Below are 230,686 nucleotides of genomic sequence, written 5' to 3' on the forward strand. Positions count from 1 at the left end.
ATCTGCCCTGCTGCAGGTGATCAAACAGGGGGTATTAACCCGCCTTGATGCCCGTCGGCTCATCCCGGTCGACGTTAAGGTGATTGCTACCACCACCGTCGATCTCGCCAATCTGGTGGAGCAAAACCGCTTTAGCCGCCAGCTTTACTATGCCCTGCACTCCTTTGAGATCGTTATCCCTCCGCTGCGGGCGCGGCGTAACAGCATTCCGTCGCTGGTACATAATCGACTGAAAAGCCTGGAGAAGCGTTTTTCTTCACGCCTGAAGGTGGATGACGATGCGCTGGCGCAGCTGGTGATCTACTCCTGGCCGGGCAATGATTTTGAGCTGAATAGCGTTATTGAGAATATCGCCATCAGCAGCGACAACGGCCATATTCGCTTGAGTAATCTGCCGGAATATCTGTTTGCTGAACGCCCCGGCGCTGACGGCAGCTCATCGCTGCTACCTACGAGTCTGGCCTTCAATGCTATAGAGAAAGAGGCGATTATCCATGCCGCCCGCGTGACTAATGGTCGGGTGCAGGAGATGTCGCAACTGCTGAATATTGGCCGCACTACGCTGTGGCGTAAGATGAAGCAGTACGATATCGACGCCAGCCAGTTTAAGCGCAAGCATCTGGGGTAGCTTCTTTGATTCTGCTGGCTTCAGGGCCGCTCAGTCGTGCATAAAAGCACCACGCAAGCGTTTGACTGAGGCCTGAATCAAATAAAGGCAACGATCTCTTTGATATCCCGGCTAACTTGGGTCCATAGTATAAACATGTTCATTAGGTGGTTAATTTTAAGGATAAGAGCATGCCAACAGCGATAGATAAAGCCCTGGATTTTATTGGTGGTATGAACACATCAGCGTCGGTGCCACATACAATGGATGAGAGTACCGCTAAGGGAATTTTAAAGTATTTGAATGAGCTAGGTGTTCCGGCCAGCGCAGAAGCGATTATCGCGCGAGGCGAGCAGGAGGGATGGAATACCGAGTTCACGAAAAAAGTCGCCGGATGGGCGGACAGAATCGCCTCTGGCGACCGCCTTGTTATCAAAAATCCAGAATACTTCTCTTCTTATATGCGGGAGCAGCTCCAGGAGCTGGTGTAACCTGTTCATTCGCAAATAGCTCTGACCCGACGCTTTCATCTTAACTGTGAAGGCGTCTATGAATTCTGCCATTTTTGTTGATGACCAAATCTTTACCAATACCCTGTTAAAACATCCTATAAAAAAGACCTGCAATTTCTTGCAAGTCTTTTAATTTTCAATGTCTTTTCTGGCGTAAAATCCGTAATCCAGGAGTTATCAGTCAGCAAAATACCTGTAATTTGTTGATTTTAATAAGGTTGGGTGTTGAAAATATCGAAGCACACTAAAGTTCAACAATCACGTTTTTTATTCTGTAAAATGAATACCTGTGATGCGATGTTTTTAGATTGATCTTATTAATTAACAACGTCCTGCTTTTTTGGATAAGGCGTCACATGTTTTACCATTAGACCCCGCATTCCCTCCGGAACAAATAGCATCAGAAACGGTTTCACCACCATCTAATGGTATTAAACCGTAAAGCTTTGCTTCAGCGGCTTTGGTTACATAGCAGCGATGCGATTTCTTACCCGTTGTTGCAACAAAATTAGTTTTAACGCCATTTTGTTGTACATCAGAAATAGTTACCTGAGAGATATCGACATTTAATGCAAAGGATGCAGCATTTTTCATCTCGCTCTCGGTTGCAATTGGTGGTTTAGCTACGCATCCTGTTAATAATATTGCAGGAAGAACGCATGCCAAAAATACCGTTTTTTTCATTCTATTATTCCTTAAGGTTTTTATACGGAATAACTATATAAATTACTCGTAATTACCTTTCATTGATTTTGATCATTGAACAGTATGTGATATGAAATGTTCAGGTTTTCTGTGAAAATGAGATTTATGTTGATTAATTAAGGATGATGAACCAATGTTGATGATACAAGATGAATAAATAACCCGATGCTGGCACTACTGAAATTGATATGGTATTACCGCTATTTGTAATATTTTAAGCCTTATACTATCTGGCAAGCGGTTAGTAGATAGCTCGGTAGCAGAATAATAAGCATGAATGAGTCTGTGAATTCATTATCCTTAAAGCATATTCTGGCGTTCAGGCTGGAGTTTGTGTATATGTGAACCGTCAAAATTTTTATCCGTCAATGTTTATATCGTAAGCGTACAAAAGCGCAATTTATCCTGAATCAGTCCTGGCAGATGATATGATGTTTGCGGATTTTTTGTTCCAATCCACCACCAGGCTGCATTTTGAGAATGTTTTTGGCTATCTTTTTCTAGAAAAGTTGCTGACATATCGCTTTTAAGTCGCTGGGTTTGGTTGGAAAAATGAGCGGTGTCGTGACAAAGCGCTACACGAAGGTATTGGCAGCGCGATGATATGGACAGCAATACAATGCCGTGCCCGATCCGATTGCCGTAAAAAGAAAAAGGAGTCAGACGATTTCTCATCTAACTCCTTGTTTTGTTTGGTGGCCCCTGCTGGACTTGAACCAGCGACCAAGCGATTATGAGAAAAAGGTCGATGTATTTGCTTTAGTTCTTATTTTATCTATTTTGTTTTAATTCAATAAATTACCAGTTTGTGGTTACTAACGTAAAATCCCGTTTATTCCCTTTTATTAACGTTCTGGGGTAGCCTATAGGGAGCCTGGCTTTTTTGGATATGCACCAAGCGATTTCGGCGCGATTTTTACAAGGACAGATAATGGAGCCTTTCAAGTTCACAAAATCCAAGATAAACGAGCTGCCATCCGCACCAAGGGGGCGGCAGAACGAATATTATGACAGCCATGTCAGAGGATTACGTCTCAGGGTGGGGGCAAGTGGCCTGAAGACGTTCTATGCTGTTAGGAAAGTTAAAGGAAAGTTCATCAGAACGGCACTGGGCCGGTTCCCGGAAATATCCGTTGAGCAAGCTCGGACAATAGCTCTTGAAACGCTCGGTGGTATCGGAGCGACAGGAAAGAACCCAAACGAAATAAAAAGGGAAGCTGAGAGGGCCAATGTTACTCTACGTGAGGCAATGGAATTATATATTGAAACCCGTGGAGATCGACTTAAAGAAACTACAGCCAATCAGTATCGACGTTTACTTACTAATTTTTCTGGTGACTGGTTAGACAGGCCTATAGCTAAAATTTCCAGGGATGACACGCAGAGCAGGCATAAAGCAATAACTGAAGGCTCTGTTTGGTTTGGGGCTGAATTATCTAAATTACGTAAAGGTGTTGGTTCCGGAAGTAAAGCACAGGCTGATTTATGGGGGCGGGCATTAAGGGCTGTTTATAATTTTTCATACGATAACTATCGCGATGATCAAGGTATTAAACTATTACCCGATCCTCCTACTATCGCGTTAAGCACGAAACGGCAATGGCATGGTTTAGTCCGGAAGAATACCCGCATCCGTAATCATGAGTTAGGTCGATGGCTGAGAGCTGTTAATGACGTTAGAGAGGAAGCCGAATTAGACAGAGATGACCATATAGCCGCAATTTGTGATGCTCTTGATATGGCTTTATTTACTGGTTTACGGCGCGGAGAGGTATTTGGCTTAGAGTGGGATAGGGTTAATATTGATGGCGGTTATTTTTGGATAGATAAAACAAAGAATGGAGAACCGCTTGAACTACCATTAACGAATACCCTATTAATAATTCTTTCCAGACGAAATAAATATAAACTCGATAAGAATAATTATGTTTTTCCCGCCGCAAAAGGGGGGCGGATAACCGATCCTCGTAGAGCAATAAAGAGAATTATTGAAAAAACAAATAATGGTGAAAATATTAATGAGAAACCTATAGAGTTTACATGCCATGATGCAAGACGAACTTTTGCAACTTTAGCCGAACTAAGTGGTGTCGGAACATATATCCTTAAGCGGTTGATGAATCATAAATCAGCACGTAACTATAAAAGTTCAGATCAAACTCAGGGCTACCTCATTTTTCCAGTTGAAGAACTACTTGAACCAGCTCAAATTATCGAAAAGAAAATCTTAAAAGAGGCTGGGATCATAAGTAGCTCAAGAGATACCAACGTGGAACTTATTGACGATCTTAGTCCAGAGGAGAAAGAGAAGGTATTAAAATTTATTTATGATCTGAAAAGAGGTAATAAATGAAAAATAAATCAATAAATAAAAAAAGATCTCAGAGAACTAATGTGAGAGTTCCGGAAGCATATTTTGATATACAAAGTGCTGCCGAAAAAAGTTGGCTTTCATTTAGACAGGCGCATTCCAATGGCGATGGATTTATATCTATAGATGAGCTTGATTCTATTGCTACTCATCTCTATACAGTTATTCATAAATATGGGTTTAATGGTATTGGAACATTAGATACTGTTAGATCTTTATTGGATCAGGCCAGTTCCGATGGTAGGGATATCTTATCTTTTTTTGATTTTATTCAACGTATTGTTAGTTATGAACTAGAAAATAAAATTGATACTACTCTTAATGAAATCAATGTGTATCTGAAAGACCTTTTTAAAAGAAAAATACTTGTTGAGCATGAGATGTTATCGTCTTCCATTAGGAAGGTTCTAGATCAAAATGAATTTTGTCTATTTGATGAAAGAGATATAAGAATCATTAGTAACTGCTGTGATATTTTTGGCGAGAATTTCTCATGTGAGTATGCTGCTTATTCTTTAGTCAAAGAGTCTGTTCTAAATCGAGTCATTTTATTACCATATAAAAATATATTGATTGAGTTTTTTAGAGATGCAAGTCATATATATTCTGAGAGCATGCGACAAGATGTTGAAAGTAAATCATCTTTAAAAAAAGGAGCAAGAAATAAAGAATTATATTCATATGTTATCAGAATTGTAGTTGCTACTTTGCATAAGCATCCAAATGCTTCAACTTACGCTCTTACAAGAGAGCTTGATAAACATCTAGCAAAAGAGAAACGTAAGGTCTCGCCTCAAACGCTAACAAGATGGATCGAAGCGCATCGGAAAGAAACGGGGCAAGAGTCTCAAGGGAAACATGAAGGGCATTTAAAGCTTGAGTTGTAACTTATTGATTTTTAAATGCTCATTTAGAAAGTGATCACAACTTCATTTTCTAAATGAGTAGAACCGCTTTGGCTAATGATAATACTATTTTCCCTAATGATATTATCTTTTGTTTCGTATCGATATATTCTGTTTTACGTCGATTCAAATCAATAAAAGGCAATATCATTATGGATATTAATAATCGTATGACTCGTAAAGAAGCCGCTAATTATATTGGTGTTTCAACTGCCACTATGGCTAATTGGGCCTGCACAGGAAAAGTAAAACTCCCTTATTATAAAGCAGGCTTAAAAAAAGTTATTTACCTTAAAAGTGACCTCGATGAGTATATCAAGTCCACTCGCCGCGAACAGGCGTAAATAAAAAAGCCCATCCGCAATAACAGATGGGCTGCTAGCCACATGGATTTCACTACTAAAACGAGATCATTATGTCATACGCGAAAATTAACAGGAAATACCGTTTGACAACTGCGCCTGTTGGATTGCAGAATCCAGACGTTGCCGCAAAATCGGCAACCGGGCGTGGAAACCCGTGTATGTTATCGGCGACGACAGACGCGCCATGCGTCTTTTTTTACGTCGCAATCAACGCCACAGAGCGCCATATTATGGCGTGGTGCGTTCACTCCGGCTATTCAATTGCCGGACATGAACAGGTAGCGCACCACTCCGTCATGTCAATGGTAGCTCAGGCGGGGCAGCTTTCGGGCTGGCCGGTTTCCGATAACGCCGGTATTTCCACCCCCGTCTGGGCTATCGCCACTGAGCGTGGAAACTCCGGCGATAGCGTACTTACCGCTGTTATCGGAGGTTGCCTTATGGCTACGACCCCAATCTCTTTACACCCTCAATTTATCTGGATCTTTCTTGCTGTCTGCCGTTCTGACGTGTTGGCGAAGCCGCAGCGTAAGGAAGTTACTGCCCCTGATCTCACAAGCGCACGTCGCGTTATAGCTCGTGATTTTGTCGCTTTATTTGCTGGCCGTCTGCCTGTTCGCGAGGTGACCCATGTTTAAACTGCTTATCACCCTGATTAATCACGAAGCTGGTGACCGGCGCGAGCTGGTTCACAATGGCGGATATAAAACCCGCGAAGCTGCATGGAAAGAAGCGCAGAAAATGGCATATATCCGTAAGAATTCCATCGGCACCATTACGCATGAATGCATTGTGGAAATTGCGGAGGCGGGAAATAACTACGCCATTAATCAGTAAATTGCACTAATAATCCGTTAAATAAATTTATGATTTATGGGGTCATTATCGGTCAGGGAGTCTCTATGTCTCGTAATGAAGTCAACAACAATGATATTTCTCGATTAGGGCAGCTATCTTTTAGGCGCGATTTCATAGGTTTTATGAAAGAGGATGATAATGATCGTCTTGTAAGTGTCGTCAACATTATGAAATTAATGGAGGAGCTTATTCACTCCAAAGCATATTCCGGTGAGCGAGATAATGATTTATCCAGTGAAGGATTAGCCGGATTCTTCTTTCTCATAACAGAAGAATTAACACGGATTAGAAATGGAATACATTTTCATGAAAAGATTTTCTCCGAGTACGAGGCTGTATCAGGAGTGGAACTGGTGAATCTTTATGGTACTGAATCGATTATAAAAATGATGGAAAAGGAAAAAGAACAGCAATAAACATACAAATAAAAAGCGCCGTGGCAAGCGGCGCTTGATGAATTTATTGAAAAAGGTTACGGCATGAAGAATATCAAAGTGTCAGAAATTAGCAAGCAGTCTGTGGGAAAGTGGGAATTCATTCTACAGAGTCTCGGTATTAACATTCCCACAAATGGGAAGCACGGGCCGTGCCCTAAATGCGGAGGAAAAGATCGCTTTCGTTTTGATAATAAAGATGGGCGCGGAACGTGGTTCTGTAATCACTGTGGTAATGGTGACGGGATTGATATTGTTAAACGATTTTTTGATATTGATACCGTTCCCGCTGCGGCTCGAGTGGCTGAATGTCTACCGTCTGCCCCGGCGATGACTGTCCCAGCCAGAAAAGAAACGGCAAAAAAGGTGGCTGCGGTGAACTGGTCAGCTCTTCTCAGCCAGTCGGTGGCAGGTGAAAGCCCTTATTTGGTAGGAAAAGGTCTGATCGGACATATTTCCAAGCTGACAACAAGGGAGCTACTGGCCGGTGGTGAAAAATACCCGGCTGGATCACTTATGCTGTCGGTTAAAAATAGTCAGGGGGCTATAACTGGGATCCAGCTTATCAGAGGTGATGGAGTCAAGAGCCTGATGAAAGGCTCTAAATATTCCGGCTGTTTTATTTCGTTGAATGATTTTCCGGAAGATACGCCGGAAAAAGTCATTATTACAGAAGGTTATGGAACTGCTATTTCGGTTTCGCTACTCAGCGATGGCTGGCCGCTCGCAGCCTTATCTAAAACCAACCTTAAAGCAGCTGCTGAGGCGGTGCGGGAGAAATGGCCGGAAACGCAGATTATCATTGCCGGTGATAACGATTTTGTGGACGGTAAGCCCAATGAAGGGCGGGAAATGGCAATCAAAGCAGCACTTGTGGTTAAAGGCTGGGTCAGTATCCCGCCAGGTAGAGCAAAAGCTGATTGGGATGATTACCGGCGTGATTTTGGCATTCAGCGGGCGCGTGAAGCTTTCGCAGAAGAAATGTTTAATCCCGGTGATACAAAAACCCGTCTGCCTCCCGGGTTCCGGCTGACGAAAGAATTTCTTTGGTGTGAGCGTACCCGTAATGACGGGAGTGAAAGCGGCCAGGTACAGCAGATAAAGATTTGCAGCCCGCTAAAAGTGACCGCCATAACATGCGACTCAGACGGCGGTAATTTCGGGCGTCTTTTGGAGTGGGATGATTCCAATGGCTCCCGTCATGAGTGGGCTATGCCCATGACAGTACTTGCCGGGGCCGGGCAGGATTTGCGCGAGGTGTTACTTGAAAATGGTCTCCATTTTATCAGCGTGAATGGCACAGCACGGGGACTGCTGATGGAATACATCGCCACCTGTCGTCCGATACGTAAAGTCACCTGCGTGGAGAAAACGGGTTGGTACGGCGGCTCTTACGTGCTCAATGGTGAGGTGATTGGCGGGGAGGCTGGCTCGGTTATCTTCCAGGCAGCCCGGTCATCAAAAAATGATTTCAGGGTAAGCGGCGATACCTGCGAGTGGATGACACACGTTGGCCGCTACTGCGTCGGGAATTCCCGACTAGTGTTCTGCGTCAGTCTGGCTTTTGCGGCTCCCCTGCTGACGCTGCTGGGAATAGGCGGGGGAGGGTACCACCTCAAGGGGGAATCCACTGATGGCAAAACCACCACTATGAAGGTGGCCGCTTCCGTCTGCGGAGGGCCGGATTACTGGAAAACGTGGCGGGCGACGGGGAATGCGCTGGAAGGGATTGCGCTGCGCCGCAATGATGCCGTGCTTATGCTCGATGAGATCAGCGAGGTTGACGGCAGGGAGGCGAGCCGTATCGCTTATATGTTGGGTAACGGTCAGGGTAAGGCAAGGGCCAGAGTCGACGGAAGCCCGCGCGAGCAGGCGCAGTGGACATTGTTGTTTCTCTCCACCGGGGAGGTATCCATAGCCGAACATGCAGCGGAAGCCGGGGAGCGGCGAACCGGTGCCGGTGTCGGGGTCAGGATGGTACAAATCCCCAGTAATACGGGCCAGTTTGGTGCCTTTGAGGAATTACACGGGTTCAGCGGGGGCAAGGCTTTTGCTGAACATCTTGAGCATGCTAGCAGGCAATATCATGGGGCAGTATTCCGCGACTGGTTACGCTGGCTCACCGCTAACTTGAAAACGGTAACGGAGCGAGCCAGAGCCTTACGCAAAAAATATGAGCGAACGCTTCTCCCTGAAAATTCCGGTAATCAGGTGGGTCGTGTGGTTGATCGGTTTGCCCTGCTGGCTGTTGCTGGTGAACTGGCAACCGAAGCCGGTATAACCGGATGGGAACCCGGTGAGGCTGAGAATGCGACCAGAAAATGCCTTGATGCGTGGATACAGGATCGCGGGCATACCGCCAACCAGGAAGATGCTGACGCGCTGGAGAAGGTAAGACGCTTTATTACAGCGAACCAGTACACTCGTTTTGCAGAATGGACGGAAGACGAAAAGAACCGCCCCGCTAATATGGTGGGTTTTCGTCGGGTTATTAAAGGTAATAACAATAAAGAACCTGAGACGAGCTATTACATTCTTTCCAGTGGATGGAAAGAAATCTGCGGGACATCTGACGCAGTGAAAACCGCCCGCCTGTGTAGTGAGGCGGGATGGCTGGATACGGACGACGAAAAGCGACTCCAGCGCAAGGTGAGGCTGCCGGAGATCGGTTCTAAGTGGGTGTATGTATTTAAAAGCGATGTGGTTGGGTGACGGAGGGGTTTCTTATGGCAATTAAGAAACTCGATGATGGTCGATATGAAGTGGACATCAGGCCTGCTGGTCGCAATGGAAAGCGTATCCGCAGGAAGTTTGATAAGAAAAGTGAAGCGGTAGCTTTCGAGAAGCATACCCAGTTCAACCACCACACTAAAGAATGGTTATCAAAACCGACGGATAAGCGGCATCTGTCTGAACTGATACAGATTTGGTGGAATTTGAAAGGCAAGCACGAGGAACACGGTCGGATAAACCGCAACAAGTTAGACCTGTTTTGCAGGATTACCGACGATCCTTGTGCTTTTCAGATAACGAAAGCGCTGATCAGTCAGTATTACGCGACAAGAAGAAGTCAGGGTATTAAAGCTTCTACTATTAACCGTGACCTCAATAGTATCAGTGGCATGTTCACAGTGCTTATCGAGGGTGAGTTGTTCTCGGGTGAACATCCGATTAGGGGTAGGAAGAAGTTGAAAGAAGAAGTACCCGAAACGGGTTATCTGACAGAGAACGAAATCAAGCACCTGCTCTTTAAACTGGATGGCGACAACAAGAAGATAGCCGTTCTCTGTTTAAGTACAGGTGCTCGTTGGGGCGAAGCCGCTCGACTCAAGGCTGAAAACATCATTCAGAACCGTGTGACGTTCGTTAAAACCAAGAGTAACAAGCAGCGGACTGTTCCTGTATCAGCGGAAGTGGCAAAACTCATAGCGGAAGGTAGGCGAGGGTTGTTATTTGGTAAGGCGTCGTATTCTGACTTCAGGCAGACACTGAGGGAGGTAAAACCTGACCTTCCTACCGGCCAGGCGACGCATGCACTACGCCACAGCTTTGCGACTCATTTCATGATTAACGGAGGGAGCATTATCACGCTTCAGCGGATCCTCGGGCACTCGCGAATAGAGCAAACAATGGCCTATGCACACTTTGCGCCCGAGTTTTTACAGGACGCAATCCGGTTTAATCCACTGACGACGATAGCCGATAAGAATGATTGAAGTTCCTTACTGGTTAGCGTGGCATGTTGGTCGCAGCACTGTCAGGACTGGCGTTACCCGATACCGGCAGACATGGTTATCTATGAACGTACTGGACATTAAAGCCGGTTCACTATTGATAGGCATACCCTTCCAGAATAGAAGCATATCGCGCGAGTATTATATTTTGGTGGGAACAGTGGGAACAGTGGGTACAAGACTGATTTATATTCAGTTTTTCTGTTCCCACCTATTGTACCTTAGTGGGAACAGTGGGAACACACTTATAATCAATAGGTTAAAAAGATTCTAATCTATTTGTTCCCACGGAGTAGCCATGGTGGGAACAAGAATATCCTATATATTTCAACGATGTTCCCACCGTTCCCACTGTTCCCACTGAATAAGGATGTATATCAATTGAAAATTCGAAAATGGGAGTTTCTGAAACGGGTTGATAGTAAATAGCTATTGGTTCAATATGACAAATATCTGACAGATTGAATTGGTTTTAGTGGAACAAAAATTTACTAAATAATTTTGTTTGAAGTTTGTTCACTTAAATGGCTTTAATATAATGTTGTTTTTTTCATGTTCAAATGTTATAGATGTCAAAATAATGAATGATAAAATATTTTATCAATTGCTCTTTAGAAATCAGAGGGCTATTATTACTAGTTGTAATTTTTATTAAAGTGGAGATTGAAAGGGAATGCACTATCTTTTTATTGATACTTGTGTTTGGTTAACTATCGCAAAATCAAAGAACCAACATGTTTTGCTTGAGGCTTTCAATCAGTTATTGGAAAGCAATACGGCTGTAATTATAATACCTGATTTGGTGAGGGAGGAATTTCTCAGAAATAAAGAAAGGGTAATAGAGGCCACCAAGCAACAAATTGGTGCGGAGTTTCATAAAGTAAAGAAAATAGTTGGAACGTATGGTGGGAGTGATAAAGAAAAAGTGCTAGATGTATTAAACGACGTTGGGAGTCGTTTACCTATTCTTAGTGAAGTAACAGCACACACTGCCGAGATGATCGAATCTCTAATGGATAAGTCTGTTAGTCTCGAAGCAAGTGAATCCGTCAAATTAAAAGCTGTAATGAGGGCTTTGGAAAAAAGGGCTCCATTTCATCGCTCTAAAAATAGTGTTGCAGATGCGATATTGATTGAACTATTTCATGACTTTTCAAAAGACAAAGAGGGGGTATTTCATTTTATAACGGAAAACTACACTGATTTTAGTTCATTAACTGATAGACGCAATCATCATTCAGATTTTGATGAGATTTTTACTGGTAATTTTTACTATCATTTAGATATTGCTGAAGCAATCAATAGTATTGAACCTGAGCTTTTGAATGAACTCGAAGATGAATTTAATTGGCTTGAGGACGATACGAGGAGTTTGACTGATATACTTACTGCGATTGATGAGTTTTGTAACAAAGTTTGGTATAACCGTCATAAATATAGAGAGTATAAAATTGAAATTGGTGATATTACCCTCATCCCTAAAGGTGATGTACGTCATGGTAATAATTTCATTCATGAAGATATATGGGAGGGGGCGAAATTATCAGCTGCGAAAATTGAAAAGCAATATGAAGATATTGGACCTTGGGATGATTTTGAGTGGGGAATGATTAACGGCAAGTTATCTGCATTAAGATGGGTGTTAGGAGATGACTGGGATATGTTGGATACCTAGAGATAATTGGTCTCAGTCAGGGGCTTTGGTTTTAATACTTGTTGCTCATGATTTTGCTTTAAAGCTAATTTAGCTAGTATTGTAAAGTACAATAATAGTTAAAAGTTTATCATGAGAAAGGGGGCGCAATACCCCCTGCCAACGTTTCCTTTATCATTATCTATTATCAAGTTCTGGATGTATGGTTTCTAAAAATGTTAAGAGATTTAATGCGGAATCTATGTAGTTTTCCAAAGCCGTTGGGGGGATTTCCCATAAGCCATTATTGACGGCTTGATTACGTAAGTTTCGCATTGAAACAAAAAGATTGAATTGTTCTTTAGTGATTAGATTATGCTCTAAAAGAGTGTTCATATTAAATGTGGGTGTATATGAATTCCTTTTAAATTCTATTTGCGATCTTTCAAGAGCATTTCTGATTGCTAAATCAATATAATTCCATGCTGTAATAACGGAAGTCAAAGGGGGAGAATCCATAAGCTGAGCCTTGAGTATCTGATAGTGGTCTTGACTTTTATCGGGCTCTGGTAGTAACTCTTCAGCTTTATGAACCACTTCAGAACTACCAAGCTCAAACTCAGCTTGGAATTTATCATATTTTATTGTACGTAGTGAACCAAGTAGATTGAATATTTTTTCTCTACCAAAGTACGCTATCCCAAAGATAACAGCTGGCCAAGAAAGCTTTGCAATAAGTGTGAACAACGAGTCGATAAACTTACTGATAAATGTTAACCAATCCATATTCATCCTTTAAGTATTAATATGAGAGCCGTGACATTGAACTATGATACTAAGAAAAAGCTATAACATCTCTACAAATTGACATTAAATATTAGGTTCAAGTGTCGTTCCGCTTCATGTTGCATAACTAGGTTTATTTTCCAGAAAGGGTGCTCCTATACTTCTCATTTTATAAAACATTGTCGGGTTGAATGATTGTTAACGTACTAAAGGATAATCGAATAGTGTGTAAATTTGTAGAAAAATGAATTTTTATACTGCTACATTTCTCTAATGTAGAGCTCCTTTTGCTATCTTACTCTTATGTCATATGATTATAAGGCATATAGCGCACGCTACTGCACAAACTTGCACAGTTAATTGATGTTGTTACTACCTTAAAACCCGTCGCCGGACGCAGTTTGAGGTCAGTTTTGTGCATGCACGGAAAATGGGAGGATTGCAGCGCGCAGGTGACGGGGGGCCTGCCCCCGCAAGCAGGCATAAGGCCAGAAAGTGAGATTCTGCCTTCTCTGTGCAATTCAGCGCTGCGTTTTGACTTGTGGTAATGAGGTGAGGTCACTTTTTATTGCGCCTTCCTGAGTGGCTTACAGACGATATCGGGAAGAGGGCTAAAATGATGTTTATTGCCATAATTTGCTGATATCCGGCATAAAACTGGAGAGTATGAGATATTTAACAATGAAAAATTTTGTATGAATAAGGCGATTAAGCAGGGGATTAGTTGTCAGGGGGGGGGCGAAAACCGGATAATGCCAGCGAGTTCAACTCCCATGAGGGAGAATATCTATGTTTCGTTGTCCTTTCTGCGGCGCAATGGCCCGCACCCGTACCAGTCGCCGTCTGAGTGAGCACACAATACGCCAGTATCATCAGTGTCAGAATCTGGAATGCAGTGAGAGTTTCACCACCCTGAATGCTTTTGAACACCGGGTCAGTCGTCGTAACTCCCCGGCCACGCCTCCGCCAGCAGCGGGAAGTTGAATTGATTCGTTAAGCCGTTCCCCGCCCGAGAGGGCGGGCTAGCCTTTCCTACCTCCACGCATCAGCACATCACTTATCAGGTTATCTAGGCTTCGGTAGCGACCGGGGCTGTCGTTGAAGGAATACTCCATACCCTGCCGGGCCAGCTTTATCACACACCCCGAATAGGTGAGTGTATGTTGCTCGCACAGTCTGCGGATCTGCTCATCCAGTTCGTGGGGGATCCTGACTGCACGCAAAACCGATTTACCGTTTCTTGCCGGGCTGTACATGAGTTTCCTGCCTTTACCAGTGTGACCTGACCGGCATTATCCTGGGAATATTTAACCCTGTTATACAGTTTTGGCTCTGGCCTGCGGCTTACAACAAAAGCGCCGCGACATCCCTTCTAATTCTGGTGAAACATAGCGGGCAGACCGGCAGGCAGAGTGCGTGCCGTTGTAACTGTATGACACTAGGAGTCAGGAATATGAAAATGACACCCGAGCTTACCCGGCTGGCAGAGAGCGCCACGACGCTGCGCCGCGAATTTGACGAGGCGAACGTCCCGCTGAAAGATAAGCTGGACACGGTGCAGAATTTGCTCGATACCCGTAAAAAACTGGAAGAAGAAGCAGGCCGACAGTCTAACGGATGGGAGCAGAGCCTGCTGGCGTCCGGTGGCGTCGAAAGTGAGGACTCTGACAAAGCCTCGTTACTTGCCAGCCTGGCAAAAGAGAAGCTGGGGCGTATCTCTCCTCTGATTGAGGCCGCCCGTGTGGAGGCGCTTAAGCTGCGTTATAGCACTGCTGAAAAGGCCCGGCGTTATGATTTTGCCTGGCATGAACTGTGTTCTGCCCTCATCCGGCCTGAGTGTGAAGCCCTGATTAATGATCTCCGTGAATCGCTTGAAATTGTTCGCGGGTTGCTTGTCCTGTCCCGTGTACCGACCCATGAGCTTGATAATTTACTGACTGCGTTGATGGGAAACATTGCCCGGGATAACAATCTTGACCCGGCACGGGAATATCTGGCGATGGCCGAGGGTGATACGGGAAATCCCCTTCATCTCTGGCCGGGAGTTTTTCCGGCTGAGGCGAGCGCCGCCATTCGCCTTTCGCCATCTGCCGGACAAATGGCGCTGGCCCGGAAAGATACAGCATTAATGCAGGCGCTGGCCGAAGGGCGTGAACCCTGCAAAGGGCTGAACTGAGAGACAGGATTAAACCGATGAACTTTAATGAGAAAATCCGGTGTCTGATTAACCGTAACCGACAGGCCTCGCAGAACGCCTCACCCCGAATGAAACAGGCGCTGGAAGAGGAAAATGTAAAGCTGGAAAAAGAGATTTCATTGCATAAACATCCCCCGGGGGCACCCGCTGACGGCGCGAAATATTTTGTGAACGCGGAACCCGCAGCGCGGGATATTTTTGCAGGCCTGCCTGTGCAGGATGTGAAAACAAACGACCCTGCGACGATGATGGATCGTGTTATCAGGGAACTGACCGGCATGGAGTCACAGGCGATGAACTTTTCAGCCACTCCGGGCCGAGTGTCATTTTCAGATGTCGGAGCGTCGCCTGCTCAACACGGAGAACTGGCGGCCAGCTATGGGGCTGATTTCCTTTCGCGGATTAACGTCATACCGGTTACGGAATCCTCTGCAACAGTGGTGAGAATGGGATCGCGCGGCCCGCTTGCCAGCACAAACAACGGCGGCATACGTAGAAATCCGGTAGATAGCACATCCAGAAAGCCTCATCAGTATCATTGCAGGAAGGTCAACCTTGACGCACAGATCTCCTACGATGAACTTGATGCGTGGAGCCATCTGGATAATTACCCGGAACTGGCGCGTGCGGCGGTAGAGCGACAGAGAAATCTGGATCGGCTTATGATTGGGTTTACCGGGACGCATTATGCCCCAGTATCAGATCCTGCACTCTGTCCAAATCGGGAGGATTGTGGGGTTGGCTGGCTGGAAAAATACCGTCAGGAAGCGCCGGAAAGGGTCATGGATGGGCTTTCAGTGGCCGGACGTGATGAGGATAACCAGATCATAGCTTATGGCGACTACGGCACGATTGACGCGCTTGTACTTGATGGCTGGCAGTCAGGCATCAGTAAGCAATACCGGAATGGACTGGTGGCGATTTGCAGCATGAGTACGCTGTTTCGTAAAGAGTTCCCTTTTGTCAATGCGGTCTCTCCCAATCAACCCAATATGGAGCATCTGGTGAATGAGCTGCTTCTGAAGAATCCGACGCTGGGAAATCTTCCCGCCGTGCCCGTCCCGTTCTTTCCTGATAATGCGGTGTGGGTCACATCACTGAGTAACATCGCACTATACTGGCAAAAAGGCAGTATAAGAAAACGGGCTGTAAATGAGCCTCATTTCAACCGTCTGGCGGTTTACGAGTCATGGAACGAAGCCTATATGGTGGAAAGATACGAGGCGGGATGCCTGATCGATGGCATCGACTGGCGCTGATGGTATGCGAATATTCTGCTTGATTGCCGATTATTACCGGTAAAAGGTAGCCTATAGGAAGCCTGGGAAACAACAAAGGGTTACGATTTTTATCGTAACCCTTTGTTTTATTTGGTGGCCCCTGCTGGACTTGAACCAGCGACCAAGCGATTATGAGTCGCCTGCTCTAACCACTGAGCTAAGGGGCCGTGGCGAAGGATTATAAAGTAACTGTTGCCCGCAATCCAGCCTAAAACGCACGCCTGCTGTTTTTATAAACAATGCATTTTCAATCCTTTATAATTGGCTTTTAGGTATTGAGCTGGGGAAAACATGATTAACGATATTCTGGCGCCGGACCTGCGGGTGGTCTTTTGTGGTATCAATCCGGGAAAGTCTTCCGCCCATACCGGTTTTCATTTCGCCCATCCGGGCAATCGCTTCTGGAAGGTGATTCACCAGGCCGGATTTACCGATCGCCTTCTGAAGCCTGAGGAGGAGCTGCATCTGCTGGATACTCGCTGCGGAATTACCATGCTGGTCGAGCGCCCGACGGTGCAGGCTAGTGAGGTAGAGCTGCTGGAACTGCGAAGCGGAGGGCGGGAGCTGGTCAAAAAGATGGAAGAGTATCAGCCCCGTGCGCTAGCGATCCTCGGCAAGCAGGCCTTTGAGAAAGCGTTCCAGGCGCGTGGCGTACAATGGGGCAAGCAGCAGGTGACTATCGGTGCGACGGAAGTTTGGGTGCTGCCAAATCCCAGTGGGCTTAACCGGGCAACGCTGGATAAACTGGTTGAGGCCTACCGGGAGCTTGACGATGCGCTGGCGACGCGAGGGCTTTAATTTACAGTCGGTTGCGACTCCAGACTGGTAAACATACTGATATTACGGCGAATCTTATTATTTTCGCCGTAGTCGTCAACGTAGCCTGCGCGGAGGATCATTTGCGGTGGCTGGCTAAGGCCCAGCGTTTGCGCCAGCTGTTTTCGGAAAGCGTCTTCTTCCAGCATTTGGCTGATCGGCTGAATGGAGATACCGTACTGGACGGCATCGAGCCAGAAGGACTCCAGATTCATTCCGCTACGAATGGTTGCTGCAAACATTTCTTCCCCGTTAGAAAAGCGTAGCCATTGTGCAAACTCCTCTCTTTTGTTCTTATTGAGCGCCTGGGTCTTTGCTGCTTCTACGGCATAACCGACCAGTTTATTAAAACCAGCGCTATTGCGTGGGTAAAGCCATGGCTGGTGCTGTGCGAGCAGGGCGCTGAGGTGTTTTGGAGCAATAGCGTCATTCTGATAAGGCCGTTTATCGGTATGTCGGCGCTCAATGAGTTTCAGCGTGACGGCGTTTTGAATGGGAGAAGGCTTATCATCTTTGTGTAGCTCAATATGGGCAACGCTACCGTTGTTTGCGATAGCCGCGATGCATATTAACAGTCCCGCTAGTATTTTTTTAATCATTTAGTCGGTCCTTTTTCTATTATTAATAGTAATGATTCAAAGGCAAAATCAAGAAAGGATTTCCGGTCTTTCTCAAGATGACGTAAAAGATAAATTTCTTTACTTGAGGATTTCTCTACTAACCCAGTCAAACAGAGCCAGAACAGCATCATGACATCTGCGATGGGGGCATTAAGCCTAATCTCTTTTTTTTCTACGGCTCTGGAGATTTGCATGGCGATAATATGATTAATTTCCTCTCCAAGCATATAGATATTGGTCAATACTTTATTGTTCTTCATTTCTTTTTCAGAACAACCAATTTTTCCGGTTATCCCAGGAAAGTAGACAATGCCGGAGTCATGGAGAGCAATTAGCGCCTGGCAGAATTCACGATAAAACTCGCGGAACGAATTGTTTTGGCTGGCTATCTGAACAACTTCCTGGTGAAAGCGTTCCATGCCGTCAAGTATAAGATGATCCAGGATATCCTGTTTATTGTCAAAATAGGTATAAAGCGTTGTTTTACTGAATCCCGCTTCATGTGCGATCTCATCCATGGTTGTGCCCTCTATTCCACGGCTAAGAAATAATGTATTGGATGTTGCTAAAATAACCATCCGATTAAAATCAGCTAGCTGAATTTTACGTTTACTCTTCATTTTATTTCCCTATGATTATTTCCATTTTGTGCATTTAATGCGATTCGTGTACCAATAGTACAATTGTAAAACTATGAGTCCAGTTGTTTGTCTAAATGGGAATGAATAATAAGAAAATGACCTAAATATATATCAATAACTTTCGTGGTTAAATGGGAAATATATATTATATGAATTTTTATAATTTGGTCATAAAAAAAGCCAGTCATTTGACTGGCTTTTGCGGTAAGCGACGATGATTAATCGTCGAGGAAGCTACGCAGTACTTCAGAACGGCTCGGGTGGCGCAGTTTACGCAGGGCCTTCGCTTCAATCTGACGAATACGTTCGCGGGTAACATCGAACTGTTTGCCCACTTCTTCCAGCGTGTGGTCGGTATTCATATCAATACCAAAACGCATACGCAGAACCTTTGCTTCACGGGCGGTCAGGCCTGCCAGAACGTCGTGAGTGGCGGCACGCAGACTCTCAGTGGTGGCAGAGTCCAGCGGCAGCTCGAGGGTGTTATCCTCGATGAAATCACCCAGATGCGAATCTTCATCGTCACCAATCGGCGTTTCCATGGAGATCGGTTCTTTGGCGATTTTCAGCACCTTACGGATTTTATCTTCCGGCATCAGCATACGCTCGGCCAGCTCTTCCGGCGTCGGCTCGCGGCCCATCTCCTGCAGCATCTGGCGGGAAATACGGTTGAGCTTGTTGATAGTCTCAATCATATGTACCGGAATACGAATGGTGCGCGCCTGATCCGCGATAGAGCGGGTGATTGCCTGACGGATCCACCAGGTTGCATAGGTGGAGAACTTGTAACCGCGACGGTATTCAAACTTATCGACCGCTTTCATCAGGCCGATGTTGCCTTCCTGAATCAGATCGAGGAACTGCAGACCGCGGTTGGTGTATTTCTTGGCGATAGAGATAACCAGACGCAGGTTCGCTTCAACCATCTCTTTCTTCGCACGGCGAGCTTTTGCCTCACCAATGGACATACGACGGTTGATATCTTTTACCTGCTCAATGGTCAGGCCGGTTTCTTGCTCGATCTGCTGCAGTTTCATCAGGCCGCGCTGAACGTCTTCTTTCACGTCAAGCAGCTTCTCAGACCATGGCTTGTTCATTGCGATGGCCGCATTGAACCAGGTTTCGCTGGTTTCATTGCCAGTGAACAGAGTGATGAAGTTCTTCTTCGGCATTTTGCACTGTTCAACGCACAGCTTCATGATGATACGTTCTTGAGTACGAACGCGATCCATCATGGTGCGCATGCTGTTAACCAGGTAGTCAAACTGTTTCGGCACCAGGCGGAACTGTTTGAATACTTCTGACAGTTTCAGGATCTCTTCCTGCGCTGCGGCGTGGCTACGACCTTTCGCTTTGATAGTATCGCGGGTCAGTTCGTACTGCGTACGCAGTTCGGCGAATTTCTCGCGCGCCAGCTCAGGATCGATGCTGTTGTCGTCATCGCTGCTGTCGTCGTCGTCTTCTTCATCTTCATCTTCGTCGTCATCCATCTCTTCCTGAGAGAGTTCAGAACCGACGTGCGTTGCCGTTGGCGCCATATCTTCTTCGGCGTTCGGGTCAACAAAACCGGTGATCAGATCGGAAAGACGCGCTTCTTCTGCTTCAACACGATCGTACTGTTCGAGCAAATAGGTGATAGCTTCCGGATATTCAGCAACCGAGCACTGGACCTGGTTAATCCCGTCTTCGATACGTTTGGCGATGTCGATTTCGCCTTCACGCGTCAGTAGCTCGACGGTGCCCATTTCGCGCATGTACATGCGGACCGGGTCAGTTGTGCGTCCGATTTCAGACTCAACGCTGGAGAGAACCTGCGCCGCAGCTTCTTCCGCATCTTCGTCGGTATTGTTGTTTGTTTCAGCAAGTAAGAGATCATCGGCATCCGGTGCTTCTTCCATCACCTGAATGCCCATGTCGTTGATCATTTGGATGATGTCTTCGATCTGGTCGGAGTCGACGATATCTTCCGGCAGATGGTCATTGACCTCGGCATAGGTCAGATAGCCTTGCTCCTTACCACGTTGGACAAGAAGCTTCAGCTGTGACTGCGGGTTTTGCTCCATAAGACGGTATCCACACTTAATTCGTTTGATTGGTGCAGGCAGACGAACTGCCAACATTTAAAGCGAGGGCGTACTTATATTATTGCCGCTGCGCCTCTGCGCGGCTGTCGGGGGCTTCCCGAACGGTATTCGGCAGTTAAGCCGTTAAATTCATTTTTTTTCCAGGGCCTGTCTGATTTCCCAGTACTCCCTGCGTTCTTCACTGCTTAAACGGTGTGTGCGATCGCGAGCTATCAGCTCTTCCAGTCGCTGTTCAAGCATTGCATCAAAAATTCGGTTTAGCGTGTCGGTGAACATTTTTTCAACATTCTCATCCCTTATATCGTTCCAGGCTGAGAGTTTTTCAAGTGTTGAGTATTCACTTGTCCCGCGATAATTCTCTAACAGCTGCCCGGTGGTCAGACCTGGCTGCGCGACACAAAGACTCACCAGCTCGGAGAACAGTCTTAGTCCCGGTAATTTGCTCTGCGCCAGCCCTTGTAAAGGCGGCACCAGCGGCGCCAGACTTGGGTTCTGCACCAGCAGTCCTATAAGTATACGCATAGGCGTCTGTTTTATCTGCTGAGCCGGGCGTACGACGCCACTTTCTGCCTGTTTCGGCATTAAACGATCAAGCTGTGTATCATCAAAAATTCCCAGCTTCAGGCCCAGCGTCTGGCGCAGTTGAATACGATGCGCATCGCCTGGAACCTGGCTGATGAGCGGCAGCGCTAGTGCGGCCAGTTGCGTACTGCCATCCGGTGAACTCAGATCGACCTGCGGTAAGAGGCTGTTGAATAAAAACATGGAGAGCGGCTGAGCCTGCTCCATCCGTGCTTCAAAAACTTCTTTGCCTTCTTTACGTACCAGCGTATCCGGGTCTTCACCATCGGGCAGGAACATAAAGCGTAGCTGACGACCATCGGTCATGTACGGCATTGCCGTTTCCAGCGCACGCCATGCTGCATCGCGCCCGGCGCGGTCGCCGTCGTAACAGCAAATCACGTTGTTTGTTGCCCGGAATAACATATGCATGTGGTCGGCCGTAGTCGATGTACCCAGCGATGCAACGGCATAGTTGATACCGTACTGCGCCAGAGCGACGACATCCATATATCCTTCGACAACCAGCAACCGCGGTGGTTCTGCGTGGTGCTGCTGAGCTTCATAAAGGCCATAAAGCTGGCGGCCCTTATGGAAAATATCGGTTTCCGGGGAGTTAAGGTATTTTGGCGTATCGTTACCCAGTACGCGACCACCAAATCCAATCACCCGGCCTCGTTTGTCGCGAATCGGAAACATCACGCGATTGCGGAAACGGTCGTAAGTTCTTCCCTGGTCGTTGTTGACCAGCATTCCGGCATCGAGCAGCAGTTTCCTGTTGTCGACATTACCGCCGAAACGTTTTAATACGTTATCCCAGCCCGGTGGCGCAAAACCAATAGCAAACTGCTGGACAACTTCGGCACTCAGGCCGCGTTGCTCCAGATACTGGCGTGCAGGTTCGGCATTCGGTTGGGTGAAGGATTGCTGATAAAAATCATTTAACCCTTCCATTAGTTGATAGAGATTTTGCCGTTGATGGCGCTCTATCTGACTCAGACCTGTTCCGGCTTCATATGGCACTTCAAGATTATGCATAGCAGCCAGCTCTTCGACGGTTTCCACGAACTCGAGCTTGTCGTAGTTCATCAGGAAGTCGATAGCGTTGCCATGCGCCCCGCAGCCAAAGCAGTGGTAAAACTGTTTTTCACCGTTGACGGTGAAAGAGGGGGTTTTTTCGTTATGGAACGGACAGCACGCGTGAAAATTCTTGCCCTGCTTTTTCAGCTTTACCCGCGCGTCGATGAGGTCGACGATGTCGGTTCTTGCCAGCAGGTCATTAATGAATACACGTGGAATTCGTCCAGCCATATGCCCCTGTTTTTTGATGACTCATATACACAAAATCATTCAGGATGCATCAAGGCGGCAAGGGAGCGAATCCTCAGGAGCGTACATCAGTACGAGACTGGGGTGAGCGACTGCAGCCAACACAGAGGCAGCTTGAATGATGACGTGTATAAACGAAAATAAGCCGCGCATTCCTTCCGGAAGCACGGCCTTACAACTACAACTCGGTCTGAATTGAGAGCTAAGCTCCCAACAGATTAGTACAGACGAGTGCGGCGTGCGTTTTCGCGAGCCAGTTTCTTCGCGTGACGTTTCACAGCAGAAGCTTTAGCGCGTTTACGTTCGGTAGTCGGTTTTTCATAGAACTCACGACGACGAACTTCCGCCAGAACACCTGCTTTTTCGCATGAACGTTTGAAGCGACGCAGCGCTACGTCGAACGGCTCGTTTTCACGTACTTTAATTACCGGCATGTAACTCTCACCTTTGATAAATTCGGTTTGCCGCTGGCATCAGCGCCAGCTTATTTCAAAATGGTGCGGAATTTTACTGCAATTGCTGCTGCTTTGTAAAGCACCGACGCGATTTTTGAAAGGGACTTTTATAAGGACAGGGAGTATACACGAAGTGAACGCCAGGGGTGAGGAAAGTTTTACATCAACCCGCATTGGCCCTACACTGCGCGGTATTGAAACGAGGTAAAACTAGCCATGCGTGTACTGGGAATTGAAACATCCTGCGATGAAACCGGCATCGCCATTTATGACGACGAAAAAGGTCTGTTAGCCAACCAGCTGTATAGTCAGGTGAAACTGCACGCTGACTACGGCGGCGTGGTGCCTGAACTGGCCTCGCGCGACCATGTGCGCAAAACCGTACCGCTGATTCAGGCAGCGCTTAAGGAAGCGGGACTGACGGCAAAAGAGATTGATGCTGTTGCGTATACAGCGGGTCCGGGCCTGGTTGGCGCGCTGCTGGTCGGCGCAACGGTCGGCCGTTCGCTGGCGTTTGCCTGGAACGTTCCGGCGATTCCCGTACACCATATGGAAGGGCACCTTCTGGCGCCGATGCTGGAAGATAATCCGCCAGAATATCCTTTTGTCGCGCTGCTGGTTTCCGGCGGCCACACGCAGCTAATCAGCGTCACCGGCATTGGTCAGTATGAGCTGTTAGGCGAGTCCATTGATGACGCTGCAGGGGAAGCCTTCGATAAGACGGCTAAACTGCTGGGCCTGGATTACCCTGGCGGCCCGATGCTGTCGAAAATGGCTTCTCAGGGCACCGAAGGGCGCTTTGTCTTCCCGCGCCCGATGACCGACCGCCCGGGGCTGGATTTTAGTTTCTCTGGCCTCAAGACCTTTGCCGCCAACACCATTCGCAGCAATGGTGATGACGATCAGACTCGCGCCGATATTGCCCGCGCTTTCGAAGATGCGGTCGTCGATACGTTGATGATAAAGTGCCGTCGCGCGCTGGAGCAAACTGGCTTTAAGCGCCTGGTGATGGCGGGGGGCGTCAGCGCTAACCGCACGCTGCGCGCGAAGCTGGCGGATATGATGAAAAAACGCGGCGGGGAAGTGTTCTATGCTCGCCCTGAGTTCTGTACCGATAACGGCGCGATGATTGCCTACGCGGGTATGGTTCGCCTGCACTCCGGCGCGAAAGCGGAGCTTGGCGTGACTGTCCGTCCGCGCTGGCCGCTGGCTGAGCTGCCGGCGGCATAACTCTGATGTTGAACGGGCCGATGTGATCTCGGCCCGCCTTCCTGTTTTATTCCATACTCTTACACAGCGAGCAGATTGCCCCCTGATGCCTGTGCGAATGCATCACGTCAGGACGTTCGTACTCTTCCCTGCAGCTAATGCAGCGGTAAATTGTGGTTGACGCGTTACCTTGCGCATCGTAGCGCGGCTCGGTAATACCATCATCGTGCTGCTTGATGTAGTAACGCCCACGGGTAGCGATCCCCATGACCGGCGTCATCACGAAAGCTACCGCCAGCGCAATCAGCGGCGAGAACGGTGCCAGGGTTTCGCCTAACAGGCCAAAGAAGGCGCTAATTGATAGCCCTGCCGCAAGGGCAAAAGCTACCACGCCCACCGGGTTGACGTTGTAAATCATCCCACGACGATACTCCGGCTGCGCCGGGGCCAGCTTCAGCAGCCCTTTGTTCACGGTGATATCGGTGGCGACCACCACCACCCAGGCGATAGCGAAGTTGGAATAGAAACCGAGGATCCACGCCAGGGCACTGAACATGTCGCCTTCCATCAGGGCGAGGGCAATCGTCAGGTTGACGATGACGAAAATAATCCGCCCCGGATAGCGTTTCGTGGTGCGCGTCCAGGCGCTGGTCCACGCCAGTGAACCGGAATAGGCATTAGTAACGTTAATTTTAATCTGCGAGATAACCACCAGCACAACGGCGAGCGTGAGCGCCAGCCAACCGGGAACCAGGTTATCGAAGACGCTAACGAACTGTTGTACCGGCTCGGTGTTGTGTACCGCCGGGAAGCGGGTTAGCAGATAGAAGCCAAGGAAAGCGCCGATGATCTGCTTAATCGCGCCTAATACGATCCAGCCAGGGCCGGCAGAGAAAACCGCCAGCCACCAGCTTTTGCTGTTTTCGGCGGTCTTCGGCGGCATAAAGCGCAGATAGTCGATCTGTTCGCCAATTTGCATGATTAGCGACAGGCACACGCCTGCACCGAGCATAATGGCAGTTAAATCTACCGTTGAGGTGTTGTTTTTACCGGCGAAGCTCATAAAACCGTCCACCAGATCCGGGTCTTTGACGATAAGCCAGACCACCGGAACCACCATTAGTACCAGCCACAGCGGCGTCGTCCAGACCTGTAGACGAGTCAGCGCTTTCATGCCGTAGACCACCAGCGGCAATACCATCAGCGTGGCGATGAGGTAGCCCATCCATAGCGGGATCCCTAACCCTACCAGCAGCCCCTGGGCCATGATCGAGCCTTCAAGGGCGAAAAAGATAAAGGTAAATCCGGCGAAAATAATACTGGTGATCACCGAACCAAAGTAGCCGAAACCCGCGCTGCGGGTGATTAAGTCGAGGTCGATGTTATAGCGGGCGGCGGTAATCGCCAGCGGGATACCGGTGAGAAAAATCACCAGCGCTGCCAGCAGGATCGCATAAATCGCATTAGTCGTGCCCCATGCCATACCGATGCTGGCGCCGATAGAAAAGTCAGCGAGGTAGGCGATACCGCCTAATGCGGTCACCGCGACAACCCCCGGTCCCCAGCGGCGAAAGCTCAGTGGGGCATAGCGAAGGGTATAATCTTCCAGCGTTTCTTTTGAGCCGGCGGCACTGGTTTGCGCAGGTAAATCAGTTTTTATATCCAGTGATGACATAGTCATTCCTTAATGGTTAGGCATGACTGGAATTAGCAAACCTTATGCCACATCGCAGGGCAGGCGCTATCAGGGCTTCGGGAAGAGGATGACTAAAGAGAGGGCAGGAGGTGCACCATCCCGACACCTGTGCGCCGGGATGGTGCAGGTGCTACTTGCTGAGCATGCCTTTGTCTTCGATAAAAGCGATGATATTTTGCAGGCCGTCGCCGCTTTTCAGGTTGGTGAAGCTCCACGGGCGTTCGCCGCGCATGCGCATGGTGTCGCGTTCCATTACTTCCAGAGAGGCGCCCACATACGGTGCAAGGTCGGTTTTGTTGATCACCAGGAAGTCCGATTTAGTGATCCCCGGCCCGCCTTTGCGGGGGATCTTCTCCCCTTCAGCCACGTCGATCACGTAGATGGTGAGGTCCGCCAGCTCTGGGCTAAAAGTGGCGCTCAGGTTATCACCGCCGCTTTCCACGAAGATAAGATCGAGATTACCGAATTTCTCGCTCAGGGCTTCTACAGCGGCAAGGTTCATCGATGCATCTTCCCGGATAGCGGTATGCGGGCAGCCGCCTGTTTCGACGCCGACAATTCGCTCAGGCTCCAGGGCTCCGGCTTCGGTGAGAATTCGCTGATCTTCTTTGGTATAGATATCGTTAGTCACGACCGCCAACTGCCAGGTGTCGCGCATTGCTTTGCATAGCGCTTCCAGTAACGCGGTTTTTCCGGAGCCAACCGGGCCGCCGACGCCAACGCGTAGCGGTTGCTTAATCATGTTCATACCTTCTCCTAAGAACGGAATAATCGAGAATACTGGGTTTCGTGCCGGGCAGAAGCGATGGCCGCGAGCGGTGTTGCCGAACCGATAACGCTGTCCGGGGCGGCCAGGGCGCTGTCCATATCTGCCGCATAGCGTTCGCACAGGCGCAGTATGAGCTGTTGAGCGGCCTGCTGGCCGAAAGGCACCAGCTTGACGCCCGCCATCACCGCGCTTTCAATCCAGCTATAGCCAAGGCTCAGGGCCAGGTCAGGGGCTGCGATTTGCCAGCGTACGCCGAGCCAGGCCATGCCGGTAAGCTGGCTTTGCTGGCACAGCTTACGCCACTCGGGCGGGCAGTCGGGCTGCCAGTCGGCGAGCAGGCGGGTGAAAGCCGCGCCGCGATTGCGCTCTTCGTCACGCAGCTCGCGGGTTTCCCGACAGGCGAGCAGATAAGCCGTCCAGCGCTGCGCTGCGGCCAGATCGTCCGCTTCACAGGCCTGATAGACTCGGGCGAACAGCGGCAGATCGACGGTAAAAAAGCTCTGCTCCATCTGCCGCAACTGCCAGCGCTCAAAGGCGGCAGTATCCGGCACCCAGCCTGCTTCCACCGCCCACTCCAGCCCTTGAGACCAGCTATAGCCGCCGACCGGGAGACTACTGCTGGCAAGCTGCATCAGGCGCAGACGTTTTTCCAGCGTCGGCATTTAGTGGCTGTGCCCATGATCGTGGTGATGATGATGGCCGTGCGACTCGCTGGCGTAGGCGCCTGCTTCCGGTTCAAACGGCAGGTGCGCGAAATCAACGGCCAGACCAAACTGGCGCAGCATATCGTCCAGTACGTGGTCGTGATGGTAGCGCAGCTCGCCGGGCATGATTTGCAGCGGCACGTGGCGGTTACCCAGGTGATAGCAGGCTTTTGCCAGTACAAAGGGGTCATCGCAGCGCACCACTGAAACGGCTTCATCGGCGGCGATCACCTCGATAAATTCGCTGCCATTTTCGTTGCTAAGAATATCGCCACCGCGCAGCAGCAGGCCGCGCGGCAGTAGCAGGCCCGCCTGGCGACCATCGTTAAGCGTGACTTTAATGCGGCTCTTTACCCGCACATCAATCGGCAGGGTGACGCTGGCAGTGGCCTGCGTCGGGGTCTCCACCCGTTGGGTCAAATAAAGCATTTGCGCTCCTCAAAACAGGAAATAGCGTTGCGCCATCGGTAGCACGTCTGCCGGTTCGCTGGTAATCAACTCGCCGTCGATGCGTACCTCGTAGGTTTGCGAATCTACGGTAATATTGGGCAGCAGGCCGTTGTGGTGCATATCGCTTTTTTGCACTGTGCGGCAACCTTTAACCACCGCCGTTGCGCTGTGCAGGTTCAGCCGTTCCGCGACGCCGTTTTCCACCGCAGCCTGCGACAGAAAGGTCAAACGGCAGCGGTGACGAGCGCTACCCAGCGCGCCGAACATCGGGCGGTAGTGCACCGGCTGCGGCGTTGGGATGGACGCGTTGATATCGCCCATCGGCGCCATAGCGATCATGCCGCCTTTGACCACCGTCGCTGGTTTTACGCCGAAGAACGCCGGGGACCACAGCACCAGATCCGCCAGTTTGCCGACTTCAATCGAACCGACTTCATGGGCGATACCGTGAGTCAGCGCCGGATTAATGGTGTACTTGGCAATATAGCGCTTCACGCGGAAGTTATCGTTATCGCCGTTCTCTTCCGCCAAAGGACCGCGCTGGACTTTCATGCGGTGCGCTACCTGCCAGGTACGCAGGACTACTTCGCCGACGCGGCCCATGGCCTGCGAATCAGACGAGGTAAGCGAGAACGCGCCGAGGTCGTGCAGGACGTCTTCTGCAGCGATGGTTTCCCGCCGAATGCGCGATTCGGCAAACGCCACGTCTTCGGCGATATCCGGGTCGAGGTGATGACAAACCATCAGCATATCCAGGTGTTCGTCAATGGTGTTGACGGTATAGGGCAGCGTCGGGTTGGTCGACGACGGCAGAATATTGGGGTGCGCGCAAGCGGTGATAATATCCGGCGCATGGCCGCCGCCCGCGCCTTCGGTATGGAAAGTGTGGATAGTGCGCCCGCCAATAGCCGCCAGGGTATCTTCAACGAAGCCGGACTCATTGAGAGTGTCGCTGTGCAGTGCGACCTGAACATCCATCTCGTCGGCGACGGTCAGCGCACAGTTGATTGCCGCTGGCGTCGCGCCCCAGTCTTCGTGAATTTTCAGGCCAATAACCCCCGCTGCAACCTGCTCACGCAGCGCATCCGGATTGGAGCCATTGCCTTTACCCAATAGGCCGATATTGACCGGCAGGCTATCTGCCGCCTGCAGCATTCGCGAAATGTACCACGGCCCCGGCGTACAGGTTGTGGCGTTAGTTCCCGCTGCTGGGCCCGTACCGCCGCCAATCATGGTGGTGACGCCGGAGACCAGCGCCTCCTCCGCCTGCTGCGGGCAGATCCAGTGGATATGCGTATCGACACCGCCCGCGGTGACGATCTTGCCTTCCGCCGCGATCACTTCTGTCGCCGCGCCGATAGGGATCGTGACGTTAGGTTGAATATCCGGGTTTCCCGCTTTACCGACAGCGAAGATCCGCCCGTCTTTAACGCCGATATCGGCTTTGACGATCCCCCAGTAATCGACGATCAACGCATTGGTCAGCACCAGATCCACGCACTCGGCGGAAAGCATCTGCCCTTGCCCCATACCGTCGCGGATCACTTTACCGCCGCCGAATTTGACCTCCTCGCCGTAGGTCGTTAAATCGTCTTCAACCTCGATCCACAGTTCGGTATCCGCCAGGCGCACTTTGTCGCCAGTGGTGGGGCCGAACATGTCGGCATAGGCCTGACGCGAAATCTCACTCATCGTTTGCCTCCAGATTGCCCATGACCTCGCCGCGAAAACCATACACTGCGCGAGTACCGGCAAGCGCCACCAGCTCAACCTCGCGTTTTTGTCCCGGTTCGAAGCGCACCGCGGTTCCGGCAGCGATATTCAGACGGTAACCGGTGGCCTGCTGACGATCGAACTTCAGCGCCGGATTTACCTCGGCAAAGTGGTAATGCGAGCCCACCTGAATCGGCCGGTCGCCGTGATTTTCAACGATAATGCTGCAGGTTGCGCGGCCAGCGTTAATGGCTATCTGACCGGGCTTTACCTGATATTCTCCTGGGATCATCGCGCACCTCAGATTATCGGATTATGAACGGTGACCAGCTTCGAGCCGTCCGGGAAGGTGGCTTCGACCTGAATGTCAGGAATCATTTCCGGCACGCCTTCCATGACCTGATCGCGGCTCAGGACGTGGCGCCCTTCTTCCATTAGCTCTGCGACGCTTCTGCCGTCGCGCGCGCCCTCCATAATGAAAGCGCTAATCAGGGCCACGGATTCGGGATAGTTGAGCTTCAGGCCGCGGGCCAGGCGACGCTCCGCCACCAGCGCAGCGGTAAACAGCAACAGCTTGTCTTTTTCTCTGGGTGTCAGTTCCATAGCATTCTCTTAAGTCAGCCAGATTCGGGGAATTAGCGGAGATTTGCCGGTCAGGTGCGGGCGCATAAATTGCCAGATATCGCGCATCGCTCGTTGGCAAAGCAGATTATCGTCACTTAAAAAGCGCACCGTCAGCAGGCCGTCGGTGAGCGTAGCCCCAGCGTAATTTGCCAGCGGCGTGAGTTGTTCGCGCACGCCTTCCAGCAGCGCTTCGTTGGCCGGGTAGAACAGCAGAGTCCCTATCCACGGCTGCTGCGCGACGCTTGCCAACTGACCGTCAGCCAGGCTCAGGCGTTCAATCAGCAGCGGGGAGTCGTCGACCCACACTTCCAGCCGATTGGCGAGCGCACCGTGGCTAAAAGCTTCGCCGATGACCGGGCGACCAAGACACAGCAAATCCCAGGCCAGTAGAGTGCTGGAGGAGGTGAGGTGAAACGCGGTATGCAAAGAGGCGTTAGCACCGGGAAAGAAGATCGCGTCCTGCGGCAGCCATTCGAGCGTTGCGTTTTCTGCCAGCGTCAGGGTTTGCTCAAGCCGTGCCTGAGCACCGCTGCTGCGATAAAACTTACTGGCGCCAGGCATGGTGATCAACGTATGGCAACCGGGCTCAACGGTGACGCTAATGGTCAGCTCATCGCCGCCGACGATGCCGCCGGGTGGATGAAGTAAATAGAGATGGCAAGTCTCTTCTTCGGGATAAAACGGGCGTTGAACGGTGAGGGGACCGACATGACGACGAGAGGCGAGCGTTGTTTTCCCGCCGAGAAATTGAAACTGCAGGTCCAGCGTGGCCTGCCAGCCTTTTTTGTTCTGTGATAACACGGTGCCGTGCAATGTCGCGCCCCTGCAAAATCAAGATAAAACAGCAGCGAAGAGTATTGATCGGGGGGGGATCATCCCGGTCATATGAAAAGCTTATGCCCGTCATACTTCGAGCCGCAGCTGCGTTGGCTACGCTTGCTCACCCGAATCACTTGCTAGTGTAAGCTCATCGGGACTCACTCACTTGCCGCCTTGCCGCAACTCGAATTATTTAGGGCATATTACCGTCATACTTCGAGCTGCGGCCGTGGGCTACGTGATGCAAAAATTATTTCTGCTCTGGCGTTTTTTTCTTCTTTTTTAACCGCGTCCAGATTCGGGTCTCCTGGCGGCGCCATAGACGCTGAATATTATCATGATGGCGCAGCAGGATCAGGCATGAAAGCATCGATACCGGGAAAGTGTACTGCGGTTTAAACCACCATACGTAGAACGGCGCGATGAGGGCGCTTACGATAGCCCCAAGTGAGGAGTAGCCGCTAAGCAGGATGGTGAGCAACCAGGTTCCGGCCATGACGCCGGTGAGATCCCAGCCGATAGGGGCAATGGCGCCGAAGGCGGTAGCCACGCCTTTGCCGCCGCGAAAGTTAAAGAATACAGGCCAGATGTGACCCACGCAGGCGGCAATCGCCACCAGACCGAGCCAGAACGGCGTCAGGCCTAAGGCCCACGCGCCCCAGACCGGCAGCATGCCTTTCAGCACGTCAAAAATGAGAACCGCTACGGCCGCGCCTTTGCCGCCAATTCGCAGGACGTTAGTCGCCCCTGGATTGCCGGAGCCGCTGTCGCGAGGGTCAGGCAGGCCAGCGAGTCGGCACACCAGAATGGCGCTGGAGATTGAGCCGCAGAGGTAGGCGAGGATAACCAGTCCAGGCGCGATTGCACTCATCAGCTGTTCCATTTAGAAAGTGTCGTTTTATCCCCTGTAGCGTACGCGTCGTCCGCACATTGGCTAACCTGGACACATAGCGGCGCTATGCTCCCGGAGGCTTGCCGCGTCGCTCTCTTCCTGCAACGCAAATTGTTTAGGGGATGTCTTTGCATCTGTGGATAATACGCATAATTGGCCGGAAGTGGTATCCGGTTTAGCCAAAAAGCAGGCAGGTCGTGATGGATATTGTATTTATAGAGCAACTTTCGGTAATCACCACTATCGGTGTTTACGACTGGGAACAAACCATCGAGCAGAAGCTGGTGTTCGATATCGAAATGGCGTGGGACAACCGCAAAGCCGCGGCCAGTGATGATGTCAGTGATTGTCTCAGCTATGCTGATATCAGCGAGTTGGTCATCAAGCACGTTGAGGGCGCGCGTTTTGCGCTGGTGGAGCGCGTGGCGGAAGAAATTGCCGACCTGTTGCTGGAAAATTTCCAATCTCCATGGGTACGTATTAAAGTCAGCAAGCCTGGCGCAGTAGCCCGGGCGGCTAACGTTGGCGTCATTATTGAACGTGGCCTTAATCTGAAACAAAACTTTTCAGGTCATACTCGTTAAACAAATTGCGTTTATACCGGTCATAGTTCCTGGTTTTTTCATTTTACTTTTTAAAGGGTTTAATTGGATGAGCGATATACACTCGCTGCTGGTGGCGGCAATATTGGGTGTGGTTGAGGGTTTGACAGAATTTTTACCTGTTTCCAGTACTGGTCATATGATTATTGTCGGTCATCTTCTGGGTTTTGAAGGCGATACCGCGAATACTTTTGAAGTCGTGATTCAGCTAGGCTCGATTCTTGCGGTTGTTGTGATGTTCTGGCGTCGTCTGTTCGGTCTTATCGGTATCCATTTCGGTAAACCGCCGGAGCATGAAGGTCAGGGCAGCGGTCGCTTGTCGCTTATCCATATTCTTCTGGGGATGATCCCGGCGGTGGTGCTGGGGCTGATTTTCCACGATACCATCAAGTCGCTGTTTAATCCGGTTAACGTGATGTACGCGCTGGTTGTCGGCGGCGTGCTGCTGATCGCGGCGGAAGTGCTGAAGCCAAAACAGCCGCGCGCGGTGGGTATTGATGATATGACCTATCGTCAGGCGTTTGTGATCGGTTGCTTCCAGTGTCTGGCGTTATGGCCGGGCTTCTCGCGTTCCGGGGCGACTATTTCCGGCGGGATGCTGATGGGCGTCAGCCGCTATGCGGCCTCTGAGTTTTCGTTCCTGCTGGCGGTGCCGATGATGATGGGCGCAACCGTGCTGGACATGTACAAGAGCATTGGGTTCCTGAACGCCGGTGATATTCCGATGTTTGCTGTTGGCTTCATTATGGCGTTTATCGTCGCGCTGATTGCGATTAAAACCTTCCTGCAACTGATTAAACGTATTTCGTTTATCCCGTTTGCCATCTACCGCTTTGTTGTTGCGGCAGCGGTGTACGTGGTGTTCTTCTAAGCGTTTGCCCTCAGTCCTGCGGCTGAGGGCAGCGTTTTTCTTTCCACTGCGCAACGGCCTCAATCCGCCGACGCGTCAGCTCTTCACGAATCTCTATTCCCTGAAAACCTTCCGCGACCACTTCTTTGGTTGAGACCGATCGGGCGACTTCCCAGGCCTCCAGCAGCAGGCGTCCCTGAGGGTAATCACAGGCCTCAAAACCGGCGCGCCCGCGCACGTCAGCTTCGCTGGTTAAGGCGATTTGCCTGACCCGCTGTGGCTTGCGCCAGGCGTCGATATTATCGAACAGTTTGACCAGCGTTTTCGGTTGCAGCATGGGCAAGGTATGAATCAGATCGTGAAATTCGGCGACCAGTTTTGCCAGGTCGCGGATCTCATTGGGCACCCGCAGGCGAACGCAAAGCTGCTCGACCAGCTTAACGCCCGCCGGGCCGTGGCCGTGATGGCGCGGCCAAAGTTCTTTTGGTGTCAATCCTTTGCCCAGGTCATGGCACAGGGTGGCGAAACGCACGTCAACCTCAGGGGAGAGCATTGCCGCCATGGTGACGGTCATCAGGGTATGCAAGCCAGTGTCGATTTCAGGGTGCCATTTTGCCGGGGCCGGTACGCCGTACAGGGCGTCGACTTCCGGGAACAGCACCTTGAGCGCCCGGCAGTCGCGTAAAGTCTGGAAGAAAACCTGCGGGTTACGGGTGGTAAGGGCGCTTTCTGTCTCTTTCCACACGCGTTCAGGCGTGAGGTGCGCAAGCTCACCGGCATCGGCCATTGCGCGCATCAGCGCCATGGTTTCATCGGCGATGCGAAATCCCAGATGCGCATAGCGGGCGGCAAAACGCGCCACACGCAGAACGCGTAGCGGGTCTTCGCTAAAAGCGGGCGAGACATGACGCAGCAGGCGCTGGCGTAAATCAGCCTGGCCGCCGTAGGGATCGATAATCAGACCGTCAGCGCCCTGAGCCAGCGCATTGATCGTCAGATCGCGTCGCAATAGATCTTGTTCAAGGGTGACATCGGCAGCGGCATAGCAGGTAAAACCGGTATAACCGGATCCGGATTTCCGCTCAGTACGCGCCAGGGCATACTCTTCACGGCTTTGCGGATGAAGAAACACGGGAAAATCGCGGCCTACCTGCTGGTAGCCCGCGTCGAGAAGCTGCTGAGGCGTGGCGCCGACCACGACCCAATCTTTATCTTTAACCGGTAGCTTTAATAACGCATCCCGCACTGCACCACCGACCAGATAAACCTTCACGCCTTACTCTCCCGTCTTCATTTTCTTACGATGATACGTAAGTCTGGCAGAGAAGACGAATTAGTTCATCCACCGGTCTTTGCGTTTACGGCTCGGTACCAGGTGCGGTAATACCAGACCGAGGATCAGACCGACGCCAAGCACGCCGCCGCCGTACATAAACCACTGCATGATAATGGTGCGCTGTTTGTCATCAAGCTGCAGATTGGCGGCATTTACCTTCTTCTGCGCGACAACCAGCTCGTTTTTCAGCTTTTGGTTCTCTTCTTTCAGGCCGTTGATGACGGCATCGCTGCCGGCGACTTTTTTCTGCATATCCGCCGTGCGTTGGTTCCAGGTGGTATCGATGTTGTTCAGTTTGTCTGTCAGGGTTTTGACCTGGTTTTCCAGGTCCGGTACGCGGATGCGCAGGCTGGGCTCGTTGCTCAGCTCTTTCAGTGGGATCCAGGCAGTACGGCCGCTGCTATCGCGTACCTGAGCATAGTTAGTGCTGTCGTTGGTTTGTAGCACCGCGACTTCTTCCCCGGCGTTGATGGTTCCGACAAGACGATAGTTATCGCCCGGACCGCTGCGAACCCAGGTATTCAGTTCATCTGAAACGTAACGCTTTTCTTCCGCGTGAACCGCCGTGGCGGCGCTCAGCGCCAGCAAAGTCAATGTAATAAGGCGTAATTTTGGCATCAGGTCATCGTTTGGTCATAAAAAGTTGAACGATAGTAGTGGCATCGCCGAAGCGACGCAAAGTTTTCCGCCACAATCGGAATCATCCATCAGGTGGCCCGGCAAAATGCGCATTGCATGGCGATTCGCCGCAAAATACTATTTACTGACAAGAAATATCGTTGTTAGTTCGCCGCAATTTCCCGGCACAGCATATAAGCGGAAGAATTCAGTCATGGCTCAAGAAATCGAATTAAAGTTTATCGTTGCTCAAGATGGCGTTGACGCGCTGCGTCAGCAGCTTAATGCGCTGGAGGCAAAGCACACGCCCGCGGGTCAACTGCTGAATATTTACTACGAAACGGCGGATAACTGGCTGCGCCGCCACGATATGGGGCTGCGCATTCGCGGTGACCAGGAGCGTTATGAAATGACGCTGAAAATCGCCGGGCGCGTAGTGGGCGGGCTGCATCAGCGCCCGGAATATAACATTCCGCTGGAAAAACCAGAGTTGGCGCTGGAGTTACTACCGACTGATGTCTGGCCGAATGGCGAACTGCCAGCGGAACTTGCGCAGAACGTTCAACCGCTTTTCAGCACCGATTTTGAGCGTGAAAGATGGGTGGTGAAGGAGGGCGATAGCGAAATTGAAATTGCTCTTGATCGCGGTGAAGTTAAAGCCGGTGAGCATCAGGAACCGATTTGCGAACTGGAGCTGGAACTCTTGTCCGGTAATACGCAGGACATTCTGACTCTTGCTCGTCGTCTTCTGGATACTGGCGTACTGCGTCAGGGAAGCCTGAGTAAAGCAGCGCGTGGTTATCATCTGGCGCAGGGCAATGAAGAACGTCCGCTGACGGCGTTATCTATCCTTCGCGTCGCGCCGAAGGCCAGCGTAGAACAGGGGCTGGAAGCGGCGCTGGAAAGCGCGCTGGCGCACTGGTTGTATCATGATGAAGTCCTTAATCGTGGCAATTCGAAAGCGAAAGCAGAGATTTTGCACGCCATCGCCCGCGTGCGGCATGCGCTGGTATTGTTTGGCGGCATTGTCCCGCGTAAGGCCACCACGCTGCTGCGTGAGCGTTTGAACGAAGCCGAGGCGGCGCTGGCGGAGGCCGAAACGGCCCAGGCAGCGCTTTTCAGCGTGGCGGCAGTCAGAGCGAAGCTGGCGCTCACCGATCTGCTGATAAACCGCGGCTGGCGCCCTTTCCTGAATGCTGCCGGAGAGCAAAAAATTGCTGGTTCGTTTAAACGCTTCGCTGACATTCAGCTCTCCAGAGCGTCGGCAGAGCTGAAAAACGCTTTCCGTCAGGTATCGGGCGACGATTATAGCGATCAGCTTCCGCGCTTAACCCGCGAGATTGACACCGTTCAACTGTTGTCCGGGGCCTATATAGACGTTGCAGGCTCCTGGCTGGAAAATTGGCAGGAAACCCGCCGGGCGATAGCGCATAACGATAGCAGCGTTGTCGAGTATTTTCGTCGCCAGGCGCTGGCAGCAGAGCCGTTCTGGCTGCATAGTGGAAAACGATAATTTCAGGCCAGGGAGCCCCTAAGATGCCGCTTTCTTCGCAGTTACAGCAGCACTGGCAGACGGTAGTAGACCGACTGCCAGCGGATTTTCCCGTATCGACGTTGAGTGAGCAGGCGCAATCGGTGATGGCATTCAGCGATTTCGTCGAACAAAGTTTGAGCGCTCAGCCGCAGTGGTTGACGGAACTTGAAAGCTCGCCGCCCGAGGCGCAGGAGTGGCGTCACTACGCAGATTGGTTGCAGGTTCGCCTCGCGGAGGTGAACGATGAAGCCGCGTTAATGCGTGAGCTGCGCCAGTTTCGCCGCTGGATTATGGTACGAATCGCCTGGGCACAGGCGCTATCGCTGGTCAGCGAAGAGAGCAGTTTGCAGCAGCTTAGCGCGCTGGCGGAGACGTTAATCGTTGCCGCTCGCGACTGGCTTTACGCCGCCTGCTGCCGCGAATGGGGCACTCCGTGTAATGCTGAAGGTTCGCCGCAGCCGCTACTGATCCTCGGGATGGGCAAACTTGGCGGCGGTGAGCTGAATTTCTCCTCCGATATCGACCTGATTTTCGCCTGGCCGGAGCACGGTTCCACGCGCGGCGGGCGTCGTGAGCTGGATAACGCCCAGTTCTTTACCCGTCTTGGGCAGCGCCTGATTAAAGTACTGGATCAGCCGACGCAAGATGGGTTTGTCTACCGTGTGGATATGCGCCTGCGGCCGTTTGGCGATAGTGGTCCACTGGTGCTCAGCTTTGCCGCGCTGGAGGACTATTACCAGGAGCAAGGACGCGACTGGGAGCGCTATGCGATGGTGAAGGCGCGAATTATGGGCGATAACGATGGCACTTATGCCAGCGAGCTGCGCGCCATGCTGCGACCTTTTGTCTTCCGTCGCTATATTGATTTCAGCGTGATTCAGTCCCTGCGTAACATGAAGGGAATGATTGCCCGTGAAGTGCGCCGCCGGGGGCTGAAGGACAATATCAAGCTTGGGGCGGGCGGTATCCGCGAAGTTGAGTTTATCGTCCAGGTCTTCCAGTTGATTCGCGGTGGGCGTGAGCCGATGCTGCAACAGCGGGCTCTGCTGCCGACGTTGGCCGCCATCGAAGAACTGCATTTACTGCCGGAAGGCGATGCAGCAGAGTTGCGCGAAGCCTATCTGTTTTTACGTCGCCTGGAAAACCTGCTGCAAAGCATCAACGATGAGCAGACGCAAACTCTACCGCAGGATGAGCTTAATCGCGCCCGGCTGGCGTGGGGGATGGGCGTCGCTGATTGGGATACGCTTAGCACACGGCTGGCGAAGCAGATGGCTAACGTGCGGCGCGTCTTTAATGAATTGATTGGCGATGATGAATCGCAGTCACCGGATGAACAGCTCGAAGAGTACTGGCGCGAGCTGTGGCAGGACGCATTGCAGGAGGACGATACCAGTCCGGCGCTGGCGCATCTTGCTGATAACGATCGTCGCAGCGTGCTGGCGCTGATTGCCGATTTTCGTAAAGAGCTGGATCGGCGCACCATTGGCCCACGCGGTCGTCAGGTGCTTGACCAACTGATGCCGCATCTGCTCAGTGAAATTTGCTCACGTGCGGATGCACCGGTACCGCTGGCGCGCATTACGCCGCTGCTGACTGGGATTGTTACCCGTACAACCTATCTGGAGCTGTTGAGCGAATTCCCCGGCGCGTTAAAGCATCTGATTAGCTTATGCGCAGCTTCGCCGATGGTCGCCAGCCAGCTGGCGCGTCACCCGCTGCTGCTGGATGAACTGCTGGATCCAAACACCCTCTATCAGCCGACGGCCACCGACGCCTACCGCGATGAGCTGCGCCAGTATCTGCTGCGCGTACCAGAAGAGGATGAAGAACAACAGTTGGAGGCTCTGCGCCAGTTTAAGCAGGCTCAACTGCTGCATATTGCCGCCGCCGATATTGCCGGGACGCTGCCGGTGATGAAAGTGAGCGATCACTTAACCTGGTTGGCGGAGGCGATGATTGACGCGGTAGTCCAGCAGGCGTGGTTGCAGATGGTGGCTCGCTACGGGCAGCCGACGCACCTTCACGATCGTCAAGGGCGCGGTTTTGCGGTGGTTGGCTACGGTAAGCTGGGGGGTTGGGAACTGGGCTACAGTTCTGACCTCGATCTGGTGTTCCTGCACGACTGCCCAATGGAAGTGATGACCGACGGCGAGCGCGAAATCGACGGACGTCAGTTTTATCTGCGTCTGGCCCAGCGCATCATGCACCTTTTCAGCACCCGTACCTCTTCGGGCATTCTGTACGAAGTGGACGCTCGCTTACGTCCTTCAGGTGCGGCGGGTATGCTGGTGACGACGGCTGATTCATTTGCCGATTATCAGCAAAACGAGGCCTGGACCTGGGAACATCAGGCGCTGGTTCGCGCCCGCGTAGTGTATGGCGATCCTGAACTTCAGGCGCGTTTTGATGACATTCGCCGGGATATTCTCACTACACCGCGTGAAGGGGAAAAACTGCAAACCGAAGTGCGGGAAATGCGTGAAAAAATGCGCGCGCATCTCGGTAATAAGCATCCCGATCGTTTTGATATTAAAGCTGATGCTGGTGGGATCACGGATATTGAATTTATTACCCAGTATCTGGTCCTACGCTATGCCAGCGATAAACCGAAGCTGACGCGCTGGTCCGATAACGTACGTATTCTGGAACTACTGGCGCAGAACGACATTATGGACGATGCAGAGGCGAGGGCGCTAACTCACGCCTACACCACGCTTCGCGATGCGCTACACCATCTGGCGTTGCAGGAGCAGCCGGGCAGCGTGGAGCCAGAGGCGTTTGGCCAGGAACGGGCTCAGGTCAACGCCAGCTGGCAGAAGTGGTTGATGGCTTAACTATAAAACCGGGTGTGCTATTATCGCGCGCAAAGTTTGCATCTCGCAGGAGAGAGTAATGAAAGTAACGCTGCCAGAGTTTGAACGTGCAGGAGTGTTAGTGGTTGGCGATGTGATGTTGGACCGCTACTGGTATGGCCCCACCAGCCGAATTTCACCGGAAGCGCCGGTGCCGGTGGTGAAGGTGGAAAACATCGAAGAACGCCCTGGCGGCGCAGCAAACGTGGCGATGAATATCGCTTCTCTCGGCGCAACCTCTCGCCTGGTTGGCCTGACCGGCATTGATGATGCCGCCCGAGCGCTGAGTAAAGCGCTGGCCGACGTTAACGTGAAATGCGATTTTGTGTCCGTCCCGACGCACCCGACCATTACCAAACTGCGAGTGCTGTCGCGTAACCAACAGCTGATTCGCCTCGATTTCGAAGAGGGATTCTCCGGCGTTGACCCGCAGCCGATGCACGAGCGTATTCAGCAGGCGCTGAGCGCTATTGGCGCGCTGGTGCTGTCTGATTACGCTAAAGGCGCGCTGACCAGCGTCCAGACCATGATTAAGCTGGCTCGTGGCGCGGGCGTTCCTGTGCTGATCGACCCGAAAGGTACTGATTTTGAACGTTATCGCGGCGCGACGCTTTTGACGCCAAATCTCTCCGAGTTTGAGGCGGTAGCGGGCAAGTGTAAGGATGAAGCGGAAATCGTTGAGCGCGGGATGAAAATCATCGCTGATTTCGACCTGTCCGCGCTGCTGGTGACTCGCTCAGAGCAGGGTATGACGCTGCTGCAGCCGGGCAAACCGCCGCTGCATATGCCGACTCAGGCGCAGGAAGTCTATGACGTGACCGGCGCGGGCGATACGGTTATTGGCGTGCTGGCGGCGACGCTGGCTTCCGGCAATACGCTGGAAGAAGCCTGCTACTTCGCCAATGCGGCGGCTGGCGTGGTGGTCGGTAAGCTCGGCACCTCTACCGTTTCACCTATCGAACTGGAGAACGCGGTGCGCGGGCGTTCAGAGACCGGTTTTGGCGTGATGAGTGAAGAAGAACTCAAGCTGGCCGTAGCCGCAGCGCGTAAGCGCGGTGAGAAAGTCGTGATGACCAACGGTGTGTTCGATATCCTGCATGCGGGTCATGTCTCCTATTTGGCTAACGCGCGCAAGTTGGGCGATCGCCTGATCGTTGCGGTGAACAGCGATGCTTCTACCAAACGCCTGAAAGGCGAGTTTCGTCCCGTTAACCCGCTGGATCAGCGGATGATCGTGCTGGGCGCGCTGGAAGCCGTCGACTGGGTAGTCTCCTTTGAAGAAGATACGCCGCAGCGGCTGATCGCCGGAATTCTGCCGGATCTGTTAGTGAAAGGTGGCGACTATAAGCCAGAACAAATTGCCGGTAGCGAAGAGGTATGGGCAAACGGCGGCGAGGTGCTGGTGCTCAACTTCGAAGATGGCTGCTCGACAACCAACATCATCAAGAAGATCCAAAAAGATAACGAAAAATCATGAATGCTGAAGGCGCATCGCGCATTTCGCTTTGATGCGCTCCTCGCTGTTGACGCTGCTGTTTTTTCGACCTAAAGTAAAGGAATAAGGGTGAGAGGGGATTTCTCCCCCCTCTGATTGACTGTTAGAAAGTCGGGAAACTTATCAGTAACAGCACAACCAGTATGATGACTAGCTTCATCATTTACCCTAAATAATTCGAGTTGCAGGAAGGCGGCAAGTGAACGAATCCCGATGAACTTAGTAAACTAAGTGATTCGGGTGAGAGAACGTAGCTAACACACCTGCAACTTGAAGTATGACAGGTATAACCCTTTCCTTATTAAAGCCCCTTCTTCGGGAGGGGCTTTCCCGTTTCAGCCCCTTGCTGACACCGCGATTGTTAGCGAGCGCCCCGACAGGCACAAGAGCTTTCCCTTTCTGATTTTTTATTACTAGAGCGTTCACGCAAAAACAGCGTGCCTGACGTTGAAAGGGCGTGCGCGGGATAAAAAAATCCCCGACTTCAGGGGCCGGGGATGAGATGTTTAGCGATTTTAACGGGAAGCGATTATGCTTCTTTCTCCACTGATTCCTCAGCTGGCTCGATCGCTGCTGGTGAATTTAACGGCGTGGTCAGGGCGTTAAGCGAACCGCCAGAAAGGCCAATTTCATTTAACAGCGAATCAATCAGCGGCGCTTGAGTACGATAGGCAAGCGCTGCGGACAACGCCTGCTCCGCCAGATTTCCGCTGCCTGTAGCGACGGTGGCGTTTTCCGCGCCCCCGGCGCTGCCGCCTCGGTTAAGGCCGTCAACCTGAATAATCTTGATACCGTCAATGGACTTCATCGGTTCAACGGATTTCTCGATGACCGCTGGAAGTGATTGCAGCAGCGCCAGTTTGAACTTCAGGCTGGTCTGCTGATCGGAAAGCACGTTGATAGCATCGTTAAGTGCGCGCTGGGCTTCCGCCTCCGCCAGGCCTTTTTTCTTCGCAGCTTCCGCCAGCTCGACGATTGCTGCCGCCTGTAGCTCTGCCGCTTCTTTTTCCGCTTTTGCCCGCACCGTCAGCTCGACAGCCTGGGTTTCCGCATCCTGAGAGGCGGCGATTAACGCAACCTGCTTCGCACGATCGGCTTCTGCCGTCTGGCGCGTGGTTTCAACGTTTTGCTGCGCGCGTACGGATTCGGCCAGCGCGTCGTTTGCACGTGCTTCCGCCTGGGATTGCTGTTCAGATTTTGCGGCGATGGCGATAGATTTTGTCTGATTCGCAATTTCCGTTGCCTGCTGCTGCTCAATTTCTTTAATGCGGATTTCCCGTTCCGCTTCGACCTTCTTGGTCCGAACAATCTGCTCGCGTTCGATTTCGCTTTCCTGAATCTGACGCTCGGCCTGGATGCGCGTTTGTTCTGCTTCGCGATGGCGTTCAGCTTCAAAAGCGGCGATTTTTGCATTTTGCTCGGCGGTGCGGGTTTTCACCTGCTGCTCCTGCTCAAGCGTCATAAACGCTTCTTGCTGTGCGATTTCGAGTTTGCGCGACAGAGCATCGCGGTTTTTTTCCCGCACGGCGACTTCAATATCCTGCTCGACTTCATTACGTTCGCGACGACGACGTTCTGTCTCCTGGGTGAGTTTAGTTAAACCTTCGGCGTCAAAGGCGTTATTGGGGTTGAAGTGCTCTTTCGATGTCTGGTTGAAGTTTGTTAACGAGACGCTTTCCAGCTCCAGGCCGTTTTTGGATAAGTCTTCGGCAACGGTATTTTGCACGCCCTGAACGAAGTTTTCGCGTGTATCTTGTAGTTCATGCATGGTCATTTGCGCCGCAGTGGCGCGCAGGGCGTCGACAAATTTATCCTCGACCAGTATGCGCAGATCTTCCGGTGACAACGTTCGTTGACCGAGGGTTTGCGCTGCGGTAGCAATACCTTCGATAGACGGTTTAACCCTGACGAAGAAGGCCACAACAACGTCGACGCGCATACGATCCTTGGTGATCAGGCTGTCGGCGGTGGAGCGGCTAACTTCAAGCTTCAGGGTATTCATGTTGATCGGAATGATTTCGTGGAAAATAGGCATGGAAATGGCTCCGCCGCTCATGACCACCTTTTGCCCGCCAAGACCTGTACGAACAAAGGCCTGCTCCGCAGAAGCTCGTCGATAGAGTCTGGCAAAGATAATACCGATAACTAATAGAACAACGACGGCAACACCCGCCGTAAACATCCATGAGGGGAATAAGCCAGTAATGCTATCCATCATGTAACCTCCTTATTTATGAGAAATGAAATTATAAAATATGTGGCCAGGGGTTAAGCTCGGCTAAATAACGCGTTGAGGTAAGCCGAAGAATAATCAGCACTCTATCCCCTCTTTTAAACGTTTTACCTTCTTCAGGTTCCAGTAATAAATAATGCGTCTGGCCGAATTTATCTGTAAATTTTCCTTCGCATGGACGGCCCGATTCGGCAAAATGGCCGGTAATAATCGCCATACCACCAATAAAGTCATCTTCGGTAATCGCGGTGGTTTCATCCAGCGGCAACCACGGTGCAATGGCTTTTCCCGTGTAGTGTACTGCGATGCCGGAAACCAGAAGACATGCTGGCGCTAGCAGAAAATTACTCAACGGCGATTGCGTCAGGCTCACCCAGGCGTGCTGGATGATGATGCCGAGAAAACCAAAGTATCCCCCGAGTAGGCAAAGTACGACAAGTGCCGGAATTCGTCCGATATTCAGATAATGAAGAACCTGGCCGATGTTACCGGAAGTTAAAGAGTCAAAATGATTTAAATGCGCATCAATAATGCCGGAAAGCAGATGTCCGAAAATAAGCGCGATGATTTCAAGAAGGCCAATAAGGAGTACGAATGATAGTGCGAAAAGATAAGGGTTGTTGTATTCGGAAAATATATGCATGAATCTCCTTATTCGTGAAAGATCTTATAAAGATTTTACCCGGATACTGGCGATCAGTTTAACAATAATACAGTCAATAGAATAGACAATATCGCCATTCCTTTTGTTTTTTAATGCGTTCCGGCGAGCCTTAAACCCGGCGGGTGCCCTGGGATGCCGCCGGGTGGGGACCTCCTCGATGGGATTTCATCGCAAAGGAGGTTGAAGCGACTGCGATGGGGTGAGATCACACATTCAAAATGTAATGATGGGAATTATGATTCAGCGCAATAAATGGCCTCTTTCAGCGCATTTTTCGCCCAAAAAAAGTTAAAGTAAGGATAAATACTGAAGTTAGTAAAAAGCATATGACCAACCAGATTACCAACGGCTGAAGGAGTATGCGTATGAAGAATAACGACATGTATTTAATGAAGAATTTTGATTTTCTGGCCCAGAGTTTCGCCAGAATGAACGCACAAGGTCAGCCAGTCGATCTTCAGGCCATTGTCGGCAATATGGATGAAGAGCATCGCGAATGGTTCTGTCAACGATATGAGCTTTACTGCCGCCAGGCGAATAAAGTTACGACCCCAGAAGCGGAGCTGGAACACTAATCTACGTATCGCAACACTGATATGACAACGGGCCTTTTCGGCCCGTTGCTTGTTTTTACTACTTCTCTTCGGCGTCCGGAGCCACCGGCGCGCTCGCTGAGCGGCTTTCCAGGTCGCTCAGACGCTGTTCCAGAAGCGCCAGTTTTTCCCGCGTGCGCAGAAGCACCTGAGTCTGTACATCGAACTCTTCGCGGCTTACCAGGTCCAGGCGAGTTAACTGCGACTGGAGCACCTGACGAAATTTTTTCTCGACATCTTCCCCAAGATCGCGGAGTCCCTTCGGCATCGATTCATGAACCTGACGGGCGATTTGTTCAATTTTTTTCGGGTCAATCATGGTGGTTTCCTGCTCTGGTCGGTTATGCGCTCATTGTAGTGCGATTGCCGGTGCCTATAAACCATAAATGTTTGAAGCTTATGCATTGCCGACGATAGTCAATAGCGTTATAGTTACCGGGCTTATTCTCAGGGCGGGGCGAAATTCCCCACCGGCGGTAAATCAACCATAGCGTTGAAAGCCCGCGAGCGCTTTCTGCGAAAGCAGAAAGGTCAGCAGATCCGGTGTAATTCCGGGGCCGACGGTTAGAGTCCGGATGGGAGAGAGTAACGGCTCAGCCGGGTTTATGCCCGCTTGCGTTGACTTTTGCCGCTAAACCGGCACTCCTAAGACTGCCCTGATTCTGGTAACCATACAATTAACGAGGTTTTTTTACCATGAATCAGACGCTACTTTCCTCTTTTGGTACCGCTTTTGAACGTGTGGAACACGCTTTAGATGCACTGCGCGAAGGCCGCGGTGTGATGGTGCTTGACGATGAAGACCGTGAAAACGAAGGCGATATGATTTTCGCCGCTGAAACCATGACCGTTGAGCAGATGGCGCTGACCATTCGCCACGGCAGCGGCATTGTTTGCCTGTGCCTGACGGAAGATCGCCGTAAACAGCTCGACCTGCCAATGATGGTTGAAAACAACACCAGCGCCTACGGCACCGGTTTTACCGTGACTATTGAAGCCGCAGAGGGCGTGACTACTGGCGTTTCCGCCGCTGACCGCGTGACCACCGTGCGTGCAGCTATTGCTGATGGCGCGAAGCCATCTGACCTGAACCGCCCAGGCCACGTTTTCCCGCTGCGTGCGCAGCCGGGCGGCGTCCTGACCCGCGGTGGTCATACAGAAGCAACCATCGATCTGGTCACTCTGGCGGGTCTTAAACCAGCAGGCGTATTGTGCGAACTGACTAACGACGACGGCTCTATGGCGCGTGCGCCGCAGTGCATTGAGTTTGCTAAGCAGCACAACATGGAAGTGGTCACGATTGAAGATTTAGTCGCTTATCGCCGCGAACACGAGCGTAAAGCCAGCTGATCGCTATCGTTGTGTTAATAAATAATAAAGCCGGGTACGATCCCGGCTTTATTATTTTGATAAAAAACAGCTATCGATAGTTTATTTTGATGATGACGTCTTTACTGAATGGCCCTTCCACTAGTTTCTTAGTGGGATGAGCGGTTAGCTCAGCGGTATAGTTGTGTGTGACTGTTGACGGATCGCTGGGGACGTAAGTTGTAAAATCCATATACTGGTTAAATAAAACAGGCAGGTTGAGCGTGCTGTCAAAGACATTCAATAGCAGACCGTTTCCTAGATCCAGATGGGTATTGTCATAAGGCGCATCGCTGGTGTAGAAGCTGGTCGTAATATCAAACTGCTCCGTACACCCTGCTGTTTGATCCCTGACGGTAGAGATGCTAAACGTTTGTTGGGTATCCGTATGGTTAGCCAGGTCGATGTTAGTGACGGTTTTAAAATCAACAACCTGAGTTTCAGGGGAGATTTTAATTGATGAGCTACAGCTTAAATAGTGAACGTTATCTAGTCCATCAATGTAAAAACGCAGGTTTTTAGCATTTTTAGCCAGGTTTGCACCTCCTTCACCATCAAACTGCAGAACGTTAATTTTGCCAAAATTATAAACCGTTGTGCTGTCTGGTGGGATTGCTTTGACCTTAACGTATAAACGAAAACGAGCATTAAAGGTTGTATTTTTTTGTAGCGTTGAACCGTTACACACTGGGTCGTGGTATATACCATCGTAATACTGCTCAAATTTATCCAGGCAAGCTCCGGTATCGATTCCCTGGTCGTTCCCTTCATAATCGGTACCATTGTAGGTAACGCCAAAAGTAAAGTAGGGGTTGTTCAGGACATCGGTGCTGTTAAAGGCTGAGAGTTTTATCCATGCGTAGAGATCTTCCGTTTGATTTGATTTACTCCAGCCCGTTGCATTATCGCAGTAGACGGTCATATTAATATCCGGGCTTTCCCATACCTTTTGGTTAAGCGTGATATCGCTTGGGATGGTAAATGAGGGAAGATCGATCTTGGCTTCAGTCAGGCCCCCTTTGCTATTCTGATAGCAGTCAACCGCCCAGGAGGGTAACGAAAACAGGCAGGTTAATAACGCCAAAAAACCTAATAGTCTTTTCATTATTAGCCCTTTTTAACCGGTTCAGATTGGCATACCGTCTGCACCGAATTGCAGCTAATTTTAAACATATTCAGACCGCCGTAATCGCCAATAAAGCCAATCTGGAAATTTGCTGGTAAGTTTTTAATATCTTGCGACGCCTGCCCAAAGGGGTCGGCCATCATGCTGGATGTTTTTGGCAACAGCGTTTTGCCATTGGTGCCAATATAGCCAACAGTGACAAAATAGGGGGATTTATTCTTTAACACCAATCCACTGCCGGTGCGGCTAACATCGAATTTTCCGATCAGGTTCGATTGACCATTTTTAACCTCTACCGCTTTTGGGCGCCAGAAAATTTTAATACGGCTCTGCATAGCGATTTGCATAACATTTTTCTGTTCTGAACGCGGCGGAATTTCACGGATGTTATAGTAAAATATCGATTCTCTATCTGCCGGAAGCTGAGCCAGAGTTGGCTGAGGCATCAGTCGAACCTGAACCTGCTCGCCCGCTTCCAGACGCACCATCGGCGGAACGGCGGTAATATAGTTGCGCGATTTTTTATTATCCTTGTCCTCAATCCATGACTGAGCCAGGAAGGGGGCGGTTGTGCTTTGGTTCGTTAACCGTACGGAGACGCTTTTATCCGACTGGTTAAAAATAATGCGCGTTCTGTCGGGCGACACTGCGGCATTCACCATAAAACTGGTGCCCAGCAGGCATAATAATCCTTTCGCAAACGTGTTAATTTTCATTATCTTCATCCTGAATTAATGTATGGGTTTACACGGTAAAATGACGGCCTGACCATCAGTATTACTCTGGTTCGGTGGTGTAATGTCACATACTTTGTCGTTCCATTTTAGCGTTAGCATGCTATTTTCCTGGACGCCGCTGAGATAGACAAAACCATCATCAGCCACCAGCCCCATATCGCGACCTGTTTGTTTATCCGTAACGGTAACGCCCAGCGGCGGATAGCGCCCATCTTCCAGGCGAATGACGCCAATAATTTGATAGCCTTTCGTGGCGCTGAGCGGCATATAGCCAATGGCCCCTTCGGTTAGCGTGGTGCGAACAACTGAATTCGTGACATCAACGCCATCAGGCAGGTTGTTATTGTTCACCATAACCGTAGCGGTTGTGTAGTTACCCACTGACGGAACTACGGCTATACCAAACATATTGGTCATACTGCGGTTATTGTTCACTTCAACACCGGCTATACCATCCGCATCGACCATCACGCGAGAGCTGTTGCCTGCGTTATAATCATGAAGGGCCGCGCCGTGACGAGTCGCAGTAAACGAACCGTTCCAGCCAGCGCTGAACGAGCGGTAACTGCTGGGCTGCACGGTGCCGTTCACGTTCAGGCGACCATAGGGCGAATAGTGCTGGTAATAGCCTCGCAAGGCAGCTTCACCATCGCCAAACTGTTTGTCCGTGCCGGAAACGGACATATTCCACGGGTTGTTACGATCTGAACCATCGTACCATGTCGCCGTTTGCGTCGCTGAGTCATCACCATAACGCTGCATGCTGTACATAATATTGCGGTTGTTTTCCAGCGGTAGGCTAATCGAGAAGTAATACTGATTCTCTTCTTCGTCATCCCAGCTCACACGACTCACCGCCAGAGAGGCTGATATATTTTTAAAATCACCAATATCAAAGTTACGGCTGAGGGAGAACGAATAGTTGGTGTTGGTCTCACTGTTCCAGTAGGTATTACGAGTGATGCTCAAATAGCTATTGAGCGCCAGTGGTTCGACGTACTGGTTAAAGGAGAGGACATAGCTCTCTTTTTCATTGGAACTGGAATCGTCGCCGTCGCGTGAATTAATATATTCATTCATCGTGACGTACTCTTTATCCGAGAATCGGTAACCAGCGAAGGTTATCTGGCTGCCCGTTTCTTCAAAACGTTTGGCGTAGTTGGCACGATAGCTGAAACCACGCTGTTTCCCCTCATTATCATTACGCAAATTGGCTTCTGCCCGAGTGATGTCGAAAGAGAGTGAGCCAAAGCTGTTAAGGTTAAAACCTACCCCGCCGGTTGCTGCCTGATAGTCATCGGCGGTGACGATTGCGCCACCGTACAGAGAAACATCATTCAACCAGCCCCAGGAAGCTTCACCGGTCCAGAAAAGAGGGTTGTTTACATCGTTATGGGTCGTTGATGTGGGCTTACCTACTGAACTTTTATAACGTACCTGCCCTTTACGCGTCAGGTAAGGGATGGAGGCTGAACCCACCTGAAATGTACTCTTACGCCCATCTTCTTCTTCGATAGTAACATCTAATTGCCCCTGCAAGGTGGTGCCCAAATCGGTGATGGTGAACGGTCCTGGCGAGACGGTCGTTTGATAGAGCATACGGCCATTCTGCATCACGGTAACTTTGGCGTTAGTCTGGGCGATGCCGGTTATCTGCGGAGCATAGCCGCGTAAATCTGGCGGCAGCATTTGTTCATCGCTTTCCAGAGAAGCGCCGGTAAAGTGGAACGTATCGTAGAGGTCTGAACTGAGATCGTACTGTCCCATAGTAAACCTGGATGCAAGGGACGGAATAGGGCGAAACAGATAAGTGCGCGGTAGACTGCTGTTGGTCCCCGTAGACTTACCTTCAGTAAATGACTGATCGTACTGGTAATCGCTGCGTAAGCGCCATGCGCCAAGATTGAAACCCAAGGTACCGTATGAGTTGAAACTCTGATTACTATCGCCGTGATCTGGTGTGTACTGGCTGGCATAAAGGTTATAGTCCAGCATAAGGCCAGCGATACCATCATCCCAATACTCTGGCGGCGTCCAGTTTTTGGCCTGATATTTCATCCATGCCTGGGGCACGGTTAACGTCAGCACCATGTTTGCTTTATCCAGACGAATAATCAATTCCGGTTTATGGCTGAGGTTGAGACAACCTTGCTGATTCAATGTTTGCAGGGGCTCAACAAATGAATCGGCAAAGCCAAATTCTGTCAGATGGTCTTTAGTCAAGCAAAGTTGAGAGCCGCTTTCGTTATCGGCTTTGATCCATTCCAGGCTATAGGCTTTGGGGAGCGTATTTTTGTTAATTTGTACGCGTACCAGATAGGTACCGACTGGAATATAGCCCTTTTTTTCAAACTGCGAGAGGTCGATATTCTGCCGGTCTTCGGCGTCAATCATATCTGTATTGAATTCAATAGCATAAAGCGGTGCTGATAGTGAAGCCGTAATACATACCGAATATAGGGTGTGCTTTATTAAAAGGGATAATCTTTTTGGCGTTAGACCGGAGTGAATGAGAGTACGCATAAAATCCGTTTCTTTTAATAAAATAGACCAGGAAAGCCGGCGAATCCCCGCCGGCTTGAATCGACAAAATTAATCGATAGATGTGATTATTTGTAAGCCAGGACGTAGTTTGCCTGAGCGTAAACATCACCCTCGGTTGCATTTTTACCCAGAGATTCCATGCGAGCGTGGAAATCCAGGTTCTGAGTCGGGTTATTGACGTCGGTAAATGTTACCGGCAGCGCCACGCCCAGGTCGAAGGTATTATAGCCAGCATCCAGGATACGAACGCCAACGCCAGTTGCGCCGCCGTAGTTGTTTTCTTTGGTGTTAGCCATCAGGCTACTGTCAACGGTATCTACGTTGGCTGAAGTGAAGGTGACGTTCACTTTATCAATGGTGGTTTCTGCACCCTGGTCGTCAGTGCTGGTCAGAACGCAATCCTGCAGTTTAATAGAGAAGTCTGCAGGTTGAGAGTATTGACCACCATTCAGTACGGTATCAGCAACCTGACCCAGATCGACATCAATCTGAGAGCTTTCCGGTGCAACAGAGCAAGGAGCAGTAATTACAGTACCGGAAAAGGTGACAATACCGTGGCCCTGATCGTCAGCGCTTGCATTAAAAGCAGTAGCAGAAAAAAGAGCTGTAGTGACAACAGCAAGCAACGTTTTTTTAAACATGGAATATAATCCTTTATAAATAACTCATTTAGAACAGATATAGATAAATTTGCTGAAGTTAAATATTAAAGTTGCATGAATTTAATATTAACTCACGATGCGAAAACTATCATGTAACTATCTGTTACACTTGTTATTTATATTTAATTCGCATTTAAGTTTATGTTGATATATGTATTTTTGTTGATGTTTATTAGGAATTTTCCTGCAAAAAATGAGATTTTTAGAATGTTTTCTATGTGGGATTATTTCTCGTGTAAATGTTTATTATCTTTTAGGGATGATGTGGTCTGGAGTGTGAAGTGGTTTATTAAGTTAAATGAATCAGTATAATATAATATATCTATGGTTGATTTTTTTGCTTTAATGTCCAATGGGATGACTTTTTATTATCTTGGGGTTATTATGAATTCATGAAGTGAATTGACTATCGAATTTATACCTTTAAACAAAGTGGGTTATTAATCAGTAATAAACTATGCCATATGGCATCATGGCTCTTAACATGTGGCATGATTTAACTTACCAATTTCCAGTTAATGATGTCTTTTTATTGTGGAAATGGGGAGTATACATTCAAGAATCAGGTGCTTTCTTCTCTATGGATATAAAAAGAAAGCGGCTGTTTGTTGATTTTCGAACTACTTTTCCGCATTGGCTTTGGGTTTATGAACCAATCCACTCCTGGTAATTTGTCAACCCTTTATAGCAGCGAATATCAAGAAAATAAGTTCGATATTCTCGTTTCACAATGGGTTGATATTATCGATGACACACTCTGTGGTATTGCTTTCTTCCGTTTTTTTGATGTTCAAATTTTCTGATGATGATCATCATGCTTATCAGAGTTTATCCTGAACAAAAAGCGCGTAGGGTAGCTACATCAAATTCCGCTAACCCAAGGATATCACTATGTCTCGTACCCGTATGCCCGCGCTGTTTCTAGGCCATGGTAGCCCGATGAACGTGCTGGAAGATAACATCTATACCCGCGCCTGGCGGAGTCTGGGCGAGACATTACCACGGCCTAAAGCGATTGTGGTGATCTCTGCGCACTGGTTCACGCGCGGTACGGGAGTCACCGCGATGGAAGCGCCGAAAACGATTCATGACTTTGGTGGTTTCCCACAGGCGCTATACGACACGCACTACCCGGCGCCGGGCTCGCCTGAATTGGCCCAACGCCTGGTTGAGCTACTGGCCCCGGTGCCTGTGACTCTGGATAAAGAAGCCTGGGGCTTTGACCACGGCTCGTGGGGCGTATTGATTAAAATGTATCCCGACGCCGATATTCCGATGGTGCAGCTGAGTATCAACAGTACTAAACCCGCAGCATGGCACTTCGAAATGGGGCGTAAGCTTGCTCAGCTGCGCGATGAAGGCATTATGCTGGTGGCGAGCGGCAACGTGGTGCATAACCTGCGAACCGCACGATGGCATGGTGAAAGCACGCCTTATCCATGGGCTGAGTCGTTTAATGACTACGTGAAAACGAATCTGGCCTGGAAAGGACCGGTTGCCGGGCATCCGCTGGTGAATTACCTGTCGCACGAGGGCGGATCGCTGTCCAACCCGACGGCCGATCACTTCCTGCCGCTGCTGTACGTTCTGGGTGCCTGGGACGGCGAGGAATCGATTACTATTCCGGTTGAAGGGATAGAAATGGGATCGCTGAGCATGCTGTCAGTGGTAATCGGTGGGTAGGAAAATATAAACTCCGGCAATAAACAATACTGCCGGGGTTGAGGTTACTCGACGAAAATGTGCGGATAAAAGCGTGATAGATCCTGGGTGATTAGCGCCCGATCTTCGCGGATGCCAATGCCCGCGGGTTGATCGTTAATCAGCCAGCTACCGATGAGCGTGTAGCTATCGCCAAACTTTGGCAACGTGTAGAACTCTTGTACGATGGTACCTTCTTCTCCGTACGGGCCTTCCACGGCTTCCAGCACTTTGCCGTTTTCCACGATGGATACGTTAGCGCCTTCGCGGGAGAAGATTGGCTTGATAACGTACTTTTCCATCTCCGGGTGCGCATCTTCGCTGAAGTATGCCGCCAGCAGATTCGGGTGATTCGGGAACATCTCCCACAGCAGCGGCAGCAGGGCTTTGTTGGAAATGATGCTTTTCCACGCCGGTTCCAGCCAGCGAACGCCTGCGTCCTCTAACTTAGTGGAGAACACCTCGCGCAGCATGTACTCCCATGGATAGAGCTTGAACAGATTACCAATCACCTGGTCCTGCAGGTCGGTAAACTGACCTTTTTCGCCCAAACCAATATCTTCAATGTAGAGAAATTCGGTTGCTACGCCCGCTTCCGCCGCGCAGTCCTGCAAATATTGCACGGTACCGCGGTCTTCAACAGTATCGCGACAGCAGGCCATATGCAGCAGTTGGAAGCCGAACTGCTCACGCAGCTCGCCGAAGCGCTCAATCAGTTTCTCCTGCAGGCTGTTGAACTGGTCGCTACCCTGCGGCAACTGACCGGCGTTTAGCTGATCTTCCATCCAGATCCACTGGAAGAAGGCTGCTTCATACAGAGACGTCGGCGTATCGGCGTTATTCTCCAGCAGCTTCGGTTCACCTACACCGTCCCAGGCGAGATCGAGACGTGAGTACAGCGAGGGCTGATTAGTTTTCCACGACTGACGCACGAATCCCCAGGTATGCTTGGGGATGCGAAACTTGGTCATGAGGTCGTCGCTGGCGATGACCTTCTCCACCGCCTGCAGACACATTTGATGCAACTCGGCGGTAACGTCTTCGAGTTTTTCAACCTGCGCCAGCGTCAATTTATAATAGGCCTCTTCGCTCCAGTACGGCTCACCGTACATGGTGTGAAAGTTAAAGCCATATTCTGTCGCCTTTTCACGCCAGTCCGGGCGCTCGGTAATGCTGATTCTTTCCATGTTGCTTAGCCGCCCATTGAGCGCGAAGAAGAAGAGCTTGCCGAGCTACGTTGCATGGTGGATTGCTTAGCGACAGAGTCGCCGAATCCGCCGCGCGTCACGGTGCTGGTGGTGGCAGGTTTTGGTGCCATCGCGGTTTTTGGCACGTTCATGGTACGGCCCGGCTGCGCTGCGCCGTAGCTCTTACCGCCAGCATCGGTATATTTACCATAGGCCGGGCTGGCAGGATTTTTCGAGCTGAACAGCGGCTGCTGAGCGCCCATTCCGCCACCCATCATCCGACCCATCATGTAGCCTGCCATCAGCGGCATCCAGAAACTGCCGCTGCTTTGCGCCTGCGCCTGGTTTTCCGGAGCCATACCCGCCTGAGCGGGGGTCTGCTGACACTGACCTTCACCGAATTCGGCTACGCAGTCTTCACGCGTGGCGTATTTCGGCGCGGTACGTTCAGCTTCTTTAATCGCGTTGTTGTAAGCGGTGGTGCACTCTGCTGATTTGCTCGGGTTGGCAGCAGAGCAATCATCGGCGTTTTGATACAGAGAAACCGTCTCATCGCTTTGTTCACAGCCAGCGAGCATAAATACGGCGGTGACGGCGAGTGCGACGGGAGTTAAATGGCGCGCGCTCCAGCTTTTGCGGAAGGAGGCGTGATTAATATTTTTTGTCCGTTTCATGTTTGTCTTCCTGGACCCAGTGGTATGCGTTTTGTTAACGCTCAGGATAGAGGATGAGTGGTGGAAAATGAAGCGAATAGGGGCGGAAAGCGGGAGATCTTTACGTTGCCTTACGTTTAACGCTTCGCTTACCCGGTTGGATAAGCGAAGCGCGCGTTATGCAAGGCCGATTACTGGCGGAACGGATTGCTGCCGCTGGTACTGGTACGTGCTGAAGCGGGTTTTGCCGCTGCGGTATTGCTATAACCGTCAGCGCTGGCATCCTGCTGCGGGTTTTCCGGCGCTACGCTATCTGGCGAAGTCGGAATAGGTTTACCCAACGTATTGTTGAGCGCAACCAAGTCCTGCTCGTTCAATGTACCGAGAGCAGACTTAATATTCAGCTCGTTAATCAGATAGTTATAACGCGCGTTGGAGAGCTGTTGTTTAGCATTATACAGCGTAGTCGTCGCATCCAGCACATCAACAATGGTACGAGTACCAACCGAATAACCCGCTTCCATCGCATCCAATGAGCTCTGAGCGGAAACTACGGCCTGTTTGTAAGCGTTAATGCTGCTGATTGACGCGTTTACGTTATTAAATGAGGAACGAACGGTCTGCACCACGCTACGGTGAGCGCTTTCCAGCTGCTCGCTGGCACCCACGAAGTTGTACTGCGCTTGTTTAACCTGCGAGTTGACCATTCCACCCTGATACAGTGGCAGCGAGAAGCTCAAGCCGATTTTGTTCTGCCCGGCATCGTTGTCTGGTGTTGTGCTCTTAGAGCCGCTGTAACGGTTATTCGATACTCCACTGGACGCGTTTAAATTCAGGGTCGGCAGATGACCGTCCTGCGCCTGGCGAATCTGCTCGCGTGCCAGATCCTGGCTCAGGCGAGCCTGCAGCAGCGACAGGTTACGGTTTTCCGCTTCTTTCAGCAGCGCATTGACCGCAGACGGTTTGTTGGTTTTAAAACCATCAACATTAAGCGAGGCCAGCTCCGGGTAGTAGTTGCCGGTGACCTGACGCAGTTCTTCTACGGCGTTGTCGAGATCGTTACGCGCGGTGACTTCGTTTGCCAGTACGGCATCGTACTGTGAACGGGCGTTTTGTACGTCAGTAATCGCAACCAGACCCACGTTAAAACGCTGAGTGGTCTGATCTAACTGGCGATAAATAGCCTGTTTCTGCGCTTCGGTATAGGAGAGCGTATCGATAGCGGCCAGAACTTTAAAATAGGCGGTTGCGGTATTCAGAATCAGCGTTTGTTGGTCCGTTTGATAAGTGACGTCCTGAATGCCGGCGGTTTTTTCCTGCAGCGTCAGCGAGCGCCATTTCGACATATCGAACAGAACCTGCGTTAACTGCAGTGAGCCGCTGGTGACGTTGGAATTCTGGTCTTTAGAATCACGGAAGCCGCTGGTATAGGTATAATCAGCACCCAGACCGAGCTGTGGTAGTAATGGGCTACGCGCTTCGTTGATCTTTTCGAATGCGGCATCACGATCGGCTGCTGATTTACGCAGATCAGGGTTACTGATGCGCGCCTGCTGATAAACCTGCATCAGGTTTTCTGCCTGGCTCATGGCGCTGAAGCCAGTCAGGCCCAGGCCGATAAGGATGGGAAAGAGTTTCTTCATTTGCATTCCTTGTTGTGAAGCATTTAGCGCTACTCAAATTCTAAAAATAATCACTGATTGTATCGAGTCTGTTACCGTAAAAAGTTGGCGTTATGTGCCATGGGGCGGTAATTTGCACCAATCTAACATACGAGCCATAAAACGGTAGCCACACCGCCTATAAATTCATAACTTCATGTTCTACAGGATATCGAAATGAGCGACGTCAATCAGCAGGGGATTACCTTCTCTAAAAACGATGTAGAAATTATTGCACGCGAAACGCTTTATCGCGGTTTTTTTTCGCTCGATTTATATCGTTTCCGCCATCGTCTGTTTAACGGCGATATGAGCGGCGAAGTCACTCGCGAAATTTTTGAGCGCGGTCACGCCGCAGTCTTGCTACCCTTTGACCCGGTACGTGACGAAGTTGTGCTCGTCGAGCAGATCCGCATTGCCGCCTATGATACCAGCGAGAGCCCGTGGTTACTTGAAATGGTCGCCGGCATGATAGAAGAAGGCGAGTCTCCAGAAGATGTTGCCCGCCGTGAAGCTGTTGAGGAAGCTGGGCTCGATGTTGGCAGAGTAAAACCAGTGCTGAGCTATCTGGCCAGCCCCGGAGGCACCAGCGAGAGGCTGTCTATCATGGTGGGTGAAGTCGATGCGACCACGGCAAAAGGCATTCATGGCCTGGCCGATGAAAATGAGGATATTCGCGTGCATGTGGTGAGCCGGGAGCAGGCTTATCAGTGGGTAGAAGAAGGGAAGATCGACAACGCAGCCTCTGTCATCGCGCTGCAATGGCTGCAACTGCATTATCACAATTTACGCAATGAGTGGACAAAATGAAGCGTTATACTCCTGACTTCCCTGAAATGATGCGCCTGTGTGAAACTAACTTTGCCCAGTTGCGCCGCCTTTTGCCGCGAACGGATGCGGTGGGTGAGAAGGTGAGTTATCAGGTTGGTAACGCGCAATACCGATTAACGATCGTCGAATCGACCCGCTACACTACATTAGTGGCGATTGAACAGACGGCACCGTCGGTGAGCTACTGGAGCCTGCCGTCAATGACGGTTCGGCTCTATCACGATGCAATGGTCGCTGAAGTGTGTTCAAGTCAGCAGATCTTTCGCTTCAAAGCGCGGTATGATTATCCTAATAAAAAGTTGCATCAACGCGACGAAAAGCATCAAATTAATCAGTTCCTGGCCGATTGGCTACGATACTGTTTAGCACATGGAGCGATGGCGATTCCGGTTTGTTAGCGTCGTGAAACCTAAGGACACCATTTGGAAAGCCTGTTAAACCTACCTTTGGCTGGTGAGGCCAGAGTCAGGATATTACAAATTACTGATACTCACCTGTTTGCTGAAAAACACGAAACGCTGTTAGGCATCAATACCTGGGAAAGCTATCAAGCCGTACTGGATGCCATCCACGCCTCACAGCGAGAATGCGACCTGATTGTAGCAACAGGCGATCTGGCGCAAGATCACTCCGCCGCGGCCTATCAGCATTTTGCTGAAGGCATCGCGAGTTTTGCTGCACCCTGCGTCTGGCTACCGGGCAATCATGATTTTCAACCGGCGATGTACAGCACGCTGCAGGAATCCGGTATTTCCCCTGCCAAACGTGTATTGCTGGGCGACCATTGGCAAATCTTGCTGATGGATAGCCAGGTGTTCGGCGTGCCGCACGGTGAGCTGAGCGATTTCCAGCTTGAGTGGCTTGAGCAGAAGCTGGCGGAAGTCCCTGAACGATATACGCTGCTGCTGTTGCACCATCATCCTCTGCCATCAGGTTGTAGCTGGCTGGATCAGCATAGCCTGCGCAATGCCGGGGCGCTTGATTGCGCGCTGGCTGCTTTTCCCCGCGTTAAGCACCTGCTATGCGGTCATATTCACCAGGAGCTGGATCTTGACTGGAACGGGCGGCGAATGATGGCTACGCCATCTACCTGCGTGCAGTTTAAGCCACATTGCGCTAACTTCACGCTTGATACCGTCTCTCCTGGCTGGCGCTGGCTGGAACTGCATCCAGACGGCACATTGACCACCGAAGTTTGCCGCCTTGAGGGCGTGAAATTTCACCCGGATATCGCTTCAGAAGGATACTGATGTCTACGCTTCTCTATCTGCATGGTTTTAACAGCTCACCGCGGTCAGCGAAAGCGACAGCGCTGAAGGAGTGGCTGGCGCAGACTTACCCTGAAATCTCTATGGTGATACCTGAACTCCCGGTTTACCCCGCGCAAGCGGCGGAACATCTGGAGGCGATTGTGCTGGAGCATGGCGGAGAGCCGTTGGGCGTTGTCGGGTCATCGCTGGGGGGATACTACGCCACCTGGCTGTCGCAGTGTTTTATGCTGCCTGCGGTGGTAGTGAACCCTGCAGTGCGTCCGTTCGAGCTATTGAACAATTTTCTTGGCCCCAATGAGAATCCATACACGGGGCAGCAATATGTGCTAGAGTCTCGCCATATTTACGATCTCAAAGTCATGCAAATTGACCCGCTGGAAGCGCCGGATTTAATCTGGTTATTGCAGCAAACGGGTGATGAAGTGCTTGATTACCGCCAGGCCGTTGATTATTTCGCCTCCTGCCGACAAACGGTAGAGGAGGGCGGTAATCACGCATTTGTTGGCTTTGAAGATCATTTCACTCAGATTATCGATTTTCTGGGCCTGCGCTGAGCGGTTCAGAACGACCTACGAATACACACCATGACGCAATCTTCATATAACGCTGATGCCATTGAGGTACTCACCGGGCTAGAGCCGGTTCGCCGCCGTCCGGGAATGTACACTGATACTACACGTCCCAACCATCTTGGTCAGGAAGTTATTGATAACAGCGTGGATGAGGCCCTGGCCGGTCACGCGAAACGCGTGGAGGTCATTCTCCATGCCGACCAATCGCTGGAGGTTATCGACGACGGGCGCGGAATGCCGGTGGATATCCATCCTGAAGAGGGGGTTCCTGCGGTTGAGCTGATTCTCTGCCGACTGCATGCGGGAGGAAAATTCTCCAATAAGAACTATCAGTTCTCCGGTGGTCTGCATGGCGTAGGGATTTCAGTGGTCAACGCTCTCTCCAGGCGCGTTGAGGTGAATGTACGTCGCGACGGTCAGATCTACAGCATCGCCTTTGAAAATGGCGATAAAGTCGAAGATCTCCACGTGACTGGCACCTGCGGTAAGCGCAATACTGGCACTAGCGTGCACTTTTGGCCGGATGAAAGCTTTTTCGATAGCCCGCGCTTTTCCGTTTCGCGCCTGTCTCATTTATTGAAAGCCAAAGCCGTTCTTTGCCCAGGTGTAGAAATTGTTTTCCGCGACCTGGTCAACGATAGCGAGCAGCGCTGGTGCTATGCCGATGGCCTTAACGACTACCTGTGCGAAGCGGTGAATGGTCTGCCGCTGCTGCCGGAAAAACCGTTTGTTGGTAACTTCTCCGGCGATACCGAAGCGGTTGACTGGGCGTTGTTGTGGCTGCCGGAGGGGGGGGAACTGCTGACCGAAAGCTACGTCAACCTGATCCCAACGATGCAGGGCGGAACCCACGTCAACGGTCTGCGCCAGGGTTTGCTGGACGCGATGCGTGAATTCTGCGAGTACCGTAATATTCTGCCGCGCGGCGTGAAGCTGTCAGCAGAGGATATCTGGGAGCGCTGCGCCTATGTGCTTTCCGTGAAGATGCAGGATCCGCAGTTTGCCGGGCAAACTAAAGAGCGACTCTCCTCACGTCAGTGCGCCGCGTTTGTTTCCGGGGTAGTCAAAGATGCCTTCAGCCTGTGGCTAAACCAGAACGTCCAGTCGGCAGAGCTGCTGGCGGAGATGGCGATTTCCAGCGCCCAGCGCCGCCTGCGCGCGGCGAAAAAAGTGGTGCGCAAAAAGCTGACCAGCGGCCCGGCGCTACCCGGTAAACTGGCGGACTGCACTGCGCAGGATCTGAATCGAACCGAACTGTTCCTCGTGGAAGGTGACTCCGCAGGCGGATCGGCGAAACAGGCACGCGATCGTGAATATCAGGCGATCATGCCGCTTAAAGGTAAAATCCTGAACACCTGGGAAGTCTCTTCTGATGAAGTTCTGGCGTCTCAGGAAGTGCATGATATTTCGGTCGCCATCGGTATCGATCCGGACAGCGATGACTTAAGCCAGCTGCGCTACGGTAAAATCTGTATTCTGGCGGATGCGGACTCCGATGGTTTGCATATCGCGACGCTGCTGTGCGCGCTGTTCGTCAGACACTTCCGTACTCTGGTTAAACATGGCCACGTGTATGTAGCGTTGCCGCCCCTGTACCGTATCGACCTCGGCAAAGAAGTTTACTACGCGCTCACCGAAGAAGAGAAAACCGGCGTGCTGGAGCAGCTCAAGCGTAAGAAAGGCAAACCGAACGTGCAGCGCTTTAAAGGACTGGGTGAGATGAACCCAATGCAGCTGCGTGAGACGACGCTGGATCCGAATACCCGCCGCCTGGTGCAGCTAATTGTTACCGATGAGGACGAGCAGCAAACGACCGCCGTGATGGATATGCTGTTAGCGAAGAAGCGTTCTGAGGATCGGCGTAATTGGTTGCAGGAGAAGGGCGATCTGGCTGAGCTGGACGGATAAAACAGAAAATCGGCCGGGAAACCGGCCGATTTACTTTGGTCGCTTAAATACCTGATTCCAGAATACGAATATTCATTTCCAGCACGTCGCCTTTAACGGCTTCGCCGTAGGCTTTCATATGCGGAGTCTGCAGGTGCGCTTCAAGATGCGCGACGCTTTCCCACTGCTCGACCATCACGATAGAGTCCGGGGAGGTGGTCTGAAAACTGACGCCAGCGGCGTGATCCACCAGCGGCGCATAGCCGTGGCAGCCTTCTTCCTGGAGAACGGTCGGGGTAATTTTTGCGAACTGATCCAGCACCGCCTGACGATGGTGTTGTCCCGGACGAGTGCGAATTTCAGCAATCACTGTCAACATGGTTAACTCAACTCCTTCTGTATATTCTCATCATACTTCAAGCTGCCGCTATGGTAGCCGCGCTTGTCGTCTTTTCATAACTCAATACAGTTAACCAAAAATTTCAGCCAGATGCTTGCGATATTCTGCCGTATAGCGTGGAACATCAGGCATTTTGATCACATCGTTAGCGATGAAGGTCGGCAGGGCGCTCATCCCAAGGAACTGGTTGGCCTTATGGAACGGCAGATAAACGCCGTCAACGCCAACGCCGTGGAAGAACTGATCTTTATCCGTAAAGGCTTCCATAGGCGCGTTCCAGGTCAGGGACAACATGTATTTTTTGCCCTGAATCAGACCGCCGGAGCCGTATTTTTTACTGGCATCGGAGCGGGTACGACCATCGCTGGCATACAGAGCGCCGTGACCTTCGGTAAATACGTCATCAATGTACTTTTTCACCGTCCACGGCGCGCCCATCCACCAGCCAGGCATCTGCCAGATAACCACGTCAGCCCAGAGAAAATTCTGCACTTCTTCTTTGATGTCATATTCGCTTTCAGCGCGGACGACTTTAACATCATGCCCGGCGTCGCGCAGGTAACCCTCCGCGACCTCGGTCAGGGTGTCGTTTAGCTGGCCGTTAGAGTGGGCGAATTTTTTCGCGCCGTTGATAATCAGGATGTTGCTCATTTTTTATCCTCAACTTTTCAATTTTGTGAGTCATTCTACCTCTGCGTGCAGAATGATAAAATGAGCAAAATGTGCAAAGTCTTTTGCATTTATAGCAATAATGTTGCTACTACCAGCGAATACGCGCTTCGAATCCGCCGTCCCGGGCGTTACCGAAACTGGCCGTCATGCTGTGCAGCGTGGCGATGCGTTTGACGATGGATAGCCCAAGACCGCTGCCGGGTTGTTCCTGTCCCGGCGGGCGATAAAAGCGCTCGCCGATGCGTGCCAGGGCTTCAGTGCTAATGCCCGGGCCGTTGTCGCGTACGCGAAATTCACGTACATCAAGGGTAATATCAACCTGGCTCCCGGCGGTGCTATAGCGCACGGCGTTATCTAAAAGATTACGCACCAGCAGGCTTAATAGCAGCGGCTGTCCGGTTCGCATGACGTTGGCAGCGTTAAGGTGCAGGCGTAGCTCGACTCCGGCCTGTTGAGCGGGGTGGTACATATCCATCACTGCTGACTGGAGTAGTTCATCAAGAGAGATAGTCTGGACATCATCCAGCTGCGCCAGCGAATCCAGACGCGATAGGGTAAGTAGCTGATCGACCAGGCGGGTCGCGCGATCGATACCCTGGTGGAGCTGCGCCAGCGCTTTATCCAGCCCTTGCGGATCATCCATTGATAACTGGGCAACTTCGGTCTGCACCTTCAGCGCCGCCAGCGGGCTGCGCAGCTCGTGGGCGGCATCGGACGTGAAGCGACGCTCACGAGTCATGGCGTCATGCGTTCGGATAAACAGCTGATTGAGCGCGTCAACCAGCGGGCGGACTTCATTGGGTACGTTCTCGTTATTTAGCGTTTCGGCGGAGTCCGGCGCGCGGGCGCGCAGCGTGTTGGCGAGTTTTTTTAGCGGTGCCAGTTCGCGGCTTAACAGCACGATGAGCAGCAAAAACATCAGCGGCAGCGCAACCAGCCAGGGGGTGAGCTGGGAGGTGACGATATCCAGGGCCATTTCACGACGGTAATCCCACTCCTGGCCGACTGCGATGCGATGGCGGCCATCACGGGTAGTGAGCCACAGGAAGCGCCACTCGTCGTCGTCGTCGCGCAGATAGCCGTCGCTGAACCCCTCCCGATTGCTGTCCCACAGAATATCCTGACCATTTTCGCCATCGTTGAGCACCATGTTGCCATCACTGGTAAAGATAGCGAAAGCCAGCGCGTCATCGTCGAGATGGCCGTGTTTGACCTTCTTTTTGGCCCGCACCTGCGGAGCGAGAGTGTGAAGCTCGTCGAAATTCATCGCGCTAAGTCGGCGGGCGAACAGCAGTTGCTGGGTATCGAATAGCTTATCCAGCTTATCGGTGGTTTGTTGCCAGGCGACAAAACTGGCAATGCCCCAGGCGGCGCTGGTTAGCAGCAGGAAAAGTAGCGTCAGTCGAACGCGCAGGCTCAGTCTGCCCAACCGTTTCATGCATCCCCCAGGGTATAGCCGATACCGTGAACGGTGCGAATGAAACCGCTGCCGAGCTTACGGCGCAAATGGTGGACGTGCACTTCTATCGCGTTGCTGGAGACATCGTCATCCCAGTTATAGAGTTTTTCTTCAATCAGCTTACGTGGTAACACGCGTCCGGCGTTGCGCATGAGGAGTTCCAACAGGGCGAACTCCTTGGGTTTGAGCGGCAGATTCTCTCCATTCAGCGTGGTCGTGAGTCGGCCAGGATCGAGGACAATATTGCCGTGCCGCAGCTCGCTGCTGCTCTGCCCGTGGGCGCGGCGCATCAGCGCTTCCAGACGTGCGGCAACTTCAATGAGCGCGAAAGGTTTGCAAAGATAGTCATCGGCACCGAGCCGAAGCCCTTCAACCCGCTGGCTGAGCGCGTCGCGGGCGGTAAGGATCAGTACCGGTTCATGGCGGCCTTTGTCGCGCCATTCGCGCAGGATATCCAGCCCATCAATGCCGGGAAGGGTCAGGTCCAGAATAATGGCGTCATAGGGGGCGTTGTACAGTGCGGCTTTTCCTTCCTCGCCGCGGGTAAACCAGTCGACGCTGAATCCCATTTTTGTCAGCCCGGCTTTGATGCCGTCACCGATCAGTTTATCGTCTTCCACCAGTAAAATGCGCATTCTCCTGCTCCTGTATCCCTCGGCTATTCCAGCAGTAAAGCGCGTTGCGGCGCGCCCTGTACAGGAATAAAATTTATTTTTACCGCTTAAGAAGTTGTTAAGTTTTGCCCGGTGTAATAGTGACGATATAAACACAAAGGGAGAACACATCATGAAGAAAATCGCCGCAATGACCGCTATCATCGCTTTAGTTTCCATGCCGGTACTGGCCGCTGAGCAGGGCGGATTTTCCGGACCTGGCACGACGCAAACCAGCCAGACGACAACGCAAAACGGCGGGTTTATTGGCCCGAACGGGAGCGTAACAACGGTTGCTAATGCGAAAACTCTGCGTGACGATACCTGGGTCACCCTGCGCGGTAAAATCGTCGAGCGTATTTCCGACGACCTGTATAAATTCCAGGACAGCTCCGGCACCGTGAACGTGGATATCGACCATAAGCGCTGGAACGGCGTGACCGTGACTCCGCAGGATACGGTAGAAATTCAGGGCGAAGTCGACAAAGACTGGAACTCGGTAGAAATCGACGTGAAGCAGATTCGTAAAATCGCGCCATAATTTCCAGAATACATTCAGCAAGATCGGTCAGGAACCGCACTTCTCGCTCTGTCAGAGTATGTTTCCGGGAGGATGCGATGAACGATACTCATGTAAGCCCGGCCTCTGCCGGGCGTTTTCAGCAAGTGTGCTTGTATATTGAACGCCATCTGGACAAGCCGCTATCGCTGGAGACGCTCAGTGCGATAGCCCACAGCTCGCCTTATCATTTTCACCGGCAATTCAGTGCATATAGCGGGGTACCGCTATATCGCTATATCCAGTGGCTACGCCTGCGTCGCGCCTGTTGGCGGCTGGCGTTTAATCCACAGGAAAAAATCATCGATATTGCCCTTGATGCGGGGTTTCAAAACCCGGAGTCGTTCAGCCGCGCTTTCCGCAGCGCGTTCGCGCAAAGCCCCAGCCAGTTTCGCCAACAACCGGACTGGCTGGAATGGCATCGACGTGTGCCGAAACATACGCTACAGGAGCAATACCCGATGGATGTTAACATAATCCAGCTACCCACCACTCAGGTCGCGATGCTGCGGCACCGCGGCAGCCCTGACTTAGTCAATGAGACTGCCGGGATGTTTATCGCCTGGCGTAAGGCGAGCGGCTTGTCCCCGGTCGCCAGCTGCGAGACCTGGGGTGTTTCATGGGATGACCCCGCCGCGACGCCGGCTGAAGATTTTCGTTTCGATATTTGCGGTACGGTCAACCAGGCGGTACCGGAAAACGCCTTCGGCGTGGTGAACGGAGAAATTCCCGGCGGACGCTGCGCGGTTGTGCGTCATCACGGCTCGCTGGATACGCTCGCGCAGAGTATTTGGTTTCTTTATCGCGATTGGTTGCCTGCTTCGGGTGAGTCGCTACGCGATTTTCCGGTTTTCTTTCGCTACCTCAATTTTGTGCATGAGGTGGGGGAGCATGAGCTGCAGACGGACGTTTATCTGCCGCTGAACTGAAGGATGATCGCTGAATTCCTCAACTGGCCTAACGCCCTGTGACTCAGGGCGTTAGATAAGGTATTATCGCCGGTAGTTTTGCCGTCCGAACGGCCGGTATGCAGATTGAGGATCCACGATTAATGAGCGATATGGCAGAGCGCCTTGCGCTGCATGAATTTACGGAAAACGCTTACCTGAACTATTCCATGTACGTCATCATGGACAGGGCGTTACCGTTTATTGGCGATGGCCTGAAACCGGTCCAGCGTCGCATCGTCTATGCGATGTCTGAACTGGGGCTGAACGCCAGCGCAAAGTTTAAAAAGTCCGCCCGCACCGTCGGCGACGTGCTGGGTAAATACCATCCGCACGGCGATAGCGCATGCTATGAAGCCATGGTGCTGATGGCCCAACCTTTCTCCTACCGCTACCCGCTGGTCGATGGTCAAGGGAACTGGGGGGCGCCGGACGATCCAAAATCCTTCGCCGCAATGCGTTATACCGAATCCCGTTTGTCGAAGTATGCTGAACTGCTGCTGAGTGAACTGGGGCAGGGCACCGTTGACTGGGTACCAAACTTCGACGGCACCATGCAGGAGCCGAAGATGCTGCCTGCCCGCCTGCCCAATATTTTGCTGAACGGTACCACCGGTATTGCCGTCGGGATGGCGACGGATATTCCGCCGCACAACCTGCGCGAGGTCGCCCAGGCGGCGATCACCCTGATTGAAAAGCCGCAAACCTCGCTGGATGACCTGCTGGATATTGTGCAGGGCCCGGATTATCCGACCGAAGCGGAGATCATTACCCCTCGTGCCGAGATCCGCAAAATCTATCAAAATGGTCGCGGCTCGGTACGGATGCGCGCGGTGTGGACGAAAGAGGACGGCGCGGTGGTGATTAGCGCATTGCCGCATCAGGTTTCCGGCGCCCGCGTGCTGGAACAGATCGCGGCCCAGATGCGCAATAAAAAGCTACCGATGGTTGATGACCTGCGCGACGAATCCGATCACGAAAACCCAACCCGTCTGGTTATCGTCCCACGTTCTAACCGCGTGGATATGGAGCAGGTGATGAACCACCTGTTCGCGACGACCGATCTGGAAAAGAGCTATCGTATCAACCTGAACATGATTGGTCTCGATAACCGTCCGGCGGTAAAAAACCTGCTCGAAATCCTTACTGAATGGCTGACTTTCCGCCGCGATACCGTGCGCCGCCGTCTCAGCTATCGTCTGGAAAAAGTCCTCAAACGCCTGCATATCCTTGAAGGTTTGCTGGTGGCGTTCCTGAATATCGATGAAGTTATCGAAATTATCCGCCACGAAGATGAGCCGAAGCCCGCTCTGATGTCGCGTTTTGGCATCAGCGAAACCCAGGCGGAAGCCATTCTGGAGTTAAAACTGCGCCATCTCGCCAAACTGGAAGAGATGAAGATTCGCGGTGAGCAGAACGAACTGGAAAAAGAGCGCGATCATCTTCAGGGTATCCTGGCCTCTGAACGTAAAATGAATAACCTGCTGAAGAAAGAGCTGCAGGCCGATGCCGATGCCTTTGGCGACGATCGCCGTTCGCCGCTGCGCGAACGTGAAGAAGCGAAAGCCATGAGCGAGCACGATATGCTGCCGTCCGAACCGGTTACTATCGTACTGTCGCAGAGCGGCTGGGTGCGCAGCGCCAAAGGTCACGATATCGATGCGCCGGGGCTGAACTATAAAGCGGGCGATAGTTTTAAAGCCGCGGTCAAAGGGAAGAGCAACCAGCCGGTGGTCTTTATTGATACCACCGGGCGTAGCTATGCGATTGACCCGATCACGCTGCCGTCAGCACGCGGGCAGGGCGAGCCGCTAACCGGTAAGCTGACGCTGCCGCCGGGGGCAACGGTTGAACATATGCTGATGGAAGCGGATGAGCAGAAGCTGCTGCTGGCTTCCGATGCAGGCTACGGATTTATCTGTACCTTCAACGACCTCGTCGCGCGCAACCGCGCCGGTAAGACGTTGATTAGCCTTCCAGATAATGCGCACGTGATGCCGCCTCTGGTGATCGAGGACGAGTCCGATATGCTGCTGGCTATTACCGCAGCCGGGCGCATGCTGATGTTCCCGGTGAGTGACCTGCCGCAGCTGTCGAAAGGTAAAGGCAACAAGATTATCAATATTCCATCGGCGGAAGCGGCTTCGGGCCAGGATGGTCTGGCGCATCTGTTTGTCCTGCCGCCGCAAAGTACGCTGACTATTCATGTCGGCAAGCGGAAAATCAAACTGCGTCCGGAAGAACTACAAAAAGTCACCGGCGAGCGCGGCCGTCGCGGCTCCCTGATGCGCGGGTTGCAGAAAATCGACCGGGTGGAGATTGATTCACCGCGTCGCGCCTCGACGGGCGATAGCGAAGAGTAAGATAAACCTCTCCCGCGTGGGTATGCGGGGGAGTTAATATTTACCGCAAAATCGTTGTTTATTCAGGCATTGCGATTAACAAAAGCAACGCACATGCAACTTGAAGTATGACGGGTATAATTCTAAGCGGTTTGGGTTTTAGAGGTAGCTATGCTATTCATTTTTCGACTAATTATCGTTGTCATCTATTGTATTCTGGTGTGCATCTTCGGCTGTATTTACTGCTTGTTCAGTCCGCGTAATCCTAAGCACGTCGCCACTTTCGGTCACCTGTTTGGCAAGCTGTCACCGGTCTTTGGCCTGAAAGTAGAGCTGCGCAAGCCCGCTGATGCGGAAAGCTATGGCAACGCCATCTATATCGCTAACCACCAGAATAACTATGATATGGTGACGGCATCGAATATCGTTCAGCCGCCGACTGTGACCGTCGGTAAAAAGAGCCTGGCGTGGATCCCGTTTTTCGGCCAGCTCTACTGGCTGACGGGGAACCTGTTGATTGATCGCAATAATCGAGCGAAAGCGCACGGCACTATTGCAGAGGTGGTGAACGCGTTTAAAAAGCGCAAAATCTCTTTTTGGATGTTTCCGGAAGGGACCCGCAGCCGTGGTCGCGGGTTGTTGCCTTTTAAAACCGGCGCTTTTCATGCGGCTATCGCGGCGGGCGTGCCCATTATTCCTGTATGCGTGTCGAATACATCGAATAAAATTAATCTTAATCGCCTGAACAACGGTCTGGTGATTGTAGAAATGCTGCCGCCGATAGATACCAGTCAGTATGGCAAAGAGGGCGTTCGCGCGCTGGCGACGCACTGTCGCGAGCTGATGTCCGCCAAAATTGCTGAACTGGATAAAGAAGTTGCCGAGCGCGAAGCGGCGGGAAAGAAATAACACAGGAAACGCCGCGAACTGCGCGCGTATTGCTGGCGGGAAACGAATTCCCTTGTTAATTAGTCAGTATCTCATGGAGTTAATATGTCACTCAGTCGGCGTCAGTTTATTAAGGCTTCAGGCGTAGCGCTGTGCGCAGGCGCCGCGCCGCTGAAGGCACAGGCCGCTGGTCAGCAGCCTGCGCTGCCGATCCCTCCTCTGCTGGAGTCCCGCCGCGGCCAGCCGCTATTTTTGACGCTGCAGCGAGCGCACTGGTCGTTTACGCCCGGTACTCGTGCATCGGTGTGGGGGATTAACGGACGCTATATGGGGCCTACGATTCGCGTCTGGAATGGCGACGATGTGAAGCTGATTTATAGCAACCGCTTGACGGAAAATGTCGCGATGACCATCCGTGGTCTACAGGTTCCCGGTCCGCTGATCGGCGGTGCGGCGCGCATGATGTCCGCCAACGCCGACTGGGCTCCGGTACTGCCGATCCGCCAAAGCGCGGCGACGCTGTGGTATCAGGCCAACACGCCAAACCATATGGCGAAACAGGTCTATAACGGCCTCGCCGGCATGTGGCTGGTGGAGGATGAGGTCAGTAAGAACCTGCCAATCCCTAATCACTACGGCGTTGATGATTTCCCGGTGATTATTCAGGACAAGCGTCTGGATAACTTCGGCACGCCTGAGTACAGCGAACCTGGAAGCGGCGGCTTCGTTGGCGATACGCTGCTGGTGAATGGCGTACAGGGGCCGTTTGTTGAAGTTTCGCGCGGCTGGGTGCGTTTGCGCTTACTGAACGCTTCCAACTCGCGTCGCTATCAGCTTCAGATGAGCGATGGTCGATTGCTGCACGTCATCTCCGGCGACCAGGGACTGCTTCCTGCGCCGGTTTCGCTCAAGCAGCTGTCGCTGGCCCCCGGCGAGCGGCGAGAAATTCTGGTCGACATGACCAACGGTGATGAAGTATCGATTACCTGCGGAGAAGCGGCGAGCATCGTCGATCGTATCCGCGGTTTCTTCGAGCCGTCGAGCATCCTGATTTCAACGCTCATTCTGACGCTGCGCCCGACGGGTCTGCTACCGCTGGTGACCGATAGCCTGCCGGTGCGTCTGCTGCCAACGGAAATTCTCGCCGGAGCCGCGATTCGCAGCCGCGATATTACTCTTGGCGACGATCCGGGCATTAACGGCCAGCTGTGGGATCCGCAGCGTATCGATATTACCGCGCAGCAGGGGACCTGGGAGCGCTGGACGGTACGTGCCGACCGCCCGCAGTCGTTCCATATTGAAGGCGTTATGTTCCAGGTGCGTAACGTCAACGGCTCTGCGCCGTTCCCGGAAGATCGTGGCTGGAAAGATACCGTTTGGATCGATGGGCAGGTTGAGCTGTTGGTCTATTACAATCAGCCTTCCTGGCCACACTTCCCGTTCCAGTACTTAAGCCAGACGCTGGAGTTAGCCGACCGCGGTTCAATTGGCCAGATTCTGGTGAATCCGGCGCCTTAAAATATCACATCGAAACGGGCCTGATACGATCGGGCCCGGATGCGGTGGTTAAGACGGTGCAAACAGAGTGGGCAGCATTAAGCTGACCTGCGGGAAGTAGCAGATAATAGCCATGACAACAAATAATGCCAGAAACATAGGCAGCAATGGTTTTATCACCCGATCGATGCTCACTTTTCCAATACTGCACCCGACAAACAGAATGGTGCCTACCGGTGGTGTACAAAGCCCAATCGTTAAGTTAAAGACCATGATGATGCCAAAGTGAATCGGATCTATCCCCAGATGCTGTGCTATGGGTAAGAATATTGGTGTAAATATCAGTATCGCTGGCGTTATATCCATGAAAGTGCCGACAAAGAGTAAAATTATATTAATAATAAATAATATTACCCATTTATTCTCTGACATACTGGTAATCATTTCATTAATAAATTCAGGAATGTCAGCATTCGTCATTGCCCATGACATTCCCATAGAACAGCCGACCAGCAATAATACAATTGAACTGGTTACGACGGACTCCAGAAGTATGCCATGGATTTTTTTGAGATTAATCTCTTTATAGATCACCGCTAAGCCTAAACTATAAATAACTGCTATAGCGGATGCTTCAGTCGGCGTAAATACGCCACAAATAATACCACCAATAATAATGAATATAAGAAGTAAGCTGGGTATTGCATCACGAAATACGGTCAGGAACTGATGACGATTAATTCTTTGGGCTACTGGGTAATGATGACGCCGAGCATAAAATGCTGCCACGGTCATTAATGCCAAAGCTGTAATAATTCCGGGAATATAGCCTGCCAGAAACAATGCTGCAACAGAGGTCCCCCCGCTTGCCAGGGAATAAACGATAAGTACGTTGCTAGGCGGGATCATCAGACCTATTGGTGCCGAGGCAATATTGACTGCTGCGGAGAAAGCAGGGTCATAGCCTTCTTTCTCTTGTAAAGGCGACATGATACCGCCTACCGCAGCGGCTGAAGCGACCGCCGAACCGGATATGGCACCGAATAGCGTGTTAGCCAGGATATTACAGTGAGCCAGTGAACCGGGAAGACGGCCAACAAGGGCCTGCGCCAGGTTAACCAGCCGCCTGGCGATTCCCCCGGTATTCATAATATTTCCAGCTAATACAAAGAATGGGATCGCCAGTAATGTAAAACCATCCAGACCTACCGTCATTTTCTGTGAAATGACAGAAATTGCTGCATCAGGAGGTAATGCAATAATGATCGAAAATAATGAAGAAAGTCCAATGGCAAATGTAATTGGTACTCCAATTGCCAGCATTGCGACAAAACTTCCAAATAAAACGATTATAGGGTAAATATATTCGAAGTCCATACTTCCCTCATCAATGAGAATGCCTGTTATGATAGTTTTCTACGATATTTGATATGGTATAATAGAGTAGAATTACGCCACTAATAGGCATAACCCAATACACTTTATCCATAGGCCATTTTAATACCGGCGAGATCTGATTAACATGCGCTGCTTTTTCTACGACAATATTTCCACCGTAAATCATGAAAACTACAGCAAAGATTGCAATGACTATCTGGATGAAACTATCAAGCCGCCGTGCTGTTAACGGTGATACTTTTTGCGCAAGGAGATCGATTGATAAATGTTTTTTTATGCCAGCGGTATAAACGCCTCCGAGTAATATTATCCACATAAAGAGTATTTGTGTGAATTCATCAATAACCGTACTTGGTGAATTAAATATAAAACGAGCGATAACTTGCCATGAGACGCAGACGACCATGATCGCTAAAATGGTACAACATAATCCAGCGAGTATTCTATTAAGGGCATTTGTTAACGTTTGCATATAACATCCCGTAAAGGGCAGGGCTAGCCTGCCCATAGATTTACATATTTTCTACCTGGTCCAGATCTTTTGCTGATTGCGCATCTTTAACGCGAAACTCATCATAGAGCGGCTTAACGCGTTGCCTGAATTCTGATTTATCGACCTCGATTACCTTTGCATTCATCGCTTTTATTTTCTCGTAGGCCTCTTTTTCTGCCTCCGGCCAAATAACATCTTTCATTTGCAGCATGGATTCATCTGCCGCTTTGTATAATGCCTCACGATTTTTATCACTCAAGGTACTGAGTACCTTGGTGCTAACGACCAATACATCAGGAACCATGGTGTGTTCATCTTTCGAATAGACTTTTGCAACTTCTGCGTGGCGCATATCTGCATATACGACGGTGCTATTTTCGCCACCATCAACAACACCTTGTTGGAGGGCGGTATATAACTCTCCTTGAGCCATTGGTGTTGCTACACCACCCAATGCTTTAATCATGGCAATCGCGCTAGGACTGGATTGAACGCGGATTTTCATGCCAGCTAAATCTTCAGGCTTGGTGATCGGTTTATTGGAGTAAAGGCTTCTGGCACCACCATCATAATAAGTTAATCCAATGAAACCTTTGCTTTCTGAAGATTTTAAAATTCTTTTCCCAAGATCGCTTTGCAACACCCGATAGTAATGATCACGATCCTTAAATAAAAAAGGAAGGCTAAACAGGCTATACTCGGAAGCAAAAGATTCTAACGATGCAGCATTAACTTTCACCATCTGTAAGGCACCTGAATTCATAAGCTCAAGTGATTCTCGCTCATTACCAAGCGTTGCATTTGGGTAAATCCTAATCACCAAATCGCCATCAGAGTACTCTTTTGCTTTTTCAGAAAGATAGCTCATCGCTTTATGTACGGCATGGCTTTTGTCCTGATTATGGCTGAGTTTTAACGTTGTTTTAGCCAACGCAGAGTTAGCCATTAATATGCAGCTGGCAAGTAGTATAATAGATATTTTTAATCTTCCAGAGGTTTTCATATAATATCCTTCTTATGTTTTAATTAAAGCGATGGGAGGCCACCGCCTTTTATAACGGATGATAATTTATCTTAAATTAATTTAATCGTGACAAGGGCTTTCAGAGAGATATTTATAAATTCCTGATGCAACTGGAATCCCATGTTTATGACATTTTTCTTTATAAATCATCTGTGGGTCATTAGGTGCTAAAACTTTTTCAACGCCAGGGACCGGTTTGACCGCGCGTAGTTCAGTGACCATTTGCGCCATTTTTGTAGAGAACTCATTGTTGCCTAATTTTTTCGGGTCAATCACAATGATTAAACTGGCGAGTTTGCGCATTTTGTCATAATCACCATACATTCGTACAATATGATTACCAAAGCTTGCGCCCATTAATATCCCGGTTAATGCATCTATCGCCAGTGCAATGCCTGAACCTTTATGCCCGCCAAAGGGGAGTAAATTTTCAATTTTATGCGGGTCGGTGGTGACGTTGCCATCTTTATCAATCGCCAGGCCTTCGCCAATAGGTTTACCTGTTTCTTTGGCATGTAAGATTTTGCCAAAAGCCGTCGCGCTGGTAGCCATGTCGACGATCATCGGGTAGCTATTTTCGACAGGAAACCCGAAGGCGATAGGGTTCGTGCCTATAAAGCGCTCCGCACCGCCGTGAGGCGCTACGCAGGTATCCGTTTGGGTCATGACTAATGCGATCATTCCCCGGTTAGCGACTCTCTCGGCGAAGTAGGATAATGCCCCACAGTGGGAGGTGTTTTTTACGCCGACAAAACCCAGTCCATGATTTTGTGCGAGCTGAATGGCATGATCGGCGGCTTTAATCAGAGCTGAATGTCCCATACCGTCATCTGAATCCAGAATCGCGACGGATGGTGAAATTTGTTCAATGTTAAACCGTGCTTCTTTATTTAATCCACCGGCTTTCAATCGAGTACAATAATGCTCAACGCGCATAACGCCATGAGAGTGTACCCCGGTAAGATCGGCATGTACTAATACATCTGTAACCTGCTGTGCAGTTTGTTCGTCAAGGCCGGCAGAGAATAGTTTTGCATACACCAGAGATTTTAAGTTCTCTTCCTTTACATATACTGTAGACATTTTAACTCCATTAAAAATTGATAACGCCTTTAACCATTTGCTTGTTTTCAACAACGTTTTTTTGGTAGTTGTCGCCAATGGTGAAAAAGTCAAACTCAGTGTTTTTCATCATGTTTTCATTGATTAATCCGGCGCTCATTAATTGAATAACGCACTCAAAATCTTCGCGTGTGGCATTGCGGCTGCTTATTAGCGTAGTTTCTTTTTTATGGAATGTGGGATCGTCCATAATAAGCTCGCCGATATATAATCCAATAAATACAACCTTCCCACCGTGGCGAATGAGATTAATATCGTTACTCATCGAGGCTTTGTTGCCCGTAGCGTCAAGTACCGTACAGGCGAGTTCGCCGTTAAACAGGCGGCGTAATTCGCTAATAAAATCCTCTGCCGTCGGATCTAATGATTCGACGCCAATATTCTGGTCAACCAACTGTCGACGCTTAGCATCAATATCGGCAACGACAACCGTCGCGCCTTTGGCTTTAGCAATCGCGGAGGTGGCTAAACCAATGGGGCCAGCACCGATGACCAGGATATTTTGCGCAGGCTGTACCTCTGCGCGGCGAACGGCATGAGCCCCAATCGCGAAGCATTCCACTAGTGCTCCGGCGCTATCGCTTAATTGCTCGGGAAGTTCAACCAGGTTTTGTTCACGGACGGCAAGATATTCGCTAAAACCGCCATCCTGATGGACACCGTAGAGCGATACGTGTTCACAACAGTTGGTTTTTCCTTCTTTACATGCAGCACATTGGTTGCACGGGATACAAGGGATCACGGAGTAGCGCTGGCCATTCTTTATACTGGCGCACTCTTTGCCTGTGGCAACCGCTTCGCCGCAGATTTCATGCCCAAGCACTCTGGGATAGGAGAAAAAAGGTTGGCGACCGGCGAAAGCATGAATGTCGGTGCCGCATATCCCGACGGCTTTAATCTTTAATAATGCTTCGTCGTTTGCAGGTACCGGCACTGGTCGTTCAATATATTCGATGCTGCCAGGATTATGGCAAATTAAGGTTTTCATTAAATGTCCCCAGATAATAAATGAGCAATTGTTTTCTCTATGCCTGATAAATCAATGTGCATAAATGTATTTTTTATTTCTTCGATAAAAAGCATGTCTTTATTTAACTTGCCAAATATAGATTCAATTTGTAGTAAGGAATGCGCCTGCTGCCATGCCGAGTGCTGACCGGCTATGGTTTCTATAAATAGCGGTAATAGTGGGTCGCTAATATTCTGCTTGCTGCTAATGTTTTTTATTACATAATGCAGCCAGCCAGCAATCAATATTGAAAGAGCACTATTATTTTTTTTCCGTTCATGCAATATTTTCCAGGGCGTAAGGGCCCGCTGGGGGAGTTTTTGTGAGCCATCCATCGCGATTTGCGCAGTTCGGTGCTTCACATTGCAGTTGCTAAACCGTTCAAGAAGTAAATCTGCGTAGCTATCCAGAGGAATATTCAGCTGTGGGCTTAACGTTTGCGCCTGTTCGTTAATCATCAGAAGACGGGTGGCGGCGCGAAATTGCGGATCCTCCATGCATTGATAGATAAATTCGTAGCCCGCCAGGCTACCGTTATAGGCCAAAAACGAGTGGCTGCCATTTAGCATCCGGAGTTTCATTTCTTCATAGGGTTGAACATCTGCAACAAACATTGCGCCCGCTTTATCCCAGTCAGGACGACCGCGAACAAAGTTGTCTTCAATAACCCATTGGCGGAAATCTTCACAGACGATTCCGCAAGGGTCTGCATAGCCTGTTTTTTCTTGCAGCATGGCGAATTGTTGTTCGGTCATCGCTGGCACGATTCGATCGACCATGGTTCCAGGAAACGTCACGTTTTCTGCAATCCACTCTCCCAGGTCAGCATTGAGACGAGTTGCGAAGCCAACAACCGCATTGCGGGTAAGATGGCCGTTATCAGGGATGTTGTCGCATGAGAGCACGCTGAAAGGAGATAAACCGAGATCTTTACGCCGCTGCAGAACGCAGACGATCAGTGCAATCGCTGATGTTGGCTGCTGTGGGTTTTCAAGATCCTTGATGATCAAGGGATTGGAGAAATCTAATGCCCGTGTCTGTGGATCGATGCAGTAACCTTTTTCCGTAATCGTCAGGGAGACGATTTTAACCTGCGGTTCAAGGAGTTTTTCTATTGCCGCTTCAATTCCGCTCGCCGGGGTATGGATCCCGCCAATCACAGAACGGACCAGGCGCGAAGTGTTTGCGGATGAGGAGGTTTCCAGCACGCTAAAAAGGCCTTCCTGATGGTTTAGTGTGTTGACCAAATCAGCAGTGCCAAAAAGATTTATTTCAAATATTCCCCACGCTTTTTCTGAAACCTGGTTGGCGAGATCGCTATAAATGGCCTGGTGACCCCGATGAAATGCCCCGAAGCCAATATGGATGATATCGGCCTGAAGATCTTCACGCGGGTAGCTTGTCGCGGCATCGTACCGAGCTGTTGTTATATTTTCCTTTCCTGACATCGTGGTATCACTCTTGTGGTTTTCATTAAACTTCGTAGACCAATTTATGATAATCACTAGACCAAAAAAAGTGATTGAAGTCACATAAATAAACAAGGGTAAGAATTCGAAGAAATGTTTGTGTCGCGTTTTATTGTAATAGTATGATTTTTATGAGTTTATAACTGAGGGGGTAGTTGTGCAGAGATGAGTAAAATATGAAACCTGTGTTGAGGATAATAAATGGCTGTACCAATTATTGTGACATGATAGACCAATATTGAGGGTTATAGACCAGGTGAGTAGGGGGAAAAGAGAGAAATGCAGAGCAACAGGAAATGAACGGTGCAATAGTGATGCCCTGCAGGTAGTGATGTTCTAGGTAGCAAAGAAGAAATCATCAAAATCGCTAATAGAAGAGTCTTGCTTAAAGATTTTTATTAACTCGTTTTTACTGTTTTCCAGATGCTTCCAGGAAGCTTGCCTGGCCAGCTCAGCATCCTTCTGCTGAAGGGCAAGGAAAATGGCTCGATGATCCTCCAGCCACTGCATGCGCAGATGCTTTTCATGCAGGTACTTATAGTTAAGTTTTTTCCAGCGCGGGTTTTCGGTTCTTACCGCCCGCCACAGCTCTGCCGCTTGTTTAATTAACACTCTGTTCTGCGTCGATTCGGCAATAATGCTGTGGAACTGGTGATCTAAATCCTCAAACGTATCGCTTTCACCAGCGATTGCTTTTTCTTGTAACGCAATGATTTTCTTTAATTCAAGCAGTTCGTTGAAGCGAATTTGCGTGGCGGCAAAACCGGTAATGTTGCTCTCTATCACCTGGCGAGCCTGCAAAAGTTCGAAGGGGCCGATTTCAGAATAGGGCATCAATGATTTCTGATTTAACGCGTTTGAGTTATCAACAAAAAAGATCCCGGACCCCTGTTTGACTTCCAGCACGCCTTTAAGCTCCAGCATGATAATCGCATCACGGATGGTGGTGCGGCTGGTGTTGAATCGCTCGCTAAGCTCACGTTCAGAAGGCAAGCGTTCGCCGGATTTAAATACGCCGGAATAGAGTAATTCTTCAATCTGTAGACCAATATCGTAGTAGCGGCGTTTTGTAATAACTTGTTCCATACTAAGCCTTATATGTAGTGCTCCCGGAGGGGCAATCGCGCAGTCTGCGGCGGATATCCGACCGGGGGTACTCCTGTTCCCGTATGAGGTATGCCTGGTGTCTGGCATGAATAGTAGCGGCACTTGTTGGGAAACTGCCAGCTTTAAACCAACAACAATGACAAAATTTTATGTTTGACCTGGAGCGGAGATAAGCAATAGAAGCGAGAGACTTTTGTCCATCAATCTTCGACGCCCCTTCATTCTCCCATCGTTACGGCTTATAATCGCCGCCCTTTTGATTATTTTTTTATCATTTTCCCCGGATGCAATATGAGCGCAATATCCCTGATCCAACCGGATCGTGACCTTTTCTCCTGGCCGCAGTACTGGGCCGCCTGTTTTGGCCCCGCGCCGTTTCTGCCTATGTCGCGAGAAGAGATGGACCAACTTGGCTGGGATAGCTGCGATATCATTCTCGTGACCGGTGACGCCTATGTCGATCACCCGAGCTTCGGCATGGCGATTTGCGGACGCATGCTGGAAGCGCAGGGATTTCGGGTGGGGATTATTTCCCAGCCGGACTGGAACACTAAAGATGACTTTATGCGTCTGGGTAAACCGAACCTGTTCTTCGGCGTAACCGCTGGCAACATGGACTCGATGATCAACCGCTATACCGCCGACCGTAAGCTGCGCCATGACGACGCCTATACGGCGGGCAACGTTGCTGGTAAACGCCCGGATCGCGCAACGCTGGTCTATACCCAGCGCTGTAAAGAAGCCTGGAAGGATGTGCCGGTGATCCTCGGCGGGATTGAAGCCAGCCTGCGCCGCACTGCGCATTACGACTACTGGTCCGACACCGTGCGTCGTTCGGTTCTGGTGGATTCGAAAGCCGATATGCTGATGTTCGGCAACGGCGAGCGTCCGCTGGTGGAAGTGGCGCACCGCCTGGCGGCGGGCGAGCCTATCGGGCATATTCGCGATGTGCGTAATACCGCCATCATGGTAAAAGAAGCGCTGCCGGGCTGGAGCGGGGTGGATTCCACGCGCCTGGATACGCCGGGCAAAATCGACCCGATTCCGCATCCTTACGGTGAAGACCTGCCGTGCGCCGATAACAAAACCGTCGCGCCGGCAAAACAGGAAGCGAAGCGCGTTACCGTCCAGCCGCCGCGTCCAAAGCCGTGGGAGAAAACCTACGTCCTTCTGCCGTCCTTCGAGAAAGTCAAAGGCGACAAAGTTCTTTACGCGCATGCCTCACGTATTCTGCATCATGAGACCAACCCAGGCTGCGCCCGCGCGCTGATGCAGAAACACGGCGAGCGCTATATCTGGATTAACCCGCCCGCCATTCCGCTCTCAACCGAAGAGATGGATAGCGTTTTTGCTCTGCCGTACAAGCGTATTCCGCACCCGGCATACGGCGATGCCCGCATCCCGGCTTATGAAATGATTCGCTTCTCCATTAACATCATGCGCGGCTGTTTCGGTGGCTGTTCGTTCTGCTCAATTACCGAGCATGAGGGGCGTATTATTCAGAGCCGCTCGGAAGATTCGATCATTAATGAAATCGAAGCTATTCGTGACACCGTTCCCGGTTTTACCGGTATTATCTCCGATCTTGGTGGCCCCACAGCTAACATGTATATGCTGCGCTGCAAGTCACCGCGCGCCGAGCAGACCTGCCGCCGTCTGTCGTGCGTTTATCCGGATATTTGTCCGCATATGGACACTAACCACGAGCCGACAATTAACCTTTATCGTCGCGCCCGCGATCTTAAGGGTATCAAAAAGATCCTGATTGCTTCCGGTGTACGCTACGACATCGCCGTTGAAGACCCGCGTTATATCAAAGAGCTGGCCACCCACCACGTCGGTGGTTATCTGAAGATTGCCCCGGAACACACTGAAGAAGGGCCGCTGTCGAAGATGATGAAGCCGGGTATGGGTAGCTACGACCGTTTCAAAGAGTTGTTTGATACCTATTCAAAGCAGGCGGGTAAAGAGCAATATCTGATCCCATACTTTATTTCCGCGCATCCGGGAACCCGTGATGAAGATATGGTGAACCTGGCGCTGTGGCTGAAGCAGCATCGTTTCCGCCTGGATCAGGTGCAGAACTTCTATCCATCGCCGCTGGCGAACTCCACCACCATGTATTACACCGGCAAGAACCCGCTGGGTAAGATTGGCTATAAGAGTGAAGATGTGGTGGTGCCGAAAGGCGACAAACAGCGCCGTCTGCATAAGGCATTGCTGCGCTATCACGATCCGGCTAACTGGCCGCTGATCCGCCAGGCGCTGGAAGCCATGGGCAAGAAGCACCTGATTGGCAGCCGCCGCGATTGCCTGGTGCCTGCGCCAACGCTGGACGAGATGCGTGAAGCACGTCGGCAGAATCGCAATACCCGCCCGGCGCTAACTAAGCATACGCCGGTGGCGCATCAGCGCCAGAAGCCTGCGTCGTCGGCCAAAAAAAGTCGTATTCGCTGATGGCTTGAGCGGTTCGCCATGGTGAGCTGACGTCACGGAGAGATGCATTTCCTTGCCAGGACGAAGACCGGTAGTATTAAAGCCCTCTTAATTGAGGGCTCTTTTGATATTTAAGATATAAAAAGGATTTTATTAATGAAAAGTATAATAACGATAGCTACTGGTTTATTCGTAATTATTACCATTATTAGCCTCTTTAATAGCGATGGCAGTCATTGCAGGCCTACGAGTGCGACATGTAAAGCCGCCCGAGCAGCCCGAAATAGCGGAGCTGTTCATCCCGGCCCTGTTGTTAACACTCTTACTGACGGAACGATTTATTTCCCTGGCTGGCCGATCCCTGGTTTCTCCGCTGCCTGTGTTGAAAGAATTGAGCAGTGGCCGGGAAGAAGTACGAGGATACGTTTATTAAAAAAATCAGGAGCACTGACGTTTAAAATTGATTCTGATGATTTTGTCGCCACTGAAACCATTCAGACAATCAAGGAGTCAGGGACAAAACAGTTTGAGTTTATCGGTGATATGACACCATTAGTTGGTCCTGACAGAATAAAACTGATCATTAATGATAAAGACTCTAATTTATTATTCTCCCTGCTTTATGATAAAGATGCCACGAGTGAAAAAAACGAGCTTGAAGAGAAGTTTGTATGCAACCTTGCTGCAATACCAATTGATAATGCAGCTTTAAACACTTTATGGCAGTAAAGATGCATTATATTTTTGTCTGACGAATTCTGGCCGCCAGCGCTGCCAGCTTCTCATCGTCCGCACGTTCATGATCATGTGAAGAGAGATAACCTTCATACTGGTCAAAAAACTTCGCCAGGCGGGATTCGATCGGCTGCCAGCGGGCCATATCGCCGGTACCGTGCATTGGGCTGAGCTTGCTGTGGACATGGTCCACGCCAAAGCCTTCAAAAAACATTCCTGTACGGCCCACATCATCAAAGGCTTTATCCAGCAGCTTTGCTACTTTCTGAGTTGCCAGTACTAAATTGGCCAGCGCCTGCGGCGGCATATCAAAAGCGTAGCTGGGGTAATGCTTCTTCGGAATCACGACCGTAAAACCGTCGGTATTCGGGAAAATAGAGAGAAAGGCGAGGTGGTGTTCATCTTCCCACACCTTGTGGCATGGCGCTTTCCCCTCTGCAATTTGACAGAAAACACAATTCATCAGCACGACTCCATTTGCTTTGCAATGAGAATTGAATGTACGCGCTTTTTGCCGTGGAACAAAGAATTGATGCTCCGCCAGGGGATGACGGAGCAGGATAGATTAACCGCCGAACTGATCCGGGTCTGGGCCCAGACGTTTGTTTTGGTCCAGTTTAGTGATTTCACTCAATTCATCTTTATCCAGACGGAAATCCCAGACGTTGAAGTTCTCGGCGATGCGCGACGGCGTCACCGATTTTGGAATTACTACCAGGCCGCTATCGAGGTGCCAGCGAATGACAATCTGCGCCGGTGTTTTGCCGTATTTATCTGCCAACTGGTGGATAATTTTCTGATTGAATACGCCTTCTCCGCCTTGAGCTAGCGGGCTCCAGGACTCGGTCTGGATTTTGTGCGTCGCATTCCAGGCGTGAAGCTGGCGCTGCTGTAACAGGGGATGAAGCTCAATCTGATTGATCACCGGTGCGACGCCGGTTTCATCAATCAGCTTTTGCAGATGATGAACCTGGAAATTACAGACGCCGATGCTTTTTACCAGCCCCTGCTTCTGCAGTTCAATTAGGCTTTTCCAGGCGTCGACGAAATGGTTCGTTGCCGGAACCGGCCAGTGAATTAAATATAAATCGACGTAGTCGAGTTTGAGTTTTTTAAGGCTTTCCTGCAGCGCTTGATGGGGCTGCTTTTGATCGTCATTCCACAGCTTGGTGGTGACGAACAGCTCATCTCGGGCGACGCCTGCGCTGCTTAACGCATTGCCGACGCCGGTTTCATTCTGGTACACGGCGGCGGTGTCAAACGAGCGATAACCGACTTCCAGCGCCTTATGAATGGCGGAGACGACTTCCTCGTTGCCTGCTTTCCACACGCCGAGTCCCAACTGCGGCATCAGGTTGCCGTCGTGTAGTTTTATAACGGTTGGATGTGTCATGCCTTCCTCCTGTTAATGAACTCAGCGGAATAAATTCCGCTGAGGGGTAGCATTAAGTCTGGACGAAATAGCTAAAAACGGTAGTTAAACTCCTCTCCTTTGCGTGAGTTTACGCGCTGGAGAGGACGTTGATTAGCGTGCAGCCTCGTAAATACGGCGACTGACGTCCAGAGTAATATCCTGGTTTTCACCCAGTTGAGTCATACCGTGTTCTTCGAGTTTCGCCAGCAACGCCGGGATGGAGCTGCCATCCAGACCGTAGTCAGAAAGGTGAGTCGGTACACCCATCTGTTCGAAGAAAGCACGCGTTGCAGCGATGGCGGCATCGATACGCTGCTCTTCAGAACCTTCGGTGATATTCCAGACGCGAGCGGCGTACTGCAGCAGTTTGGCGCGTTTAGCATCGCGTTTTTCATTCCACAGGGCTGGCAGAACGATAGCCAGCGTTTGGGCGTGATCGAGCCCGTGCATCGCGGTCAGTTCGTGGCCCAGCATATGGGTCGCCCAGTCCTGCGGCACGCCAGCGCCGATCAGGCCGTTCAGCGCCTGGGTAGCGGCCCACATTATGTTGGCGCGTACGTCGTAGTTTTCCGGCTCTTTCAACGCTTTCGGACCATCTTCAATCAACGTCAGCAGAATGCCTTCGGCAAAGCGGTCCTGGATTTTGCCATCAACCGGGTAGGTCACGTACTGCTCAACGGTATGGACAAACGCGTCAACCACGCCGTTGGCAACCTGGCGCGGCGGCAGCGTGTAGGTGTAAACCGGGTCAAGAATGGCGAACACCGGCTGCACATGAGTGGACATAAACGCGCGTTTGTCACCGGTGGTTTTGCGTGAGATAACCGCACCTTTATTGGATTCGGAACCGGTCGCCGGCAGCGTCAGTACGGAGCCCATCGGAATGGCGCTGGCGACTTTGCTGCCGTAGGTTTCGAGGATTTCCCACGGATCGATGCTGACATCGTAGTGCGCCGCCGCGGCGATGAATTTGGTCCCGTCGAGAACGGAACCGCCGCCGACTGCCAACAGGAAAGTAATTTTTTCATCACGCGCTATTTTCACCGCGTTCATCAGCGTTTCGTAGGATGGATTTGGCTCGATGCCGCCAAATTCCAGGACGTCAAGACCGCTCAGCGCGCTCAGAACCTGATCAAGCACGCCGGTTTTCTTCACGCTACCGCCGCCGTAGGTGACAAGCACGCATGCATCCGCCGGGATTTGATCGCGTAGATTTTCAATCGCGCCTTTACCGAACAGAATGCGGGTTGGGGTATGTAGGTCGAAATTATTCATGGCTGGTGCCCTCAAATAGATAAACCGCCAGCAGAGACGATACCTCTGCCAGATGACGGATATTGTGGTCCCGTCGCCCGTTCCCCTCAATGCACATTCCTGCCGTTGTCTTGCCCATTTCTCCTTGGGGCTGGAGAAATGCTCCGCAAATGCGCACAATGCGGATGTAGAAAATCGTTCGGAGAAGCACGAAAAATGAACCGCGCTGAGATATGTCAGCTATTAACGAATAAGGTTAATCAGCTGAAAGATAAAGAAGAAATGCTCATCGAGCTATTGCCAGATATTCGTTTGCTGTACGGCACGCAGCCGGCTGCTCGCACGCCGGTTATGTATCAGCCGGGGATCGTGTTTCTCTTTTCCGGGCATAAAATTGGCTACATTAATGAGCGCACTTTCCGCTATGACACTAACGAATATCTGCTGTTAACGGTACCGCTACCGTTCGAATGCGAAACCTTCGCTACCCCGGAGGTCCCGCTGGCGGGGATTCGACTTAATGTCGATATTCTTCAACTGCAGGAACTGCTGATGGATATTGGTGAAGATGAGCAGTTTCAGCCGTCAATGGCGTCAAGCGGGATCAACTCGGCGGTGCTGTCCGAAGAGATTCTGTGCGCGGCGGAGCGCCTGCTGGACGTGATGGAGCGCCCGCTGGACGCGCGTATTCTGGGCAAACAGATTATCCGTGAAATCCTCTACCACGTGCTGACAGGCCCCTGTGGCGGAGCGCTGCTGGCGCTGGTCAGCCGGCAGACTCACTTTAGCCTGATTAGCCGCGTGCTGAAGCGTATTGAAAGCCAGTACACCGAAAACCTGAGCGTTGATCAGCTGGCGGCGGAAGCCAATATGAGCGTCTCGGCGTTCCACCATAACTTCAAATCAGTTACTAGCACTTCTCCGCTACAGTACCTGAAAACTTACCGCCTGCATAAAGCGCGCATGTTAATGATCCACGACGGCATGAAAGCCAGCGCAGCGGCGATGCGGGTAGGATATGAAAGCGCATCGCAGTTCAGCCGCGAGTTTAAGCGTTACTTTGGGATTACGCCGGGAGAAGATGCGGCGCGCATCAGGACAATTCAGGGGATATGATAAACCATTCCAGGACGGCGAACCCGCGCCGCCCTGGCAAAATATCAGGCGTTGCAGTATTTCTTCTTGATAACAACGATAACCGTACCGAGCAGCCCGGCTATCAGCAGCGCGATAGGCAGAATCATCAGGCAGGTCATTACCTGATCTTCATGACGCTTAACGAAAGGAATCATGCTCAGCGCATAGCCCAGGCCGGTAACCACGCCAACCCACAGCAGCGCGCTCAACCAGTTGAAGAACTGGAAGCGGCGGTTTGGTAGCCCGGAAATACCCGCCATGGTGGGCAGCAGGGTGCGAACAAACGCCAGGAAACGCCCGGCAAGCAGCGCCAGCAGACCGTGCTTATCGAACATACAGGTCGCTCGCTGATGGTACTTGTGCGGCAGATGCCCAAGCCAGCGTTTAACCGTGACGGTATTTCCCAACCAGCGCCCCTGAATATAGCTTAACCAGCAGCCGAGGCTGGCCGCCGTTGTCAAAATGGCAAGAGTTGGCACAAAGCCCATTACGCCTTTGGCAATCAGCGCACCTGCGAGCAGCAACAGGCTATCGCCCGGTAAGAATGAGGCAGGTAGCAGACCGTTTTCCAGAAACAGGGTTGCGAACATGACCAGATATACAACGCCCACAACGTGGGGGTTTGCCAATGCGGCAAAATCATGCTGCCACAGCGCGGCGACAATTTCTTGAATGACAACCATGGACTTTCCTAAGTGGTACCGTATTTTTTGTCTAGTGTACTCCTGAAGAGACCCGAGCACCTTGATCCCGGGCGCAACTAAAGCGGCCGTTTCTCTTAAAAACGTCCGCTATTGTTGCCACTCACTGTCACTTTACACGATACGCGCGAAGCCCGCCGCTAAATCATCCAGCAGATCGGTAACATTTTCTAACCCGATGTGTACACGGATCAGGGTACCGCTGAAATCGACTTCAGCATCCGGACGAATTTCGGCAATTTGCTCCGGCTGATTGGCTAAAATCAGCGATTCAAAGCCACCCCAGGAGTAGGCCATGCTGAACAAGCTGAAGTGGTCCAGATAGGCGGACAGCTCGGCGTCAGTCAGACGTTTGTTCAACACAAAAGAGAACAGCCCGCTGCTACCGGTGAAATCGCGTTTCCAGAACTCATGGCCTTTGCTGCCGGGCAGAGCCGGGTGATTGACGCGCGCCACCTGCGGGTGCTGAGCCAGCCATTCGGCAATATGCAGGCTGCTTTCATGATGCTGACGCAGACGTACGGCCAGGGTACGCAGACCGCGGCTGGTCATATAGGCGGTATCGGCATCCACCATTTGTCCCATCAGATAGGCATTTTCACGAAGCTGCGCCCAACAGCGCTCATTGGCCACCGCGGTGCCGACCATGCCGTCGGAATGACCAATCAGGTATTTGGTTGCGGCCTGAATGGAGATATCGATGCCGAAGTCCAGCGCTTTAAACAGCACGCCCGCCGCCCAGGTGTTGTCGATCATAATAATTGCTTCGGGCGCGACGCTGCGTACCGCCGCGACGATAGCCGGAACATCATGGACTTCCATGGTGATGGAACCAGGGGATTCGAGGAATACCACACGGGTATTTGGCTGCACCAGGCGGGCGATATCGCCGCCGATAAGCGGGTCGAACCAGCTGGTGGTGACGCCCAGTTTGGCGAGAATTTTGGTACAGAAATCCTGGGTAGGCTCATACGCGGTGTTGGTCATCAGAACATGGTCGCCCTGCTCGACAAATGCCAGAATGGTATTGGCGACTGCCGCAGCGCCGCAGGGGAAGAGAGCGCAGCCGGCGCCGCCTTCCAGTTCGCACATGGCTTCCTGCAGAGAAAAGTGGGTCAGGGTACCGCGACGACCATAGAACAGCTCGCCTTTGGCCCGGTTGCGGGTGGCGTGTTTTTTCGCTTCGACGGTGTCGAAAACCAGCGATGACGCGCGCTGAATCACGCTGTTTACTGAGCCTTGTGTGTATTTTTTGCTGCGGCCAGCGTGAACCAGCGCAGTATCAAGATGTTTATCAGCCATGTTCAGATAACCTGTTTTTATACGTCTGGACGTCTAAACTAACATGAATACCCGTTTATGTACCGGGTCGCGGCGGATACAGGTAAAAATTTTATCAATGGCGGGGTCAGCAACTTTTTTACTGCGTAAGCGCAAGGAAAATAAACGTGATTTGCTGCACAGTGTAAATACTAATGAGAACCACTATCAATTCGATGCCGTTTTGATATTATTGTGCGCAGATTTTGTGATTTACGTCCTGGAGATACAGTGTGGGTAATAATTTGATGCAGGCGGATCTCTCCGTTTGGGGTATGTATCATCACGCCGATATTGTCGTTAAGGTGGTGATGATCGGCCTGATTCTGGCGTCGGTCGTGACATGGGCTATCTTTTTTGGCAAAGGTGCTGAGATCCTGTCCAGCAAGCGCCGTCTCAAGCGCGAGCAGCAGCTGGTTGCCGAAGCACGCTCTCTCGACCAGGCCAGCGATATTGCTAACGCTTTCCATGCTAAAAGCCTGACCTCGCAGCTGATCAACGAAGCGCAGAACGAGCTGGAGCTTTCCGCTGGTTCCGAAGATAACGAAGGGATTAAAGAGCGTACTGGTTTTCGACTGGAGCGTCGCGTGGCGGCAGTAGGTCGTTATATGGGGCGCGGCAACGGTTATCTGGCGACTATCGGTGCGATTTCTCCGTTCGTGGGTCTGTTTGGTACCGTCTGGGGCATCATGAACAGCTTTATCGGTATCGCTCAGACGCAGACGACTAACCTGGCGGTTGTTGCTCCGGGTATCGCGGAAGCTCTGCTGGCCACGGCAATCGGCCTGTTCGCCGCGATTCCGGCGGTGGTTATCTACAACATTTTCGCCCGTATGATTGCCAGCTATAAAGCTTCTCTTGGCGATGTTGCGGCTCAGGTACTGCTGCTGCAAAGCCGCGATCTGGACCTGAGCGCCAGCGGCGTGAAGCCGGTGCGTACCGCCCAGAAATTACGCGTAGGTTGATGCTTTATGGCAATGCATTTTAACGAAAACCTCGATGATAACGGCGAAATGCATGACATCAACGTGACGCCGTTTATCGACGTCATGCTGGTGCTGCTGATTATCTTTATGGTGGCGGCTCCGCTGGCCACCGTTGACGTGAAGGTGAATCTTCCTGCTTCTTCAAGCCAGCCGCAGCCGCGTCCTGAAAAGCCTATCTACCTGTCGGTGAAGGCGGATAAAACCATGTTCCTCGGTAATGATCCCATCACCGAAGAGAGCATGATTATGTCACTGGATGCGTTGACTGAAGGCAAGAAAGATACCACCGTTTTCTTCCGCGCGGACAAAACCGTGGATTATGAAACGATGATGAAAGTCATGGATACCCTGCATCAGGCGGGCTATCTGAAGATTGGTCTGGTGGGCGAAGAAACCGTAAAAGCGAAGTAACCCTCTCTCCAACGCATCTCTCCAGGCTGGCCTTGTGCCAGCCTTTTTTACGCCCATCAGATAGTTGTTCTGTTGGTAAGCTGTTGCTATAACGTTGCTCTGTTGCGATATAATACCGTTCGTTTTTGTTAACTTACGGGATCTTATGGAACGCTTTCTGGAAAATGCTATGTACGCCTCGCGCTGGTTGTTGGCGCCGGTTTATTTTGGCCTTTCGCTCGGTTTGATTGCTCTGACGATCAAATTCTTTCAGGAGATCTTTCACATACTGCCGCATATTTTCAGCGTCAGTGAGTCGGATATGATTCTGACCCTGCTGTCGCTGGTGGATATGACCCTGGTGGGAGGTCTGCTGGTGATGGTGATGTTCTCCGGCTATGAAAATTTTGTCTCGCAGCTGGATATTAACGAAGGCAAAGAGAAGCTAAGCTGGCTGGGTAAAATGGACGCGACCTCGCTGAAAAATAAGGTTGCAGCTTCCATTGTGGCTATCTCTTCCATTCACCTGTTGCGGGTGTTTATGGATGCGAAAAACGTCCCGGATAATAAGCTGATGTGGTACGTCATTATCCACCTGACGTTTGTGCTGTCAGCCTTTGTGATGGGCTATCTCGACCGCCTGACGAAAGTTAAACACTGAAGCTGACGGCATACCTGTTTTAGGCATTGTGCTTGTATTTCTGCCGGGTGGCGGCTTGCGCCTGACCCGGCTTACAAAATCTGTCGTTCCTTCTCTCAGTTTCTACTCTCCTCTACTGGCACATGGCAGAGCTTCTGCTTTGCTTAAAGGGCACTTAATAACGGAGGAAGGGTGATGACGCGACTAACGGCCAAAGATTTTCCCCAGCAACTGCTTGAGTATTACGACTACTACGCCCATGGCAAAATCAGCAAACGTGAGTTTCTCCAGCTGGCGGGGAAATACACCGTCGGCGGGATGACCGCGCTGGCGCTGTTTAATCTGCTAAAGCCTAACTACGCTCTGGCGGAGCAGGTTGCGTTTACTGACCCCGATATCCATCCGGAATATATTCACTATCCCTCGCCCGATGGCCATGGCGAAGTACGGGCTTATCTGGTGATGCCGACGAAAATAGCTGACAAAGCGCCCGCAGTGGTAGTGGTGCATGAGAACCGAGGTCTGAATCCCTACATTGAAGACGTTGCCCGACGGGTGGCGAAAGCGGGCTATATTGCGCTGGCGCCGGATGGTCTGAGCTCCGTCGGCGGCTATCCTGGCAATGATGATGAAGGACGGGAGTTACAGCAGAAGGTCGATCCGGTGAAGCTGATGAACGATTTTTTCGCAGCGGTTGCGTTTATGGAGAAGCATCCTCAGGCAACGGGAAAGGTTGGGATTACCGGTTTTTGCTACGGCGGCGGCGTCAGCAATGCGGCAGCGGTGGCGATCCCCGAGCTGGCCTGTGCGGTACCGTTTTATGGTCGTCAGCCGCCGCTGAACGAAGTCGACAAAATAAAGGCCCCGCTACTGCTGCACTATGCTGGCCTGGATAGCGGCATTAATGAAGGCTGGCCCGCCTATGAAAAAGCGCTAAAGGCGCATAATAAGGTCTATGAGGCTTATATATATCAGGGTGTTAACCACGGCTTTCATAATGATTCTACTCCCCGCTACGACCGGGCTGCCGCCGATCTGGCCTGGCAGCGCACGCTGGCGTGGTTTGATAAGTATTTACGCTAGCGAAATCGCCGGAAATAGCACTACCGCTCGCTCAAAAAAACGCTATATAATTTTATATATAACGATTGAGGGGAGTGCGATGGAAAATCATTTTGGTAAAGGCTTAATGGCGGGGCTTCAGGCATCCCATGCTGACACCGCCACGCATGCGGCAAATTTTTGCTCCGACTATAAACGCGGGTTTGTGCTCGGTTATTCACACCGTATGTTTGAGAAAACCGGCGACCGTCAGCTTAGCGCCTGGGAAGCGGGGATCCTTACCCGTCGCTATGGTCTGGACAGAGACATGGTGATGGACTTCTTCAAAGAGGGAAGTTCGTGCACGTCGATGCGCTACTTTATGGCGGGATATCGGTTAGAAAGCTAAAAACCGGAGGCTGAAGCCTCCGGCGAGCAGGGCGTTACGCCTGGCGTTTATCTTCAGTTTGCGTTTCGAAGTCGCTGGCAGCATGGCGTTCGTGAAGCTGCTCATTGAGCGGGCCGAAGGTGCGGTTAACCATGCGTCCACGCTGAACGGCGGGGCGATTGCCCACATCCTGCGCCCAGCGCAGTACGTTTTTATAGCTACCGGCATCAAGGAACTCGGCGGCGTTGTAAACATTCCCCAACACCACGTTGCCGTACCATGGCCAGATGGCCATATCGGCAATAGTGTACTCTTCCCCTGCAACAAAACGACCCCGGGAAAGCTGCTTGTCCAGCACATCAAGCTGGCGTTTAGCTTCCATCGTAAAGCGATCGATCGCGTATTCGATTTTCACCGGCGCATAGTTGAAGAAGTGGCCAAAGCCGCCGCCGAGGAACGGAGCCGCGCCCTGCAGCCAGAACAGCCAGTTAAGGGTTTCGGTGCGGCCTGCCGGATCTTTTGGCAGGAAGAAACCGAACTTCTCCGCCAGATAGAGCAGGATGCTGCCGGATTCAAAAACCCGGGTCGGCGGCGTGGTGGAGTGGTCGCTGAGCGCGGGGATTTTCGAGTTTGGGTTAATCTCGACAAAGCCGCTGGAGAACTGATCGCCTTCGCCGATGCGAATCAGCCAGGCGTCATACTCCGCGCCGCTGACGCCCAGCGCCAGCAGCTCTTCCAGCATAATGGTCACCTTCTGACCGTTTGGCGTTCCCAGCGAATAGAGCTGAAGCGGATGCGCCCCCACCGGCAGCTCCTGGTCATGGGTTGCGCCGGAGACGGGACGGTTGATATTGGCGAATGCGCCGCCGTTGTTTTGCTTCCATTCCCACACTTTAGGTGGTTGGTAGTTATTCTCTGACATGCTGGCCTGCCTTTTTCATGAGGTGTTGAGGGAGTGTAGCAGGTGCTATCGGATGGGTTTAACAGTGCGAGGCGTATTAAATATCATTTTGTTGACTTCATCCGCGTCAGAAAACGTTCGACCTGAATGATGGCCCGCTTGTGCGTTCCGCGACCAATCAGGCCCTTATCGTCAAGACAGCTGACGTGAAAGTGGAGGACTTTGCCTTCTATTTTCACCAGCTCGACGGTTGCTTTAACCAGCGAGCCTGCTTGTGTCGGCGATTCATGCGTCATATCAACGGCAATACCCAAAGTGTGTTCACCGGGCGCTAAATAAGGGCGCAGCGCCTGAATGCAGGTCTGCTCCATAAAACCAATCATATATGCCGTTGCCAGCAAGGGCGGCATATCCTGAAAGCCCGGCCAGTTAGTATCGACCTGCGGCACGGTATGCCGAGGTTCTACGATAAAACCATCCTGATGTGTCAGTCCGATTTCCAGCTGCGAGTGATTCATAATTTACCTGCTCTGATATTAATCGGCCAGCCGCAGACTCTGCGCTGCGAAGGGTCTCCCCATATCTGGCATAGATCTTCATAAAACCGGGATAGCCTTTTTTCCTGCCCCGCCTCGCCCGCGCGCTTTACTGCTGACCAGGTGGAGATATAGCCCATCAGCGCCGCCAGATCCCACTCCAGACAAATCTCCATTTTTGGCGCCGTGAGCTCGGCGAACGGGAAATCAATGGTTCTATAGCCTTCGTCAACGAGCTTGCGCTCTGCGGGCCAGAAATGGCCGATTTCGTCATAATAGAACTGGCGGAAACGCTCGCCGATGGTTTCGTCGGGAATCAGTACGCCGTAGCTGATTAATGCAATGGTGGCCCGAGGGGCGGCAACACGCGCGATTTCGCGATAAAACGCGGGTAAATCAAACCAGTGCGCCGCCTGGGCGACGGTAATCAGGTTGATTTGGCTGAGATCGCCGGGTAGTCGTTCGGCAGGCCCAACGCGATAATCAATCTTGTCGTGAGGCGCAGCGTTTGCAATCTGGCTCTGGCCGGGGTCGATCCCCGTGACCTTATCAAAGCCAGAAGCCAGTAAGTGCGTCAGCTGGCCCGTGCCGCATCCAACATCCAGCGCATGATGTTGATCTGGCGTTATCGAGAGCAGGTAATCCAGTAGCGCTCTGGGGTACTCCGGACGAAAGCGGGCGTAGGTTTCGCCGCCGCTGGCAAACCAGTTTGCGCTACTCGTCATGATGTTGTTCCTGTTTTGCGAGTCGGAGTCGTTCGTCAAATCCCTGCTTTTCTAGCGCTTTGGCAGTTTCCTGCAGCACGGTAAGAAGTGGATATCCCGTTTCGTTTTCCAGTTGATTGATAGCGACAAAAATCGTTTGCCAGTGCGGCTGTAATTCGGCGACCAGTTGCTGACCCTTGCTGGTGAGCTGCAAGCGGCTTTTACGCCCATCTTCCTGAGCGTGTTTTTGCAGAATATCCTCTTTCTCCATCATGGAGACGGACTGGCTAATCGCCCCTTGGGTCAACCAGGTGCGGGCAGTAATATCCGTCACGGTCTCCGCTCCCGCTACCATCGCCCGCAGAATGGGGGTATAGCGAGGGCGGTAGGTAAATGCCATGTCGCGATAAATTTTTTCAGCGCCGCTATCGACGAGGTCCGTAACATAGCGAAGCAGTTCTCCAAGGCCTGGTTGATTTTCCATTGGTCACTCCTTAATTTTTTAATATACATTAGTGCTAATGTATTTTTTTGGCAAAGGGTGACCCTGGATGATATCTAGCGGTAATGAGTTGGGGTAGCTGGCAGCGCAACGCTTTGGGCCGCCAGGATGTTTACTTCGAAGGGAATCAGGCCAAAATTCGCGCGGCCCACACGCTGATATCATCGCCGCTGCCGAGATCCGCCTGCACCAGGCCGTTAACCATAAAGGTCGGCGATACGTGGATACCGTTCTGGCGAGCGTATTTGCTGTGCCATTTGATCTCGTTTTGCAGCTCAGGACGGGCAAATGCCGCAGCCAGCGAGACGTGGCTATAGCGTTCGATTCGCTCAATAATCTGCTGTGGCGATGCGTTCATATTCGGCCCGCTACAGTGGTCGGTAAACTCGAACTCCTCGCGGTGGTCAGCGACGGCTTTCAGCACCTTGTGCGCCTGCTCGCGACCATGAGGCAGAGTAGAGGCGGCAAGAATGCAACGCACGATGACGCCGGAGAACAGATGCCACGGCTGAGACTGAAGACGAATTTTGATCGTGACGTTATCCGCGCCAACTTCATCCAGCAGATCATCAAGCTTATTAAAGGCGCGCACCGAGTAAGGGCAGGTTGGTTCGAGAAACACCTCAAAGGTGCGTGGGCCATGCCCCCAAACCAGCGGTTGGGCAGTCAGATGCGAAGGTGTGCTCATTGTCGACTCCTGATTGTTTTTTTATCTCAAATAACGATATCACTTTTGCCTGGCGGTGCAGGCTTATTTTCCTTAAGGGCACGATTAGCGAATCGAATGAGTGGTATCATCATTGCACCTCTGTCTGGTAAGTGCCTGCGGCAGGATAAGAAGAGGGAGTTTTGTTTCGCCAACTGCCCGGGCTGCATTAATTTGAGGTCAGGCTAAATGAGCAAAGGTTCGACAAGCAGTGACGCCCCGTTTGGTACACTATTAGGCTACGCGCCGGGCGGCGTAGCGATTTATTCTTCGAATTACAGTAGCTTAAATCCGCAAGACTATCCGGATGACGCCACGTTCCGTAGTTATATCGGTAATGAGTATATGGGGCACAAATGGCAGTGCGTAGAGTTTGCGCGCCGCTTTCTGTTCCTCACCTACGGCTTTGTGTTTACCGATGTCGGCATGGCCTACGAAATCTTCTCTCTGCGTTTTCTGCGCGAAGTGGTCAACGACAATATTCTGCCGCTGCAGGCTTTCGCTAACGGCTCCCGCCGTCCGCCGATTGCCGGTTCTCTGCTGATTTGGCAGAAGGGCGGCGAGTTTAAACACACCGGCCACGTGGCGGTGATCACTCAGTTGGTCGGGAATAAAGTCCGGATCGCCGAGCAAAACGTAATTCACTCGCCGCTGCCGCAGGGCCAGCAGTGGACCCGCGAGCTGACGCTGGAAGTGAAAAACGGCATCTACACAATTAAAGACACCTTTGCCGATACCGAAATTCTTGGCTGGATGATCCAAACCGCTGATACCGAGCACAGCCTGCCGCAGCCGGTTCTGCCGGGTGACGCGATGGCTATCAAAGGCGCGCGGTTGCCGAATAAAGGCCAGTTTCGCGGCAACTGGCTCAACGAAAAAGATTCGCTGCAAAAAGCCTACGTTGAAGCCAACGGCCACGTTATCAATAAAGACCCTTACCAGTATTTCACCATTAGCGAAAGCGCCGAGCAGGAGCTTATCAAGGCGACCAACGAGCTGCACCTGATGTACCTGCACGCCACCGATAAGGTGATGAAGGATGACAGTCTGCTGGCACTGTTCGATATTCCGAAAATCCTCTGGCCGCGCCTGCGCCTCTCGTGGCAGCGCCGTCGGCATCATATGATTACCGGTCGTATGGATTTCTGTATGGATGAACGCGGGTTGAAGGTGTATGAATACAACGCCGACTCCGCTTCCTGCCATACCGAAGGCGGGCTGATCCTCGAACAGTGGCTGAAACAGGGCTACTACGGCACCGGGCACAATCCGGCGGAAAACCTGCTGGATGAGCTTGCCGGGGCGTGGAAGCACAGCCGGGCGCGCCCTTTCGTGCATATCATGCAGGATAAGGATCTGGAGGAGAACTATCACGCCCAGTTTATCCAGCGTTCGCTGACGCAGGCCGGTTTCGACAGCAAAATTCTCTATGGCCTTGATGAGCTGCGCTGGGATGCTGCCGGGCAGCTTATTGACGCCGATGGTCGGTTGGTCAACTGCGTCTGGAAAACCTGGGCGTGGGAAACCGCCATTGAGCAGGTGCGTGAAGTCAGCGCCGACGAGTATGCCGCCGTGCCGATTCGCACCGGGCATCCCAATAATGAGGTGCGCTTGATTGACGTTCTGCTGCGCCCGGAAGTCTTAGTGTTTGAACCGCTGTGGACGGTTATCCCCGGCAACAAGGCGATTCTGCCGGTGCTGTGGTCGCTGTTCCCGAACCATCGTTACCTGCTGGATACCGATTTTGTGGTCAACGAGCAGCTGGCGGAAACTGGCTATGCGGTTAAGCCTATCTCAGGCCGCTGCGGCAACAATATCGACCTGATTGGCCCGCAGGATGAAGTGCTGGATAAAACCAGCGGCCAGTTTGTCGATCGCAAAAATATTTACCAGCAGCTGTGGTGCCTGCCGAAAGTGGATGGCAAATACATCCAGGTTTGCACCTTTACCGTTGGCGGTAACTATGGCGGTACCTGCCTGCGCGGCGATGATTCGCTGGTGGTGAAAAAAGAGAGCGATATTGAGCCGTTAATCGTGCTAAAAGACAAAGATAACCGTTAAGTTTAGCCCCGGATTGCGGCGGTTCTCTCCACCTGCGGCATTTGTAGCCCGGGCAAGGCGCATCGCGCCGCCCCCGGGTAAGTCAGCAGGGCGGCAGAATTTCCTGGAGCTGTCCGGGCTACCAATATATGAACTCCAGGCCCTGGGTGAGCGTAGCGCTCCCAGGGAATTATCGGTAGAAAACAGATAAAACATCACAACAACAAGACAGAAAAGGAAAATAGTATGCACGATCGGCGACTCGCCGCCCGCGCGGGTGAGCTTAAGCCCTCCGCCGTCCGCGAACTCCTCAAGCACAGTAAACTGCCCGGCGTTATCTCTCTGGGCGGCGGCATTCCGGCCCCGGAGCTTTTCGATACCGAAGGCCTGAACCTGGCGGTGCAGCAGGTGATGAACGGGCGCTTTAACGATGCATTCCAGTATGGTTTGACCGAAGGTTATCCGCCGCTGCGTCAGGCGGTGAGCGAACTGTGTCAGGCGCGCGGCGTTGCCTGTTCAGCGAGCCATGTCTACATTACCTCTGGATCGCAGCAGTCACTGGATATCGTTGCCCGTACGCTGCTCGATCCGGGTGACGCGATCGTCGTTGAACGCCCCACCTATCTGGCGGCGCTACAGGTCTTCCAGTTGGCGCAGGCCAATATTCTCAGCGTCGATACCGATGATGACGGCATGCTGGTGGAACAACTGGCTGACCTGCTGGAAACTACCCGCATTAAAGCCGTTTACCTGGTGCCGACCTTCGGTAACCCCGGCGGAAAAACCTTGAGTGAAGCGCGCCGCCGCCGTGTGGTGGAACTGGCGAAGAAGCACGACTTCGTCATTATCGAAGACGATCCGTACGGTGAAATCAGTTTCACAGATGAAGTGTATCGCCCGCTGTATCAGTACGCGGTTGAGCTAGGCTGCGAAGATCAGGTGGTATATACCTCTACGTTCTCTAAGATCCTCGCGCCGGGTATGCGTATTGGCTGGATCGTGATGCCGGACTGGCTGGCGCAGCAGACGGTGATCGTCAAACAGGCAGCGGATCTGCATACCAATATGCTGTCGCAGGTGATTACCGCGGAATACCTGAGCATGAATCGTCTGGAAAACCAGATTGCCCTGATCCGCGAAGATTATCGCAAGAAGTGCGTGGCGCTGGCCGACGCGCTGGAATCCCGTCTTGGAGAGCATCTTGAGTTCAGCCGACCAAAAGGCGGTATGTTCCTGTGGGCCCGCTTCCGCTATCCGTTCGATACCATGGAATGGATGAAGAAAACGCTGGAAAACGGCGTGGTCTACGTGCCTGGGGAAGCGTTCTATAATGACAACCCGGATACCCGCACCCTGCGTCTGTCCTACTCTACGGTATCGGCAGACGGTCTGATGACTGCCGTTGAGCGCCTGGCGAAGTCACTGTAATCGCTCAGCTTCGCGCTGCCTGGCGGCGCGGAGTTTCAACATTGAATTATGTATTGAATCGCCCGCAGCAGATGACTACGGGCGAGAGAAACTCAGAGGAGGGATTCTGGCGGCTTATCGCCAGCCCTGGTCGTTAATCCTGGTCAGCAATGCGATCGTCAAGCCAGATCAGCATCAATGAGGAGAGAAAAGCAACAGCGACGGTACCAATAGCTAACAGCATAAGAAGTGCCTCAGGGGTTTTTATTATTTTTGTGCTTTTACCGATGAGCGATTATTTCTGTCCGTGATGGTGACTTTGGTATCTTGCTGGGAAGTGGCGAGGGTGAAAAAATCATCAGCGTCAATGTCGAAATTTAGAACGATTTCCTTATATTTCCCACAGTTAATTAACTCTTTTGCTTCTTTCATACTACTGGCTGTAATAGTAGGCATCAGTTTCATCTCGTTTAAAAACTGAGAAGCAAAATAAGAGCTTGTCGATACCAGATCAACTACTTTTTATGGTAAGGGCAATCATAAGTCGGATTGATGATTTCGGCTGTCGAAAGCCAATTGAAACATAATTTCTGTTTTACCTTTTCTGTCAGCGTTTCATTTTGTGGACAGCGTTTCAGCATGAGCCAATCTTCGGCGTCAAGAATTGCTCCCTTTACAATTTTGTGGGGAATAGCAAGCCGCCAGCGACGACGGCCTGCTGTGGTTTTTTAAAAGGCATAAGCCACGCTTAAATTGCCGCTATAGCCGTGGCTGTCGCCGCCGCTGGCGACTTCGGCCTGGCCGCCCAGGTTCAGGCTCAGCGCGCCGCGCGTCACGCCAATGTTGGCGCCTGCATTGAACATATCGCGGCTATTGAAGGCCGAGTTTTGTACCACCTCATATTGATAAACTTGCCCACGAGTGCGCACCGAGGGGCCGCTGAAACTGTGTTCATAGCCGACATTTACCGCCGGGGTAAAGGTCCAGTTTCCGCTGTTGTGTGGATTAAAGGCGAGGTTAATATTGGCAACGCCGCTGGCGTTATTTTCGCTGACGCGATCGACATCAAGCGCCAGCTCGCTACCGCTCTCACGGAAGGCGTCCATTCGCAGATGGGTTAATCGGGTGCCGACGGAATACTCGACGCTGGCGAAATCGAGTGGACTGACGTAGCCGAGGCGTAGCGTGCCGCCGAACAGTTGTCCGTGGGTATCGCCAGTGGCGGTACCCAGTCCGCCGCTCATCCTGCGGGTGCTGCTGTAGTCAATCCAACCGGCGTTAAGATCGGCGGCAGCAAAGAGGCCACGGTTGAGGTTTTCGAAAGCATAGCGACCGCCGATCCCCAACAGCGTGGTATTGGCATCCGCGTCAGCGTTGGCGCTGCCCAGTGACCCCCAGCTATGTCCCACCGTACCGTAACCGCTAAACTGCGAGTTCACCCTCTGGGTATAGCCCAGCAGCGTACCGGCGGTGTGCTCATTGCTGCTGGCGGCGCTGGCGGAACCGTCGGTACCCAGATAACCGTTAAGCCCGGTTAACCACAGTTTTCCTTCGCCATCGCGCAGCTGGCGGCTGTCGATATTCGGTGTCAGCGCACGATCCAGACGTGAGCCGCTACGCAGCAGATAACTCGCGGCATCCGCATAAATTTGTCCGCCGACCTGAGACTCTACTCCGCCGAGGTTTCCGGCATCGATGGCTGATTGCAGATAGTAGTTATAGTCGGTGTAGCGGCCTGACAGCTCGCTGTTTTGCAGCGCGTTAAGCAGCGCTGCGCCCTGCGCCGCATTCCCTCGTAGCCCGCTCTGTCCCGGAAGCTGGCCATAATGGACCATTTTTCCGCGCAGCACGTAGAGCGTCTCCTGCGACAGCCCCAGGCCTTGCTTCAGATAGTTATCAACTGAACCATATTCGCGGGTAATTTCGTCCAGTCCGGCCTGTAGATAGCTGGCATCGACGCCCAGCAGCGGCTCGTAAATCTCTGCCATAGCTGGCGGCATCATCGCCAGGGTCGCTTCAACACGCTGACGAGTGTAATCGTTGGTGGCGAGGTAGTTTTCCATGATGGTCGTGTTGTCGACACCGGCTATACTCAGCAACATGGCGGCGGTCCAGCCGGTTCGGTCTTTGCCTGCGGTGCAGTGGAACAGGGCGGCACCGTCGGCGCTGGCCAGATCGTTAAACAGAGTGCTGAACTGCGCGCGCATCCCGGCATCGCTGACGAAGGAGACGTTGGTCTGCTGCATCATCGCTTTGGCTTCAGCGGCGCTGCTAAAAGTTATCGAGGTAATGTTACTGCCTGAAGCGGCGTTGCCGATGATATCAATATTGGTATAGGTTGCCCCGTCGGGCATCACATCCGGGCTGCTGGCGATTTCGCTGGTGGTACGTAAATCATAAACATCACTGATGCCAAGCGTGCTGAGCGTAGCCTGATCCGCAGCGGATAATGCCAGGGCATTAGAGCGATAAAATACCCCGGTGCGCATAGTGCCATCATGGCTGGTGGTATAAATCGAGGTAGTGCCGGCAATATCACGAAAATTATCCATGCTAGCGAGCGTGGGCGTATTTATTGGCGCAGCGTATAGCGCACCAGAGACGGCAATGGTGACCAGAGAGACCGTAACAGGAATATAGCGAATCAAAATAAGCCTCGATATTTGTAGTTTGTAATTCGTTGTTTATTAAGGCTTGAGAATATAGGGTGGGATTGTGACAGAATTATTTCCAGATGGTTTTTTTGTGAAATAAACAAGGTGAAATTAGATTAGGTTTATACCCTAAATAATTCGAGTTGCAGGAAGGCGGCGACGCAGAGAATCCCCAGGAGCTTACTCCAGTAAGTGACTGGGGTGAGCGAGGAAAGCCAACGCGCATGCAACTTGAAGTATGACGGGTATATTTATGGAATATATCGTTTCTCTCACGATAAGTCATATTAATCATTCGCCATATTAATCTTTAACATCCCGCTCGCGGCAGCAGGATGTTATTTTATTTTTTGATCAGGCAGTCATTTTACTCAGTTCAGTAGCCGACGTTATAAATCCGCCCTGTCTGTACGCCTTCCACGCTGCGGCGGTAGGCCTGGGCCACGCTGGCGGCGGGGACGCTCTCAAAACCGGGGAAGAAACCGTCGTAGGCTACCGCCGATTCGGTCAATACGGTGGGGCTAATCAGGTTAATACGCATACCGCGCGGCAGTTCGCAGGCGGCGGCGCGAACGAACCCTTCCAGCCCGGCGTTCACGGTGGTGGCATTGACTCCCTGGGCGATGGGTTCGTGGGCAACTATCCCGCTAATCAGCGTAATGGAACCGCCGTCGTTGAGGTAATGCTGTCCGGTAAGCGCCAGACGAACCTGCCCCAATAGCTTATCCTGCAAGCCCTGGTTGAAATCGTTATCGGTCATGGTTTCCAGAGGACCAAAGAACAGGTTGCCAGTGGCGGAAACAATTGCGTCTATCCGGCCAATGTTTTCAAACAAACTCTGCACGCTCTCTTGCGAGGTGATATCAACCTGATAGTCGCCCTGAGTGCGGCCGACGCGAATAACTTCATGGCACTGACTTAATTCTTGCGCAACGGCGCGGCCAACGGTACCGCTGGCACCAATAATGATGATTTTCATAGCAGACTCCTTAGAACCTATCCCATTAGGCTATTTTATTTGCTGGTTTGGCCCTGGGCAGTGCTCAAAATCCTCACGTACTACGTGTACGCTCCGGTTTTTCCGCGCTGTCCGTGTCCAAACCATCGGCAACAATTACGCCTACTGGGATAGGCTCTTTAATGTGGTGAGCCTCTATTCTTTAATAAAACAGATATCGGATAAACTGGCGAAAAGTTAGATGATTGCTAATCAGGAGTTTGTAATATGGATAAGCTGCGGGCGATGGAGGTCTTTATTACGGTGGTGGAGTGCGGAAGCTTTACCGACGCCGCATCGCGCCTTGAGATGTCGGCGGTCATGGTGGGTAAATACATCGCGCTGACTGAGCGCCAGCTAAATACCCGTCTGCTGGTGCGTAACACTCGTCGTCAGAGCCTGACCGATGCCGGGCGAGTCTATTTTGAAGAGGCGAAACGCGTACTTGAGCAGGTTTCGATTGCCGAAAGCTCGGTGGAGAGGCTGCGGGTAGCGCCAGCGGGCACGCTGCGGGTGAGCGCGCCGACGTCGTTTGGTACCTGCGTTATCGCCCCGCTGACAGCCACCTTTCTACAAGCCTGGCCCGACGTGCGTATAGAGTTGGATCTGACTAATCGCATGGTCGATCTGGTGGATGAGGGTGTCGATCTGGCGATCCGCATCGGTGAGATCCATAACGACGATCTGGTGGCAAAATATCTCGCGCCTTACCGGATGACGATCTGCGCCGCGCCCGACTATTTAGCCCGTCACGGTACGCCGAATACGCCAGCCGATCTGGCCTCTCATCTCTGTTTGTCGCATACGGTGTGGACCGCGCGCAACGAGTGGAAATTACCGGGAGCTGAGGAGGGCGTTCGCTGGAAGCGCGACGCAATTCTGCGCTGCAATGATGGTTATGCCCTGCGAATGGCGGCGATTGCCGGAGCCGGGTTGCTGCTCCAGCCGGAAGTGCTGCTGGCCGATGCGCTGGAGTGCGGCAAGCTGGTTCGTGTGCTGGAGGATTATACGCCGCCGCCAAGACCGGTTCATTTACTCTGGCGGCAAGATTTGCGCCCGCTGCCGAAGCTAACGCGTTTTGTTGAGCATCTTTTGCAGGGGCAGCAGTAGAACAGCGGCCCGCCTTTGCGGCGGGCAATCTGTTTAATCGCGTAGCGCATGACGCCAGTCGGCGATCAGATCCTGCGGATCTTCAATCCCAACCGACAGACGAATCAACTGTGGAGTAATGCCGTTGGCTAAACGCTGCTCCAGCGGAATTGATGCATGCGTCATGCTGAACGGCTGGCTCACCAGGCTTTCCACGCCGCCGAGGCTCTCTGCGAGGGTAAACAGCTTCAGCTTGCGGATGATCCGTTCGGCATAGCCGTCGTCGCCTTTGACCACCACTGAAATCATCCCGCCGGGAAGCGCCATCTGCTTGCGCGCCAGCTGATGATGCGGATGCGAGGCCAGCCACGGGAACCACACCTTTTCGACCTGCGGCTGCTGCTCCAGCCACTCGGCGAGCAATAGCGCGTTGCTACTGTGGCGCTCCATACGCAGCGCCAGGGTACGGATACCGCGTAATGTCAGGAAACTGCTGAACGGGTCAAGCACGCCGCCCACCGCGTTTTGCAGATAGCCCAGCTTTTCCGCCAGTGCGGGATTGTCGCCAACCACCGCCAGCCCGGCAACCACATCAGAGTGGCCGTTAAGATATTTGGTCGCCGAGTGCACCACGATATCGAAGCCCAGCTCCAGCGGACGATGGATAACCGGTGAAGCAAAGGTGTTATCGGTGACGCTGATAATATTGTGTCGCCGCGCAATGGCGGCAATGGCGCTGAGATCGGCAAGCTTGAGCAGCGGGTTAGTCGGGGTTTCGACCCAAATCATTCGCGTGTCGGGCCGAATGGCCGCTTCAATGCCCGCCAGATCGTCCGGCTTCACCCAGCTTACCTGCAGGCCGGCGCTGCGGCGGCGAACGTTTTCAATCAACCGGTACGTGCCGCCGTACACATCGTCGACGGCGACCAGGTGGCTGTCTTTATCGAGCAGCTCCAGCACGGTTGAGATGGCCGCGAGGCCGGAAGCAAAAGCGTAGCCGCGCGTACCGCTTTCCAGGTCAGCAATTGCCGTCTCCAGCGCGTGGCGGGTCGGGTTATCGCTGCGCGAATATTCGTAACCGGTATGCTGGCCCGGCGCGGGCTGGGCAAAGGTGGAGGTGGCGTAGATGGGCGGCATCACCGCGCCGTGTTCGTCGGTAAAGGTGCCGCTATGTACGCTCAGGGTATGCAAATTGGTCATTGTTAAATCCTTAATGTTCGAGTCGGTTACGCCAGGTGGTCAGTACATCACTACGTGTAATGAGGCCAAGAAAACGATCGTTGTCGGCGATAACGGCCACCAGGCCGCGATCGAAAATGGCTTTCAGCGCGCTTTCCGGCGCGTGTTTATCCAGGGTTTCCACGTTGCGGGTCATCGCTTCCCTGACCGGCAGGGAAAAGCGCTGGCTGTCGCCCTGAACATGGCTAATCAGATCCCATTCGTCGACGATGCCGACCACACGGCCGTTTTCCAGCACCGGCAACTGCGAGATATCGTAAAGGCGCATACGGGCGAGGATCGCAGCCAGCGTGTCGTCCGGCGCGGCGGTGACGGTGGCCCCTTCATCGTGGCGCAGGGCGATAAAGTCACTGAGATCGCCGCGCGAAGGGCGGCTTAAAAAGCCCTGCTGGCGCATCCAGTCATCGTTAAACATTTTTGATAGATATTTGTTGCCGCTGTCGCAGGCGAAGGTCACCACACGTTTGGCGGAAGTTTGCGCCTGACAGTAACGCAGGGCGGCATTAAGCAAAGTGCCGGTTGAAGAACCCGCCAGAATGCCTTCAACCTGCAACAGCTCGCGGGCGGTGGCGAACGCCTCGCTATCGGTGACGCGGTAAGCATTTTTGACTCCTTCAAGGTGGGCCAGCGGCGGAATAAAGTCTTCGCCGATCCCCTCAACCAGCCAGGATCCCGTTTCGCCGTAGTGCCCGGTTTCGACCTGGTCCGCCAGAATGGAACCCGCCGGATCCGCCAGGATAAATTCTGTTTTAGGCGAATGTTCAGCAAACCAGGCCTGTAGCCCGCCGAGAGTCCCGCCAGAGCCGACGCCAACGACGATAGCGTCAATATTGCCCTCCAGTTGCTGAAAGATTTCCGGGGCGGTGGTAGTGGTATGGGCCAGCGGATTGGCCTCGTTATTAAACTGGTCAATATAAAAGGCGCTTGGCGTTTCGTCGGCAAGGCGGCGGGCGTAGTCCTGATAGTAGGCAGGGTGGCCTTTGTTGACGTCTGAGCGGGTAAGCTGCACCTGCGCTCCCAGCGCGCGCAGGTGGAAAATCTTCTCGCGGCTCATCTTGTCCGGCACCACCAGAATCAGGCGGTAATTTTTCTGCGCCGCAATTAGCGCCAGCCCGAGGCCGGTATTCCCGGCTGTGGCTTCAATAATCGTGCCGCCGGGCTTTAATTTTCCCAGTCGTTCGGCTTCATTAATCATCGACAGCGCCACGCGGTCTTTTATCGAACCGCCGGGGTTTTGATTTTCCAGTTTTAAAAACAGGCTACAGGGGCCACTATCCAATTTATGCAGCTGGAGCAGGGGAGTGTGGCCAATAAGGTCACTAACGGAATGAAAAACTGACATGACATTTTACCCATTCGTACCAAGATGATTTGAATGGTAGGGCTGCAAAATTGGCATTTTAAAGAATTTTTGTCTGCGGCTAAGAGCAAAAAAGAATATAAGATGCTTTTTAGCCGTCCGGAGGGAAAGATTGTTAGCCACCTGGGCGTGTCGATTTCCAGAAAACATCCTTTTTGACGTAATTTTCGCCGAATTATCCGTTTTTGCCCACTGCTTTATATTTATTTCAGCAAAGTATAGCCGAAAATAATCGATGGTTTTTCTTGTTATTGTAAATAACGAATCTGGTTATGGATTGCCAGTATTGATATATACCGATGGGGTTATACGCATGATAAGCTCCATTTATAAGCTGAACCCCATTAAGCGTTTGGCAATAAAGAAAGATGACAGATAAAAGGTGAACTGTGCCGGAATTTATTTCACTCGCAATAAGCTCGTTTTGGCCGATGCTTTACGCCGGGCTGGTTTTTACTATCCCCATAACATTGATTTCATTTTCCCTCGGCCTGCTGCTGGGGTTTATCGTCGCGTTAATACGTTTATACGGGCCTGCGCCGCTAAAAAGCCTGGTACGATTCTATGTGTGGATTATTCGCGGCACGCCGCTGCTGGTGCAGTTGTTTCTGATATTTTACGCACTGCCGAGCGTGGGGATTACCCTGGATGCGTTTCCGGCGGCGGTTATCGGCTTTACGCTGAACGTTGGGGCATTTACGTCTGAAGTCATTCGCGCAACCTTGCTTTCCGTTGCCAAAGGGCAGTGGGAGGCCGCGCACTCTATCGGTATGAGCTGGGCGCAATCGCTGCGATATATTATTTTACCGCAGGCCGCCAGGGTGGCGGTGCCGCCGTTGTCGAATACCTTCATCTCCCTCGTGAAAGATACCTCGCTGGCTTCCGTGATCACCGTGCCGGAGCTTTTCCTGGCCGCCCAGCGTATTGCTGCGGTGACTTACCAACCGTTAATTCTATATACCGAAGCGGCCATTCTCTATTTATTAATCAGTTCCGTTTTATCTTATTTGCAATCCCGACTGGAAATAAGGTTAGAGAGAAATACGGTAGTAAAGGATGAGTATCATGATAACGCTGTCCGCACTTGAGAAAAGTTTCGCTAACCAGAAAGTATTGCACGATATTTCGTTGACGATCCCTGAGGGTAGCGTCACGGCGCTAATTGGCCCATCGGGAAGTGGCAAGAGTACATTATTACGCTGCATTAACTTACTGGAAATTCCGCAGGCTGGAAAATTAACTATTGGTAATGAGGATATATCCTTTTCGCCCGACTCAGCGCCAAAAAGAAAAGATATTCGCCGTATTTGCCAGCAAACCGGGATGGTTTTTCAAAACTTCCAGTTATTTCCACATTTGTCGGTGCTGGAAAATATTATGCAGGGGCTGATTGTGGTGCAGAGATGGCCCGTTGAGCGCGCGCAGGCGCGGGCTGAAGAGCTCCTCACTAAAGTGGGGTTGCTGCACAAACGGGACGCCTGGCCTGCAATGCTTTCTGGCGGGCAGCAGCAGAGGGTGGCTATTGCCAGGGCGATGGCGCCTTCACCGAAAGTGCTGCTGTGCGACGAACCCACTTCGGCGCTGGATCCCGAGCTGTCGCTGGAGGTCATCGCCGTCTTGCGGCAATTAGCGCAGGAGGGAACCACCATGTTGATGGCCACGCATGATCTGCGCCTGGCAGCGAATATCGCCAGCCAGGTGGTCTTCCTTGAGGCCGGGCGTATCGTCGAGAGCGGAGGCGCAAAAGAGATTTTTACCCGGGCGAAGAAGACGCGCACGCAGCTGTTTATTTCCACGCTGACAGAAACATTCCCGGATTCCTGGGAAATTTAAAAAAACAACACGACATCCTGATTAAGGAGTTAATGATGAAAGTATTAATGACCGCACTGCTGGCTAGCGCCATTCAACTGAGCGTCGCACATGCGGCCTGGGCGCAGGACGACCTGGCGAAGATAAAATCGGCGGGCGTTTTTAAAGTTGGCACCGAGGGGACTTTCCCTCCTTTTACTTACCATAATGCGTCCGGAAAGCTGGTGGGGTTTGACGTCGATATCGCCCGTGAAATCGCGCAGCGGATCGGGGTGAAAGCCGAGTTTGTGGAAGGCAAATGGGATGGTCTGGTAGCAGGTTTGGATGCCAACCGCTATGACGCGGTGATCAACCAGGTTTCGATTACTCCCGAGCGCCAGGCTAAGTATGACTTTTCCGTCCCCTATATCACGCCGAAAGCGGTGCTGATCGTCAATGAGAAGAATGAAGACATTCACACCTTCGCCGATCTGAAAGGTAAAAAATCGGCCCATACGCTGACCAGTAACTATGCGCAAATCGCCCGTGAGAACGGCGCTGAGGTGGTGGGAACGGATGGTTTTGACCAGTCGATTGCGCTGGTTTCGCAGGGCCGGGCGGATGCGACCATCAACAGCAACCTGTCGTTCCTTGATTTCAAAAAACATAAGCCCGACGCACCGGTAAAAATTGTTGCCGAAAGAGCCGATGCCGAGCAGGAAGCGGTACTGATCCGTAAAGGGAATCCGCAATTACGTGAGGCGATCAACGCCGCCATCGCGGAGATTAAAACCGATGGCACCTACCAGCGGATTTCTAATGAATATTTTGCCGCGGACGTGTCGAAATAACACAAAGTGAGCAGTGGTTATCATCCCAGTCCAGAGGCTGATCGGGTTCGAGAGCGGCGACGGGCTGGGGATCATACTCACGAAAAATCGCTGCTTGGTTAATCACATCACAAGTTTAAAAAATCCCCACACTGTCGTGCCACAATAGACAAAATCACCAATAAATAAACTCAAACAACAATGGGTACCAGGAACCCGTCAATATTCTCATGCCTCAAACGCCAGCTACATATTATTGAGTCAATTCCGTCGTTCTCGCCAGTTAGGGATAAAGCGGTCCATATCCAGGTGAAAGTGTTCGTTATGATGACGTTCCAGTAGGTGAGCCAGTTCATTCACCAGAAAATACTCCAGACACTCTGGCTGCTTCTTGACCCGTTTCAGCTTTCCATTCCCCACAAAAGCAAAAACCCAGCCATAGGCTGGGTTCTTTAAATAGTGGTGCCGGACTCGGGAACATTCAATTACTTACCAATTTGATTTCTATCATAAATTCTTCTGCTACTTATTGTCAAGACCCAGAGGTTGACCCTCATTTCTACTTTTAAATCATAAAGGTAGATTAAAATAAGTAGAAAGCCTCTCGGTTCGATACACCGATTTGATTCCTTCTAAATTTATCGTAATGACATCTGCGTTACGCATGTTGTATAATTAATATCCACAGAAACACAAGAGGACAACACTATGCCAGCCGCAAACAGTATGGCGATGAAACGCGAAACCCTGAACCTGCGCATCAGGCCCGCCGAGCGCGATCTTATTGATCGGGCGGCGAAAGCCAGAGGGAAAAACCGCACTGACTTTGTGCTGGAAGCTGCCCGCGCCGCCGCAGAAGAGGCGCTGATCGAGCAACGCATCATTATGGCCGATCCGCAGGCTTATCAGGAATTTCTTGCCCGTCTGGATCAGGCTCCTGCGCCCAATGCCGCGCTGCGTAAAACTATGCAGACCCCTGCGCCGTGGGAGCAGGAAAAATGATCTCCGTCCCTGAGCCGCTTCATGCTGGGCATATTCTTACCCCGTTTTGCTGCGGTGTGGATTCTATGGATAACTGGCTGAAACAGCGGGCAATGAAAAATCATGCCACTGGCGCATCCCGCACGTTTGTCTGTTGCGGCAGCAATTCTAACGTGTTGGCCTATTACTCGTTGGCGTCCAGCGCGGTAACGACAAATACTGCGCCCGGTCGTTTTCGCCGCAATATGCCTGATCCGATCCCGGTTGTGGTGCTGGGCCGTCTGGCGGTGGATAAATCGCTGCATGGGCGGGGCGTTGGACGGGCGCTGATGCGGGATGCCGGGCTGCGGGTGATTCAGGTGGCGGAGACTATCGGCATTCGTGGGATGCTGGTTCACGCTCTGTCGGATGAAGCGCGGGAGTTTTACCTGCGGGTGGGGTTCGAGCCGTCGCCGATAGATCCGATGATGTTGATGGTGACGTTGGGGGATTTAGTTAATGCCTGATTGGTATTATTTGCCAATAAGGTGGTAGCTTTATGAATAAAATTATCAATGATATATTGTTGTCAGACATATCCGCTGTCTGAAGTCATCAGGTATATTTAATGGTTAATGTGATATTTAATAATAGCTACACAACCTCAAACATTATTTTAATGCTTGAGGTTTGATTACAATTCAAAAGTTGAAAATTAATTTCATTCGGGGAAATAGATTGGAAAAAAAGACCAAAAAGCTAATAGAATAGAAAATATAACATACAATAAATATTGGTGATGTTTTTAAAACGGGTATAATTGATTTTCTATATTCCTCAACTAATCCCAAGTCATATAATCTGGCTTTCTTGCTGTCTCCTGTTAGGTTACTATCAATATCCTTTTCTATATCTTTTTCTATTTTATGAAACGCTCTCTTGTCAGTCATTTCCTGTTTGGAATTAAATATAAATATACAGAATAACAAAATTGCCGCGATAACTTGAATTAGTGGTATATTTACACTCCAGCATCCAAGGGTTGAAATAAATAACCAGATCCCTTGTGAATTTGCCTGAGATCTAAATTCATCAATATGTTTACTATAATTTTTGATATGTTCTAATATAACGTCATTTTTACATTGGTCCATACAATTATTTCCATTGTAGACATTTAAAATTATCAGAAGAAAAGCAGCTACATGTAGCTGCTTATAGATATAAAAATGCTATTATTTCCGATCTTTATTGGCTTGGGAAAGAACTGAAGCAGCAAGAGTCTTTGTTTGGTCACTATATTTAGGGCTATTTAAAACTTTTGAGGCTGTAGTTTCCATTTCGCCACCCGTTTGGTTTGAAGTCCCAGATTGAGATAAGGCAGATCCGGCTAAACTTTTCTGAATAGCTGAAGCATTAGGATCTTTCAGCACTTGAGCTGCTTGTGATGCAATTGTTGAAGAGGTTTTCTTTGTATTATTTGGCATATGTATTAGCACCTATGTAGAGTTACATTTTTGAACATGTAGTATCATTTTTGATAAAAAATACTATATGTTGTGTATACTGTATTCATATACAGTCATGTAATCAAGCAAAATTATTTGATATATATCAAATAATGTAGATATTATATTTTAAATATAATATCTACATTGCTAGCGTTGGCGGTCACCGTGCCGTGAAACATCTAAAACGAAAACATCAATTAAACCACGGAGATCAGCCGGTAGTACTGCTTCAATACTAATTTTAAGCTCCTGAGCGGTTTTAATTCCGTGGGTTTTGCGGCCAGCAACGGTTTCGCTTTCTCCAAACCATATGACAAGAAAGATACCTTGCTGTTCGGCATCAGGGTGAATGGAATAACGGTCATAGAGTTGGGCTGAAGCGGCAGAATATAACTCTCTGTGCCACTGGCCTTTGACTTCCGTAACCAGCAACCGTCTTCTTTCGCCAATCAATTTAGATGCCGTGAAATCACTCCTGTTTTTCCCTTTCAACTGATGCTCTGGAGTTATAGCGATGCCCTGAGGCTGAAGTCTTAAATTCAGACGTTCTGCAATAATCTCTGTGGATTTTACCTCATCAAGGCGGTCATTTTTCTCATAGAAGCGATCTGCGGAGTTAAACTCCCCGCCATCAATCGCTTTCTGGAAATCATGAAGCTCCTGAAGAACTAACTGACGCAGGCCTTCAACAGTAACAACTGAATCACAATCCAGACGTTGAACTATCTCGTCTGGCGTTGGTGGCTCAAAATCCCTGAGCGCTTTTTTTCTGATCTGAGCGGCATATATGCTTTGTAACTCCTTATGCAGACTGGTGAAACGTGGATCGTCAAGAAGACTGTCCAGCACCGGTATTGCATTGTCGGGAGTGTCCGAGTTAATTGACCAAATCAAGTCAGTCAAAAAGCGGTAGGCTTTCTCTTCTCTAGGGCTATCACTATCCCAGCTATCAGGCAGATCAACATGCGGCCAGTGTTCAATGAACGCGTCTAAAATGGCTTCAATCTTAATTGAGGTAAGCTCCGGCCAGGCACTGTGCTCACTTCGACTCATGCGCCCGGAACGTTCATAAAAATGCCGTAAATTATCTTTATCAGATTTTAGCCATGCCCAATAAGTGGCCGTAATATTCTCCAGAAAGTAATACTCACGTACCAGCCAGAATATTCGCTTGCGTTCAATATCCTCATTATCTGTCGGATCAGGCCAGCCTGACATCATATCTGAGCAACGCCCTGCAATAATCTCTTTTAAATTCTCACGATCGCCGTATTGAGCTGCAACTTCGAAAAGTGTGTCCATTGAGTCAAGGGATAATTCAGTAAAACGGCGAAGCCATTCAATGGAAAGTTTAGCGCGTGAATGACGAAAGATCTCTTCTCCACTTAACATCCAGATTTCAGGGTGAGGGCATGGCTGAGCAAGTTGGGGTTCAATGTACTGTCGGAGATATTTTTCAGCACTTTCACTATCAGGAAAAATGAGGCGGTCGATTTCAGTCTGTAGCACATCACGTTCTTCCGTCGAAACTGAGTGGTATCCCATGTGAATGTTAGTTCTTAAGGCTGTAAGTAACTCAATATTGACGCATTCAAGATTGCCTTCTGCACGTAGAATCTCCAGACAGGCGGCATATAAAATCATCACAGAATGTCTGCATTTGGATTCGCATTGCAGGGCCGCTAGTTCGGGAAGTGTGGGAACCTCGGGAGTAATAAAATCTAGGCAATTTCTCAACGCAGTCCGAACCAGTTTCTCGTCACCAAATTCTAATTCAATTCTTTCTGGATTCATGAGCACAAGTTCCGCAAAACGCGCCAGACAACGCCAGTGACGGCCACGTTCTACAATCTCTCTGTTTTCATTAACGAATTTTATATTTCTGGTGTGGATCTCCCGTTGCTTTCGATCATGGCGTTTCATACTTCGGCTATGTCTGAATCTCCAAACCTGATGCTCCTGTTCGGATAATTTCATGGCATTATTGAATCGGGCCCATTCGCGCATAAATGCGGGTCTGGAAAGGGCGTGCTGACGCATTTGTGTCCGCAAATCATCTGGGCCTTGCTCTTCCTTGTTTTTGTAACGTTGATGGTTGACAAGGAAACTCGCCCACAGGTCAACGTTATCTGTTTCAAACGCCAGATTGAGGATAAATTTATAGTCATTCCTCCATAAATGAAGGCCTGAATGTGAGTGCAGATGTCCGTCGAATTTCTCTACTCTTATGTTGAATATCTCTTTACGATCCGTTAATGGCCCGAATACATAAGCAATGATCTCCTGACGAAGAGTATCATTTTCCCTAAGCACCTGTACCGATTTGCTTTGATCGGGTTGGCATTGGCGATGAAAATTGAGATTACCTATCCATTGCCAGATCCTCACAGGATCAAATGGTGCTTGAGCCAGTTCAAAATAGCGATCGACCATTGAACCAACGATCTTGCTTATTCCATTACGACAATCACACTCATAGGATTTTTTTCCACAGTGACAATGAAGATTATGGGTTAATTCGTCGAGAAGAAATTCAAGAGTATGATGTGAAAAACAGGAGATTAGCTTCTTAATAAAATAACGAGAGCCGATCACTCTTTCAAATTCTTCTTTGTGATCGGGGTAGAGGTTCGCACAGACGCGTAAGAATCCAGAGATATACGTGTGGTTAAATTTTTCTGGCCCCGTGGCTTCGATGACTTTAGCTGCAATATTGAGTGAAATATGACTGGCCTCAAAAATCAAAACGGCCAAAGCGCCAATGAAATCGTATTCTTTGACATTGAGTAAGCATCTGCTTGCTAAGGTTCGAATATGTTCAGACTCGTTGGGATTTAACGTAAGCTGGCTCAATTCAGGCACCAACTGACTGTTTACTGGAGAGTCTGCCAGAAGTTCTAAAATTAAATCACGTAAATGACCATCATTGCCCATCGTTAAAAGAGGCTTTATTTCCTCAACAACGTCTTGCGTGAAAAAACCAGCCGCGCTGAACCGGCGCCAGAAATCACTCCGACGAAAGTAAGGATCTGCGGCTTCAATCTCTTTGAGTCGATGGAGAAGCTGTCGTTTCGATGAGCGTTCAAGCTGCGATGGATCGCCGTTTGCGAGTACCGCATAGGCGTCAAGCTCAATAATGGATCCCTGTATCGATTTGTTGCCTAATGCTGCCATCCATCCGAGCAGACCTCTCAACTCATCTCTGGCAATACCGTTCGGTGCAATAACAGGCAAGCACTTTGGTAAAGTGAGGACATCCACAGGATCGGCTATTCGTTTAATGAGATAATCCGCTGCACAATATTCAGCGACAATCTTGTGGACCGGGCGGTGCTGGTCTTCCTTATCGCCGGGCTTGAAAAGTTGCGTTGACAATATGTCGTTACAGGCAGTACTGCCGCTAAACAATGCTGGCAGCATGGGATACATCCGGTTTGCAGTCGCGTCGATGGTGCTGACTCCCTCTGCGCCCGACAACAGAAGTTTGGCATAAACCTCGGCAGAAAATGAAACCTTCTGTGCAACTGAAAGAGATACAGGGGCTTTCGGGATATCTTGATTGACTTCCTTAGCCAGTCGTTCGACTGCTAAAGCAAAGATTGAACGTTTGTCAGCAAATCGCCTGTCACTTTCTAAATAGGCATCGGTGAACATTTTCAGAAACTGAGGGTTTGGTAACAACATCTCTAAACTAAACCGTGTAACTTCGGTCTGGAATGCAAAGAAGTCTTCTTCTGGTGCATGGTGCTTAAAGATGGCGTGTTGTTCGTTTTGGTCGAATTCTCTCAGCCTCACAATCATAGGGGAGACACCAAGAAATCTCTCAAAAATACCGGTGGAAGCCAGTCCCCATTCGCTTGACCTGCTCGACATGATGACGCGAGTCGGCTTTGATGTTCTGGCGCGTGCAAGGAGGTTATGGATACCTGATTGATCAATCCTGGCGACTTCATCAACGGCGTCAATTATCAGCGGGCTATTTTCTTTATCTGCTCCCACATAAGCAAATACGCTGGCATTTGAGACAGAAGAATTCAGTTTTAGAGCAAGGCTCTTCATCAGCTCCGTTTTCCCGCCGCCGGGTTCGGCTAACACAACAATGTGCGTTGATGCAGCCAGCAACTCTGTCTCTGTGTACGTCTTGTCACCGTGTGTAAAAGTACGTTCAAGATAGAAGATTGAATTCATCGTTACAAAATGCTTCGTATTGAATAGCTAAAATATTCCAGCAGAAAAGAAAGCTGCGCCTGAGTTTTCTTGCTTATATCAGAGATAGTACGGCATTTTTTCTTTATTAGGGGCCCGTTTTATCAACGGCTCGACGTATTATACAACTTATTGACATTCATCACATTTCACAATAGCGACATGCAGGCTAACAGATATTAAACCTTTACTGTTATGGCGGCCTTGTCTGCGGAATTTTTATTTTCTGCGACCTGTCTTCCACAACTGCGCTTGCTGTTAATCCCTAATCGCGGTATCGTTTACCCGTACCTGCAAAATCAGGTGCCGGGATTGACCTCCTGAATATATTTTGTTGGCGACATATTGACGCGCCTGCGTCTTTTTTTATGTCGTACGCACGGCTATACCTCAATGGTGGACTGGGCGGGGGCACCGCAAGGTGCGCCGGTTGCCAACAAAGCCGGTAAGGTCAACTCCGTCCAGTTCCACCACCCATGAGATTGACCTCTCAGGTGGTGGTTTATCAACTTTTGTTGGAGGTTGCCACTATGGCTACGACCCTCACCCAGACACACCCGTTACTTGCTGTTCCCTTCAATGCCGCCACGGACTTCACTGTCCTTGCCAGCCACTGCGAAAACTTCGCCGAAACCCTGATTGAAAACGACGACCCCACGCTGAAAATGGCGCTCTGCGGCAGGCTCAACGCCGCTCTGGCGCTGCTCCAGCCCACGCTGTTAGAACCCGTCCCGCCCCATCTTGTTGAAAGCCTGACCGTCGACACCCTCCCGGCGAATTCCCCCGAGTTTGGGCCGGAATGCACCGAGCTGTGTAGCTACTGCCTCGCCCTGACGCAGACGCTGGCGGAGCAGGGATTTTCTTCTGAAAAGGAGAAACAGTTGAGTTATCTGCTGTATGACCTGATCAACTACTTCGCGGCGGAAATGAAAGCCCCGCGCTGGCTGCGCACCGCCGATGGCGTGAAGTTTATCGACGAGGTGGCGGCATGATGCAACCCGACTGGCATTCCGCCGACATTATCGCGGCGCTGAAAAAGCAGAGGACGTCGCTGTCCGCCGTTTCCCGCAAATCAGGGCTGGCGTCCTCCACGCTGGCAAATGCGCTTAACCGCCACTGGCCCAAAGGAGAAAGGCTGATCGCAGAAGCGTTGGGCGTTGCGCCGGAGCACATCTGGCCTTCCCGCTACCGTAAGCCCGAAAATTGCTAAATCATCTTTCCCGATCTTCCGCCTGCATTTGCAGACGGAAGATCGGGAGAAGGCAAGCGAAGCGCGGCAGTTCAGGTTCGCAAAAATCCTTTTTGACGCACAAACAGTTTTTCCTTTCTGCACCATCGATACTGGTATAGTCTCCTTCCTGCTCCATGCTGTCGTTGACAGCGCCCAACGCTTCGCAACCTGAAAGAAGCGCCTGTTATCAGGACGGTTGATCCGTTTACCGGTGCCGACCTCTGCAAACACCGGGTCGCAGAACATCGCGACGGAGGCCTGAGTTTTAACACAATACCCCCCTTTACTGCGCCAGCCTGCTGGTCTGAATCTGCACCGCGCCGGAATTCTCCCGGCTAACTTATATCTGCTGATACCCTCGGCGCCTTTTACCTTTACGGGCTGCGGCCTGCATTGCCGTCAGGCTTTGCTGCCGCGTGGCCGTAAAACTGCACCAGACGATAAATTTTCAGACACTGCACCATCCCAGTGCGTCACTTTAACCGCGCAGAGCGGGAAAGTGACGCACGCAGCCTTTTCGACCTGCACCAGACAACTCAACTGCGCCAGCTCACGACTGGATCCTGACACCGCCTTTTCAGGCCATTTGACCAATAAGGAGAACATGAACCGATACCGGAGGGGGATCAGGACGATCCGGGGGATGACCCGCTAAGGCGGGCGGCTGCTCAGAGAGCACAACCGAAGCCCCACCACACCTCAACGGCGACCGCCCCGGCGCTCAGGTATCGTTCGCAGCCCCGACAAAAAACAGGGGCTATCGGCCTACGCGCCGGGGAAAGCTGTATCAGTGTTGGTTTTTTGGAGATGAGTTTGCGGCAATCATGAAAGGGGGAAAATATGGGGATTCTGGAGCAGGAAATGAAGCGGCTTGCACAACAGACGGGCGGCAGCCATAAGACCGTTCACGACCGCATTAAGCTGGCGCAGCGGTTTTGTGAGCGTCTGGTACTGGCGCAAAATGTGCAGATCCGCCGGGTGGAGCAGCTTAAGGCACGGCATATTGAAGGCTATGTCCGTGAACGGCTGGCGCAGGGCATCACGAAGCGTTCCCTGCAAAACGAGATGGCGGCAGTGCGTTGCATTCTGAAACAGGCCGGGCGTGACAGGCTGGCGCAGAGTGAGCGGCTGAATAACCGTTCGCTGGGATTGTCCGGCGCATCCCGCAACGGTACAAAGCTGGCTATTACGCCGGAGCACTATCGTGACGTGCTGGAGACGGCCCGCGCAAAAGATCCGGGGCTGGCAGCAGCGCTGGAAATCTCAAGGCTGATGGGATTACGCTCGCAGGAGGCGGTGCAGAACGTACAGTCGCTGAAAACGTGGCGGCAGGCGTTGGAGCGTGGTGACACCCGCTTAACTGTGGTGTTTGGCACCAAAGGCGGGCGACCTCGTGAGACAATTATTCTTGATACTGTCGCTGTCAAAAAAGCGCTGGATAATGCGTTGGCTGTGACAGAAGATCGTCACGGCAGGCTGATTGACAGGCCGGATCTGAAAACCGCCATGAAATACTGGCACAGCCAGGCGGCACGTCTCGGGTTAACGGGCGCATATTCTCCGCACTCGTTGCGCTATGCGTGGGCGCAGGATGCTATTTATCATTATCTGGCGCAGGGATTTTGTGAGAAAGAGGCGCTGGCAATGACGGCGATGGATTTGGGCCACGGCGACGGGCGCGGGCGGTATGTGGCGCAGGTTTATGGGCGAAGGGATACCGACTGATAGCCGCTGCCTTGAAAAGAGCGGGTTATCCATCGTTTTCCGTACAAAATTATTTGCCCCAAATAATTTTTGGTAGTTTCCTATTAATCTCGCGCGATTCATTGGTTTTCGTACAAAAAATTTTGGGGCCAAAATTTTTTGTATACTTTCCTATCAATATTGATAGGAACAATAATCATCGGCTATTAAACTCATAACTATTCATGATAAATCAATTGGTTATGTTTGGGGGCGATTTTTGATAGCCATCATATTATAAAATACCCTTTATTCATCGTTATCCACCGAAAAAATTTCTACGTAGAAATTTTTTGTACGGTTTCCTCTTAATAGAGGTACTTACGAACGGTATAGCCTATTAACAGGATTCTGGTGCAGCATTGCGGTATTTTTTCTGATGATTGCGCCAGCAAAGGGAAAAAGGCCAGATAAAGGTAAAGGGTGGTTAAGGGTAACAGCGCCAGACCGGAAAAGGCCAAAGGGCTGAAAGGGCCATCACTCTGGCGCAGTTCGATGTTTATCCGATAATATCTGGCGCAGTCCTGACACAGACAGGCGACGGCGTGCTGGCGCAGGTAAACGGTGGCATTGAACTGGTGCAGTTATGGCGTACCGGTAAATCAGTTTCTGGTGCAGATTGTCTGGCAGCTTTCGCCTGAAATTATTCTCCTCAAATAGTTTTCGTTATTTACCTATTGATTCACGAAATATTGATAGATTTTCGTACAAAATTATTCTACGTAGAATAATTTTGTGCGCTTTCCTATTAACAACCAAAAAATGCAAGGTAATTCCTTTCAATACAAAAAGCAGATCCGGATTCAATCAGCATCTGCTTTTTCATTATCAACAAATTATATTGCCGCTGGGTCAGGCCGCCTTATGCCGCCGCGCATAAATGTACGGTGCAACGTACCCCTCGCGGCTCACGTCGAGATAATCTGACCACCACTGCATCATCTCCATACGCGCTTCCAGATGCTCCGCTTTATGCACATACGCCGCCCGCACGCCGTTACGCTCCTTGTGGCTCATCTGGCGCTCGATAGCGTCCTTAGACCACAGCGCGGATTCGTTCAGGGCGCTACAGGCCATCGTGCGGAAACCGTGACCGCAGACCTCAGTTTTGGTGTCGTAACCAATCACCCGTAGCGCCTTGTTGATAGTGTTTTCACTCATCGGCTTGTTCATGGAGTGCGCACCCGCAAACACGAAAACGGACTCTCCGGTAATTTCCTTTATCTGTTCCAGCAGGGCGACAGCTTGTGCGGATAGCGGCACCAGATGCTCATCCTTCATCTTTGCGCCACGCGATGAAAATCTCACGCCCTTAACCGCTTCCCGCTGTGCAGGCACCGTCCAGATACGGGCTTTCAGGTTGAACTCATCCCAACGGGCGAGACGTAGCTCACTGGAGCGCAGGAAAACGTGCAGATTAAGCTCCAGCGCCAGACGGGTCAGTTCCCGCCCCTTGTAGCCATTAATCTTGCCCAGCAGCTCCGGCAGGCGTTTCAGGGGCAGGGCGGGGTGATGTTGGGTCACAACCGGGGTCACGACACCATCCAGATCGTAAGCCGGATTATATTTAATCGTTCCCTGCTGTACGGCGTGACGCATGATTTTGGTCAGATGCTGGCGCACCCGCCCGGCAACGTCATGTACGCCCTTATCATCTGCCAGCGTAACCTGCGGATAGGGGCCGAAGGCCAGACGATTTTCCTTACCTTCAAAACGGTAGCGGAAATACCATAGCTTAGAGCCACTGGTGGATACCGTCAGGTACAGACCTTGTGCATCGGTGAGCTTGTAGGATTTTGCGAGGGGTTTCACGGCGCGGATCTTGCTGTCAGTTAACATGAGGGTCTCTCCGTTCATCGAACTGAATGAACCCTCAATCTGACCCCAAATTTTCCGGATACGTAGGGATAAATCAAAACGCATCTGGAAAGATTTTTACGCTAACTTATTGAATTACATACACATAGGAATTCATAGGGAAGCATAAAAAAGGAAAGGTGGTGCCCGGACTCGGAATCGAACCAAGGACACGGGGATTTTCAATCCCCTGCTCTACCGACTGAGCTATCCGGGCAACGGGGCGCATTAAACCTGATTCACTGCACCTCGTCAACGAAATTTATCTATTTCGTAGCAGACTGAACAATCTATCACCACATTGAATCAAAAGCACGCATCTTCAGGCGAAAAACGCGGCCCAGGCCACGGAGATCGGCATGGCCAGTACCAGTGCGGGCAGCATGTTCACTACGGCGAACATTTTAATCCCACAGATACGCAGACCGGTTGCGACCAGCAGCATGCCGCCGACGGCGCTGAAGTCTGCCATCATCATCGGCGTGGTCAGAGGCATAATCAGCGATGCGCCGGCTACCAGCGCCAGCTGTATCGCCAGCATCGGCACGCAAATAGCTGAAACGGCTAGCCCCAGGGTGCAGGCAAAAATGGTGGCAGTAAAGAAGTCGAGAAATGCTTTGGCGATAAGGATGCTGTTGTCGCCGGTCATCCCTTCGCGCATTGCGCCGAAAATCCCGGTCCCACTGGCGCAGAACAGCACGATAATCGCGACGTAGCTTTGAATATAGGACTCATGCGCAGAGGCTTTTTTTAGTCCTTTTTTCGGTGAGAGCAACTGCTGGAGTTTGCTGACCAGCGTATTGATGCCCTTTTCCATATTGCACACTTCGCCGAGCAGCGCGCCTACCAGCGTTGAAAGCACCATCACCGGCAGGTTGGCGCATTTGATCACCAACAGAATACCTATGCCTAATGACGCGAGACCAAAAATAGATGTCATCGATGTACGGATCCGTTCCGGTAATCGCTGACTTAAGAGTGAGCCGAGCACGCCGCCCAAAAGGACCGCGCTGGCGTTAATAAATGGCCCTGTAACCAAAACAAAACTCCTGTTAATTATCCCTAATGACTGCATTATTATGACGTGAAACTGGCTAAAAGGCTTGTGTATCAGTGAGGTGACTGCATACGTATTTCATCTTGCGCACCCTATATAAAGGTGACATGATTGCGCGAATTTTCTTCTCTTCAGACATGAGGCCGCCGGGATGACAACATTGCCACGACATCACCGTTGCGTACAGATGCGCAGACAGCCTCGTCTTGCTACCCTTACTCTGCACCCTCTGCCCACCATGCGGTGAGCGTAACGTATGCTCACTGCAGGACAACAGTAAGAGCGGACGCGGTCTGCTTTTACTGATGTCTGGCGGTCGGAGCTGGGATCCAGTCAGACCCTGACAGTTCGTTGGCCAGAGCGTATATGCCCTGGCTGAAGCCTTTTACTCTCCGGAAACGGGTATTCGCGCTCATGAAATCAATGCACATTGCCGCCAGCCACGAGCTGGTATCCCGCCTGTCAACCCACCGTCGCGTGGTGACCCTCGACAGTACTGATTTTACCGATGTGGCGGCAGTCGTCATTACCGCAGCGGACAGCCGCAGCGGCATTCTTTCGTTGTTGAAACGCACGGGCTTTAACCTGCCGGTCTTTCTTTTCAGTGAAGTTGACCTCGAAAAACCGCAAGGCGTGATGGCGATCGTTAGCGGTAAAGAGCAAGAGTGGCTGGAGCTGGAAGCCGCCGCCTGCGGTTATGAAGAAAACCTGCTGCCGCCGTTCTTCGATACCCTGACCCAGTACGTGGAGATGGATAACAGCACCTTTGCCTGTCCCGGCCATCAACACGGTGCGTTCTTTAAGAAGCATCCGGCAGGGCGGCAGTTTTTCGACTTCTTTGGCGAGAACGTCTTTCGTGCCGATATGTGCAACGCTGACGTTAAGCTTGGCGATCTGCTGATTCATGAAGGCTCGGCCAAACATGCGCAGAAGTTCGCCGCGAAGGTCTTTAACGCCGATAAAACCTATTTTGTCCTTAACGGCACCTCGGCGGCGAATAAGGTGGTGACCAATGCGCTGCTGACCCGTGGCGATCTGGTACTGTTCGACCGTAATAACCATAAATCAAACCATCACGGCGCGCTGGTTCAGGCGGGAGCGACGCCGGTTTATCTTGAGGCGTCGCGCAATCCGTTTGGTTTTATTGGCGGGATTGATGAGCACTGCTTTGATGATGGTTACCTGCGCGAGCTTATCCGCGAAGTGGCTCCGCAGAAGGCGGATGCCGCGCGTCCGTTCCGCCTGGCGATTATCCAGTTGGGCACCTACGACGGCACCATCTACAACGCTCGTCAGGTGGTGGATAAAATCGGCCATCTGTGCGACTACATCCTGTTTGACTCCGCATGGGTCGGCTACGAACAGTTTATCGACATGATGGCCGACACCTCGCCGCTGCTGCTGGATCTTAACGAAAACGATCCGGGCATTTTTGTCACCCAGTCGGTGCATAAACAGCAGGCTGGTTTTTCACAAACGTCGCAGATCCACAAAAAGGATAATCACCTGCGCGGGCAGGAACGTTTTTGCCCACATAAGCGGCTGAATAACGCCTTTATGCTGCATGCTTCAACCAGCCCGTTTTACCCGCTTTTCGCGGCGCTGGATATCAACGCCAAAATCCACGAAGGGGAGAGCGGACGCCGCCTGTGGGCCGAGTGCGTGGCGCTGGGCATCGAAGCACGTAAAGCGATTATCGCCAACTGCAAAATGATCCAGCCGTTTATTCCGCCAGTGGTGGCGGGGCGTCCGTGGCAGGATCACCCCACCGAGGCTATCGCCCGCGAGCGCCGTTTCTTCAGCTTCGAGCCGGGTGCGCGCTGGCACGGTTTTGAGGGCTATGCCAGCGACCAGTATTTCGTCGATCCATGCAAGCTGTTGCTGACCACGCCAGGTATTGATGCCGAAAGCGGTGAATATACCGATTTCGGCATTCCGGCGACCATTCTGGCGCACTATCTGCGTGAGAACGGTATCGTGCCGGAGAAGTGCGACCTGAACTCAATTCTGTTCCTGCTGACACCCGCCGAAAGCGCGGAGAAGCTGGCGCAACTGGTGGCGATGCTGGCGCAGTTTGAACAGCATATCGAATCCGATACGCCGCTGGCCGACGTGCTGCCGACCATCTTTAACAAATACCCGGTACGCTATCGGGATTACACTATCCGCGAGCTGTGTCAGGAGATGCACGATCTGTATGTGAGTTTTGACGTGAAGGATCTGCAAAAAGAGATGTTCCGCAAGCAAAGTTTCCCGCGCGCGGTAATGAACCCGCAGGATGCTAACCGCGAGTTTATTCGCGGTAACGTGGAGCTGGTGCGCTTAAGCGAAGCCGAAGGGCGGATTGCTGCGGAAGGCGCGTTGCCGTATCCGCCTGGCGTGCTGTGCGTGGTGCCTGGCGAAATCTGGGGCGGCGCGGTGTTGCGTTATTTTCTGGCGCTGGAAGAGGGCGTCAATATGCTGCCAGGCTTCTCGCCGGAGCTCCAGGGGGTCTATAGCGAAACGGACTCTGACGGCATTAAGCGGTTGTATGGCTATGTGCTGAAAGCATAAAAAAAGCGCCCCGTTGATATCACCGGGGCGCTTTTTTTTATTCGTACATCTCGGGTGAAGCCGTTTATTTAATGTACGACGGTCTGCGCACCGGCTGGTACGCGAACGTGCTTGTATTTAAACAGCGCGACGAAAGCAAATGCCAGCACCAGCGAATAGCCGGCGAAAATTAGCCATACGCTCTGCCAGTCGGTAATCCCTTCGACGGTGAAGTGCTCCACCACTTTACCGCTCACCATTCCGCCAAGTATGCAGCCGAAACCGTTAGTCATCATCAGGAACATTCCCTGAGCGCTGGCGCGGATTTCCGGGCGAACCTCTTTTTCCACAAATACCGAACCCGAGATGTTAAAGAAGTCGAAGGCGCAACCATAAACGATCATCGACAGCACCAGCAGCACGGTGCCAAACGGGGTAGGGTCGCCGTAGGCGAACAGGCCAAAGCGCAGCATCCACGCCACGATACTGATGAGCATCACGTTCTTGATGCCGTAGCGGCTCAGGAAGAACGGAATGGTCAGAATAAACAGGGTTTCCGAGATCTGCGAAATCGACATCATCACCGATGCGTGCTGCACGATAAAGCTGCTGGCGAACAGCGGATCCTTATCAAAGCTGTGCAGGAAAGTATTGCCGAACATATTGGTAATTTGCAGCTCGGCACCCAGCATCATCGAGAAAATAAAGAAGATCGCCATACGCTTGTTTTTAAACAGCGCGAAGGCATCAAGGCCCAGCATTGAAGTCCAGCTCTGGTTTTTCTGCTGATTAGCCACCGGAATATGCGGCAGTGTCAGAGTGAAGAGCACCAACAGTACGGAGAGCGCAGCACCGATATAGAGCTGCATATGGCTCAATTCGAAGCCGGAGAAGCTCACGCCCCACATCGCAAAAATAAAACCGATGGTGCCCCAGATACGAATCGGCGGGAAATCGGTCACGATATCCATGTCCGCAGACTGCAGGCGATAGTACGAAATAGTGTTAATCAGGCCCAGCGTTGGCATATAGGCCAGCGAGTTGAGCAGGATGACCAGGAACATTTCGCCCGGCGTGGTGACCTGGGCGGCGAGCCATAGCGTCAGCGCGCCAACCAGATGGCAAATCGCATAGACCCATTTGGCGCTGATCCACTTATCGGCCACGATACCGAGCAACGTCGGCATAAACACCGCCGCGATACCGAGCGAACTATACACTGCGCCAATGGCCGCACCGTCGAACTTGAGGGTGACGAACATATATGAGCCGAGCGTGGTCAGCCAGCTTCCCCAGAGACAGAACTGCAGGAACGACAGTATTTTGAGCTGCAGCTTAAGATTCATGTTTTGATCCTCACGGATATAGAATTGTTATGTGTTTTAAATAACATTTATGGCGTTATTTTGGTTGGATTCTATCATTTGTGCGATGGATGCTTTTGTTAACTGCCGCAGAAAATCGCAAAAGAGTTGCGCAGCAATATTGGGTATAGCAGAAGAAGGACGCCCTTGAAGAAACAAGGGCGGTTGGAAGGTTACTTGCGGCGGTAGCCTTTCTGCGCGGTGTTAACCTTGTAGAGATAACGGCGTGACTCGGCGGACGGATGGCGGCTCGTCAGAGTCTGATAAACGTCGCCAGGCGTCATATTGTTGATAATATTCGCGGCCTGAATCTTATCGCTGGAGAACACCCGCAGTACGCTGCCGGCACCACCGTTATAGGCGGTAATCACCGCATAGCGGCGTGACGTTGGGTTCTGGATGCCCGACAGATAGACGTTATTCAGCATCGCCAGGTAGGCAGTGCCGGTATCAATATTATTCGCCGGTTCGAACAAATAGCTACGGCTTGGCAGGCCAGATTTCCCCTGCGAGCGGAACACATCCTTCCCGGCGCTGTGCTGCACAACCTGCATCAGCCCGAGAGCGTCGGCGTGGCTGACCGCATAGGGGTTAAAGGAAGACTCAGTTTGCATAATCGCCAGGATCAGCGACTCGTCAACGCCATATTTCCGTGAGGCCTGGCGCACCATGCCAATGTATTTATGCGCACGCTTGTCGAGGTGGTTCGGCACCAGGTTGATAGTGATGCTGTAGATCATGTGCGGGCCGTTGCTGCGGCTTTTCAGGCGGGTTTGCAGCAGATAGTCGGCGAAGCGCGAGGCGCGCCACTCCCAGCGAATTGCCTCGCCGGTGTTATCCACCACCTGGCCATAAAGAAACGGCTCTTTCGAAATCTGGATATCATCGACGTCGGAATAGAGATCGATGGAGTTAGGGTCGTCGCCCATCAGCAGGGTTTTAATGATAGCCTGCCGCAGACGACCGGCCGGATCGGTACCGGCGATGGTTTCGACGGTAATGGTACCTTCATCAAAGTTGATGTGGCTGCGGGTCTGATACTGGTCGGTGTATTTAACGTAGTCTTTCGGCCCGGCGAGCAGGACTTCGTTATAACCCCAAATGTTCTCGATATTATGGGCGAACTGGCCCATCAGAATGTCAAAGCCGTTAGTGTCCTTCACCCACGCCTCGTTATACTCGGCGCCTTTTTTGGTAGAGCTGGAACACGAAACGAGCAAGGGCGCAATCAGCGCGAGCGCTAAGTATTTTTTCATCATTCCGGGAGTGCGTGTTGTGTTTGTTGTGGTAAAGGGCCCGTCAGGCCCTTACTGTTTTTCTGGCGGCGTATAGCCTTCGATATGCACGTCTTTACCTTCAAACAGGAACTGGATCATCTCCTGCTCCAGCAGTTTGCGGTGTTCCGGATTCATCATGCTGAGTTTTTTCTCGTTAATCAGCATCGTCTGTTTATGCTGCCACTGGGCCCAGGCTTCTTTGGAAATTTCGTTATAAATACGTTTGCCAATCTCGCCTGGATACAGCTGGAAATCCTGGCCATCGGCTTCGCGCTGCAGGAAAGTACAAAAAATCGTTCTGCTCATTATTAATCCTCTTTAATCGCCAGAAATCTAAACCGGTACTCCGGCTTTCAACTGTTGCAACAAGCGCTCCACGGGGGCCGCCAGGCCGACGGACGGCGGCTGCGCTAAGTTATACCAGAGTGCGCCCCCTTCATCCATGCATGAGCCGGATGAGTGCACTGTAAGCCACATCGGCACAATATCCAGATGGAAATGGCTGAAAGTGTGGCGGAACGCGGTTAATTGCGTCAGATTATCGGCCTTAATCTGACGCTGTGCCAGCCACTTACGCAGCGCATCTTCATCTTCAAACTGCGGAAAACAGAACAATCCACCCCACAGACCTACCGGCGGGCGCTGGGCGAGAAACACCTCGTCGCCGTGCTGCATCAGCAGGAAGTAGCCGGTACGTTCGGGGATCGTCTGCTTCGGTTTTTTACCCGGATATTGCGCCCATGAATGATTTGCGTAGGCCACGCAGCCGTTGTTTAGCGGGCAAAGTTCGCATTTTGGCTTTGAGCGCGTACATACCATCGCGCCGAGATCCATCATCGCCTGGTTAAACCGTTCCACCCCTTTGGCAGGCGTAACGTCTTCACTGATATCCCACAGGCGTTTCTCAACCTCTTTTTTTCCCGGCCAACCGCTGACAGCATAGCAGCGCGCGAGCACGCGTTTCACGTTGCCGTCGAGAATCGGATAATGCTGACCAAGGGAAAGGGACAAAATCGCGCCCGCGGTGGAGCGCCCAACGCCCGGCAGAGCGGCGACTTCATCGAACGTTTGCGGAAATTTCCCGCCGTGCAGGGTGGCGACCTGCTGTGCCGCTTTATGTAAATTGCGCGCGCGGGCGTAGTAGCCCAGCCCGGTCCACAGGTGCAGGACTTCATCGAGAGGCGCGTTCGCCAGGTCGGTAACCGTTGGGAAACGCGCCATAAAGCGTTCAAAATAGGGGATGACCGTCGCCACTTGCGTTTGTTGCAACATCACCTCGGAGAGCCATACTTTGTAGGGCGTCTTAGCGATTTGCCAGGGCAGGGTTTTACGTCCGTATTTGTCGTACCAGTCCAGTACCTGGGCTGAAAAGTGCGCGGCGAGAAAAGTCAAAGCGACGGCTCCGGGATAGTTATTATAAGGTGGCAGATTGCAGCACAAGGGCGAGAGGCTGTAAACCCTTGCATCCGCCGGGTAACTTTGGATAATGCCCGTTTTCCGAACACATCTCACAAGCAGACTTAACTTTTATGAAAAACGACGTCATATCTCCGGAATTCGATGAAAACGGCCGCCCGCTGCGCCGTATTCGCAGCTTTGTCCGTCGTCAGGGCCGCCTGACGAAAGGTCAGCAGCACGCGCTGGATAATATTTGGCCGGTGATGGGCGTTGAATTCACCGATGCGCCGCTCGATTTCACCGCGCTGTTTGGCCGTGAAGCGCCGGTCACGCTGGAGATTGGTTTTGGCATGGGTGCTTCGCTGGTGGCGATGGCAAAAGAGAAACCGGAACAGAATTTCCTCGGCATTGAAGTGCATTCTCCGGGTGTCGGCGCCTGCCTGGCTTCCGCTGAAGAAGAGGGCGTGCAGAACCTGCGCGTCATGTGCCACGATGCGGTGGAAGTTCTGCACACCATGATCCCGGATAACTCCCTTAATATGGTGCAGCTGTTTTTCCCTGATCCGTGGCACAAAGCGCGGCATAATAAGCGCCGTATCGTTCAGGCACCTTTTGCCGAGCTGGTGAAAAGCAAGCTGAAACTGGGCGGTGTTTTCCATATGGCGACCGACTGGGAGCAATATGCGGAGCATATGCTGGAAGTGATGTCTTCCCTTGAAGGGTATCGCAACCGCTCTGAGAGCAACGACTATGTACCGCGCCCGGAATCGCGCCCGGTAACCAAATTTGAACAGCGTGGTCATCGTCTTGGCCACGGCGTATGGGACTTAATGTTCGAGAGGGTGAAATAATGGCAACGAATCGTAGCCGTCGTCTGCGTAAAAAAATGCATATCGACGAATTTCAGGAAGTCGGTTTTTCCGTCGCGTGGCGTTTTGCGGAAGGAACCAGCGAAGAACAGATCGATCAGACCGTTAACGATCTGATTGATGAAGTGATTGAGCCGAATAAGCTGGCCTTTGACGGTAGCGGCTATCTCTCCTGGGAAGGTCTGATCTGCATGCAGGAAATCGGTAAATGTACTGAGGAACACCAGGCTGCCGTACGTAAGTGGCTGGAAGAGCGCGGGCTTGCCGATGTGCGAACCAGCGAACTTTTTGATATCTGGTGGGACTAAGTTTGACAAGGGTCGGCAACTGCCGGCCCGTTTTGTCTTAAGGGAGTAAAATGATGCGCAAAACGCTGTTAGCAGTGGCGCTTTCCGTCACCGCTTTGTCTGCACATGCAGATTACCAGTGTAGCGTCACGCCGCGTGACGATGTCATCCTCAGCCCGCAGCAGGTGCAGGTGAAGGGCGAAAACGGCGATCTGGTGATTCAGCCCGATGGCAGCCTGACTTACAACGGAAAAGCGTATTCCCTGAGCGCCGCACAGCGCGAGCAGGCCCAGGATTACCAGGCCGGTCTGCGCAGCAGCCTGCCATGGATTGATGAAGGCGCACGTACGCGGGTAGAAAAAGGCCGCGCCGCGCTGGATAAAATTATTACTGAACAGGTGAGTGCCAGCAGCAGCATGCATAGCCGCCTGACTAAGCTTGATGCACAACTGAAAACGCAGATGGCCCGCATTATCGAGCATCGCAACGATGGGCTGACTTTCCACTATAAAGCCATCGATCAGGTGCGGGCCGACGGTCAGCAGCTGGTGAATCAGGCGATGGGTGGGATCCTGCAGGACAGCATCAATGAGATGGGGGCGAAAGCGGTCCTCAAAGGCGGCGGTAACCCGCTGGAAGGGATTCTCGGCAGCCTCGGTGGCCTGCAAACGGCCATTCAGAATGAATGGAAAAATCAGGAAGCAGACTTCCAGAAGTTTGGTAAAGATGTCTGTAATCGCGTGGTTTCCCTTGAAGAGAGCCGCAAAGCGCTGGTGGGTTCGCTGAAGTAAGTTTTCTCCCGCTACCTGCGTCCGCAGGTAGCAAAATCAGATTCTGTTTATCTTTCCCACAGTCGGCAACTCCTTATGATGCATCCTGTAATCATAGAAAAGGAATTTGCTGATGAAACATGCTGGGAAAATGCTTGCCGTTTTGCTTATTACTTCTCCCTTTCACGTACAGGCCGATGCCAATACGCCGACGAGTGATGTTGTGAAACAACAGTTTGCCGAGCAGTCTGATGGAATCATGCGTTTGCAAAGCGTGACCCTGAAACAGCTCGATGCCAGGGGGAATCAGGCAACGTATATGTTGGAGGGGGATATGGCCTCCACCGACGACCTTTATATCCTCGTCGGAGCTGCGGGAGAATATCTGTTTTATGAAAGAGCCTGGACTAAAGGGCGGCCGGTCAAGTTCTCCGCAATGATGACCGCGGTGGGGACAAAAGATTCCGGCTGGAAAACCGAATTCTTTTCCATGCAGATGGCGGCGAAAAATGGCGGCAGACCCTTCAGAGACACCGAAGATTTGAGTAAATCGCTCATCGTCAATGACAGCAAATTTATGGCGCAGTTTGCCAAAATTGATGCCAGTTTTGCCCAAAACAGAGCCACTATGCAGAAGCTGCTGGGGCAACAAGAAAGCCTCAAAATCAAAATGACGGCGCTGGATGAACAAATAAGCCGCTCATGGGGAACGGATGCGAATGGAAAACCGCTCGACCGCAGCGCCGTGCAGCAGGCGATGCTGGAAAAAATGTACGTGGTCGACCGGCAAAACGATCCGCTTAAGTTCGAAAATAACTACTACAAAACCATCTATGAGCCTGCGCTTGCGGCCTGCCAGAAAAAAGCGGTTTGCGATGCCGCACCGCTGCGTGCCGAGCGCGATGCTGCGGTGAATGAGCAGAAGCGTAGCTATTATCGCCAGCATAAGGAGATGAGTGAGAATATCAAAGCAGAGATGGCCGCGCGCGATAAAAAGGTTGAGCCGCTGCAGAAACAGCAGGGCGAACTCAGGACGCAGTTAGCGGCGCTGGAAACGCGTTACAAGAGCCTGGCGCGCGATTATAAATTCTGGCAGGAAGGGGTTGAGAAGATGCGCCGTGATGGGGTCATTAAGTAAAACGGTGAGGTTCATGCTGGTCATTTAGGTGACCAGCATTAGGCTCGAACTTCCCTTTACCAGTCCGTTACATCAGCCCCAGCATCTGCGGAATAAACAGCGAGATTTGCGGGATATAGACAATCATCATCAGCGCGATCAGCAGGGCGAAGTAAAACGGCAGCAGCGGTTTGATTAGTTGCTGAATCTTAACGCCGGAGATGGAGCAACCGACGAACAGCGCGCTACCCACCGGCGGCGTCAATAGCCCGATACACAGGTTGGCGACCATCATGATGCCGAAATGTACCGGATCCATACCCAAGTCCTGAGCGATTGGCAGGAATATCGGGGTGAAAATCAGTACCGCTGGGGTCATATCCATAAAGATCCCGACGATCAGCAGTACGATATTAATCAGCAGCAGAATCACCACCGGGTTTTCAGAAACCCCCATCAGCGCATCGCTTATCATGTAGGGAATATCGGCGTTGGTCATTGCCCACGACATGCCGACTGAGAAGCCAATCAGCAGCAGCACGATAGAGGTCATCACCACTGATTCGAGGATCAGCTTCGGCAGATCGCGCCATTTCACTTCGCGATAAATCAGCACCGACAGGATAAAGGTATAGACCACGGCAATCGCAGAGGCTTCGGTCGCGGTGAAGATACCGCCGAGGATCCCGCCCATCACAATAATAACCAGAAGCAGGCTGGGCAGGGCGTCGAAAAACGCTTTTGCCGCCTGGGCGCAGGTCGGGCGCTCGGAAACCGGATAGCCGCGGCGTTTAGCAATGACGGCGCAGACCACCATAATGGACAGGCCCATCAGAATACCCGGCAGGTAGCCGGCCATAAATAGTGATGCTACCGAGACGCCGCCTGCGGTTAATGAAAAAACAATCAGCACGTTTGATGGCGGAATCAGCAGACCCGTGATGCAGGATGAGACGTTCACCGCCGTAGAGAACGCCGGATCGTAGCCTTTTTGCGTCTGGATGGGGTTCAGGGTGCCACCTACCGCAGCCGCTGCGGCAACCGCTGAGCCTGAAATTGAGCCGAACATCATGTTCGCCAGCACGTTGACGTGGCCCAGAGAGCCGGGTACACGCCCGACCATCACCTGCGCCAGATTGATTAAGCGTATGGCAATCCCGCCGCTGTTCATCAGCGTACCGGCAAAGATAAAGAACGGAATAGCCAGCAGGGCAAAGTTATCCAGCCCGTTTGCCAGGCGCTGAGAAACGGTAATCACTGCGATATCCCAGGGGAACATCAGCAACATCGAACCCACGGTAGCGATGCCGATAGAAAAGGAGATCGGTACGCCGATAAAAACCAGAATAAAGAAAGAGCCAAACAGCGTCAGTGCAATATAGCTTTCCATTAATTAGCCCCCGCTTCAGATTGCTTCATGTTTTTCAGACCGTTGCTGACAAAACACAATGCATAGAACATCATGATAATGCCGGTGAGCGGCAGGATAAGGTACACATAGCCCATCGGGATCTGCATTGCCGCAGAGACCTGAGCCGTCGATAGCGTTTTTTCAATGAGCTTCAGGCCACCGGTGACGATCACTGAACCGGCAAAAATAAAGATCAGCAAATTAATGATGACGCTGAGAAACGCCTGTTTGCGAGGGGGTAACGTCATCGCCAGTAAATCGATAGCCAGATGGCGCTGAGCGCCGACGGTATAAGCCGCACCCAGCAGACCTACCCAGATCATTAAAAAACGTGCCAGCTCATCGGTCAGGGTGCTTGGCGTATTTAATACATAGCGGCTGAATACCTGCCAGACGACGCAGATAACCAGCGCCACCATCACGGCGACAGAGAATGCGGCGATCGTGCGGTCCACCGCCAGCTTTATGCGGTTAAGTATCATCATTAATTTCCTGGTGAAGGCGGGCCAGTTGCCGGCCCGCTAGAGGTTTATTCAGCCGCGGCTTCGAATTTGGCCAGCAGGCCAGCCTGTTTAGGATCTTTTTTGAAGTCATCAAACAGCGGCTGTACGGCTGCACGGAACGGTGCTTTATCCACTTTGACGATTTCGCCACCCATGGCTTTGGCCTGGGCGCGGGTATCGGCGTCGATCTTATCCCACAGCTTTTGCTGATAAACTTCAGAGGCTTTAGCCGCTTTGATCAGGATCTGTTGCTGTTCCGGCGTCAGCTTGTCCCAGGTCTTGCTGGAGATCACGAGGAAGTCCGGGATTGAGGCATGTTCATCTTCAGAGAAAACTTTCGCGATTTCGATGTGGCGGGTTTGAACCCAGGAAGGAACGTTGTTCTCTGCGCCATCTACTACCCCCTGCTGCATGGCGGTATAGACTTCACCAAAAGAAATCGGCGTTGGTGAACCGCCCATTAATTCAATCATTTTAAGCGTGGTCGGGCTGGCCTGGACGCGGATTTTCAGTCCTTTTAAATCTTCCGGTTTAGTGATGGGTTTTTTTGCATAAAAGCTTCGCGTACCGGCGACATAAGCGGAAAGCGCGAAGAATCCTTTATCTTTAGTGGACTCCATTATTTCCTTGCCCACTTCACCGAAAACAACTTTATTGAAATGATTCTGATCTTTAAATAAGAACGGTAAATTATATATCGCGTAGACGTTATCGAATGACTCCAGATCGCTGGCGGAGCCTTTGGTCATATCCAGAGCGCCGTTTTGTAATAGCTCCATGGTTTCACGTGCGCTACCCATCTGGCTGCTGGGATAAATACGAATTTTCATATTACCGCCAGACAGTTGGTTAACCTCTTTGGACATTTCTTCAAACGCCTGATGGACAACGTGGCTGCGTTCGAGGTTATGTGCCAGTTTTAACGTAACTTTCTCAGCTGCGCTAGCGCCTGTAGAGAGCAGGGCAAGCAGAGATACACACACCAGGGAACGAGAAAAAGAGAATTTTTTCATGAGTTGGCTCCATGCACATAGGTTAATTGGTCAATATCTAGAGAGTGATTCCTTATTTCTGTATGACATATTATCCTGGTTGTCCGACATCTTTAAGCCGTCTGACTCACATTTTTTCTCAATGACATAATGAAATGAGGAATTTTGTGCGCTGGGTTATGTTTATTTTTAATAAATGAAGATGAACTTATTTTTATTTTGAATGTGACTAATGAATTGCTCGGAAATAACTTTACAAACATTTCGGAAAAAGCGATCTGTGAATTATCCCGTTATCTTTTAATAACGGGATATGAATTGAGATGTTTATTCGCTAAGGAATAACTCGAGAAGAGAATTTAAAAACAGTTTACCGTGCTCGGTTATTTGCCAGTAGCGCTCATCTTCCGTCAGGTAACCCTGAGCAATAGCAGAATCGATCTGCAGACGGATCGAGCGTTCCTCAAGGCCGGTGTAGCGGCTAAATTCATCACGTGGCGCCGCTTCCAGCAGGCGAAAACGGTTCATAAAGAACTCGAACGGTTTATCGGCGGTTTCCACATCATGCTGGCGTTCGAGGTAGCGGCCTTCCATATAGCCGCGCGGGTGGCGAGTTTTTGCCGTTCGCAGAATACGCCCGTCCGGGAAGGTCACTTTGCCGTGCGCGCCGCAGCCAATCCCCAAATAGTCGCCAAAGCGCCAGTAGTTCAGGTTATGCTGGCACTGATAGCCCGGTTTAGCGTAGGCGGAGGTTTCATATTGCTGATAACCCGCGGCGCTGAGCAAGCGGTGTCCCTGCTCGTAAATATCCCACAGCGCGTCATCATCCGGCAGCACAGGAGGACGTGAACCAAACAGGGTGTTAGGTTCGATGGTCAACTGATACCAGGAGAGATGTGGCGGGTTGAGCGCAATGGCCTGGCGTAGATCGTCCAGCGCCTCTTCCAGAGATTGATCCGGCAGGCCGTGCATTAAATCGAGATTAAAGCTGCGCAGCCCCAGTCCGCTCGCCAGGTTGGCCGCGCGCTTCGCTTCCTGTGGGCCATGAATGCGCCCGAGACGCTGGAGTTTCTGCTCGCTAAAGCTCTGTACGCCGATGGAGATGCGATTAATGCCTGCGCGCTGATACTCCACGAAGCGATCTGCTTCCACGGTACCTGGGTTGGCTTCCATGGTAATTTCCGCATTGACCGCCAGCGGCAGGTGCTCGCGTACGCCATCAAGTAGAGTTTGCATCGCCGGGCCTGAGAGCAGGCTCGGCGTGCCGCCGCCAATAAAAATAGTCCCGATTTCACGTCCCTGTGCGTAGTGGGCGTCGGCCCGCAGATCGTTCAAAAGATGCTGAACGTAATCGTCATGCGGCACTTCGCCCTTCAATGCATGCGAGTTAAAATCGCAGTACGGGCATTTCTGCACGCACCACGGGATGTGAATATAGAGGCTCAGTGGCGGCAAATTAGCCATTACGTAAGGCTTCCAGTAGCAGTTTCAGCGCGCGTCCACGGTGGGAGATAGCGCTTTTTTCTTCGCGACTCAGTTCCGCAGCGGTTTTACCTTCCGTCGGAACAAAGAAAATTGGGTCGTAACCAAAGCCGCCGCTGCCTGCTGCTTCGCGGGCGATCAGGCCTGGCCAGCTGCCGTGGCAGACCAACGGTGTCGGATCTTCCGCATGGCGCAGATAAACCAGAACGCAGTGGAATTGCGCCTGACGTTTATCGTCCGGAACGTCCTTCAGGGTTTCGAGCAGTTTTTCCAGATTGCGCTGGTCGGTCGCTCCCTCGCCGGAATAGCGAGCAGAATAGATGCCAGGCGCACCGCCTAACGCATCTACGGCCAGCCCGGAGTCATCGGCAATGGCCGGTAACCCGGTAACCTGCGCGGCATGGCGTGCTTTCAAAATGGCGTTTTCGATAAACGTCAGGCCGGTTTCCTCGGCGGAATCCACACCCAGTTCGGTTTGCGCGACGATATCGAGGCCAAAATCAGCCAGCAGCGAGGCCAGCTCGCGCACTTTACCGGGGTTGCCGGTAGCGAGAACAACTTTTTGCATAATGAATCCTGTTTATTCCGTCAGCGCTGCGACCCCGGTGGGGATCTGCTGCGGATGAATGATTTTTACCTGCTTGCGGCGGCCAAGTTCGCCTTTTTCGATAAGCACCTGACTTTTTGCCACGCGAAACTGTTTAGCGAGGAATTTTACCAGATGGGCGTTGGCCTGGCCGTCAACGGGAGGGGCGGTAATGGCGACTTTAAGTTCGTCGCCATGTAAACCAACGATGCTGTCGCGGCTGGCCTTGGGCTGAATATACAGCCGTAAGACCAGTCCATCAGCGCAGGCTTCGACGGCACTCATAGCGCCATCCACAGCCCCGGTAGCAGAACGTTGCCGGTCGCCTGCAACAGTTCGGCAATACCTATATTGATAACGTACAGCAGCAGCACCAGCACCATCGGCGAGAAATCAATCCCGCCCATTGATGGCAGCATTCTGCGAATCGGACGCAGTAGCGGGTCAGCCAGCTGCATCAGGACGTATTCTACCGGGCTACGACCCTGGCTTACCCAGCTCATAATCGCCATTAACAGCAGGACCCAGAAAATTAGCGAACCTACGGTTTTAATGAGGATCAGTAGCGCGGAGATCCAGATAATTGGCTGGAAAGTGACGACCATAAACAGGACGATGGCTTTCACAATGCAAAGAATAAATGCGACCAACAGGGAGGCGCTATCCAGTGGCCCCATTGCTGGAATAATACGGCGCAGCGGCCCCACGATAGGCTGCGTCGCCTTGACCACGAACTGCGAAAACGGGTTGTAAAAGTCGCAGCGCGCCCACTGCATCCAGACGCGTAACAACACGACCATCGTGTAAAGCTCAATGACCGTTGAGAGCAGGAAAGTCAACGTCTTCATGGCGTTCCTCAGATTCCTTATTTTTTGCTGTAGTCGCGCGCGCCGAAAATTGCGGTTCCGATGCGCACCATAGTGCTTCCCGCCGCGATGGCGGCTTCCATATCATCCGACATTCCCAGCGACAACGTATCGACCGTAGGGTAGAGCGTTTTTAGTCGCGCAAATGCTACCGCCATTTGTTGGGCGACGGCAAACTGCCTTACATATTCTGACTCTGGTGCGGGAATGGCCATCAAACCGCGTAGCTGCAAACCCGGTAGCTCAGCGATCGCTGCCGCCAGCGCGTCCAGCTCTTCAACCGGAATACCCGACTTGCTTTGCTCATCGCTAATGTTGATTTGAATCAGCACGTTGAGTGGCGGTAGCTGCGCAGGGCGCTGTTCGCTAAGACGAACGGCGATCTTCAGACGATCGACGGTGTGGCACCAGTCAAAATGCTCAGCCACCAGGCGGCTTTTGTTGGACTGTAGTGGACCAATAAAGTGCCATTGTAGCCCAGTTACGCCTTTTTCCTGAAAGTAGCGGATTTTCTCCACCCCTTCCTGAACATAGTTTTCGCCAAATGCGGCCTGACCTGCGACCATCGCTTCTTCGATAGCGCTCGCAGGTTTCGTTTTACTGACTGCAAGCAATGTAACTTCTTCTGGAGCACGGCCGCAGCGTGCGGCAGCGGCTGAGATTTTGTCCCGGACCTGTGCCAGGTTATGCGCAATATTGTTCATATACCGAGGATGAGTTATGGAACTGGAAGAAATAGTGGCCCTTAGTGTAAAGCATAACGTCTCCGATCTACACCTGTGCAATGCTTCAGCACCGCGCTGGCGTCGCCAGGGAAAGCTGGAACCTGCGCCTTTTACCTCGCCGGATATCGGCAAAATACTTAATGACTGGCTTAACGCCGAGCAGCTTGCGCACTGGCAGGCCAGCGGGCAGGTGGATTTTGCCCTTGCGCCAGCAGGCGGGCCGCGTCTTCGCGCCAGCGCCTTTGCCCACACCTGCGGTCTGTCGCTGGCGCTGCGCCTGCTGGCGGAAACATGTCCTTTACTGGAGGAGCTTGGTACGCCTGCTGCTTTAACCGAGCTGCTTAATGAAGAAAGCGGACTTATTCTGGTGACGGGGGCGACTGGTAGCGGTAAATCAACGACCCTGGCGGCGATGGTGGGTTATCTCAACCAGCGTCTCAGTGGTCATATCCTGACGCTGGAAGATCCGGTTGAGTTTATTCACCATAGCGAGCGCTGTCTGATTCAGCAGCGGGAAATCGGCCGCCACTGCCCCTCTTTTGCCGCAGCTTTACGCGCTGCTCTGCGTCAGGATCCGGACGTTATTCTGTTGGGGGAGCTGCGCGACAGCGAAACGATTCGTCTGGCGTTAACGGCGGCGGAGACCGGACATCTGGTGATGGCGACATTGCACACGCGCGGCGCAGCTCAGGCGGTTGAGAGGCTAGTGGATGTCTTTCCGGCGCAGGAGAAGGAACAGGTTCGTAGTCAGCTGGCGGGGAGTTTGTGCGCAGTTCTGGCACAAAAACTGTTTCCGGATACTACAGGCGGAAGAGTTGCGCTATACGAGCTTTTGGTCAATACCCCGGCAGTGGCCAATTTGATCCGGGAGGGAAAAACTCATCAGTTACCTGGCGTAATGCAAACCGGACAGCAATTGGGCATGCAAACATTTACGCAAAGCTTTCAGCAACGTACGGCTGCGGGGCGGTTATAGCTGTATTTTTTATATTCAGACATCTTACCAATGGCTTGTTATGACAATGTTTTATTAATGTTCGGTATCATAATTTTATATTACAGATAAGTACGTGAAATTAAGCCGAATAATGTACGCTGTGAAAAACGAATTGACATAAACCTCCCATAACCAGGAAAAAAGTTTGATAATCTTTTGACTCTCTTAAGGCATTCGATTTATGCTGTTTGCAGGGATAGGAAAATTCCCATGGAATATTGTTTCAGTGTGTAAATGTGATTTGTATTTATAAATACACCAGCGATCGTATTCTGTTTAATTCATTTAACCGCTATGAAGGCGGGTATCAACTAAGGAGAGTTTTAAGTGATTAATTTATCTGAGAATTCCATTCATTCTCGCCAGGTTACTTTTATTACTCACCCATCAATTCAGAGCAAAGCATTTGCAACCTGGTTGGCTGATAGGTTATCCGTTTCGGTCATCCTGCAAAATATTAACAAACCCCTCGCGCAACGTCTTTTGAAAGATTCTGTAATATTATTTGATATCGCTGTTTCAAATAAAAAGTTGAATGGCGTGTGGCGTGATATTATTCGCCTACAGGCAGATAACCCTCGTTTACTGATTATCAATAGCGCGCAAAAGTATGAGCTCTACGAAATGGCGCAATGGCCAGCGCTTTATGGCGTTTTCCGCCATGACGATGATGAATCGCGCTTAATTGAGGGCGTTAAAGCTGTATTGAACGGCGAACAGACGGCTGAATTGAGCGTGATGCACCCGGCAATGTATGCCGCGGATCATGTATCGGCACCTGCGGAAAATTCGCCGCTGACAGAGCGCGAATGCGAGATCCTGAATGAACTTCGCTGCGGTGCGACCAATATGGATATTGCTCGCGCGTTGTTTATCAGCGAAAACACAGTACGTACTCATCTGTACAACGTGTTCCGCAAGCTAAGCGTGAAGAACCGTACTCAGGCGGTGAGCTGGGCGAATGAGCATCTGCGCCATTAATAAACTCTGAGATGGAGAAATGGCACCAGCTGCATGTATCTGGTGCCATTTTGTTGCCTTTAAGCAACGTGAAGTACGACGGCTATAGAGGGGTTAAAAGCCCTGCTCGAAATAGCTTTCCAGAATAATAACCGCAGAAGCAGAATCAACGCTGCCTTTACTGAGCGCGCGAAATCCGCCGTGCTCGAATAACCCGGCTCTGGCTTCAACCGTGCTCAGACGCTCATCATGCAGGGTTATCTGCACGCCAAAACGGCCATGTATTTTATTCGCGAAGTTGCGCGCCCGTGCGGTCAGGGGCTGTTCCGTACCATCCATATTAAGCGGCAGGCCGACGATAACGGCTTCGGGCTGCCACTCTTTCAGCAGCTTCTCGATAACGTTCCAGTCGGGCTTGCCGTCCTGCGCTTTTAACGCGGGGAGGGGGCGTGCAGTACCGGTGATACGCTGCCCAACGGCGACGCCAATACTTTTGGTGCCAAAATCAAAGCCTAAAAAGGTGCCGCTCATTATGCGTGCCCCGCTTCGGCTGGCATCGTTACGATATCAATACCGATGAGCTTCGCCGCATCGCGCCAGCGGTCGGCTATCGGCGTGCTGAACAAAATATTCTGATCGGCCGGCGCGGTTAGCCAGGCGTTATCCAGTATTTCTTGTTCCAGCTGGCCTTTCTCCCACGAGGCATAACCCAGCGCAACCAGCACGTTGCCTGGTTGTTTGTCCGTGCCCAGCGTTTCCAGTACGTCGCGAGAGGTGGTGATCACCGTGTTATCGGAAATACGGATGCTGGAAGAAAAATCGGAGGGCGGAGAGTGCAGTATAAATCCCCGGTCCTCGGCCAGCGGGCCGCCAACCATCACCGGTTTATCCAGACGGATCTCCGGATTACGCGGATCGGGCGTGATTTTTAACTTCTCCAGAATCCCTTCAACCAGCAGATTTTCCATCGGCTTATTAATAATGATGCCCATGGCACCGTCATCGTTATACTCGCAGATATAGACTACGGAGCGGCGGAACATCGGATCCTGGAGAGCAGGCATGGCAATTAGAAAGTGATGCTGTAAATTCATTGTCAGAGGTTCTGTTCCTGGTTCAAAAAAGCAGCACCCAGTATGCGGGTAAAGCAAGAAAGTGTCGATTCAACTTTATCTTTCAGGCTACAGGCGCTGGCCCGTAGCCTGAATTGCGCTTATTTATTGAGGCGCTTCTCGATGGCGTCCATCAGCATCCCGGTGATGGAAATCGGGAAGGCGGCTTCGATTTCACGTACGCAGGTCGGGCTGGTGACGTTAATTTCCGTCAAGCGATCGCCGATGATATCCAGACCGACGAAGATTAAGCCTTTCGCTTTCAGCGTCGGACCAACGCGGCGGGCGATAGCCCAGTCACTTTCGGTCAGCGGACGTGCTTCGCCACGACCGCCAGCAGCGAGGTTGCCGCGGGTTTCACCACCCTGCGGGATGCGGGCCAGGCAGTATGGTACCGGCTCGCCGTCAACCACCAGTACGCGTTTATCGCCGTCTTTAATCGCTGGCAGATAGTTTTGCGCCATGCAGTAGCGGCTGCCCAGTTCGGTCAGCGTCTCGGTAATAACGCCGAGGTTAGGATCGCCCTCTTTCACGCGGAAAATGGACGTACCGCCCATACCGTCCAGCGGCTTGAGGATGATATCGCCATGTTTTTCCCAGAAGGCTTTTAATTGGGTTTTATTACGGGTGACCAGCGTTTCCGGGGTCAGCTCGGAGAACCAGGCAGTAAACAGCTTTTCATTGCAGTCGCGCAGGCTTCGCGGCTTGTTGACGATAAGCGTCCCTTTCTCTTCGGCGCGTTCCAGAATATAGGTGGCGTAGATAAACTCGGTATCGAACGGTGGGTCCTTACGCATCAGAATGACGTCGAGGTCAGCCAGAGGCAGATCCTGCTCACCGTTGAACTCGTACCATTTATCGTAATTTTGCTCGACGCTCAGCTTGCGCGTACGGGCGCGGGCTTCACCGTTGATTAAGTACAGGTCATTCATCTCCATATAATGGAGTTCATAGCCGCGACGCTGCGCTTCCAGCAACATGGCGAAGCTGGTGTCTTTCTTGATGTTGATGGTTGCGATGGGGTCCATCACGATGCCGAGCTTGATCATTGTTCTTCTCCGTTAACGCTTCAACCTAAGTCGCCAAAACGCACCTGCAGGGCGGTTATGGCAGTGAGCGCAGTTGTCTCTGTACGCAGAACGCGCGGTCCCAACAGGATATCAGTAAACTGATAGCGAGCGGTCATGGCTATCTCTTCCGCCGACAGGCCGCCTTCGGGGCCAATCAGCAGGCGAACGCGCTCGACCGGTAGCGGCAGCGTGTTAATGCTGGCGCTGGCGCGAGGGTGCAAATTAAGCTTCAGCCCCTCGTCCTGCTCCGCACACCAGGCTTCGAGCTGCATTGCCGGGCGGATCTCCGGCACCACGTTGCGGCCGCTTTGCTCGCAGGCGGCAATGGCGATTTTTTGCCACTGCTGGATCTTCTTCTGTAAACGTTCGGCATCCAGTTTAACGCCACAGCGTTCGGAAAACAGTGGCGTTATGAGGCTTACACCAAGTTCGATCGATTTCTGGATGGTGAATTCCATTTTTTCGCCACGGGACATGACCTGGCCTAAATGGATATGCAGCGGTGATTCGCGATCGTCGATTTTGCTACTCTGTACTTCAACCAGAACATTTTTCTTACCGGCTTCGACAATGACCGCTTCGAAAACCTGATTGCTGCCGTCAAAAAGCTCAATTGCCTGACCTTTACCCATACGTAAAACGCGACCGACATGGTTAGCCGCGTCGTCGGAGAGGGCAATCTGATTACCCGTCGTAATACGTTCCGGGTGATGGATGCGAGGAATGCGCATGTTTGATATTCCGTTCTTCGCGCAGATGTTGTCTTCCCCCATCAAGGGGGAAGAGTGAAGCTGCAAATTAACAATTGCCGCTAGTGTAGGTTAGCTCTTTTGCGCCTGGCAAGCCTGCAGGACGTAAGGATTGTGGTTGCCCTGAACTTTGGCAATACGCGCGTCGCGCTCGCATTCCCAGGTGGTCACCGGATACTGCTTATCCCAGGCGGTAAACAGCTGGGTTTGTTGGCGGGAAAGGTTTAGCTGATAGCGGTCGCGCATATAGAAGTAGGTTCGGGCGATAGATCCCCGGGCGCGAACCGGCGGCTCGGCGACTTTGTCTTTGAAATCGACCTTCATAGCACACTGGCCGTACTGACCCTCGCCACCGTTCCACTGGCTGTACATAAAGTTGCCGCGATCGCCATTGACCTCGCCAACTGCGGGCTGCAGATTATGCATGTCGCTTTCCATTTTGCGGTATTCCGGGTCTTTGGCGCAGTTTTTTCGCCCGCCGTCTTGCCAGCACTGGCGCTGATGGCCGAACTGCCATGCCGGTACCACATGTTCCCACTCTACCCGGCTGGCGCGGTTTTCATTTTTACGCACTTTGTAGCCACAAGATTCCAGGTCGATAACGCCCTTTTTCCCCTGCCAGTTGATTTTACAGCCGCAGTAGAAATCGCCGGGGACGTCGGCGTTCACTTTGACGCCAGCGGCCTTGGCCTGGGAAAAACTGTTGATGCCTTCCGCCGCGAGCGGGGCGCACGCCGCCGCGCTAAGAAAAGCGGCGGCAAAAATAGAAATACGGGACATTGTGAACTCCGTGTCAAAACGAGCCCGCAACGTAGCGAATGTGGTTGCCCGACGCAATCAGTCAGATCAGAAAATTTCCAATTATTTCCGGAGATTACTTTTCCGCCACCAGAACATCGCCGCAGCGGACGCAGCGGTAGGTGGCTTCCCCACGCACTACGCGATTGTGACGGCGGACGGTTAGCTGGTGCTGCTGACACTGGCAGCGGTAGGAGAAGGTGTTTTTGCGCACCGAGTCGAGTTCGAAACGATGGGTACGTAGGGCCGGAACGCCCAGTACGCTTTCCATCATCCATTTCCACTCTTTACCGTGCGGCGCGACGCGGCCAAAGTGTTTCCATACCAGCAGATGAGCCAGCTCATGCGGCACGACTTCGTCGATAAAAGCCTGCTGGTTTTCCAGCAGCAGCACTGGGTTAAGGCGAATTTCGTTTTTTTCCAGCCAGGCGGTGCCTGCCGAGGTTCCCCGCTGCTGATAAACCAGCGCCGGTTCAGGGTAGCTTCGCCCCAGTTTGAGGTTCGCTTTGGCCAGACTCTCCCGCAGGCTGCGCATAACGGCCTGTTGCAGGGCAATGGGAATTCGGGGTGTTTTCATAGCGCCAGAGGATAGTGCGGCAGGAAGTCGAGAGCAAGAAGAAGCTTCCTCCCGGGCGGGAGGAAGCCTGTTGGGTTAGTCGCGAGCGCCGATTTCGCGCAGTTTACGGCCTTTCATCAGGTTACGTTCGATATGTTCCAGAGAGACGTTTTTAGTTTCTGGAATCAGCCACAGCGTCAGGAAGATGAACAGAACGTTCAGACCGCCATAGACCCAGAAGGTATTGGCGCTGCCCAGCGAGTTCAACATGGTCAGGAACGTTGCGCCGACGATCATGTTGGCAATCCAGTTGGTTGCCGTTGAGCAGGTGATACCGAAATCACGCCCTTTCAGCGGCTGGATTTCAGAGCAGAGTACCCAAATCAGCGGACCGGCGCTCATCGCAAAACCAACGATAAACATCAGCAGCATCAGTACGGCAAAGTACTGCGCGGTGGCGGAGTGGATACCGATATGCATCATACTACCCAGCACGCCCATACCGACGGCCATGACGATAAAACCGAGGATCAGGGTTGGTTTACGGCCCCAGCGGTCTACCAGACCGATGGCAATAAAGGTTGCCAGAACGTTGGTCAGGCCGACGATCACCGTACCCCACATCTGTTCGGTGGTATTGGCATAGCCTGCGAGTTCAAAGATTTTCGGCGCGTAATACATGATGACGTTCATACCGGTGAACTGTTGCATCACTTGCAGCAGAACGCCGAGGAACACCGCGCGACGGAAATTGCTGTTTTCTTTAAACAGCGACCAGCCGGATTGTTTTACCTTCAGGCTTTCGCGGATCTCATCCAGCTCGCGTTTCGCTTCAGCGCTGGTGTCTCGCAGGCGCAGCAGCACGCGTTCGGCATCGACAAAGCGGCGCTTAGCGGCAAACCAGCGCGGGCTATCCGGCAGGAAGATGACGCCAATCAGCAGTAGAATCGCCGGGATAATGATGACGCCCAGCATCCAGCGCCATGCGCCGCTGTAGCTGAAAGCGGTATCCGAAAGATAAGCGCCGAGAATGCCAATGGTGATCATCAACTGATACATCGAAATCATGCTGCCACGAATTTTTTCCGGCGCGATTTCCGACAGATACAGCGGAGCAGTGTAGGACGCGACGCCAACCGCCAGCCCGAGCAGCACGCGGGAGATCAGCAGCACTTCAACGTTTGGAGCGGCCGCCGAGAACAGCGAACCGGCAACGAACAGTATAGCGCCAATCATCAGGCTTTTTTTGCGTCCGAGTTTGAAAGAGAGCCAGCCGCTACCGACTGCGCCAACGGCGGCGCCGAACATCATTGAGCTCACCACCCATTCCTGGGTATGAGCGCTTATCTGAAACTCGTTGGCAATAAAGGGTAAGGCACCCGCAATCACACCGATATCAAGGCCGAACAGCAGGCCAGCCAGTGCGGCGAGGAAGCAGACAAAGAACGTCATCGTCTTGTTCGAGCGCCCTTGTTTTTTGTTGTCAGGCATAACGCCCTCCAGTTGAGTTATTGATTCTGTCGATGCTTAGGGTAGGGAAGTCTGTAGTAAAAAAATGTGATAGTAATCACGTCTGTGTAATCGGTTACACTACCGTAAAGAAACGTAATTCATTTAATTTTATTATAATCAATGAATTATATAAGTTTAGGCGAAGAAATTAAAAACGCTAATCAGAGTTTCCTGAAATATTGTGTAACATAGTGATGCATTATTGCATTAAGAGTGTTTAATGATGAAAAATTCGCTTCGTGAGTGATGTAATCGCTTTCATTTAACTTTTGTGACAAAGGGAGGAATGGCGCTGCGAGGATGTGAGAAAATAAAAAGGCCAGCACGCGGCTGGCCTTAAAAGTGAGGAGAGCGTGGCTTATTTCAGACCGGCCGCTTCGCGCAGCTGGGCTGCTTTGTCGGTTTTTTCCCATGGGAAATGTTCGCGACCAAAGTGACCGTATGCTGCCGTCTCTTTGTAGATCGGGTGCAGCAGATCCAGCATCTGAATCAGGCCGTATGGACGCAGGTCGAAGAACTCGCGTACCAGCAGGGTCAGCTGTTCAGACGGCACTTTTTCGGTACCGAAGGTTTCAACCATGATTGAAGTCGGTTCAGCGACGCCGATAGCGTAAGAAACCTGAATCTCGCAACGGTCAGCCAGACCAGCCGCCACGATGTTTTTCGCAACATAGCGTGCCGCATAGGCTGCAGAACGGTCCACTTTTGATGGATCTTTACCGGAGAATGCGCCGCCGCCGTGACGAGCCATGCCGCCGTAGGTATCAACGATAATTTTACGCCCGGTCAGGCCGCAGTCGCCCATTGGTCCGCCGATAACAAAACGGCCTGTTGGGTTGATGAAGAATTTGGTTGCGCTGGTCAGCCACTCGGTCGGCAGAACCGGTTTGATAATCTCTTCCATCACTGCTTCCTGCAGTGATTTCTGATCGATGCTTTCGGCATGCTGGGTAGACAGAACAACCGCATCAATACCGACAACTTTACCGTCGTCGTACTGGAAAGTGACCTGGCTTTTCGCATCCGGGCGCAGCCACGGCAGAGTGCCATTTTTGCGAACTTCAGCCTGACGCTGCACCAGACGGTGAGCATAGGTGATCGGCGCTGGCATCAGTACATCGGTTTCGTTGGTGGCGTAGCCAAACATCAGGCCCTGGTCGCCCGCACCCTGTTCCAGCGGATCGGCACGGTCAACGCCCTGGTTGATGTCCGGAGACTGTTTGCCGATAGCGCTCAGGACCGCGCAGGAGTTGGCATCAAAGCCCATATCGGAATGCACGTAGCCAATTTCACGCACCGTGTTACGGGTGATCTCTTCGATATCAACCCATGCGCTGGTGGTGATTTCACCGCCAACCAGAACCATGCCGGTCTTGACGTAGGTTTCACATGCTACGCGCGCTTTCGGATCCTGCTCAAGGATTGCATCAAGCACGGCATCGGAGATTTGGTCAGCAATTTTGTCAGGATGCCCTTCTGATACGGACTCGGACGTAAAGAGGTGTTTTGCCATGTTTTATTTCACCTGTGGACGATTCGGGTAGCTCATACTGTTGTGTAGAGAGGCTTTGACGGATGACCCTACCAAAGCTTGCAGGTAGTGACACGAGCAGTCTGAGTGTTAATCAGTATAGATGGATTAACTTCTGGACGGCTATTTTAGGTCAGTTCTTGACCCCATTTCCAGCCTTTTTTGATATTCGTCGCATTTATGGAAAAAGGGCGGTGGCAATTTTTCCTGACAACCCCCGGCAAAGCACATATTTTTATTTTGCTTTTTACCCCGCTTATCGGTATAAAACGCCGCGCGCGGCTCATTAAAAAAGCGCACGAGCTTTCATCTCGTGATGCCACTTCCAGCCGGGTTAAGCAGTCTGTATTTACAGAGTCCCGCAGCGGCGTTTGCGCTGGCTGTTCGGAATGTATAGCTTTGGCTTGTCGCTGGCCCGTATCGGGGCAGTGTGGAGGTGATCCCAGATAATGAACCCACGTTTTTCGCCTGATTCGCCGCGTCGTTCCGTCGCGCGTCACTATCCCGCAACCTGCATCACTCTCATGCAAACCTGCCGATGTTCTACCCATCTCGGCGCTTCTCAGGATTCCAGGGCCGGTCGGCCATCGGACAACTGAACAAGGGCGCTCTTGCGATAGCAAGGGTTTTCTCGTGGTTTCTCCGGACTGTCATACTCCGTTCGGGTACGTGCTTTACGATGATATGAATAAGAAACCGGTCGCGCAGTCGCAAGATCAGCACTATCTGCTGGGATTTCGGACTGTTTATGGGTTGTTATCGCTTCTTCGGATTGCGATAGTAGTCAACTGTTTTACACTTGTTAATAAAATTTGAGGTTCGCTATGTCTGACGACATGTCTTTGTTTTCGCCTTCGTCAGCAGGCGATCACGGTGTACTACGTTCCATGCAGGAGGTTGCGATGAGCTCCCAGGAAGCCAGCAAGATGCTACGTACTTATAATATTGCCTGGTGGGGTAATAACTACTACGACGTTAACGAACTGGGCCATATCAGCGTCTGCCCGGATCCCGACGTCCCGGAAGCGCGCGTTGACCTTGCCGAGCTGGTGAAAGCGCGTGAAGCACAGGGGCAGCGTCTGCCTGCGCTGTTCTGCTTCCCGCAGATTTTACAGCATCGCCTGCGTTCAATTAATGCCGCCTTTAAACGCGCGCGTGAGTCTTACGGCTATAACGGTGACTACTTCCTGGTTTATCCGATCAAGGTGAACCAGCATCGCCGCGTGATTGAATCGCTGATCCACTCCGGCGAACCGCTGGGTCTGGAAGCCGGCTCGAAAGCTGAGCTGATGGCGGTCCTCGCGCACGCAGGTATGACCCGCAGCGTGATTGTGTGTAACGGTTATAAAGACCGTGAATATATCCGCCTGGCGCTGGTGGGTGAAAAGATGGGCCATAAAGTCTATCTGGTCATCGAGAAGATGTCGGAAATCGCTATCGTGCTGGAAGAAGCCGAGCGCCTCAACGTGGTGCCGCGTCTTGGCGTACGTGCGCGTCTGGCGTCTCAGGGCTCCGGCAAATGGCAGTCCTCCGGTGGAGAAAAGTCAAAATTCGGCCTCGCGGCTACGCAGGTTCTGCAACTGGTTGAGATTCTGCGTGCCGCTGGGCATCTGGATAGCCTGCAGTTGCTGCACTTCCACCTTGGCTCGCAGATGGCCAATATACGCGACATCGCCACCGGTGTGCGTGAATCGGCGCGTTTCTACGTCGAACTGCATAAGCTGGGCGTGAATATTCAGTGCTTCGATGTTGGCGGCGGTCTCGGCGTTGATTATGAAGGGACGCGTTCGCAGTCCGACTGCTCGGTCAACTACGGTCTGAACGAGTACGCTAATAACATTATCTGGGCGATTGGCGATGCCTGTGAAGAGAACGGTCTGCCGCATCCGACGGTGATTACCGAATCAGGCCGCGCGGTCACTGCGCACCACACCGTACTGGTCTCGAATATTATTGGCGTTGAGCGTAACGAATACACTGAGGCGACCCCGCCAGCGGAAGACGCCGCGCGTCCGCTGCAAAGCATGTGGGAAACCTGGCAGGAGATGCACGAGACCGGCAACCGCCGCTCGCTGCGTGAATGGCTGCACGACAGCCAGATGGATCTGCATGACATTCATATCGGCTACTCCTCCGGCACCTTTAATCTTCAGGAGCGCGCCTGGGCGGAACAGCTGTATCTGAATATGTGCCATGAAGTGCAGAAACAGCTCGACCCAAGCAATCGCGCGCATCGTCCTATTATCGACGAACTGCAGGAGCGCATGGCGGATAAGATTTACGTCAACTTCTCCCTGTTCCAGTCGATGCCGGATGCATGGGGTATCGATCAGCTATTCCCGGTGATGCCGCTGGAAGGGCTGAATATGGTGCCGGAACGCCGTGCGGTGCTGCTGGATATCACCTGCGATTCCGATGGCGCTATTGACCACTATGTGGATGGCGATGGTATTGCGACCACCATGCCGATGCCGGAATACGACCCGGAGAACCCGCCAATGCTGGGCTTCTTTATGGTTGGCGCCTATCAGGAAATTCTCGGCAATATGCACAACCTGTTCGGCGATACGGAAGCCGTAGATGTGTTTGTGTTCCCTGACGGCAGCGTGGAAGTTGAGCTGTCAGATGAAGGGGATACCGTGGCGGATATGCTGCAGTACGTGCAGTTGGATCCGAACACGCTGCTGACTCAGTTCCGCGATCAGGTGAAAAAGACGGATCTGGATGCTGCTTTGCAGCAGCAATTCCTTGAAGAATTCGAGGCAGGTTTATATGGATATACCTATCTCGAAGATGAATAATTAAGAGTATTCCGCTTGAGAGCTGATTTATTTATATAAATCGGCTCTTTTTTTATTGATAGAATCTGAAATAGAACCATCTACGCTTTTTAATTTTATTAATACCGTTACTATTACTGGCAGCTGACCTCGCAGCAGAAAAGGATGAAAGATGAAAGGATTTAAAGTTAACGGCGTGATTGCCGGAATATTATTATTATTAGGTGGTTGCTCCAGCTCAATGCAGTCCAGCAGGGCACCGGCTTCAGATGTAGGAACAGCCTGGGGCGGCGACGTACACTCAACGGTTAAGGGCGTCTCGGTTGAGCGAGCGGAACGCGAGCCCTCTGAAATGGTATTAATAAACTATTCGACTAAATACCAGTCGGGATACGACAAGGTATACAGCATTCGTATCAGCGAGCTGGAATATGCCGTGCGTGATGCTAATTTTAACTCTCTGCCGATTACTCGCCGCTACAACTCATCGGTCGGGCAATGGCAATATATTATTCCAGCCAGAGTTGGAATGAACTATCAACTGTATGTGCGTAATCACAGTCGCAATACAAACTATGAAATTGTTGCGACGGTTGATGGCCTGGACGTGCTAAACGGTAAACCGGGTTCTTTAAACAACAACGGTTATATCGTTAATGCAGGCGATTCGCTGGCGATCAAAGGGTTCAGAAAAGATAAGCATACGGAGGCGGCATTCCAGTTCTCTGATGCCGCGGATTCCTATGCGGCTAACTCTGCGCAAGGAGACGTCCGCAATACCGGCGTGATTGGTTTTGCGGCGTTTGCATTACAGGGTCCTGCTGCGAAAACGTTGCCGCCGTGCCCAGCCCAGGCTTTCCCGGCAGACAGCAACGACTATGCGCCGCCGCCTTGTCGTAAATAAACGCTTTGCTTGAAGCCGGTTAGTTTTAGGGCGATAATTACGTCCAATATGCTATATATGTATACCCAAACCCTTTCTCGTCGGGCCTAACGACGCGAAAGGGTTTTTTTATATCTTTTTCAAATACCAAGACGGCAAAAAGAGGTCATACCCATGAGCACCTTAGGTCATCAATACGATAACTCCCTGGTATCTAACGCATTTGGCTTTCTGCGTCTGCCGCTGAATTTCCAGCCGTATGACAGCGATGCTGACTGGGTGATTACCGGCGTCCCGTTTGATATGGCGACTTCCGGGCGCGCGGGCGGCCGCCATGGCCCGGCGGCGATCCGCCAGGTCTCTACCAACCTTGCATGGGAGCACAACCGTTTCCCGTGGAACTTCGATATGCGCGAACGCCTGAACGTCGTTGATTGCGGCGACCTGGTTTACGCGTTCGGCGATGCGCGCGAGATGAGCGAAAAGCTACAGGCACATGCGGAAAAACTGCTGGCCGCAGGGAAACGTATGCTCTCCTTCGGCGGCGACCACTTTGTCACGCTGCCGCTGCTGCGTGCCCATGCTAAGCACTTTGGCAAAATGGCGTTGGTGCACTTCGATGCCCATACCGACACCTACGCCAACGGCTGCGAATTTGACCACGGTACCATGTTCTACACCGCGCCGAACGAAGGTCTGATCGATCCAAATCACTCGGTGCAGATCGGTATCCGCACCGAGTTTGATAAAGACAACGGCTTTACGGTGCTGGATGCGGGGCAGGTTAACGATCGTACCGCTGATGATGTCATTGCCCAGGTTAAGCAGATCGTTGGCGATATGCCGGTCTATCTGACCTTTGATATCGACTGCCTCGATCCGGCGTTTGCCCCGGGCACGGGTACGCCAGTGATCGGCGGTCTGACGTCGGATCGCGCGATCAAACTGGTGCGTGGGCTGAAGGATCTGAATATCGTCGGGATGGACGTGGTGGAGGTTGCTCCGGCTTACGATCAGTCTGAGATCACTGCGCTGGCTGCGGCGACGCTGGCGCTGGAGATGCTCTATATCCAGGCGGCGAAGAAAGGCGAGTAATCGGAATCGGACTATTTTACTCGCCATTTTGAACCCGGGCAGTGCTCTCCATCCTCACGTACTACGTGTACGCTCCGGTGGCTGTGCGCTGTCCGGGTTCAAACTGGCTTCGCCAATAACGTCCGATTTGTTACAAATTGGGTCGAGAATTACTTAATCCCGTCCGCGGCCATCCGATCACGAATATGCTGAGCGCGCGCCTCTGATGCCGGGTGGTCGTCAAACATTGAACTTTGGCGACCGGCTTCCAGCTTCGCTAGCTTTTCGAAGCTGGTGGCGAGACCCGCCGGGTTAATACCACGTTTACGCAGCAGATCGTAAGAGTAATCGTCCGCTTCTGACTCCTGGCGCTGGGAGAACTGTGAGTTCACCAGTTTCTCACCCAGATCGCCTAACTGCGATTGCGACAGGCTGCCAACGATGCCGCCAGCGGAAGCCGCCGCTGCGCGCACGGCGTTGGTCCCTAACGCCACCTGCATGCCTTTCTTCACATGGCCAAGCGCGACGTGGCCCATTTCGTGGCCAATGACCGCTTCGACCTCGTTATCATTCATTAAATCCATCAGTCCGCTGTAAACGCGGATGCAGCCGTTAGCCATGGCGAAGGCATTAACGTCTTTGGTTTGGTACACCTTGTAGTTCACTGGCTGGCCGTTGATATTGTCCCCCAGCGCGGCGGCGATTTTAGTCAGCCGTTTGCTGTATTCACTACTGGCAGGCGCGATAGTGGCTTTGGCATCCATCTCCTGGCAGGCTTTATCGCTTAAGGTCTTGACCTGCTCGTCGCTGAGCGAGTAGGCCTGGAAAGCTTCCGCGCCGGAGCTAAGCAGGCCATTGGAGTCCATGTTCTGGCATCCGGTAAGCGTTGCTGCGATCCCAAGGGCAAGAATAGCTGAGCGAATTTTCATTTTTTATCTTCCACAATCTTATGGTTATTTATCCGAAAAAACGGCGATGGCAGGCCTGCCGTATCCTGTTCAAATTATAAATACTATCTCAGGATGCGGGCGAGAGGATTACGGCGTAGCACAACGTGTTCCAGAGATTTCTTAAACGGTAAAAGGATGCTCCATGTACATGCTTTGCCGCTTAGGTTACATTGTTCACACTTTTTTCCGGCGTAGCCCAAAACGCGCTGTCGTCAAGTCGTTGCGGGCATGGCCTTCATTATCCGATCTGGAGTCAAAATGTCCTCACGTAAAGAGCTTGCTAACGCTATTCGTGCGCTGAGCATGGACGCAGTACAGAAAGCCAAATCCGGCCACCCGGGTGCCCCGATGGGTATGGCTGACATTGCCGAAGTCCTGTGGCGTGATTTCCTGAACCATAACCCGCAGAACCCGTCCTGGGCTGACCGCGACCGCTTCGTACTGTCTAACGGCCACGGCTCGATGCTGATTTACAGCCTGCTGCACCTCACCGGTTATGATCTGCCGATTGAAGAGCTGAAGAACTTCCGTCAGCTGCACTCTAAAACGCCGGGTCACCCGGAAGTCGGCTACACCGCGGGTGTCGAAACCACGACCGGTCCGCTGGGGCAGGGTATTGCCAATGCGGTGGGTATGGCGATTGCGGAGAAAACCCTGGCGGCGCAGTTTAACCGTCCGGGCCACGACATTGTTGACCACTTCACCTACGCTTTCATGGGCGATGGCTGCATGATGGAAGGTATCTCCCACGAGGTATGTTCTCTGGCCGGTACCCTGAAGCTTGGCAAGCTGGTGGCGTTCTATGACGACAACGGCATCTCCATCGACGGTCACGTTGAAGGCTGGTTCACCGACGACACGGCAAAACGCTTCGAAGCCTACGGCTGGCACGTGGTGCGCGGCGTTGATGGTCACGATGCTGACTCGATTAAACGCGCGGTGGAAGAAGCGCGTGCAGTCACTGACAAACCGTCCCTGCTGATGTGTAAAACCATCATTGGTTTCGGTTCGCCAAACAAAGCCGGTACCCACGACTCCCACGGCGCGCCGCTGGGCGACGCAGAGATCGCGCTGACCCGTGAAGCGCTCGGCTGGAAACATCCGGCCTTTGAAATCCCGTCTGACATCTATGCACAGTGGGATGCGAAAGAAGCCGGTCAGGCAAAAGAGTCCGCGTGGAACGAGAAATTTGCCGCCTACGCGAAGGCCTTCCCGCAGGAAGCGGCAGAATTCACCCGCCGTATGAAAGGCGATATGCCGGCTGACTTCGACGCGAAAGCGAATGAATTCATCGCGAAGCTGCAGGCGAATCCATCCAAAATCGCCAGCCGTAAAGCATCCCAGAATGCGATCGAAGCTTTCGGTCCGCTGCTGCCTGAATTCCTCGGCGGCTCCGCTGACCTGGCGCCAAGTAACCTGACCATCTGGTCCGGCTCTAAAGCGATTAACGAAGACACCGCCGGTAACTACATCCATTACGGCGTGCGTGAATTCGGCATGACCGCCATTGCCAACGGTATCTCCCTGCACGGCGGTTTCCTGCCGTACACTTCCACCTTCCTGATGTTCGTCGAGTACGCGCGTAACGCGGTACGTATGGCGGCGCTGATGAAGCAGCGTCAGGTGATGGTCTACACCCACGACTCCATCGGTCTGGGCGAAGACGGCCCGACGCACCAGCCGGTTGAGCAGGTGGCTTCTCTGCGCGTGACCCCGAACATGTCCACATGGCGTCCGTGCGACCAGGTTGAATCCGCTATTGCGTGGAAATACGGCGTTGAGCGTCAGGACGGCCCGACCGCGCTGATTCTGTCCCGTCAGAACCTGGCACAGCAGGAGCGTACTGAAGAACAGCTGGCGAACGTTGCCCGCGGCGGCTACGTGCTGAAAGATTGCGCGGGCCAGCCGGAGCTGATCTTCATCGCCACCGGTTCTGAGGTTGAGCTGGCGGTTGCCGCTTACGAAAAACTGACTGCCGAAGGCGTGAAGGCGCGCGTGGTTTCCATGCCGTCCACCGACGCGTTCGACAAGCAGGATGCGGCGTACCGTGAGTCCGTGCTGCCGAAAGCGGTCTCTGCGCGCGTGGCCATCGAAGCGGGTATCGCCGACTACTGGTTCAAATACGTGGGCCTGAACGGCGCGATTGTTGGCATGACCACCTTCGGTGAGTCTGCTCCGGCAGAGCTGCTGTTTGAAGAGTTTGGCTTCACCGTTGACAACGTGGTCGCTAAAGCGAAAGCGCTGCTGTAATCATCTTTACTGCACAAAACGGGTCGCTCAGGCGGCCCGTTTCTTTTTATTTGAGACTGCCCTAGCTTTTTTTGTTAGTAGTCAGCAAGCCACTAATGGTGATCTAATTCACAAATCACTAATTTAGTGATTTTCAGTATTTGCGGTTCAGATCACAAACATATGGTTGCTTTATTTTTTACCATTATTAACTGTTTGTTTTTATTCATTTCGCAAAAACTCTTAGTCGTACCACCTCACTTTTGCCGCTTATTGCTTTCGCAGTGGCTCACGAGTATTTTATTTTTAACGTTAAGTTGTACCCTATAAATAAAATAAAAGGATGATCTATGCGACTGATTGATTATTTCCCTGAAGCATCAATATCAATTAAAGACTCCGCATCAAACTGGCAAGAGGCCGTTGATTTTTCAATGTCAGCTTTATTGTCTAATCATTATGTGAGTCCGCAATATATTCAGGCAATTAAGGACTCAACGTTAACTAACGGGCCTTACTATATTCTTGCTCCTGAAGTGGCAATGCCCCATGCTCGTCCTGAGTATGGTGCCTTGAAAACAGGAATGTCGTTAACACTATTGCGAAAACATGTCACTTTTGGTGAAGATAATGAGCCTGTTAAATTATTAATTGGACTGTCTGCTGCTGATTCAAATTCACATATTGGCGCGATTCAGGCATTAAGCGAATTATTGTGTGAAGAAGAAAATCTGGCTGCATTACTGGCAGCTAAATCTGAAAAACAACTAGCGGATATTATTGCCCGCGCATAAGTCCCCCCTTCCTTTCAGGATATTATTATGGAAAACAAGTCTGCTCGTGCAAAGGTCCAGGCTTTTGGTGGGTTTTTGACTGCCATGGTCATCCCAAATATCGGTGCATTTATTGCCTGGGGATTTATTACTGCTTTATTTATTCCTACCGGCTGGATGCCAAACGAACATTTTGCCAAAATTGTTGGCCCGATGATTACTTATTTATTACCCGTGATGATTGGCTCAACCGGCGGTCACTTAGTTGGGGGTAAGCGTGGGGCGGTAATGGGGGGCATCGGGTCGATTGGTGTTATCGTCGGCGCGGATATTCCTATGTTCCTTGGATCGATGATCATGGGCCCGCTGGGTGGTCTGGTGATTAAATATATTGACCGAGCGCTGGAAAAACGCATCCCTGCCGGTTTCGAAATGGTCATCAATAACTTCTCTCTCGGTATCTCTGGCATGATCTTATGCCTGTTGGGGTTTGAGGTTATTGGCCCGGCGGTTCTCGTGGCGAATAATTTTGTGAAGGAGTGTATCGAAGCTCTGGTGCATGCGGGATATCTGCCGCTGCTCTCGGTCATCAATGAACCAGCGAAGATTCTCTTTCTAAATAATGCTATCGATCAGGGCGTTTATTATCCGCTCGGCATGCAGCAGGCCGCGGAGACCGGTAAATCGATTTTCTTTATGGTTGCTTCTAATCCGGGGCCTGGGCTGGGACTGCTGCTCGGATTTGCCATCTTTGGTAAAGGAATGAGTAAGAAGTCTGCACCTGGTGCCATGATTATCCACTTCCTTGGCGGTATCCATGAGCTCTATTTCCCTTATGTACTGATGAAGCCGTTAACGCTGATTGCCATGATTGGCGGCGGGATGACGGGAACCTGGGTCTTTAATTTGTTGGACGGTGGTCTGGTTGCAGGGCCGAGTCCTGGCTCAATCTTCGCCTATCTGGCATTAACGCCAAAAGGCTCATTTATTGCCACTATTGCAGGTGTGACGGCGGGAGCGCTGGTGACCTTTATCATTACCTCTTTTATTCTGAAGATGGATAAAAGCATCGAGGTCGAAAAAGGGGATACTTTTGCCGAGTCTGCTAAAGCGGTGAAAGCGATGAAGCGTGAAGGTTCATTTTCTTATAAGCAAGTTAAGCGCGTCGCTTTTGTTTGCGATGCAGGTATGGGCTCCAGCGCGATGGGGGCAACAACCTTCCGCAAACGTCTGGAAAAAGCGGGATTGGCTATTACAGTTACCCATTATGCCATCGAAAATGTACCGGATGATGCGGATATTATAGTGACTCACGCCAGTCTGGAAGGACGCGTTAAACGCGTCAGTGATAAACCGCTGGTATTGATTAAAAACTATATTGGCGACCCGCACCTGGACGAGTTGTTTAAAAATCTCAGCGCCTGATTGCTCATTAATTTACGGAGTTAATATGAAAACCAAAGTAGCTGCTATCTATGGCAAGCAGGATGTCCGTATTCGTGAATTCGAACTTCCGCAAATTACCGATAATGAATTGCTGGTGAGCGTAATATCTGACAGCGTATGTTTATCCACCTGGAAGGCCGCCGCTTTAGGTAGCGAACATAAACGCGTTCCGGACGATTTAGAAAATCATCCTGTTATTACCGGGCATGAGTGTGCAGGTATTATTGTTGAGGTGGGGAAAAATCTCGCCGATAAATATAAAAAAGGCCAGCGATTTGTTTTGCAACCCGCTATGGGATTACCTAGCGGATATTCTGCAGGCTATAGCTATGAATACTTCGGCGGCAATGCCACCTATATGATTATTCCTGAGGTGGCTATTAATCTGGGGTGCGTATTGCCCTACCACGGATCCTATTTTGCCGCCGCATCGCTCGCGGAACCAATGTGCTGCATTATTGGTGCCTATAACGCCAATTATCACACTACGCCTTATGTCTATGAACATCGGATGGGAATAAAACCCGGAGGCAATCTGGCGCTGCTGGCGTGCGCCGGACCGATGGGTATTGGCGCGATAGATTACGCCATCAACGGCAACATCACCCCAGCGCGGGTGGTGGTGGTCGATATTGATGAAAAGCGGTTGGCACAGGCGCAAAAGCTGCTGCCGGTCGAACTGGCGGCCAGTAAAGGGATTGAGCTGGTTTATGTCAATACGAGAGATATTGCAGATCCAGTACAGATGCTACGGGCGCTGACGAATGACGAAGGATTTGACGATGTCTTCGTATACGCCGCCGTCCCGGCAATCGTGGAAATGGCGGATGAACTGCTGGCGGAAGACGGATGCCTGAATTTCTTTGCCGGACCTACGGATAAAAACTTTAAAGTTCCGTTTAATTTCTACAATGTGCATTACAACAGCACTCATGTAGTGGGGACCTCCGGCGGCTCCACGGACGACATGCTAGAGGCTATCGCCCTGAGCGCAACCGGGCAGCTACAGCCTTCATTTATGGTGACGCATATTGGAGGACTGGATGCGGTACCTGACACAGTTTTGAATCTACCCAACATTCCGGGCGGTAAGAAGCTGATTTATAACGGCGTAACCATGCCGTTAACGGCGATTGCTGATTTTGCCGAGAAAGGTAAAACCGACCCGCTATTTCATCAACTGGCGAAGCTGGTAGAGAAGACGCATGGGATCTGGAATGAACAAGCCGAAAAATACCTTCTGGCGCACTTTGGCGTTGACACCGGCGAGGTGACGGAATGATGTCACTGGCGTGGCCGCTACTACGCACAACGGAACAGGCAGCGCTTGCTGCCTGGCCCGAAACGGGTTGTGGCGATAAAAATAAAATTGATGGTCTGGCGGTGAGCGCAATGCGACAGGCGCTCAATAAGCTTAACTTTCAAGGACGAATTGTCATTGGGGAAGGCGAAATCGACGATGCGCCCATGCTGTGGATTGGCGAGCAGGTTGGCGGCGGAAAAGGGCCTGCTATCGATATCGCCGTTGATCCGATAGAAGGCACCCGAATGGTTGCGATGGGGCAGAGTAATGCGCTGGCGGTAATGGCTTTCGCTCCTGCACGCTCACTACTGCATGCACCTGATATGTATATGAAGAAGATTGTCGTAAGCCGCCGGGCGAAAGGGGCGATTGATCTGCGACTTTCGTTAAGCGAAAACTTACTTAGCGTTGCTAAGGTGCTGGATAAGCCGCTGACGTCATTGCGCATGGTCACCTTGGATAAGCCCCGGCTACGCCCGGCAATCGATGAGGCGAGAAAGCTAGGCGTGAAAGTTTTTGCACTGCCGGATGGCGATGTGGCTGCCAGCGTGCAGACCTGCATGGCGGACAACGCTTATGACGTAATGTTTACCATCGGTGGCGCGCCGGAAGGGGTGATATCGGCGTGTGCGGTGACTGCTTTAGGCGGGGATATGCAGGCCGAACTTATCGATTTTTGTGAAGCGAAAGGCAACTCTACCGAGCATCAGCAAATAGCGCAGAGCGAACGCCGACGTTGTGATGAGATGGGCGTGAAGGTCAACCATGTGTATCGGCTTGATGATATTGTGAGCCACCGCGATGTTCTGTTCGCTGCAACCGGCGTCACGGGAGGAGACCTGTTATGTGGTATTCAACGCAGCGCGGGCGGAATTCGCACACAAACAATCCTGATCAGTGGCATAGACCAAACGTGTAATATAGTAGACTCTCTGCATTCCTGGTGATTTATCGAGAAACGAATGACGACGCTAACAGAAGATGACGCGCTGGAGCAACTGGACGCTCAGCAAGATTTACTCTCCTTTATGGCGACTGCAAATACACTATTGTTGCAGGCCATTAAGCGTTTTCTGCCCTCGCTGTTCGTGAATAATGATGAAGAGATCGTGGAATATGCAGTGAAGCCGTTACTCGCGCAAAGCGGCCCGTTGGACGATATTGATGTGGCGTTACGACTGATATATGCGCTGGGGAAAATGGATAAATGGCTTTATGCCGATATCACTCAATTCTCACAGTTTTATCAGTATCTGGCTGAACAGAACGACCCGCCCGGATTTGCTGACGAGGTGACCTGGGATTTTATTTGTAATGTCAATAGCATTACGGATAACACGGCGTTATATGGTGCGTTGAAATCAATGAAATTCGCTGATTTCTCCTCATGGTCAGAAATTCGCTTCATCAATATGGTAAAAACCGCGCTGGCGCTGGCGATAACGGCGATATTAAAGGAACTAACGCCGTGAATATAACGCTGAATATAAATGGGTTGAATGTTTTAGCCCAATACAGTGATGATGAAATTGAGAATGTCCATCAACCTTTACTACGCCGTTTTACTCAATTACATACTTTAATGCCGAATCGGCGGACCATTATTTTTCTCAGCGCGCCGCCAGGGACGGGAAAATCGACGCTTACGACGTTCTGGGAATATTTGGCTTGTCAGGATCCGCATCTGGTTCAGATTCAGACGCTACCTATGGATGGTTTCCACCGTTATAACCACTGGCTGGAAGAGCATGGGCTGCGTGGTTCGAAAGGTGCGCCAGAGACGTTTGATATTGCGAAGCTCGCGGATAACCTTCGTCAGATTCGGCAGGGTGAGGGAACCTGGCCGCAGTATGACCGGCAAAAGCATGATCCGGTTGAGAACGCGATTAATGTGTCTGCTCCCGTTGTTATCGTTGAGGGGAATTGGCTGCTGCTGGACGATGAACAATGGCGCGCACTTGCGCAGTTCTGCGACTTTTCACTGTTTATAAAAGCCCCAGCCAGTGCTCTACAGGAAAGGCTGGTCAGGAGAAAGCTGGCCGGAGGATTATCGCAGGCTGAAGCCGAAGCGTTTTATGAGAGAACCGATGGTCCAAACGTTCGTCGGGTACTTGAAAATAGCCGTGCTGCAAACCTTACGTTAGAGATGGCGATTGAAGGTACGTATCAGCTGGCATGTCCCTGATTCAGGCGAGCATAGGGCCAGGTAAATGGCCCTGTTTTATGCAGGTGAAGTAAACGGTACGGTAGCGCCCGGAATGATGGTATCCGGCAGTTCCCAACGTTTTGCGCTGGTGAGATTGACAAGGCAAGAGGCCTGCTCGCATCGTCATTGCTATTCGTACTTCGTGTTGCAACTATTCCTTTTAAAATGTGACGCAAGTCAGATAAATGGCTTCTTCAACTGGACAATCATTCCTTTTATTCCTTGTTTCGCTTATTCTAGCTGAAGCGTTTCAGTCGTCTAAATGTTCGACAATTAATCAATCAGTCGCAGTTTGCGACAGGTAAGGTTTCCCTTAGAGCGTGGCTGCATTACTCTGTCAGCCACTTCACATCAGGGACAGCCTTGCAGGAGACCTATGACCATACGCATTGCGATTAATGGCTTCGGTCGCATCGGGCGTAACGTGGTTCGTGCTTTATATGAATCCGGACGTCGTGCGGAAATCACCGTGGTGGCAATCAATGAACTGGCGGATGCTGCTGGCATCGCGCATTTGTTGAAATATGACACCAGCCATGGGCGCTTTGCCTGGGATGTGCGCCAGGAGAGAGAGCAGCTGTTTGTGGGCGATGACGCGATTCGTCTGCTGCATGAATCTTCTATTGAGGCGTTGCCCTGGCGGGAGCTGGCGGTTGATGTGGTTCTTGACTGCACCGGCGTTTATGGTAGCCGCGAACATGGCGAGGCTCATCTTCAGGCTGGTGCGAAGAAAGTGCTCTTCTCACATCCTGGCGGCAACGATCTCGATGCGACGATCGTTTTTGGCGTAAACCATGATGAGTTACGCGCTGAGCATCGTATCGTCTCCAACGCTTCTTGCACGACCAACTGCATTATTCCGGTCATTAAACTGTTAGATGATGCCTACGGCATTGAGTCCGGTACGGTAACAACGATTCATTCTGCTATGCACGATCAGCAGGTTATCGATGCTTACCATCCGGATTTGCGCCGTACGCGAGCGGCCAGTCAGTCGATCATCCCGGTTGATACTAAACTAGCTGCGGGGATCACGCGTATTTTCCCTCAGTTTAACGATCGCTTTGAAGCGATTGCAGTCCGCGTACCGACGATTAATGTGACGGCGATCGACCTTAGCGTAACGGTAAAAAAACCAGTAAAAGCAAATGAAGTCAACCAGTTGCTGCAAAAAGCAGCACAGGGTGCATTTCATGGTATAGTTGACTATACGGAATTACCGTTAGTCTCGATAGATTTCAACCACGATCCGCATAGCGCCATCGTTGATGGTACACAAACGCGGGTAAGCGGTGCGCATTTGATCAAAACTCTGGTCTGGTGCGATAACGAATGGGGCTTTGCTAATCGGATGCTCGACACCACATTAGCAATGTCCGCGCAAGGTTTCAGGTAAGGCGCTCAGGCGCTTGCAAAACTTTATCAAGAATCAACGAGAGGATTCACCATGTCTGTAATTAAGATGACCGATCTGGATCTGGCTGGTAAACGCGTTTTTATCCGTGCGGATCTGAACGTACCAGTTAAAGAAGGGAAAGTAACCAGCGACGCGCGTATTCGTGCTTCTCTGCCGACCATCGAACTGGCTCTGAAACAGGGTGCTAAAGTGATGGTAACTTCCCACCTGGGTCGTCCTACCGAAGGCGAGTACAACGAAGAATTCTCTCTGCTGCCGGTTGTTAACTACCTGAAAGACAAACTGTCTAACCCGGTACGTCTGGTTAAAGATTACCTGGACGGCGTTGAAGTGGCCGCTGGTGAACTGGTTGTTCTGGAAAACGTTCGCTTCAACAAAGGCGAAAAGAAAGACGACGAAGCACTGTCTAAAAAATACGCTGCGCTGTGCGACGTATTCGTTATGGACGCATTCGGTACCGCTCACCGTGCGCAGGCTTCTACTCACGGTATCGGCAAATTCGCTGACGTCGCTTGCGCAGGTCCGCTGCTGGCCGCTGAGCTGGACGCGCTGGGTAAAGCGCTGAAAGAACCTGCTCGCCCGATGGTTGCTATCGTGGGTGGTTCTAAAGTTTCCACTAAACTGACCGTTCTGGATTCCCTGTCTAAAATCGCTGACCAGCTGATCGTTGGTGGCGGTATCGCCAACACCTTCGTTGCCGCTCAAGGTCACAACGTCGGTAAATCCCTGTACGAAGCAGACCTGGTTGACGAAGCTAAACGCCTGCTGACTACCTGCGATATCCCGGTCCCAACCGACGTTCGCGTTGCAACCGAGTTCTCTGAAACCGCAGCCGCTACCCTGAAATCTGTTAACGACATTAAAGATGACGAGCAGATTCTGGACCTGGGCGATGCCTCTGCAGAGCAGCTGGCTGAAATCCTGAAAAACGCCAAAACTATCCTGTGGAACGGCCCGGTTGGCGTGTTCGAATTCCCGAACTTCCGCAAAGGTACCGAAATCGTTGCTAACGCCATCGCAGACAGCGAAGCGTTCTCCATCGCAGGCGGCGGCGACACCCTGGCAGCAATTGACCTGTTCGGCATTGCTGACAAAATCTCCTACATCTCCACTGGCGGCGGCGCATTCCTCGAATTCGTGGAAGGCAAAGTCCTGCCGGCAGTAGCAATGCTCGAAGAGCGCGCTAAGCAGTAATTCAGTTCAGGCGGGGAGACCCGCCTGTTTTTCAGCGCGCGTAAAAGCTCGCGAACCTTCTTCAACGGTCGAAGATACAGATACAGGACTACGTAACATGTCTAAAATTTTTGATTTCGTAAAACCGGGCGTCATCACTGGCGACGACGTTCAGAAAGTGTTCCAGGTAGCTAAAGAAAACAACTTTGCTCTGCCAGCGGTAAACTGCGTCGGCACTGATTCCATCAACGCCGTTCTGGAAGCTGCTGCAAAAGTTCGTGCTCCGGTTATCGTTCAGTTCTCCAACGGCGGCGCTGCGTTCATCGCGGGCAAAGCGGTTAAAACTGACGTTCCTCAGGGCGCAGCAATCCTGGGCGCTATCTCTGGTGCGCACCACGTTCACCAGATGGCTGAGCACTACGGTGTTCCAGTTATCCTGCACACTGACCACTGCGCGAAGAAACTGCTGCCGTGGATCGATGGTCTGCTGGACGCGGGTGAAAAACACTTCGCAGCTACCGGCAAACCGCTGTTCTCTTCTCACATGATTGACCTGTCTGAAGAAACTCTGCACGAAAACATCGAGATCTGTTCTAAATATCTGGCTCGTATGGCCAAAATGGATATGACGCTGGAAATCGAACTGGGTTGCACCGGCGGCGAAGAAGACGGTGTGGACAACAGCCACATGGACGCTTCTGCTCTGTACACCCAGCCGGAAGACGTTGATTACGCGTACACCGAGCTGAGCAAAATCAGCCCGCGTTTCACTATCGCTGCTTCCTTCGGTAACGTACACGGCGTTTACAAGCCGGGCAACGTGGTCCTGACCCCGACTATCCTGCGCGATTCTCAGGAATATGTTTCTAAGAAACACAACCTGCCGCACAACAGCCTGAACTTCGTCTTCCACGGTGGTTCCGGTTCTTCCGCTCAGGAAATCAAAGACTCCGTAAGCTACGGCGTTATCAAAATGAACATCGATACCGACACCCAATGGGCAACCTGGGACGGTATCCTGCAGTACTACAAAACTAACGAAGCTTACCTGCAGGGCCAGCTGGGCAACCCGAAAGGCGAAGACCAGCCGAACAAGAAATACTACGATCCGCGCGTATGGCTGCGTGCTGCACAGACTTCCATGGTGACACGTCTGGAGCAGGCATTCAAAGAGCTGAACGCTGTCGACGTTCTGTAAGAAAATTCTGTTTCTTACCCTGAAGCCCGCAGAAATGCGGGCTTTTTTATTATCTGAACAACATGAAATGTTGCTAAATAAATGTGATCAACTTGGCAAAACGTACACTTTTTGTTTACCCTTAACCTGATTGACATTATCAGGTTTAGTTATTTTATTTCCCGTCCGGGTATCCATAAGGAATGTTGAATGGAAGATTTGAACGTTGTCGATAGCATAAATAACGCCGGTTCATGGCTGGTGCGCAATCAGGAATTATTACTGAGCTATGCCGTCAACATCGTCGCGGCTATCGCGATTATTATTGTCGGTCTGATTGTGGCGCGGATTGTTTCCAATACCGTGAACCGCCTGATGCGGGCGCGACATATTGATGCCACCGTTGCCGATTTCCTTTCTGCGCTGGTTCGTTACGCCGTTATTGCCTTTACGCTCATTGCCGCTCTGGGCCGCGTGGGCGTGCAGACTGCCTCGGTGATCGCGGTTCTTGGTGCTGCCGGTTTAGCCGTCGGTCTGGCGCTACAGGGTTCGCTCTCTAACCTTGCCGCTGGCGTCCTGCTGGTCGTATTCCGTCCGTTCCGTGCGGGCGAATACGTTGACCTGGGCGGCATCGCGGGTACCGTGTTGAACGTGCAGATTTTCTCCACAACCCTGCGCAGCGCGGATGGTAAGATTGTGGTGGTTCCGAACGGTAAAATTATTGCCGGAAACATCATCAACTTCTCCCGCGAGCCGGTCCGTCGCAACGAGTTTGTGATTGGCGTGGCCTACGATGCTGATATCGATAAGGTAAAACAGCTACTGACCAATATCATTGAGTCGGACGAGCGCATCCTGAAAGATCGTGAAATGACCGTTCGCCTGAATGAACTGGGCGCTTCATCAGTGAACTATGTGGTGCGTGTCTGGAGTAAAAGCAGCGATCTGCAAAGCGTTTATTGGGATGTTCTGGAACGTATTAAGCGCGATTTTGATGCCAACGGTATCAGCTTTCCGTATCCGCAGATGGATGTGAACCTTAAACAAGTAAAAGATCAGGCAGAGTAATTCCCCGCCTGAGTTTGATAGGAAAAGGCTCGCCATAAACCGCGGGCCTTTTCATTAGTGCATGACGCCATCCAGCCGGGAGGCGACAAGCGGCAGCACACGTCCTGTGTCAGCAATACCGCTCTTTTCTTGTTTCCCAACCCATTTCTTCTGTTCCTGAGAAAAATGAGTGGCGCGTAGCCAGTTCTGGAGCTGGGCTGGCGTCAGTTTTTCGATCTGAGCGCCTTCTTTGCGCATGGTTTTAATCATGGTATCAAGACTGCTGTCGAGCAGGGGACCCAGTGCTTTTTGCGTTGTTGCGGCCGCTCGTCGGATGGCTGCACGGTCAGCGTCACTAAGTTGCTCCCAGCGCGTTTTATTGATGGTCAAGAGATAGACATGGCCCAGCCATAGCTGCGGCGAGTACTGAATGAATTTTGCGGTCTGATGTGCCCGGATATCATAACCGCTATCCAGATTAACCAGCAGACCGTCGAGCGCCCTGTCTTTTAGCGCCAGAGCGATTTGCTCATTCCATGGCATTTTCACGACTTTAGCACCCGCATTTTCCAGAAACGCCTGATGCCAGAAGCTGGCAGTTCGCCATGTGGTACCTTGCAAGGTGCTTAGATTCTGATATGGGGCGGTACTGAAAAAGGCGGCAGGATAGCCGAGAAAAAACTGCAAATTAACCAGACTATTGCGCTCAAGCTCAGCATTGAACTCAGGGATTTCACTAAAAACACGATCGAAGAATTGAACCTGTTTCTCACCGCGATCGGGGCCAAGAGGAAAGCTTTTAAATAGCTGATGAAAGGGGAGCTGTTCGGGCGTATATTCCGGAACCACCACTGCCAGGTCAGCATCTATACCTTCCTGAACGGTACGTAGCGCATTGTAGCTGGTGGAACGCTCCCCGTTCCAGTGGGCCTCAATTCGCAAACGGCCTGCAGATTCTTTTTCAATTTCGCTGAAAAAAATATCTTTTATGGCGCGGGTACGCATATTGCCGTAAGGCTCATGATCGGTATAGTGCAGAACGGTTTCCGCACTCACTGCTGCCACTGGCGCGGCAGCAAATACGGCGATAGCTAATAAGCGTGTTAATAAAAGCGGTAATTTCACAGTCCATCCTTAAGATGCGGGTCGGTTCCATAGGGCTACTATAGCGGGATAACGGAGCCTCGAATGCTGGACGGAAGTCTGAAAATTAGCCTCTTATTAGTTGTTCTAATTAATGATTAATATTATCAATTTCCTCTAATAATATTATCGCGCTATAGTCAGCCGCATTAGCGACTTCGATGGAAAAATCCCATATGTTATCTTATTACTTTCAAGGGCTTGCCCTGGGAGCGGCGATGATTTTGCCGCTTGGCCCGCAAAATGCGTTTGTGATGAATCAGGGTATTCGTCGCCAGTATCATCTGATGATTGCCCTGCTGTGCGCTATCAGTGACCTGGTACTTATCTGCGCCGGAATTTTTGGCGGTAGTGCGCTATTAATGCAGTCGCCATGGCTGCTGGCGCTGGTGACCTGGGGCGGCGTTGCTTTTTTATTGTGGTACGGCTTTGGGGCTCTGAAAACGGCCTTTAGCAGCAATCTGGAGCTGGCCAGCGCGGAAGTCATGAAGCAAGGGCGTTGGAAAATCATCGTCACCATGCTGGCGGTGACCTGGCTGAATCCACACGTTTATCTTGATACTTTCGTGGTGCTTGGCAGTCTGGGGGGGCAGTTGGCAATGGAGCCGAAGCGCTGGTTTGCGCTAGGTACTATTAGCGCTTCATTCTTATGGTTCTTCGGCCTGGCTCTGCTGGCCGCATGGCTGGCCCCGCGCCTGCGCACGGCAAAGGCGCAGCGAATGATCAACGTTCTGGTTGGCCTGGTGATGTGGGTGATTGCTCTGCAGCTGGCGAAAGATGGGTTCGCGCACGTGCAGGCGCTGCTTAACTAAGTCTTGTCCGATGGACTTTCCGTGTGTACGCGCTAAGCTTGCTGGCATGCGTCCGTGTATGGACGACCAATGTAAGATGGAGAAACGACAGTGAAGTTAAAAGTCATAGCCCTGGCGGCGACACTCGGATTTAGCGCAATGGCAGCTCAGGCAAACGAATTGCCGAATGGTCCACATATTGTTACTTCAGGCACCGCCAGCGTCGCTGCGGTTCCTGATATCGCCACCCTGGCGATTGAAGTTAATGTTTCCGCAAAAGATGCGGCATCCGCCAAGAAACAGGCTGATGAGCGCGTGGCTCAGTATCTTTCCTTCCTGGAAAAGAGCGGGATTGGGAAAAAAGACATTAATTCAGCCAACCTGCGTACCCAGCCTGATTACGACTATCAGAATGGTAAAAGCATACTTAAGGGTTACCGTGCGGTGCGTAGCGTTGAAGTCACGCTGCGCCAGCTTGATAAGCTCAACGGTCTGCTCGATGGCGCATTAAAAGCTGGCCTGAATGAGATCCGCTCCGTATCGTTAGGCGTCGCACAGCCGGATGCTTATAAGGATAAAGCGCGTAAAGCGGCGATTGATGATGCGATTCATCAGGCTCAGGAACTGGCTACCGGGTTCCACGGTAAACTGGGGCCGGTCTATAGCGTCCGTTATCATGTCTCCAACTACCAGCCAAGCCCGATGGTGCGGATGATGAAAGCCGATGCGGCGCCGGTTTCTGCTCAAGAAACCTACGAACAGGCGACTATTCAGTTTGATGATCAGGTGGATGTGGTGTTTGAACTGCAGCCAACCCAGCCTGCGCCAGCACCCGCTGCGCCAGTGAAACCTGCTGAAGAACCTAAACCTGCTCAGTAATCCCATTGCCCGGCCTTTGCGCCGGGCTTTTTCTGTGACTATCTGTAAAAATGAGAGCGCGGCAAAAGTCTTTTCCCCTGATGAAGTGAGGATATATCCCTGTCCCTTGACGAGGTAAACATGGATATCTTTATTTCGAAAAAAATGCGCAATTTCATCCTGTTGGCGCAAACCAATAACATCGCCAGAGCGGCGGAAAAAATACATATGACGGCATCCCCCTTTGGCAAAAGCATTGCTGCGCTGGAGGATCAGATTGGCTATGCGCTGTTTACCCGTAAAGATAACAGTATCAGCCTCAATAAAGCGGGACAGGAGCTGTATCAGAAGCTGTTTCCGATTTATCAGCGCTTATCGGCTATTGATAACGAAATTCACCACTCCGCGCACCGCTCGCGCAATATCGTCATCGGCATCGACAACACCTATCCGACGATTATTTTCGATCAGCTCATTAGCCTTGGCGATAAGTATGATGGTGTGACCACCCAGGCGGTGGAGTTCAGCGAGAACGGGGTGATTGATAACCTGTTCGATCGTCAGCTCGATTTTATTATCTCGCCGCAGCATGTTTCAGCACGCGTGCAGGAGCTGGAAAATCTGACCATCAGCGAGCTGACGCCGCTGCGTCTGGGGTTTTTGGTGTCCCGTCGCTATGAAGATAAGCCAGCGCAGGAGCTTTTGCGGGAGCTGCCCTGGCTGCAAATGCGTTTCCAGCATCGGGCTAATTTTGAAGCGATGCTGGATGCTTATATGCGCCCCTGCGGGATCAACCCGACGATTATCTATCGTCCTTACAGCTTTATGGCTAAGATCAGCGCGGTGGAGCGGGGGCAGTTTTTGACCGTTATCCCTTACTTTGCCTGGCGTCTGGTGAATCCGGCGAAGCTGAAGTACTTCGATGCGCCCGGTAGCCCGATGTATATGCAGGAATATCTCTATTCGTTGAAAAACCACCGTTACACCGCCACGATGCTTCAGCACATTACTGAAGATCGCGACGGTGCGGAGAACTAGCCAAGCATTGAGCCATATTCCATCAAGTTGCGATGCAGGTCGAACGCGTGGGTGAGGTCGTGGTGAATATGCCCGCCGGGAGCGCTGTCCAGATAGCGGTGTAAATAGTCCCGATAGAGCGGATGTGCACAATTATCAATGATAGCGCGGGCGCGCTGCAGCGGTGATAGTCCGCGCAGGTCGGCGATCCCCTGTTCGGTAATGATCACTTTTACGCTGTGCTCACTATGGTCAACATGGCTGCACATCGGCACGATGGTCGAGATTTTTCCGTCTTTGGCGATAGACGGCGCCATAAAGATAGAGAGATAAGCGTTGCGTTCAAAATCCCCGCTGCCGCCAATACCGTTCATCAGATTTACCCCGGCCACATGCGTGGAGTTGGCGTGGCCGTAGATATCAAACTCCAGCCCCACGTTCAGAGCGATAACCCCCAGACGGCGAATAATTTCCGGATTATTGGAGATCTCCTGCGGGCGCAGGACAATGCGGCTGGCGAAGAAATCCATATTGTCGTAAATCTTATGCAGCGAATCGGCGGATACCGTCAGGCTGGAAGCGCTGACGCCGGTGATTTTCCCCGTTTCCAGCAGATGGACTACCGACTCCTGTAATACCTCTGAGTACATCATAAAAGAGGGAATATCCGGATTCTCACCCAACCGCGCCATGACCGCATTGTTAATATTGCCCACGCCGCTTTGCAGCGGCAGAAATTCAGGTGGGATCCGTCCACGAGCCATCTCCTCCAGCAGAAAAGCCACCACGTTATCGGCGATTTGCTGGCAAACGGGGTTGGTTTTATCGAGCGCGTTTCCGGCGTCGGGCAGTTCGGTATCGACCACGGCGACAATCTTTTGCGGATCGATTTGTACGTAGTGGGTACCGACGCGATCCATCGCATGAAAAATAGAGACGCTGTTGCGGTGCGGCGGTGCGCCGGGGAGCACAATATCAGCCAGTTCAGCAACGCGCGGGTTGTGGTAGTGATTCAGTTCGATAATCACTTTTTTTGCCCGCAGCAGCCAGGTTGGCGCATTGCCGATGCCGCTGGTGAGCCAGACCCGCCCGTCCGGCGCGATAGCCGAGGCTTCAATCACCGCGACATCAATATCACCAAAGAAGCCATAGTTGACCATCTGCGCTACTTCGCTCAAGTGCAGGTCGACAAACTTCACCTTTCCCTGATTGATTTTTTGCCGCAGGCCAGAGGCCGTCTGATATGGCGCGCGCCACGAAACGGCATCGGCTTCCGATAGCGCATCATCGGCGGCTGCGCTGATTGACGCTCCGGTCAGTAAGCGTATCTGGAAAGGCTTTTGTGCTTGATGTTGCTCACTGGCGCGGCGGGCGATAGCTGCTGGCAGCGCTTTGGGCGAACCGGCGGGCGTGAACCCGCTAAAGGCAACCATCTGATCGTGCTGGATAATCTCCGCTGCTTCATCGGCGCTCATCCGTTTCATTTTGCTCTCCTTAATGGCCGACGAAATGAGGTTTACGTTTTTCCATAAACGCGCTCATCCCTTCCTGATAATCCTCACTGTCGTAAACGGCGCGACGCATCCCCTGAATTCGTTCGAATTCGTCGGAATTCATGGTGTGCGCTTCGCCAAGCACGCGCAGTTCTTCCTTTATTACCGCAATCGCCAGTGGCGCTTTTTCCGAGATGTGGTGCGCCATCTGTAAGGTGAAGTCCTCCAGCTCGTTGGCGTCCACCACGTGATTGAGAATGCCGACCGCCAGCGCGCGCTGGGCGGTAATCGGCAGGGCGGTAAAAATCAGCTCTTTGACGATATGGAAACCGGCGTCGCGGGTCAGGTTATGAATACCGACCAGGTTGTACGGCACGCCGAGGTTGACCGGCGTCATGGAGAAGGTTGACGTACTGGCGGCGATGATCAGATCGGAACTCATGATCATCTCAAATGCGCCGCCCCAGACGCTGCCTTCGACCATTGAGATCACCGGTTTCGGATACTTTTGGATCATGCGGGTAATCTGACGCAGCGGATCGTCATAAGAGAGCGGATCGCGGCGTCCAGCAGGCAGTTCATGAATATCGTGACCGGCGGAGAAGACTTTCGCTCCGCTGGGCGCGCGTAAAATCACGCAGCGAATTTCCGGCGTGTTGAGGTCGCTCAGTGCCTGCATCAGATCGTCGATAAACACCTTGCTTAAGGCGTTGAGCTTACGCGCATAATTAAACTCAATAACCGCAACCTTCTGAATAATTTCGACATTAACATATTGATAAGACATAAATATCCTTTCATGCAAAGTAATGATTCTGGAGGAATTCGCTGATCTGGTGCAGACCGGTGCGCGGCGAGAGGTGGTTGTTTTTGACCGCCTGTAGCGTTTGCTGGAAGTAGCGTTCGAAATCGGTCCGGGAAAATAGCAGGTGCAGCGCCTCTGTTTCGGTCTGCTTTTGCAGCCACTCCAGCGCCTGGTGCTGGCGCATTTTTTCCAGACCGCCGCTGTCCGTCAGCGCTGTTTTGAACTCAAGAATGGTGAGCCAGACGGCTTCGATGCCGCGTTTTTCCAGCGCGCTACAGCTCAGAACGCGCGGCTGCCACTCGGCGTGCTTGCGGCGCAGAATATGCAGGGCGGATTCATACATATGGCGGGTGATGGCGACGCTGGCATGGTTCTCCCCGTCATCTTTATTGATGACAAGGATATCAGCCATCTCCATGATCCCTTTCTTGATGCCCTGAAGATCGTCACCGCCGCCAGCGATCTGCAACGAGATAAAGCAATCCACCAGGCGGGAGACCTCCGTTTCCGATTGGCCGACGCCGACGGTTTCAACAATCACCACGTCATAGCCCGCCGCTTCGCACAGCAGTATCAGCTCCCGCGCGCGCAGGCTCGTGCCGCCAAGATGACCGCAGGAGGGGACCGGACGGATGAATGCTGAATCCGATCGCGCCAGTTCGATCATCCGCGTTTTATCACCAAGAATGCTGCCGCCGCTGACCGGACTGCTGGGATCGACCGCGATCACCGCTACCCGAAAACCCTGACGGATCAGAAGCATACCGAAAGCTTCCAGGAAGGTACTCTTTCCGGCTCCCGGCGTTCCGGTAATGCCTAAACGCAGCGCGTTACCGGTAAAGGGCATAATGGCATCCAGCAACTGTATGCTTAGCGACTGGTGGCGAGGATGCAGGCTTTCTACCAGCGTCATGGCCTGGGCAAGCGTGGACCGCTCGCCCATCCGTAATTGCCGCACGGTGTCCGCCAGCGTGGATTCGTTAATCATGATGTTGGCTAATCCTTACCAGAACGTCGCGCACGCTTTCCAGCATTGGCGTACCGGGGCCATAAATAGCGGCCACGCCGTGCTCCTGCAGGAAAGCGTAATCCTGCGGAGGGATGACGCCACCGGCGATAACGCAGATATCTTCGCGCCCCCATTTTTTCAGCGCGGCGACCAGCTCGGGAATTAACGTTTTGTGTCCTGCCGCCAGGGATGAGGCGCCAACCACGTGCACATCGTTTTCTACTGCCAGGCGGGCGATCTCTTCCGGCGTGGAGAACATCGGACTGAGATCAACATCGAAGCCGAGATCGGAATAGGCGCTGGCGATCACTTTTGCCCCGCGATCGTGGCCATCCTGACCCATTTTGGCGATCAGGATGCGCGGGCGGCGGCCGTTGTCCGCAAGGAAACGTTCAGTTTGCGCAACGATAGCGTCAAACTCGCAGGCGGATTTGTCGGACTGATGATAGCTTTGCGCAATGACTCCGGTGACGCACTGGCTGGGGACCAGATAGCGGTCAAACGCCGCCTCCAGCGCGTCGGAGATTTCACCCAGCGTGGCGCGAACACGGGCGGCGTTGATGGCGGCGGCCAGCAGATTTTCATTATGCTGTGCAGCGTGGGTGAGGGCGTTCAGCGCCGCTTTTACCGTCACATCGTCACGACTGGCCCGAATTCTCTCCAGCGAGTCGATCTGTTCGTTGCGCACCTTAACGTTGTCGATCTCGAGTACCGCCGTTTCGTCCTCTTTCTCCAGCTTGTATTTGTTGACGCCGACAATAACGCGCTTGCCCTGGTCGATCAGAGATTGCTCGCGGGCGGAAGCCTCCTCGATCATCCGTTTCGGCAGTCCGGCTTCGATAGCCTTCGCCATTCCGCCTGCTTCGTCGATCTGTTGAATAATGGCCCGCGCCTGTTTGACGATGCGATCGGTCAGCGATTCGACGTAATAGGAACCGGCCAGCGGATCCACCGTGCGGCAGATCTCTGACTCTTCCTGGATGATGATCTGCGTATTGCGCGCGATGCGGGCGGAAAAATCGGTGGGCAAGCCGAGCGCCTCGTCAAAGGCGTTGGTGTGCAGCGACTGGGTGCCGCCAAGCGTGGCACCGAGCGCTTCAATGGTGGTGCGAATGACGTTGTTGTACGGATCCTGTTCGGTCAGGCTCCAGCCGGAAGTCTGACAGTGGGTGCGCAGCGCCAGGGATTTTGGATTAGTGGCGCCAAACCCGTTGACCGCCTCGCTCCACAGATAGCGTGCGGCGCGCAGCATCGCGACGTTCATAAACAGATCCATGCCGATGCCAAAGAAGAAGGACAGGCGCGGAGCAAAGTCGTCAATTTTCAGGCCAGCGGAGAGCGCAGCCTTGATGTATTCGATGCCATCGGCCAGGGTAAAGGCGACCTGTTGTACGCAGTTGGCTCCCGCCTCGCCCATGTGGTAGCCGCTAATGCTGATGGTGTTAAAGCGCGGCATGTTGCCCGAACACCAGGCAATGATGTCGGCGATAATGCGCATTGAGGGCTTCGGTGGGTAAATGTAAGTATTGCGGCACAGGTACTCTTTCAGAATATCGTTCTGAATCGTCCCGGTAAGCTGTTCCGGCGCCACGCCTTGCTCTTCTGCCGCAACGATATAAAACGCCATCACCGGCAGCACCGCACCGTTCATGGTCATCGATACGGACATCTTATCCAGCGGGATCTGATCGAATAGCACCTTCATATCTTCGACGGTATCAATCGCCACGCCCGCTTTTCCCACATCGCCCGCCACGCGCGGGTTATCGGAGTCATAGCCTCGGTGGGTGGCGAGGTCGAAGGCGACGGAGAGCCCTTTCTGCCCGGCGGCGAGGTTTCGACGATAGAAGGCGTTAGACTCTTTAGCTGTGGAGAAACCAGCGTACTGACGAATAGTCCACGGCTGTGCGGTATACATGGTGGCGCGTGGGCCGCGGACGTAGGGCGGGAGGCCGGGCAGGGTGCCGGTCACTTCCAGATTATCAAGATCGGCTTCGGTATACAGCGGCTTAATGGCAATGCCTTCCGCCGTCTGTTTTACCAGCGAATCGACGGTCTTTTCCCGCCGACTCAGCTCCTTGTTGGCAAGCTTTTGCCACTCCTGCAAGTCTGACATTTTGTGCTCCGTATTCCACAATTAAAATAAGGTATTGCGAATACGGTGAGCTTTTTAACGATCCTTGTCGCCAGCAAAAAATAGCCATCAATGCGTCGTTTTTTGCCGCATGGAATATTTTATTTTGTGATGTATTTCAAAGACGTGATGTGGGGATAGTGGGTCATGCAGGCCGGATGGAACCGGCCTGCTGGCGAGGCTTAATCTTGTCTTAACACTTTGTGGCCGTAATCAATCAGCGCATCGGTCACCCGGCGCATCATGCGGCTTTCCGGCGCAAAACGATGCCAGTAGAGCATCCGGCGCTGGAACAGGCCCGGCGTGAGGTTGATAAGTTCGCCGCTGTTCAACTCTCTCTCGATTTGCAGATGCGGGATCATACAGCAGGTCGTTCCCTGGCGAGCCAGTTGAACAAAGGCTTCGGAAGAGTTCACGATATGGCAGGGTACGCTACCCGGCGGTAAGTCGAAGTTCTGCTGCAAAAAGGCCTGGTGCATATCATCGAGATGATCGAATGCGACCACCGGCGCTTTGAGCAGCGCCGAGCGGGTCACTCCGTTAGGGAAATAGCGCTGGGCAAATTCCTTAGAGGCAACAAACAGATAGTCGAGGGCTCCGAGCTGATCGACCAGACAGCTTGGCAGCGCCTGCGGCTGGATACTGACCGCGCCGACCACTTCACCGCGGCGCAAGCGTTCCTGGGTTCTGGTTTCATCTTCCACCTGCAGGTTCAGGCGAATAGGGGAATCGGAAAGTACGCTGGACAGCGCGGGCAGCAGCCAGGTCGCCAGACTGTCGGCGTTGACCGCCAGCGACAGCAGCAGCGGCGTAGCACCGGTCTGCTCATCGCCCAGCCACTCTTCTTCGAGCAGTTCAACCTGGCGCAGCAGGGCCAGTAACTTTTGCCCTTGTTCGGTGGGACGCGGTGGCACGGTGCGTACCAGCAGCGGTTGCCCAAACATATTTTCCAGCTGTTTGATGCGCTGAGAGACGGCGGACTGTGTAATACAAAGCTTCTGCGCGGCGCGCTCAAACCCTCGTTCCCTGATTACCGCGTCCAGCGCCTGTAGTGTTCTGTAGTCCGGTCGTTTCATTGCTCTGGCGTGCCCCCTAATACTTTTCGTTAACTCGCACTATGACATAAATTTGTTTTTGATGAAGATGAAAAATTGACGACTGCGTTGTGTGATCTCCGTCGCAGGGACAATAGCCCCCCTGATGTTCTATAATGCGCCACAGGAATTCACATCTCGGACCATAATCATGACGCAAGATGAACTGAAAAAAGCAGTAGGCTGGGCGGCATTGCAGTATGTACAACCGGGCACCATCGTAGGGGTTGGTACAGGCTCCACGGCGGCGCATTTTATTGATGCGCTGGGCACCATGAAAGGGCAAATTGAAGGGGCGGTTTCCAGCTCTGATGCCTCTACCGAAAAACTGAAAAGCCTCGGTATTACGGTTTTTGATCTTAACAGCGTTGATCGTCTCGGTATCTATGTGGACGGTGCTGATGAGATCAACGGCCATATGCAGATGATTAAAGGCGGCGGCGCGGCGCTGACGCGCGAGAAAATTATCGCTTCGGTCGCAGACAAATTTATCTGTATCGCTGATGCTTCCAAGCAGGTTGATATTCTGGGTAAATTCCCGCTGCCGGTAGAAGTGATTCCGATGGCGCGTAGCGCCGTGGCGCGTCAGCTGGTTAAGCTGGGCGGTCGCCCGGAATATCGTCAGGGCGTTGTGACCGACAACGGCAACGTGATCCTTGATGTGTTTGGTCTGGAAATTCTCGACGCTATCGCGCTGGAAAATACCATTAACGGTATTCCGGGCGTTGTGACCGTCGGCCTGTTCGCGAATCGTGGCGCTGATGTTGCGCTGATCGGCACCGCTGATGGTGTAAAAACTATCACTAAATAGTTTGATTCGAGGGAGTGAATGGCTCCCTCGCAAATATTTTTTCTTCAGGCCTATTTTGGTGACTTCTGTCACACTTATGCGTCCTGGATAGGTAAGAATCTACCTTTCTTTTATTTTCTGGTGTTTTGTCCTGCTATTTCCCTCTGATTGATATTTCTTCAGGTTGCCGACGCAAACGTTCATATTGCCGCAATAGTTTTTTTTGATATGTTGCTGAGAAGAACTTTCGTTCCGCACGACATCAGTTAAGACAAAAACAGGACGGGGAAATGGCTAAGGTATCACTGGAAAAAGACAAGATTAAATTTCTGCTGGTTGAAGGTGTTCATCAAAAAGCGGTGGATAACCTTCGTGCAGCAGGCTACACCAATATCGAATTTCACAAAGGCGCGCTGGACAGCGAAGAGCTGAAAGCGTCGATCCGTGATGCCCATTTCATCGGCCTGCGTTCCCGTACTCATCTGACTGAAGAGATCTTCGCGGCGGCGGAAAAGCTGGTGGCGGTCGGCTGCTTCTGTATCGGTACCAATCAGGTTGATTTAAATGCGGCGGCAAAACGTGGTATTCCGGTGTTTAACGCGCCGTTCTCAAATACCCGCTCCGTTGCTGAACTGGTTATTGGTGAGCTGCTGCTGATGCTGCGCGGCGTACCGGCGGCGAACGCCAAAGCGCACCGTGGCGTATGGAACAAGTTGGCGGTTGGCAGCTTCGAAGCTCGCGGTAAAAAGCTGGGTATTATCGGCTATGGCCATATCGGTACTCAACTGGGTATCCTGGCAGAATCGCTGGGGATGCACGTCTATTTCTACGACATTGAAAGTAAACTGCCGTTAGGTAACGCCACTCAGGTGCAGCATCTCTCTGATTTGCTGAATATGAGCGATGTGGTGAGCCTGCACGTGCCGGAAAATGCCTCCACCAAGAACATGATTGGCGCGGAAGAGCTGGCGCTGATGAAACCCGGCGCGCTGTTGATTAACGCCTCTCGTGGTACCGTGGTTGATATCCCGGCGCTGTGTGATGTGCTGGCGAGCAAACACCTGGCGGGCGCGGCGATCGACGTATTCCCGACGGAGCCGGCGACCAACAGCGACCCGTTCAACTCTCCGCTATGTGAGTTCGACAACGTTATCCTGACCCCGCATATTGGTGGCTCTACTCAGGAAGCACAGGAAAACATCGGTCTGGAAGTGGCGGGCAAGCTGGCGAAGTATTCTGATAACGGCTCAACGCTCTCTGCGGTTAACTTCCCGGAAGTGTCGCTGCCGCTGCACGGCGGTCGTCGCCTGCTTCATATTCATGAAAACCGTCCGGGTGTCCTGACCGCAATTAACCAGATTTTTGCCGCCCAGGGCATTAACATCGCGGCGCAGTATCTGCAAACCACTCCGCAGATGGGCTACGTAGTTATTGATATCGAAGCCGAAGAAGATGTGGCGCAGACCGCGCTGCAGGCGATGAAGGCTATCCCAGGCACTATCCGCGCACGTCTGCTGTTCTGATTTCTTTCTTGCCAGTGGGCAGGTCCTCGGCCTGCCCCTTTTTCCCTTCTTAATACCGCAATTCTGAAATTTCCCACGCTCATGCAAACGCTTTGCGAGGCTTGCCGCAAACGGTGATTAAAGCCGATGGATGTCGTTGTGCCTGAAATAAAGGGATTTACGATAAGGGCTCAGCGTGGGGCTGAAACGGGAAAGCCCCTACCGAAGAAGGGGCTTTAAAAGGAAAGGGACGATGATGAGACTCTTCATCATGCTGCTTATCCTGTTAATCATTGCCTGGCCGGTATATTAACAGAGAGGAAGCAGGAGGGAGGTTCGCCTCCCTCACCCTTTACCCGAAAATTTAGGTTAAAAAAAAAGCAATGTCAATGGGGCTGACGCTCTACCAGAGCCAGGTTTTTGCTGGCGTAACCACTGCGGGCAGCGGGATATCCCACTGCTCCGTTGGTAGTGCTTCTACCTGCTGGCAGTCGTGGGCGTAGCCGACCGGTTGTAGATGATACTGCCGCCAGTTTTGCAGCGTTCGGTCGTAAAATCCGCCACCCATTCCCAGGCGCTGTCCGGAAGCATCAAACGCTACCAACGGCGTAATCAGAACATCCAGTTGGCTAAGGGGAAGAACATCACGGACATCAAGCTTTGGTTCGTGGATTTTCAAACGATTCACCACCAGGTTACTGCCCGGATGGTAGTGTAGAAACAGAAGGTTGCCCGGACTGAAAGGGTGAAGCACAGGAAGATAAACTCGTTTGCCTGCCCGCCAGAGTTGCTCAATAAGCGGTTGCGTATCAAGCTCACCATCAAACGAAAGAAAGGCTGCCACCGTATGCGCCCGCAGAACCGGCGGGTAGGCCATCATCCGGTCTGCCGCCTGAAGGGCAAACAGCGTTTGCTGCTCTGGCGTTAACGCGCGTCGGCGCAGGCGAGTCTGCTGGCGAATTTGCTGTCGGGTGTACGGGATATCTGACAATAGAGTCATACCAGAGTCTCATCGGTGATCAAGCGATACAAACAGGCATAGTTTAATACATGACGGCAAAAGCCAGAAATTAACATATGGGGGGATAGAGCGAAAAAGAAGGGAATCTCCGAGATGCCGCCGCAGGCTGTAACCCTTGAACCCTTGGTTCAAGGTGAATGTGTCGTCACAGTCTTAAGGCTTCTCGGACGGACCGAGCATGCTCACCAACCGTGGAGCGCCACATTCTTGTGGTATGAAATATCGGCTCAGGGGACTGGCCCGCTTGCAAACATCTCAGAGAAATTTTGTTCTTGCGATTACTCTAACACAGTTAAATGCAAAGTGTTATTCAAACTTCTGCCCGGGTCTTTCGCTTATGCGACCTTGCTCAAGCAATGCTTGTTCGATGGTCTGCTGAAGCATCCGAATACGCTGTTCCATGCTGGCGGCGTAGTCGCGGGTTTTCGCTTTTTCCTGAGTTAACTCATAGCTGATGTTCAACGCGGCGATGAAGACCAACTGCTCAGTATTTGTGACTCTAGTGCGTTCTTTTAAATCTTGCAACCGCTGATTCAGGTCGTCAGCTGCCTGGTTTAAGGCATCCCTTTGTTCAGGCGGGCAATTCACTCGTAGTGAACGGCCAAAAATTTGGAGATCTACGGGTTGTGCAGACATGCCACCTTCCTGCTGATTGACTGCGCTGCCTTCACGCCCTTACCCGGGTCTGCGAAGGGGCGACACTATAGCTACCCTGGTTCTAAGATACAAGCCCTATTCTGGTTCACCAGGGTCCAAAGTGGTAGCATATCATGAATATTCCTCCCAACGATGACGAATGCGCATGTCTATACAGAACGAAATGCCTGGTTACAACGATGTAGACCAGTTACTGAACCAACAAGGGGTGGGTTTAACCCCTGCCGAAATGCACGGTTTGATCAGCGGGATCCTGTGCGGCGGCAACAAAGACAGCAGTTGGCAGCCGTTGGTGCATGATCTGACCAATGAAGGCCTTGCCTTTGGCCATGAGCTGGCGCAGTCGTTGCGTAATATGCATTCCGCCACCAGCGATGCGCTGGAAGATGATGGCTTTCTGTTCCAGCTCTATCTGCCGGATGGCGATGAGGTGAGCGTGTTCGATCGCGCCGATGCGCTGGCAGGCTGGGTGAACCATTTTCTGCTTGGGCTGGGCGTGACGCAGCCTAAGCTGGATAAAGTCAAAGACGAAACCGGCGAAGCCATTGACGACCTGCGCAATATTGCTCAGCTTGGATATGACGAAGACGAGGATCAGGAAGAGCTCGAAATGTCTCTGGAGGAGATTATCGAATACGTACGCGTTGCCGCGCTGTTGTGCCACGACACTTTCTCTCTTCAGAAACCGACTGCGCCGGAAGTTCAGAAACCGACACTACACTAATTATTGATTAAATCGTTCAGGGGGCGTCATGACTCAGCAGGAATTTCTTTCTCGTCGCCAGGCTTTGCTGGCACGGATGCAGCCAGGCAGCGCAGCGCTAATTTTCGCAGCACCGGAAGCGGTACGCAGCGCAGATTCAGAATATCCCTACCGCCAGAGCAGCGATTTTTGGTACTTCACCGGCTTTAACGAGCCTGAAGCGTTGCTGGTATTGATTAAAAGCGATGAGACGCATAACCACAGCGTGTTATTTAACCGCGTGCGCGATCTGACCGCTGAGATCTGGTTTGGTCGTCGTCTTGGGCAGGATGCCGCCCCCGCAAAGCTGGGGGTCGATCGCGCCCTGGCGTTTAGTGAAATCAATCAGCAGCTATTCCAGCTACTCAACGGCCTTGATGCCATCTACTTTGCGCAGGGCGAATACGCTTACGCAGATGAGATCGTGTTTAATGCGCTGGAAAAATTGCGCAAAGGCGTGCGTCAGAATCTTCAGGCGCCAAACTCGGTCATTGACTGGCGGCCGATGGTGCATGAAATGCGCCTGTTCAAGTCGGCGGAAGAGCTGGAGGTAATGCGCCGTGCAGGCGAGATTTCTGCCCTGGCCCACACCCGAGCCATGGAAAAATGCCGTCCGGGGATGTTTGAATATCATCTGGAAGGCGAGATCCTCCATGAATTCAACCGTCACGGCGCGCGCTTTCCCTCTTACAACACCATCGTGGGCGGCGGCGAAAATGGCTGCATCCTGCACTACACCGAAAATGAGTGTGAACTGCGCGATGGCGATCTGGTGCTGATTGACGCAGGTTGCGAATACCGCGGCTATGCGGGTGATATTACCCGCACCTTCCCGGTTAACGGCAAGTTCAGCCCCGCCCAGCGCGAGATTTACGATATCGTCCTCGAATCGCTGGAAACGTCACTGAAGCTCTATCGTCCCGGTACCTCAATCAATGAGGTTAACCAGCAGGTGGTGCGGATTATGATTTCTGGCCTGGTGCGTCTGGGGATCCTTAAAGGGGATGTCGACGAGCTGATAGCCAACAACGCCCATCGTCCTTTCTTTATGCATGGTCTGAGCCACTGGCTTGGTCTTGATGTACATGATGTCGGCAATTATGAAGTCGAACGCTCACGTATTCTTGAACCGGGAATGGTGCTTACCGTTGAACCGGGGCTATACATTGCGACGGATGCTGACGTTCCGGCTCAGTATCGCGGTATCGGCATTCGTATTGAAGATGACATTGTCATTACTGAAGATGGCAATGAAAACCTTACCGCAGGCGTAGTGAAAAAAGCCGATGAGATTGAGGCGCTGATGGCGGCGGCGCGCGAGCTATGAGCGTGCTGATCGTTGGCGGCGGAATGACCGGCGCGACGCTGGCGTTAGCGATTTCACGCTTAACCGGCGGTCAGCTGCCAGTGCATCTGGTGGAAGCGTCGGCGCCGGAATCCACGCAGCATCCGGGCTTTGACGCCCGTGCTATCGCTCTGGCCGCCGGTACCTGTCAGCAACTGGCCCGGGTCGGTATCTGGCAAGAGATTGCTGACCGCGCCACGGCAATTCAACGTGTACACGTCAGCGATCGCGGCCATGCGGGTTTTGTCACGCTTGATGCTCAGGACTACGGCCTGGCGGCATTAGGCCAGGTGGTTGAACTACACGATGTGGGTCAGCGCCTGTTCGCGCAACTGCGTAAAGCGCCGGGTATTACATTGTACTGCCCGGCAAAAGTGGAAGAGGTTAGCCGCAGCGGGGAGGGCGTAAGCCTTACCCTGGACAGCGGTGAGGTTCTTCACGGTAAACTGCTGGTGGCCGCCGACGGTTCACGTTCCACTCTTGGAGCCCGCTGTGGTGTAAGCTGGCAGCAGCAATCTTATGAACAGTTGGCAATTATCGCCAACGTCAGTACTGCCCAGCCGCATAGTGGTCGCGCATTTGAACGCTTCACCCAATACGGCCCGCTGGCGATGTTACCCATGTCGCAGGGGCGCTGCTCGCTGGTGTGGTGTCATCCGCAGTCGCGACATGAAGAGGTTCTGGGCTGGTCGGACGAACGCTTCTGCCATGAGCTTCAGCAGGCGTTTGGCTGGCGGCTCGGTCAAATCACCCATGCCGGAAAGCGTAGCGTTTATCCGTTATCGCTGACCTGCGCGACTCGTACGGTTTCGCATCGTCTGGCGCTGGTTGGCAATGCGGCGCAAACGCTGCATCCTATTGCCGGGCAGGGGTTTAACCTTGGCCTGCGCGACGTGATGAGCCTGGCGGAAATGCTGGCGCAGGCTCATGCCGTAGGCCAGGATCCGGGTGATTATTCGCTTCTGAGCCGCTATCAGGCTCGACGTGCCGATGACAAAGCCTCCACCATTAGTGTTACCGACGGGCTGGTTCACCTGTTCGCTAATCGCTGGGCGCCGCTGGTGGCTGGACGCAATGTGGGTCTGATGGCGATGGAATTATTTACCCCGGCGCGCGACGCGCTGGCGCAGCGTACCCTCGGTTGGGTCCCCCGTTAAGGAGTTAAACGTGCAAAGTGTTGATGTCGCCATTGTTGGTGGTGGAATGGTGGGTCTGGCGGTCGCCTGTGGTTTGCAGGGCAGCGGGCTGCGCGTTGCGGTGCTGGAACAGGCGGTGCCTCAACCGTTGAATGCGGATGCGCCCCCGGCGCTGCGGGTATCGGCAATTAACGCCGCCAGCGAGAAGCTGCTAAGCAAACTGGGCGTCTGGCAGGATATTATCGCGCAGCGCGCCAGCTGCTATCACGGTATGGAAGTGTGGGACAAAGATAGCTTTGGACGGATTACCTTCAATGACCAGAGCATGGGCTTTAGCCACCTTGGGCATATCATTGAAAACGCCGTGGTGCATCATGCTTTGTGGCAAAAAGCGCAGCGTTGTTCTGATGTCACCCTGCTGGCACCGGCTCAGCTGCAGCAGGTTGCATGGGGTGAGAATGAGGCCTTTCTGAGCCTGCAGGACGGCAGCATGTTAACCGCCCGGCTGGTAGTTGGCGCCGATGGCGCCAATTCGTGGTTGCGCAACAAAGCCGATATTCCGCTCACTTACTGGGATTATCACCATCATGCGCTGGTTGCCACCATTCGTACTGAAGAGCCGCACGACGCCGTTGCGCGACAGGCGTTTCATGGTGAAGGCATTCTGGCCTTCCTGCCGCTGAGCGATCCGCATCTCTGTTCGATCGTCTGGTCGCTGTCTCCAGAGGAGGCCGAGCAGATGCAGCAGGCGAGTGACTCAGCTTTCAACCAGGCGCTGAATATTGCCTTCGATAACCGCCTGGGTTTGTGTTCCGTCGAGAGCGAACGTCAGATCTTTCCATTGACTGGTCGCTATGCGCGTCAGTTTGCCGCCCATCGTCTGGCGCTGGTTGGCGATGCAGCCCATACCATTCATCCGCTCGCCGGACAGGGGGTTAACCTCGGTTTTATGGATGCCGCCGAGCTTATCGATGAGCTGAAGCGCTTGCATACGCAGGGCAAAGATATCGGCCAGCACCTGTATCTGCGGCGCTATGAGCGCAGCCGCAAACATAGTGCCGCCGTTATGCTGGCGGGAATGCAGGGTTTTCGCGACATGTTTTCCGGCAGCAATCCTGCGAAGAAGCTGCTGCGTGATATTGGTCTGAAATTGGCAGATACATTGCCAGGCGTGAAGCCGCAGCTTATTCGTCAGGCGATGGGGCTAAACGATCTTCCTGCCTGGTTACGTTAAGTTCGTCACACTTCTTTCTCCCGGCCTCAGCGCCGGGTTTTCCCCGCTCATTTGAAATAATCTAATTTCACCTCTTTTTTCGCATTAGTTTTATTAATGTAACCTTTTTTTTGTTATAGAAATTAGGGCCATTAATTCGCAGAAAGTATCATAATTAGCTGCTTTTTTATTCATTTCTTTGATTTTGTGTGGATTTAATCGCTTTATTGTAGTTAATAATTCTGTAGGGTCTTCGGAGGATTTTAGTCATAAGCTAATGTGATGTCCTGATTTAGCTTATGGTTTAGTCCCGATATCGGTGGTAAGTTCAGCCCAAAGAGAACGTTTGCGTCGGTATCTATTAGCGATCCCGGCGCAGCGTTTCGTGGCGCAAAATCGCCCAAATAGTGGCTGGTTCCGTTTTATTCGATGAGGAAAAGATGGCTCAACAGACTCCGTTGTTTGAACAACACACGCTATGCGGCGCGCGCATGGTGGATTTCCATGGCTGGATGATGCCGCTGCATTATGGGTCCCAGATTGATGAGCATCATGCGGTGCGCGGCGATGCCGGGATGTTCGATGTGTCGCACATGACCATCGTCGATTTTCACGGCAGCCGAATCCGCGAATTCCTGCGCTATTTGCTGGCCAACGACGTAGCGAAGCTCACCGTCTCAGGCAAAGCGCTGTATAGCGGAATGCTAACGGCTTCCGGCGGCGTCATTGACGACCTGATTGTTTATTTCCTGTCTGAAGATTATTTCCGCCTCGTTGTTAACTCCGCCACCCGTGAAAAAGACCTTGCCTGGATAACTCAGCAATCTGAATCTTATGGCCTTGAAATGACCGTGCGTGACGATCTTTCCCTGATTGCCGTACAAGGTCCAAAGGCGAAAGAGAAAGCGGCGACGCTGTTTACCGATGCACAGCGCCAGGCGGTTGCAGGCATGAAACCTTTCTTTGGCGTGCAGGCAGGTGATCTGTTTATTGCCACCACTGGCTACACCGGCGAAGCGGGCTATGAAATCGCGCTGCCGAACGAGCAGGCGGTGGATTTCTGGCGCGGTCTGCTGGATACGGGCGTCAAGCCGTGTGGTCTGGGTGCTCGCGATACGCTGCGTCTGGAAGCAGGGATGAATCTTTATGGCCAGGAGATGGACGAAGGCGTCTCTCCGCTGGCAGCTAACATGGGCTGGACCATTGCCTGGGAACCAACTGACCGCGACTTTATCGGCCGCGAAGCGCTGGAAATGCAGCGTGAAAAAGGCACTGAGCAGCTTGTTGGCTTGGTGATGACCGACAAAGGCGTCCTGCGCGGCGGCTTGCCGGTGCGCTTTAGCGATGCCGATGGTAATCAGAAAGAAGGCATTATCACCAGCGGCACCTTCTCCCCAACGCTGGGCTACAGTATTGCGCTGGCACGCGTACCGGAAGGCATCGGCGAAACCGCCGTGGTGCAGATTCGTAACCGCGAAATGCCGGTAAAAGTGACTAAACCCGTTTTTGTACGCAACGGCAAAGCCGTGGTGTGATTTCCCCTTTTGGAGATGAATTGATGAGCAACGTACCAGCAGAACTGAAATACAGCAAAGAACACGAATGGCTGCGTAAAGAAGCGGACGGTACCTATACCGTTGGCATCACCGAGCACGCGCAGGAGCTGCTTGGCGATATGGTCTTCGTTGACCTGCCGGAGGTGGGGGCTACCGTTGAAGCTGGCGCTGACTGTGCGGTTGCCGAGTCGGTGAAAGCAGCCTCCGATATTTATGCGCCGATTAGCGGCGAAATCGTTGCCGTTAACGAAGAGCTGAACGACTCTCCGGAGCTAGTGAACAGCGAACCGTACACCGATGGCTGGATCTTCAAAATCAAAGCCAGCGACGAAGCTCAGGTTGCCGCGCTGCTGGATGCGACTGCATACGAAGCTCTGTTAGAAGACGAATAAATACGCTTCATTCTTCACGTTGCAGGTGTGTTGGCTGCGGATTACTCGGCCATCCATGGGCCTCGCCCTGCCGGGCCGCCGCAAGCGGCGTTCAAATCTGCTCCCGGCAGATTTGTCGTTCACCCCAGTCACGTACTTATGTACGCTCCTGGGGATTCACTGGCTTGCCGCCTGCCTGCAACGCGAATTATTTTGCGTATTCAGATAAGTAGAGACACCTACGATTCACCGCACGTTCAGGAACCATCGCTCATGACCCAGACTTTAGGCCAGCTTGAAAACCGTGACGCCTTTATTGAACGTCACATCGGCCCGGACGCCCAGCAACAGCAGGAGATGCTGAAAACCGTTGGCGCCGATTCGCTTAATGCCCTGATTGGCCAGATTGTGCCGCAGGATATCCAGCTGGCGACGCCGCCGCAGGTGGGCGAAGCAACCACCGAATTCGCCGCGCTGGCGGAGCTGAAGGCGATTGCCGGTCGTAACAAGCGCTTCAAGTCGTACATTGGCATGGGCTACAGCGCCGTGCAGCTGCCGCCGGTCATTCAGCGCAATATGCTGGAAAATCCGGGCTGGTATACCGCCTATACGCCTTATCAGCCGGAAGTTTCCCAGGGGCGTCTGGAGTCACTGCTGAACTTCCAGCAGGTGACGCTCGACCTGACCGGTCTGGATATCGCCTCGGCCTCGTTGCTGGACGAAGCGACCGCCGCGGCAGAAGCGATGGCGATGGCTAAACGCGTAAGCAAACTGAAAAATGCCAATCGTTTCTTCGTTGCCGCCGATGTTCATCCGCAAACGCTGGACGTGGTGCGTACCCGTGCGGAAACCTTTGGTTTCGACGTGATTGTCGACGATGCCGAAAAAGCGCTCGACCATCAGGATGTCTTTGGTGTGCTGTTGCAGCAGGTTGGCACCACGGGTGAAATCCACGATTACAGCAAACTGATTGCTGACCTGAAAGCGCGCAAAGTGATTGTCAGCGTTGCCGCTGATTTTATGGCGCTGGTTCTGCTGACTGCTCCGGGCAAGCAGGGCGCGGATATTGTCTTTGGTTCTGCTCAGCGCTTCGGCGTGCCGATGGGCTACGGCGGCCCGCACGCGGCTTTCTTTGCCGCAAAAGATGAATTCAAACGTTCCATGCCGGGCCGTATTATCGGCGTATCAAAAGATGCGGCGGGCAATACCGCGCTGCGCATGGCGATGCAGACTCGCGAGCAGCATATCCGTCGCGAGAAAGCGAACTCCAATATTTGTACTTCCCAGGTGCTGCTGGCCAATATTGCCAGCCTGTACGCCGTGTTCCACGGCCCCGCTGGCCTGAAGCGCATTGCCAGCCGCATCCATCGCCTGACCGATATTCTGGCCGATGGCCTGCAGAAAAAAGGCCTCAAGCTGCGATACGCTCACTACTTCGATACTCTGTGCGTGGAAGTTGCCGACAAAGCGGCAGTGCTGGCGCGGGCGGAAGCGCTGCGTATCAACCTGCGCAGCGATATTCATCATGCCGTCGGGATCACTCTCGATGAGGCAACGACTCGCGAAGATGTGCTGAACCTGTTCTGCGCAATCATCGGCGATGATCATGGTCTGGATATCGACACCCTGGATAAAGACGTGGCGCTTGATAGCCGCTCGATCCCTGCCAGCATGCTGCGCGATGATGCGATCCTGACCCATCCGGTGTTCAATCGCTACCACAGCGAAACCGAAATGATGCGCTATATGCACGCCCTGGAGCGCAAGGATCTGGCGCTGAATCAGGCGATGATCCCGCTGGGCTCCTGCACCATGAAGCTGAATGCCGCCGCTGAGATGATCCCGATCACCTGGCCGGAGTTTGCTGAGCTGCACCCGTTCTGTCCGGTCGATCAGGCGGAAGGCTATCATCAGATGATTGCCCAGCTCTCCGACTGGTTGGTGAAACTGACCGGTTATGATGCGGTTTGCATGCAGCCGAACTCCGGTGCGCAGGGTGAATACGCGGGACTGCTGGCAATTCGTCATTACCACGAAAGTCGTAACGAAGGGCATCGCGATATCTGCCTGATCCCAAGTTCCGCGCACGGTACCAACCCAGCTTCCGCGCAGATGGCGGGGATGCAGGTGGTGGTGGTGGCTTGTGATAAAAACGGCAACATCGACCTGGCGGATCTGCGGGCTAAAGCCGAACAGCATGCGGCGAACCTTTCCTGTATCATGGTCACCTATCCGTCTACTCATGGGGTCTACGAAGAGACCATCCGTGAAGTGTGCGAAATTGTGCACCAGTTCGGTGGTCAGGTTTACCTTGACGGCGCCAACATGAACGCGCAGGTCGGCATTACCTCTCCTGGCTTTATCGGTGCAGATGTATCGCACCTCAACCTGCATAAAACCTTCTGTATTCCGCACGGCGGCGGTGGTCCTGGCATGGGGCCGATCGGCGTGAAAGCGCATCTGGCGCCGTTTGTTCCAGGCCACAGCGTGGTGCAAATTGAAGGTATGTTGACCCGTCAGGGCGCGGTTTCCGCCGCACCATTCGGCAGCGCGTCTATTCTGCCAATTAGCTGGATGTATATCCGTATGATGGGTGCAGAAGGGCTGAAGCAGGCGAGCCAGATGGCGATTCTGAATGCCAACTATATCGCTACCCGTCTGAAAGACGCGTTCCCGGTGCTGTATACCGGCCGCGACGGCCGCGTGGCGCACGAATGCATTCTTGATATTCGTCCGCTAAAAGAAGAGACCGGCATCAGCGAGCTGGACATCGCTAAGCGACTGATTGACTTCGGTTTCCACGCACCGACGATGTCCTTCCCGGTGGCTGGTACGCTGATGGTTGAACCGACCGAGTCAGAAAGCAAAGTTGAGCTGGACCGCTTTATCGATGCAATGCTGGCGATTCGCAGCGAGATTGACCGCGTGAAAGCCGGAGAGTGGCCGCTGGAGGATAACCCGTTGGTGAATGCTCCACATACCCAGGGTGAGCTTGTGGGTGAGTGGAACCATCCGTACACCCGTGAGCTGGCGGTATTCCCGGCAGGGCTGAATAACAAATACTGGCCGACCGTGAAGCGTCTGGATGATGTTTACGGCGACCGTAATCTGTTCTGCTCCTGCGTACCGATGAGCGAATACCAGTAATCTGCTGATTAGACTATCTTTTAAAGGCGCTGCGGCGCCTTTATTTTTTGGGGGAATGGCATGACGATAGCATTGGTGACGGGCGGTAGCCGCGGAATAGGTAAAGCGACGGCGCTGCTGCTGGCGCAGGAAGGGTATACCGTGGTGGTGAATTATCACCAGAACAGTGAAGCTGCGACCGGCGTAGTGAAAGAGATTCTCGCCAGCGGGGGAAAGGCCGTTGCGCTGCAAGCGGACGTCAGTGATGAAACGCAGGTGGTGGCGATGTTTGAGGCTGTCGATCGCCTTGGCGAACCGCTCTCGGCACTGGTCAATAACGCTGGCATTTTGTTTACCCAGGGGACGATTGAAAGCCTTTGCGCCGAGCGGATTAACCGGGTGTTAGCAACTAACGTCACCGGCTACTTTCTCTGTTGCCGGGAGGCGGTAAAGCGGATGTCGCACAAGCACGGCGGTAAGGGTGGGGCGATTGTTAACGTTTCATCAGCGGCCTCGCGCCTGGGCGCACCGGGGGAATATGTGGACTATGCCGCGTCAAAAGGCGCGGTAGATACCCTGACCACTGGCCTGTCGCTGGAGGTTGCGGCGCAGGGAATTCGGGTCAACGGGGTTCGTCCTGGCCTAATTTATACTGAAATGCACGCCAGCGGTGGTGAGCCGGGACGCGTGGATCGCGTGAAGTCGATGCTGCCGATGCAGCGCGGCGGGCAGCCGGAAGAGGTCGCTCAGGCCATTGTCTGGTTGCTGAGTGATAAAGCCTCCTACGTTACCGGCAGCTTCCTTGAGCTGGCGGGCGGGAGATAATCCATAACGACTTCCCGGAGGCGGCGCTGCGCACCTGTCCGGGCTACCGCCCCGCAGACAAATCTGTAGCCCTGCTTCGCGTAGTGCGAACAGGGAAATACGCTACGATGCCAGCCACAGCCGCAGACGCATCCCCCAGCCGCTGGTCCAGCCGGTGGTGATTGACTTAACCTCGCCGCGTGAGATAACCACCACCGTTGGCGTGACCTGCACATCCCACTGTTGTGAAAGCTGGCCGCTGGCGTCATTGATCGTTGGCAGCGCCATTTTTTTGTGCGCCAGCCATCTCGCCAGGGTAGCGTTGTCGCCGGAACGCAGTGCAACCGTCATGACATTGCCGCCATCGTCGGCCAAAGCGGCCACCGACGGCGTGGTGTAACGGCACACGCTACACCACGTGGCCCAGACGTACAGCAGCAGAGGGCGCTCGTGGCTCATCACTGCCAGATCGACCGTCCGACCATCAAGCGTTTGCAGCGGCGTACTGGAAAAATTCTGCGGCAGGGCAGGTTTGCGCAAGTAATCCACCGCCAGGCTTACTGCGGCAACAATCAGCAGCCAGGTCAAAATCTGTCTGAATATTTTAAGCATCGTTTTTTCTACATTGTGATGCACCGGAACGGCCGGAAGCGTGCTGGCGTTCATTGAAGGAAGAGGTAAAATCGCCTCAACTATTTATGTGGTTTATATTATCGGGCGAAAGCGCATTAGCAAATGCTATGGCTGTAAAGAAGTGTCTGTTTCGTGGGAAGTTTTGCCCCCTTCCTGCTGGAAGAGGGCAAGAGGATTACAGTTTTTCGCCGTTGCTGGCGATAACTTCTTTGTACCAGTTGAAGCTCTTCTTGCGTGAACGGGACATATCGCCGGTACCATCGTCATGTTTGTTGACGTAGATAAACCCGTAGCGCTTGCTGTATTGGCCGGTCGTGAAGGAGACGCAGTCGATGCAGCCCCACGGGGTGTAGCCCATTAGTTCCACGCCGTCGTAGGTCACCGCTTTGATCATCTCTTCGACGTGGGCGCGCAGGTAGTCGATGCGGTAGTCGTCGTTGATGCTGCCATCTTCTTCTACTTTGTCGTAAGCTCCGAAGCCGTTTTCGACAATGAACAGCGGTTTCTGATAGCGTTCATACAGTTCACACAGAGCATAGCGCAGGCCCACCGGATCAATCTGCCAGCCCCAGTCGGATGCTTTAACGTGTGGGTTCGGCACGCTGCCCTCAAACCCGGAAATCGCGTCGCCGGTACCGCCTTCCGCTTTCACCGCATTGGTCATGTAGTAGCTGAAGCCGAGGTAAGCGCAGGTTCCTTCACGCAGGATCTGCGCATCGCCGTCTTCCATTTTGATATTGAAACCGCGACGTTCCCATTCATTCAGGACGTAGCTTGGGTAGTAACCGCGTAGCTGAACATCGGTAAAGACGTAGCGCTCGCGCATTGACTCCTGAGCAAACATCACGTCTTCCGGCTTACAGGAGAACGGATAGAGGGCGACCATCGCCAGCATGCAGCCAACCTGCATATCCGGGTTGATTTGACGTGCTGCTTTTACCGCCAGCGCGCTGGCGACAAACTGATGATGCAGCACTTGGTACATAGTCTCTTCCGGGTTTTCATGCTCGGTATAGACCACGCCGGAGCAGCAGTAGCCAAAAAGCGGGGCGCGCCAGTTACGCTGGTTGTTGATCTCGTTAAAGGTCATCCAGTATTTCACTTTGTGCTTATAGCGCTCGAAGACCACTTCGGCGAAGCGCACAAAGAAATCGACCACTTTGCGGTTGGTCCAGCCACCGTACTGTTGAACCAGATGCAGCGGCATTTCAAAGTGGGAAAGGGTGATCACCGGCTCAATGTTGTATTTCAGCAGCTCATCGAACATGTCATCGTAGAATTTCAACCCTTCTTCATTCGGCTGGGTTTCGTCACCGAGCGGGAAGATGCGAGTCCAGGCGATTGAGGTGCGGAAGCATTTGAAGCCCATCTCGGCGAACAGCTTGATGTCTTCTTTATAGCGACCGTGGAAGTCGATAGCTTCGTGGTTTGGGTAGTATTTTCCTGGCTCTACCTGCAGGGTAATCTCGCGCGGTACGCCGTGCGCCCCGCCGGTCAGAACGTCGCAGATGCTGGGGCCTTTGCCGCCTTTATTCCAGCCGCCTTCGACCTGATGCGCAGCCACCGCGCCACCCCATAAAAAGTCTTTCGGTAAAGGTATTTTTTTCATCTTTGCTAATCTCGTCATAATTACTTGTTGGTTTCGAGTCTAGCAAAGGGGATATAAATGTCACGATATAACAATTTTCCCTGCGTGGAATTTGTTACATCGAAAAAACAGGGTGTTATTTTCAGGCGAGTTTACGCGCTAATTTACGCCCGAGGCTTTCAAGAATATAAATAACCGGGATCTGCGTCGTAATATCGTAGACGCCGCCGATGCGCGTTTGCGGGACGTGCCAGGAGAGATTGAAGTCCGCAAGCTTTGCCAGCCGCGAGTGTTCGTGGCTGGTGATGGACATTACCTTGCAGCGGTGCAGGCTGAACTGGCTGGCGAAGCGCAGAATCTCTTCGGTTTCACCGGAAACCGACAGCACAATTGCCAGCGCATTGCGCGCCATGTCATTAGTGACCGGAAAATAAGGGTCGTCAATATGATTGCTGAATTTCCCGACGTTAGAAAAGAAGCGCGCGCCATATTTAGCCAGTGCGCCGGAAGTCCCGGCACCGACGAAAATAATACGTTCCGAAGAGAGAATAATATCGACGGCCTGTTCCAGTAAGCCATCAAATTCATCGTTATTCACGCTTTTAAAAAAGCTCATTATTTCACTGGCACCGATATTTGCCTGTTGAGGCTCATTCTGCTCCAGATATAATTTAAAACGTACGCGAAACTCTGAGTAGCCTTCGCACTGCAGCTTGCGGCAGAAGCGCAGGACGGTCGTCGTAGAGACGCCAGCAGCTTCCGCCAGCTCGCGGATGGTCATGTACATCACTTTGTCGCGATTTTTAATGACGTAGTGATAGACCATCATCTCAAGATTATTGAGACTGGCAATAGCAGCGTGGGAGAAGATACTCACAGGGGCAAACTCACAATTCATAATGACCAGGACGGAATTATATCATGCAGCCAAATGACATTACCTTTTTTCAGCGCTTTCAGGACGACATCCTCGCTGGGCGTAAAACCATTACCATTCGCGATGCGGCGGAGTCGCACTTTAAACCTGGCGATGTGCTGCGCGTTGGCCGCTATGAAGATGATGGCTATTTTTGCACTATTCGCGTAGTGGCAACTTCAACGGTGACGCTGGATATGCTGAGCGAACTGCATGCGCAGCAGGAAAATATGACGCTGGAACAGCTGCGTGCGGTGATTGCGGAGATCTACCCGGAAGAAAAGCAGTTTTATGTTATTGAATTCGAAAGGCTTTAATTAATTAGAGAACAACTGTTAGTTGAAATTTGTCTGTAACATGATGATTTTATGGTGTTTACAAATATTCATCTTTTTATTTTAGCTAACAGGTGTTCACTGGAATCATTCTCAGTTACCCTAAGTGAGCATTGAAAGCGTACTTGTTTTCGGAGTCAAATATGGTTCGCAAACCATTAATCACTCAGGGATATTCTCTGGCAGAGGAAATTGCCAACAGCATCAGCCACGGGATCGGGCTGGTGTTTGGTATCGTCGGTCTGGTGTTGTTGTTAGTGCAGGCAGTGGATAGCAACGCTGGCGCAACGGCTATCACCAGCTACAGCCTGTACGGCGGCAGCATGATATTGCTGTTCCTCGCCTCAACCCTCTATCACGCCATCCCACATCAGCGGGCCAAGCTGTGGCTGAAAAAATTCGACCACTGCGCCATCTACCTGCTGATTGCCGGGACCTACACGCCGTTTCTGCTGGTGGGGCTAAATTCGCCGCTATCGCGCGGGCTGATGATTGTTATCTGGAGCCTCGCGCTGCTGGGGATCCTGTTTAAGCTGACGATCGCGCATCGCTTTAAGATCCTCTCTTTAGTGACCTACCTGACCATGGGCTGGCTGTCGCTAATTGTCGTTTATCAGCTAGCGATTAAGCTGGCGGTCGGCGGCGTGACGCTGCTGGCCGTTGGGGGAGTGGTCTATTCGCTGGGGGTGATTTTCTACGTCTGCAAGCGCATTCCATACAACCATGCAATCTGGCACGGCTTTGTATTGGGCGGCAGCATCTGCCACTTTTTGGCGATTTATCTGTACGTCGGGCAGGTTTAAATTTAGGGAAGTCTTCCCGGTTGTGGTTTTGTAGCCCGGACATGGCGCGCCAGCGCCGCCTCCGGGGAGGCGGCTTATCCGAGACTTAGCTCTCTTCCAGCGAATACGGCAGCGGCTCGATGCTCAGGTTGCCGGCATCGTCGCGTACGCGAAATACGCTGTCCGGTTCCATATCGTTATTCATCACTACCTGCACCAGAAGACGACCGTCATCCAGTTGAACAGCCGCTAAAACGGTGCCGGTGCGACGCCAGTTTTCGCCCATTTTCAGCTCCAGGTCTTCCCCGGCTTCCGGTACGCGGCTGGCTGTTCCCGCCAGATACCACAGGGCACGCTTATTAGCGCCGCGGAATTTAGCGCGAGCAACCATTTCCTGGCCGGTGTAGCAGCCTTTCTTAAAGCTGATACCGCCCAGCGCCTGCAGGTTGGTAGCCTGCGGAATAAACTGTGCGCTGTTGGCGCTGTCGATAACCGGCAGACCGGCTTCAATATTCAGCGCCAGCCACTGCTGGCTATTATTCAACTGCGCTTCACCGCGCAAGGCGTTGGTGACGCGGGTTGCGGTTTCCACATCGGTCACCAGAAGGAAACGCTCGGCCGGATGTTCAAACCACAGCAGGCTGGTGACACCTTCGCTAACAACCTGTTTATCGGCATTGGGCAATTCACCAAATAGCGGTGCCAGCGCGGCGCGGGCCTGAAAACCGGCGACGCCAAGCATCACGAGGTTATCATCGGCGGCGATGGTTACTTTGGAGAATACCGCGTACTTTTTCAGTTCAGTCAACTGAGCATCGCGCAGGCTGCGGCGTTCAATCCACGCAAACCCCTCATTACGGCGGAAAACGCGCAGGTTGCTCCACATCTTGCCTTTGGCGTCACAATGCGCGGCAAGCAGATGCTGCTCGTCGGTCAGGTGGCTGACGTCGGCGGTAATCTGCCCCTGCAGATATTTCTCGCCATCCGGACCAGTAATTGTCGCCAGCGCCCAGTCATCCAACGTCATCAGCGTTAACGGCAAGCGAGCGGAAGAGGAGGGCTGACGCGGAGGAAAAGGTGTAAAAGCCATAGTCATATCCTGAATAGCTTAACGCAGAGTGTGTGACTAATGGTAAAAGAGCTATGGTGCAATGCAAGCCCTTTCGACAGGCCATTCGTGCCCTAAAATGCGGGAAGCTAAAACGAGTGAAAGAATAAATAACCTGATTATTTTAGGGTTTTCATGGAATAGCGCTCGCGAATCTCGATATTCCAGTGAAGTCGGTGTCGAAAACGGGTTAAACTAAACAATATCTATATGCAGGAAGGACAACATGGACATTAACAATAAGGCCCGCATCCACTGGGCATGCCGCCGGGGTATGCGTGAACTCGATATCTCCATCATGCCGTTTTTCGAGCATGAGTACGATACGCTTAGCGATGGCGACAAACAGTTGTTCATCCGCCTGCTGGAAAACGACGATCCGGACTTATTCAACTGGTTGATGAACCATGGCGAACCGGCTGATGCGGAACTGCAACGGATGGTAAAATTAATTCAGACACGGAATCGGGAACGTGGTCCTGTGGCAATCTGATTTACGCATCTCGTGGCGAGCGCAGTGGTTCTCGCTGTTGCTGCACGGCATTGTGGCGGCGCTGGTGCTGCTGATGCCCTGGCCGCTCAGTTACACCCCGCTGTGGCTGATACTGCTGTCTCTGGTGGTATTCGACTGCGTGCGCAGTCAGCGGCGGATCCACGCACGTCAGGGCGAAATAAAGCTGCTGATCGACTCTCGTCTGCGCTGGCAAAAAGCGGAGTGGGATATCGTCGGCACTCCGTGGGTGATTAACAGCGGAATGCTGCTGCGCCTGCGACATACGGAAAACCACCGCACCCAGCACCTGTGGGTTGCTGCAGATAGCATGGACGCGGGGGAGTGGCGCGATCTGCGTCGGCTGGTATTACAGAAACCGACGCAAGATTAAACGAAGACTCAGGCGAACTGCTCTGCCATTTCGCCGAGGATTTGCTCACACCAGTTCTGGATACGCTCATCGCTCAGGTCGTACTGATTCGTTTCATCGAGCGCCAGACCAACGAACAGCTGGCCGTCAGCGATGACTGGTTTCGGACTGGTGAACTCATAGCCTTCAGTTGGCCAATAGCCGATAAACTTAACCCCCCTGGTTGCCAGCTTGTCATGCAGCATACCGAGCGCGTCAAGGAACCATTCGCCATAACCTAGCTGGTCGCCCATGCCGTATAGCGCGACGATCTTATCCTGCAGATCCAGCGTATCGAGCTGCTGCCAGACCGCCTCCCAGTCTTCCTGGATCTCGCCAAAATCCCAGGTCGGAATGCCGAGGATCAGCACGTCATATTGCGTCATCAGGGCAGGGGAATCATCTTTCAGGTTATGCAGCGTCACCAGTTCAGGGCCGATGATATCGCGGATTTTTTCCGCCGCCATTTCGGTGTAGCAGGTGCTGGAACCGTAAAAAAGACCTATGTTCATCGCGGAAACGTCTCAATTCTTGCTGTGACTTTGCGCTTAGTGTACCAGAAAGGCTGCGCCAGCCTGCAACCCGAATTATTTAGGGTATAATGACGCCGTTTTAATAAGCAAAGAGGCCGGAGTGGAACAAGATCTCGCACAAATCGAGCAGTTTCTTGATGCCTTATGGCTGGAGCGTAACCTGGCGGAAAACACGCTAAGCGCCTACCGCCGGGATCTGACGATGGTGGTCGAATGGCTCCATCATCGTGGGCTGTCGCTTGCCAGCGTCAGCGGTGAAGACCTTCAGTCTCTGTTGGCGGAGCGGCAAACCGGCGGCTATAAAGCCACCAGCACCGCGCGCTTGCTAAGCGCCGTACGCCGTTTCTTCCAGCACCTTTATCGGGAGAAAATCCGCCAGGACGACCCCAGCGCGCTGCTGGCATCGCCAAAGCTGCCGCAGAGGTTGCCGAAGGATCTGAGCGAGGCTCAGGTCGAGCGCCTGCTGCAGGCCCCGGTGGTTGAACAACCGTTGGAGCTGCGCGACAAAGCCATGCTGGAAGTGTTGTATGCGACAGGTCTGCGCGTTTCAGAGCTGGTGGGCCTGACCATGAGCGACATCAGCCTGCGCCAGGGCGTGCTGCGCGTGATTGGTAAAGGAAATAAAGAACGGCTGGTACCGTTAGGCGAAGAGGCGGTACTGTGGGTTGAGAATTATCTTGAGTACGGGCGTCCCTGGCTGCTGAACGGCGTGGCGTCCGATGTGCTTTTTCCCAGCCAGCGCGCGCAGCAAATGACGCGCCAGACGTTCTGGCATCGGATTAAGCACTATGCCGTACTGGCGGGGATTGACAGCGACAAGCTCTCCCCGCACGTGTTGCGCCATGCGTTCGCTACGCATTTACTTAACCATGGCGCCGACTTACGCGTGGTGCAGATGCTGTTAGGACACAGCGATCTCTCCACGACGCAGATCTACACCCACGTGGCGACCGAGCGTCTGCGACAACTTCATCAACAGCATCACCCGCGTGCGTGAGCGCTGAAAAAAAGGATTGAGTATGAAAAAAGGTTTATTGATGTTCACCCTGTTGGCGACCACCTTATCCGGTGCGGCGCATGCCGATAGCGCGGCGATCAAACAGCTGCTGACCCGGCTGGGTGTGCAGAGCTCGGACGTGCAACCTTCTCCGGTAAAAGGCATCAGCACCGTGCTGACGGATAGCGGCGTGCTGTACGTTACCGATGATGGAAAGCACATTATCCAGGGGCCGATGTACGATGTGAGCGGCGCGCAGCCGGTAAACGTTACCAACACGCTGCTGGCGGGTAAGCTGAACGCGCTGGAAAAAGAGATGATCGTCTATAAAGCGCCGCAGGAAAAACACGTCATCACCGTCTTCACCGATATTACCTGCGGCTACTGCCATAAACTGCATGAGCAGATGAGCGACTATAACGCGCTGGGTATTACTGTGCGTTATCTGGCCTTCCCGCGTCAGGGCCTGCAAAGCGAAGCCGAGCAGAATATGAAGGCAATTTGGTGTGCCAAAGACCGTAATAAAGCGCTGGATAACGCCATGAGCGGCAAGGCCGTAGAGGCTGCCAGCTGCGATGTCGATATCGCTAAACACTACACGCTCGGCGTGCAGCTTGGCGTTAACGGCACCCCGGCGATGGTGCTGAGCGACGGGACCCTTATGCCGGGCTATCGTGACCCTAAAGATCTGAAAGCGCTCCTTGATGAGCATCAAAAACAAACGAGCGGTAACTGATTCGCGTGAAACAACAGATACAACTACGCCGCCGTGAGGCGGCTGACGACGCCGATTTGCCTTCAGACCTTCCCCCGCTGCTGCAACGGCTGTACGCCAGTCGCGGCGTGCGCAGCGCGCAGGAGCTGGAGCGCGGCGTGAAAGGCATGCTGCCATGGTCGCAGCTGACCGGCGTTGAGAAAGCAGTAGAGATGCTCTATGGGGCCTTCAAGCAGGATCTGCATATTGTCGTCGTCGGCGATTTTGACGCCGACGGCGCGACCAGCACCGCGCTGAGCGTCCTGGCCCTTCGCGCGCTGGGCTACGGCAACGTCTCTTACCTGGTCCCTAATCGCTTTGACGACGGTTATGGCCTGAGTCCGGAAGTGGTCGATCAGGCTCACGCCCGCGGCGCGCAGATGATTATGACCGTGGATAACGGCATTTCGTCCCACGCTGGCGTCGATCATGCTCATGCGCTGGGTATTTCGGTGCTGGTGACCGATCACCATCTGCCGGGGGATACGCTGCCCGCCGCCGAAGCGATTATTAACCCGAACCTGCGTGACTGCGAGTTCCCGTCAAAATCGCTGGCCGGAGTAGGCGTGGCCTTTTATCTGATGCTGGCGCTGCGCACTTTTCTCCGTGATAAAGGCTGGTTTGAGGAGCGCGGTATTGCGCCACCGAATCTGGCTGATTTACTCGACCTGGTGGCGCTTGGCACCGTGGCGGACGTTGTACCGCTGGATGCCAACAACCGTATTCTGACCTGGCAGGGGCTGAGCCGCATTCGGGCGGGTAAATGCCGTCCAGGCATTAAAGCGCTGCTGGAAATCTCTAATCGCGATCCGCAAAAGCTGGCGGCCAGCGATCTCGGTTTCGCGCTGGGTCCGAGGCTTAATGCGGCGGGACGGCTGGACGATATGTCCGTTGGTGTGGCGCTGCTGCTGTGTGACAACACCGGCGAAGCGCGAATGCTGGCGAATGAACTTGATGCGCTAAATCAGACGCGTAAAGAGATAGAGCAGGGAATGCAGGCGGAAGCGCTGACCTTGTGCGAAAAGCTGGAACGCAGCAGTGAAACGCTACCAGGTGGGCTGGCGATGTATCACCCGCAGTGGCATCAGGGCGTTGTCGGCATCCTGGCTTCACGCATCAAAGAGCGTTTTCATCGTCCGGTCATCGCTTTTGCGCCCACCGGAGACGGACTGCTAAAAGGCTCCGGTCGGTCGATTCAGGGGCTGCACATGCGCGATGCGCTGGAGCGCCTGGATACGCTCTATCCTGGCATGATTCTGAAGTTCGGCGGCCATGCTATGGCTGCGGGACTGTCGCTGGAAGAGGGGCGCTTTGACGAGTTTCAGCAACGCTTTGGCGAGCTGGTAACCGAGTGGCTCGACCCCGCGCTATTGCAAGGGGAAGTGGTCTCTGACGGTCCTCTGGCGGCGGCTGAAATGAGTATGGAAGTCGCACAGATGCTGCGCGACGCAGGGCCGTGGGGGCAAATGTTCCCCGAACCGCTGTTCGATGGCCGTTTTCGCATTTTACAGCAGCGGCTGGTCGGCGAGCGTCACCTGAAGGTCATGGTTGAACCCGTTGGCGGCGGCCCGCTGCTGGATGGTATCGCGTTTAATGTCGATACTTCCATTTGGCCAGATCCCGGCGTTCGTGAAGTGCAGCTAGCCTATAAGCTTGATATCAATGAGTTCCGCGGGAACCGCAGCCTGCAGCTGATCATTGACCACCTCTGGCCAAATTGACAACAGTATATTAATAAGGGCGCGAATCCGGTAGAATTCCGCTCTTATCACCGCATTTTGACGAATCCATTAAAAGAAACCGATCATGTTTGAAATAAATCCGGTAAAAAACCGCATTCAGGACCTCACGGAGCGCTCCGACGTTCTCAGGGGGTATCTTTGACTATGATGCTAAGAAAGAGCGTCTCGAAGAAGTAAACGCCGAGCTGGAACAGCCGGACGTCTGGAACGAACCCGAGCGCGCTCAGGCGCTGGGCAAAGAACGTTCCTCGCTGGAAGCCATCGTTGATACGCTGGATCAGATGTCTCAGGGGCTGGAGGATGTTTCTGGTCTTCTGGAGCTGGCCGTTGAAGCCGATGACGAAGAGACTTTCAACGAAGCCGTTGCTGAACTTGACGTGCTGGAAGAGAAGCTGGCGCAGCTGGAATTCCGCCGCATGTTCTCCGGTGAATACGACAGCGCCGATTGCTACCTTGATATCCAGGCCGGTTCCGGTGGTACAGAAGCACAGGATTGGGCCAGCATGCTGACGCGTATGTATCTGCGTTGGGCTGAAGCCCGCGGCTTTAAAACCGAGATTATCGAAGAGTCTGAAGGCGAAGTGGCGGGCATTAAGTCCGTGACTATCAAGATTATCGGCGATTACGCCTACGGCTGGTTGCGTACCGAAACCGGCGTGCATCGCCTGGTGCGTAAGAGCCCGTTCGATTCCGGCGGCCGCCGCCACACTTCTTTCAGCTCTGCGTTCGTTTACCCGGAAGTGGATGACGATATTGATATCGAAATCAACCCGGCGGATCTGCGTATCGACGTTTATCGCGCATCTGGCGCGGGCGGTCAGCACGTTAACCGTACGGAATCCGCGGTACGTATCACCCACATTCCGACCGGCTTAGTGACGCAGTGCCAGAACGACCGTTCACAGCACAAGAACAAAGACCAGGCCATGAAGCAGATGAAAGCGAAGCTTTATGAGCTGGAAATGCAGAAGAAAAATGCCGAGAAGCAGGCGATGGAAGATACCAAGTCCGACATCGGCTGGGGCAGCCAGATCCGCTCTTACGTGCTGGATGACTCCCGCATTAAAGATCTGCGCACCGGGGTGGAAACCCGCAACACTCAGGCGGTGCTGGACGGCAGCCTGGATCAATTTATCGAAGCAAGTTTGAAAGCAGGGTTATGAGGAACCAACATGTCTGAACAACAAGCACAGGGCGCTGACGCGGCAATTGACCTTAATAATGAACTGAAAGCCCGTCGTGAAAAGCTGGCTGCACTGCGTGAGCAGGGTATCCCGTTCCCGAATGATTTCCGTCGTGACCACACCTCTGATCAACTGCACGCTGACTTCGATGCGAAAGAAAACGAAGAGCTGGAAGCGCTGAATGTTGAAGTCGCCGTTGCTGGCCGCATGATGACCCGTCGTATTATGGGTAAAGCTTCCTTCGTTACGCTGCAGGACGTAGGCGGCCGCATTCAGCTGTACGTTGCGCGTGACGATCTGGCTGAAGGCGTTTACAACGAGCAGTTCAAAAAATGGGACCTCGGTGACATTATCGCTGCTCGCGGTAAGTTGTTCAAAACCAAGACCGGTGAACTCTCTATCCATTGCACCGAGCTGCGTCTGCTGACCAAAGCCCTGCGCCCGCTGCCGGACAAATTCCACGGCCTGCAGGATCAGGAAGCGCGTTATCGTCAGCGCTATCTGGACCTGATCTCCAATGATGAATCTCGCAACACCTTTAAAGTTCGTTCGCAGATCCTGGCTGGCATTCGTCAGTTCATGGTCGGTCGCGGCTTTATGGAAGTTGAAACTCCGATGATGCAGGTGATCCCTGGCGGCGCTTCCGCCCGTCCGTTTATCACCCATCACAACGCACTGGACCTCGACATGTACCTGCGTATCGCGCCGGAACTGTACTTGAAACGTCTGGTGGTTGGCGGTTTTGAGCGTGTGTTCGAAATCAACCGTAACTTCCGTAACGAAGGCATCTCCGTTCGCCATAACCCAGAGTTCACCATGATGGAACTCTATATGGCGTATGCGGATTATAAAGATCTGATTGAGCTGACTGAATCTCTGTTCCGCACGCTGGCGCAGGACGTTCTGGGCCACACTGAAGTGCCTTATGGCGATCAGACCTTCGACTTCGGCAAGCCGTTTGAAAAACTGACCATGCGTGAAGCTATCAAGAAATACCGTCCGGAAACCGAGATGGCGGACCTGGATAACTTCGATTCCGCGAAAGCCATTGCTGAAAGTATCGGCGTTCACGTTGAGAAGAGCTGGGGTCTGGGCCGTATCGTGACCGAGATCTTCGAAGAAGTGGCGGAAGCGCACCTGATTCAGCCAACCTTCATTACTGAATATCCGGCAGAAGTTTCTCCGCTGGCGCGCCGTAACGACGAGAACCCGGAAATCACCGACCGCTTTGAATTCTTCATCGGCGGGCGTGAAATTGGTAACGGCTTCAGCGAGCTGAACGATGCCGAAGACCAGGCGCAGCGCTTCCTGGATCAGGTAAACGCGAAAGCCGCTGGTGATGACGAAGCGATGTTCTATGATGAAGACTACGTGACCGCGCTGGAGCATGGCCTGCCGCCGACTGCGGGTCTGGGTATTGGTATCGACCGTATGGTCATGCTGTTCACTAACAGCCACACCATCCGCGACGTGATCCTGTTCCCGGCGATGCGTCCGGTAAAATAAACATTACCGTAATAAACGAAACCCCAGCAGAACTGGGGTTTTTTTATGCCTGACGGCTAAAATTTATCAATGCTTCACGCGCATTATCGTCCGTAGCCTGCATCACCATCCACGGGCTAAAGGCCCACGGCGTAGCGCGGATCCCGCTTAAAACATCCTCAAGATTGCTCCACTGAAAATCCATTACTTCATCAAGATTGATCTGCAATGGGCTGGCTCTTCGTGCGGCATACACCGGGCAGACTTCGTTCTCGACAATACCGTTTGGCGCCACGGCCCGATAGCGAAATTCAGGATAGACAGGCGTCATGCTGTGGATATCGACACCTAACTCAAAGCGGCAGCGGCGTTCAACGGCCTGTTCAAAGGTTTCACCGGTTTGCGGGTGTCCGCAGACTGAATTCGTCCAGACGCCGGGCCAGGCTTTTTTAGCCAGCGAGCGACGGGTGACCAGTAATTGACCTTTTTCATTGAACAACCAGCAGGAAAATGCGAGGTGCAAAGGGGTATTGAGGGTGTGAGCGGCATACTTCTCCAGCATACCTGAAGGCTTATCTTGCTCATCGAGCAAAATGACATGTTCCCCGGCCATGACAACTCCTGAAAATAAAAAATGACCCGGCACAAACCCGCCGGGTCATGTACTCAGGCCACTAGGGTAGCCCATAAATGGGACAAAGGCATTACCAAAACAAGCCCTGGTAACATATTCGCTACCGGAAATAGCTTAATGTTGCAGATACGCAACCCGGTTGCCACCATCAGCAGCCCGCCTGCGCAGGAGAAATCCGCCATCATATCCGGGGTGATCATTGGCAGAATAACCACCGCCAGCATCGCCAGCGCCACTTGAATAACGATCTGCGGGATGGCAATGGTCATCACCGCGTAGCCCAGCAGCGTGGCGAAGATCCCAGCAGTAAACAGATCGAGAATCGTTTTAATATACAGTATTGATGGATCGCCGCTCATCCCCTCGGTCATCGCCCCAAAGATGCCGGTACCGCTGGCGCAAAATAGCACCAGGATGGCGACAAATTTCTCGGTGAACTCTTCATGGCTGAGGCCATTGACCGGCGGCAGAACTTTGTTGATTAAACCGCGCGTGGATCCCGCTGCTTTTCCGATTCTTTTTTCCAGATGCAGAAGCTCGCCGAGGAGTGCGCCGATCACCATGGCCAGCACCACGGCGGGCATGTACTTCACTTTTAACACCAGGGTGATGCCCAAACCTACGGAGCAAAGGCCGAAGGTCATTGGCAGCGCTGTTTTGACGCGATCCGGGAGTTTACTCCCCCCCATGGCGCCAATTAATCCACCAATAATGACGGCGGAACCATTTACATACGGGCCGATTAACATTGAATAATTTCCTGTTAATTAAAACTTAGCTCGCCTTCACCCCAGCGAGGGATGTTGTTGACCTCAAGGTCAAACAGATCGAGCGCGCGATTAACGCTGTGAGTAATGATGTCGTCCGCCGTTTGTGGCCGTTGGTAAAGCGCCGGGACCGGCGGAAAGATAATCCCGCCCATCTCGGTGACGGCGGCCATGTTGCGAATATGTCCGAGGTTCAGCGGCGTTTCCCGGGCCAGCAGCACCAGTCGACGACGCTCTTTCAGCACGACATCAGCCGCCCGGGTGAGCAGGTTGTCAGTCAGGCAATGGGCAATCGCCCCCAAAGAACGCATTGAGCAGGGGGCCACCAGCATACCCAGCGTTTTAAACGAACCGCTGGAGATTGCTGCTCCAAGATTAGCGATGGGATGCACCACGTCAGCCAGCGCCACCACGTCGTCCAGGCAGTAATCCGTCTCCAGTTCGCAGGTTTTTTCCGCGCCTTTCGAGACCACCAGGTGGACTTCAACGGGAAGCGGACGAAGTAGCTCCAGCGCCTTAACACCGTACTGAAACCCGGACGCCCCGCTGATACCAATGATGATGCGTGCTGTCATGGTGGTCTCCTTTATTCGAAATCAGGCAGGAAGCGTTTAACGTCCACTTCTTTAAATTTGGAGCGCTGGAAATTGTGCTTCAGATGGAACGGCACCGTGCAGTCGAAAATTGTTTTGCACGACATCCCCTGCTGTAGGATGCTCGGGCTGTATTCCGGAACCTGTGATGGGTCGAGCGGGTGGCAGCGGACACCGGGAATAGTAATGGTGTCGACATCGCCCTGGTAGCGGGTTTGCATGGCCCAGAGAACGTCATCGCTATCGAAAATATCGACATCTTCATCCACCAGGATGACATGCTTGAGTTCCGGGAATGCAGAGAAAGCCAGCAGAGCCGCCTGACGCTGACGGCCTTCATCCGCCGGGGATGATTTTTTAAATTGCAGCACTGCCAGCAGCTTACCGCCGCCCGCTGAATGGGCGAAAACGTTCAGCAGTTTGCCCGGCATGGCGCGTTCGACCATATCCAGAATGCTGGCTTCTGTGGGGATACCGGCCATATTGACGTGTTCTTCACCTGGCCCGACGGTGGTACGCCAGATGGGGTTGATGCGGTGGGTCACGGCTTTCACCTTGATGACCGGGATCGCCTCTTTCGCTTCGCCGGTATAGCCCGGAAATTCAGGCATTGCGCGACCGGTGTTGGTGTTCTGATCTTCACGTACGCGTGCGTTTGGCAGCAGTTCGCCTTCAATCACAATCTCGGCGTGGGCGATGGCTTTTTCATTAATGGTTTTACACTGCACCATCTCAACCGGCTTACCGCGCAGCGCACCCGCGATGCTCAGCTCATTGAAGCCCAGCGGTGTGGTTGGTGGTTCAAAGCAGGCCGCAATTTCAATCGCCGGATCCACGCCGATGCTGATAGAAATCGGCAGCGGCTGGCCTGCGGCTTCCGCCTTCATACGGAAAGCATCAATATGACGACCGGGGGTCAGCCACATGGAGAGTTCGTCGCGACTCTGTACACACAGGCGGTGAATAGTGATATCGGACTCGTGCGTTTCCGGGTCTGAGGCGTAGCACAGACCCATGGTGATATAGGGGCCTGCGTCCTCCTCCGTGTTGGTTGGAGCAGGCAGTAGTTTACGCAGATCGAAATCGGCATCGCTCGCCAGATGTACCACTTCCTGACATACCGCTGTACCTTGAGCCATTATCGGTGCGATGGCGTTTTCGACCGAGTTTTTTAGCAGATGGCCCAGCTTTGCCGGTTCACACTGGAGAAAATGGCTGACGCGCTGGCGCGAGCCGTTCAGGCCAATCGCCACGCTGATATCATTAAATCCTTTGATTTTATTGAAGACCATGACCGGCCCATTCTTGCGGGTCGGGCGCTGGCAGGTACCACCTGCACCCACGTAGCGATAAACCCCGGAGAGTTCAGCGTGCGGGTCGACTTCGGTATCGGTTTCAACATACTCGCCGGGAAGCGTTTTCAGGAGTTCTAGCGCAGAACGTAAATCATGCACCGTTGAAGTTTTTTTGTTATCAGTATTTGTCATGGGATGTTCCTTCGGAAAAGAAGTTTCGCTACCTGCACAATATTTTTCATGGCGCTTTAAAACAAATACCGTTTACCGGATGGTCAGTAGATCAAAAAAGTTTATTTTAACAATCTGTTAAATAATGATTAATGAATATGGAGTGTAACGGGGCCAGCTTTTTATTTCTCCAGGTAAGTGTGATACTGATGACAAATTAAACTACGGGTGATGATGATGGATTTAAAGCGCTTACGCTATTTTTGTCGGGTGGTGGAGCAAGGCTCGGTCAGCCAGGCGGCGAAATCGCTGAATATGGCGCAGCCGCCGCTCAGTAAGCGGATTCAGGAGCTGGAAGAGGAGCTTCAGGTATCGCTTTTTGTTCGTCGCGGTAACCGCATTGAACCGACTGAAGCCGGTTTTTTCCTCTATCGAAAAGGCTGCGAAATATTACGTCAGGTAGAAGATACCGCCCGTGAAACGACGGATATCGCGCAAAAAAATCGTACCGAGTTGAGAATCGGACTAACTCACCTCTATCAGAATTATTTTAAGGCGCTATTAATGGAGGTGTACCGGCGTAATCCGGAAACTTCGATAAATATTTCCGTTACCGATTCCAGCCATCTTGAGACCTTATTAACAGAAGGTGGTATCGATCTGGCCTTAATTCAGCGGCCCTATCGCAGCGAAGGATTTGATTATGTCTCGTTTGATCCGATCAAGCTGGTTGCGGTTATCAACAAAAAATGTCTTTCGTCTCCGCCACCTAATCCTTATAACTATACTGCGCTGGCGGCGTTGCCGCTGGTGTTGCTACATCGAGCAAAGGATTCAGGGACTTACGAGATGCTGATGGATCTGTTTCGTAAATCAGGAGTCAGTGCGAAAGTTATTATGCATATCACGCAGCCGGGCGTTATCCTCGACTGGCTGGAGTCCGGTCTTGAAGCGGCGACGCTGCTACCGTCTTCTGAAGTTGATGCTGATAAACTTAGTCAGTGCTACGTAGTGGATGTCTTCCCCTCGCCGCAAATATTTTATCCTGCGTTGGTGAAATTACCCTCCATGTCTTATCTACCTGCACTGATGGATATTATTGCGCAGGGATATCCGTTTAATACTTCCGGATGATGCCTATCGATTGGGGATCGTGCGGCTGGCTGGTATGATAATGCCCCTGGTTTTTAGGTGACAGTTTGTGTGCAGGACGCCTGATGAGTAAACGCTTTTATATCACGATAATGTTGGTGAGCAGCCTGATCGTTGCGGGGTGTTCCAGTTCATCTGATTCCGGCTCTACGTATACCGTTAAGCGCGGCGATACGCTATACGCTATTTCACGTTCCACCGGCACCAGCGTCAGGGATCTCGCCCGTCTCAACAATATTTCGCCTCCCTATACCATCGAAGTGGGGCAGAAACTGAAGCTGAACAGCACTTCAGGGACTACAGCGAAGGCGAATACATCCAGCAAGAAATCATCTGCGAAACGCACCGCTGCAGTGACACCATCTTCGGCGGTACCACAATCCTCCTGGCCGCCGGTAGGGCAGCGCTGCTGGCGCTGGCCAACCAGCGGCAAAGTCGTACTTCCATATTCCACCAGCGATGGCGGTAATAAAGGTATCGATATCGCCGGTAAGCGAGGTCAGCCGGTGTATGCGGCAGGGGCGGGCAAAGTGGTGTACGTGGGGAACCAGCTACGCGGCTACGGTAACCTGATTATGATTAAACATAATGAGGATTACATTAGCGCCTATGCGCACAATGATAAGCTGATGGTGAATAACGGCCAGAGCGTGAAGATTGGGCAGCAGATTGCCACCATGGGTAGCTCGGATGCGGATTCCGTACGTCTGCATTTCCAGATTCGTTACCGCGCGACGGCTATCGACCCGTTGCGCTATTTGCCGCCGCAGGGTAGTAAGCCTAAGTGCTAAAAGGTTATTTTATCGGCAGTTAGCGTAGTTTGGGCTTGTCAGCCGGTGCGTAAGGTCTATAATGGCCCACGCACTTCTTTGCGGGCGTAGTTCAATGGTAGAACGAGAGCTTCCCAAGCTCTATACGAGGGTTCGATTCCCTTCGCCCGCTCCAGATTTACTTCTCCCTGACTCTCCTGAATTCAATTACCCCTTGTAATATTAATGCATGGCAGATAATGGTGGTGATAAAGACATCATCGGCAATACCATTAAGCACTTTAGCCATCTGTGCATTACTGATTTCATGACGAATCCGATCCTTTTAGACCCGATTTATCTGGGTCTAAAAGGATACCTGTGCAGAAAAATATATTTTATAACAGCACGTTATCTTTTAAATGCATCGAACTCAAGACGTTCGCCATCCGGGCCGCGAATAAGCAGGAAACGTACGCATTCTTCCTCAACAGGCCCTTCATCCAGCGGATAGCCGAGTGCTTCCAGTCTCTTCTGAACGGCATCCAGGTCGCTGACTTCAAGCGCAAGATGATCGATACCGCAGCGAGGCGCGTCAAAAGGAACCCCTTCGGGTAGTTGGTACAGTTCGAGAACAGTACCCCCCATTTCAATAAAAGCGACCTCAATGGTGCCCTGCGGCGAGGGTTTGCTAAACCGCTGCTGGCGCTTAAAGCCTAGCGGTTCATAGAATGCCAGCGAACGCGTTAAATCATTCACCTGATACCCGATATGGGCAATATTGTTGATAAGTTCGCGCATCTTATACCCCCTTACGCACGCACCAGAAACCGTAGAAAGCGACATAAACAAAGCACAATAACGGGGCGATAAAGGCGATTTGCATATTACCGCCGTTCATATCAGAAATAATCCCCATCACCAGCGGAATAACGGCCCCGCCGATAATTGACATCACGACTATCGATCCTGCGGTTTGTGTATCTTTCCCCATACCTTTGATGACCAGACCAAAGTTGGTCGGCCAGCATGGCGCCATACAGAAACTCACAAGAATCAGCGCGTAGACCGCCAGCATTGAGCTGCTAAATACGGCAATCAGCAGGAGGGCTGTTGCTGCTAATGCAAAGGTGCCAAGCAGTAATGCCGGATTCAGTCGGTTCATCAACCAGGTCGCAATCGCTTTTCCAGCGGCGTAAATCACCAGCGAAGCCAGCAGCCAATAGGTGGCTGAGTGCTCGCTGGTGCCCTGCTGCACGAGCTGCACGAATCGAATAGTGAAGCTCCATACGCCTACCTGAGCACCCACGTATAAAAACTGCGACAGAACCCCAAGACGGAAACGTGGTATGGCAAACAGGCGTTTAAGCGTTGGTCCCATGCTTTCTGCGGGAACCTGCTGCTGAGATTGCGTGCCCTTGCATGTCGGGAATTTGATAAACACAAAAACCAGAGCCAGCACCACCAACACAGAACCGATAATCAGGTAAGGCCCGACAACCTGTCCCACCATCTGATGGCGCGCGGCGTCCGCGGCGGCGGCGGGCATTGCCAGCAGCTGTTCATGGCTGGGATCGTGTTCGCCAAAGACCATAACCTGGCCGATAAGCACGCCGGAAATAACGCCGAGGGAATTAAATATCTGTGAGAAGTTAATGCGCTGGGTGGAGGACTGAATGGGGCCAAGCAGGCTTGAGTAGGTATTCGCCGAGGTTTCCAGGAAAGAGAGTCCGCAGGCAATAACCCCCAGGCAGGCGAGGAACGCGCCATAGGTCATGATCTGCGCGGCCGGGATGAACAGGAAGCAGCCGAGGGCGTACAGGCACAGCCCAATAATAATCGCCGCTTTATACGAATAACGTTTAATCAGCGCCGCCGCAGGCAGGGCGACAAAAAAGTAACCGAGGAAAAAAATCGACTGCACCAGCGCGGTCTGAGTATCCGTTAAATCAAAACCCTTTTTAAATTGGGCAATCAATATGTCGTTCAGGTTGCCCGCCATACCCCATAGCGCAAACAGGCAGCACACCAGTAAAAACTGGAGCCAGGGGGTATGCGGTAAATAGGCGCTGGTATCCAATTTTTCGGTTTGGAGCGCCGCTTTATCGACCTTATCCGTTGTTAGCGTACTCATTGAGCTATCCTCGTAATGGTTTTTATATCGTAGGGTTTATGCCATTTCATAATCAGAGGTGGCACGTAAAAGACGTTCCAGGGCTTCTTCGTAATCTGGTAAGGATGACGCGCCCTGTTTTTCAACGCTGACGGCGGCATAGGCTGCGGCAAATTGCGCCGCTGTATGCAAGGGCTCGCCGCAGGCAAGCCGCGCCGCCAGCGCGCCGTTGAATGCATCGCCCGCGCCGGTGGTATCGCGGGGATGAGAAGGAAAGCACGGGATATGGGATTTCACGCCTTGCTCACTCAGCAATGCGCCATTTGCGCCAAGCGTAATAATGACGTTGCGGGCGCCCTGGGCATGCAGAACATCTGCGGCTTCTGAAGCACCTGCGAGATCGTCAACGCGACATCCGGTCATTAACCTGGCCTCTGTCGCATTCGGGGTGAGCAAATCAACTTTGCTAAGAAAATCCTTGTCAACGGGTTGCCAGGGCGCGGGATTCAGAACCACAAATGCACCGGCCTTTTTGCCCGCATCAACGACTTGTTCAATGGCGGAAAGGTTATTTTCCAACTGGACCAGAACCACATCCGCGCAGCCGATGGCGGGAATACAGGCGGCGATTTCATCATCGGTCACCGTCATGTTGGCACCGGGATCGACGGCAATCATGTTTTCGGCATCGTTGCCGGCAACATAAATCAGCGCATTGCCGGTGGGGACAGACTCCGCGACCAATAGCGTCACGGCATTAAAACCGATACTTTTCAGATGGCGACGAGCAAAATGGCCGAACGTATCATTACCAATCTTGCCGATATAGTGGACATTGGCCCCCGCTTTTAGCGCGGCGGTGGCCTGGTTCGCCCCTTTTCCTCCGGCGCTGGTCATACTTCCGCAGGCGACTAACGATTCGCCCGGTACGGGAAAGCGCTCCACTCTGGCGACCATGTCCAAATTGAATGAACCAAAAACGCAGACTTTTTCTGACATCATTCACTCCTCTATACGTGCTCAGGGGAACGCAGCGCGGCGGCCAGGTCCTGGGACATATTTTCCCAGGACTGCGCGAGGGGCATATCCGGGCGAAATAAACCGCTGCTGCCCATAATCAATATCTGTGCCCCGGCTCCCAGCAGCTCACGGTAGGTGTGGCGGTTGCATGAGCCGTCGACTTCCAGCAAGAAGTTGAGGTTGCGGATCTCTTTTAGCTGATGAAGCTGGGCGATTTTTGCGGTCATTTCGGGAATAAACGGCTGACCGGCATAGCCCGGATCGACGGTCATCACGGTGACCTTATCGAGCAGATGCAGATAGTGCTGCACGCTCTCAATTGGCGTGGCGGGATTGAGTACCATGCCAACTTCTTTTCCCGCATGGCGAATCATATTGATGACGCGAAAGGCTTCCCGGCAGATGGTTTCCGGGTGAAGTGAAATGGCGTCTGCCCCGGCCTTAATGAGCGCCGGGATAAACGACACTGGTTCTTCTACCATCAAATGCACATCGATTGGCAGCGATGTAAAAGGGCGAATTTGCTCTACAAAACTGGCCGATAGCGCCAGGTTTTTGACGTAGTGCCCATCCATCACGTCGACATGCAGCCTGTCGGCTTTGTCGTTTAAAAAGTGCAGCTGTTCCGTCAGCTTCATCATGTCCATACACATGAGCGAGGGAGAAATGTAATAACGCATAAGGCCTCTTTGTTCCGGTCGTAGGCTGATTTCAGGCAAAGTCTGGTCCTACCGCGCGAAGCAGCGTTTCGACAATGCTCGTATTAACCGTCACGTCATGACGGTGCACTCAGGCGATGTGTATGCCAACGTTGTGCCAGGTCATCTCTTTCTCCAGCAACGGATCGTCAAACTTTTCGGTAATTAAACAGTCCAGTTCGCCTAATCCTCCTAGCCGCGCTATGCCCAAACGTCCTAACTTGCTGGCATCGACGAGCGCAATCACCTGTCGTGCTGCCACCATCATCTGTCTTAGCAGCGCGGCGTGGGCTTCCGTTCCGGTATACAGGCCGCTATCGCGTTCCAGGCCCTGACATGAGAAAAAAAGCGTATCTACGGCATACTCGCGAAGCATCCTTGAGGTGGTTTCACCAAAGAACGACTCTTCGCTCGGGGAAAAATCGCCCCCTAGCCCCACCAGATGCAATGAGCGTCTGCTCATCAGCGCTTGCAAGATCCGGATGGACGGCGTGATAACCGTTAACGCTATCTCAGGCATCTGGCGGGCTAAAAACCAGCTGGTGCTGCTGCCGTCCAGCAAAATCGTCTTTCCCGGCTGAAGGAACTGCAGCGCTTTCCGCGCAATGCGCATTTTGCCTTCACTGTGCAGCAACGTTCTTTGCTGAAAGCTTCCCTGGGTATCCTCTACCGGGAGGGCGAAAGTTATCGTTTTGCTCGCCGGGAGCGGGTTTTCCGCGACGAGCGCCCCACCATGACTACGATTTAATATCCCTTGTCGCTCCAGCTCGTTCAGATCGCGGCGGATCGTTTCTCTGGAAACATGAGTCGCCTGCGCAATTTCATTTACCCGCATGACTCCGCGTTGGCCCAACAGCTCGATAATCAAACGATGACGTTCCAGCGGCAACATAGCTCTCTCCTGCAGTGCGTAATCAGATTACCTGTCCCTTGAACAGGGCGTTGCGACGCCGGGAATATCCGCTGAAGGCCGCATTTTTCTCGTCGGGCTGTGTGATAGAACGCGCATTTCAACCCTCTATCACGTACATATTTCGATTGCCTCACCTGTTATCCAGTCACAAACAAAAACAAACAAAAATAAATGCAATATTGCTTTTGCGCCCGTTTATGACCGTTTTTTCCCGCCCAGAGATGGCGTCATTCATTTCCCGCCTTTTAATTAAAAGCAAATGAAAATAAAAAAATGCTAATTTGATCACGTTATTTTCATTTGATGCGTTTTTAAATGGATTTACGCGAGATAACAGCATTAAATGAAAGTAACTAAAAACAAAGAGCAGGATTAAATCATGAATGAAACAACCCGTCGTTTTGCACGTTTGATTGACCTGAGCGCAGTGCAGGCAACCAGTACTGAAGCCGATGTTCGCGCCTGTGCCGAACTGGCGACTCGATACAACATTATTTCCGTACATGTGCTGCCCTGCTGGACGCGCTTTCTCAGTACGTTACTGCCGCAGCAGGGAACGGGAGAGGTGATGATTGGCGGACCGGTCGGCTTTCCCGGCGGCGGGCATACTACCGACACCAAGGTGCAGGAAGTACGGCAGCTGATTGCCGATGGTGCTCGCGAAGTGGATATGGTGGTGAACATCGGCAAAGTTTTATCCGGCGATTATGACTATGTGCGTGAAGATTTACGCCGCGTGGTGGAAGCCGCCGCCCCCGTACCGGCGAAGGTGATCCTCGAAACGCATTATCTGAACGAAGAGCAAATTCGTCGCGTTTGTGATATTGCCGTAGAGGTCGGGATGAAGTGGGTTAAGACCTCCACCGGCTGGGCGCCGACGGGCGCGACGGTGGAAAAAGTCAGCATCATCGCCCATCAGCTTAACGGTCGAATCGATATTAAAGGCGCAGGGGGCATTCGCGATCTGGAAACGGTCCGCGCGCTCTATCAGCTTGGCGTTCGCCGCTTTGGTATGAGCCATGGCGCGGTAACAAAGGTGCTGGCGGAACTGGAGCAATACCCTGAACGCTTTCCTGAGTTGAATGCCAGGTAAACTGAGAGGCTGCGGGCCTGATGGCCCGCCTTAAGACGTCACCGGAGTCAGTGATGAAAGATAAAATACTCACTATTGATGTTGGTACTGGCAGTACTCGTGCGGCTATTCTGCAAGTCGATGGCACCATGATCGGCTTTGCGCAAAGGGAGTATGAGCAAACGACGCCACGTGCGGGTTGGTCAGAACAGGCCCCTTCACTATGGTGGCAGGCCGCCTGTGAATGCATCCGCGAAATTCTCCACCGTTATCCTGAAGCGGTTTCGCAGATTGCGGTTATTGGTGCCTGCGGGCAGATGCATGGCACGGTGCTGCTGGACGATGATGGCAAGCTGCTGGAGGACCGGGCGCTATTGTGGAATGACAAACGCAGCCAGCCTCAGGTTGATGCCTTTGTTGCGCGAGAAGGGCGGGACAAGTGGCTGACGCATTTAAATAACCCGCCAGCGGCGGCATGGCCCGCTTTTAAACTTGCGTGGTGGCGCGAGCATCATCCGCAAAGCTGGCCGAAGTTAGCTAAAGTTCTGATGCCAAAAGACTATATTAACTTCATGCTGAGCGGTGCTCTGGCGACCGACTATAGTGAGGCATCCTGCTATTTTCTTATGGATAGCGAAACACTAAGCTGGTCTTCGCATGCCTGCGAGATGTTTGGCCTCAGGGTCGATCAGTTACCGGACCTTAAACTATCCAGCGATGTTATCGGGCAGGTGACGCCGCTTGTATCCGGCCTTACGGGCCTGCCGATGGGGATCCCTGTGGTCGCCGGCACTTCTGATATGGCGGCTTCCTTGATCGGTTCAGGCGTGTATGAGCCAGGAATGGCCTCTGACTCCACGGGGACCTCGACGCTGATAACGGTGGTGTCGCAGCGTCCATTACAGCATCCGTTGGTCAATAACCTTCATCTGGCAAACTCTGCCTGGGGTGGATTCACTATTCTGGATGCTGGCGGTGATGCCGTTCGCTGGGCGCGGCTGGCGCTTTCCGACAACCAGATCACGCACCCGCAGCTTTTGCAGGAGGCGGCGGAGGTACCGGCAGGCGCGGAAGGGTTGCTATTTCTTCCCTATCTGACGGGAGAGCGTCTGGCCGAGAAAAACAATTCGCGTGCGCAGTTCTTCGGCCTGCAGCGAAAGCATCGTCGCGGTCATTTATTCCGTGCGGTGCTGGAAGGGGTAGCGTTTGCTTCCTGGCGTAACCTCCGTCAACTGCAGGAGTGCGGACAATATCCGCAACAAATGATCGCTTCCGGCGGCGGCGCGCGCGGCCAGCTATGGCTTGAAATCAAAGCTGCGGCCTACAATCTTCCGATATTATCTACGCGCAATCAGGAGAATGGCGTCACCGGATGCGGTATTATCGCGGGAGTTGGCGTGGGGCTTTACGCCGACTTTGCCAGCGGCGTGCGGCAGACGGTGCAATTCGACAAACTGATCTCGCCCGATCCCCGACTGCGGGACTATTACCAATCCTGCACGGAGCTATTTGATACGCTCTACCGGCAATCCACCGCCTTATATGACCGGCTGGATGCTCTGAGCGCAGGACCAGACTGAAGGTAAGTCAGCGCTGTTATCGTGCGGTAAATGGTGTAAATAAAAGAGAGGCAGAATGTTTGCAGAAGAAAGACAGGAGAAGTTGCTCAGTATTCTCAGGGAAAAACGCAAAGTTACTGTTTCTGAGATGTGTGATGTCTTTAATGTATCTGGAGCCACCATTCGCGCCGATCTCCGCCAACTGGAAGATGAAGGGCTACTCACCCGTACGCATGGCGGGGCCGTTCTTCGCACGCGGGCGAGCTTCGAACAGGCCTCTGATACGCGCGAAATTGTGAACCTCAGCGCGAAAGAGCGGATCGGCCAACGTGCAGCGGCGCTGGTGGAGGATGGCGACATTATTGTGTTGGATACGGGCACGACGACTCTGCATATCGCGCGCAACATTCGCGATCGACAGAACGTCACGGTGGTGACCAACGATTATCAAATAGCTCGTGAGCTGGAAGCCAGCCCCTCTATTCAGACCATTCTGTTGGGCGGTATCGTGAAGAAGGGATACCACTGCGTGGTGGCGATCAACGGACGCTCCATTCTTGATACGCTGAACGTCGATAAAGCGTTTATGGGCACGAATTCGCTCTCGCTGAAACACGGCGCCTGCGTTGCCGATATTTTGCTGGCAGAAACGAAACGCGGAATGGTTGAACACGCCAGCCAGGTGATTATTGTCTGTGACTATAGCAAGCTCAATAACACCTCTCTTGCCCAGTTTACTGCCGCAAGTCGCATTGATACGGTGGTGATCGATCGCCTGCCCGATGAGGTTCAGGAGTATCGTAACGCCGGAATTCAGATTATCTCTCTGGATGAAGAGGAACACCTTTAGCGTCAGTCTCTGCGACGTAGTCAATAAGCTGGCCGCTTATCACGGCTGGCCGGTTCTGCTTTATCTCTCCCGGTATGATAACTTCCTCCACGCATCCGGACATTTTTATTCATTTTTCTGCTGCGGTAGTCTAATCAAAACGAGAAGGCTTAAATCTCTCCATAACAAAGCCCGCTCATGGCCCCGAACTCAGCCAGAACCCATCAGGAAGAGACAACTATGACGCAAAAAAGTATTCAGGAACTGCTCAACAAACTGGAAACTCCGCAGGACGATGACGCCCTGCGCTGGGTGGCGGATCAAAATAGCCGCACTATCGCAAAATTTGCGCAGGGTGAGCGTTTTCATCGTACGCAGAAGGCCGTTTTGCAATCGCTGGACGATCAATCGAATATTCCCTGGGTTAGCCACTATCGTGAAACGGTTTATAACTTTTGGCAGGATGAACAGCATCCGCGCGGTATCTGGCGGCGAACGACGGAAGTCTCCTGGTTGGCGGATAACCCTGAATGGGAAACGGTGCTGGACATCGACCGGCTAAATGAAGAGGAGAGTGCAAGCTGGAACTATCACGGTGCCGATATCCTCTACCCGGATTACATGCGGGCGCTAATCTATCTGTCGAGCGGTGGTGATGCATGTGAAATCCGCGAGTTTGATCTGGTTAACAAGACTTTTGTTGCCGACGGGTTTTATCTTCCCGAAAGTAAAAGCTCCGCTCGCTGGCTTGATGAAAATACGCTTCTTTTAGCGCTTGATGCGGGGGGCGATACGCTGACCCAATCGGGCTATCCTCGCTGCGTTAGCCGCTGGCAGCGCGGAACACCTGCGCAGGATGCCGCGCTCATTTATGCCGGAACTGAGTCGGATATGCGTGTATATGCCTGGCACGATCCGACCCCTGGTTTTGAGAAAACGCTGGTGCAGCGCGCTGAGGATTTTTATCGCCGCCGCACCTGGCTGTTGACCGCGCAAAATGAACTGGAACCCATTGCTATTCCTGAAGATGCATCATGCGGTTTTCTGCAAAACTGGCTTCTGGTGATGCTGACCTCGGCCTGGCAGATTGCCGACAAAACCTATCCCGCAGGCTCGTTGATCGCGACCGATTTTACGGCTTTTCAGCAGGGCCAGCGCGATTTTACCGTTCTGTTCACGCCGGATGCCCACACTACGCTGCAAGGCTACGATACGACGCGTGACTACCTGATACTCAATCTGACTCAGGATGTGGTCGAAAAAGTAACATTTTGCCGCCCCGAACACGGTCAGTGGCGCAACGTTAACACGCTGGAATTGCCCGATTTCACCTGTATTTCAGCATATGGCATTGACATAGAGAGCAACCGCTATCGAGTCGTTAGCTATGGATTCTTGCAATCTTGCCGCCTGAGCCTTGGCTGTCTGGACAGCGGGAATCTAATTGCCGTGAAACAGGACCCGTCCTGTTTTGATGCCTCGGGTATCGAGGTGACTCAGCATTTTGCTATTTCTCTGGACGGTACGCGCATCCCGTATTTTCAGATTTCTGCTAAGGGACTGGCATTAACCGCCGACAACCCGACTTTGCTTTATGGTTACGGTGGTTTCGAGGTTTCTTTGTCTCCGTACTATTTGGGCGCAATGGGGGAAACCTGGCTGCAAAAGGGAGGCGTTTTCGTCGTCGCGAATATTCGCGGTGGAGGGGAATACGGACCACTGTGGCATCAGGCGGCGTTGAAACAACACCGCCATCGCGCCTATGAAGATTTTGCGGCGGTAGCGAAAGACCTGATCGCGCGCCGCGTAACCTGCCCGAAACGGCTTGCGGCGCAAGGAGGGAGCAACGGCGGCTTGCTGATCGGCAATATGCTAACAGATTACCCGGAGCTTTTTGGCGCGCTGGTTTGCCAGGTACCGCTTCTGGATATGCGTAACTATCATCGCTGGCTGGCAGGGGCGTCATGGGTAGCGGAATACGGCGACCCGGAGAACGCAGAAGAGTGGCAATGGCTGCAAAACTACTCGCCGTTCGACAAGGTTCGTGCAGATAAGCATTATCCGCCGACATTGTTTACTACCGGTACGCAAGACGATCGCGTTAGCCCAGCCCATGCGCGCAAAATGGTGGCGCACATGCAGCAGCAGGGCCACGATAATGTCTGGCTGTATGAAGAAACTGAAGCCGGTCACGGCAGCTCGCCGGAAAATAGCCAACGGGCATTTCAACGAGCGATGAAAGAAGAGTTTCTTTGGCAGATGCTGACTGAACGAAAATAGAGAAAATGCCTGTGGCTGTTGGCGTAAACAGCCTGCACAAAGGCGCTCCCCCGGCTTTAATACGCCGGAGGAGCAATTTGGCGTTGTTACGCTTGTCAATCATTCAGCCGCATTGCCAATGATTGTTCAGGTGGTCGCCGAACCCGATAATAAAATGACTCATATCCCACCATCAGTTATGAATCCGAATACTTTATTTTTCTGAGATATCTATTATCGCCAGATAAATAACGCTCCGTATTTTAGATATTACTCTGCTGACGTTTATTTTTTATTGATAAGCATTGATCTAATAAAGATTACTGAATATGCTATAAAATACTAGTATGGTACAGACCTGGAAAATTAAAGGCGGAAGTTAACATGCAGATGACAATGCGGTGGTTCGGTCCACAGGAAGATAAAATCCCTCTGGAGTATATTCGGCAGGTTCCTGGGGTAGAAGGCGTCGTGGGTGCGCTTTACGACGTTGCTCCCGGCGAAGTCTGGCCGGTAGAAAAAATTAAGGCGCTGGTCGAGCAGGCTCACGCCGCTGGGCTGAAGATGGAAGTGATCGAAAGCGTAAACATTCACGATGACATCAAAATTGGTTCATCAGAACGCGATCGCTACATAGAAAACTATAAGCAAACCATCCGCAACCTGGCGGGGTTTGGCGTAAAAGTCATCTGCTACAATTTCATGCCGGTCTTCGACTGGATGAAGACCGACATGAACTATGTGCTGCCGGATGGCTCATTGACCATGGCTTTTGAAAAGCACGGTATTGATAAGACGCTGGAAGAGGTGGTTAAAGAGGTACTGGAAAACTCGAACGGTTTTGCTTTACCGGGTTGGGAACCTGAGCGTCTGGCTAAGGTACAGGAGCTGTTTGCGCGCTATAGCGATGTTGATGATGCGAAGCTACGGGAAAACTTGTTCTATTTCTTACGTGAAGTCGTTCCGGTATGTGAGGAAGTCGGTGTCAAAATGGCTATTCACCCGGACGATCCGCCGTATTCCATTTTTGGCCTGCCGCGAGTGGTAAAAAATCATGCCGACCTGGCGCTGATTTGCGATACGGTTGACTCTCCGGCGAACGGTATCACGCTTTGTACTGGCTCAATTGCTGAAGATCCGGACAACAACGTTTATGAAATACTGGCTGATTTCACTCGCCGTAAACGCCTCCATTTCGCACACGTGCGTAATATCAAGCTGATAAAAGATAAAGACTTTTATGAATCGGCACATCCTTCCCAGTACGGTTCGCTGGATATGTACCGAGTCATGCAGGCTCTTCATGACAATGGATTTGACGGCTATATTCGTCCGGATCATGGTCGCTTTATCTGGGGTGAAACAGGGCGTCCAGGATACGGGCTTTACGATCGCGCACTGGGCGTCACCTATCTGATGGGGCTATGGGAAGCGCTGGAAAAGAAAAAGTAATGATCTGAAAATCCGGGGGCATATGTCCCCGGTAACTATTATTTAAGCGCTGCAAAAGCAGGCTAAACCCGCTAGCTTTCGCTTATTATGGAAAGGCTTTTTATATTACTAACAGGCATAACAATAAAATATTTATCTCTACTTTTGCAATCATCATTCTTACACAGATGATTCAATCCTCTTTTTTGAAAGATCGTACTATTCAGTATCATCTAAGCTGTGGATATGATTGGCTAATTTACACCAGGTAAGGTCCCAGAAATCTACAGAATCGGCGTTCGTTCATGTATGATTTTCTTCCCGTTGGGGGAGTTTCTGCTGTTTATTGCAGTTTTTGATCTGAACGGTTCATCATTGATGATAATTATTTAGGCGGTGAATTTTATTTGACGCCTGACGGAAATAACGAGCCCGACCATCTTTCAGATAGCTGAATCATTGTGGGGGCATCACAGGGAGCATTAACATGAAAGGTACTTATCTCGCTCTTGCGCTCGGTTTATTTTCTTGTTCGGCGCTGGCGGCTGAACGGGTGATTCATTTTGGTACCAGCGCGACCTATCCGCCGTTTGAGTTTGTCGACGGTAATAACCAGGTCGCTGGTTTTGATATCGATATTGCTAAAGCGGTGTGTAAGGAGCTACAGGCGACCTGCAACTTCACCAATCAGAGTTTTGATAGCCTGATCCCGGCGCTGCGTTTTAAGAAAATGGATGCGGTGATTGCCGGTATGGACATCACGCCGCTGCGTGAAAAGCAGGTCGATTTTACGACGCCGTACTTCAACGAATTGTCGGCGGTCGCGGTGGTACGCAAAGATACCTTCCACACCTTTGCTGATTTGAAAGGCAAAAAGCTTGGCCTGGAGAACGGGACTTCACATCAGCGCTATCTCCAGGATCGCCATGGCGAGATTGAATCTCAAGCCTATGATAGCTATATGAATGCGCTAATCGACCTGCGCAACGGGCGGCTGGACGGGGTGTTTGGTGACGTGGCGGCGATGAAAAACTGGCTGAAGGAGAACCCGGATTTCGTCATTATGGATGAGCACGCCACCGATCCAGAATACTACGGCAAAGGGTTGGGCATTGCGCTGCGTAAAGGGAATCCGCTGCTGGCGGAGATCAACCAGGCGCTGGAGAAGGTGATGGCTTCTCCTGAATATAGCGAAATTAAAGATCGCTGGATTAAATAATCGCCCATCATCATGCGCCAGCCCCAACGGCTGGCGCATCGCCCACATTGGCTAGTGCTGCGCCAGTATCGTTTCTACGCTCGCTTTTGTATCTGGCTGTTTCTGGGAAATCGAAATTTTCAAAGGTGGTTCCCGTTTATATGCCGATCGGATGCGATCGCCCGTGCACAAAGAGAGGCGATCGGCGTTTTGTCATAAGGCGTGGAATCAGGCGCTAACCGGCTGCTGACGTATCAGGCCAAGCATGGCGCGGGTCTCATCCGGCGTGGCGATGGTTTTATCCACTTCCGCCGCCAGCCGCTTCACGCGCTCAACGAACCAGGTATTGGACTGCGCCAGTTCACCTTTGCGATAGAGAATATTGTCTTCCATGCCAACCCGAACGTTGCCCCCGAGCGCCAGCGCGGCGAGGACAATCGGCAGGTGACCGCGACCAATGCCCAACGCCGACCAGGTGAAATTATCTCCCAGATGCTGTTTGCAGGTATCGAGTAAGAACATCAGGTTACGCACCTCTGCCGTCATGCCGCCCGGCGCGCCGAGGACGAACTGAAAGTGGGGGTTCTCCTTGATCAGCCCTTTCTTCATGTAGTACAGGACGTTGTAAATCATCCCCGCATCGAAGATTTCAAACTCGGGCTTCACCTGGCATTCGCTCATGCTGACGGCGAGCTTTTCCAGAAAGCGCGGGCTATTCTCAAATATTGTTGAGTGGGCCCAGTTCATGGTTCCGGCGTCAAAGGAGGCCATTTCGGGCCGCAATAGCTGAAACGGTTTCATGCGAATCTCATCGTTCAGACCAAGGCCGCCGGAGGTCGTCAGGTTAATAACAATATCGCAGCGTGCGCGCACCAGGCGCACGGTTTCGGCAAACTGATCAAAATCCATCGAGGCTTTGCTTTCATCATCACGCACGTGAATGTGGGCAATGGAGGCTCCGGCCTCGCAGCAGCGGACGATTTCATCGGCCTGATCCTGCGGGGTGAGCGGAATATACGGGGTGTCGCTCTTCTGCGGCCAGGCTCCGGTACAGGCGACGGTCAGGATAACGCGGTTTTCTACTGACATAATTAACTCCTTGATCTTTATTCTTTTTCAACCACCATGGCCAACCCCATCCCACCTCCGATGCACAGCGTAGCGAGGCCATAACGCGCATGGCGGCGCTGCATCTCATGAACCAGCGAGACCAGAATGCGAGCGCCGGAAGCGCCGATCGGGTGACCCAGGGCGATTGCGCCGCCGTTGACGTTAGTTTTCTGTGGGTCAAGCCCCAGTCCTTTCATGACGCTCAGGCACTGGGAGGCGAAAGCTTCGTTGGCCTCGATGACGTCGAGGTCACTCACCTGTAAACCCGCGCGCGATAAGGCCCTGCGCGTTGCGGGTACCGGCCCGTAGCCCATAATATTGGGATCGACGCCGCCGCTGCCCCAGGCACGGATCGTCGCCAGCGGCTGAAGCTGGAGGGCGGCGGCTTTTTCACGGCTCATCAGGACCAGCGCGGCTGCGCCGTCGTTAATGCCGGAAGCGTTGCCCGCAGTCACCACGCCGTCTGGCCGAAATGCCGGACGCAGCCGGGCGAGGGTTTCACGCGTGGTGCCGTGGCGGGGGAATTCATCGGCTTTGACGTAACGCTCTTCTTTGCGCGTGACGATTTTTATCGGCACAATTTCGTTGTCGAAACGGCCGTTTTTCTGCGCCCATTCGGTGCGTTGCTGGCTTTCCGCCGCATAGGCGTCCAGCTCTTCCCGAGTGAGCTGGTATTTTTGCGCCAGGTTTTCGGCGGTGATCCCCATATGCTCGCCGGAAAAGGCGTCGGTCAGGCCGTCGCTAATCAGGCTGTCAATCAGCGCGCTGTCGCCCATGCGCTGTCCCCAGCGGGCGGCGGCGGATAAATACATGGCGTTGCTCATGCTTTCCGTCCCGCCTGCTACCACGATTTCCGCGTCGCCCAGCGCAATGGCCTGCGCGCCGAGAATGGTTGCTTTTAGCCCGGAACCGCATACTTTACTGACGTTAAAGGCGCTTTTTTCCACCGGGATCCCGGCGGCAATCGCTACCTGACGGGCGACGTTCTGACCCAGCCCGGCCCCCAGTACGTTGCCCATGATCACTTCGTCAACATCGTCCGGTTTGATAGCGGCGCGAGCGACAGCGGCGGTGATGGCATGTTCACCCAGTTGGATAGCCGAGAGATCCTTGAGCGCGCCGCCAAAGCAGCCGATGGGCGTACGGGCGGCGCTGACAATGACAACATCTTTTATACTCATATATTTGCTCCTCCGATACAGAGCGGCATTGATATTTAATAATGTAAGAATATGGCTATAACGTTATTCTGGCGTGAGGTCGCCATACGCCCGGAATAATAGAAAACATTATTTCGGGCGCAGGTCGCCTTCCGCTAAATAGCGAGTTAATCCGCTGCGTTATTGATATTTGTTAGTTCAGGAATTTATTATTTAATTAAATACAGCCCCCGTAGCTATAACTTCTTTCCGGAACATCATTCATCTCATCTTCATCGATTTCCGCCACGCAGCGCACCATCGAGCCATCGCCTAAATACCAGCGCAGCGGGAAACAGAAGAAACGAAAGCGCTTACCGGAAACCTTGTCCAGATTGCCGCCGAGGTTCTCAACGCCGACAATACCGTGGCCGAGCATCTGTTTATGGCAGGGTTCCCAGGTACCCCAGCAGCCGATAGCCTCCAGGTCACCGAATTTTTCATCATAGGCGGCCTGGCCGTGGAGTTTGATATACAACTCTTTATCAAATTCTGCGTAGGCTTCTTCACCGAACTGTTCAGTATATTCTTCGGTAAGCGGACGCCCGGATGCGCCGAGTAAATTCATACGCGTGGCGCCGTTATTTCCCATCGCGGTATGTAACGGGTGGTCTAATGCCTGCATATCCATGGCGACGCATTTAACTTTATTTTTGACAAACCACTTTCCGGCTTCCACGCCGGTACCGCAGGAGTAGTGATAATATTCTTTTGAGTCATCAAATTTACGGTGCATGCCGGTATTCAGGCATACCACCATTCCGTTTAATTCTTCTGGTTTAATATTTGCCCGACGGCAGGCATCTTCCAGATGGTGCGGCTGAATTAATTCCCAGCGCCCGATGTTAATTTCCAGACACACCGCCTCGCCGGTATAAGCATCGACCGGCATTTCATGTGTGTAGCGTGCTCTTTTTCCGTCGAACTCTATTTCCATCACGTGGCGCGGGGCGTCGCAGTGGGTGCCGGTATGCATGGTGCAGGAAATACGCTGCGTTAACACGCCGCCTTTTGCCATGGTATGCGCGCTGTCGATCAATGGTTTATCGAAGTAGGGCCAGCGCGGCGTGTCGGCGCTAAACGGATGCGTTAAATCGACAAAAACTTTCTTACCCATGTTATGACTCCTCAGGTTGCTGAGTGACGCACTGCAGATAGCTCAGCAGGCGTTCACGGCTTGCGTTAATGGATGTGTCGTCCCAGGTCTGAAATCCGCCGCCGGACTTAAAGCCCAGCTTGCCTTCGCTCACCAACTGACGCAGCAGGGGGGAAGGGGTGGTTGCGTTATTCAGATGGGGAAAAATATATTCATGAATCGCCAGGGTCAGGTCGGTCCCCACCATATCGGCGTTTTCCAGCGGACCGAGGGTTGGCAGCCGGATACCGAAGCCATAGCGGATACCTTCATCCACGGTGCGTGCGTCGGCGATCCCCTGTTCCACAAGGTAAATCGCTTCACGCCACAAGGCATGCTGCAGGCGGTTAACCAGAAACCCCGGCACATCTTTATTCACCCGCACCGGGCGCTTTCCTGCCCAGGCGAGAATGTCGAATGTGCGTTCAAATAGCGTGTCATCGGTCCAGCGCGTGCGAATCACCTCCACTAGCGGGATCAGGAAGGCCGGATTCCAGAAATGGGTGCCCAACACGCGCTGTTTATGGAGCACATCGCGGGCGATCTCACTAATGCTGATGACCGACGTATTGGAGGCAAGAATGGTTTCTGGCGGACAGAGCGCGTCCAGCTCGCGAAACAGTTGCTGCTTGAGGGCCAGCTGTTCAGGCACGCATTCGAAAACGATTTGCGCCCCCTTAACGCTCTCCGTCAGCTGGTCGCAAAAAACAACGCGGCTAACCACCTCTTCGATGGTGGCGTCGTTCGCCTGCATTCGTTGCAGGTTGCTGCGGATGGTCTCCGGCGCAGTCCAGGCGTCGGCGTCGATATCATAAATCGTCACCTCCACGCCGCGGGCGGCGAAGATCTGCGCGATACCGCTGCCCATCAGGCCGCCGCCGAGCACCGTGACCCGTGTAAGCGGATTGTTCATAGCCATCTCCTTAGCCCGCCGTGCAGCCGCCGTCGATGTAAATAACCTGGCCGGTAATAAAACTAGCGGCAGGGGAGCAGAGGTAAACGACGCTGCCGACCATATCTTCTACTTCGGCGGCCCGGCCCATCGGGATGCGATCGAGGAAGATCTTTTTCAGTTTTTCGTCTTCCAGCACTTCCTGGGTCAGCGGCGTCCAGAAGATGGTCGGCGCGACGGCGTTAACGTTGATATTGTATTTCGCCCATTCGGTGGCTAGCTGTTTGGTTAATAAGTTGATAGCCCCTTTCGAGGTACCGTAAGCCGCGTAGCCGCCGGGATGACCGGCAAAAGCGCGCACCGATGAGGTATTGACGATTTTCCCGAAGCCCTGACGGATAAATAGTTCGCCAAACACTTTGCAGGGAATAAAGGTGCCGGTGATGTTGATATCCATGACTTTGCGGAAATCGTTAACGTCAAAGGCTTCTGCCGGGTGGCGAATAGCAATGCCGGCAATATTGATCAGGAAGTCGACTTTTCCCCAGGCGGCAACCACCTTATCAGCGAGGGCTTTAACCGCCGCTTCGTCGGTCATGTCTCCGGCGATAGCGAGGGCTTCGCCGCCCGCTTCCTGCACCTGCTGAACGGTTTTTTGCAGGGTGGCGATGGTGCGACCGGTCACCGCAACTTTGACGCCGTAGTTTGCCAGGCCGCGGGCCACGCCTTCACCGAGCGCGCCTGCGCCGCCGGTGATAACCGCAACTTTGCCTTCAAGGTTGAACAGCGCTTTGACTTTGCTATCCCATGTTGTGTCCATAATGATCCCTTACTGGTTACGCATTGCTGGCGATGACCAGCATGCTGGTCGGATAATTGGTGTGGTTAATCACTTCGCGCCCCTCAAACGGCGCGAGAAAAACGGCTTCCCCTTTACTGACCACGCGGGTTTCTTCTTTGGTGCGGATGGTGATGGCGCCGTCCAGTACCAGGTAGAGCTTTTCCGTCGGCGAATCGTCGTAGGCCCATTCGGCGCCGCCGCCGGGTAAGAAATGTGAAAGCCCGCACCAGAATTGCTGCGCGTTGCATAACGCGCCGTCGCAAAGCTTTAGCGCCACCATGGCGTGGTGCAGCGGTGGGTTGTAGGGTTTGGCTTCACTAATCGGTATCACTTTCATTGGCTGCGTCCTTTTCTAGGAAAACTGAATTAATGATTCAGAGATGCGTAACGGTGCGGCAGTTTGGGCAATGACTTCATCGACGCTGGTATCTACGGCGATTTCGCGCAGAATCAGGCCGTCGTTGACTTCAATGACCGCTTTTTCCGTCACGATCAGATTGACCTGGCCGACGGCGGTCAGCGGAAGCTGGCAGCGAGACAAAATTTTTGACTGGCCTTTTTTATCGCAGTGTTCCATGGCGATGATCACGCGGCGGGCACCGTTCACCAGGTCCATAGCGCCTCCCATTCCGGGGACCATTTTGCCGGGGATGATCCAGTTGGCGAGATTGCCTTCCTGATCCACCTCCAGCGCTCCCAGGACGGTAACGTCGACATGGCCGCCGCGGATGATGGCGAACGACAGGGCGCTATCGAAGAACGCCGCACCGGGTACGGCGGTGACCGGCTGACCGCCGGCGTTGGTTAAATCGGCGTCGATACTGTCGTTATCCGGCATGGGGCCGAGCCCTACCAGACCATTTTCGGACTGGAAGATGACGCCCAGATCGTCGGCGACGTAGTTGGCGACCTGCGTCGGCAGGCCAATCCCCAGGTTCACCAGATCCCCTTTGTGAAGCTCTTGCGCAACCCGGCGCGCGATGCGTTCTCTTACGGCATTTTTATCCATGACGCTCTTCCCCCTTCACCAGGTAGTCGATAAAGATGCCGGGCGTGTTGTAACGGTCGGCGGCGGTGCAGTCCATCGGCACAATCGATTCGCACTCGGCGATCGTCAGGCGCGCGGCGGTAGCCATCACTGGGTTAAAGTTTTTGGTGGTTTTGTTGAACATCGCATTACCGGCGGTATCGGCAACGGAGCAGTGGATCAGGGCGATATCGGCCTGCAAGGGCTGTTCCAGCAGCCAGGGTTGGCCGTCAATAATGACCTGCTGTTTGCCGTCCTCCACGACCGTGCCCAGCCCGGTCCGGGTCAGTACGCCTCCCAGTCCGGCACCGCCAGCGCGAATACGCTCAACCAGCGTTCCCTGGGGAACCAGCTCCGCTTCAAGCTCGCCGCAGGACATCTGTCGTCCGGTCTCTGGATTCAGGCCTATATGAGAGGCGATAATCTTGCGAACCTGTTTATTGACCACCAGCTTGCCGATACCCCGATCGATAAAACCGGTGTCATTGGCGATAATCGTTAAATTACCCACTCCTCTTTCTACCAGCGCATCAATAATTTTTTCCGGCGTGCCGACCGCCATAAATCCGCCAATCATAATGGTCATTCCTTCTTCCACCATGGCGGCAGCGCGTTGCGGTGAAATAATCTCTTTTTCCAGCATGGTATGACTTCCTGAATAAGTAATATTAATTCTCGTTAAGCGGCGACAACTGAATCTGTTTTGCCTTTGCATTTATCGTTAATCATGAAAATTAGCAGGGCCGCAATAATATCCAGCGCGATAAATGAAATATAAGCTGCATCGTAATCGCCGGTATATTTCAAGCTGACGGCAACAACCGCAAAACAGCTGACCCGGAATAAACAGGCAATGGTTGAAACCAGACGGTTGGCGGCGGAGAAGTCATAGCGGCCATAGACGGTACCGACCATCGATGTACAAAGCTCTTTGATACCGGCGATGCTGGCGCCCACCATTAATAGGGTGAAGTAGGTGAAGTAGTCGTTACCACGAACCAGCAGGCAGGCGTGGGTCACAGCAAAGAAAAAGGCGTAAGCGATGCTGGCTTTTCGGGTGCCAACTTTCACATCCACCCAGCCCCAGAAGTAGCTGAAAATGGCGCAAATCAGGGCGGCGGAGGTAAACATCCACACGGCGGTTTCTTTATCATAGCCAACCGAAATCAGCCGTGGGATCAGTTGGCTGACGACGCCAATATCCACCAGCCACAGCAGGCCGAAGCCAACGGAAATCAGCCACATTTCGCGGTCGCGGAACAGAACGCGGTAGGTAAAGGGGCTCTGGTAGTCGGTCTGCGCCGCCAGGTTCGCCGCCTGCTGTTCACGGGAAATCGGCTCGTTGTCCGGGTACAAACCCAGCTCTTCCGGGGTATTACGGATCCAGAATATAGAGATGATGCCGAGGGTGATTAAGGTCCCGCCGACGACGGCATAAGCGCCGGGTACGCCGAAGCGGTCAAAGAGGAAGAACATAATGGGGATAAGCGTCGCGGTACAGAATGACATCCCCATGGTTGCCCAGCCGAGAGCCAGGCCTTTTTTCCTTGGAAACCAGCTATTAAGTAGGGTGGCGGGAACGTTGAAACAGCACCCGGTGGCCAGCAGGTTCATCAACGCCAGGCCAATAGCGTATTCGGCGTAGGAAGTGACGCGACCGAACCAGATCATCGTCAATCCCAGCGCCAGCAGGCCAACAATGGCGACGATTTTCGCTCCTCTGCGTTTGATCATTTCCGCGATTAGCAGCGCGCCGATAACGCCAATCCAGCCGGCGGGCGTCGAAAAAGAGAGAAGCGTGGCGAAGTCCCAGCCGTGAAGATCGACAAAGCTTTGAACGATAACGTTCAGGCCGTCAGCAGTCCAGGCGGCGAAGTTGTAGTACATCAGCATACTGAAGCCAACCATGCTCCAGCCCCAGCCGCCGAAATTACTTCGGGTACTGGAATGATTTGCCGTTTTATCGGCAATGTTATTTGTATTTTGCATAATTCTCACCCAGTTAATAAATTTAATTACCCCCTTATCACCAGATTTTTAATAATAAGGGGCGATGCTTCATAAAACATCTGCGACGGGTAATGTTATTATCGTGAAAACTAACTAACTGAAATAAGATTAACAATACGGTTATAGCGTTTGAAGACTAAAAATAAAAAGTGCGTTTGCAAATATGAAAAGGGGATGACGTTTTTTAATAGCTCTCAGTATGAATTTTATGAAAAGTGGCAGCGTGTTGCTCAATCAGAAAATGTTTAAAAGAAGATACGCATTCGGTTATCTGACTACGGGCAGGGTAATAGAGATTTAACAGCCATTTTGATGTTTTCATCTCTTTAAACAGGCAGGTTAGTTTCTCATTGTGAATATCATGCTGGACAACATACTCCGGCAGATAAGCAATTCCGGCTCCTGAAAGTACCGATTTTCGTAAGAGAGTGCTGTCACAGACCTCAAGAGATTTGGGAATTTTGAAAAAATGTCGTTCGTTATTGATCTCGTAGGCCCAGTCATTACTGCCGGTTAGCGAACTGGCGAACAGACAGCGATGATGGACCAGCTCAGACGGATGCTGCGGCGTACCGTTCATCAGCAAGTACTGCGGTGAGGCGACGGTAACGAACGGTTCTGCGATCAGATTGCGCTTCACCAGCGGCAGTTCCTGATCTTGCTGGTGGCTTAAGGCATTAACGGCGCCGATGATGATATCGTAATCTTTCCAGCTCTGAATACCGAAGGCTGATATGTTCACGGCGATATTCACCTGGCGGTTACCGGCCAGATAGTTGGCGACGATAGGCATCAGATATTGTTCGGCATACACCGGAGTACAGCAGATGCGAATCGTTCCCCGACGCTGGGTGGAGAAATGGGTCAGCTCATTTTTTAGCTGGCCGACCTTCTCACCGATTAAACAGAAATTGCGATACAGATAATCACCGGCATCGGTCAGCGGCATGGCTTTATTGTTGCGCCGATAAAGAGGACAGCCGATCTCCTTTTCCAGGTCAGATAGCCATCGTGAACCGGAAGAGATGGATATGCCCATGCGTTCTGCTGCAGATGAAATGGAACCGGTGGTGACCAGATTTACGAAGAACATCATTCTGGTCATAATATGCGGGTCTGAAAGGGGGATATCCTGAGACCGTAAGGGGATTGACTCCTCGTAACGATAATCTTCACAGTACATGGTCGTTGTCTCGCTTCAGATTTGCCAGGATTTATCCTGACAGGTAATCCGATGAACAAATGGAAAGAATTCACATTTGCCGCGCGCCATAGTTCACAATTCACACAATCTCACGGCTGGCGACCTGCCGTAGCCCATCAAGATCGAGCACTTCGATATTACCGTAGTTGAGCGTGACCATCTGGCGGTCGGCGAAATGTCTGAGCGTCTTGGCAACAAAGGGGCGCGAGAGGCGCAGGCACTCGGCCATGAACTGCATTGTGAAGGGAATGTGGCGTTCGCGACGCGGGCCTTTTTGCCCCTCTTCACAATCCACCAGAAAAGCCGCCACGCAGGCCTCTCTGGAAGCCACTTTATGGGTGTACAGCACCCGGTCCAGATCGTTAAGTCGTTCAGTGAGCGAATCAATCACCTGCATCTTGAATTCATCAAACTGTGCCAACAGCTGCGTCGCGCTGGCACGGGGGAGAATAAGGAGTTCCACGTCGGTCATGGCGATGAAGTTGCGGTCTAACGGGGCGTGCTTCCAGATAAAGTTGAACAGGATCATGCGCCCGACCGGAACGTGAGTGAGCAGCGTCTGGTTACCATTGGCATGATGAACGTTGGCGAACAGGTGGCCCTTCAGCGTCCAGGCAATCACCTCAACTTCGGCTCCCTGATGAAATACTATGCTGCCGGCTTTTTCGCTGCGAATACGCGACTGGCGTAGTAAAGCCTGCTGGAGCGCCTGAGGGAATGCGTTCCAGCCGGGGATCATCATGATGGCTTCTTCGGCGAGCATAAACGCTCCTGTCTGGGAGGGGGGAGGCGCTATTGTCGGCAAACGGGGCGTGGTTTTTAAGCCGGGAGTTTACAAGATGTGATAGTTATCAAAGAGAACCCTCAGGAGCCGGGCATTCTCTCTCTTCCTGCTCCTGAGGCCTGATGTATTACAACAGCGTTCTATTATTGCAGCGGCATTGACACACCAAGATGGAAAAAGGTCATCCCGGCGTCGTTTTCGCTGTGCAAATTGATCAGTACTCTGCCCGTGACGGTTACGCCGCTAAAATTGTAGCTCAGCATTGGACCGGCTTTGATGTGCTCGACGCGCTTGCCGGTAGAGTAAATGCCCTCTACGCCCTGCACCGTTCTGCCGTTGACCTTGTCATCGGTTATCTGCTTCGTCCAGTTGCCGATGAGCCCCGCAGTGAGGTTATTACCGATGCGGTGGGTGGCGGTAACGTCCAGGTACCAGGTGCTGCCGGAGCGGTAGTCGGTTTCGGTGTTTTTGGTGTTGAAGTCAAAAATATTATTCAACGTAATGCCCCAATCGTCGGTCAGGTAGCTGATGGCGATATTGGGTTCAAATGACCAGTAATCCCAGGAAACATTATCTCCGGAGACCTCTTTTTTGCCGGTTGTCGCGTTGCGGGTATAGGCCGTTTTGCCATCCGGTAAATAGATAGCTAACCCGGCGCCGAGGTGGAAATTGTTGTGTAAATCCCAGGATAGCGCGAGGGGTGTAATGCTGGTCCCCAGCAGGCCGCTGGTGTGATCGGTGGTGTGTTGGCCGGTATTTTTCACTTGAATAAACTTATAGGGTTGTACCACCATCGCCGCATAGCGGGCGCCGAGAAATTCCCAGCCCGGAACCCAGGTGGCGGCCATAGCCAGCCCGACGTTAGAGAGCTTATTTTTCCCTCCGGCGATTTTCGCCGTATCACCGCTACCGTTTCGCACAACGCCGGTTTCATAGGTGGATGTCATTGACACATACAACCCGTTGGGTGGAAGCGCGCCGGTATGAGTACC

225 protein-coding genes, 3 tRNA genes, 1 other RNA gene, 2 pseudogenes and 1 riboswitch (2 of these 232 running past the window's edge) are annotated in these 230,686 nt (G+C 52.3%); of the genes and pseudogenes, 110 read left to right on the forward strand and 121 right to left on the reverse strand.

Translation table 11 applies throughout. From position 1 onward, the window contains the following. Positions 1-628: the end of a dihydroxyacetone kinase operon transcriptional regulator DhaR gene (gene dhaR / locus FN082_RS21435; RefSeq protein WP_139540557.1), read on the forward strand. Its footprint begins 1,286 nt before the window's first position; 628 of the gene's 1,914 nt are visible here — the last part of the coding sequence; its start codon lies beyond the left edge, outside the window; the stop codon is at positions 626-628. Between the two features lie 146 nt (positions 629-774). After that, positions 775-1,098, forward strand: a complete 324-nt coding sequence (locus FN082_RS21440; protein ID WP_142462660.1) for a DUF1889 family protein — start codon at positions 775-777, stop codon at positions 1,096-1,098. 342 nt (positions 1,099-1,440) lie between these two features. Here the strand turns inward: FN082_RS21440 and FN082_RS21445 are convergent, their stop codons facing one another. Further along, positions 1,441-1,713 carry a hypothetical protein gene (locus tag FN082_RS21445; RefSeq protein WP_142982408.1) on the reverse strand — a complete coding sequence of 91 codons (273 nt, stop codon included), beginning with the start codon at positions 1,711-1,713 and terminating at the stop codon, positions 1,441-1,443. Positions 1,714-2,196: 483 nt separating this feature from the next. Beyond that, positions 2,197-2,499, reverse strand: a complete 303-nt coding sequence (locus tag FN082_RS21450; protein ID WP_139540552.1) for a hypothetical protein — start codon at positions 2,497-2,499, stop codon at positions 2,197-2,199. A 256-nt stretch (positions 2,500-2,755) separates the two neighbouring features. Between FN082_RS21450 and FN082_RS21455 the strand changes: the two genes are divergently transcribed. From FN082_RS21455 to FN082_RS21495, 9 genes are all read left to right on the forward strand, one after another. Then, on the forward strand, positions 2,756-4,177 hold the full coding sequence (locus FN082_RS21455; RefSeq protein WP_142982324.1) for a site-specific integrase: 1,422 nt from the start codon (positions 2,756-2,758) through the stop codon (positions 4,175-4,177). Beyond that, a complete protein-coding gene (locus FN082_RS21460) occupies positions 4,174-5,082 on the forward strand; it encodes a hypothetical protein (RefSeq protein ID WP_142982325.1) in 909 nt (302 codons plus the stop codon). Before FN082_RS21455 ends, FN082_RS21460 begins: the two co-directional genes overlap by 4 nt. 170 nt (positions 5,083-5,252) lie before the next feature. Continuing rightward, positions 5,253-5,444: a helix-turn-helix domain-containing protein gene (locus tag FN082_RS21465; RefSeq protein WP_142982326.1), complete on the forward strand. Its 192-nt coding sequence runs from the start codon at positions 5,253-5,255 to the stop codon at positions 5,442-5,444. Between the two features lie 104 nt (positions 5,445-5,548). Beyond that, positions 5,549-6,103, forward strand: a complete 555-nt coding sequence (locus tag FN082_RS21470; protein WP_235892144.1) for a host cell division inhibitor Icd-like protein — start codon at positions 5,549-5,551, stop codon at positions 6,101-6,103. Further along, the gene (locus FN082_RS21475) at positions 6,096-6,302 is read left to right on the forward strand and encodes a hypothetical protein (RefSeq protein ID WP_142982328.1); all 207 of its coding nucleotides are present in this window, start codon (positions 6,096-6,098) and stop codon (positions 6,300-6,302) included. Before FN082_RS21470 ends, FN082_RS21475 begins: the two co-directional genes overlap by 8 nt. A 65-nt stretch (positions 6,303-6,367) precedes the next feature. Continuing rightward, on the forward strand, positions 6,368-6,739 hold the full coding sequence (locus FN082_RS21480) for a hypothetical protein (protein WP_142982329.1): 372 nt from the start codon (positions 6,368-6,370) through the stop codon (positions 6,737-6,739). Positions 6,740-6,802: 63 nt separating this feature from the next. Next, positions 6,803-9,469 carry a DUF927 domain-containing protein gene (locus FN082_RS21485; protein ID WP_142982330.1) on the forward strand — a complete coding sequence of 889 codons (2,667 nt, stop codon included), beginning with the start codon at positions 6,803-6,805 and terminating at the stop codon, positions 9,467-9,469. A gap of 14 nt (positions 9,470-9,483) precedes the next feature. After that, the gene (locus tag FN082_RS21490) at positions 9,484-10,473 is read left to right on the forward strand and encodes a phage integrase (RefSeq protein ID WP_142982331.1); all 990 of its coding nucleotides are present in this window, start codon (positions 9,484-9,486) and stop codon (positions 10,471-10,473) included. A gap of 691 nt (positions 10,474-11,164) precedes the next feature. Beyond that, positions 11,165-12,166, forward strand: a complete 1,002-nt coding sequence (locus FN082_RS21495; protein WP_142982332.1) for a PIN domain-containing protein — start codon at positions 11,165-11,167, stop codon at positions 12,164-12,166. 156 nt (positions 12,167-12,322) lie between these two features. On the opposite strand, the gene FN082_RS21500 is transcribed toward FN082_RS21495, so the two are convergent. Further along, on the reverse strand, positions 12,323-12,910 hold the full coding sequence (locus FN082_RS21500; RefSeq protein ID WP_142982333.1) for a hypothetical protein: 588 nt from the start codon (positions 12,908-12,910) through the stop codon (positions 12,323-12,325). Positions 12,911-13,699: 789 nt separating this feature from the next. Here FN082_RS21500 and FN082_RS21505 point away from each other — a divergent pair. The 3 genes from FN082_RS21505 to FN082_RS21515 all read left to right on the forward strand — a co-directional run bounded on the left by FN082_RS21505 (position 13,700) and on the right by FN082_RS21515 (position 16,366). Further along, positions 13,700-13,894, forward strand: coding sequence for an ogr/Delta-like zinc finger family protein (locus FN082_RS21505; protein ID WP_139531170.1), 195 nt, complete (start codon positions 13,700-13,702; stop codon positions 13,892-13,894). Between the two features lie 475 nt (positions 13,895-14,369). Then, a complete protein-coding gene (locus tag FN082_RS21510; protein ID WP_142982334.1) occupies positions 14,370-15,086 on the forward strand; it encodes a hypothetical protein in 717 nt (238 codons plus the stop codon). A gap of 17 nt (positions 15,087-15,103) precedes the next feature. After that, positions 15,104-16,366, forward strand: a complete 1,263-nt coding sequence (locus FN082_RS21515; protein WP_142982335.1) for a P2 family phage major capsid protein — start codon at positions 15,104-15,106, stop codon at positions 16,364-16,366. A gap of 112 nt (positions 16,367-16,478) precedes the next feature. Here the strand turns inward: FN082_RS21515 and FN082_RS21520 are convergent. Continuing rightward, positions 16,479-16,554: transfer RNA gene (locus tag FN082_RS21520), tRNA-Ile, on the reverse strand. A gap of 124 nt (positions 16,555-16,678) precedes the next feature. Here FN082_RS21520 and mug point away from each other — a divergent pair. Continuing rightward, complete coding sequence (gene mug, locus FN082_RS21525) at positions 16,679-17,185, forward strand: G/U mismatch-specific DNA glycosylase (protein WP_142982336.1); 507 nt, start codon at positions 16,679-16,681, stop codon at positions 17,183-17,185. On the opposite strand, the gene FN082_RS21530 is transcribed toward mug, so the two are convergent. From FN082_RS21530 to rpsU, 5 genes are all read right to left on the reverse strand, one after another. Continuing rightward, positions 17,182-17,802 (reverse strand): nitroreductase family protein, encoded by a 621-nt coding sequence (locus FN082_RS21530; protein ID WP_142982337.1) that lies wholly within the window; start codon positions 17,800-17,802, stop codon positions 17,182-17,184. The genes mug and FN082_RS21530 overlap by 4 nt on opposite strands. After that, a complete protein-coding gene (locus FN082_RS21535; RefSeq protein WP_139540546.1) occupies positions 17,799-18,443 on the reverse strand; it encodes a TetR/AcrR family transcriptional regulator in 645 nt (214 codons plus the stop codon). The genes FN082_RS21530 and FN082_RS21535 overlap by 4 nt, the downstream gene beginning before the upstream one ends. A 239-nt stretch (positions 18,444-18,682) precedes the next feature. Next, positions 18,683-20,527 (reverse strand): RNA polymerase sigma factor RpoD, encoded by a 1,845-nt coding sequence (rpoD, locus tag FN082_RS21540; protein ID WP_139540544.1) that lies wholly within the window; start codon positions 20,525-20,527, stop codon positions 18,683-18,685. Positions 20,528-20,677: 150 nt separating this feature from the next. Beyond that, positions 20,678-22,420, reverse strand: coding sequence for a DNA primase (gene dnaG / locus FN082_RS21545; protein ID WP_139540543.1), 1,743 nt, complete (start codon positions 22,418-22,420; stop codon positions 20,678-20,680). A 236-nt stretch (positions 22,421-22,656) separates the two neighbouring features. Further along, positions 22,657-22,872: a 30S ribosomal protein S21 gene (gene rpsU / locus FN082_RS21550; RefSeq protein WP_001144069.1), complete on the reverse strand. Its 216-nt coding sequence runs from the start codon at positions 22,870-22,872 to the stop codon at positions 22,657-22,659. A gap of 237 nt (positions 22,873-23,109) precedes the next feature. Between rpsU and tsaD the strand changes: the two genes are divergently transcribed. Continuing rightward, positions 23,110-24,123, forward strand: coding sequence for a tRNA (adenosine(37)-N6)-threonylcarbamoyltransferase complex transferase subunit TsaD (gene tsaD, locus FN082_RS21555; RefSeq protein ID WP_142982338.1), 1,014 nt, complete (start codon positions 23,110-23,112; stop codon positions 24,121-24,123). A 46-nt stretch (positions 24,124-24,169) separates the two neighbouring features. On the opposite strand, the gene FN082_RS21560 is transcribed toward tsaD, so the two are convergent. The 8 genes from FN082_RS21560 to FN082_RS21595 all read right to left on the reverse strand — a co-directional run bounded on the left by FN082_RS21560 (position 24,170) and on the right by FN082_RS21595 (position 30,871). Continuing rightward, a complete protein-coding gene (locus tag FN082_RS21560) occupies positions 24,170-25,777 on the reverse strand; it encodes a purine-cytosine permease family protein (protein ID WP_139540539.1) in 1,608 nt (535 codons plus the stop codon). Positions 25,778-25,928: 151 nt separating this feature from the next. Then, entirely contained in the window at positions 25,929-26,546 is a 618-nt protein-coding gene (gene ureG / locus FN082_RS21565) for an urease accessory protein UreG (protein ID WP_139540537.1), read from the reverse strand. An 8-nt stretch (positions 26,547-26,554) separates the two neighbouring features. Further along, entirely contained in the window at positions 26,555-27,229 is a 675-nt protein-coding gene (locus FN082_RS21570) for an urease accessory protein UreF (protein WP_139540535.1), read from the reverse strand. After that, a complete protein-coding gene (gene ureE, locus FN082_RS21575) occupies positions 27,230-27,700 on the reverse strand; it encodes an urease accessory protein UreE (RefSeq protein WP_139540533.1) in 471 nt (156 codons plus the stop codon). It lies immediately after the preceding gene. Between the two features lie 9 nt (positions 27,701-27,709). Then, complete coding sequence (gene ureC, locus FN082_RS21580; protein ID WP_139540531.1) at positions 27,710-29,413, reverse strand: urease subunit alpha; 1,704 nt, start codon at positions 29,411-29,413, stop codon at positions 27,710-27,712. After that, positions 29,406-29,726, reverse strand: coding sequence for an urease subunit beta (locus FN082_RS21585; RefSeq protein WP_112213688.1), 321 nt, complete (start codon positions 29,724-29,726; stop codon positions 29,406-29,408). The genes ureC and FN082_RS21585 overlap by 8 nt, the downstream gene beginning before the upstream one ends. Before the next feature lie 8 nt (positions 29,727-29,734). After that, positions 29,735-30,037 (reverse strand): urease subunit gamma, encoded by a 303-nt coding sequence (locus tag FN082_RS21590; protein ID WP_014226891.1) that lies wholly within the window; start codon positions 30,035-30,037, stop codon positions 29,735-29,737. Positions 30,038-30,046: 9 nt separating this feature from the next. Continuing rightward, entirely contained in the window at positions 30,047-30,871 is an 825-nt protein-coding gene (locus FN082_RS21595; protein ID WP_142982339.1) for an urease accessory protein UreD, read from the reverse strand. On the opposite strand from FN082_RS21595, the pseudogene FN082_RS30250 reads away from it, so the two are divergent. Next, a pseudogene (locus FN082_RS30250) lies at positions 30,861-30,944 on the forward strand (short-chain dehydrogenase); the annotation flags it as partial. The gene FN082_RS21595 and the pseudogene FN082_RS30250 overlap by 11 nt on opposite strands. A gap of 183 nt (positions 30,945-31,127) precedes the next feature. On the opposite strand, the gene plsY reads toward FN082_RS30250, so the two are convergent. Then, positions 31,128-31,748 (reverse strand): glycerol-3-phosphate 1-O-acyltransferase PlsY, encoded by a 621-nt coding sequence (gene plsY, locus FN082_RS21600; protein ID WP_004854283.1) that lies wholly within the window; start codon positions 31,746-31,748, stop codon positions 31,128-31,130. Between the two features lie 221 nt (positions 31,749-31,969). Here plsY and folB point away from each other — a divergent pair, with 221 nt between their 5' ends. Next, positions 31,970-32,353 (forward strand): bifunctional dihydroneopterin aldolase/7,8-dihydroneopterin epimerase, encoded by a 384-nt coding sequence (gene folB, locus FN082_RS21605; protein WP_139540527.1) that lies wholly within the window; start codon positions 31,970-31,972, stop codon positions 32,351-32,353. A gap of 67 nt (positions 32,354-32,420) precedes the next feature. After that, positions 32,421-33,242: an undecaprenyl-diphosphate phosphatase gene (bacA, locus tag FN082_RS21610; RefSeq protein WP_139540525.1), complete on the forward strand. Its 822-nt coding sequence runs from the start codon at positions 32,421-32,423 to the stop codon at positions 33,240-33,242. 10 nt (positions 33,243-33,252) lie between these two features. Here the strand turns inward: bacA and FN082_RS21615 are convergent, their stop codons facing one another. Together FN082_RS21615 and FN082_RS21620 are read right to left on the reverse strand one after the other, a co-directional pair. Further along, positions 33,253-34,494, reverse strand: a complete 1,242-nt coding sequence (locus FN082_RS21615; protein ID WP_142462125.1) for a multifunctional CCA addition/repair protein — start codon at positions 34,492-34,494, stop codon at positions 33,253-33,255. Between the two features lie 60 nt (positions 34,495-34,554). Next, positions 34,555-35,175, reverse strand: coding sequence for a TIGR04211 family SH3 domain-containing protein (locus FN082_RS21620; RefSeq protein WP_139540521.1), 621 nt, complete (start codon positions 35,173-35,175; stop codon positions 34,555-34,557). Between the two features lie 214 nt (positions 35,176-35,389). Here FN082_RS21620 and FN082_RS21625 point away from each other — a divergent pair, with 214 nt between their 5' ends. From FN082_RS21625 to hldE, 3 genes are read left to right on the forward strand one after another with little or no spacing between them, the layout of a single operon-like run. Beyond that, on the forward strand, positions 35,390-36,688 hold the full coding sequence (locus FN082_RS21625) for a CYTH domain-containing protein (RefSeq protein WP_142982340.1): 1,299 nt from the start codon (positions 35,390-35,392) through the stop codon (positions 36,686-36,688). A 23-nt stretch (positions 36,689-36,711) separates the two neighbouring features. Beyond that, on the forward strand, positions 36,712-39,546 hold the full coding sequence (glnE, locus tag FN082_RS21630; RefSeq protein ID WP_142982341.1) for a bifunctional [glutamate--ammonia ligase]-adenylyl-L-tyrosine phosphorylase/[glutamate--ammonia-ligase] adenylyltransferase: 2,835 nt from the start codon (positions 36,712-36,714) through the stop codon (positions 39,544-39,546). A gap of 58 nt (positions 39,547-39,604) precedes the next feature. Further along, positions 39,605-41,041, forward strand: coding sequence for a bifunctional D-glycero-beta-D-manno-heptose-7-phosphate kinase/D-glycero-beta-D-manno-heptose 1-phosphate adenylyltransferase HldE (hldE, locus tag FN082_RS21635; RefSeq protein WP_142982342.1), 1,437 nt, complete (start codon positions 39,605-39,607; stop codon positions 41,039-41,041). A 121-nt stretch (positions 41,042-41,162) separates the two neighbouring features. On the opposite strand, the gene FN082_RS21640 is transcribed toward hldE, so the two are convergent. The 3 genes from FN082_RS21640 to FN082_RS21650 form a co-directional block, all read right to left on the reverse strand. Continuing rightward, a complete protein-coding gene (locus FN082_RS21640) occupies positions 41,163-41,222 on the reverse strand; it encodes a type I toxin-antitoxin system Ibs family toxin (protein WP_142462141.1) in 60 nt (19 codons plus the stop codon). A 366-nt stretch (positions 41,223-41,588) separates the two neighbouring features. Beyond that, on the reverse strand, positions 41,589-43,274 hold the full coding sequence (locus FN082_RS21645) for a flotillin family protein (RefSeq protein ID WP_142982409.1): 1,686 nt from the start codon (positions 43,272-43,274) through the stop codon (positions 41,589-41,591). 31 nt (positions 43,275-43,305) lie between these two features. Then, positions 43,306-43,935 (reverse strand): OB-fold-containig protein, encoded by a 630-nt coding sequence (locus tag FN082_RS21650; RefSeq protein ID WP_139540514.1) that lies wholly within the window; start codon positions 43,933-43,935, stop codon positions 43,306-43,308. A gap of 386 nt (positions 43,936-44,321) precedes the next feature. Here FN082_RS21650 and glgS point away from each other — a divergent pair, with 386 nt between their 5' ends. Then, positions 44,322-44,531 (forward strand): cell surface composition regulator GlgS, encoded by a 210-nt coding sequence (gene glgS / locus FN082_RS21655; RefSeq protein ID WP_139540512.1) that lies wholly within the window; start codon positions 44,322-44,324, stop codon positions 44,529-44,531. 58 nt (positions 44,532-44,589) lie between these two features. Here the strand turns inward: glgS and ubiK are convergent, their stop codons facing one another. Continuing rightward, positions 44,590-44,868 (reverse strand): ubiquinone biosynthesis accessory factor UbiK, encoded by a 279-nt coding sequence (gene ubiK, locus FN082_RS21660; protein ID WP_139540510.1) that lies wholly within the window; start codon positions 44,866-44,868, stop codon positions 44,590-44,592. 120 nt (positions 44,869-44,988) lie between these two features. Continuing rightward, positions 44,989-45,140, forward strand: a riboswitch (FMN riboswitch). A gap of 105 nt (positions 45,141-45,245) precedes the next feature. Here ubiK and ribB point away from each other — a divergent pair. Further along, complete coding sequence (ribB, locus tag FN082_RS21665) at positions 45,246-45,899, forward strand: 3,4-dihydroxy-2-butanone-4-phosphate synthase (protein WP_139540508.1); 654 nt, start codon at positions 45,246-45,248, stop codon at positions 45,897-45,899. 70 nt (positions 45,900-45,969) lie between these two features. Here the strand turns inward: ribB and FN082_RS21670 are convergent, their stop codons facing one another. The 4 genes from FN082_RS21670 to FN082_RS21685 all read right to left on the reverse strand — a co-directional run bounded on the left by FN082_RS21670 (position 45,970) and on the right by FN082_RS21685 (position 50,965). Continuing rightward, entirely contained in the window at positions 45,970-47,022 is a 1,053-nt protein-coding gene (locus FN082_RS21670) for a pilus assembly protein (protein WP_142982343.1), read from the reverse strand. A 2-nt stretch (positions 47,023-47,024) separates the two neighbouring features. Beyond that, positions 47,025-47,759 (reverse strand): fimbrial biogenesis chaperone, encoded by a 735-nt coding sequence (locus FN082_RS21675; RefSeq protein ID WP_185932140.1) that lies wholly within the window; start codon positions 47,757-47,759, stop codon positions 47,025-47,027. Between the two features lie 15 nt (positions 47,760-47,774). Then, entirely contained in the window at positions 47,775-50,303 is a 2,529-nt protein-coding gene (locus tag FN082_RS21680; RefSeq protein ID WP_142982344.1) for a fimbria/pilus outer membrane usher protein, read from the reverse strand. Positions 50,304-50,389: 86 nt separating this feature from the next. After that, the gene (locus FN082_RS21685; RefSeq protein WP_142982345.1) at positions 50,390-50,965 is read right to left on the reverse strand and encodes a fimbrial-like protein; all 576 of its coding nucleotides are present in this window, start codon (positions 50,963-50,965) and stop codon (positions 50,390-50,392) included. Positions 50,966-51,877: 912 nt separating this feature from the next. Between FN082_RS21685 and ygiD the strand changes: the two genes are divergently transcribed. After that, complete coding sequence (gene ygiD, locus FN082_RS21690; protein ID WP_142982346.1) at positions 51,878-52,669, forward strand: 4,5-DOPA-extradiol-dioxygenase; 792 nt, start codon at positions 51,878-51,880, stop codon at positions 52,667-52,669. A gap of 44 nt (positions 52,670-52,713) precedes the next feature. Here the strand turns inward: ygiD and FN082_RS21695 are convergent, their stop codons facing one another. From FN082_RS21695 to tolC, 3 genes are all read right to left on the reverse strand, one after another. Then, positions 52,714-53,874 (reverse strand): glutathionylspermidine synthase family protein, encoded by a 1,161-nt coding sequence (locus tag FN082_RS21695; protein WP_142462117.1) that lies wholly within the window; start codon positions 53,872-53,874, stop codon positions 52,714-52,716. A gap of 5 nt (positions 53,875-53,879) precedes the next feature. Next, positions 53,880-54,548 (reverse strand): DUF1190 family protein, encoded by a 669-nt coding sequence (locus FN082_RS21700; RefSeq protein WP_139540499.1) that lies wholly within the window; start codon positions 54,546-54,548, stop codon positions 53,880-53,882. Between the two features lie 170 nt (positions 54,549-54,718). Beyond that, positions 54,719-56,170, reverse strand: a complete 1,452-nt coding sequence (tolC, locus tag FN082_RS21705; RefSeq protein ID WP_142982347.1) for an outer membrane channel protein TolC — start codon at positions 56,168-56,170, stop codon at positions 54,719-54,721. Between the two features lie 195 nt (positions 56,171-56,365). On the opposite strand from tolC, the gene nudF reads away from it, so the two are divergent. The 5 genes from nudF to parE are packed head-to-tail and all read left to right on the forward strand — an operon-like array spanning position 56,366 to position 60,770. Further along, positions 56,366-56,998: an ADP-ribose diphosphatase gene (gene nudF, locus FN082_RS21710; RefSeq protein WP_139540494.1), complete on the forward strand. Its 633-nt coding sequence runs from the start codon at positions 56,366-56,368 to the stop codon at positions 56,996-56,998. Next, positions 56,995-57,417 (forward strand): DUF1249 family protein, encoded by a 423-nt coding sequence (locus FN082_RS21715; protein WP_139540492.1) that lies wholly within the window; start codon positions 56,995-56,997, stop codon positions 57,415-57,417. Before nudF ends, FN082_RS21715 begins: the two co-directional genes overlap by 4 nt. 24 nt (positions 57,418-57,441) lie before the next feature. Next, a complete protein-coding gene (gene cpdA, locus FN082_RS21720) occupies positions 57,442-58,269 on the forward strand; it encodes a 3',5'-cyclic-AMP phosphodiesterase (protein WP_023321648.1) in 828 nt (275 codons plus the stop codon). Then, entirely contained in the window at positions 58,269-58,844 is a 576-nt protein-coding gene (gene yqiA, locus FN082_RS21725) for an esterase YqiA (protein WP_139540489.1), read from the forward strand. The genes cpdA and yqiA overlap by 1 nt, the downstream gene beginning before the upstream one ends. Positions 58,845-58,874: 30 nt before the next feature. After that, on the forward strand, positions 58,875-60,770 hold the full coding sequence (gene parE, locus FN082_RS21730) for a DNA topoisomerase IV subunit B (RefSeq protein ID WP_139540486.1): 1,896 nt from the start codon (positions 58,875-58,877) through the stop codon (positions 60,768-60,770). 43 nt (positions 60,771-60,813) lie between these two features. Here the strand turns inward: parE and FN082_RS21735 are convergent, their stop codons facing one another. From FN082_RS21735 to qseB, 4 genes are all read right to left on the reverse strand, one after another. Next, positions 60,814-61,128: a putative quinol monooxygenase gene (locus FN082_RS21735; RefSeq protein WP_004105848.1), complete on the reverse strand. Its 315-nt coding sequence runs from the start codon at positions 61,126-61,128 to the stop codon at positions 60,814-60,816. A 90-nt stretch (positions 61,129-61,218) separates the two neighbouring features. After that, a complete protein-coding gene (locus FN082_RS21740; RefSeq protein ID WP_139540483.1) occupies positions 61,219-61,800 on the reverse strand; it encodes an NAD(P)H-dependent oxidoreductase in 582 nt (193 codons plus the stop codon). 109 nt (positions 61,801-61,909) lie between these two features. Continuing rightward, entirely contained in the window at positions 61,910-63,259 is a 1,350-nt protein-coding gene (gene qseC / locus FN082_RS21745; protein ID WP_142982348.1) for a quorum sensing histidine kinase QseC, read from the reverse strand. Further along, a complete protein-coding gene (qseB, locus tag FN082_RS21750; RefSeq protein ID WP_142982349.1) occupies positions 63,256-63,915 on the reverse strand; it encodes a quorum sensing response regulator transcription factor QseB in 660 nt (219 codons plus the stop codon). Before qseB ends, qseC begins: the two co-directional genes overlap by 4 nt. A gap of 151 nt (positions 63,916-64,066) precedes the next feature. Here qseB and FN082_RS21755 point away from each other — a divergent pair, with 151 nt between their 5' ends. From FN082_RS21755 to ftsP, 5 genes are all read left to right on the forward strand, one after another. Beyond that, on the forward strand, positions 64,067-64,474 hold the full coding sequence (locus FN082_RS21755) for a YgiW/YdeI family stress tolerance OB fold protein (RefSeq protein ID WP_139540474.1): 408 nt from the start codon (positions 64,067-64,069) through the stop codon (positions 64,472-64,474). 77 nt (positions 64,475-64,551) lie between these two features. Beyond that, complete coding sequence (locus FN082_RS21760; protein WP_142982350.1) at positions 64,552-65,421, forward strand: AraC family transcriptional regulator; 870 nt, start codon at positions 64,552-64,554, stop codon at positions 65,419-65,421. A 122-nt stretch (positions 65,422-65,543) separates the two neighbouring features. Then, positions 65,544-67,802, forward strand: a complete 2,259-nt coding sequence (parC, locus tag FN082_RS21765) for a DNA topoisomerase IV subunit A (RefSeq protein ID WP_139540467.1) — start codon at positions 65,544-65,546, stop codon at positions 67,800-67,802. 150 nt (positions 67,803-67,952) lie between these two features. Then, the gene (gene plsC, locus FN082_RS21770) at positions 67,953-68,690 is read left to right on the forward strand and encodes a 1-acylglycerol-3-phosphate O-acyltransferase (RefSeq protein WP_142462110.1); all 738 of its coding nucleotides are present in this window, start codon (positions 67,953-67,955) and stop codon (positions 68,688-68,690) included. Between the two features lie 84 nt (positions 68,691-68,774). Then, positions 68,775-70,187: a cell division protein FtsP gene (gene ftsP / locus FN082_RS21775; protein ID WP_139540463.1), complete on the forward strand. Its 1,413-nt coding sequence runs from the start codon at positions 68,775-68,777 to the stop codon at positions 70,185-70,187. Between the two features lie 48 nt (positions 70,188-70,235). Here ftsP and FN082_RS21780 read toward each other — a convergent pair whose 3' ends face one another. From FN082_RS21780 to FN082_RS21810, 7 genes are all read right to left on the reverse strand, one after another. Continuing rightward, complete coding sequence (locus FN082_RS21780; protein WP_142466777.1) at positions 70,236-71,543, reverse strand: TRAP transporter large permease; 1,308 nt, start codon at positions 71,541-71,543, stop codon at positions 70,236-70,238. Between the two features lie 10 nt (positions 71,544-71,553). After that, a complete protein-coding gene (locus tag FN082_RS21785; protein WP_142466778.1) occupies positions 71,554-72,036 on the reverse strand; it encodes a TRAP transporter small permease in 483 nt (160 codons plus the stop codon). 40 nt (positions 72,037-72,076) lie between these two features. Continuing rightward, positions 72,077-73,060, reverse strand: coding sequence for a TRAP transporter substrate-binding protein (locus FN082_RS21790; protein ID WP_142462107.1), 984 nt, complete (start codon positions 73,058-73,060; stop codon positions 72,077-72,079). Positions 73,061-73,141: 81 nt separating this feature from the next. Then, a complete protein-coding gene (locus FN082_RS21795) occupies positions 73,142-74,164 on the reverse strand; it encodes an Ldh family oxidoreductase (protein ID WP_142982351.1) in 1,023 nt (340 codons plus the stop codon). A 10-nt stretch (positions 74,165-74,174) separates the two neighbouring features. Then, positions 74,175-75,191 carry a zinc-binding alcohol dehydrogenase family protein gene (locus tag FN082_RS21800; RefSeq protein ID WP_142982352.1) on the reverse strand — a complete coding sequence of 339 codons (1,017 nt, stop codon included), beginning with the start codon at positions 75,189-75,191 and terminating at the stop codon, positions 74,175-74,177. Continuing rightward, complete coding sequence (locus tag FN082_RS21805) at positions 75,191-76,660, reverse strand: mannitol dehydrogenase family protein (protein ID WP_142982353.1); 1,470 nt, start codon at positions 76,658-76,660, stop codon at positions 75,191-75,193. The genes FN082_RS21800 and FN082_RS21805 overlap by 1 nt, the downstream gene beginning before the upstream one ends. Positions 76,661-77,017: 357 nt before the next feature. After that, positions 77,018-77,767 carry an FCD domain-containing protein gene (locus tag FN082_RS21810; protein WP_112213725.1) on the reverse strand — a complete coding sequence of 250 codons (750 nt, stop codon included), beginning with the start codon at positions 77,765-77,767 and terminating at the stop codon, positions 77,018-77,020. A gap of 312 nt (positions 77,768-78,079) precedes the next feature. Between FN082_RS21810 and FN082_RS21815 the strand changes: the two genes are divergently transcribed. Together FN082_RS21815 and FN082_RS21820 are read left to right on the forward strand one after the other, a co-directional pair. Beyond that, positions 78,080-80,245: a YgiQ family radical SAM protein gene (locus FN082_RS21815; protein WP_139540445.1), complete on the forward strand. Its 2,166-nt coding sequence runs from the start codon at positions 78,080-78,082 to the stop codon at positions 80,243-80,245. Positions 80,246-80,380: 135 nt separating this feature from the next. Then, positions 80,381-80,953 carry a hypothetical protein gene (locus FN082_RS21820; protein ID WP_139540442.1) on the forward strand — a complete coding sequence of 191 codons (573 nt, stop codon included), beginning with the start codon at positions 80,381-80,383 and terminating at the stop codon, positions 80,951-80,953. Positions 80,954-80,960: 7 nt separating this feature from the next. Here FN082_RS21820 and FN082_RS21825 read toward each other — a convergent pair whose 3' ends face one another. From FN082_RS21825 to FN082_RS30355, 4 genes are all read right to left on the reverse strand, one after another. Then, entirely contained in the window at positions 80,961-81,422 is a 462-nt protein-coding gene (locus FN082_RS21825) for an HIT family protein (RefSeq protein ID WP_139540439.1), read from the reverse strand. Between the two features lie 102 nt (positions 81,423-81,524). After that, positions 81,525-82,352, reverse strand: coding sequence for a 2,5-didehydrogluconate reductase DkgA (dkgA, locus tag FN082_RS21830; protein WP_139540436.1), 828 nt, complete (start codon positions 82,350-82,352; stop codon positions 81,525-81,527). 132 nt (positions 82,353-82,484) lie between these two features. Then, the gene (gene yqhD / locus FN082_RS21835) at positions 82,485-83,648 is read right to left on the reverse strand and encodes an alcohol dehydrogenase (protein ID WP_142982354.1); all 1,164 of its coding nucleotides are present in this window, start codon (positions 83,646-83,648) and stop codon (positions 82,485-82,487) included. Then, entirely contained in the window at positions 83,641-83,766 is a 126-nt protein-coding gene (locus tag FN082_RS30355) for a hypothetical protein (RefSeq protein WP_268887474.1), read from the reverse strand. Before FN082_RS30355 ends, yqhD begins: the two co-directional genes overlap by 8 nt. Before the next feature lie 77 nt (positions 83,767-83,843). Here FN082_RS30355 and FN082_RS21840 point away from each other — a divergent pair, with 77 nt between their 5' ends. Beyond that, positions 83,844-84,743 carry an AraC family transcriptional regulator gene (locus FN082_RS21840; RefSeq protein ID WP_142982355.1) on the forward strand — a complete coding sequence of 300 codons (900 nt, stop codon included), beginning with the start codon at positions 83,844-83,846 and terminating at the stop codon, positions 84,741-84,743. Between the two features lie 44 nt (positions 84,744-84,787). Here the strand turns inward: FN082_RS21840 and yghB are convergent, their stop codons facing one another. Together yghB and metC are read right to left on the reverse strand one after the other, a co-directional pair. Next, complete coding sequence (gene yghB / locus FN082_RS21845) at positions 84,788-85,447, reverse strand: DedA family general envelope maintenance protein YghB (protein WP_139540429.1); 660 nt, start codon at positions 85,445-85,447, stop codon at positions 84,788-84,790. Positions 85,448-85,579: 132 nt separating this feature from the next. Continuing rightward, entirely contained in the window at positions 85,580-86,767 is a 1,188-nt protein-coding gene (gene metC / locus FN082_RS21850) for a cystathionine beta-lyase (RefSeq protein ID WP_112213733.1), read from the reverse strand. 251 nt (positions 86,768-87,018) lie between these two features. Here metC and exbB point away from each other — a divergent pair, with 251 nt between their 5' ends. The 5 genes from exbB (at position 87,019) to FN082_RS21875 (ending at position 90,251) form a co-directional block, all read left to right on the forward strand. Further along, positions 87,019-87,750 (forward strand): tol-pal system-associated acyl-CoA thioesterase, encoded by a 732-nt coding sequence (gene exbB / locus FN082_RS21855; RefSeq protein WP_139540426.1) that lies wholly within the window; start codon positions 87,019-87,021, stop codon positions 87,748-87,750. Between the two features lie 6 nt (positions 87,751-87,756). Next, positions 87,757-88,182 (forward strand): TonB system transport protein ExbD, encoded by a 426-nt coding sequence (gene exbD, locus FN082_RS21860; RefSeq protein ID WP_142462100.1) that lies wholly within the window; start codon positions 87,757-87,759, stop codon positions 88,180-88,182. Positions 88,183-88,327: 145 nt separating this feature from the next. After that, on the forward strand, positions 88,328-88,822 hold the full coding sequence (locus tag FN082_RS21865) for a TIGR00645 family protein (protein WP_004105804.1): 495 nt from the start codon (positions 88,328-88,330) through the stop codon (positions 88,820-88,822). 174 nt (positions 88,823-88,996) lie between these two features. Next, a complete protein-coding gene (gene yghX / locus FN082_RS21870; protein WP_139540424.1) occupies positions 88,997-89,884 on the forward strand; it encodes a YghX family hydrolase in 888 nt (295 codons plus the stop codon). A 79-nt stretch (positions 89,885-89,963) separates the two neighbouring features. Beyond that, on the forward strand, positions 89,964-90,251 hold the full coding sequence (locus FN082_RS21875; RefSeq protein ID WP_110273054.1) for a DUF2623 domain-containing protein: 288 nt from the start codon (positions 89,964-89,966) through the stop codon (positions 90,249-90,251). A gap of 34 nt (positions 90,252-90,285) precedes the next feature. On the opposite strand, the gene yghU is transcribed toward FN082_RS21875, so the two are convergent. From yghU to FN082_RS21900, 5 genes are all read right to left on the reverse strand, one after another. After that, entirely contained in the window at positions 90,286-91,152 is an 867-nt protein-coding gene (gene yghU / locus FN082_RS21880) for a glutathione-dependent disulfide-bond oxidoreductase (RefSeq protein WP_142982356.1), read from the reverse strand. 83 nt (positions 91,153-91,235) lie between these two features. Next, positions 91,236-91,649: a thioesterase family protein gene (locus FN082_RS21885; RefSeq protein ID WP_142982357.1), complete on the reverse strand. Its 414-nt coding sequence runs from the start codon at positions 91,647-91,649 to the stop codon at positions 91,236-91,238. Continuing rightward, positions 91,646-92,392: a class I SAM-dependent methyltransferase gene (locus tag FN082_RS21890; RefSeq protein ID WP_142462097.1), complete on the reverse strand. Its 747-nt coding sequence runs from the start codon at positions 92,390-92,392 to the stop codon at positions 91,646-91,648. Before FN082_RS21890 ends, FN082_RS21885 begins: the two co-directional genes overlap by 4 nt. Next, a complete protein-coding gene (locus tag FN082_RS21895) occupies positions 92,382-92,855 on the reverse strand; it encodes a MarR family winged helix-turn-helix transcriptional regulator (RefSeq protein WP_139540415.1) in 474 nt (157 codons plus the stop codon). The genes FN082_RS21890 and FN082_RS21895 overlap by 11 nt, the downstream gene beginning before the upstream one ends. Positions 92,856-93,000: 145 nt before the next feature. Then, on the reverse strand, positions 93,001-93,561 hold the full coding sequence (locus tag FN082_RS21900) for a DsbA family protein (RefSeq protein ID WP_142982358.1): 561 nt from the start codon (positions 93,559-93,561) through the stop codon (positions 93,001-93,003). On the opposite strand from FN082_RS21900, the gene FN082_RS30395 reads away from it, so the two are divergent. From FN082_RS30395 to FN082_RS21915, 3 genes are all read left to right on the forward strand, one after another. Then, complete coding sequence (locus FN082_RS30395) at positions 93,561-93,692, forward strand: hypothetical protein (RefSeq protein ID WP_328592124.1); 132 nt, start codon at positions 93,561-93,563, stop codon at positions 93,690-93,692. The genes FN082_RS21900 and FN082_RS30395 overlap by 1 nt on opposite strands. Positions 93,693-93,768: 76 nt before the next feature. Continuing rightward, positions 93,769-95,640 carry a bifunctional glutathionylspermidine amidase/synthase gene (gene gss / locus FN082_RS21905; RefSeq protein ID WP_139540411.1) on the forward strand — a complete coding sequence of 624 codons (1,872 nt, stop codon included), beginning with the start codon at positions 93,769-93,771 and terminating at the stop codon, positions 95,638-95,640. Between the two features lie 225 nt (positions 95,641-95,865). After that, entirely contained in the window at positions 95,866-97,047 is a 1,182-nt protein-coding gene (locus FN082_RS21915; RefSeq protein ID WP_139540408.1) for an aminotransferase-like domain-containing protein, read from the forward strand. Between the two features lie 246 nt (positions 97,048-97,293). Here the strand turns inward: FN082_RS21915 and FN082_RS21920 are convergent, their stop codons facing one another. From FN082_RS21920 to FN082_RS21930, 3 genes are all read right to left on the reverse strand, one after another. Beyond that, positions 97,294-97,482, reverse strand: a complete 189-nt coding sequence (locus FN082_RS21920; protein WP_139540406.1) for a hypothetical protein — start codon at positions 97,480-97,482, stop codon at positions 97,294-97,296. Positions 97,483-97,754: 272 nt separating this feature from the next. Next, a complete protein-coding gene (locus FN082_RS21925; RefSeq protein ID WP_142982359.1) occupies positions 97,755-99,674 on the reverse strand; it encodes a tyrosine-protein phosphatase in 1,920 nt (639 codons plus the stop codon). 382 nt (positions 99,675-100,056) lie between these two features. Next, entirely contained in the window at positions 100,057-100,659 is a 603-nt protein-coding gene (locus tag FN082_RS21930) for a short chain dehydrogenase (protein ID WP_142462094.1), read from the reverse strand. Between the two features lie 246 nt (positions 100,660-100,905). Here FN082_RS21930 and FN082_RS21935 point away from each other — a divergent pair, with 246 nt between their 5' ends. Further along, positions 100,906-101,787 carry a LysR family transcriptional regulator gene (locus tag FN082_RS21935; protein WP_142982360.1) on the forward strand — a complete coding sequence of 294 codons (882 nt, stop codon included), beginning with the start codon at positions 100,906-100,908 and terminating at the stop codon, positions 101,785-101,787. A 33-nt stretch (positions 101,788-101,820) separates the two neighbouring features. Here the strand turns inward: FN082_RS21935 and FN082_RS21940 are convergent, their stop codons facing one another. Continuing rightward, a complete protein-coding gene (locus FN082_RS21940; protein WP_142982361.1) occupies positions 101,821-102,966 on the reverse strand; it encodes a trans-sulfuration enzyme family protein in 1,146 nt (381 codons plus the stop codon). 10 nt (positions 102,967-102,976) lie between these two features. Continuing rightward, positions 102,977-104,347, reverse strand: a complete 1,371-nt coding sequence (locus FN082_RS21945; RefSeq protein WP_142982362.1) for a pyridoxal-phosphate dependent enzyme — start codon at positions 104,345-104,347, stop codon at positions 102,977-102,979. 449 nt (positions 104,348-104,796) lie between these two features. On the opposite strand from FN082_RS21945, the gene FN082_RS21950 reads away from it, so the two are divergent. The 3 genes from FN082_RS21950 to FN082_RS21960 are packed head-to-tail and all read left to right on the forward strand — an operon-like array spanning position 104,797 to position 107,007. Further along, positions 104,797-105,453, forward strand: a complete 657-nt coding sequence (locus FN082_RS21950; RefSeq protein ID WP_376767763.1) for an amino acid ABC transporter permease — start codon at positions 104,797-104,799, stop codon at positions 105,451-105,453. After that, the gene (locus tag FN082_RS21955) at positions 105,431-106,198 is read left to right on the forward strand and encodes an amino acid ABC transporter ATP-binding protein (protein WP_142462090.1); all 768 of its coding nucleotides are present in this window, start codon (positions 105,431-105,433) and stop codon (positions 106,196-106,198) included. The genes FN082_RS21950 and FN082_RS21955 overlap by 23 nt, the downstream gene beginning before the upstream one ends. A 35-nt stretch (positions 106,199-106,233) precedes the next feature. Then, the gene (locus FN082_RS21960; protein WP_142982411.1) at positions 106,234-107,007 is read left to right on the forward strand and encodes an amino acid ABC transporter substrate-binding protein; all 774 of its coding nucleotides are present in this window, start codon (positions 106,234-106,236) and stop codon (positions 107,005-107,007) included. Positions 107,008-107,247: 240 nt separating this feature from the next. Here the strand turns inward: FN082_RS21960 and FN082_RS30360 are convergent. Then, positions 107,248-107,391: pseudogene (locus FN082_RS30360) on the reverse strand (YgjP-like metallopeptidase domain-containing protein); the annotation flags it as partial. 303 nt (positions 107,392-107,694) lie between these two features. On the opposite strand from FN082_RS30360, the gene FN082_RS21970 reads away from it, so the two are divergent. Then, positions 107,695-107,988 carry a type II toxin-antitoxin system TacA family antitoxin gene (locus tag FN082_RS21970; protein ID WP_032692864.1) on the forward strand — a complete coding sequence of 98 codons (294 nt, stop codon included), beginning with the start codon at positions 107,695-107,697 and terminating at the stop codon, positions 107,986-107,988. Continuing rightward, on the forward strand, positions 107,985-108,473 hold the full coding sequence (locus FN082_RS21975; RefSeq protein WP_142982363.1) for a GNAT family N-acetyltransferase: 489 nt from the start codon (positions 107,985-107,987) through the stop codon (positions 108,471-108,473). The genes FN082_RS21970 and FN082_RS21975 overlap by 4 nt, the downstream gene beginning before the upstream one ends. A 174-nt stretch (positions 108,474-108,647) precedes the next feature. Here the strand turns inward: FN082_RS21975 and FN082_RS21980 are convergent, their stop codons facing one another. The 3 genes from FN082_RS21980 to FN082_RS21990 all read right to left on the reverse strand — a co-directional run bounded on the left by FN082_RS21980 (position 108,648) and on the right by FN082_RS21990 (position 113,645). After that, entirely contained in the window at positions 108,648-109,100 is a 453-nt protein-coding gene (locus tag FN082_RS21980; RefSeq protein WP_142982364.1) for a hypothetical protein, read from the reverse strand. Between the two features lie 81 nt (positions 109,101-109,181). Continuing rightward, positions 109,182-109,433 carry a hypothetical protein gene (locus FN082_RS21985; protein WP_142982365.1) on the reverse strand — a complete coding sequence of 84 codons (252 nt, stop codon included), beginning with the start codon at positions 109,431-109,433 and terminating at the stop codon, positions 109,182-109,184. Between the two features lie 171 nt (positions 109,434-109,604). After that, the gene (locus tag FN082_RS21990) at positions 109,605-113,645 is read right to left on the reverse strand and encodes an NACHT domain-containing protein (RefSeq protein ID WP_142982366.1); all 4,041 of its coding nucleotides are present in this window, start codon (positions 113,643-113,645) and stop codon (positions 109,605-109,607) included. A 548-nt stretch (positions 113,646-114,193) separates the two neighbouring features. Here FN082_RS21990 and FN082_RS21995 point away from each other — a divergent pair. From FN082_RS21995 to FN082_RS22015, 3 genes are all read left to right on the forward strand, one after another. Further along, the gene (locus FN082_RS21995) at positions 114,194-114,655 is read left to right on the forward strand and encodes a hypothetical protein (RefSeq protein WP_142982413.1); all 462 of its coding nucleotides are present in this window, start codon (positions 114,194-114,196) and stop codon (positions 114,653-114,655) included. Beyond that, positions 114,652-114,873 (forward strand): helix-turn-helix domain-containing protein, encoded by a 222-nt coding sequence (locus tag FN082_RS22000; protein WP_142982367.1) that lies wholly within the window; start codon positions 114,652-114,654, stop codon positions 114,871-114,873. The genes FN082_RS21995 and FN082_RS22000 overlap by 4 nt, the downstream gene beginning before the upstream one ends. A gap of 861 nt (positions 114,874-115,734) precedes the next feature. Further along, entirely contained in the window at positions 115,735-116,619 is an 885-nt protein-coding gene (locus tag FN082_RS22015) for an integrase domain-containing protein (RefSeq protein ID WP_142982368.1), read from the forward strand. An 870-nt stretch (positions 116,620-117,489) separates the two neighbouring features. Here FN082_RS22015 and FN082_RS22020 read toward each other — a convergent pair. The 3 genes from FN082_RS22020 to FN082_RS22030 all read right to left on the reverse strand — a co-directional run bounded on the left by FN082_RS22020 (position 117,490) and on the right by FN082_RS22030 (position 119,533). After that, positions 117,490-118,476: a tyrosine-type recombinase/integrase gene (locus tag FN082_RS22020; protein ID WP_142982369.1), complete on the reverse strand. Its 987-nt coding sequence runs from the start codon at positions 118,474-118,476 to the stop codon at positions 117,490-117,492. Positions 118,477-118,635: 159 nt separating this feature from the next. Beyond that, positions 118,636-118,711: transfer RNA gene (locus tag FN082_RS22025), tRNA-Phe, on the reverse strand. A gap of 105 nt (positions 118,712-118,816) precedes the next feature. Then, positions 118,817-119,533, reverse strand: a complete 717-nt coding sequence (locus FN082_RS22030; RefSeq protein ID WP_139540392.1) for a DUF554 domain-containing protein — start codon at positions 119,531-119,533, stop codon at positions 118,817-118,819. Positions 119,534-119,965: 432 nt separating this feature from the next. On the opposite strand from FN082_RS22030, the gene FN082_RS22035 reads away from it, so the two are divergent. After that, positions 119,966-122,104 (forward strand): ornithine decarboxylase, encoded by a 2,139-nt coding sequence (locus FN082_RS22035; RefSeq protein WP_139540391.1) that lies wholly within the window; start codon positions 119,966-119,968, stop codon positions 122,102-122,104. 68 nt (positions 122,105-122,172) lie between these two features. Here FN082_RS22035 and FN082_RS22040 read toward each other — a convergent pair whose 3' ends face one another. From FN082_RS22040 to mutY, 4 genes are all read right to left on the reverse strand, one after another. Continuing rightward, the gene (locus FN082_RS22040; RefSeq protein WP_139540389.1) at positions 122,173-123,429 is read right to left on the reverse strand and encodes a nucleoside permease; all 1,257 of its coding nucleotides are present in this window, start codon (positions 123,427-123,429) and stop codon (positions 122,173-122,175) included. Between the two features lie 191 nt (positions 123,430-123,620). Next, on the reverse strand, positions 123,621-124,706 hold the full coding sequence (mltC, locus tag FN082_RS22045; protein WP_142982370.1) for a membrane-bound lytic murein transglycosylase MltC: 1,086 nt from the start codon (positions 124,704-124,706) through the stop codon (positions 123,621-123,623). 48 nt (positions 124,707-124,754) lie between these two features. Continuing rightward, the gene (locus FN082_RS22050; protein WP_139540385.1) at positions 124,755-125,030 is read right to left on the reverse strand and encodes an oxidative damage protection protein; all 276 of its coding nucleotides are present in this window, start codon (positions 125,028-125,030) and stop codon (positions 124,755-124,757) included. Positions 125,031-125,057: 27 nt separating this feature from the next. Beyond that, positions 125,058-126,116 (reverse strand): A/G-specific adenine glycosylase, encoded by a 1,059-nt coding sequence (mutY, locus tag FN082_RS22055; RefSeq protein WP_139540384.1) that lies wholly within the window; start codon positions 126,114-126,116, stop codon positions 125,058-125,060. Positions 126,117-126,253: 137 nt separating this feature from the next. Here mutY and trmB point away from each other — a divergent pair, with 137 nt between their 5' ends. The 4 genes from trmB (at position 126,254) to FN082_RS22075 (ending at position 129,186) form a co-directional block, all read left to right on the forward strand. Continuing rightward, positions 126,254-126,973, forward strand: coding sequence for a tRNA (guanosine(46)-N7)-methyltransferase TrmB (trmB, locus tag FN082_RS22060; protein ID WP_142464939.1), 720 nt, complete (start codon positions 126,254-126,256; stop codon positions 126,971-126,973). Then, positions 126,973-127,299, forward strand: a complete 327-nt coding sequence (locus FN082_RS22065; RefSeq protein ID WP_142464938.1) for a YggL family protein — start codon at positions 126,973-126,975, stop codon at positions 127,297-127,299. Before trmB ends, FN082_RS22065 begins: the two co-directional genes overlap by 1 nt. Before the next feature lie 50 nt (positions 127,300-127,349). Beyond that, positions 127,350-128,069: a YggN family protein gene (locus FN082_RS22070; protein ID WP_142982371.1), complete on the forward strand. Its 720-nt coding sequence runs from the start codon at positions 127,350-127,352 to the stop codon at positions 128,067-128,069. 112 nt (positions 128,070-128,181) lie between these two features. After that, positions 128,182-129,186 (forward strand): DUF1202 family protein, encoded by a 1,005-nt coding sequence (locus tag FN082_RS22075; protein WP_142982372.1) that lies wholly within the window; start codon positions 128,182-128,184, stop codon positions 129,184-129,186. A 67-nt stretch (positions 129,187-129,253) separates the two neighbouring features. Here FN082_RS22075 and FN082_RS22080 read toward each other — a convergent pair whose 3' ends face one another. The 8 genes from FN082_RS22080 to FN082_RS22115 all read right to left on the reverse strand — a co-directional run bounded on the left by FN082_RS22080 (position 129,254) and on the right by FN082_RS22115 (position 135,709). Beyond that, a complete protein-coding gene (locus FN082_RS22080; protein ID WP_142462076.1) occupies positions 129,254-130,555 on the reverse strand; it encodes a TRAP transporter large permease in 1,302 nt (433 codons plus the stop codon). After that, positions 130,555-131,058, reverse strand: coding sequence for a TRAP transporter small permease (locus tag FN082_RS22085; protein WP_142464935.1), 504 nt, complete (start codon positions 131,056-131,058; stop codon positions 130,555-130,557). The genes FN082_RS22080 and FN082_RS22085 overlap by 1 nt, the downstream gene beginning before the upstream one ends. 47 nt (positions 131,059-131,105) lie before the next feature. Then, positions 131,106-132,092 carry a TRAP transporter substrate-binding protein gene (locus tag FN082_RS22090; RefSeq protein ID WP_142982373.1) on the reverse strand — a complete coding sequence of 329 codons (987 nt, stop codon included), beginning with the start codon at positions 132,090-132,092 and terminating at the stop codon, positions 131,106-131,108. A gap of 306 nt (positions 132,093-132,398) precedes the next feature. Further along, a complete protein-coding gene (gene hemW / locus FN082_RS22095; protein ID WP_139540371.1) occupies positions 132,399-133,535 on the reverse strand; it encodes a radical SAM family heme chaperone HemW in 1,137 nt (378 codons plus the stop codon). Beyond that, on the reverse strand, positions 133,528-134,121 hold the full coding sequence (locus FN082_RS22100; protein WP_139540369.1) for an XTP/dITP diphosphatase: 594 nt from the start codon (positions 134,119-134,121) through the stop codon (positions 133,528-133,530). Before FN082_RS22100 ends, hemW begins: the two co-directional genes overlap by 8 nt. Before the next feature lie 12 nt (positions 134,122-134,133). Beyond that, positions 134,134-134,424, reverse strand: a complete 291-nt coding sequence (yggU, locus tag FN082_RS22105; protein WP_142982374.1) for a DUF167 family protein YggU — start codon at positions 134,422-134,424, stop codon at positions 134,134-134,136. Then, entirely contained in the window at positions 134,421-134,987 is a 567-nt protein-coding gene (locus tag FN082_RS22110; protein WP_142982375.1) for a YggT family protein, read from the reverse strand. The genes yggU and FN082_RS22110 overlap by 4 nt, the downstream gene beginning before the upstream one ends. Before the next feature lie 17 nt (positions 134,988-135,004). Beyond that, positions 135,005-135,709 carry a YggS family pyridoxal phosphate-dependent enzyme gene (locus FN082_RS22115; protein WP_142462073.1) on the reverse strand — a complete coding sequence of 235 codons (705 nt, stop codon included), beginning with the start codon at positions 135,707-135,709 and terminating at the stop codon, positions 135,005-135,007. A gap of 16 nt (positions 135,710-135,725) precedes the next feature. Between FN082_RS22115 and FN082_RS22120 the strand changes: the two genes are divergently transcribed. Both FN082_RS22120 and FN082_RS22125 read left to right on the forward strand, forming a co-directional pair. Then, entirely contained in the window at positions 135,726-136,706 is a 981-nt protein-coding gene (locus FN082_RS22120; RefSeq protein WP_142982376.1) for a type IV pilus twitching motility protein PilT, read from the forward strand. 348 nt (positions 136,707-137,054) lie between these two features. Continuing rightward, positions 137,055-137,708, forward strand: a complete 654-nt coding sequence (locus tag FN082_RS22125) for a LuxR C-terminal-related transcriptional regulator (protein ID WP_142464930.1) — start codon at positions 137,055-137,057, stop codon at positions 137,706-137,708. A 93-nt stretch (positions 137,709-137,801) separates the two neighbouring features. On the opposite strand, the gene ruvX is transcribed toward FN082_RS22125, so the two are convergent. The 8 genes from ruvX to metK form a co-directional block, all read right to left on the reverse strand. Then, the gene (ruvX, locus tag FN082_RS22130; protein WP_139540359.1) at positions 137,802-138,218 is read right to left on the reverse strand and encodes a Holliday junction resolvase RuvX; all 417 of its coding nucleotides are present in this window, start codon (positions 138,216-138,218) and stop codon (positions 137,802-137,804) included. Then, on the reverse strand, positions 138,218-138,781 hold the full coding sequence (locus FN082_RS22135; protein WP_139540357.1) for a YqgE/AlgH family protein: 564 nt from the start codon (positions 138,779-138,781) through the stop codon (positions 138,218-138,220). Before FN082_RS22135 ends, ruvX begins: the two co-directional genes overlap by 1 nt. Before the next feature lie 119 nt (positions 138,782-138,900). Then, positions 138,901-139,848 carry a glutathione synthase gene (gene gshB, locus FN082_RS22140; protein WP_142462071.1) on the reverse strand — a complete coding sequence of 316 codons (948 nt, stop codon included), beginning with the start codon at positions 139,846-139,848 and terminating at the stop codon, positions 138,901-138,903. Positions 139,849-139,868: 20 nt separating this feature from the next. Further along, positions 139,869-140,600: a 16S rRNA (uracil(1498)-N(3))-methyltransferase gene (gene rsmE / locus FN082_RS22145; protein WP_139540353.1), complete on the reverse strand. Its 732-nt coding sequence runs from the start codon at positions 140,598-140,600 to the stop codon at positions 139,869-139,871. A gap of 90 nt (positions 140,601-140,690) precedes the next feature. Further along, positions 140,691-141,398 carry a deoxyribonuclease I gene (gene endA, locus FN082_RS22150; RefSeq protein WP_142982377.1) on the reverse strand — a complete coding sequence of 236 codons (708 nt, stop codon included), beginning with the start codon at positions 141,396-141,398 and terminating at the stop codon, positions 140,691-140,693. 94 nt (positions 141,399-141,492) lie between these two features. Continuing rightward, positions 141,493-141,993 carry a SprT family zinc-dependent metalloprotease gene (locus tag FN082_RS22155; RefSeq protein ID WP_139540349.1) on the reverse strand — a complete coding sequence of 167 codons (501 nt, stop codon included), beginning with the start codon at positions 141,991-141,993 and terminating at the stop codon, positions 141,493-141,495. A gap of 75 nt (positions 141,994-142,068) precedes the next feature. Next, positions 142,069-143,463, reverse strand: a complete 1,395-nt coding sequence (locus tag FN082_RS22160) for a sugar porter family MFS transporter (RefSeq protein ID WP_112217188.1) — start codon at positions 143,461-143,463, stop codon at positions 142,069-142,071. Between the two features lie 379 nt (positions 143,464-143,842). Next, on the reverse strand, positions 143,843-144,997 hold the full coding sequence (metK, locus tag FN082_RS22165; protein ID WP_139540347.1) for a methionine adenosyltransferase: 1,155 nt from the start codon (positions 144,995-144,997) through the stop codon (positions 143,843-143,845). Positions 144,998-145,059: 62 nt separating this feature from the next. Here metK and FN082_RS30260 point away from each other — a divergent pair, with 62 nt between their 5' ends. The 6 genes from FN082_RS30260 (at position 145,060) to speB (ending at position 149,773) form a co-directional block, all read left to right on the forward strand. Continuing rightward, the gene (locus FN082_RS30260) at positions 145,060-145,305 is read left to right on the forward strand and encodes a hypothetical protein (RefSeq protein ID WP_139540346.1); all 246 of its coding nucleotides are present in this window, start codon (positions 145,060-145,062) and stop codon (positions 145,303-145,305) included. Between the two features lie 159 nt (positions 145,306-145,464). Then, positions 145,465-145,614 (forward strand): hypothetical protein, encoded by a 150-nt coding sequence (locus tag FN082_RS30570; RefSeq protein WP_456237446.1) that lies wholly within the window; start codon positions 145,465-145,467, stop codon positions 145,612-145,614. 85 nt (positions 145,615-145,699) lie between these two features. Beyond that, entirely contained in the window at positions 145,700-145,831 is a 132-nt protein-coding gene (gene yqgB, locus FN082_RS22175) for an acid stress response protein YqgB (protein ID WP_139540344.1), read from the forward strand. Between the two features lie 8 nt (positions 145,832-145,839). Continuing rightward, complete coding sequence (gene speA / locus FN082_RS22180) at positions 145,840-147,816, forward strand: biosynthetic arginine decarboxylase (protein ID WP_139540342.1); 1,977 nt, start codon at positions 145,840-145,842, stop codon at positions 147,814-147,816. A gap of 151 nt (positions 147,817-147,967) precedes the next feature. Next, positions 147,968-148,699, forward strand: coding sequence for a hypothetical protein (locus FN082_RS22185; RefSeq protein WP_142982378.1), 732 nt, complete (start codon positions 147,968-147,970; stop codon positions 148,697-148,699). Between the two features lie 153 nt (positions 148,700-148,852). After that, positions 148,853-149,773, forward strand: a complete 921-nt coding sequence (speB, locus tag FN082_RS22190) for an agmatinase (protein ID WP_139540339.1) — start codon at positions 148,853-148,855, stop codon at positions 149,771-149,773. A 149-nt stretch (positions 149,774-149,922) separates the two neighbouring features. Here speB and loiP read toward each other — a convergent pair whose 3' ends face one another. Beyond that, positions 149,923-150,681 (reverse strand): metalloprotease LoiP, encoded by a 759-nt coding sequence (gene loiP, locus FN082_RS22195; protein ID WP_139540335.1) that lies wholly within the window; start codon positions 150,679-150,681, stop codon positions 149,923-149,925. 279 nt (positions 150,682-150,960) lie between these two features. Between loiP and tkt the strand changes: the two genes are divergently transcribed. From tkt to FN082_RS22250, 11 genes are all read left to right on the forward strand, one after another. After that, entirely contained in the window at positions 150,961-152,952 is a 1,992-nt protein-coding gene (gene tkt / locus FN082_RS22200) for a transketolase (RefSeq protein ID WP_139540333.1), read from the forward strand. Positions 152,953-153,281: 329 nt separating this feature from the next. Next, the gene (gene cmtB, locus FN082_RS22205; RefSeq protein ID WP_142464923.1) at positions 153,282-153,725 is read left to right on the forward strand and encodes a PTS mannitol transporter subunit IIA; all 444 of its coding nucleotides are present in this window, start codon (positions 153,282-153,284) and stop codon (positions 153,723-153,725) included. Positions 153,726-153,752: 27 nt separating this feature from the next. Continuing rightward, on the forward strand, positions 153,753-155,129 hold the full coding sequence (locus tag FN082_RS22210) for a PTS mannitol transporter subunit IICB (RefSeq protein WP_142982379.1): 1,377 nt from the start codon (positions 153,753-153,755) through the stop codon (positions 155,127-155,129). 25 nt (positions 155,130-155,154) lie between these two features. After that, on the forward strand, positions 155,155-156,432 hold the full coding sequence (locus FN082_RS22215) for a zinc-binding dehydrogenase (RefSeq protein ID WP_142982380.1): 1,278 nt from the start codon (positions 155,155-155,157) through the stop codon (positions 156,430-156,432). Beyond that, positions 156,429-157,400: a class II fructose-bisphosphatase gene (gene glpX, locus FN082_RS22220; RefSeq protein WP_142982381.1), complete on the forward strand. Its 972-nt coding sequence runs from the start codon at positions 156,429-156,431 to the stop codon at positions 157,398-157,400. Before FN082_RS22215 ends, glpX begins: the two co-directional genes overlap by 4 nt. 15 nt (positions 157,401-157,415) lie before the next feature. Beyond that, a complete protein-coding gene (locus FN082_RS22225) occupies positions 157,416-157,925 on the forward strand; it encodes an MltR family transcriptional regulator (protein ID WP_142464919.1) in 510 nt (169 codons plus the stop codon). Beyond that, entirely contained in the window at positions 157,922-158,638 is a 717-nt protein-coding gene (locus tag FN082_RS22230) for a nucleoside/nucleotide kinase family protein (RefSeq protein WP_142982382.1), read from the forward strand. Before FN082_RS22225 ends, FN082_RS22230 begins: the two co-directional genes overlap by 4 nt. Positions 158,639-159,035: 397 nt before the next feature. Beyond that, entirely contained in the window at positions 159,036-160,055 is a 1,020-nt protein-coding gene (gene epd, locus FN082_RS22235) for an erythrose-4-phosphate dehydrogenase (protein ID WP_139540329.1), read from the forward strand. Between the two features lie 51 nt (positions 160,056-160,106). Further along, on the forward strand, positions 160,107-161,270 hold the full coding sequence (pgk, locus tag FN082_RS22240) for a phosphoglycerate kinase (protein WP_139540327.1): 1,164 nt from the start codon (positions 160,107-160,109) through the stop codon (positions 161,268-161,270). Positions 161,271-161,367: 97 nt separating this feature from the next. Continuing rightward, positions 161,368-162,447 (forward strand): class II fructose-bisphosphate aldolase, encoded by a 1,080-nt coding sequence (gene fbaA, locus FN082_RS22245; protein WP_139540325.1) that lies wholly within the window; start codon positions 161,368-161,370, stop codon positions 162,445-162,447. Positions 162,448-162,636: 189 nt separating this feature from the next. Then, a complete protein-coding gene (locus FN082_RS22250) occupies positions 162,637-163,494 on the forward strand; it encodes a small-conductance mechanosensitive channel MscS (protein ID WP_139540324.1) in 858 nt (285 codons plus the stop codon). Between the two features lie 54 nt (positions 163,495-163,548). Here the strand turns inward: FN082_RS22250 and dctP are convergent, their stop codons facing one another. Further along, positions 163,549-164,598, reverse strand: a complete 1,050-nt coding sequence (gene dctP / locus FN082_RS22255) for a TRAP transporter substrate-binding protein DctP (RefSeq protein ID WP_142982383.1) — start codon at positions 164,596-164,598, stop codon at positions 163,549-163,551. Between the two features lie 194 nt (positions 164,599-164,792). Here dctP and argO point away from each other — a divergent pair, with 194 nt between their 5' ends. The 3 genes from argO to srsR all read left to right on the forward strand — a co-directional run bounded on the left by argO (position 164,793) and on the right by srsR (position 167,303). Continuing rightward, positions 164,793-165,428, forward strand: coding sequence for an arginine exporter ArgO (gene argO / locus FN082_RS22260; protein WP_139540321.1), 636 nt, complete (start codon positions 164,793-164,795; stop codon positions 165,426-165,428). A gap of 90 nt (positions 165,429-165,518) precedes the next feature. Further along, positions 165,519-166,286, forward strand: coding sequence for an oxidative stress defense protein (locus FN082_RS22265; protein ID WP_142982384.1), 768 nt, complete (start codon positions 165,519-165,521; stop codon positions 166,284-166,286). 120 nt (positions 166,287-166,406) lie between these two features. Continuing rightward, positions 166,407-167,303, forward strand: a complete 897-nt coding sequence (srsR, locus tag FN082_RS22270; protein WP_142462063.1) for a LysR family transcriptional regulator SrsR — start codon at positions 166,407-166,409, stop codon at positions 167,301-167,303. On the opposite strand, the gene FN082_RS22275 is transcribed toward srsR, so the two are convergent. The 5 genes from FN082_RS22275 to argP form a co-directional block, all read right to left on the reverse strand. After that, positions 167,300-168,766: an acetyl-CoA hydrolase/transferase family protein gene (locus FN082_RS22275; protein WP_142982385.1), complete on the reverse strand. Its 1,467-nt coding sequence runs from the start codon at positions 168,764-168,766 to the stop codon at positions 167,300-167,302. The two genes, srsR and FN082_RS22275, sit on opposite strands and share 4 nt — an antisense overlap. A 10-nt stretch (positions 168,767-168,776) precedes the next feature. Beyond that, positions 168,777-169,562 (reverse strand): methylmalonyl-CoA decarboxylase, encoded by a 786-nt coding sequence (scpB, locus tag FN082_RS22280; protein WP_139540313.1) that lies wholly within the window; start codon positions 169,560-169,562, stop codon positions 168,777-168,779. A gap of 10 nt (positions 169,563-169,572) precedes the next feature. Further along, positions 169,573-170,568, reverse strand: a complete 996-nt coding sequence (gene meaB, locus FN082_RS22285; RefSeq protein WP_142464912.1) for a methylmalonyl Co-A mutase-associated GTPase MeaB — start codon at positions 170,566-170,568, stop codon at positions 169,573-169,575. Beyond that, positions 170,561-172,705 (reverse strand): methylmalonyl-CoA mutase, encoded by a 2,145-nt coding sequence (gene scpA, locus FN082_RS22290; RefSeq protein WP_139540310.1) that lies wholly within the window; start codon positions 172,703-172,705, stop codon positions 170,561-170,563. Before scpA ends, meaB begins: the two co-directional genes overlap by 8 nt. Before the next feature lie 200 nt (positions 172,706-172,905). After that, positions 172,906-173,799: a DNA-binding transcriptional regulator ArgP gene (gene argP / locus FN082_RS22295; RefSeq protein WP_139540308.1), complete on the reverse strand. Its 894-nt coding sequence runs from the start codon at positions 173,797-173,799 to the stop codon at positions 172,906-172,908. Between the two features lie 169 nt (positions 173,800-173,968). Between argP and rpiA the strand changes: the two genes are divergently transcribed. Beyond that, a complete protein-coding gene (gene rpiA, locus FN082_RS22300; RefSeq protein ID WP_004125006.1) occupies positions 173,969-174,628 on the forward strand; it encodes a ribose-5-phosphate isomerase RpiA in 660 nt (219 codons plus the stop codon). A 269-nt stretch (positions 174,629-174,897) separates the two neighbouring features. After that, positions 174,898-176,130 carry a phosphoglycerate dehydrogenase gene (gene serA, locus FN082_RS22305; protein ID WP_139540306.1) on the forward strand — a complete coding sequence of 411 codons (1,233 nt, stop codon included), beginning with the start codon at positions 174,898-174,900 and terminating at the stop codon, positions 176,128-176,130. 382 nt (positions 176,131-176,512) lie between these two features. Here the strand turns inward: serA and FN082_RS22310 are convergent, their stop codons facing one another. The 3 genes from FN082_RS22310 to zapA form a co-directional block, all read right to left on the reverse strand. Beyond that, positions 176,513-177,109, reverse strand: a complete 597-nt coding sequence (locus FN082_RS22310) for a 5-formyltetrahydrofolate cyclo-ligase (protein WP_142462059.1) — start codon at positions 177,107-177,109, stop codon at positions 176,513-176,515. A gap of 102 nt (positions 177,110-177,211) precedes the next feature. Continuing rightward, positions 177,212-177,395: non-coding RNA, 6S RNA (gene ssrS, locus FN082_RS22315), on the reverse strand. Between the two features lie 41 nt (positions 177,396-177,436). Further along, positions 177,437-177,766 (reverse strand): cell division protein ZapA, encoded by a 330-nt coding sequence (gene zapA, locus FN082_RS22320; RefSeq protein WP_004105598.1) that lies wholly within the window; start codon positions 177,764-177,766, stop codon positions 177,437-177,439. 166 nt (positions 177,767-177,932) lie between these two features. Between zapA and FN082_RS22325 the strand changes: the two genes are divergently transcribed. From FN082_RS22325 to FN082_RS22360, 8 genes are all read left to right on the forward strand, one after another. After that, a complete protein-coding gene (locus tag FN082_RS22325; protein WP_139540302.1) occupies positions 177,933-178,511 on the forward strand; it encodes a YecA/YgfB family protein in 579 nt (192 codons plus the stop codon). Positions 178,512-178,539: 28 nt separating this feature from the next. Next, a complete protein-coding gene (gene pepP / locus FN082_RS22330) occupies positions 178,540-179,856 on the forward strand; it encodes a Xaa-Pro aminopeptidase (protein ID WP_139540300.1) in 1,317 nt (438 codons plus the stop codon). Further along, a complete protein-coding gene (ubiH, locus tag FN082_RS22335; protein WP_142982386.1) occupies positions 179,853-181,031 on the forward strand; it encodes a 2-octaprenyl-6-methoxyphenyl hydroxylase in 1,179 nt (392 codons plus the stop codon). The genes pepP and ubiH overlap by 4 nt, the downstream gene beginning before the upstream one ends. 10 nt (positions 181,032-181,041) lie before the next feature. Next, the gene (ubiI, locus tag FN082_RS22340; RefSeq protein WP_139540297.1) at positions 181,042-182,244 is read left to right on the forward strand and encodes an FAD-dependent 2-octaprenylphenol hydroxylase; all 1,203 of its coding nucleotides are present in this window, start codon (positions 181,042-181,044) and stop codon (positions 182,242-182,244) included. 419 nt (positions 182,245-182,663) lie between these two features. Continuing rightward, positions 182,664-183,758 (forward strand): glycine cleavage system aminomethyltransferase GcvT, encoded by a 1,095-nt coding sequence (gene gcvT, locus FN082_RS22345; protein ID WP_139540296.1) that lies wholly within the window; start codon positions 182,664-182,666, stop codon positions 183,756-183,758. A gap of 23 nt (positions 183,759-183,781) precedes the next feature. Continuing rightward, complete coding sequence (gene gcvH / locus FN082_RS22350) at positions 183,782-184,171, forward strand: glycine cleavage system protein GcvH (protein ID WP_139540294.1); 390 nt, start codon at positions 183,782-183,784, stop codon at positions 184,169-184,171. Positions 184,172-184,423: 252 nt separating this feature from the next. Continuing rightward, a complete protein-coding gene (gcvP, locus tag FN082_RS22355) occupies positions 184,424-187,297 on the forward strand; it encodes an aminomethyl-transferring glycine dehydrogenase (protein WP_139540292.1) in 2,874 nt (957 codons plus the stop codon). A 60-nt stretch (positions 187,298-187,357) separates the two neighbouring features. Further along, entirely contained in the window at positions 187,358-188,101 is a 744-nt protein-coding gene (locus tag FN082_RS22360; RefSeq protein WP_139540290.1) for an SDR family oxidoreductase, read from the forward strand. A 102-nt stretch (positions 188,102-188,203) separates the two neighbouring features. Here FN082_RS22360 and FN082_RS22365 read toward each other — a convergent pair whose 3' ends face one another. The 3 genes from FN082_RS22365 to FN082_RS22375 form a co-directional block, all read right to left on the reverse strand. Further along, entirely contained in the window at positions 188,204-188,692 is a 489-nt protein-coding gene (locus FN082_RS22365; RefSeq protein WP_142462056.1) for a protein disulfide oxidoreductase, read from the reverse strand. 196 nt (positions 188,693-188,888) lie between these two features. Further along, the gene (bglA, locus tag FN082_RS22370; protein WP_139540286.1) at positions 188,889-190,322 is read right to left on the reverse strand and encodes a 6-phospho-beta-glucosidase BglA; all 1,434 of its coding nucleotides are present in this window, start codon (positions 190,320-190,322) and stop codon (positions 188,889-188,891) included. 121 nt (positions 190,323-190,443) lie between these two features. Next, positions 190,444-191,172 (reverse strand): MurR/RpiR family transcriptional regulator, encoded by a 729-nt coding sequence (locus FN082_RS22375; protein ID WP_142982414.1) that lies wholly within the window; start codon positions 191,170-191,172, stop codon positions 190,444-190,446. 50 nt (positions 191,173-191,222) lie between these two features. On the opposite strand from FN082_RS22375, the gene yqfB reads away from it, so the two are divergent. Both yqfB and trhA read left to right on the forward strand, forming a co-directional pair. Next, on the forward strand, positions 191,223-191,534 hold the full coding sequence (yqfB, locus tag FN082_RS22380; RefSeq protein ID WP_142982387.1) for a N(4)-acetylcytidine aminohydrolase: 312 nt from the start codon (positions 191,223-191,225) through the stop codon (positions 191,532-191,534). Between the two features lie 161 nt (positions 191,535-191,695). Further along, positions 191,696-192,355, forward strand: coding sequence for a PAQR family membrane homeostasis protein TrhA (gene trhA / locus FN082_RS22385; RefSeq protein WP_142982388.1), 660 nt, complete (start codon positions 191,696-191,698; stop codon positions 192,353-192,355). An 85-nt stretch (positions 192,356-192,440) separates the two neighbouring features. On the opposite strand, the gene ygfZ is transcribed toward trhA, so the two are convergent. After that, positions 192,441-193,424 carry a tRNA-modifying protein YgfZ gene (ygfZ, locus tag FN082_RS22390; RefSeq protein ID WP_142982389.1) on the reverse strand — a complete coding sequence of 328 codons (984 nt, stop codon included), beginning with the start codon at positions 193,422-193,424 and terminating at the stop codon, positions 192,441-192,443. 244 nt (positions 193,425-193,668) lie between these two features. Here ygfZ and sdhE point away from each other — a divergent pair, with 244 nt between their 5' ends. Together sdhE and FN082_RS22400 are read left to right on the forward strand one after the other, a co-directional pair. Further along, positions 193,669-193,935 (forward strand): FAD assembly factor SdhE, encoded by a 267-nt coding sequence (gene sdhE / locus FN082_RS22395; protein WP_139540281.1) that lies wholly within the window; start codon positions 193,669-193,671, stop codon positions 193,933-193,935. Continuing rightward, the gene (locus tag FN082_RS22400; protein ID WP_139540279.1) at positions 193,916-194,326 is read left to right on the forward strand and encodes a protein YgfX; all 411 of its coding nucleotides are present in this window, start codon (positions 193,916-193,918) and stop codon (positions 194,324-194,326) included. The genes sdhE and FN082_RS22400 overlap by 20 nt, the downstream gene beginning before the upstream one ends. 8 nt (positions 194,327-194,334) lie before the next feature. Here FN082_RS22400 and fldB read toward each other — a convergent pair whose 3' ends face one another. Continuing rightward, positions 194,335-194,856, reverse strand: coding sequence for a flavodoxin FldB (gene fldB / locus FN082_RS22405; protein ID WP_139540277.1), 522 nt, complete (start codon positions 194,854-194,856; stop codon positions 194,335-194,337). A 121-nt stretch (positions 194,857-194,977) separates the two neighbouring features. Between fldB and xerD the strand changes: the two genes are divergently transcribed. From xerD to lysS, 5 genes are all read left to right on the forward strand, one after another. Beyond that, complete coding sequence (gene xerD, locus FN082_RS22410; RefSeq protein ID WP_139540275.1) at positions 194,978-195,874, forward strand: site-specific tyrosine recombinase XerD; 897 nt, start codon at positions 194,978-194,980, stop codon at positions 195,872-195,874. A gap of 22 nt (positions 195,875-195,896) precedes the next feature. Further along, positions 195,897-196,610, forward strand: a complete 714-nt coding sequence (gene dsbC / locus FN082_RS22415) for a bifunctional protein-disulfide isomerase/oxidoreductase DsbC (protein ID WP_139540273.1) — start codon at positions 195,897-195,899, stop codon at positions 196,608-196,610. A gap of 5 nt (positions 196,611-196,615) precedes the next feature. Beyond that, the gene (gene recJ / locus FN082_RS22420; protein ID WP_142982390.1) at positions 196,616-198,349 is read left to right on the forward strand and encodes a single-stranded-DNA-specific exonuclease RecJ; all 1,734 of its coding nucleotides are present in this window, start codon (positions 196,616-196,618) and stop codon (positions 198,347-198,349) included. 85 nt (positions 198,350-198,434) lie between these two features. After that, positions 198,435-199,533 (forward strand): peptide chain release factor 2 gene (gene prfB, locus FN082_RS22425; RefSeq protein WP_139540270.1). Its coding sequence is split into 2 segments (ribosomal slippage): positions 198,435-198,509 and positions 198,511-199,533, totalling 1,098 coding nucleotides; the frame shifts between segments, so codons are not numbered across the junction. 9 nt (positions 199,534-199,542) lie between these two features. Next, a complete protein-coding gene (lysS, locus tag FN082_RS22430; protein WP_110276696.1) occupies positions 199,543-201,060 on the forward strand; it encodes a lysine--tRNA ligase in 1,518 nt (505 codons plus the stop codon). Between the two features lie 43 nt (positions 201,061-201,103). Here the strand turns inward: lysS and idi are convergent, their stop codons facing one another. The 4 genes from idi to FN082_RS22450 are packed head-to-tail and all read right to left on the reverse strand — an operon-like array spanning position 201,104 to position 204,520. Beyond that, on the reverse strand, positions 201,104-201,652 hold the full coding sequence (gene idi, locus FN082_RS22435; RefSeq protein WP_142982391.1) for an isopentenyl-diphosphate Delta-isomerase: 549 nt from the start codon (positions 201,650-201,652) through the stop codon (positions 201,104-201,106). Positions 201,653-201,705: 53 nt separating this feature from the next. Continuing rightward, entirely contained in the window at positions 201,706-202,422 is a 717-nt protein-coding gene (locus FN082_RS22440) for a DUF554 domain-containing protein (protein WP_139540267.1), read from the reverse strand. 14 nt (positions 202,423-202,436) lie between these two features. Then, entirely contained in the window at positions 202,437-203,015 is a 579-nt protein-coding gene (locus tag FN082_RS22445) for a UbiX family flavin prenyltransferase (RefSeq protein WP_142982392.1), read from the reverse strand. An 11-nt stretch (positions 203,016-203,026) separates the two neighbouring features. Next, positions 203,027-204,520, reverse strand: a complete 1,494-nt coding sequence (locus tag FN082_RS22450; protein ID WP_142982393.1) for a UbiD family decarboxylase — start codon at positions 204,518-204,520, stop codon at positions 203,027-203,029. A 216-nt stretch (positions 204,521-204,736) separates the two neighbouring features. On the opposite strand from FN082_RS22450, the gene FN082_RS22455 reads away from it, so the two are divergent. The 3 genes from FN082_RS22455 to FN082_RS22465 all read left to right on the forward strand — a co-directional run bounded on the left by FN082_RS22455 (position 204,737) and on the right by FN082_RS22465 (position 206,596). Then, entirely contained in the window at positions 204,737-205,633 is an 897-nt protein-coding gene (locus FN082_RS22455; RefSeq protein WP_139540262.1) for a LysR family transcriptional regulator, read from the forward strand. Between the two features lie 83 nt (positions 205,634-205,716). Then, positions 205,717-206,442, forward strand: a complete 726-nt coding sequence (gene actS / locus FN082_RS22460; RefSeq protein ID WP_139540261.1) for an amidase activator ActS — start codon at positions 205,717-205,719, stop codon at positions 206,440-206,442. A gap of 80 nt (positions 206,443-206,522) precedes the next feature. Then, positions 206,523-206,596: transfer RNA gene (locus tag FN082_RS22465), tRNA-Gly, on the forward strand. Between the two features lie 215 nt (positions 206,597-206,811). Here FN082_RS22465 and FN082_RS22470 read toward each other — a convergent pair. From FN082_RS22470 to FN082_RS22490, 5 genes are all read right to left on the reverse strand, one after another. Beyond that, entirely contained in the window at positions 206,812-207,201 is a 390-nt protein-coding gene (locus tag FN082_RS22470) for a VOC family protein (protein ID WP_142982394.1), read from the reverse strand. Between the two features lies 1 nt (position 207,202). Then, entirely contained in the window at positions 207,203-208,534 is a 1,332-nt protein-coding gene (gene fucP / locus FN082_RS22475) for an L-fucose:H+ symporter permease (protein WP_139540257.1), read from the reverse strand. A gap of 36 nt (positions 208,535-208,570) precedes the next feature. Beyond that, positions 208,571-209,512 (reverse strand): ribokinase, encoded by a 942-nt coding sequence (locus FN082_RS22480; protein ID WP_142982415.1) that lies wholly within the window; start codon positions 209,510-209,512, stop codon positions 208,571-208,573. 11 nt (positions 209,513-209,523) lie between these two features. Then, positions 209,524-210,213, reverse strand: coding sequence for a D-allulose 6-phosphate 3-epimerase (alsE, locus tag FN082_RS22485; protein WP_142982395.1), 690 nt, complete (start codon positions 210,211-210,213; stop codon positions 209,524-209,526). A gap of 109 nt (positions 210,214-210,322) precedes the next feature. Continuing rightward, entirely contained in the window at positions 210,323-211,123 is an 801-nt protein-coding gene (locus FN082_RS22490) for a DeoR/GlpR family DNA-binding transcription regulator (RefSeq protein ID WP_139540253.1), read from the reverse strand. Between the two features lie 400 nt (positions 211,124-211,523). Here FN082_RS22490 and deoC point away from each other — a divergent pair, with 400 nt between their 5' ends. From deoC to FN082_RS22525, 6 genes are all read left to right on the forward strand, one after another. Beyond that, positions 211,524-212,237, forward strand: a complete 714-nt coding sequence (gene deoC, locus FN082_RS22500; RefSeq protein ID WP_139540249.1) for a deoxyribose-phosphate aldolase — start codon at positions 211,524-211,526, stop codon at positions 212,235-212,237. A 53-nt stretch (positions 212,238-212,290) separates the two neighbouring features. Further along, a complete protein-coding gene (locus tag FN082_RS22505; protein WP_142982396.1) occupies positions 212,291-213,796 on the forward strand; it encodes a xylulokinase in 1,506 nt (501 codons plus the stop codon). A gap of 55 nt (positions 213,797-213,851) precedes the next feature. After that, positions 213,852-214,625 (forward strand): DeoR/GlpR family DNA-binding transcription regulator, encoded by a 774-nt coding sequence (locus FN082_RS22510; RefSeq protein WP_139540246.1) that lies wholly within the window; start codon positions 213,852-213,854, stop codon positions 214,623-214,625. Positions 214,626-214,802: 177 nt separating this feature from the next. Then, positions 214,803-216,884: a prolyl oligopeptidase family serine peptidase gene (locus FN082_RS22515; RefSeq protein ID WP_268887528.1), complete on the forward strand. Its 2,082-nt coding sequence runs from the start codon at positions 214,803-214,805 to the stop codon at positions 216,882-216,884. A 363-nt stretch (positions 216,885-217,247) separates the two neighbouring features. Continuing rightward, positions 217,248-218,315 (forward strand): mannonate dehydratase, encoded by a 1,068-nt coding sequence (uxuA, locus tag FN082_RS22520; protein WP_142462045.1) that lies wholly within the window; start codon positions 217,248-217,250, stop codon positions 218,313-218,315. A gap of 466 nt (positions 218,316-218,781) precedes the next feature. Further along, positions 218,782-219,513 carry an arginine ABC transporter substrate-binding protein gene (locus FN082_RS22525; RefSeq protein ID WP_139540240.1) on the forward strand — a complete coding sequence of 244 codons (732 nt, stop codon included), beginning with the start codon at positions 218,782-218,784 and terminating at the stop codon, positions 219,511-219,513. Between the two features lie 207 nt (positions 219,514-219,720). Here the strand turns inward: FN082_RS22525 and FN082_RS22530 are convergent, their stop codons facing one another. The 12 genes from FN082_RS22530 to FN082_RS22585 all read right to left on the reverse strand — a co-directional run. Then, positions 219,721-220,581 (reverse strand): BKACE family enzyme, encoded by an 861-nt coding sequence (locus FN082_RS22530; protein ID WP_180349630.1) that lies wholly within the window; start codon positions 220,579-220,581, stop codon positions 219,721-219,723. A 17-nt stretch (positions 220,582-220,598) separates the two neighbouring features. Continuing rightward, a complete protein-coding gene (locus FN082_RS22535; RefSeq protein ID WP_371336261.1) occupies positions 220,599-221,783 on the reverse strand; it encodes an acetyl-CoA C-acetyltransferase in 1,185 nt (394 codons plus the stop codon). 196 nt (positions 221,784-221,979) lie between these two features. Then, positions 221,980-222,918, reverse strand: coding sequence for a cyclase family protein (locus FN082_RS22540; protein WP_139540237.1), 939 nt, complete (start codon positions 222,916-222,918; stop codon positions 221,980-221,982). Position 222,919: 1 nt separating this feature from the next. Next, complete coding sequence (locus tag FN082_RS22545) at positions 222,920-223,849, reverse strand: 3-hydroxyacyl-CoA dehydrogenase family protein (protein ID WP_142982398.1); 930 nt, start codon at positions 223,847-223,849, stop codon at positions 222,920-222,922. 10 nt (positions 223,850-223,859) lie between these two features. Then, positions 223,860-224,648 (reverse strand): SDR family NAD(P)-dependent oxidoreductase, encoded by a 789-nt coding sequence (locus FN082_RS22550; protein ID WP_142982399.1) that lies wholly within the window; start codon positions 224,646-224,648, stop codon positions 223,860-223,862. Between the two features lie 16 nt (positions 224,649-224,664). Further along, positions 224,665-225,006, reverse strand: a complete 342-nt coding sequence (locus FN082_RS22555; protein WP_139540232.1) for a cupin domain-containing protein — start codon at positions 225,004-225,006, stop codon at positions 224,665-224,667. A gap of 15 nt (positions 225,007-225,021) precedes the next feature. Continuing rightward, entirely contained in the window at positions 225,022-225,678 is a 657-nt protein-coding gene (locus FN082_RS22560) for a 3-oxoacid CoA-transferase subunit B (RefSeq protein WP_139540230.1), read from the reverse strand. Then, complete coding sequence (locus FN082_RS22565; protein WP_328592125.1) at positions 225,671-226,336, reverse strand: 3-oxoacid CoA-transferase subunit A; 666 nt, start codon at positions 226,334-226,336, stop codon at positions 225,671-225,673. The genes FN082_RS22560 and FN082_RS22565 overlap by 8 nt, the downstream gene beginning before the upstream one ends. 38 nt (positions 226,337-226,374) lie before the next feature. Continuing rightward, on the reverse strand, positions 226,375-227,685 hold the full coding sequence (locus FN082_RS22570; RefSeq protein WP_139540226.1) for an MFS transporter: 1,311 nt from the start codon (positions 227,683-227,685) through the stop codon (positions 226,375-226,377). A 205-nt stretch (positions 227,686-227,890) separates the two neighbouring features. Continuing rightward, positions 227,891-228,811 (reverse strand): LysR family transcriptional regulator, encoded by a 921-nt coding sequence (locus tag FN082_RS22575; RefSeq protein ID WP_180349629.1) that lies wholly within the window; start codon positions 228,809-228,811, stop codon positions 227,891-227,893. 178 nt (positions 228,812-228,989) lie between these two features. Beyond that, positions 228,990-229,673: a Crp/Fnr family transcriptional regulator gene (locus tag FN082_RS22580; protein ID WP_139540223.1), complete on the reverse strand. Its 684-nt coding sequence runs from the start codon at positions 229,671-229,673 to the stop codon at positions 228,990-228,992. A gap of 164 nt (positions 229,674-229,837) precedes the next feature. Continuing rightward, positions 229,838-230,686: the 3' portion of a SphA family protein gene (locus FN082_RS22585; protein WP_139540222.1), read on the reverse strand. It continues 111 nt past the right edge of the window; the window shows 849 of its 960 coding nt (coding positions 112-960); the start codon falls outside the window, past its right edge; the stop codon is at positions 229,838-229,840.

Source organism: Klebsiella spallanzanii (assembly GCF_902158555.1).
In the GTDB taxonomy this organism is placed as follows: domain Bacteria; phylum Pseudomonadota; class Gammaproteobacteria; order Enterobacterales; family Enterobacteriaceae; genus Klebsiella; species Klebsiella spallanzanii.

Coding starts and splice junctions, on each gene's coding strand:
- FN082_RS21445 (WP_142982408.1), bottom strand. CDS start 1,713: ATGAAAAATGCTGCATCCTTTGCATTAAATGTCGATATCTCTCAGGTA.
- FN082_RS21450 (WP_139540552.1), bottom strand. CDS start 2,499: ATGAGAAATCGTCTGACTCCTTTTTCTTTTTACGGCAATCGGATCGGG.
- FN082_RS21455 (WP_142982324.1), top strand. CDS start 2,756: ATGGAGCCTTTCAAGTTCACAAAATCCAAGATAAACGAGCTGCCATCC.
- FN082_RS21460 (WP_142982325.1), top strand. CDS start 4,174: ATGAAAAATAAATCAATAAATAAAAAAAGATCTCAGAGAACTAATGTG.
- FN082_RS21465 (WP_142982326.1), top strand. CDS start 5,253: ATGGATATTAATAATCGTATGACTCGTAAAGAAGCCGCTAATTATATT.
- FN082_RS21475 (WP_142982328.1), top strand. CDS start 6,096: ATGTTTAAACTGCTTATCACCCTGATTAATCACGAAGCTGGTGACCGG.
- FN082_RS21480 (WP_142982329.1), top strand. CDS start 6,368: ATGTCTCGTAATGAAGTCAACAACAATGATATTTCTCGATTAGGGCAG.
- FN082_RS21485 (WP_142982330.1), top strand. CDS start 6,803: ATGAAGAATATCAAAGTGTCAGAAATTAGCAAGCAGTCTGTGGGAAAG.
- FN082_RS21490 (WP_142982331.1), top strand. CDS start 9,484: ATGGCAATTAAGAAACTCGATGATGGTCGATATGAAGTGGACATCAGG.
- FN082_RS21495 (WP_142982332.1), top strand. CDS start 11,165: ATGCACTATCTTTTTATTGATACTTGTGTTTGGTTAACTATCGCAAAA.
- FN082_RS21500 (WP_142982333.1), bottom strand. CDS start 12,910: ATGGATTGGTTAACATTTATCAGTAAGTTTATCGACTCGTTGTTCACA.
- FN082_RS21505 (WP_139531170.1), top strand. CDS start 13,700: ATGTTTCGTTGTCCTTTCTGCGGCGCAATGGCCCGCACCCGTACCAGT.
- FN082_RS21510 (WP_142982334.1), top strand. CDS start 14,370: ATGACACCCGAGCTTACCCGGCTGGCAGAGAGCGCCACGACGCTGCGC.
- FN082_RS21515 (WP_142982335.1), top strand. CDS start 15,104: ATGAACTTTAATGAGAAAATCCGGTGTCTGATTAACCGTAACCGACAG.
- mug (WP_142982336.1), top strand. CDS start 16,679: ATGATTAACGATATTCTGGCGCCGGACCTGCGGGTGGTCTTTTGTGGT.
- FN082_RS21530 (WP_142982337.1), bottom strand. CDS start 17,802: ATGATTAAAAAAATACTAGCGGGACTGTTAATATGCATCGCGGCTATC.
- FN082_RS21535 (WP_139540546.1), bottom strand. CDS start 18,443: ATGAAGAGTAAACGTAAAATTCAGCTAGCTGATTTTAATCGGATGGTT.
- rpoD (WP_139540544.1), bottom strand. CDS start 20,527: ATGGAGCAAAACCCGCAGTCACAGCTGAAGCTTCTTGTCCAACGTGGT.
- dnaG (WP_139540543.1), bottom strand. CDS start 22,420: ATGGCTGGACGAATTCCACGTGTATTCATTAATGACCTGCTGGCAAGA.
- rpsU (WP_001144069.1), bottom strand. CDS start 22,872: ATGCCGGTAATTAAAGTACGTGAAAACGAGCCGTTCGACGTAGCGCTG.
- tsaD (WP_142982338.1), top strand. CDS start 23,110: ATGCGTGTACTGGGAATTGAAACATCCTGCGATGAAACCGGCATCGCC.
- FN082_RS21560 (WP_139540539.1), bottom strand. CDS start 25,777: ATGTCATCACTGGATATAAAAACTGATTTACCTGCGCAAACCAGTGCC.
- ureG (WP_139540537.1), bottom strand. CDS start 26,546: ATGAACATGATTAAGCAACCGCTACGCGTTGGCGTCGGCGGCCCGGTT.
- FN082_RS21570 (WP_139540535.1), bottom strand. CDS start 27,229: ATGCCGACGCTGGAAAAACGTCTGCGCCTGATGCAGCTTGCCAGCAGT.
- ureE (WP_139540533.1), bottom strand. CDS start 27,700: ATGCTTTATTTGACCCAACGGGTGGAGACCCCGACGCAGGCCACTGCC.
- ureC (WP_139540531.1), bottom strand. CDS start 29,413: ATGAGTGAGATTTCGCGTCAGGCCTATGCCGACATGTTCGGCCCCACC.
- FN082_RS21585 (WP_112213688.1), bottom strand. CDS start 29,726: ATGATCCCAGGAGAATATCAGGTAAAGCCCGGTCAGATAGCCATTAAC.
- FN082_RS21590 (WP_014226891.1), bottom strand. CDS start 30,037: ATGGAACTGACACCCAGAGAAAAAGACAAGCTGTTGCTGTTTACCGCT.
- plsY (WP_004854283.1), bottom strand. CDS start 31,748: ATGAGTGCAATCGCGCCTGGACTGGTTATCCTCGCCTACCTCTGCGGC.
- folB (WP_139540527.1), top strand. CDS start 31,970: ATGGATATTGTATTTATAGAGCAACTTTCGGTAATCACCACTATCGGT.
- bacA (WP_139540525.1), top strand. CDS start 32,421: ATGAGCGATATACACTCGCTGCTGGTGGCGGCAATATTGGGTGTGGTT.
- FN082_RS21620 (WP_139540521.1), bottom strand. CDS start 35,175: ATGCCAAAATTACGCCTTATTACATTGACTTTGCTGGCGCTGAGCGCC.
- FN082_RS21625 (WP_142982340.1), top strand. CDS start 35,390: ATGGCTCAAGAAATCGAATTAAAGTTTATCGTTGCTCAAGATGGCGTT.
- glnE (WP_142982341.1), top strand. CDS start 36,712: ATGCCGCTTTCTTCGCAGTTACAGCAGCACTGGCAGACGGTAGTAGAC.
- hldE (WP_142982342.1), top strand. CDS start 39,605: ATGAAAGTAACGCTGCCAGAGTTTGAACGTGCAGGAGTGTTAGTGGTT.
- FN082_RS21645 (WP_142982409.1), bottom strand. CDS start 43,274: ATGGATAGCATTACTGGCTTATTCCCCTCATGGATGTTTACGGCGGGT.
- FN082_RS21650 (WP_139540514.1), bottom strand. CDS start 43,935: ATGCATATATTTTCCGAATACAACAACCCTTATCTTTTCGCACTATCA.
- glgS (WP_139540512.1), top strand. CDS start 44,322: ATGAAGAATAACGACATGTATTTAATGAAGAATTTTGATTTTCTGGCC.
- ubiK (WP_139540510.1), bottom strand. CDS start 44,868: ATGATTGACCCGAAAAAAATTGAACAAATCGCCCGTCAGGTTCATGAA.
- ribB (WP_139540508.1), top strand. CDS start 45,246: ATGAATCAGACGCTACTTTCCTCTTTTGGTACCGCTTTTGAACGTGTG.
- FN082_RS21670 (WP_142982343.1), bottom strand. CDS start 47,022: ATGAAAAGACTATTAGGTTTTTTGGCGTTATTAACCTGCCTGTTTTCG.
- FN082_RS21675 (WP_185932140.1), bottom strand. CDS start 47,759: ATGAAAATTAACACGTTTGCGAAAGGATTATTATGCCTGCTGGGCACC.
- FN082_RS21680 (WP_142982344.1), bottom strand. CDS start 50,303: ATGCGTACTCTCATTCACTCCGGTCTAACGCCAAAAAGATTATCCCTT.
- FN082_RS21685 (WP_142982345.1), bottom strand. CDS start 50,965: ATGTTTAAAAAAACGTTGCTTGCTGTTGTCACTACAGCTCTTTTTTCT.
- ygiD (WP_142982346.1), top strand. CDS start 51,878: ATGTCTCGTACCCGTATGCCCGCGCTGTTTCTAGGCCATGGTAGCCCG.
- FN082_RS21695 (WP_142462117.1), bottom strand. CDS start 53,874: ATGGAAAGAATCAGCATTACCGAGCGCCCGGACTGGCGTGAAAAGGCG.
- FN082_RS21700 (WP_139540499.1), bottom strand. CDS start 54,548: ATGAAACGGACAAAAAATATTAATCACGCCTCCTTCCGCAAAAGCTGG.
- tolC (WP_142982347.1), bottom strand. CDS start 56,170: ATGAAGAAACTCTTTCCCATCCTTATCGGCCTGGGCCTGACTGGCTTC.
- nudF (WP_139540494.1), top strand. CDS start 56,366: ATGAGCGACGTCAATCAGCAGGGGATTACCTTCTCTAAAAACGATGTA.
- FN082_RS21715 (WP_139540492.1), top strand. CDS start 56,995: ATGAAGCGTTATACTCCTGACTTCCCTGAAATGATGCGCCTGTGTGAA.
- yqiA (WP_139540489.1), top strand. CDS start 58,269: ATGTCTACGCTTCTCTATCTGCATGGTTTTAACAGCTCACCGCGGTCA.
- parE (WP_139540486.1), top strand. CDS start 58,875: ATGACGCAATCTTCATATAACGCTGATGCCATTGAGGTACTCACCGGG.
- FN082_RS21735 (WP_004105848.1), bottom strand. CDS start 61,128: ATGTTGACAGTGATTGCTGAAATTCGCACTCGTCCGGGACAACACCAT.
- FN082_RS21740 (WP_139540483.1), bottom strand. CDS start 61,800: ATGAGCAACATCCTGATTATCAACGGCGCGAAAAAATTCGCCCACTCT.
- qseC (WP_142982348.1), bottom strand. CDS start 63,259: ATGAAACGGTTGGGCAGACTGAGCCTGCGCGTTCGACTGACGCTACTT.
- qseB (WP_142982349.1), bottom strand. CDS start 63,915: ATGCGCATTTTACTGGTGGAAGACGATAAACTGATCGGTGACGGCATC.
- FN082_RS21755 (WP_139540474.1), top strand. CDS start 64,067: ATGAAGAAAATCGCCGCAATGACCGCTATCATCGCTTTAGTTTCCATG.
- FN082_RS21760 (WP_142982350.1), top strand. CDS start 64,552: ATGAACGATACTCATGTAAGCCCGGCCTCTGCCGGGCGTTTTCAGCAA.
- parC (WP_139540467.1), top strand. CDS start 65,544: ATGAGCGATATGGCAGAGCGCCTTGCGCTGCATGAATTTACGGAAAAC.
- plsC (WP_142462110.1), top strand. CDS start 67,953: ATGCTATTCATTTTTCGACTAATTATCGTTGTCATCTATTGTATTCTG.
- ftsP (WP_139540463.1), top strand. CDS start 68,775: ATGTCACTCAGTCGGCGTCAGTTTATTAAGGCTTCAGGCGTAGCGCTG.
- FN082_RS21780 (WP_142466777.1), bottom strand. CDS start 71,543: ATGGACTTCGAATATATTTACCCTATAATCGTTTTATTTGGAAGTTTT.
- FN082_RS21785 (WP_142466778.1), bottom strand. CDS start 72,036: ATGCAAACGTTAACAAATGCCCTTAATAGAATACTCGCTGGATTATGT.
- FN082_RS21790 (WP_142462107.1), bottom strand. CDS start 73,060: ATGAAAACCTCTGGAAGATTAAAAATATCTATTATACTACTTGCCAGC.
- FN082_RS21795 (WP_142982351.1), bottom strand. CDS start 74,164: ATGTCTACAGTATATGTAAAGGAAGAGAACTTAAAATCTCTGGTGTAT.
- FN082_RS21800 (WP_142982352.1), bottom strand. CDS start 75,191: ATGAAAACCTTAATTTGCCATAATCCTGGCAGCATCGAATATATTGAA.
- FN082_RS21805 (WP_142982353.1), bottom strand. CDS start 76,660: ATGTCAGGAAAGGAAAATATAACAACAGCTCGGTACGATGCCGCGACA.
- FN082_RS21810 (WP_112213725.1), bottom strand. CDS start 77,767: ATGGAACAAGTTATTACAAAACGCCGCTACTACGATATTGGTCTACAG.
- FN082_RS21815 (WP_139540445.1), top strand. CDS start 78,080: ATGAGCGCAATATCCCTGATCCAACCGGATCGTGACCTTTTCTCCTGG.
- FN082_RS21820 (WP_139540442.1), top strand. CDS start 80,381: ATGAAAAGTATAATAACGATAGCTACTGGTTTATTCGTAATTATTACC.
- FN082_RS21825 (WP_139540439.1), bottom strand. CDS start 81,422: ATGAATTGTGTTTTCTGTCAAATTGCAGAGGGGAAAGCGCCATGCCAC.
- dkgA (WP_139540436.1), bottom strand. CDS start 82,352: ATGACACATCCAACCGTTATAAAACTACACGACGGCAACCTGATGCCG.
- yqhD (WP_142982354.1), bottom strand. CDS start 83,648: ATGAATAATTTCGACCTACATACCCCAACCCGCATTCTGTTCGGTAAA.
- FN082_RS30355 (WP_268887474.1), bottom strand. CDS start 83,766: ATGGGCAAGACAACGGCAGGAATGTGCATTGAGGGGAACGGGCGACGG.
- FN082_RS21840 (WP_142982355.1), top strand. CDS start 83,844: ATGAACCGCGCTGAGATATGTCAGCTATTAACGAATAAGGTTAATCAG.
- yghB (WP_139540429.1), bottom strand. CDS start 85,447: ATGGTTGTCATTCAAGAAATTGTCGCCGCGCTGTGGCAGCATGATTTT.
- metC (WP_112213733.1), bottom strand. CDS start 86,767: ATGGCTGATAAACATCTTGATACTGCGCTGGTTCACGCTGGCCGCAGC.
- exbD (WP_142462100.1), top strand. CDS start 87,757: ATGGCAATGCATTTTAACGAAAACCTCGATGATAACGGCGAAATGCAT.
- FN082_RS21865 (WP_004105804.1), top strand. CDS start 88,328: ATGGAACGCTTTCTGGAAAATGCTATGTACGCCTCGCGCTGGTTGTTG.
- yghX (WP_139540424.1), top strand. CDS start 88,997: ATGACGCGACTAACGGCCAAAGATTTTCCCCAGCAACTGCTTGAGTAT.
- FN082_RS21875 (WP_110273054.1), top strand. CDS start 89,964: ATGGAAAATCATTTTGGTAAAGGCTTAATGGCGGGGCTTCAGGCATCC.
- yghU (WP_142982356.1), bottom strand. CDS start 91,152: ATGTCAGAGAATAACTACCAACCACCTAAAGTGTGGGAATGGAAGCAA.
- FN082_RS21885 (WP_142982357.1), bottom strand. CDS start 91,649: ATGAATCACTCGCAGCTGGAAATCGGACTGACACATCAGGATGGTTTT.
- FN082_RS21890 (WP_142462097.1), bottom strand. CDS start 92,392: ATGACGAGTAGCGCAAACTGGTTTGCCAGCGGCGGCGAAACCTACGCC.
- FN082_RS21895 (WP_139540415.1), bottom strand. CDS start 92,855: ATGGAAAATCAACCAGGCCTTGGAGAACTGCTTCGCTATGTTACGGAC.
- FN082_RS21900 (WP_142982358.1), bottom strand. CDS start 93,561: ATGAGCACACCTTCGCATCTGACTGCCCAACCGCTGGTTTGGGGGCAT.
- gss (WP_139540411.1), top strand. CDS start 93,769: ATGAGCAAAGGTTCGACAAGCAGTGACGCCCCGTTTGGTACACTATTA.
- FN082_RS21915 (WP_139540408.1), top strand. CDS start 95,866: ATGCACGATCGGCGACTCGCCGCCCGCGCGGGTGAGCTTAAGCCCTCC.
- FN082_RS21920 (WP_139540406.1), bottom strand. CDS start 97,482: ATGCCTACTATTACAGCCAGTAGTATGAAAGAAGCAAAAGAGTTAATT.
- FN082_RS21930 (WP_142462094.1), bottom strand. CDS start 100,659: ATGAAAATCATCATTATTGGTGCCAGCGGTACCGTTGGCCGCGCCGTT.
- FN082_RS21935 (WP_142982360.1), top strand. CDS start 100,906: ATGGATAAGCTGCGGGCGATGGAGGTCTTTATTACGGTGGTGGAGTGC.
- FN082_RS21940 (WP_142982361.1), bottom strand. CDS start 102,966: ATGACCAATTTGCATACCCTGAGCGTACATAGCGGCACCTTTACCGAC.
- FN082_RS21945 (WP_142982362.1), bottom strand. CDS start 104,347: ATGTCAGTTTTTCATTCCGTTAGTGACCTTATTGGCCACACTCCCCTG.
- FN082_RS21950 (WP_376767763.1), top strand. CDS start 104,797: ATGCTTTACGCCGGGCTGGTTTTTACTATCCCCATAACATTGATTTCA.
- FN082_RS21955 (WP_142462090.1), top strand. CDS start 105,431: ATGATAACGCTGTCCGCACTTGAGAAAAGTTTCGCTAACCAGAAAGTA.
- FN082_RS21960 (WP_142982411.1), top strand. CDS start 106,234: ATGAAAGTATTAATGACCGCACTGCTGGCTAGCGCCATTCAACTGAGC.
- FN082_RS21970 (WP_032692864.1), top strand. CDS start 107,695: ATGCCAGCCGCAAACAGTATGGCGATGAAACGCGAAACCCTGAACCTG.
- FN082_RS21975 (WP_142982363.1), top strand. CDS start 107,985: ATGATCTCCGTCCCTGAGCCGCTTCATGCTGGGCATATTCTTACCCCG.
- FN082_RS21980 (WP_142982364.1), bottom strand. CDS start 109,100: ATGGACCAATGTAAAAATGACGTTATATTAGAACATATCAAAAATTAT.
- FN082_RS21985 (WP_142982365.1), bottom strand. CDS start 109,433: ATGCCAAATAATACAAAGAAAACCTCTTCAACAATTGCATCACAAGCA.
- FN082_RS21990 (WP_142982366.1), bottom strand. CDS start 113,645: ATGAATTCAATCTTCTATCTTGAACGTACTTTTACACACGGTGACAAG.
- FN082_RS21995 (WP_142982413.1), top strand. CDS start 114,194: ATGGCTACGACCCTCACCCAGACACACCCGTTACTTGCTGTTCCCTTC.
- FN082_RS22000 (WP_142982367.1), top strand. CDS start 114,652: ATGATGCAACCCGACTGGCATTCCGCCGACATTATCGCGGCGCTGAAA.
- FN082_RS22015 (WP_142982368.1), top strand. CDS start 115,735: ATGGGGATTCTGGAGCAGGAAATGAAGCGGCTTGCACAACAGACGGGC.
- FN082_RS22020 (WP_142982369.1), bottom strand. CDS start 118,476: ATGTTAACTGACAGCAAGATCCGCGCCGTGAAACCCCTCGCAAAATCC.
- FN082_RS22035 (WP_139540391.1), top strand. CDS start 119,966: ATGAAATCAATGCACATTGCCGCCAGCCACGAGCTGGTATCCCGCCTG.
- FN082_RS22040 (WP_139540389.1), bottom strand. CDS start 123,429: ATGAATCTTAAGCTGCAGCTCAAAATACTGTCGTTCCTGCAGTTCTGT.
- mltC (WP_142982370.1), bottom strand. CDS start 124,706: ATGATGAAAAAATACTTAGCGCTCGCGCTGATTGCGCCCTTGCTCGTT.
- FN082_RS22050 (WP_139540385.1), bottom strand. CDS start 125,030: ATGAGCAGAACGATTTTTTGTACTTTCCTGCAGCGCGAAGCCGATGGC.
- trmB (WP_142464939.1), top strand. CDS start 126,254: ATGAAAAACGACGTCATATCTCCGGAATTCGATGAAAACGGCCGCCCG.
- FN082_RS22065 (WP_142464938.1), top strand. CDS start 126,973: ATGGCAACGAATCGTAGCCGTCGTCTGCGTAAAAAAATGCATATCGAC.
- FN082_RS22070 (WP_142982371.1), top strand. CDS start 127,350: ATGATGCGCAAAACGCTGTTAGCAGTGGCGCTTTCCGTCACCGCTTTG.
- FN082_RS22075 (WP_142982372.1), top strand. CDS start 128,182: ATGAAACATGCTGGGAAAATGCTTGCCGTTTTGCTTATTACTTCTCCC.
- FN082_RS22080 (WP_142462076.1), bottom strand. CDS start 130,555: ATGGAAAGCTATATTGCACTGACGCTGTTTGGCTCTTTCTTTATTCTG.
- FN082_RS22085 (WP_142464935.1), bottom strand. CDS start 131,058: ATGATACTTAACCGCATAAAGCTGGCGGTGGACCGCACGATCGCCGCA.
- FN082_RS22090 (WP_142982373.1), bottom strand. CDS start 132,092: ATGAAAAAATTCTCTTTTTCTCGTTCCCTGGTGTGTGTATCTCTGCTT.
- hemW (WP_139540371.1), bottom strand. CDS start 133,535: ATGGCTAATTTGCCGCCACTGAGCCTCTATATTCACATCCCGTGGTGC.
- FN082_RS22100 (WP_139540369.1), bottom strand. CDS start 134,121: ATGCAAAAAGTTGTTCTCGCTACCGGCAACCCCGGTAAAGTGCGCGAG.
- yggU (WP_142982374.1), bottom strand. CDS start 134,424: ATGAGTGCCGTCGAAGCCTGCGCTGATGGACTGGTCTTACGGCTGTAT.
- FN082_RS22110 (WP_142982375.1), bottom strand. CDS start 134,987: ATGAAGACGTTGACTTTCCTGCTCTCAACGGTCATTGAGCTTTACACG.
- FN082_RS22115 (WP_142462073.1), bottom strand. CDS start 135,709: ATGAACAATATTGCGCATAACCTGGCACAGGTCCGGGACAAAATCTCA.
- FN082_RS22120 (WP_142982376.1), top strand. CDS start 135,726: ATGGAACTGGAAGAAATAGTGGCCCTTAGTGTAAAGCATAACGTCTCC.
- ruvX (WP_139540359.1), bottom strand. CDS start 138,218: ATGAGCGGCACCTTTTTAGGCTTTGATTTTGGCACCAAAAGTATTGGC.
- FN082_RS22135 (WP_139540357.1), bottom strand. CDS start 138,781: ATGAATTTACAGCATCACTTTCTAATTGCCATGCCTGCTCTCCAGGAT.
- gshB (WP_142462071.1), bottom strand. CDS start 139,848: ATGATCAAGCTCGGCATCGTGATGGACCCCATCGCAACCATCAACATC.
- rsmE (WP_139540353.1), bottom strand. CDS start 140,600: ATGCGCATTCCTCGCATCCATCACCCGGAACGTATTACGACGGGTAAT.
- endA (WP_142982377.1), bottom strand. CDS start 141,398: ATGTCCCGTATTTCTATTTTTGCCGCCGCTTTTCTTAGCGCGGCGGCG.
- FN082_RS22155 (WP_139540349.1), bottom strand. CDS start 141,993: ATGAAAACACCCCGAATTCCCATTGCCCTGCAACAGGCCGTTATGCGC.
- FN082_RS22160 (WP_112217188.1), bottom strand. CDS start 143,463: ATGCCTGACAACAAAAAACAAGGGCGCTCGAACAAGACGATGACGTTC.
- metK (WP_139540347.1), bottom strand. CDS start 144,997: ATGGCAAAACACCTCTTTACGTCCGAGTCCGTATCAGAAGGGCATCCT.
- FN082_RS30260 (WP_139540346.1), top strand. CDS start 145,060: ATGACCCTACCAAAGCTTGCAGGTAGTGACACGAGCAGTCTGAGTGTT.
- FN082_RS30570 (WP_456237446.1), top strand. CDS start 145,465: ATGAACCCACGTTTTTCGCCTGATTCGCCGCGTCGTTCCGTCGCGCGT.
- yqgB (WP_139540344.1), top strand. CDS start 145,700: ATGAATAAGAAACCGGTCGCGCAGTCGCAAGATCAGCACTATCTGCTG.
- speA (WP_139540342.1), top strand. CDS start 145,840: ATGTCTGACGACATGTCTTTGTTTTCGCCTTCGTCAGCAGGCGATCAC.
- FN082_RS22185 (WP_142982378.1), top strand. CDS start 147,968: ATGAAAGGATTTAAAGTTAACGGCGTGATTGCCGGAATATTATTATTA.
- speB (WP_139540339.1), top strand. CDS start 148,853: ATGAGCACCTTAGGTCATCAATACGATAACTCCCTGGTATCTAACGCA.
- loiP (WP_139540335.1), bottom strand. CDS start 150,681: ATGAAAATTCGCTCAGCTATTCTTGCCCTTGGGATCGCAGCAACGCTT.
- tkt (WP_139540333.1), top strand. CDS start 150,961: ATGTCCTCACGTAAAGAGCTTGCTAACGCTATTCGTGCGCTGAGCATG.
- cmtB (WP_142464923.1), top strand. CDS start 153,282: ATGCGACTGATTGATTATTTCCCTGAAGCATCAATATCAATTAAAGAC.
- FN082_RS22210 (WP_142982379.1), top strand. CDS start 153,753: ATGGAAAACAAGTCTGCTCGTGCAAAGGTCCAGGCTTTTGGTGGGTTT.
- FN082_RS22215 (WP_142982380.1), top strand. CDS start 155,155: ATGAAAACCAAAGTAGCTGCTATCTATGGCAAGCAGGATGTCCGTATT.
- glpX (WP_142982381.1), top strand. CDS start 156,429: ATGATGTCACTGGCGTGGCCGCTACTACGCACAACGGAACAGGCAGCG.
- FN082_RS22225 (WP_142464919.1), top strand. CDS start 157,416: ATGACGACGCTAACAGAAGATGACGCGCTGGAGCAACTGGACGCTCAG.
- epd (WP_139540329.1), top strand. CDS start 159,036: ATGACCATACGCATTGCGATTAATGGCTTCGGTCGCATCGGGCGTAAC.
- pgk (WP_139540327.1), top strand. CDS start 160,107: ATGTCTGTAATTAAGATGACCGATCTGGATCTGGCTGGTAAACGCGTT.
- fbaA (WP_139540325.1), top strand. CDS start 161,368: ATGTCTAAAATTTTTGATTTCGTAAAACCGGGCGTCATCACTGGCGAC.
- FN082_RS22250 (WP_139540324.1), top strand. CDS start 162,637: ATGGAAGATTTGAACGTTGTCGATAGCATAAATAACGCCGGTTCATGG.
- argO (WP_139540321.1), top strand. CDS start 164,793: ATGTTATCTTATTACTTTCAAGGGCTTGCCCTGGGAGCGGCGATGATT.
- srsR (WP_142462063.1), top strand. CDS start 166,407: ATGGATATCTTTATTTCGAAAAAAATGCGCAATTTCATCCTGTTGGCG.
- FN082_RS22275 (WP_142982385.1), bottom strand. CDS start 168,766: ATGAAACGGATGAGCGCCGATGAAGCAGCGGAGATTATCCAGCACGAT.
- scpB (WP_139540313.1), bottom strand. CDS start 169,562: ATGTCTTATCAATATGTTAATGTCGAAATTATTCAGAAGGTTGCGGTT.
- meaB (WP_142464912.1), bottom strand. CDS start 170,568: ATGATTAACGAATCCACGCTGGCGGACACCGTGCGGCAATTACGGATG.
- scpA (WP_139540310.1), bottom strand. CDS start 172,705: ATGTCAGACTTGCAGGAGTGGCAAAAGCTTGCCAACAAGGAGCTGAGT.
- argP (WP_139540308.1), bottom strand. CDS start 173,799: ATGAAACGACCGGACTACAGAACACTACAGGCGCTGGACGCGGTAATC.
- rpiA (WP_004125006.1), top strand. CDS start 173,969: ATGACGCAAGATGAACTGAAAAAAGCAGTAGGCTGGGCGGCATTGCAG.
- serA (WP_139540306.1), top strand. CDS start 174,898: ATGGCTAAGGTATCACTGGAAAAAGACAAGATTAAATTTCTGCTGGTT.
- FN082_RS22310 (WP_142462059.1), bottom strand. CDS start 177,109: ATGACTCTATTGTCAGATATCCCGTACACCCGACAGCAAATTCGCCAG.
- zapA (WP_004105598.1), bottom strand. CDS start 177,766: ATGTCTGCACAACCCGTAGATCTCCAAATTTTTGGCCGTTCACTACGA.
- FN082_RS22325 (WP_139540302.1), top strand. CDS start 177,933: ATGTCTATACAGAACGAAATGCCTGGTTACAACGATGTAGACCAGTTA.
- pepP (WP_139540300.1), top strand. CDS start 178,540: ATGACTCAGCAGGAATTTCTTTCTCGTCGCCAGGCTTTGCTGGCACGG.
- ubiH (WP_142982386.1), top strand. CDS start 179,853: ATGAGCGTGCTGATCGTTGGCGGCGGAATGACCGGCGCGACGCTGGCG.
- gcvT (WP_139540296.1), top strand. CDS start 182,664: ATGGCTCAACAGACTCCGTTGTTTGAACAACACACGCTATGCGGCGCG.
- gcvH (WP_139540294.1), top strand. CDS start 183,782: ATGAGCAACGTACCAGCAGAACTGAAATACAGCAAAGAACACGAATGG.
- gcvP (WP_139540292.1), top strand. CDS start 184,424: ATGACCCAGACTTTAGGCCAGCTTGAAAACCGTGACGCCTTTATTGAA.
- FN082_RS22360 (WP_139540290.1), top strand. CDS start 187,358: ATGACGATAGCATTGGTGACGGGCGGTAGCCGCGGAATAGGTAAAGCG.
- FN082_RS22365 (WP_142462056.1), bottom strand. CDS start 188,692: ATGCTTAAAATATTCAGACAGATTTTGACCTGGCTGCTGATTGTTGCC.
- bglA (WP_139540286.1), bottom strand. CDS start 190,322: ATGAAAAAAATACCTTTACCGAAAGACTTTTTATGGGGTGGCGCGGTG.
- yqfB (WP_142982387.1), top strand. CDS start 191,223: ATGCAGCCAAATGACATTACCTTTTTTCAGCGCTTTCAGGACGACATC.
- trhA (WP_142982388.1), top strand. CDS start 191,696: ATGGTTCGCAAACCATTAATCACTCAGGGATATTCTCTGGCAGAGGAA.
- ygfZ (WP_142982389.1), bottom strand. CDS start 193,424: ATGGCTTTTACACCTTTTCCTCCGCGTCAGCCCTCCTCTTCCGCTCGC.
- sdhE (WP_139540281.1), top strand. CDS start 193,669: ATGGACATTAACAATAAGGCCCGCATCCACTGGGCATGCCGCCGGGGT.
- fldB (WP_139540277.1), bottom strand. CDS start 194,856: ATGAACATAGGTCTTTTTTACGGTTCCAGCACCTGCTACACCGAAATG.
- dsbC (WP_139540273.1), top strand. CDS start 195,897: ATGAAAAAAGGTTTATTGATGTTCACCCTGTTGGCGACCACCTTATCC.
- lysS (WP_110276696.1), top strand. CDS start 199,543: ATGTCTGAACAACAAGCACAGGGCGCTGACGCGGCAATTGACCTTAAT.
- idi (WP_142982391.1), bottom strand. CDS start 201,652: ATGGCCGGGGAACATGTCATTTTGCTCGATGAGCAAGATAAGCCTTCA.
- FN082_RS22440 (WP_139540267.1), bottom strand. CDS start 202,422: ATGTTAATCGGCCCGTATGTAAATGGTTCCGCCGTCATTATTGGTGGA.
- FN082_RS22445 (WP_142982392.1), bottom strand. CDS start 203,015: ATGACAGCACGCATCATCATTGGTATCAGCGGGGCGTCCGGGTTTCAG.
- FN082_RS22450 (WP_142982393.1), bottom strand. CDS start 204,520: ATGACAAATACTGATAACAAAAAAACTTCAACGGTGCATGATTTACGT.
- FN082_RS22455 (WP_139540262.1), top strand. CDS start 204,737: ATGGATTTAAAGCGCTTACGCTATTTTTGTCGGGTGGTGGAGCAAGGC.
- actS (WP_139540261.1), top strand. CDS start 205,717: ATGAGTAAACGCTTTTATATCACGATAATGTTGGTGAGCAGCCTGATC.
- FN082_RS22470 (WP_142982394.1), bottom strand. CDS start 207,201: ATGCGCGAACTTATCAACAATATTGCCCATATCGGGTATCAGGTGAAT.
- fucP (WP_139540257.1), bottom strand. CDS start 208,534: ATGAGTACGCTAACAACGGATAAGGTCGATAAAGCGGCGCTCCAAACC.
- FN082_RS22480 (WP_142982415.1), bottom strand. CDS start 209,512: ATGTCAGAAAAAGTCTGCGTTTTTGGTTCATTCAATTTGGACATGGTC.
- alsE (WP_142982395.1), bottom strand. CDS start 210,213: ATGCGTTATTACATTTCTCCCTCGCTCATGTGTATGGACATGATGAAG.
- FN082_RS22490 (WP_139540253.1), bottom strand. CDS start 211,123: ATGTTGCCGCTGGAACGTCATCGTTTGATTATCGAGCTGTTGGGCCAA.
- deoC (WP_139540249.1), top strand. CDS start 211,524: ATGAATGAAACAACCCGTCGTTTTGCACGTTTGATTGACCTGAGCGCA.
- FN082_RS22505 (WP_142982396.1), top strand. CDS start 212,291: ATGAAAGATAAAATACTCACTATTGATGTTGGTACTGGCAGTACTCGT.
- FN082_RS22510 (WP_139540246.1), top strand. CDS start 213,852: ATGTTTGCAGAAGAAAGACAGGAGAAGTTGCTCAGTATTCTCAGGGAA.
- FN082_RS22515 (WP_268887528.1), top strand. CDS start 214,803: ATGGCCCCGAACTCAGCCAGAACCCATCAGGAAGAGACAACTATGACG.
- uxuA (WP_142462045.1), top strand. CDS start 217,248: ATGCAGATGACAATGCGGTGGTTCGGTCCACAGGAAGATAAAATCCCT.
- FN082_RS22525 (WP_139540240.1), top strand. CDS start 218,782: ATGAAAGGTACTTATCTCGCTCTTGCGCTCGGTTTATTTTCTTGTTCG.
- FN082_RS22530 (WP_180349630.1), bottom strand. CDS start 220,581: ATGTCAGTAGAAAACCGCGTTATCCTGACCGTCGCCTGTACCGGAGCC.
- FN082_RS22535 (WP_371336261.1), bottom strand. CDS start 221,783: ATGAGTATAAAAGATGTTGTCATTGTCAGCGCCGCCCGTACGCCCATC.
- FN082_RS22540 (WP_139540237.1), bottom strand. CDS start 222,918: ATGGGTAAGAAAGTTTTTGTCGATTTAACGCATCCGTTTAGCGCCGAC.
- FN082_RS22545 (WP_142982398.1), bottom strand. CDS start 223,849: ATGAACAATCCGCTTACACGGGTCACGGTGCTCGGCGGCGGCCTGATG.
- FN082_RS22550 (WP_142982399.1), bottom strand. CDS start 224,648: ATGGACACAACATGGGATAGCAAAGTCAAAGCGCTGTTCAACCTTGAA.
- FN082_RS22555 (WP_139540232.1), bottom strand. CDS start 225,006: ATGAAAGTGATACCGATTAGTGAAGCCAAACCCTACAACCCACCGCTG.
- FN082_RS22560 (WP_139540230.1), bottom strand. CDS start 225,678: ATGGATAAAAATGCCGTAAGAGAACGCATCGCGCGCCGGGTTGCGCAA.
- FN082_RS22570 (WP_139540226.1), bottom strand. CDS start 227,685: ATGCAAAATACAAATAACATTGCCGATAAAACGGCAAATCATTCCAGT.
- FN082_RS22575 (WP_180349629.1), bottom strand. CDS start 228,811: ATGACCAGAATGATGTTCTTCGTAAATCTGGTCACCACCGGTTCCATT.
- FN082_RS22580 (WP_139540223.1), bottom strand. CDS start 229,673: ATGCTCGCCGAAGAAGCCATCATGATGATCCCCGGCTGGAACGCATTC.